The sequence below is a fragment of the Aliiroseovarius crassostreae genome (genome assembly GCF_049803815.1).
Taxonomy (GTDB): Bacteria; Pseudomonadota; Alphaproteobacteria; order Rhodobacterales; family Rhodobacteraceae; genus Aliiroseovarius; species Aliiroseovarius crassostreae_A.
Genome location: NZ_JBNAGI010000002.1, coordinates 1 through 224200 on the forward strand (window position 1 = coordinate 1; position 224200 = coordinate 224200).

Here is a 224200-nt window from a genome sequence, read left to right on the forward strand (position 1 = left end):
CAGAAGTGCGTGCGCTGGCGCAACGCTCCTCTGATGCGGCACGCGAGATCAACGAATTGATCTCGGCGTCGGGCACGCAGGTGAAACGCGGTGTGCAACTGGTGGACCAGGCTGGGGCGGCCCTGGCGGGCATTGTCGAAAGTGTCAGTGAAATCAGTCGCAATGTCGGTGAAATTGCGGTGTCATCCCGCGAACAGAGTGCCGGGCTTGCCGAGATCAACGAAGCGGTGAACCAGCTGGATCAGGTGACGCAGCAAAACGCCGCCATGTTCGAAGAAACCACTGCAGCAAGCCATGCGCTGACCCGCGAGGCCCAAACCTTGAACAAGACCATGGGGCGGTTCAATACCGGGCATACAGACGCTTTTCAGGCCGAGATCATCGAAAGCGACGCCTTTGCCACAAAAGAACCGGCCGCACCCGTCCAGGCGACGTCGCCTGGCCCGGTCCCCGCAACCAGGAGCGCTCTGGCTCATAACGCAGAACCGAGCATCGACGAGGACGATGGATGGGATGACTTCTAACGGGGCCGAGGCGCAAGGTGTCGTAGGCTGCCGGTTCGACGGTCAGCGACCTTTATATTGTTATCAAAACCAGTGAAGTTGGCGGTTTTACATGACATCAAGCAGCGCCTGAGGGAGGAGGATTGCAATGAAGGCGGAGGGACCCAGACCGGCGGTCAGCAATATCCTCTAACATTGTGCCAAGATGTCGCAAGCTCTCCGGCATGTTTTCCAGACCAAAACCAAGGGATGGGGAAACGGCAAAATACAACCAAATTGTGCCAGTTCCAATTGATCACACCCAACATGTTGATACTGCGGCCGCGACCATTCCGACCATCACGATCCCCCCGTTGATGGGTAGAGCGGCCAGCAGAGCGCCAACCCGGAGGACGAGGCCACACAGGACCCAGACCAAACTACGGATGTGACCACTTGGCGGCTCATGACACCCGTCATTCTGATCAGGCCGACATTCTGGTGAAAGAAGTGTTGGGAAGCCCAGCACACAATTCGGACACTAAGATCCCCAGCCTTTCGGCATTAGTTGCCCTTGCAATTTCCTGGCCAATTGCGTCGCGACCGGCCCCACCTTTGGTGATGCCGGACGTGTCGCCAATAGGTTCGAATGCCGAGATGACGCAGACGAAACACATACCGATGATGAGTGCGCCATTCACTTTCCAAACGAATTTGAAAATGTGGGATAAGAAAACCAGGCGGCTTTGCCAACAATTCCAAAGTTTACTTGCACCACGGCCAGCGCAAAAAACATGTCCAGCGTTCAACCGCAATAAGACAATCGCGGCGGACAGGCCCCCTCGGATGAAAAAAAATTAAACGCCAATGGTGCCAGGATCACAAAGATCGCGGATAGCCATTTCCCCAGGCTCCCGAATTCTGATTTTCCGATCCAGTCATGCCTTGCGTCGCAACCGCGGGTATCATCACCGGCAGAGAGGCAATATGGTTGCCTTGCACGGTACGGCGCCGGGCGCCGAAAGGGCCTATTCCACGGGTTTGGAACGAGAGCATGTCGCACAAAAGTGGGTGCCGGTGTTGCGCTCCTCGGACATGCGAAATCAAGACGTTAGAGTGGGGCGCGTGAACGCGAATGAACGCGAAACGCTCTGGGTTGTGATGCCTGCCGACAGCATGGACATCTGGATCATATTTAGACATTCGGGCGCGTCGGAGCCAAACTCGCACCCTGCAGACCCTGCACCGATGATCGGTGGGATTGCATTGGATGCAAGTATCGCAAGAATATGGTGATTTCCCAATGGGATGGTTTGCCCCAATGACGGGGTTTAAGTGGGATCGCGCAGGTATTTTTCTTCGGTTGATAAAGTCTTGTGATTTCCCGCTAGGCGTGGAGCGCCACCTTGTGTCAGGCCCAGATATTAATCCTTTTGTGGCTTTGTCACCATTTTGCGACAGTATATTGTTGACAATATGGGGGTTTGTCGAGTGTTCATTGTATCTGTGCGTGCCGGGCGTTTAAGTTGGAGGGCGCACCAGGAAAAAGACCTGCGGAGGGGACATGCTCGATAGCGTCATTGTCATGGAATGGGTGGAGTTTGCGGTCAGATGGCTTCATGTCATCACGGCAATTGCGTGGATTGGATCGTCTTTTTACTTCATTGCGCTGGATCTCGGGTTGCGCCAGGTGCCCGATCTTCCCCCCGGGGCACATGGTGAGGAATGGCAGGTGCATGGCGGTGGCTTCTATCACATCCAAAAATATCTGGTGGCCCCCGATCGCATGCCTCAGGATCTGGTTTGGTTCAAATGGGAAAGCTATGCGACGTGGCTCTCTGGCTTCGCGATGTTGGTCCTGGTCTACTATTTGGGGGGCGAACTGTACCTCGTGGACCCAAATGTGTTGGATATCCCGGTTTGGGGGGGCGTGTTGATTTCGCTTGGCTCTCTGGCGCTGGGGTGGTTGCTGTATGACCAACTGTGCAAAAGCGCGTTTGGCGACGACAACAATCGCTTGATGATCCTGCTTTTCGTGATCCTCGTGGCAATGGCCTGGGGCTATACGCAGGTTTTCACCGGGCGGGCTGCGCTTTTGCACCTGGGGGCGTTTACCGCAACGATCATGTCGGCAAATGTGTTCATGATCATCATCCCCAACCAAAAGATCGTCGTCGCGGACTTGATTGCCGGACGCGTGCCGGATGCCAAATACGGCAAAATTGCCAAGCAACGCTCAACCCACAATAACTATCTGACATTGCCGGTAATTTTCCTGATGCTGTCCAATCACTACCCGATGGCATTTGCAAGTTCGGCCAACTGGGTGATTGCTGCGCTGGTGTTTCTGATGGGGGTCACGATCCGCCATTACTTCAACACGGTCCATGCCCGCAAGGGGCGTCCGAACTGGACCTGGGTGGCCACCGCGATCCTGTTTGGCGCGATCGTGTTTTTGTCGGCATCCCCCATGTTTCGGGTCAGTTATACAGAGGAAGAGGCCAGACCGCTCAGCCCCTCACAGACGCGGTTTGTTGAGGCAGAAGGGTTTGAAAACGTGCATGAGATCCTGTTGGGGCGCTGCACCATGTGCCATGCCGAAGAGGTCTATTGGGAAGGTATCGCCTCCGCGCCAAAAGATGTACGTCTGGACACGCCAGAAGAAATTGCGCGCCAGGCCAAGGCGGTTTATCTACAGGCGGGTGTGACGAATGCCATGCCCCCCGCCAATATCTCCTTTATGGAGCCGGCGGAACGTGCGGCAATTGTCGCCTGGTATAAATCCGCCACCGGGGGGTGACACGGCCCGGGGCAGTCGCAAAAGGACCATCGGGATCAGATGAAAGCGATTGAACAGGCCAGACAGGTTGCCATGAAACGCCGGGCACGTGTGGTGTTTCCTGAAACGGATGATCCTCGTGTGGCGGCGGCGATGGCCAGGTTGAAATCCGAAGGGGTGGCTGAACCCATTGGGATTGTTGATAAATCACAGGCACAAAAGGATGTGTTGATCGCGCGGCGCGGGTTGAAACCTTCCATTGCGTCGCGCATGCTGGATCGTCCGCTGATCCGCGCCGCAGCCATGCTGGCGGTGGGGGAGGCGGATGTGATGGTTGCCGGGGCAGGGGTGCCCACCAAGAAGGTGATCGAAGCCGCCGGACTGGCGGTTGGGCTGCGGCCAGAGGTCGAGGCGCCATCGTCGTTTTTTCTATTGGAGTTTCCAAATGGCCGGGCGTTGATTCTGGCTGACTGCGCGGTGAATGTCGCACCAAATGTCACAGAATTGTCGGCCATTGCCCACGCCTCTGCGCAGTCCGCGCAGCGCTTGCTGGGCCGGGCGGATGTGGCGCTTTTGTCTTACGCAACGGGGCAATCCGGGACGGGGGCGTCGGTGGATCTTGTGCGTGATGTGGCCCGGTTGACCGGGTTTGCGGGGCCAATACAGGTGGATGCTGCGCTAAATCCCATCATCGCCGCGCGCAAAGGGGCGGGCGGGGCAGGGGCGGCAAACACGCTGATTTTTCCCAACCTGGATGCCGGGAACATTGCCTACAAGCTTCTGTGTGAATTGGCGGGGGCCAAGGCATATGGGCCGTTTCTTCAAGGGTATCGCAGGCCGATCTGTGACCTCAGCCGCAGCGCAAGCGAAGATGAGATATACATCTCAACTTTACTGGCTATTGCACAGGCCTAAGGCGTTTCGGATTTCCGCTGCGCCAGGCTAAAACCGACACGCTTCAGTCTGATATCGCAGATTGAGCCGTCGCCTGGGCGGCGGTTACAGCGATCATGTGCAGGATGTCTTCGGCGGAACAGCCGCGTGACAGGTCGTTGGCGGGCTTGGCCAAACCCTGCAGGATCGGACCGATGGCTTCGGCGCCACCAATTCGCTGGGCAATCTTGTAGGCGATATTGCCGCTTTCCAGGTTCGGGAAGATAAACACGTTCGCTTCGCCTTTCAGTGGGGAAAGCCCTGCCTTTTTTTCCGCCACGCCCGGGTCGAACGCCGCGTCAAACTGCAACTCCCCATCAATCAAAAGCTTGGGGTTGGCATTGCGGGCCAGCTCTGTTGCGGTCACCACCTTGCTGACCGCGTTGTGCTGGGCGCTGCCATGGGTCGAGAATGACAGCATGGCAACACGGGCCACATCCCCGGTCAGTGTTTCGAAGGACGCAGCGGATGCAGAGGCGATGGCGGCCATTTCTTCGGCATTCGGGTCCACAACCAACCCGCTGTCCGCAAAGATATGCGCCCCTTTTTTTGGGTGGTGATCCGCGCAAAACAACATCAGGAAAAAGGAAGATACCAGTTTGGATCCCCGCGCTGGTCCGATCACCTGAATGGCTGTGCGTACGATGTCAGCCGTGGTGGCCACGGCCCCACCCACCGTGCCATCTGCATGACCCGATTTGACCAGAAGGGCTGCGAAAACATGTGGGTTTTGTGCGGCGTCCATCGCGCCGACCTCATCTATCCCCTTATGGGCGCGGAGCTGATGATAGAGCGTTGCGAGCTCAGGCAAGAGGGGGGAATTGCGCGGATCATGCAGCGTGATCCCGTGATCTTGCGGGGCATTTTGGCGCGCAAGTTCGGCGTGGATCGCTGCGGTTTCACCCACAAGGATCATTTTTGCGATCCCGTCTTTTTGCGCGGTCAGCGCCGCTTCGACAACGCGCGGGTCTGCCCCCTCTGACAGGACAATCCGAAACCGGGATCGAGCCGCGTTTTTCAAAAGCGTTTCAAGTGGTTTCATGTTTGTCATCCTGTGGAAGCGGAACACAGGGCGATGTCACAACGACAGCGCCCTGCAATGATTCGGGTGCGCACCACACATGGCGGCGCGCACCCGAAAGGGGTTTCACACCTGTTGGGGCCTCATGTCCGCCTTGCTGATGCCCGCGACACGGACAGGTTTTTTCATGGCGTCGCGACGGAAGGGTTCGCCAAGCTCCTGGTTGATCATGGCTTCGATCAGGGTGGTGATGCCGTTTTTCTGGTCTTCGATGGCCTGGCTCAGCGCCGCGGTCAGCTCGTCCATCGTGCGGGCAACGACGCCTTTCAACCCACAGGCATTGGCGATGCCCGCATAGCTGACCTGCTGGTCCAGCTCGGTTCCGACGAAGTTGTCGTCAAACCACAGGGTCGAGTTGCGCTTTTCCGCGCCCCACTGATAGTTGCGGAACACGATCTGGGTTACGGCGGGCCATTCTTCGCGGCCAATGGCGGTCAGTTCCGTCACTGCGATGCCAAAGGCGCCGTCGCCGGAAAAGCCCACAACCGGCACATCCGGGCAGCCGATCTTGGCGCCGACCACCGCCGGAAGGCCATAGCCACAAGGGCCAAACAGGCCGGGGGCCAGGTATTTGCGGCCGTCCTCAAACGACGGGTAGGCGTTGCCGATGGCGCAGTTGTTGCCAATATCAGACGAGATGATCGCCTCTTTTGGCAGCGCCTGCTGAATGGCGCGCCAGGCCATGCGCGGGCTCATCCAATCCGGCTTGTCGGCGCGCGCGCGTTCGTTCCAGGTTGTGCCCGGATCGTCGTCCTCATGGGTCATTTCAGTGAGCTGCTGTGCCCAGGCCGATTTCTTCTGGGCGATGTTGGCGCGGCGCGCGTCCCGGCCTGCGTCGCCTGCGGTGTCACTGAGCTGCGCCAGGATCCCGTCGGCCACTTTCGCCGCATCCCCCACGATGCCCACGGTCACGGCTTTGGTCAGGCCAATCCGGTCGGGGTTGATGTCGACCTGGATGATTTTTGCATCCGACGGCCAGTATTCCATGCCGTAACCGGGCAGGGTCGAGAAGGGGTTCAGGCGGGTGCCAAGGCAGAGCACAACGTCGGCCTCCTTGATCAGCTCCATCGCCGCTTTTGACCCATTATAGCCCAGAGGACCGGCAAAGAGCGGGTGCGAGCCGGGGAAGGCGTCATTGTGCTGATAGCCTACGCAAACCGGGGCATCCAGACGTTCCGCCAGCGCTTTTGACGCCGCGATGCCGCCCTTCGACAGCACCACACCGGCGCCGTTCAAAATGACCGGGTTTTTGGCACCCGAGATCAGCTTGGCCGCTTCCGCCACCGCCTCCGTGCCGCCGGAGGGGCGTTCAAAGTCGACAATCGCCGGCAGCTCGATATCAATCACCTGGGTCCACATGTCGCGCGGGATGTTCAGCTGTGCGGGCGCCGAGGCGCGTTTGGCGTTCATGATCACGCGGTTCAGAACCTCGGCCACGCGCGACGGATCACGCACCTCTTCCTGGTAGGCCACGCAGTCGGCAAACATGCGCATCTGTTCCATTTCCTGGAACCCACCCTGGCCGATCGTCTTGTTGGCGGCCTGCGGGGTGACCAGCAAAAGCGGGGTGTGGTTCCAATAGGCGGTTTTGACGGCGGTCACGAAATTGGTGATGCCGGGGCCGTTTTGCGCAATCATCATCGACATCTTGCCGGTCGCGCGGGTGTAGCCATCCGCCATCATCCCGCCAGATCCCTCATGCGCACAGTCCCAAAACGTGATGCCCGCATCCGGGAAAATATCCGAAATCGGCATCATCGCCGACCCGATGATCCCAAACGCATGCTCAATCCCATGCATCTGCAATACCTTCACAAATGCTTCTTCCGTCGTCATCTTCATTCGGTGAGTCCTCTTTTCACACAGGTGGCGGCAAACCCGCATATCTTGTTGGCTTCAAATCATAGGTTTTCAAATGGTGGCGCTATAGGGCCAGATCGAAATGCGGAATAATTCCAGTTAGCGCATTAACTGAATTTCAGAGGCGATTTTGGAGATCCCGTCCGGGATGCGCTCTGCCGGAATGGAGCTATAGGCAAGGCGATAGAAGTTTTGCGGACGCTCCGTGCCCGCAAAAAACGGTTTTCCCGGTTCGATTAACACGCTTTTCGTTTTCAGGCGCGTAGCCAGCTCGGTAGTGTTGATCGCTGCAGGCGCTTGCATCCAATAGGCTGACCCGCCAAAAGCGCCGCTGCCAGAAGCGGTTAGCCCGTAATCCTCAATCGCCTGTTCCATCACGTTTCGCCGTTCCTGGTAGGCCGAACCAATGCGGCGGATCAGGGCGTCGTAATGGCCCAATGACAGGAAATAGGCGACGCTGCGTTGGATCAATCCGGGGGGGTGGCGCAACACGGTAGAGCGCAGGGCGCGTGCTTCGCGGATGAAGGGCTCAGACCCCACCAGATAACCCAATCGCAAGCCGGGAAACAGCGATTTGGAGAAGCTGCCCACATAGATCACACGTCCCTCTTTGTCGAGCGATTTCAAGGCTGGGGATGGGGGTTGCAGGAACGACATTTCGAAGTCGTAGTCATCCTCAACCACCAGCGCATCGAGCTCTCTCGCGCGCTCCAGCAGCCGTTTGCGCCGCTCCAGCGGCATGGTCGCCGTGGTGGGGGATTGGTGGCTGGGGGTGGTGAAAATCACATCTGTCCCATCTGGCAGCGCATCAGGTGGCATCCCGTCCGCATCTACCGGCACCGGGGCCAGATGGCAACGGCTCTGCATCAGGATATCGCGCAGCGAATAGTAGCAAGGATCTTCAATGGCCGCCGTGCGGCGTTGCGTCAGCAGGATCTGGGCCGAGAGCCACAGGGCATTTTGTGCGCCAAGCGTGATCAGAATTTCCTCGGGTCGCGCTAGAATACCACGACGCGGCAGGATGTGGCGTGCGATGAATTCGATCAATTCAGGGTCGTCTTGGTCATAATAATCACGGACCATCGCATCATGGTCTTTATGCCCCAAAGCCTTTAGGGCACATAGCCGCCAGGAATTGTGATCGAACAGGGTTTCATCCGATTGACCATAGGTGAACGGATAGCGGTGTTGGCGCCAATCCTGTGGTTTTTGCGGGGTGCCCAGCTCGCGGAAGGAATTGCCGATGGCGCGGTTCCAATCCACCTTGTCCTCGCTGCGGTTGCGAGGTTGGAAGGAAGGTGGTTCTGGAGCATTATCAGATACATAGAAGCCGCTCCTGCCTTTTGACATCAGGTAATCGCTGGCCTGCAGTTCGGTATAGGACAGGGTGACCGTGATCCGGCTGACGCCCAGATGTTTGGCGAGGGCACGTGTGGAAGGAAGCTTTTCGCCACGTGGCAGCCGACCCGACAGGATCGCCTCGGCAATCATCTGTTGGATTTGTGCCTGCAGCGTGCCCTGAGCATCCGGGTCCAGAAAGAAAGTTTCGACAGGTACGGTCATGTGACTAGCATAACCTGGACTTAGATGGGTTTCAATCTGGCCTGATGCTTGACTGGAAAATTAATCGCTGTTGGCACAGGATGAAAGGCCTTGGCCTTTTTATCAACGCGGCTTTTCAAGCGACCAATCCAGGTTGGCCTTCACGGTTGGCCATTCCGCTGCGGTGATGGAATACACGGCCGTATCGCGCAATTCTCCGCCTCGTCCGATCATGTGGCTGCGCAGAATGCCGTCAAGTTTTGCGCCCAGCCGTTCGATGGCGCTGCGGCTTTGGCGGTTCATGTAATGGGTCCGAAATTCCACCGCGATACACTCCAGATCTTCGAAGGCGTGACCCAGAAGAAGGCGTTTGGCCTGGGTGTTCAGCGGGCTGCGTTGCACCGATTTGCGATACCAGGTCGACCCGATTTCAACCCGTTTGTTTGCGGCGTCGATATTCATATAGGTGGTCATGCCCACGGGGGTGCCGCCGGGGGTCAGGACAGTGAAGGGCAGCATGGATCCCATGTCCTGCAACGCGAGGCGCCGGGTGATTTCGGCCTCCATGTCTTCCGGCGCGGGGATCGATGTGTACCAGAGCTTGTGCAGATCTCCGTCTGCCGAGGCCTCTTGCAGGGCCGTGGTGTGATCATGGGACAGCGGGGCAAGGGTGACATGGGTGTCAGAAAGCGTGATCGGGGCGGGCCACATGGTTGAACCTTTCGTGTGTTTTGGGCCTAGAAATGAAAAAGGCGGCCCTGTTGCAAGGTCCGCCTTTTGATGATTTCAGCAGTCCAATTTGGACCGGAGTGTTACCCGAACACTTTGCCCAGGGCGTTGTCCACCGCATCGGTGATCCGGTCGATGTCATCCGCCGTCGCAATCAGCGCCGGGCTGAAGCACAGCGTGTTGTTCAGGCCAGGGATCGAGCGGTTGGTTGCGCCGATGATCACGCCCTGTGCGCCACAATCGGCGACCACGGCGGCCACTTCTTTTTCCGACACGGGGTCCTTGGTGCCACGGTCCGTCACCAATTCTGCGCCCAAAAACAGACCTTTGCCGCGCACGTCACCGATCACCTTGTGCTTGTCCATCAGCGCCTGCAGGTTGCCCATCATGCGATCGCCCATTGCCACGCAGTTGTCCAGCAGGTTTTCGTCTTCAATGATCTGCATGTTTTTCAGCGCCGCAGCCGGGCCCGCGGTACAGCCACCAAAGGTGGAGATGTCGCGGAAATAGCTCAGCGGATCGGACATGTCGTCCTTGAACATGTCGAAGACCGCTTCGGTGGTCACACAGCAGGCAATCGCCGCGTAACCCGACGCCACACCTTTTGCCATGGTCACGATGTCGGGCTTGATACCGTATTGCTGATAGCCAAACCAGGTGCCGGTGCGACCCACGCCGCAGACGACTTCGTCAATATGCAGCAAGATGTTGTATTTCGTGCAGATCTCCTGAACGCGCTCCCAATATCCCGGGGGCGGGGTGATGACGCCACCCCCTGCGGTGACCGGTTCCAGGCACAGTGCGCCAACCGTGTCGGCACCTTCGGCCAGGATCACCTCTTCAATTGCGTCGGCGGCGCGCTGGCCGTATTCCTCGCTCGACAGGTCCCCCCAGCCCTGATCGTGGGCGCGGTATTCCATGCAATGCGGGACGCGGATGAAATCGGGGGCAAACGGGCCGTATTGCGCGTTGCGTTCGTCCTGACCACCGGCCGACATGGTCGCCAGCGTCGAGCCGTGATAGTCACGGTCGCGATAGAGGATCTTGGTCTTCTTGCCGCCATAGCGTTTATGGGCAATCTGGCGGACCAGTTTAAAGGCCTTCTCATTCGCCTCAGACCCCGAGTTGGTGTAGTACACACGGCTCATGCCCGGCATCTTGGAAATCAGGCGCTCGGAATACATCGCGCCGGGGATCGACCCGGCAGAGCCCGCGAAATAAGGCAGTTTCACCAGCTGGTCCCGGATCACATCCGCGATTTCGGTGCGGCCATAGCCCACGTTCACGGTCCAGACACCGCCCGACACGGCATCCAGGAACTCTTTCCCGTTCTGGTCCCAAACGCGCATGCCTTTGCCTTCGACAATGATACGCGGGTCCGTGGTTTCAAACGGCTTGTGCTGGGTCAGATGATGCCACACATGGGCCTTGTCGGCTTCGACCACTTTGCTGATGTCGTTGTCTTTCAATCCACCGTCCATTTCGGGACCTCCTGTGACTGTGCTGCCGGTTTTGAGGCCGGGGGTGTGCAAATTGATTCTTTGATCAAATAATGAGGCGAGAATCGGGGGGGAGGAATAGGGCCAGAAGTCTCTTTGTTTATATCCAGAAGGGGGTGGTGTTTTCTGGTGGTCCACCGATTGCGTCACTGAAAACGTATAAGGGCTGGATATTTCAGGGGGTTGTGGTTTATTTCCCCCATGGCTGGTCAAACTGAAACTCTTGTGAATTCCATTCTATCGGGGATCGACCGGGGCGAGCTGATGCCCGGCGACGTAATTGACGAGGCGGCGCTGATGGATCGCTATGGCGTGTCTCGGACCCCCCTGCGCGAGGCGCTTTTGCGGCTTGAGGCAATGGGGCTGGTGGTGCGTCCGCCGCGCAAGGGGGCGGTGTTGTTCAAACCATCGCTCGAGGAATTTCTGGCCATTCTCGAAGTGCATGCCCATCTGGAAGCCCAAGCGGCCGAGCTTGCCGCGCGGCGTTTGCAGCCAGAGGATAAGGCGCGATTGATCACGGCTATTGAAGCCTGTGAAGCCCATGCGACACAGCTGAGGGATCAGGATCCGGATGGGTATTACCAGCATAATCTGGAGTTCCATAAAACGGTGGGAGAGGCCTCGGGCAATCCGTTCCTGCTCGACATGATCAAGATGAATGCGCGCAAACTTTTGGCCTATTACCGGGCACGGTATCGCAACCCAGGGGCCATTGCGCAAAGCGCAAAAGAACATCGCGAGATTGGCGAATTGATTGTGGCGGGGCGCGGAAAAGAGGCCGGCGTTTTGATGGAGCGCCACGTGCTGTTCGATCGCGTCACGGTGATGGATCTGCTGGCCGCGCTTGGGTGATCGTTAACTATCGTTCGGATCGAAATCGCGTTCAAAAAACGCAATGATCCAATCTGCAAACACCCCATTGTCCGCCCCCAAAGGCAGGGATTTCCGCGCTGCGTCGATCACCTCTGCCGGCTTGCTGTCGGCCATTTCCTCAACCAGGGCGGCAAAAAACTTGTCGCTCATTTCCGGGTGGTTTTGCGTCGTAAAAATGTGGTTGCCGATCACATAACCGCCAACGGGGCACCCTTTATGAGACATGATCACCTCGGCCCCGTCCGGCAATTTGGTGACCTGTTCGATATGCGCACCATATTGCCAGATTCGCTTGGCTTTCATCCAGGGCGGCGGGGCGGTGACGATCATTTCAGTGGCGCCCAACACCCACCCGTTCGGGTTTTTGTCCACCGTGCCCCCAAGGGCTTTGGCGATGACCTGGTGGCCAAAACAGGCCCCGAACAAAGGCGTGCGGCGTGAGGCAATCCGCTGCAGAAGCTCTTCCAATTTTGCAATCCACTTTGCGCCGTCATGAACTGATGCGGGGCTGCCCGTGACAATCCAACCATCGAATTTTTCTTCACTTTTTGGAAAGTGCCCGTCCTTGACCGAAAATGTCGAAAAGACCCAGTCGGGGCGTTTCGGGGCGATCAAACGCAACCATTTGTCCCCGTCTTTCGGATGGGCATCCGCAAAATCGCTTTCGTCGGTGTTGGTCATCAGGATTGCGATATGCATCTTCGCCTCGACTTTCTTCTCTTTACATATTTAACGCGTTATATAATATATTTATGAGCGCGCAGGACACAAGCACAATTACAGGGAGCCAGTGCCATGACCGTTTGGACGCCAACCGACGACGGCTATGCCGACTTGTCAAGCCATGACACATTTTCAAACGGGGCGCCGCACAACACCTTCGCCCGCCTGCGCCGCGAAGATCCGTGCAGCTGGACCGATTGGGAGGGCGGCAAAGGGTTCTGGAGCATTGTGCGCCATGCGGACATCACCGAGCTAAATCGGAATTACGACCTGATGTCGTCCGCCCGTGGCATTCGTATGGAAGACCAGACCTACGAGGAATATCTGGCGCGCCGCACCTTTCAGGAAACCGACCCGCCAGAGCATATGAAGACCCGCATGAAGGTGGGCAAAGCCTTTTCGCGCCCTGTGGTGGCCGGGTTCGAAGATCAGATCCGCGCGTTGTGCCATCCGATCCTCGATCAGGCGCTGGAGGCGGGATCCTTTGATGCGACCAAGATGATCGCGCGCCAATTGCCGATGATGATGCTGGGCCGGATCATCGGGACGCCGGACGAGGACCTGCCGTGGCTGGTCGAGAAGGGGGACGCGCTGATTGCCAACACCGACCCCGATTTCACCGATCACGTTCTGGACAAGATGGACACCGATGAATACCGGATGATGCCGTTCAACTCGCCGGCAGGGGCAGAGCTTTTTGACTATGCCAAACGGCTGATTGAGGAAAAAAACCGCAAGGGGGACACGGACGGCGTGCTGCACCTGATCTTGCAGCCGGACAAAGATGGTCATGTGATGCCGGAACAGGAGTTTCGCAATTTCTTTTGCCTGCTGGTCGCCGCCGGGAATGACACCACGCGCTATTCGATTGCGGCGGGGTTGCAGGCCATGTGTCATCAGCCAGAGCTGCTGGGCCAAATGCAGGAGGGCGGCGAGATCTGGGCCACCGCGCCGGATGAAATCATCCGCTGGGCCACGCCCGCGCTTTATTTCCGCCGCACGGCGACGCGCGACCACCAATTGCATGGGAAAACCATTCGCGAAGGGGATAAGGTGCTTTTCTGGTGGGCCTCGGCCAACCGCGATGAAGAGGTGTTTGACAATCCCAACCGGGTGGATCTCATGCGCAGCCCCAACCGCCACATGTCCTTTGGGCAGGGCGGCCCGCATGTCTGCCTTGGGATGCATTTGGCGCGGCTCGAAGTGCGTGTTTTGTTTGAGGAATTGGCCAAACGTGTCAAACTGGTCGAAGCGGATGGCCCGCATCGGTTCCTGCGGTCGAACTTTGTCGGCGGCATCAAGGAACTGCCTGTGAGGATGCAGGCAAAGTAACCGGCAGTTGCGACACGGGAAGAGGAGCCCGCGCCGCGAGACAAGCTAGCGAACAGGGCCCGGGCAAACCGGGCAGGGAGGTTTTATGAAAGATCGGCTGCGCGCCCTTTGGTGCGATCATCTGAGCATTCTGCGCGGCAAGTATCTGCCACATCACAAGATCGGCACGGGGGATACGCGTTTTTGCCGCTCGACCTTCGGGGTGCATTACGACAAGGATCTGCTGGATGCGCCCGGGGCGATGATGAAGCAGGGTCTGCCGGACATGGAGCTGCGCTGGCGGGCCGAGGATATTCGCGATGGGTGGGAGCGGTCGACCAAGGTGGTGATCGGTGATCTTTATGACGCCGATGGGGCGCCGTTGGAGCTTTGCGGGCGTCAGGCGTTGAAACGCGCCATTGCCGCCTGGCAGGCGCGGGGGCTGACCCCGATGGTTGGGATCGAGCTGGAATGTTATGCGTTGATGGCCAATGAAATCGGCCGGTTGGTGCCCTATGATGCGCCGGGTGGCGTGGTCTATGGCACCGGGCCGTTCTCCGATCCGCTGCGCTTTACCGATGATATCTGGGAACGGGCCGAGATGCTTGGCTTCAACCTCGATATGATCACCGCCGAATATGACAGCCCGCAGTTTGAATTCACCCTGACCTTTGATGAGGTGCTGAAGCAGGTCGATGACATTGTGCTTTTCCGCCAGATGGCGCGGGAAGTGGCGCTGGAACACGGGCTGGTGCTGACCTTCATGCCCAAACCGGTGGCCGAGGCCGGCGGGTCGGGCATGCATGTGAACTTTTCGTTCCGGGATGATGCGGGCGGCAATGCGCTTGATAATGGCCCGGTGGGCGGACCGGAGCATATGAACGATCTGGCGCGCGGCTGCATTGCCGGGTTGATGCACCACCACAAGGGCCTGTCGGGTCTGGTGGCCCCCACCACCAATTCCTATCAGCGCCTGCAACCGGGCAGCCTGTCGGGCTATTGGCGCAACTGGGGCGGGGATCATCGCAATGTGACCACGCGGATCTCGGGCGAGGGCGGCGGCAAGACGCGACTTGAACACCGCATGGCTGATGCCACCGCCAACCCCTACACCGCCGTGGCCGCCGTGTTGCAGGCCGCGCTTCTGGGGGTCGAGAACGGGTATGAGCTTGGCCCGATGGAAACCGGCGACGGGTTTGACCGGACCGATGCCCGCGATGGCACCGCGGTCGATCTGAAACGCGCGATGAATGATCTTGAGGCGGACAGCGTGCTGGGCGACCGGGTCGGTCGGCTGCTCGTGGACAACCACATCTTCATGAAACGCAAAGAGGTGATCAAGACCCGTGACCTGGAAGGGGACGGGCTGCGCGATTTCTACGTGCATTTTGTATAACGCACTCTGAACAAAGGGAGAAACGAGATGAAAGTAACCTGGGTCCTGCCCGGGGGCGAGGAAGTCATGGCTGACGTTGCCCCGGGGCTTAATCTGATGGAAGCCGCGCAGGCCCATAATGTGGCAGGCATTCAGGGCGAATGCGGTGGCTCGCTGTCCTGCGCCACCTGTCATGTGCATGTGGACACGGATTGGCTCGCGAAAACCGGGGAAAAGGGTGATTTCGAAGAGGCGATGCTCGATATGGCCGATGGGGACGTCACCGACGCCTCGCGCCTGTCGTGCCAGATCACCATGAGGGATGAACTGGACGGGTTGCGGTTGCTGGTTCCTGCCGTCTGAGGCCCCGGTGCTGAGCATGTAACAGGGCGCCACGCGATCTGCGGGCGCCCTGTTTAGTTAACGTAGTCCGTAAGTGGGGTTTGGATCAGACCGCGTTGAACCCGGCCTTCAACGCGGACAGAAGCGTCTGCACATCCTCTGACGTCAGCACCAGGGGCGGCGACAGGATGATATTCGGGCCAGACACCCGCACCATTGCCCCGTTCTGATAGGTCACCTCCTGGATTTTGCCGATGGTCGCCTTGTCGATCGAGGCTTTGGTGCCCGCGTCCGACACCAGCTCCATCGCGCACATCAACCCATGCCCCCCGCGCACATCGCCGATAATGTCGTGCTCCGCCGAAAGGGCCAGCAATCCGTCATAAAGGTCTTTGCCCCGCGCCGCCGCATTGGACGCCACATCAAGCCGTTTGGTTTCGGCCAGACAGGCCAGCGCCGCCGCCGCCCCGACCGGGTGGCCGGAATAGGTATAGCCATGGCCAATGGCGGCGCGACCGGTTTCGTCTTTCTCAAAGGTCTCGGCCACATGATCCGCGATCATCACCGCGCCAAACGGGAAATAGCCGTTGGTGATCGCCTTGGCGGTACACATGAAATCGGGCTTCACCCCCCAATGACGCGACCCGGACCAGCTTCCGGTGCGGCCAAAGGCGGTGATCACCTCGTCGGCGATCAGCAGGATACCGTGCTTGTCACAAAGTGCCCGCACACCGGGCATAAAGCTTTCATGCGGCGGGATCACACCGCCTGCGCCCAGAATAGGTTCCATGATCATCGCGGCAATGGTGCCCGCGCCCTGAAACGCGATCTCGTCTTCCATCGCCTGCAGACAGAGCTGCGCCAGCCGCTCGGGATCGGTTTCATTGAACGGGTTGCGATAGGTGTAGGGGGCGGGGATGTGGTAACAGCCGGGCAAAAGCGGCTCATATTGGGTGCGGAAATTTGCGTTGCCGTTCACCGACGCGCCGCCCATATGGGTGCCGTGATAGCCTTTCTTGAGCGACAGGAATTTCACCCGCCCGGTATCGCCACGCACTTTGTGATATTGCCGCGCCAGCCGCAGCGCGGTTTCCACAGAATCCGACCCGCCGGAGGTATAAAAGGCACGGGTCAGCCCGTCAGGGGCAAAGAATTCGCGCAGCTCTTCCGACAGTTCAATGACCTTGTCATTGGTGGTGCCGCGAAAGGTGGAATAATAAGGCAGCACATCCAGCTGCGCCGTGATCGCGTCTTTCACCGGCTGGCAGGAAAACCCGAGGTTCACGTTCCACAAACCGCCCACGCCATCGACCACCTCGTGCCCGTCCACATCGGTGATGCACACGCCTTGTGCGCCGGTCACGATGGTCGGCGGGTTCTTCTGGCAGTCAGCGGGATGCGCCATTGGGTGCCAGAGCGACCGGGCGTTTTTTTCTTTCAGAAAGTTGGAATCTTTCATGTCATCCTCCTGTCTGCGCAGTTTCATCGCGCAGGAATGTTGGAAAAGTGTCAGGTGGGAAGCCGCCCAGCAGACGGGTAAGTTCCGTTGTGCGGATCGGAAGCTCGGTCCGGATCAGGGTTTGCAGATCGTCGGTCATGCGAGAGACCGGGGTGGCGACGGCCACCGCGCCAATGCACTGGCTGGCCGCATCGAACACTGGCACAGCAAAAGAATGCACATCTTCTTCATAGCCGCCAATGGAGACCGCAAATCCGTTTTTGCGGATTTCGGGCAGGGCGGCCCGAACCATCTGGGGATCGGTTTCCGTTTCTGAGGTGCGCTGTTTCAGCGGGCGCGACAGGACCTCATCGACGAAGTCAGCTGCGCTGTAGGCCAGAACCGCAAGGCCGGATCCGGTGGCGTGCAGGTCCAGAACCTCGGCGTCTTCCATCATCACCATTGTTCCGTGAGCGTTGGAATAGGTATAGGCGAAGGAGGATAGCACATTGCCATTCAGAAGCGACATATGTGCGGTTTCGCCGGTGGTTGTGCTTAGACCTTCTAACGTCTGCATCGCCATTTCGCGCATGGGGACGGTGGTTTCGCGCAGTGCAGCCAGGCGCAGAAAAGCCGGACCAAGACGGTATTCGCGGCCAGCGCCGACCTGCTCTACGAATCCATGCTGGGACATTTCGGTCAACAGGCGATGCACGGTCGCCTTGTTCATGCCCGACAGGCGCGCCATATCGCTCAGCCCGATGGTTGGCTGCGATCTGCTGAAATAATTAAGCAGTGACAGGGCTTTGGAAGCTGTTCCCATGGGGGGTGTCGTCGCCTTTCGGTTTTCTGTCATGTCCGGATCAAAGGAAACCCATTCACGTGTTAAATGAATTCTTGACAGGAAGCGGGGGGGTCTGTCAATCTATTTTAAAACCAATGGTTCGAATAATGAACCGAACGCAAAAATGCGCTAATATGACAAACAGGGAGGATGTCATGAAAAAAACGAGCCTGCTGGCCAGTGTGGTTGGTGTGACCTTGGCGGCGCTGGCCGCCCCCGCCTTTGCCGAATACCCGGAAAAGCCAGTGAGCTTTATCGTGCCGTGGCCCCCCGGTGATCTGGAAGATGTGCTGACCCGCATGATCGCCGAGGATTTCCAGACCGAATATGGTATCTCGGCTGCGGTGGTGAACAAACCCGGCGGTGGCGGTGGCCCGTTCCCCGGTGCAATTGACGTCGCCACGGCCCCGGCGGATGGCTATACCATCGGCAGCTTCGTGCCCGCCGTGCCCGTGATTGGCCATGAAATTGGCATTGACGAACTGACCCCGGAAAAGTTCGACCCGATCGGCATCTTCCTCACCTATCCCTTTGTGGTCGCCACCTCGGGTGACGCGCCCTATAGCTCGATGGAAGAGCTGGCGAATTATGCCAAGGAAAATGACGTGGCGCTGGGGCATTTCGGCGATGTGCTGACTCCCACGCAGGTGACCAAGGCCTATGCGGCAAACGCAGGGTTCGAATGGGGCTCGGACGCTGCGTTCGATGCGCTAGATTGCAACACGCTGGCCTCGGGCGATGCGGATGTGATCAACACCACGCTGCAATTGATCTTGCCCTGTCTCGATGACGTGAAAGTGCTGATGGCGATCACCGATGAACGCATCTCGCTGGTGCCGGACACCCCCACCATTGGCGAGCTGGATGAAAAGCTGAACATCGCCCTGTGGAACGGGTTGTTTGTCACCAAGGACACCCCGCAGGACGTGCGCGACAAGATCGCTGCGGTCGCGGAAAAGACGGTGATGAGCGAACGAGCGCAAGCGGTGGCCAAGGAAACAGGCGCGCTGGTCTATTGGATGGATGCCGAGGCGTCGGCCGCGCGTATCGCCACTGATCAGGAAACCGGAAAAGTGATCAGCGGGATCCTGGAATAATCCCACCTGACATATGTGCGGGGCTGGCTTTGGCAGGCCCCGCACATGACACACCCCCTCACTGATCGGCCCGATGGGCCCCGCGAAAGCCCGATATGAGCGACGAGATTTCCGAACATCCCGACCGGCCCCAGCGTGGTCAGGTTCTGTTTGCGGCCCTCTTCCTGATCTGCGCGCTGCTTCTGCTGGCGGGCATTGAGGAAGAGACCAAGTGGTTGCGCAAAAAGGCGTTTTTCGCACAACCCCGGTTCTGGCCGGGGATCGGTGTGCTGGGCATGGTGCTGTTCACAGCGCTGCATTTCTGGCACCTGCCGCGCAAACCCCGCCGCCTGCCACGCTGGATGAGCGAGGCGGATTGGTTTCAATGGGCGGAAAGCCTGTTCTGGGCGGTGGTGGCCATCGGCTTTGCCCTGTGGCTTGGCCCGTTGCGCGCCGTGCCTTACGTGGCGCTGATTGCTACGGTGCGGCTGACCTGGCTCTTTACCCATTGGGTGGACCGGCGCGAGGTCAAGGTCTGGTTGTCGGTTTTTGAATGGGCCGGGTGGTTTCTGGCCTATGTGCTTCTGGTGCCGCTGATTGGGTATTTGCCGATCACCCTGATGTTCGCCCCGCTTTTGACCTGGCGCATGGGGTATCGCACGCGGCTGATGATGTGGACATCCGTCATCTTTGCCATCGCGGTTGTGGTGATTTTCAAAAGCTTCCTACAGGTGAAAATCCCCGGCGCGGCGATCTATGAATACCTTCCGGGCGCGCTTCGCTCGTTCTTTATCCTGAATTTCTGAGGCCCGTGATGGATCTGATCTACGCCTTTCTCGACCAGATGCAGGCGAGCACCACTTACCTCGCGCGCTGGGATGTGGCCCTGGCCTTATTGGTCGGTTCGGTCGGCGGTGTGCTGATTGGCGCGATCCCCGGCGTGGGGCCCGCGGTGGCGATTGCCATCCTGCTGCCTGCCACCTTTTCCATGGACCCGATCGTGGGTCTGACCGTGCTGTTGGGCATTTACGGTTCGTCCATGTATGGGGGATCGATCCCCGCGATCCTGATCAACACACCGGGCACCGCGGTGAACGCGCTGACCACCTATGACGGCTATCCGATGACCACCCGGGGCGAGGCGCGGCGGGCCTTGTCGCTGGCCTATAGTTCGTCCTTTTTCGGCGGCATTTTCTCGGTCATCTGCCTGATTTTCTTTGCACCGGTTCTGGCGAAAGTGGCCCCGATGTTTGGCTCGCGCGAGATCTTTTTGGCCGCGCTTCTGGGCATCATCCTGGTGGTCACCGCGCATCGCAAACACACGTTGATCGCGGCTGCGATGGCGTGCTTTGGCATCTGGCTGTCGACCATCGGATTGCACACCGCAAGCTTTTCAAAACGCTACACATTTGACCAAAGCTGGCTGTCGGGCGGCGTGAACCTGATTGTTGTGGTGCTGGGTCTTTTTGCCCTGTCGCAGGCCTTTACGCTGTTGCATGGGGATGATGACAATGTGCGGCTGACCCGGCTGAAGGGCAGCTTTTTTCAGGGGTTCCGAGAGCTGGCCCGCCATCCGCGCATCGCCGGCATTTCGGCCACCTTCGGCGTGGTCATGGGCATGATCCCCGGCGTGGGCGAGTTCACGGCCCAATTCATGTCCTACACCTACGCACAGAAATCGTCTAAGCGGCCCGAGGATTTTGGTCATGGATCCAGCGAAGGCCTGATCGCCGCCGAGACCGCCAATAATGCCGTGCCGGGGGCCGCGATGGTGCCGCTTTTGGCGCTTGGCATCCCCGGCGAGGCGCTGACCGCGATGATGCTGTCGGTCTTTTACGTGCATAACGTGATCCCCGGCCCGCAGCTGTTCCAGAACGAGATGGATTTTGTCGTCGCGCTGTATATCGCGCTTTTGATCCTAAACGTGCTGGTGGTGGCCTTCCTGCTGGTTGCGACCAACCAGCTGATCAAAGTGGTCAAGATCCCCAACCGCTTCCTTGGCATGTGCATCCTGATCCTCAGCTTCGTGGGGGTCTATTCCCTGCGCAATTCCTTCACCGACTGCATCCTTGCGGCCGCCTTTGGCATCTTCGGGTTTGTGATGAAACGGCTGCAACTGCCTGTGGTGCCGATTGTGCTGGGCATGGTCTTGGGCGGCATCATGGAGGTGAAGCTGCGCAGCGCCATGGCCCGCGTGAAAACCCCGCTTGATTTTATCGACCGCCCCATCGCGGCGATCATCTTCACCATGATTGTCCTCGTGCTGATCCTGCATTTTCGCCGGGTCTGGCTGGACTATAAGGAACGAAAGACAGACGAATGGCAGACCAGTCACGCATCAACGAGCTTCGAAGCAATCCTGTCGCGCCGCAGAAACTTTATATTGACGGAACGTGGCAAGAGGCAGAGGGCCAAGCGCAAACAGTTCTCTCGCCGATCGACGGACAAGAGCTGACCACCATCGCGCGCGCGTCAGCCGCGGATGTGGACCGGGCGGTGGCGGCGGCGCGGCGCGCCTTTGACGATGGCCGCTGGTCGCGCGCAGCCCCCGCGCATCGCAAAAAAGTGCTGCATAAGCTGGCGGATCTCATTGAAAAACACGCGTTGGAGCTGGCGGTGCTGGGCGTGCGCGACAACGGGACCGAAATCGGTATGGCCCTGAAGGCCGAACCGGGGTCAGCCGCCGGCACCTTCCGCTACTACGCCGAGGCGCTGGATAAAGTGTATGGCGAGATCGCCCCCACGGCGGGCAACGTGCTGGGCCTTGTGCACAAGGAACCGGTCGGCGTGGTGGGCGCGATTGTGCCGTGGAACTTCCCGATGATGATCGGCGCGTGGAAGCTCGCGCCCGCGCTGGCTGCGGGCAATTCGGTGGTGCTGAAACCGGCGGAAACCGCGTCGCTGACCTTGTTGCGTCTGGCGGAACTCGCGACCGAGGCCGGGCTGCCCGACGGGGTTTTCAACGTGGTGACCGGGGCCGGATCGGTGACCGGAGAGGCATTGGCCATGTCGATGGATGTGGATGTCTTGGTCTTCACGGGGTCCGGCGGGGTGGGGCGGCGTTTGCTGGAATACTCCGCGCGCTCGAACATGAAGCGCTGTTATCTCGAACTAGGGGGCAAATCCCCCAATATCATCTTTGCCGATGCGCCGGATCTGGACGAAGCCGCCAAGGTGTCGGCAGCGGGCATCTTTCGCAATGCGGGGCAGGTCTGTGTGGCTGGCTCAAGGCTTTTGGTCGAAGAGAGCATCCATGACGATTTCGTCGCCGCCGTGTCGCGCCACGCGGCCGCAATGAAGGTGGGGGATCCGCTGGATGTCTCGACCCATATCGGCGCCGTGAACAACCTGACCCAGCTGGAAGGCAACCTCGGCTTTGTCACGAAAGCGACGGAAGAGGGGGCAGAAATTGCGCTTGGCGGTAAGCGCATCCTTGAAGAAACCGGCGGCTATTACATGGAACCCACCGTGTTGACCGGGGTCGCGCCTCAGCATCATGTGGCGCAGAACGAAGTGTTCGGCCCGGTGCTGGCGGTGACCAAATTCGCATCAGAGGATGAGGCGGTCCAGATTGCAAATTCCACCAATTTCGGTTTGGCCGCAGGGGTTTGGACGTCGAACCTCAGCCGCGCCCACAAAATGGTGCGCGCGGTGCAGGCCGGTGTCGTGCATGTCAACACCTATGGCGGGGCGGATGGCACCGTGCCCTTGGGCGGCGTCAAGCAATCGGGCAATGGCCATGACAAATCACTGCACGCGTTTGACAAATATTTCGATCTGAAAACCGCCTGGATGAATTTGGGCTGAGGGGGGAACCATGAGCGACAAGACCATTCTGGTGGTTGGCACCTATGACACCAAAGACGACGAGTTGACCTATCTGGCCGAGGTGATCCGGGGGCAGGGCGGGGCCGTGAAAACCATGGATGTGTCGGTTCTGGGCGACCCGTCTGCGCCCTGTGATTACTCGAAACATGACGTGGCCGCGGCGGGCGGATCCTCCATTCAGGCCGCCATCGACAGTGGCGATGAAAACACCGCGATGCAGATCATGGCGCGCGGATCGGCGGATCTGGCGTTGCGCCTCTTCCGCGAAGGCGTATTTGACGGGCTGATTGTGCTGGGCGGCACCATGGGCACCGATCTGGCGCTTGATCTCTGTCAGGCGCTGCCGATTGGTGTGCCGAAATATGTGGTGTCCACGGTCAGCTTCTCGCCGCTGATCCCGCCGGAACGCCTGCCGGCGGATGTGCAAATGATCCTTTGGGCGGGCGGGCTTTACGGGCTAAACTCGATCTGCAAAGCGTCCCTGTCGCAGGCCGCCGGTGCCGTGCTGGGCGCGGCGCGCGCGGTGGAAAAGCCGGACTTCTCCAAACCACTCATCGGCATGACCAGCTTTGGCAAAACCGTGCTGCGTTATATGGTTAGCCTGAAACCCGCCTTGGAAGCGCGCGGGTTCGAGGTGGCCGTGTTCCACGCCACCGGCATGGGCGGGCGCGCCTTTGAATGCCTCGCCGCCGAAGGGGCCTTTGCCGCCGTCTTGGATTTTGCCCCGCAGGAATTGGGCAATCACATCATGGGGTCGAGCATCTCGGCCGGTCCTGACCGCATGACCAATGCCGGCAAATCTGCGACACCGCAGATGGTGTCGATCGGCTGTTACGACCTGGTGGATTTTGTCGGCTGGCAGGACATGCCGGGCAAGCTCGCGGGCCAAGAGGTGCACGCCCATAATCGCCTTCTGTCCTCGGTTATGATGACGCCGGATCAACGCCGCGACATGGCCCGGGCGATCTGCACCCAACTGGCCCAGGCCCAGGGCCCAACCGTGCTGATCCTGCCCACCCAGGGCGGCAATGAATGGGACCGTCCGGACGGGCCGCTGCATGATGCTGACGGGCTGGCCGCCTTCATCGCCGAAATCCGCACCCAGTGCCCGGACAATGTCACCCTGACCGAGCTTGATTGCCACATCAACGACCCCGCATTTTCCGATGCCGTGCTGGCCCAATTTGATCTATGGCAAGGTGACGGAGTTCTTAACGCGTAAAATCAGCTCATTCCGCTTCGGCGGGGTGTTCTGTGTTGTCCGAAGCGGACTTGGGGGGAAATGCCCACCAATCCGGTTCATGTAGGAGGTCACATGCCGCATCTGTCGTTTGAATTCAGCCGCGGGCTGGGCAAGGTTGCCGATCTGGACGCCTTGGCAAATGACATGCGGGATGCCCTTGTCGCCACCGGGGAGTGTCCGCTTGGCGGCATCCGGGTGCGGGGTTTTGAAGCCCAGGTGCAGGCCATCGCCGACGATGCGGAACTTTACCACTTTCTGGACATGGTTCTGAGGCTGGGACAAGGCCGTGACGATGCGACGCGCGAACGCATTGCCGATCAGCTTTATCAGGCGGTGGAAACCGCCCTTCACCCACAACTGGGTGACATCCCTTTCATTCTCAGCCTCGACGTTCAGGAGATCGAAACCCGGACAAGCCGCAAAAGCTGGAGCACCATCCACGCGGCGATCCGAGAGAGGACTGCTGATGATGAAAAGTCTTGATCGCGCCCTGCCCATCGCGCTTCTGCATGCGCGCGAGGCCACGCTGAAACCCTTCCGCCATGAACTGGACCAGATTGGTCTGACGGTTCAGCAATGGCGGGTGATCCGCGTGTTGGCCGAAGGCAAACCCTGCTGTGCCACCGAACTGGCCGAACGCTGTGTGCTGATGCCACCCAGCCTGAGCCGGATCCTGAAAAACCTGACGGAACGCGAGTTCATTGAGCGGGTGGATGACACGGATGGGCGCCGTCGCCGGGTCAAGATTGCCCCCGCAGGCGAGCAGAAATATCAGGAAATGTCGGTCAAATCGGCAGAGCTTTACGAAAGCCTTGAAGGCAAGTTTGGCGAAGAGAAGATGGAAACCCTTCTGGATCTTCTGACCGAGTTGCGCGAGGTGGCTGAAGTCCACTGATCCCGCCAAAAGCGGTTTGACGTAGCGGCCCGCTTGCGGGCCGCGCCGTTTCGCTTACCCTTGGGGCAGAGAAAGGGGCAATGAGGAGCGGACCCATGAGCGACACCACCACTGACACTCCAGACGGCAACATCATTCTGCGCACCCTTGCGATGCCAAAAGACACCAATATTGCGGGCGATATTTTCGGCGGCTGGGTGTTGTCGCAGATGGACATCGCGGGCGGCGTTCTGGCCGCGGAACGGGCAGGGGGGCGCGTGGCCACCGTGGCGGTGGACGCGATGAAGTTCATCTCTCCGGTCAAAGTGGGCGACGTTTTGTGCATCTACGGCCGCGTCGGCCGCATCGGCACCACCTCGCTCGCCATCCACCTCGAAGCCTGGTCCGAACGCGACCGGGGGCGTTCCAAAACCCGCGTGACCGAAGGCGTCTTTGTCTTTGTGCATCTGGATGAGGACGGGAATAAGGTGGCGGTGCCGGGTTAATGTGCTCAATTATTGATTGAAAATGCACGTATATTTGACTACTGAACAGTATTATGTTTTCAACTGGAAGTTAATATGCGAAAAAGTGCTCACTACCGCAGAGCTGTTTGGATGGAAGGCAACGAAAGAAACCTCCACGAACTATTGGAAGAGGCGTGTGCAGAAAGCGGAAATGGTGCAAATTCGATATTCGAACTGCCTTCCGGTGATTGCTGCGTAGTCGCCAGAAGTCCTGCCCACGCCGGAAGGCAGTTTGTTCATTTTGTAACGTTCGAGCGTGGCGCCCAAGCTGCGATTATTCCAGCTTTGGCAGGTGCCAATCAATTCGACCCAGATCAAGTGGATGCTCCCGCTGGCGCTGAGTTCATCAACTCACAGCTGTTTATACTGGTTCAAAACAACGATGCGCTTTGGAGTACACAACAATACGCTTCGTGAAAGCACTATTGGCGGCGTGGTGCGAGCATTCTTTGATCGCTTTTTAGACGATGAAGGCGCCAATCGTTTCACGCTTTCTGCCCAGCTTGATGTTGTCCAACTCGAAAGGGCCTTCAGAGAAGGGATTGAAGAAATTGATTTAGGTTTGGGTGGGTTTCGCTCTGCGCTGGAAGAAGTGTTTGAACCGAATGCTGGTGTGCCGCAAACATCGTTGGGACGGCTAGCCAATTGGTTTCGAGAAGACCGTGATGCTGATTACGATGATGCTGCGGCTTCCGTTCAAACGAGAATTTCAATGAGGCCGGGCAGAGATTGGAAAAAAGAAAACGTCAAAGAACTGATGGCTGATTTGGCGCAAGACGTATATCGCGAAGAAGATGATGATGGCTTCGTAATTGTGACTAAATCTGGATTGCGCTTATCAAAAGGGAATCTAACAATTCATAAGCCATTTAGTGTGCAGGGAAATAAGCAAGTTGTTACACCTAAAGAGGTGTTGCTTCGAATGGATGCAATCATGGAGGGATTGCAAGAGAATAGAGTGATAGATGGCTAATCCACCTATTTCACGCAGAAAGATCATTATCGCACTCATTCTTTTCGCAGTGTGTTTTTTAGCGGGTTACTTCGGGGGAGAACCACTACGGGTTAGTGAGAAACCATCGGAATATATCGCGGTACTTTTCTCAATATTGTCTGCATCGGTATTTGCGGTGATTTCGATCATTGGAGATCCCAGTATGCTTCTCCCCGGCGGAAGAAGAGTTGCTTGGGAAAATGCAAAGTCAATTCAGGTCGAACTGCAAAAACTCAACCATGTTTTTTATATCCACATAGGTATAATTTTTCTGCTGATAATCTCAGAGTTAGTAGAAGAAATGTGCTGGGTTGAATATTATTTCGTCTTTAACTTTTTAGCATTCTTATCGACGCTTGGATTCATACTTACGCTGTCTCTTCCTCATAAACTGAGCAAGATTCAACGGGAAAGATTGACGAAGGAAATAGAGAGCCGCAAAAATTAGGGGGAGTTGCCTCCCCCATTACTCTTATCTCGTAAATTTCTTATGCTTCAACCGCTTGGGTTCCAGAGCATCCGGGCCGAGGCGCCGTTTCTTGTCCTCTTCGTAATCCTCGAAGTTGCCTTCGAACCACTCCACATGGGCGTCGCCCTCAAAAGCCAGGATGTGGGTGCAGATCCGGTCGAGGAAGAAGCGGTCGTGCGAGATGACTACGGCGCAGCCGGCGAAATCCACCAGGGCGTCTTCCAGCGCACGCAGCGTTTCCACGTCCAGATCGTTGGTCGGTTCATCGAGCAGCAGCACATTGCCGCCCTCTTTCAGAAGCCGCGCCATGTGAACCCGGTTGCGTTCCCCCCCGGACAGAAGCGACAGTTTCTTCTGCTGGTCGCCGCCCTTGAAGTTGAAGGACGAGCAATAGGCGCGGGAATTGACCTGCGCGTCGCCCAATTCGATGATCTCGGCGCCACCGGAAATCGCTTCCCACACCGTGTCGCCATCATTCAGATCATCACGCGACTGATCGACGTAGCTCAGTTTCACCGTATCACCCAGTTCAACCGTGCCCTCGTCGGGCTGTTCCTGCCCGGTCAGCATTTTGAAGAGCGTCGATTTACCGGCGCCGTTCGGGCCGATCACACCGACAATCCCACCCGGCGGCAGGGAAAAGTCAAGGTTTTCAATCAGCTGCTTGTCGCCCATGTGTTTCTTGAGCCCGGTGACTTCAATCACCTTGCCCCCCAAACGGGGGCCGTTGGGAATGACGATCTGGGCGCGGCCGACCTTGTCACGCTCGGACTGGTTGGCCATCTCATTATAGGCCGCAATCCGCGCTTTCGACTTGGCCTGGCGGGCTTTTTGCCCCTGACGCATCCATTCCAATTCGCGTTCCAGCGTCTTTTGCTTGGATTTGTCCTCGCGGGCTTCCTGCTCCAAACGTTTGGCTTTTTGCTCCAGCCACGACGAGTAATTGCCCTCGTAGGGAATGCCCGATCCGCGGTCGAGTTCAAGGATCCAGCCGGTGATGTCATCCAGGAAATAGCGGTCGTGGGTGACGATCAAGATCGTGCCTTTGTAGTCGATCAGGTGCTGTTGCAGCCAGGCGATGGTTTCGGCGTCAAGGTGGTTGGTCGGCTCATCGAGCAGCAGCATATCGGGTTGCTCAAGCAGCAGCTTGCACAGCGCGACGCGGCGTTTTTCACCGCCCGAGAGCGTCGAGACATCCGCATCATCCGGCGGGCAGCGCAGCGCTTCCATCGACACGTCTATCTGCGCGTCGAGATCCCAAAGGTTCTGCGCGTCAATCTCGTCCTGCAGCTTGGCCATCTCTTCGGCGGTCTCGTCCGAATAGTTCATGGCGAGTTCGTTGTAGCGATCGAGGATCTCTTTCTTCGCGGCCACGCCCAGCATCACATTGCCGCGCACATCAAGGCTTTCGTCCAGCGTGGGTTCTTGCGGCAGGTATCCAACCTTGGCGCCCTCAGCCGCCCAGGCTTCACCGGTGAAGTCCTTGTCCATTCCCGCCATGATGCGCATCAGGGTGGATTTACCGGTGCCGTTCACACCGACCACACCGATTTTTACGCCGGGCAGAAAGCTCAGTCGGATGTTTTCAAAGCATTTCTTGCCACCCGGATAGGTCTTGGAAACGCCGTCCATGTGGTAGACATATTGATAAGCGGCCATGGGTATGCTCCGTTAAAGTCGCGGTTTTGACAGGGAATAGCGATTTCGCTGGACGAGGGCAATCAGGTCGCGATAGGGCAGGGCAATTATGACAGGAATAATGCGACATAACTTGCCCCATGCGACGCCCGGTCAGGTGATCGGGCTGTTGGGTGGGTCCTTTGATCCGGCCCATGAAGGACACGCCCATATCACCCGCGAGGCGTTGAAACGCTTTGGGCTGGATCGGGTGTGGTGGCTGATCTCGCCGCGCAACCCGTTGAAAACACGCGGACCTGCGCCGATTGGCAGCCGCATGGCGCGTGCGCGCGAGGTGATGCAACACCCGAAGGTCGAGCTGACCCGGATCGAAGATTACACCGGCACGCGCTATACGGCAGAGACACTGCAAGCCATGATGCAGCTTTACCCCGGCGTGCGGTTCGTCTGGCTGATGGGGGCGGATAATTTGGCCGGGTTTCATCATTGGGACAATTGGCGCTGGATCATGGATCACGTGCCGGTGGGGGTTATTGCGCGCCCCGGTGATCGGGTGCAGGCGCGTATGTCACCCGCCGCGTTGATTTACCGCAACACACGTATTCGGGGGCGGGATGCCCAGTTGCTGTCGCGTGTCGAGGCCCCGGCCTGGACGCTGATCAATGCGCCAATGCGCGATATTTCCTCGACCCAGATCCGGGCCCAGGGGGCCTGGAACAATGGTGAATGACTGATGCCGCGCGGTGATCGGTGCTTGAAATCTCCGAACTTGCGCGGTTAACTCGATCCTGGATATTTTTTGACCATGAAGGCCTTATGACCAAGAGATTAACACGGCGCGGGGTGCTGACGGGAATGGGCGCAAGCGTGATGGCGAGCGCCCTGACCTCTGTTGCGCTGGCCAATGCCCCGACCCGCAGCATTGCCCCCAAACCCCGCCCGGCCGATGCGATCAAACGAACCGTGTCCGGGTTGGATGCGCTTTTGGCGAAGGCCAGGTTTTCCGGCAAGATCGGGTTTGTGGTGGCGGATGCGCGGACGGGCTTGGTGCTTGAGGCGCGCAATCCGGGTCTGGACCTGCCGCCGGCCTCCGTGGCCAAGGCGGTGACCTCGGCCTACGCGCTGTCGTCCTTGGGCAGTGCGCATCGGTTTTCCACGCGGCTGGTTGCGACGGGCCCGGTGTCCGGGGGCAAGATCAAAGGGGATCTGGTGTTGCTCGGCGGGGGGGATCCGGTGTTGGATACCAACGCGCTTGCGGGCATGGCGAAGGCGTTGAAGGACAAAGGAATTCGCGGGGTCACGGGCAAGTTTCGATACCACGCGGGCGCGCTTCCCTATGTGAAAGCCATTGATCCGGAACAACCCGATCATCTTGGATATAATCCTGCAATTTCAGGGCTTAACCTGAATTACAACCGGGTGCATTTTGAATGGAAACGGGCGGGTGACGGCTATTCGGTTGCGATGGATGCGCGCTCAGATCGCTATCGTCCGGCAGTGAATTCGGCGCGCATGAAAATCGTCAATCGCAAGATGCCGGTCTATACCTACAAGGCCGCGGCCGGTGTGGACAATTGGACCGTGGCGCGCGGCGCCCTTGGCAAAGGTGGGTCGCGCTGGTTGCCGGTGCGCAGGCCCGATCTTTATACGGCCGAAGTCTTTCAGGTGCTTGCCCGTGCGCAGGGGGTGTCTCTGCCTAAGCCTGTGGCCGCTAAATCTGCGCCGAAAGGTACGGTCATTGTTCAAAGAAACAGCGAGCCATTGGACAAAATTGCGCGCGCCATGTTGAAGTATTCCACCAACCTGACCGCAGAGATCGTGGGGTTGTCGGCCAGTAAGGCGCGGGGGGATACGCCTGGAAATCTGGCGTCGTCCGGCAAGATGATGACGGCTTGGGTGAAGCAGAATTTCGCCGCAAAATCAGTGCGTTTCGCCGATCATAGCGGGTTGTCGGATGCCTCTCGTCTGTCGGCGGACGACATGGTGAAAATGCTGGTGAAACTGGGACCGGACCATGCGCTGCATGGGTTGATGAAAGAGATCACGCCGCGCGGGGAAGATGGCAAGAAACTTGCCGGGGCGTCACATAAGATCCGCGCCAAAACCGGTACGCTGAACTTTGTCTCGGCCCTGTCGGGATATGTGACCGCGTCTGACGGTACGCCGTTGGCCTTTGCGATTTTCACCGCCGATATGAACAAGCGTAAAGCGATCAAACGGGCGGATCGGGAACGGCCTGCCGGGGCGAAAGCCTGGAGCCGACGCTCGCGTTGGCTGCAGTATCAGCTTCTCAATCGCTGGGCGGTGCTTTACGGAACCTGACCCAGAAGGCTCGGCTTGATCGTCAAACGAAACTTTAAACTTTTGCCTGCCGGTTTTGCCAAACTTTAAACTTTTCAAAGGGGTGGCAGCAAAACTTTAAACTTTTTAACGCCGCCGCATTTGATTTCGTCATGTCTCAATGGCTGCAAAGGAAAAGGGGCCGCGCGGCCCCTTTGCGATGTTTTCACAGATCTGTGTCGGGTCTGTGTCGTGCCTGTGTCGGGTCACAGCACCATATGCCGCGCCCGCGCGCCGCGTTCAATCGCGGCGGCGTGCAGGCGGTCGATGTGCAGCTCGTATCGGATCTCTTCGAGGATGCGCAGCTCCGGCCCGTGCAACACGCCGTCGGCGGCGGCCACATCGCAGGCCAGCGCATAGGCGGTTTCCCACAGATGTTCGGGCAGGTTGTTCTTGACCAGACCAAAGAGGGCGTCCAGCCCATCCTCAACCGCAAACAGGTCAAACACGGTTTGCGACACGGTTTTCATCCGGTCCGGATCGTAGTTGGCAAAGACCGGCAGGTGGTTGACCACCCGTTCAATGGCCAGAAGTTCGGCAGAGGTGATCTCTTCGTCTGACGCGGATACGGCCATCATGACGGCCACCAGGCTGTCCTGGGCGGTCAGGGAATGGGGGATGTCTTGCACTGTGGAATGCTCCTTTTGTTGCAATGCAGAATATTGACCCTGCGTGCCCTTCGCAATAGGGAGTGGGACTTAGAGACAATTGTCCGCAACACGGGTGCAGCCCAGTGGAGAATTGTCCACGACAGGTGCGATGATGCGCCAATGAAAAAGGAAACAGCAGATGACTGATCAGATCAGCCCTGAAATGCGTGAGGCCGCGATGGCCTCGAAAGCCTGGCCCTTTGAAGAAGCGCGCCGGGTGCTCAAACGCTATTCCAAGGGTGCACCTGAGAAGGGCTATGTGCTGTTTGAAACCGGCTATGGCCCCTCGGGCCTGCCGCATATCGGCACCTTTGGCGAGGTGGCGCGCACCACGATGATCCAGACCGCCTTTGAGGTGATTTCGGACATCCCGACCAAGCTGATCTGTTTCTCGGATGATCTGGACGGGATGCGCAAGGTGCCGGGCAATGTGCCCAATGCCGAAAGCCTGCAGGAACATCTGCAAAAACCGCTGACCTCGGTGCCGGATCCGTTTGGCGAGTATGAGAGCTTTGGCCACCATAACAACGCGATGTTGCGCCGGTTCCTCGATACGTTTGGGTTCAAATACGAGTTCTATTCGGCGCAGGAGTTTTACAATTCCGGCCAGTTTGACGAGGTGCTGAAGCGCGCGGTCGAAAAATATGACGAGGTGATGGAGGTGATGCTGAAGAGCCTCCGTGAAGAGCGTCGTCAGACCTATTCGATCTTCCTGCCGATCCATCCCGAAACCGGACGCGTCCTGTATGTGCCGATGAAAAAGGTCTGTGCCGAGACCCATACGATCACCTTCGACGATGAAGACGGGCGCGAATGGACGCTGCCCGTCACTGGCGGCAATGTGAAGCTGCAATGGAAGCCCGACTTTGGCGCCCGCTGGGCCGCGCTGAATGTGGATTTTGAAATGTATGGCAAGGACCACTCCACCAACACGCCGATCTATGACAAGATCTGCCGGATCCTGGGCTGGCGCGCGCCGGAGCATTTCACCTATGAGCTGTTTCTGGACGCCAATGGCCAGAAGATTTCCAAGACCTCGGGCAACGGGATTTCGATCGACGAATGGCTGACCTATGCCTCGACCGAAAGCCTGGCGTATTTCATGTATCTCAAGCCGAAAACGGCGAAACGGATGCATTTCGACGTGATCCCCAAGGCGATGGATGAGTATCACCAGCAGCTGAATGCCTATCACAAGCAGGATCTGAAAGCGCAGCTGAACAACCCCGTGTGGCATATTCACGGTGGGGATGTGCCGCGCTCGAATATGGTGGTGCCGTTCTCGATGCTGCTCAATCTGGCGTCGGTGGCCTCGGCCCATGACAAGGCGCAGCTTTGGGGGTTCATCCAACGCTATGCGCCCGATGCCAGCCCGGAGACCCACCCGGATCTGGATGCGGCGGCGGGGTATGCGGTGAAATACTACGAAGACTTTGTCGAGCCGGAGAAAGTGTTCCGCCTGCCCACCGATCAGGAGCGTGCGGCGATGGCCGATCTGGCGGCGGCGTTCCGCGATGGCGACACCGCGCTGGGGTTGATTGCCAGGAAGAACGAGATTGTCGGCAATGATGATCCGCTGCCTTCGGTGGATTTTGCGTCGGATGAGTTCCTGCAGTCGATTGTCTTCGCCGTGGGCAAGGTGCACGGTTTTGAAAACCTGCGCGACTGGTTCAAGGCGCTTTACGAGGTGCTCTTGGGCGCAAGCCAGGGCCCGCGCTTTGGCGGGTTTGCGGCGCTGTACGGCGTCGAAGACACCGCCGCGCTGATCGATCGCGCGCTGGCGGGCGAACTGGTTGGCTGATCGACAAGGTGCAACCGGACACTGAGGGAATGAAAAGGCGCCAAGTGGCGCCTTTTTATTTAAGTTGAATGTGATTTGGCGGGCGTGTTCCGTGTGTCACGAAAACTGACCAGATAGGCGGCGAACAACACAAGCACGGTGGCTGGCAAGAAGTTGAGCCCGGGGGTGATGTTGAAGATCAACAGGTCTGCCGCAACCGCAAAAATCAGTGAAATATACTCGATCCCGGCCAGTTTTGCCGTTTCTGCGTGCTTCAACCCCAGGGTCATGCAGATATGCGCAAGCCCCCCTGACACCCCAGCCCCGACAAGCAAAAGGTAACTCGTAAGACTGGGGGACGCCCAGCCAAAGGGCGCCGAGATCAGCCCGCCCATGGCGCAGACCAAAGCAAAGAAAAAGGCAATTGCACCGGGGTGTTCGGTTTTTGTCAGGTCTCTGATCTGGACCTTGGCCACCGCCGTGATCACCGCCGTGGCCAATCCAAGTGCCACGCCGATCAAGTATCCGTCAGGCCGGGTTTCCCATAGGGCAGGGAAGGTCATTACCAGAACCCCCAGAAAGCCACAGGTAACGGCAAGCACGCGCGCTCGGGTGATCGCCTCGCCCAGGAACACACCGCCGAGGATCAACATCAGGATCGGCGTGAGGTAGCCAATCACCGTGCTGTCGGCAACGGGCAGGAATTTCAATGACGCAAAGGATGTGGTCATGGCGGCCAGCCCAAACAGGCATCTGAGAAAATGGGCTCCGGGCCGTTTGGTAAGCAAGCCCGAGGGCAGATCCCCCGTCAGGTAGAGATAGGCCATCAAGGGGACAAGCGCGACTGCGCTGCGCCAGAAGATAATCTGACCAAGGGGAATGTTTTCGGTCGTCAGCTTTACGCAAACCACCATGACGGTGAAAAAGAAACTGGCGGCAACGCGTAACGCGAGGCCAAATTGATCATGTGCCATTTGGGGACCTGTTCCATGAGATGAAAAACTTGGCGGGCTGGTTTCCAGTGTTGCGGGTGCGGTCGGTCTGACCTGTTGCATCGCGTGTGGAGCGCGTGGCGGGCGTACGCACAGGTTAATCCCTCTTAAACCCCATTTGCTACCTCTTTCCCCGTTTCGGGCCGCGCGTCCGACCACCTGTGCCTGTGGCCTTGGGCGATTTGCCCCCGGCCCCGACCGGGTGAGGCTGTATTTTGACCTGAAAGGGAACTTTATGAACAAGGCACTTACCGACGGGGTGGTCTTCATGCCGCCCCCCTTCGCAGATGGTCTGAACAACTGGTCCAGCGGGGATGGCACGCCCGGCTCGCCCAATTATGCAGTGGCGACAAATGCGGCGCTGGTGCCGGCAGACCAGGATTTCGATGGTTGTCTGGAGGTTTTCAAAGACGCCAATTCGCTCAAGGTGACCTATACCGGCCAGACGCCATATGAGCAGGGCTGCTATTTGCGTCTGTCTGCGAAGGTCAAGGTTCTCAGCGGCCCGCTTCCGTCTGTCCGCGTGGTTGGCAAGCCGCTTAAATCAAACAACAGCCACGCCACCGGGTACGTGGAAGCAGGGCCCAGCGTGCCGCTGACGTCTTATGGTGAGGTGGTCGAGATCTCGGCGATTGTCGGGTCGGGGTCGCGCAATGGGGTCGATATGATCTGGGGCGCCGATGTGGCCTATGGTCATCTGGGGCTGGAGTTCACCGGGTCGAACGGGGCGATCATTCGCATTGATGATATGACCATCGAAGATGTGACCGGTGCCTATCTGCGCGACATGATGGATTGGGTGGATGTGCGCGATTTTGGCGCTGCGGGCGATGGCACCACCAATGACCATGCCGCCTTCCTGGCCGCCGATGCCGCCGCCAATGGCCGCACCGTGTTGGTGCCCGAAGGCACCTATCGCGTCACGTCGAACCTGACCATGCACGCGGATATGCGCTTTGAGGGCAACATCACCATGCCCGACAACGTCTACCTGTCGCTGACCCGCAGTTTCGACCTGCCCACCTATATCGACGCCTTCGGGGACGAGATCCTGGGCTTCAAAAAGGCGTTCCAGGCCCTTCTGCATTATTCCGACCACGAGATCCTGGACATGTGTGGCCGTCGCATCGATGTGACGGAACCGATTGACATGCAGGCGGCCTATAACGCGTCGGACAGTTTTCTCATTCGCCGGGTGATCAAGAATGGCCAGTTCTATGTCATTGATGGCCCGGCCTGGGATGTAAGCAGCGTAAACGCCAATGGCAGCTATAATCCCAACAACCCCTATCAGCTGACTTCGGTGTCCAATATCGGGTCGATCAAGCGCGGGGATCTGATCACCGGCAATGGGGTCGGGCGCGAGGTTTACGTGACCGATGTGAATATCGGGGGCAATTCACTGACCCTGTCACAGCCTTTGTATGGGCCGTCCGCAACCCAAAGCTATACGTTCAAAAGGTTCAAATACGTTCTCGACTTCTCGGGTTTTGCGCAGGTGAACCGGATGACCCTGTCCGAGGTGGAGTTTCAGTGCAACGGCCACGCGTCGGCGGTGCGTCTGGCCCGCAGCGGTGAAAACGCGATTTTCCAGGATTGCTTTTTCATCAAGCCCAAGAACCGGGGCATCACCTCGATCGGAACAGGCTGTCAGGACCTTCACATCGAACGCTGTCAGTTCATTTCCGCCGAACAGGGGCTGGCTGCCACCGCGCGTCAGTCAATCGGGTTCAATATGAACAAGAACGACGCGAAGATCCGTGACAACCGCGCGCAGCGGCTGGGCACGACCTGTGTGATGCACGGGGCGGGGCATATCATCCAGGGCAACCACTTTTTCCAGGGGGATGAGGTGGATAACGGGCCCAGGGTTGCCGGGCTGGTCTTTACCTATGAGAACACCAAGATGGTGATCACCGGCAATTATATCGACAATTGCTTTATCGAGTTGAACAACGAACATGACCCCAAGCCGGATTACGCGTCGGAGTATTCCTTTGGTGGCCTGACCATCACGGGCAATATCTTTACGGTTCAGGATGCGGCCTCGTCCTTCAACTTCATCATCGTGAAACCCTTTGGCAGCGGGCATTTCGTGTCGGGCATGCATATCACCGACAACACCTTCCGCGCGCGCAATGGCAATATCACCCGTGTGGATGGGGTGTCGACCACCCATGCCACGCTAAACGGATGGAGCTATCGCAATCTCACGTTCCAGAACAATGCGTTTTTCGGCATCACCCAGCGCACGGCCTCTCCGGTGATGCTGGAGTTCAACCAGGGCAGCAATGCGTCGACCTGGAACCTGAACGTGGCAGGCTATATGCCATTTGACGGCAAGGCCCGGCGTTGTCAGGCGCTGACCTTTGAAGATGATCTGAGGGACAGTGGCAACAATGCGGTCTATGATATGCCGTTGACCAAAACCGGGCAGGGCACCGGCAATACCACGGTGCAGTTGAAATGGCCCCGTGCGGTGCGCGGTACGGTTTTTGCGACGATCCGTGCTGACAAGGCGATCTGATCGCGGATCGCGTCGGACACACGGTTTGAAAACAGGAAGCGCCCCGGTGAAACGCCGGGGTGTTTTCATGTGAGAGCTCAGCCCCCCTTGCGTCGCATGACCATCCCACGCAGCTCTTGCAGCAGCGCCAGAAGGATGACGCTGGCGGCCAGTTGATCAAAGCTGACAAAGTCGAGGATGGTCATTCTTGTTATCTCCCGCTCACCTGTCTTACGTCCTTACCGTTTGAACAGAGCAGAGTTAACAAGAGATTTCCACCGGTGGAGAAAAACGTGAAACCGTCGCCGGTTTTGCCGGGGATTCATCACAAGTTCCTGGCGAAAACTTGCGTCAAAAAACGCCAAAATATTGACCCGGATCAAAGCGGCGGAATGTGCAACCGGATACACTGCAAATGCATTCAAAAAAGGGACAGATAGGAGAGAAGTGCATGGCGCAAACCACACGTAGAACCCCGGGTAAATCCACCGCTACAAATGGCACGGCTGCGGTAAAAGCTGCCAGCGACACAACCGACCCGACGGACGCTGCCCCCAAAGAGGCCGAGCAAAAGGTTGCGACAAGCGCTGTCAAAGGGTCGTTCCCCAAGGTGACCTCGGACCAGATCCGTCAGACCTTTGAAAATGGCAAATACCCCTATGAGGACAAGCTGGGGCGCAAAGACTATGAGCGCCAGAAAAGCAAGATTCAGGCAGAGCTTCTGAAGGTGCAGAAGTGGGTCGGTGAGACCGGTCAGAAATTTGTCCTGTTGTTTGAGGGCCGCGATGCGGCGGGCAAGGGCGGCACCATCAAACGGTTCATGGAACACCTGAACCCGCGCGAAGCCCGCGTGGTGGCGCTGAACAAGCCCACGGATGAAGAGCGCGGCCAGTGGTTCTACCAACGCTATATCTCGCAGCTGCCGACGGCTGGCGAAATGGTGTTTTATGACCGCTCCTGGTACAACCGCGCGGGTGTAGAGCGCGTGATGGGCTTTTGTACGCCGAACGAATACCTGGAATTTATGCGCCAGACCCCGGAATTTGAACGGATGCTGACCCGGTCGGGCATTCGCCTGTATAAATACTGGTTCTCGGTCACCCGCGAAGAGCAGAAGCGCCGGTTTGACAGCCGCAAGGATGACCCGCTGAAGCGTTGGAAATTGTCGCCGGTGGATGTGGCGTCCCTGTCCAAGTGGGATGATTACACCGAGGCGAAAGAGGCGATGTTCTTCTATACCGACACGGCCGATGCGCCCTGGACCATCATCAAGTCGAACGACAAGAAACGTGCGCGCCTTGAATGCATGCGCCACTTCCTGTCGACCATCGACTACCCGGACAAGGATCACGATCTGGTCGACCAGCCCGATCCGCTGATTGTGGGCCACGCGAGCCAGGTGATCCACAACGCCGATCACATTCTGGGGGCCAGCCTGCATCCCGATCAACGGCGTGGCGGCTGATCACAGCGCCAGATCGCAGGAGAGAGACAAAACACAAACCCAAAGGCGGCGGGGCAACCTGCCGCCTTTTTTCATGCGCGCGCCACAATTGCTTGTCACCCGTTCATGTCCCGTTAGACTGACCCCATAACAAACGGGCATTTCGACAGGTGAATATGATGGACAGGCGGCAGTTTACCGTATTGATGGGGGCAAGCGTTCTGGCAGGGTGCCAAAGCACAGCACAAGGCACAGCACAGGGTTCGGGCGCGATCCGGCCCGCCAACCGCGCAGCAGCTTCCCAACGGTTCCAACCGGTGAAAAACGCGGGCTTTGATGCCTGGGTCGAGGGCGCCTATGGCCGCGCCCGGGCCAAGGGGATTTCAAACCGCACGTTGAAACGCGCCCGCCCGACCATCGGCTTTCTGCCCGAAGTGGTGAAGGTCGACCGCAACCAGACCGAGTTTAAACGCTCGTTTGAGGATTACCTTGCCATTGCCACGTCGGAAAACCGGGTGGCCACCGGGCGGGCGATGTTGCGCCAATATGCGGGGCTTCTGGACCGGATCGAACGGCAATATGGCGTCGAGAAAGAGGTGGTCACCGCGGTCTGGGGGCTGGAAAGCCGCTATGGCACCCGCAAGGGCGACGTGCCCACCCTGTCTGCGCTGGGCACGCTGGCCTATGACGGACGGCGCGGGAACCTGTTTGAACGGCAGTTTCAGGCCGCGCTGAAGATCCTTGATAACGGCGACATCGCGCCTGCGCAGATGCTGGGCAGCTGGGCGGGTGCCATGGGCCACACACAGTTCATGCCGACCAGCTACCTGTCCTTTGCCGTGGATTTCGACGGCGACGGGGCGCGCAATATCTGGGGCGCGGATCCCACCGACGCGCTGGCTTCGGCCGCCGCCTATCTCAATCGCAACGGTTGGCGCAAGGGCGCGCGCTGGGGGCAGGAAAGCGCAAATGGCGCAGTGGTGCCCGGCGGCGCGAATGGCCCACGCTTTGACAAGGGGCCAAATTACCGCGTGCTGGGCCGTTATAACAACGCGCAGAAATATATTATTGGCGTGGGCATCCTGTCAGACCTGCTGGCCGGTCGCCCCGGGTTGCGCCACGAATTTGGCCCGGACGCCAATGGCATGCGCCTCAAAGACCGGATTGCGTTGCAAAAGGGTCTGGCGCGGGCAGGCTACGATGTGGGGGAACCGGACGGGGTGATTGGCCCCAAAACGCTCGCCGCCATCCGCGCCTTCGAACAGGCCCAGGGGCTGGCGGTGACCGGTCGCCCCACCATGGCGCTATTGTCCCGTCTGTAACCCGAACAGGCTGGGCCGCGGATTTCCCCTCTTGCGAGGCTGCAAAATTCCAACTAGCGGTGAAGGATGACCACGTTACCGCAAACGATCCCCCAACACATGCGCGCAGCCCTTCTGCTGGGGCTGCCGTTGATCGGCTCGCAATTGGCGGGTTTTGCCATCCAGATCATCGATACGATCATGCTGGGTTGGTACGGGGTCGAAGAACTGGCGGCGGTGGTGCTGGCGGGCACGTTGTTCTTTGTCTTGATGATCATGGGGTCGGGCTTTGCCTGGGCGGTGATGCCGATGGTGGCCTCGGCCTCTGAAGAAGGTGATGACACCCGCGTGCGCCGGGTCACCCGGATGGGGTTTTGGTCCTCCGCGATCATTGCCACCCTGGTGATGCCCGCGCTGTGGTGGTCCGAACCGCTGCTTCTGGCAATCGGGCAGAAACCGGATCTGTCGGCGACGGCACAAGATTACCTGCGCATCATGGGGTGGGGGCTCTACCCCGCGTTGGGCATCATGGTGCTGCGCTCTTACCTCTCGGCGCTCGAACGCACCAAGGTGGTGCTCTATGGCACGCTGATGGCCGTGGTGTTGAATGCCTTCCTGAACTACACGCTGATCTTCGGCAATTTCGGCTTTCCCGAACTGGGCGTGCGCGGTGCGGCCACGGCGTCGCTGATTGTGCAGATGGCCAATTTCGCGGTGCTGGTGGCCTATGCGATGCGTGTCCTGCCCGAACACAACCTTTTTCAGCGGATCTGGCGCCCTGATTGGGAGGCCCTGCGCGAAGTGGTGCGGATGGGCAGCCAGATCGGCCTGACCTCGCTGGCAGAAGCGGGGCTCTTCTCGGCGTCCACCGTGGTGATGGGATGGATCGGGACGCTGGAACTGGCGGCGCACGGGATCGCGCTGCAGATCGTGTCCGCCTTCTTCATGGTGCATATTGGGCTGTCCAATGCCGCCACCGTGCGCGCGGGCCGCGCGTTGGGCCGCAAGGATGAAGTGGGGCTGCGCAAAGGCGCACTGGCGATCACGCTCATCTCGCTCACCTTCGGATTGGTGTCGGTACTGGTCTTTATCGGGCTGCCACACCCGATGATCAGCGTATTCCTGGACCCAACCGAACCCCTGCGCGACGACATCCTGCGCATCGGCACCTCGCTTCTGGTGGTCGCTGCCATTTTCCAGTTCGCTGATTCCGCACAGGTCATGGCGCTGGGCCTTTTGCGCGGCGTACATGACACGAAAGTGCCGATGGTGATTGCCTCGATCAGCTATTGGGTGATCGGCGTCCCCATGTCTTATGTGATGGGCATCACCTGGGGCTGGGGCGGAGAGGGCGTCTGGGCGGGTCTGGTCATCGGCCTCTTGTTTGCCGGGGCCTTCATGTCCTGGCGCTTCTGGACCCGCTCGTCTCGGATTTCGACGCCGTAAACCCCCCGTCAGATCTCAGTCAGATCACAGACGGACCACAGGTTGTCCACGCGGGTATCCTCATTTTCTAATCAGAAATATCCCGGGGTGAGGCTGAAAGCCGAGGGGCAGCGCCCCTGTTTCCCCCCGATCCACCAACGCGACGCTGATATGGCCGCTTATCCGAGCACCAACGCAAAAGCGCCGGGAGATGCTCGTTCGGCAAATGCGCATTTTGTTGCGAAAACAAAGGCCCACGTTTCGGAGTGCGCGTCGCCCGGCGCCCCCGCCCGCCGCAGGCGGCGCGCATCAAGAATGCGAGCGACCCCTTTAGCCCTTCAACATCCGGTCCGCCTTTTTGCGCACCAGTACCGTGCGCAGGTCATGCATTGCCAGTAGCAGCGCATCGGTGATCTCTTCCAGATCCTCGTTCGACGCCTTGGTCTGCGCCCAATGGGCGGTGGTGTTCAGGTGATCCACCGTGCGCAGGATGTCGTCGATATTGCGTTGGTCCAGAAGGGCGCGCCGCTCCTCCATCCACTTGGCAATTGCACCGCGATCTTCCTCTGACAAGGCGCGGTCGCCATGGGGTTTCACGTCACCATTACGAATGTTCACAATGGCGATCTGGTCCATGTCGATGCGCCGATGTCGGTTTTCGGTATCGACGCGAAAGACGAAGGCGCCATTGTCGCGCACGCGGAAGTAATAGTCGGGCAGCTCGGTCGCCATCGGGTCCCCCTCAGCTTAGCGTGGCGCAGAAATCCTGAATGCGGCTGCAGGCCTCTCGCAGCGCGTCGTCCGACGTAGCATAGCTGACCCGGAAGTTCGGCGACAGACCAAAGGCCGCCCCGAACACCACCGCCACGCCTTTTTCTTCCAACAGCGCCTTGGCGAAGACCTCGTCATTGTCGATCTTCACACCGCCCGCGCTGGTTTTGCCCAGGCACCCGGCGATCGACGGGTAGACGTAAAACGCCCCGTCCGGCACCGGGCAGTCAAGCCCCTCGGCGGCATTCAGCATCTCGACCACCAGGTCACGGCGGCGCACAAAGGTTGCGTTGTTTTCGGCGATGTAATCCTGCGGGCCGTTCAGCGCTTCCACAGCGGCCCATTGGCTGACCGAACAGGGGTTTGAGGTCGATTGCGACTGGATCTTGCGCATCGCGGCAATCAGCTCCACCGGGCCTGCCGCATAGCCGATCCGCCAGCCGGTCATCGCATAGGCCTTGGAGACGCCGTTGCAGGTTAGGGTGCGGTCATAAAGCCCCGGCTCCACCTCGGCGGGGGTGCAAAACTCGAAATCGTCATAGGCCAGGTGCTCATACATATCATCGGTCATCACCCAGACATGGGGGTGGCGCATCAGCACGTCGGTCAGCGCCTTCAGCTCGTCGCGCGAATAGCCCGCACCGGTCGGGTTCGAGGGAGAGTTGAAGATCAGCCATTTGGTCTTTGGCGTGATCGCCGCCTCCAGCTGTTCGGCGGTCATGCGAAAGCCGGTTTCAATCGGACATTCCACCACCACCGGTTCGCCGCCCGCTAGCAGCACCATGTCGGGGTAGCTGACCCAATAGGGGGCCGGGATGATCACCTCGTCGCCGGGATTGAGCGTGGCCATCAGCGCATTATACAGGATCTGTTTGCCGCCGGTGGCGACAGACACCTGCTTGGGCTCATAGCGCAACCCATTGTCACGCTTGAACTTTGCGCAGATCGCCGCCTTCAGCTCCGTGATGCCGTCCACGGCAGTGTATTTGGTTTTGCCCGCATCAATCGCCGCCTTGGCCGCCGCCTTGATGTTCTCGGGCGTGTCGAAATCCGGCTCGCCCGCGCCCAGGCCAATCACATCCTTGCCCTGGGCCTTCAGCTCCGCCGCCAGGTTGGACACTGCAATGGTCGGGGAAGGTTTTACGCGGTTCAGTGTCGCAGACAGGAAAGTCATGGCGGGCCTCTGTTTGTATAATCTGTGTGAGTTGTTTAGGTTGCGCGGGAATTGCGTTCAAGCGTGTTGACAGGAAAAGGGGCAGATTGATGGATGATGCAGATCATAACGGCGGCTGGTATTCGGAAGAAGAGGCCACCTTTGGTGATCGTCTGGCCGGTGCACGTGAAGCGGTGGGCATGAACCAGTCGGAACTGGCCCGGCGCATGGGGGTCAAACTGAAGACCCTGCGCAACTGGGAAAATGACATGTCAGAGCCGCGTGCAAACAAATTGAACATGGTATCCGGCGTTCTGAATGTATCGCTGCGCTGGTTGTTGACCGGCGAAGGCGAGGGTGTGGACCAGCCCGAAGACGAGGTGGAACAGACACCGGAAATCCGGGACCTTCTTCTGGAGATCCGTGATATCCGTACCCAGATGACCCAATCTGCCGACCGTCTGGCGCGGTTGGAGAAGAAACTGCGCAAACGCATGGAGACCGCGTAAGGATGTCGAAACAAAGTGACGAGATGCTGGATGCGCTTCTGAGCGAGCTGCCCGGTGGTCCGGCGGATGAGACACGGGAAAACCGGGTGAAACGGCTGGCCATGCGCTCCATGCGCCGGGGCATCAAAGAGATGGACATCATCTTGAAGAAATATGCCGATGCCCATCTTTCCGGCATGTCGGACACGGCGCTGGATGCCTATGAGGCCCTGCTGTCAAACAATGACCAGGACCTTTATCAATGGGTGTCCGGCCAACAGCCCGCGCCGGAACCGCATGCGGATCTGATCGAAGAGATCGCTGAATTCACCGGTGCGCGGTAACGGTTTCTCAATAAAAAAGAACGGTTTGGGTGGGAATTGCGGAAAATTTTCGGCAACTCCCCCTCTCATTCGCTGCAGATTTAACTGAATGTAATGAATTTGCCCCGAAAACTCATCGACAAGAATTATGTCGGAGTAACGAATGAGCATGCATTCCCCAATCCCTCAAAGCGTCAATCAGACGTTTGTGAGCCAATATCTTGACAGTCTGGCATTGGTTGAACGACTTCATCGGCTGTTGCTGGATGTGATCAAGGACGAATTTGAACGCGTGGGCGTTTTGGAAGTGAACGCCGTGCAGGCGCTGCTTTTATTCAATATCGGTGACAATGAGGTCACGGCGGGCGAGCTGAAATCGCGCGGCTATTACCAGGGCTCCAATGTGTCCTATAACCTCAAGAAACTGGTGGAAATGGGCTTTATGCACCACCAACGCTGCGAGATTGACCGCAGGTCTGTGCGGGTGCGACTGACCGAACGGGGCCGTGCGATCCGGGATATTGTGGCCGGGTTGTTTGAACGGCACGCGGATGGGTTGCAGTCGCGGGGCGTGTTGGGGGCCGAAGGGATTGAAGAGATCAATTCCGCGCTGAAACGGGTTGAACGCTACTGGACCGATCAGATCCGCTATATCTACTGACGTGATATTTGCCTCCCCCGGATGCCCATCCGCGCGCCTGTCCGTGTGCCTGTTCCTGGGCCTGTCCGTGTGCCTGTGCCCCGAATTCCGGTTTGTCCTGGCTTCACGTGGCAGCAGTAGGGCCGCAGCAGGGCCGTGGGTGGCATTTGCGATCAGTCTGATCGGGATCGGTCGGATATGGTCAGACCGGACAGTTCGCGCAGCAATTTGCGGGCCATGGCCGCGGCATAGGCGTCATACCCATCAGCGCGTTCAACAAAGCTGAGCGGACCCTGGATGATCAATTCGGTGAAATAGGACACGAGCTGTTCTGGCCCCTGGCCGATATCGGCCATTTCCGCGTCATCCGAGGTGATGACCAGCCCGTTGATCGTCAGCCCGCCAAGGGCTGTTTTTGGTTTCACATCTCTTGGACGCAAGCCGGCATTGGACATCCCATCAGCCGATAGATCCAGCGTTTGTTGCCAGCAGTCTGATCTTTGGTGCAAAAGGTCTGCGCCATAAAGCATGGCTTGCCCAATGGCGGTGGCGGGGTGGGCCGGAAGGCGTTCGGTTCTGCGCAGCTTGTCCGCTATGTCCTGAATATCGTCCTGCGACGTGATGGCCTGCCATGGGATCAACAGGCGTTGATCCGTTGGACCGCTCCACTCATATACGCTCAGCTCAACGCGGGTTCGGGGGGAGGCGGTTAACGCCGCGCGCACATCCGGGTCTTCCAGGGCTTGGGCCAATCCGTTGAGTTGCAGGTTGTATTCCTGCCCGTCCACCGAACCAGACACATCCAGACCGATGGCGAGTGCCTGACGGCAAGGGGCCGCGTCGCCAGCCTCGCTGATCAAGGTGCTCAGGGCGAGGGTCAGCAGATGGCGGGGGTGCAGGCGGCGCAGAACGCCCCGGGCGCATCCAAAGCAGGTGATGCGCCCCTTTGAACCAGACCCCGTTACGGCTGACCCTTGCATGAGATTACCAATGCCCGGTATTGCCCATGCTCACCCAGGGTTCCTGTGGGGGCAGGGCCTCCCCCATCTGCAGCAGTTCGACCGAGATATTGTCGGGTGAGCGGACAAACGCCATATGCCCGTCACGCGGCGGACGGTTGATCACCACACCATTGTCCTGCAGCTTTTGACACATGGCGTAGATGTCTTCGACCGCATAGGCGACATGGCCAAAATGGCGGCTGTCAGAGGGCAGCCCCTCGTCGCCATCCCAGTTGTAGGTCAATTCGATCGGGCAATCGGGCTGATCAGGCGGGGCAATGAAGATGAGGGAAAACCGACCCTCTTCGAAATCCCGGCGGCTGGTTACCTCCAGCCCGAGCAACTCGTAAAATGCGATGGATTTGTCCAGATCCTTCACCCGGACCATCGTGTGCAGATATTTGACGCGCATGGCAGCCTCTCATGTCATTGGATGCGGGAAGCCTAGAGCCTTTCGCGGGGAAGAGGAAGGGCCGCCTGGGGGCACAAGGGGCGAATGATCGCGCAGCGGGGAGGGGGCAGGGAGGCGTCAGAATTGCGAGCTGAGTGTCAGGCCAAGGGCGGTTTCCGACTTGGTATATAGCGAGATGTTTGAGGATGTGTCGCGATGTTGCAGTGAGATTTCCGGGGCAAATCCCATATATCCCATCTCGGTCAAGGTGACCGCGGCGCGCGCTTCCACCGTGTTGTCATGGCGCCCGTCCAGCGCGTAGCGCGAGACGTCATAGGCCCGGTGGCTGGCACCCAGCCCCATGGTCAGGTCAACCCCGTTGACGATCTGGCCAAGATCCACTTCGACCTCTGCCCGAACCTCGCGATATTCCCGGGTCAGGTCATCCGAGAAACTTTGTTGCAGGGCGGTCGAAATCTGCCACTTCCGGCCCCATTTCTGAAACCCGTATTGTAGGCCAATATCCCCGACATGCACGTCGGGGAGGGCGGTATGGATGTGGTCTTGCAGATCGTATCGGGCATAAAGCGAAATCTGCCTGCCCTCGGGGCGGGCGAGGTGCAGCTGCGCGCCCAATCCTGTGAAATTGGCCAATGCCGCCCCGCCGTACCAGATGCGGCCTTGGCGGGCGTGCAGATCCAGGCGGGCATTCCATTTGGGGATCAGGTGCTGATGTTCGAATGTCAGCGCGGCCGAGCTGTAGCGAAAATCGGCATTTGACACCATGGGGGCCGCGTCTTGTGCGTTGCGATCCAGCCATGTTTCGCGGTGAAAGAGCTGGGCCCCTATAAAATTGCGCCATGTTTCACGTTCCGCAAACCGATAGGCAAGCTTGGCCGAAACATGCCCTTGCGTGCCCGAAAGCGCCTTGGCACTGGGAGACAGGGCAAAGGGCAGGCCAAACAGGGTGATTGTATCTTCGGAGGATCCATCGTTCACGTTTGAACTGGGGGTGATCCCGAAACTCAGATCCATGCGCCAGGGGTTGCGTTCGCGTACATAGCGGAAATCTTTGTGCAATTGGTTGCGTTGCGCATTGGTTTGGGCGTGGTTTGATGCGCGGCGCAGCCAAAACTGCCCGGCGGTCTTGTTGCCGGAGGACGATTGCGCCTGGGCGGCAACCATGGCGGCGGCAAATTTCTCTGATGGGGTTTGCGCCGCGCGCCAGGCCTGTTTTGCGCTGCTACGCGCAGATCTGTTCTGCCCCAGGTCGCGTGCGGCACGTGATGTCAGCACCAGCGCCTCGACCGTGTCGGGATGCGCCGCCAGATAGGCATCCATCAACGCCTGCGCCAAGACCGGCTGGTTTTGCGCCAGCGCCTGGCGGGCCGCGACAATCATCTGGTCGGCGGACAGAGTTACGATTTCCGCCACCGCCTTGCCGGGTTGACAAAGCGGTGACAGGGCCAAACCGGCTGCTACAATAAAGGCGCGGCGAAGCGACATCGGACAGCCCGGTTTCTTAACGATACAGGATAAAGCCGCCGGTTTCCCGGGCGGTGACGCCTTTGATCAAGGGGTCTTCGCTTTCAAGCACGACGATCCCGGCCACCTCCATATCAGCGCCCGAGCCGGCAATGACCGCAAAATACTTGCCCTTCTCGTAGGTCTCAATGGTGTCGGACGATGCATCGTAATAATGGCTTCCCATCTCGCCTTTGATTTCCCCGGCACTGCTGATGGTCCCAGGTCCGATGACGATTTTGACCACTGGCAGTTCACTAACCCCAAGCGCGGCTGTGTAAGTCGAGGTGATTTCCGTGCCATTCACATTAAATATTTTGCGATCCGTGATTCGGCCTTTCACCGCATCCCCGGCATTGAAGTCATTGAAATCAATGTCCAGAACCATGTCGCCGGTGACATATTCCATGCCGCCGCGACCGTTGAAATCGCGTAGCGCGGCATAATCGCCGCTGAAGGTGGCCTGGCCTGATGTCGGCAGAACCACCCCTTCATTCCGCTGATACATGAAACCGCCAAAGCCGTATGGTATGTAGGCCCCGGTGCGCACAACCGCGAACTGGGTGACGGGTTTCCCGTCCTCGGTGGTGTTTTTGCTGATCCCGAGAATGGCTTTGTGCGAAAGCTGATTGATCGGCTTCCCGGTCACGCTGTCGGCATAGACCGCCGCATTTTCATAGACCTTGAAGCTGCCGAGGGTCGAAACCACATCATCGCGCGTGTAAACATTGTTCGCGTCGAAGGCCAGGTTGTCGACGCGAAACGTGTCGGTCTTCTTGTCATAGGTGATCGACTGGGCATAGCCGTTTCCGTTGTCGTCCTTGGCCTCATACCGCTCGACCGGGTCACCGGCCGAGGGGTTGTTGGTGCCGGGGGGAAGATCTTTATCCGGCACTGCGGGATTGGTCAGGGGGTTGTTCCCACCATTGTCGCACGCGCCAAGCGCGGCCAGGACAATACCTGCCTTCAAAATCGTTTTCATGAACCTGCCTCGGGTCTCGTTTTTTTGCCATTCAGGCGTGTCAGCGTGGTTTTTGTCAAGTTTTCTGTGGGGGAGGGGGCAAAATCATCGCGCTGTGTGATGATTGCGCCGCTCTTCCTTTCGGGCCACGTCATCTTGCAGTTCAGATCGGCGCGCTGACTAGATATAGTGGCCCCAATCACATCCAGAGAGAGATTCGTCATGCCCCTGAGCCCTGAGCAGAAAGCCGAGATCGAAGAGCAACGCAGCCAGAAAAACACCACCATGCGCGTGGTCAGCGAGGGGATGGAGAAGCATCTTTACACCGCGCATGAGGTTCTGGATCACGGGTTTGTCCGTGTCATTGACTATATGGGCGACGATGCGGCGATCTGTCAGGCGGCGCGGGTGAGTTACGGCAAGGGCACCAAATCGGTGCAAAACGATGCGGGGCTGATCCGCTATCTGATGCGCCACTGGCACTCGACCCCGTTTGAAATGTGCGAGATCAAGCTGCATGTGAAACTGCCGGTGTTTGTGGCGCGCCAGTGGATCCGTCACCGCACCGCAAATGTGAATGAATATTCCGCGCGCTATTCTATTTTGGATCGCGAGTTTTACATCCCGGCGCCCGAACATGTGGCCGCGCAATCGGTGGTGAACAACCAGGGGCGCGGGGCGGCGTTGCAGGGCGACGAGGCCGCGCGGGTTTTGGAAATCCTCAAGGCCGACAGCAACCGGGCCTATGATCACTACGAAGAGATGATCTCGCAGGACGGTCAGGACGGGTTGGCGCGCGAGCTGGCGCGGATGAACCTGCCCGCCAATGTCTATACGCAATGGTATTGGAAAGTGGACCTGCACAACCTCTTCCACTTCCTGCGCCTGCGCGCCGACCACCACGCCCAATATGAAATCCGCGTCTATGCCGAAGCCATGTGCAAGATCGTCGCCGACTGGGTCCCCGCCGCCTACGGCGCGTTTGAAGATTACCGCCTGGGTGGCTCCAACCTGTCTGGCCGCGCCATGGACTGCATCCGCCGGATGCTGAAAGGCGAAGAGGTCACGCAGGAGAACTCGGGGATGTCGAAGGGCGAATGGCGTGAGTTTGAGGCGGAGTTGCGGGGGTAGAGCCGAATGAGCCAATTCCAACTTGAGGAAAAGCTCGTACGACGTACATGGAAAAAACTGAGAGACGGACCGATACCGGTTGTTGCGCCAGACGAAATGGCGGGATTGCCAAGTTTTGTTTCAAGGACAAATGAACGTGTAAGAAGCCACTCTTATATACCTGAAATTGTGCATGGTTTCTTAGGTCTGCAAAAAGGGCATGGAGTGACACGGTTTCTGCCTATCCTTACCAAGGAAGATCTTGCCGTCTACTATCAGATTTGCGGCGTCATTGGGGATAAGGTACTTATAAGGAGGGATAGAATATACGGGGGGTGGCATTCTGTTCCAACTTCCCAGCAAATTCCAAAGCTATCGGATGAGCGCAGAAACGAAGAAAATGCCTCGTCGTTTCAGCAGAACTACTTGGCAGATAGTTTTTCGGATTTCTTGTGGTTGAAAGAATTTAGGAGTTTTACTGATCTCCTTAGAGAAACAACCTCAAACGGTAAAATTGGAAACTATGTCGTTTCAACGGACATAGCGAATTTTTATGATTCAATAGAAGTTCCGCTTCTGATTAAGCGATTGCGGCGTGACGCACCTGAGTTGGATGACTACGTATCAATCCTAGAGATGTTTTTGACGAACTGGAATAGGCGCACTACTGGCTATCACCATTCCTCGAAAGGGATTCCTCAGGAGATTATTTCCGATGCGAGCCGAATTCTATCGCATTATTACCTACAAAGCTTTGATGATAAATTTGATCAGTACTGCTTGGATAATGGGCTGACATACCTACGCTGGGCAGACGACATAATTGTCTTTGGTAACTCACCTAAGAGGTTGGAAGAAGCGGTGCATAAAGCTTCTAAACTCCTACTTTCAGACGGATTGAATTTGAATGCACCCAAAACTCGGATATTCTCACGACTGAACTTTGCAAAGTATCGTGGACTGGATGTACTAGCCGCAATTGATGTCAATAAGCCGGAAGTATTTAGAAGAAAGCTAAAGTCTGCAATCAAGTGGGCAGAGAGTAATCCTTTTCGGTTGGATACTGTATTCCGAGCCGCAGTTGGCTTTGTTTTCAACTTGGGGGGGCTGGCAAGAACTTACGAAAAGAACTTTATATTAGAAGTGATTGATAGCGATCCAGATATCATTGGGACGTTAAACTCTACTCAGCTAGTTCGCCTGATTGCGATTTCTGATGATGCCAAAGAAATGTTCCTAAAAATCAGAACACTGGTGTCGAGCAAACCATTTGCAGGTCCGAGAGCAAACTTTTTGCGTCTGATTAGAACAAAGCATACTGCTCTAAGGAAACATGGAATCTCCCAGAAGTTGTTGGCTAGTAGCGTGGATGTGATTGAGGGAATAAGTGATGACAGTGAAATTATATTGAGGTTCTGCATACCTAGAACAAGAGAAGTGCTCTCAAAGATCAGCTGAGAAAGAAAACCCCCGCAGGCCCTAAGACCAACGGGGGTTCCAAAATTTCCCTAAGCGGGAAACCTCTTAGACCAGCTCGAGGTTGGCGGCAGAGGTTTTGCCATTACGGCCGGTTTCCAGCTCGTAGTTGACTTTTTGGTTGTCCTGCAGCTCACGCAGGCCGGCGCGTTCAACGGCCGAGATGTGCACAAAGATGTCTGCGCCGCCATCGTCGGGTTGAATGAAGCCGTAGCCTTTAGTGCTGTTGAACCATTTTACGGTGCCTGAAGCCATTTCCGTATTCTCCTAATTTATGCCACCCACAACATGCGGTGACCCTGGTAGCGCAGTCTTGAACTTGGCCGACTGCGTAGTGAGAAGGCGGAAGATAGTCTGTCGTACAACACTGACATGGCGTAGCGCGGGCGGAAAATCAAGGGGGTTCCTTGAATTGTTCCCATCAGTGCGGTCTTGTTCTTACAATCATCGGCGCCCATAACGGGGGCATGCTGGGCGAAAGACGTGACAGGCAGATGACAGAAAGGGGCAATATGCGGTTCTGGGGGTTGAAAAATTGTGACAGCTGCAAGAAGGCGCAAAAGGCCTTGATGGCGGCGGGGTATGAGGTGGACATGACCGATGTGCGCGCGGATGGGGTTGCGGCAGAGGATCTGGCCCGGTTCCACGCGGCCTTTGACGAGGCGCTGGTGAACAAACGCTCGACCACCTGGCGGGGCCTGTCTGACGCGGAACGGGCGGGGGATCCTCTGGCGCTTTTGGCCGAGTATCCGACCCTGATGAAACGCCCCGTGGTGGAAGACGGCGATCGCCTGACGCTGGGCTGGGATGCCAAAGCGCAGGCGGTCTGGCTGTAGAGGAAAAAGCGCCTTGCCCCGGGGGGGCAAGGCGCAACACGCGTGACAGTTTGGGTGAGGCGTCAGCGCAGGTTCAGCAGGCGATCGATGGATAGCGGGCCTGCGCCCTTGATCCCCAGCGTGATCAGCACGACCATCCAGAAAAGCCGTTGATCCAGGATCAGGCTGTCGGGGAGGCGGTCAAACCACGCGCCCAGCGTTTCCGGGTGGCTGATGCCACCATGGCCAAACAGATCGGTCAGCGTTTGCACGATCACAAAGCCGATCATGCCCACCGCCGCCAGTCGGGTGAAGAGGCCAATGACCAGCAACAGCGGCAGGACAAATTCGGCCAGCGTTCCGGCGCTGACAACCAGCGTGTGAAACGCGGTCAGTTTCGACACATCATAGCCCGCAGCCTCCATCGCTTTGGGAAAGATCTGCGCGTAGGCCCCCAGCGAGGGGTTGAAAATGCCAAAGATGCCGCTGCCCAGTTTGGTCAGACCAGAGGCCCAGAAATAGCCCAGCAGTGTGGCGGCAAAGGTGAAGCGGGCCAAAAGGGGCAAGACAGTTGGGCTGAGGCGCTCGACCTTGTCGGCCAGCGCATTGTGCAGGTGTCGCAGTGCAATCATGTTATCCCCTATCGATCTTGATGATGGCATGCCCGGCAAAGAGCGCGCCCAGCGTTGTGGTCAGGTCGAAATCGGCCATTTCGGATGTGGCCAGACCCAGGGCCGTGCCAAAGCTGCTCCCCTTCAAAAGCGTGTTGACAAAGGTGGCGCCGCCTTGTGGCAGGCGTTGCGCGATGGGATCGAACCCTTTGCGCGAAATCAGGATATCTTCGGGGGCCATCACCGGGGAGGGGCCGCCCTGCATATTGTAGTCCCAGATCGACAGCGCCGGGAAATCTGAACGCAGAACCTCGACCGCCGGTGCAAGGGTCAGGCGGGCATCCATCAGGTCAGCCTGGTCCAGCACCGTCAGATCGGCGGGATCAATCGCATCCCCGTCACCTGCGTGATAGGCGCGGCGCAGGGCAAGCTCCAGCTTGGCCACGTCGGGCAGGTATTTCAGATGCACCGTGCCGGGAAAGCCCACAAGGAACTGCGGCATGGCCGCGCCGTAATGCATCATCAGCTGCGAGGCGGGCGGATGGATGCGCAGATACACCAGCGCCATCTGGCGAAAGAACTCTTCGCCCAGCAGCTTGACCAGCACCGGGAAACCCTCGGCCAATGCGGTGGCCAGCGAATGGGCCACATTGTTGCGATAGACGTTGAAGCGTTTGTTGGCCTGCGTGCCATCCGGGTTCACCAGCCCTTCGGGGGCGGGGGTGTTCGGGTCCAGCATGGCGCGGCGGAAATCGGTCTGGCTGACGTCAGCTGGTTCGGCTGTTGTGCGGGGTTTCAGATCAATGCTCATGCGGGCACCTGTTGGGCAGTGGGGTGAGGCGCGCGGGTCATATGGGCATTGGCGCGGGCAGCTTCGGCCTCGAGCACCGGATAATCCGGCACGTCATTGTCCCATTCCACCAACGCGGGCCGCGGGCCTCCCCGGGCGATCACGTAATCAAACAGCGCCCAGACCGGTTCATCCACCGGCCTGCCGTGGCTGTCGATCAGAAGCTTTTTGCCCAGCTCGTCGGCGTCTTCATCGTGCCCAGCCAGGTGAAACTCCTCGACCAGCTCCAGCGGATAGGCGTCGATATAGGCGTGCGGGTCAAATTCCAGATTGGTGGCCGAGACAAAGACATTGTTCACGTCCAGAAGCAGGCCACAGCCGGTGCGCCGGGCCAGTTCGCGGATGAAATCAGGTTCGGACCATGTGCTTTCGGCGAAGGCCAGATAAGACGAGGGGTTTTCCAAGAGCATCTTGCGGCCAAGATGGTCCTGCACCTCGTTGATATGGCGGGTCACGCGGGCCAGCGTGTCCTTGGTATAGGGCAGGGGCAGCAGGTCATTCATGAACTGGCTGTCATGGGTCGACCACGCCAGATGTTCGGAAAACATTGCCGGGTTGATCCAGTCGACCAGCTTTTTCAGGCGCGACAGATGTTCGGGATCCAGCCGGGCTTCGCCGCCGATCGACAGGCCCACACCGTGGACCGATATCGGGAAGCGTTCTGCCAGATGTTTCAGTTGCGCAAGGGGGCGTCCGCCATCGCCCATATAGTTTTCGGCGTGGATCTCGAGCCAGGTCACAGCGCCCGGATCCTCCATAAGATTTTGGAAATGCTGCGGTTTGTAACCGATGCCAGCCGACTTGGGCAGGGTAGAATAAGGGCCAGAGGATTGCGGCGTGTCCAGCATGGAAAGCTCCCGGAGGGTCGACCCGTGGGATGGGGATCATCCGATATGGGCAACTGAAAATGGAAAATCTTGGGTGGGGATGGCCCTTGCGCGGGGCCGGGCCGATCCCCTGTTGCTTGGGTGGGAAGATCCCACCAGGTCGGCTTAGGAGGCCGGCAGGTTCATTTCGGTCGCGGTCAGCGACCCTTTGTGCATCTTGCCTGCTGCATCGGTGATTTCCATGGTCTCGCAGGTGCCTTTGGCCACCAGTTTCCAGGCATTGCCCTGGTAATCAACGGTCGAGGACCCGGCGCAGGTGGTGCCGGGGCCGGCGGCGCAATCGTTTTGACCGGCCAGTGCAACACCGAAGCACTTCTCTTGCTCACCCTCGGCCAGGGCGGCGGTGGCGTTGGCGGCAACGGCTGCGGTCACGGCGCCCAGAACGGCGATGGTTTTTGCTTTCGACATGTGTACTTCCTTTCAGGTTTTAAAAACTCGTTCCGCCCCCCTGTTGTCCGTCATTTGGCTTGATCGGGGCCGGTGAGGAAAATCTAGGCAAGGTGGGACACGCTCTCCACTCACGACGGCGTTAGTCACGTCGCCGTTACCCGATGGGCGGTGTCGGGTCACGCTGCCGTGAGGTCAGGAAATCTGTGCGGCGGGAAGAATTCAATCAAATCAATGGGGAAGGCAAAAATCAGCAGTGCTCAAAGCGCGGGGTGTATTTCGGCAGGGCCGTGATAAATGTGACAAGTCGAGATATGTTTCAGGCGCAAACCGGCCATGCGCTGAGGTGATCACGCGTTTCGTGAGGTTTGTGACGATCCTGTGGGACTGGCGGATCTTCTGCGGTAAGGCGCTGGAGGGCAAAGAAAAAGGCCGGGGCGTGGGCTCCGGCCTTTTTTGCTGCAGAAATAATGTCGGGGCTTATACGAGGTCCGGTGGCGTGGCCTCACTGGCCAGCGCATCCGCCACCTCGGCCAGCGGCAGCACTTTGGAATGCTTCTCGCCCAGACGGCGCATCGACACGGTGCCGTCCTCGACCTCTTTCATGCCGCAGGCCAAAATGACCGGCACTTTGCCCACCGAATGTTCGCGGACCTTGTAGTTGATCTTTTCGTTGCGGATATCGGCCTCGGCCCGAATGCCGCGCGCCTTCAGGTCCGCGACCACCTGATGCACATAGTCATCGGCGTCCGACACGATCGAGGCCACAACCACCTGGCGCGGGGCCAGCCAGAAGGGCAGCTTGCCGGCATGTTCCTCGATCAGGATGCCGATGAACCGTTCAAATGACCCCAGCGTGGCACGGTGCAGCATGACCGGGCGGTGCTTGGCCCCATCTTCGCCGATATAATTCGCCTCAAGCCGTTCGGGCAGGAACGGGTCCACCTGCAGCGTGCCACATTGCCAGTCACGGCCAATGGCGTCGGTCAGGGTAAATTCAAGCTTCGGACCATAAAACGCCCCTTCGCCTTCGAGGATCTCATACTCATACCCCGCTGCGTTACAGGCGTCGCCAAGGGCCTTTTCCACCCGATCCCAGCTTTCATCTTCGCCGATGCGTTTTTCCGGGCGCGTCGACAGTTTGATGGTCCAGTTGTGAAAGCCCAGATCGGCATAGACCTTGGACAGGAAGTCGATGAACCGCGCGGTTTCCTCGGTGATCTGATCTTCGGTGCAGAAGATATGCCCGTCATCTTGGGTAAAGCCGCGCACCCGCATGATCCCGTGCAGCGCGCCCGAGGGTTCATAGCGCGCACAGGACCCAAATTCAGCCATGCGCAGCGGCAGGTCGCGATAGGATTTCAGACCCTGATTGAACACCTGCACATGGCAGGGGCAGTTCATCGGTTTCAGGGCGTTCACGGCCTTTTCACGCGCGTGATCTTCGTCCACCTCAACGATGAACATGTTTTCCTGATACTTGTCCCAGTGGCCCGACGCGATCCACAATTTGCGGTCCACGACCTGCGGGGTGTTCACCTCGACATAACCGCCCTTGCGTTGCTGGCGGCGCATGTAATCCTGCAGCTCGGTGTAAATGGTCCAGCCGTTTGGATGCCAGAACACCTGACCGGGGGCCTCTTCCTGCATGTGAAAGAGGTTCATCTCGCGGCCCAGCTTGCGGTGGTCGCGTTTGGCGGCCTCTTCCAGCATGTGCAGGTGTTTTTTCAGGCCGTCCTTGTTCTGGAAGGCCACGCCGTAGATGCGTTGCAGCATCGCGCGGTCACTGTCGCCACGCCAATAGGCCCCGGCCACCGACATCAGTTTAAACGCGTCAGCGGGCAGTTGGCCGGTGTGCTGCAAATGCGGCCCGCGGCACAGATCCTGCCAATGGCCGTGCCAATACATGCGCAGCGGCTCATTGCCCGGAATGGCTTCGATCAGCTCGACCTTATAGGGTTCGTTGTTCGCCTCGTAGAATTTCACCGCGCGGTCGCGGTCCCAGATCTCGGTCGTGACCGGGTCGCGTTTGTTGATAATCTCTTTCATCTTCGCTTCAATCGCGCCGAGGTCTTCGGGCGTGAACGGCTCTTCGCGGTCGAAATCGTAATACCAGCCGTTTTCAATGACCGGCCCGATGGTGACCTTCACATCCGGCCAGATTTCCTGAACGGCGCGCGCCATCACGTGGGCGAAATCGTGGCGGATCAGCTCCAGCGCCGGACCATCGTCTTTCATCGTGTGAATGGCGATCTCGGCATTGTCATGGATCGGCCACTGCAGGTCCCAATGGGCGCCGTTCACGGTGGCGGAAATGGCCTTTTTGGCCAAGGAATTGGAAATGCCGGCGGCCACTTCGGCAGGGGTCACCCCTGCGTCGTAGTCACGTGCATTGCCATCGGGAAAGGTAAGGGAAATCTGGCTCATGGCCTGGCTCCTCGTCGTTTTGGCGCCCACGGAACGCCCGGTTGCGGGTTATGTCTGCGTGCGTTTTCCCCCGATGCTGGTTCGGTGTCAATGTGAAAACAGGATTGCCCTTCCGCGCGCGCCCATTATGGTTTCGCCAGACCACAGGATGAGGAGCGCGAAGATGGTGGATTTTCTCGACACGGTACAGGGCCGTCGCCTTGCCTATCACAAGACCGACGGGCAGGGGCCGACCATCGTGTTTCTGTCGGGGCTGAAATCCGACATGGAAGGCACCAAGGCGGTCGCGCTGGAGGCCTGGGCGCAGGAAAAGGGGTTTGCCTTTCTGCGGTTTGATTACTCCGGGCACGGGCAAAGCTCTGGCGCCTTTGTGGACGGCAGCATTGGCGATTGGCACGAGGACACGCTGGCGGTGGTCGACACCCTGATCGACGGGCCGGTGATCGCCGTTGGGTCGTCGATGGGCGGCTGGCAATCGCTGCTTCTGGCGCGTGAGCGGCCGGATCGGGTGGTCGGGCTGGTCACCATCGCGGCCGCCCCTGATTTCACCGAAGACGGTTATTGGGCTGGCTTTAACGACGATCAGAAGGCCGAATTGGAGCGGGAGGGTTTCCTCTCGATCCCGTCGGATTACGACGAGGATTACATCATCACCAAGCGGCTGATCGAAGACGGGCGGGACAATTTTGTGCTGCGCTCGCCGCTCACGCTCGATATGCCGGTGAGATTCCTTCAAGGCACCGAGGACGAGGCTGTGCCGACCGCGCAGGCGGTGAAGCTGTTGGAGCATGTCGAGGGCGGGGACATTCGTCTGACCTTGGTGAAGGGCGCGGATCACCGCTTTTCGTCGCCGGACTGTCTGGATCTGATCCAGAAAATGACCTTGGTGGTGCGCGGGCGCGTGGCCTGATCACATCAGCGCCGAAATGATCGGGTTGCCCATCTTGCCATAGCCCGTGCCGCGCGGCACACAGTCTGTGAGGTAATTAAGAGGTGTGGGTATGCTGGATCCATTGGTCCTGGTGCCGGGACTGGTTTGTGATGCGCGGGTGTTTGCCCCGCAAATCAACGCGTTGTCCCGGGATGTGGCGGTGCAGGTGGTCGCGCCTATTCATGGCGACACCATTCGCGATATGGCGGCGGCGATCCTGGACCAGGCGCCCGCGCGCTTTGCGCTGGCCGGGCATTCCATGGGCGGGATCATCGCGATGGAGATCATCCGTCGTGCCCCCGAACGGGTTAGCCGACTGGCGCTTTTGTCCACCACCCCCTTGCCCGACACCCCGGCCCAGGCCGCCTGGCGCGAGCCGGTGATTGTGCGCGCCCAGGCCGGGCGATTGGCCGAAGCGGTGGCCGAAGTGGTCACTCCGGAAACCCTGGCACCGGATGAGGGGCGGGGAGAGCGGCAAGGTCAGGTGCTGGCGCTGTTGCAGAAAATGGCGCAGGATTTCGGGCCCGAGATGTTTGTCCGTCACCAGCGCGCGCTGCAACGCCGCCCGGATGCTCAGCGCAGCCTGCAAAAGCTGAAAGTGCCAACCATGGTGCTGTGCGGCGCGCATGACCGGCTGACGCCGCCCAAGCGGCATGAAACCATGGCAGAGCTGATCCCCAGCGCCGAGTTGGTTGTCCTGCCCAATGCGGGCCACATGCCCACATTGGAAGCGCCGGATGAGGTGACAATCGGGTTGAAGGCGTGGATGCAGATGCCGCTGGAGTTGCGTTGACAACACGACCGCGGTGATCCGACGCAGGCGGAGCGCCCCCTGAAACAGAAAAAGGCGCCACCCCGGCGCCTTTTTTTTCGTTCCAGCGATCTTTGCGATCCAAGTCAGCCGAATCACACCGGGATACGGGTGGGCAGGCTGGGCTCTTTTCTGGATTTCTTTTTCTTTGATTTCGCCGGTTTGGTCAGCGGTTCCACCTTGGATTTTTCGGCTTTTTTCTTTGCCGCCAACTGGGCGTGGCGACCGGCGTTCTGGTCGATGAATTCCAGCACCATCGGACGGATATTGTTGCGCCAGCTTTTGCCCGCGAAGATGCCGTAATGGCCCGCACCCGGTTCCACATGGCTGGCCTTCTTGTCGTCTGACAGACCGGTCAACAGGTCAAGCGCGGCGATGCATTGGCCCGGCGCGGTGATGTCATCCTTGGCCCCTTCAACGGTTTTCACCGCAACATCCGTCACCGCGTTCAGATCCACCTTGTGCCCGTCGACCACAAAGGCATTGCGCGCGATCTCGCTGTCCTTGAACAAGCGTTCTACCGTAGACAGGTAAAACTCGGCCGTCATATCCATAACCGCCAGATATTCATCATAAAATTTGTTGTGCTTGTCGTGTTCCGACGCTTCGCCCTTGGTCACGCGCATGATCTGATCGGTGAAGGCTTTGGAGTGCATTTCGGCGTTCATCGACATGAACCCGGCCAGTTGCAAAAGCCCCGGATAGACCATGCGGCCCGCGCCATCATATTTGAAGCCGACGCGCTGAATGGCCAGTTCTTCCAGCTGGCCCATGGTCACGCGACGCCCGAAATCGGTCACGTCTGTGGCGGCGGCATCCGGGTCAATTGGCCCGCCAATCAGGGTCAGGGTCTGGGGCTGGGCCTCGGGGTCCAGCTCGGCCAGATAGGCGGTGGCGGCCAGGGTCAAAGGGGCGGGTTGGCAGACCGCAACCACGTTGATATCGGGGCCAAGATGGCGCATGAAATCAACAAGATAGAGGGTATAATCCTCGATATCGAACTTGCCTTCCGACACCGGAATGTCGCGCGCATTATGCCAGTCGGTGATATAGACTTCGGCGTCAGGCAGCAGGCTGCGGACGGTGGAGCGCAAAAGCGTTGAGTAGTGGCCCGACATGGGGGCGACCAACAGGATGCGGCGCTCTTTTTCCGGGCGGCCCTGAACCTTGAACTGGATCAGGTCACCAAAGGGGCGTTCGACAAGGGTTTCGACCTGCACGACATGGTCGCGCCCGTCTTCGGCCACCACGCTGTCGATATTCCAATCGGGCTTTACGGTCATCCGCTGAAAGCTGCGTTCGGTCACATCGCCCCAAGCCGCGAGCATTTGATAGAAGGGGTTCGGCACCAGTGCCGTCGCCGGGTAAGATCCCATGGCTGCTGCCGTCGCCCCCAACCACTGGTTGGTGTTCCGGATCGTCTCCATCAGATCATAGGTTGCCATATACCGCATTCAGAACCCCTTCATTTACCCTTTGCAATTCGCGCCGTTGTTACCGCATAGTCATAAACATATGCAGTATTTGCAATGCTGCACCACGCATTTGTCAATGCTGCAGTTGCAAAATTGTCGATGCTGCACCTGCGAAATAGCTTAGGAGGGAAATTGCCTTATGACAACCGACCAAAAAAATCCCAGTCAAGAGTTGAGTGAGCTTAATCAGAATCTTGCTAGGATTGAGGCGTTGTCGGCCCGATTGTCGGCCGCCGTGGCCGGGCGAAAAGGGGTAAGGCAAAGTTTGCAGGGGCCGGGACAGGAGTTTATGGCCAAAGCCGCCTCTGCCTATTTCAACGAGATGATGACCAACCCGGCCAAGCTGATTGAACAGCAGGTGGCGTTCTGGGGCAAAAGCCTGCAGCACGCAATGGAAGCGCAACAGGCGCTGGCTGACGGGTTGAAAGAGGGCGAGCTGAAGGCTCCTGAGGGGGATAAGACCCGGGACCGCCGGTTCGCGAACCCGCTTTGGGACACGCATCCCTATTACAATTACCTCAAGAAACAATATGAGATTTCCGCGGCGACCATCGAAGAAAACCTGTCGCAGGTCGAAGGTCTGGATGAGCGCGACAAGCGCAAGCTGGAGTTTTTCACCCAGCAGATCGTCGACCTGATGAGCCCCACCAATTATCTGGCCACAAATCCGGATGCGATGGAGCGGGCGATCGAGACGGAGGGCAAGTCTTTGGTCGACGGGCTGGAAAACCTGGTTCATGACCTGGAAGCCAATGACGGAGAGCTGCTGGTCAAGCTGGTGGATGAAGACGCGTTTGAAGTGGGCGGCAATATTGCGACCACCGAAGGCGGGGTGGTCTTTCGCAACCGGATGATCGAGTTGATCCAGTACAGCCCAACCACTGAAAATGTGCATGCCCGCCCGCTGATCATCTTCCCGCCCTGGATCAACAAGTTCTATATCCTTGATTTGAAAGAGCAAAACAGCTTGATCAAGTGGATTGTGGATCAGGGGTATACCCTGTTTGTGGTCAGCTGGGTCAATCCGGACGCGCGCTATCGTGACGTGGGCATGGGCGACTACATCGAAGAAGGGTATCTGGCCGCCATTGACGAGGTGAAGAAGATCACCAAGCAAAAAAAGGTCAATGTGGTGGGCTATTGCATCGCGGGCACCACCTTGTCCCTGACGCTGTCACTGATGAAAAAACGAGGCGATACCTCGATCAACTCCGCGACCTTCTTCACCACGCTGACCGATTTCGAAGATCAGGGCGAAGTGGGCGTGTTCCTGGATGATGATTTTGTTGACGGGATCGAGGAAGAGGTGAATGAACGGGGCTTTCTTGACAGTTTCTTCATGTCGCGCACGTTTTCGTACCTGCGATCCAATGACCTGATCTACGGCCCGGCGATCAACAGCTATATGCTGGGCAAGACGCCGCCAGCCTTTGATCTGTTGTACTGGAACGGGGATGGCACCAACCTTCCCGCCAAGATGACGGTCGAGTATTTGCGCGGTCTGTGTCAGCGCAATGAATTCGCCCGCGGTGATTTCGAATTGCTGGGCGAACACCTGTCAATCGCGGATGTCGACGTGCCGATCTGTGCAATTGCCTGTGAAACAGACCACATCGCGGCGTGGAAAAGCTCCTATAGCGGGATGCGCAAGATGGGATCTGATGATCGCACCTTCATCGTGTCGGAAAGCGGCCATATCGCCGGGATCGTGAACCCGCCATCGAAAAAGAAGTATGGCCACTACACCAATGAGGATTGGCCGGAACGCGCAGAGGACTGGATGGAAGGGGCCAGTTTCCATGAAGGGTCCTGGTGGGGCCGGTGGGACAAGTGGCTGGCGAAGAAGTCCGGCAAGAAAGTGCCCGCGCGCCCGGTGGGTGATTCGTCGCATAAGGTGCTCGCGCCCGCCCCTGGCACCTATGTTGTGGCCCCGAAAGCCTAGTGATGTCGGGCATATCTTGGGTTGAGTGACCACAACCTACTGATATTTCGTGTTTTAATACCGTTACATGCTGCAGTGCAGAAAAAGCTTGATTTGCTGCACTGCAGCATGCATATTGTTTGCAGATGCAGCAAAGCCGAGCGGACAGTAAGGACGCAACGCTGCGCCGCCGCAGAAACGAAATACTCAGGTCGCGCTTTTCCTCCTCAACTTTGTCGCGGCCGCAACATTCGGAGATGACCAATGACCAAGGCTCAAGACTTCACCAAGATGTTCCAAGACGTTCTGGGTGCTTTCCCGGTTGACATGAGCAAAGCCCAAGACGCTTTCAAAACCCAAGCTGAAATCAGCGAAAAGTTTTCGAAAGTGGCCCTGGAAGCCGCTGATAAATCGGCTGAGATCTCGACCAAATGGACCAAAGAAACCCTGGCCAAAATGGGCGACGTGACCAAAGCCAAAGAAGAAGCTGCTGACTACTCGAAAGCCGTGACCGACTTCGCTTCGGCCCAGGCTGAGCTGGCTGCTGAAAACATGGCTGCTTTTGCTGAAGTTGCCAAAAAAGTTCAGGCTGAAACCGTTGAACTGATGCTGGCCGCCGGTAAAGAAATGGGTGACGAAGCCCAGGCTGCCGTGAAAAAAGCCGGTGAAGAAGTGCAGAAGGCCACCAAAAAAGCCACTGCCGCTGCCAAATAAGCGGAAATTCAGGCCGGGTCCTCCCTCCCGGCGTTTTCCGAAAGGGCGTGCCATTGGCGCGCCCTTTTCTTTGATCTAATGGTCAATAGGCTTGCCAATGGCCGTGTGGCTGTCATAGGCTTTTTGCAATGCAGCAACAAAGCTGTCACGGGGAGGAATTATGGCGCAAAACGAAGATACGCTGCTGATCAAGCGATATGCCAGCCGTCGTCTGTATAACACCGAAACATCAGATTATGTGACGCTGGATGATATTGCCGGTTTCATTCGGGACGGGCGCGATGTGCAGATCATTGATCTGAAATCGGGTGACGATCTGACACGCCAGTATCTGCTTCAAATCATTGCAGAACATGAAAGCCGCGGGGAAAATGTTCTGCCGGTGGATGTGCTGACGGATCTGGTGCGCTCCTATTCCACCCAAGCGCAAAGTGTGGTGCCGCAATTCCTGGCCGCGAGTTTTGAAATGCTGCGCGATGGTCAGACCCAGATGATGGAAAACCTCGGCACGATGGGAAATCCGATTGCAAATATGCCGGGGCTGGAGGCGATGCAGGCGCAGCAAGAAGCGTTTCTGAAGGCGATGATGGGCGGATTTGCCGCCGGATCCGGCCCGACCCCCTCTGACACGGATGAAGATGGATCAAAAGGCGAAGAGCTGGACGAAATCAAGAAACAGCTGGCAGAGTTGCAAAAGAAACTGTCCGGGCTGAGCTGACTTTGCGGTCAGGCCCAGCCGAGCATTGAAAAGGGAGGCATCATGCCTCCCTTTTGTCGTTCGATCATGAAGTCAATCATGGGGATGTGGGTCAATAGGTTCGGATCAGCCCCACCAATTTGCCCTGCACCTTGACCGACCCTTCGGGCAGGATGCGGGTTTCGTAGGCCGGGTTCGCGGCCTCCAGGGCGATCATGCCATTGGTCTTGCGGAACCGTTTCAGCGTGGCTTCGTACCCATCGACCTGCGCCACGACGATATCACCATTTTCGGCGCTGCCGGTTTCACGGATCACCACCACATCGCCATTGTTGATGCCCGCGTCGATCATGGAATCCCCTTTGACCTCAAGCGCATAGTGACGTCCGCCCTGGCCAAGCATGGTCTGCGGCACCGATACCTGTTGCGCCCCATCTGTGATCGCCTCAATCGGCACACCGGCCGCGATCCGGCCCAGAAGCGGCAGGTCACTGATGCCAAGCCCTTCCAGTGGCAGGGCGGTGGGCGGCGTTTCAGGGCGCGATCCTTCGATCACCTTGGGTTCAAACCCGGCGCGGCCCCCGGTTTCCATGGTTTCAGGAAGTTTTACAATTTCGATGGCACGGGCGCGATGGGCGAGGCGACGGATAAAACCACGTTCCTCCAGCGCCGTGATCAGACGGTGAATGCCGGATTTCGACCGCAGATCCAGCGCCTCTTTCATTTCGTCAAAACTGGGTGGCACCCCGTCACGCTGGATGCGCTTGTGGATAAAATCCAGAAGTTCCAATTGTTTACGGGTCAGCATCTGCTCTTACCTCCGTCATTGACCGGGCCTTCGTCCTGGAACGGGCGTTCGCCTGCTATTTGCGCGCGAGTTTACCGCCGCTAACACCACCGGAAAACTTGTGGCGTTCAAGCTCTGTTCTATCCATGTTCTCTTTTTGTGTCAACTAAAGGTGAACAGTTGGTGAACTATGCGCGCGGAGGCCGTGCAGAACGGCATCAGATTGGCAGATATTCCATCACGGTGCCGGCCTCTTGTGCCGGATCGCTGACCGGACGGATAAGCAGCGCATTGGCCCCGGCCAGCACCGACAGAAGCGCGCTATCTTGTTGATTGCAGACGGTGATCTTTCCTTCTTCCACCACGGCACGCATGTAATGTTCGCGCGGGCCATTGGCGGCAATTGGTTCCGTCAAAGGGGCCGTGCGACGTGGCGCAGCCGCTTTGCCCCGCCCCAACATCGCCCGCAGCGCGGGCACCAAAAACACATGGCCGCAGACCATGGCAGACACCGGATTGCCGGGCAAGCCAATCACCGGGGTGTCGCCCAATTTGCCCGCCATCAGCGGTTTGCCGGGGCGCATCGCCACCTTATAAAAACTGCGCGCCATGCCCAGTTCTTCGGTCACATCCCCCACAAGATCATGGTCCCCCACGGAGGCACCGCCGATGGTGACAATCAGGTCGGCCCCGTCGCACAGATCAAAGGCCATGCGCAGGCTGTCGTGATTGTCCCGCGCGATCGGCAACATGCGGGCTTCGCCGCCGTTTTCCTCGATCAGCGCTTTCAGGCCGAAGGTGTTGGACGAGATAATTTGGTCGGGGCCGGGATCTTCGCCGGGCATGACCAGCTCGTCCCCCGTGGCCATCAGCGCCACCACAGGTTTTCGGCGCACCGTCACCTTCGGGGCGTTCATCGCGGCGATCAGCGCCAGATGGGCCGGAGTGAGCAAAAGCGGTGCATCCACTTGATCTCCCACGGCAAAATCGGCACCTGCCGGGCGCACATGTGGCCCCTTGTCGAGTGTGCGCCCCAGGGTGATCAGATCCCCTTTGCGGGTCACATCTTCCTGAATGATCACCCGGTTCGCGCCGTCCGGCATCGGGGCGCCGGTGAAGATGCGCACGCATTGCCCGGCGCCGATCTTGCCGTCAAACCCATGGCCTGCCGCGCTTTCACCAATCACTCGGAACATTGCCTCTGGATCGGCTTCAACACTGTTTACCGCATAGCCATCCATAGCCGAGGCGGCAAAAGGGGGCTGTTGGCGGGTGGCGGTGACCGGCGCAGCAAGCACGCGGCCCGCGGCCTCGGCCAGGGGCACCTCTTCGGTGTCCAGCGGATCGACAAGCGAAAACAGATTGTCCAGAGCTTCGGTGACGGGGATCATGTGGGGGCCTCGCAGTTTGATATGTGCCGCGCAGGCGGGCTGCGGGTCGCCTTGATCTGTCATATGTTGATGCGGTTTGCCTTGAACCACATCAAATTGAAGGGGTTAACGGGTATACACGCCCGATTTGCCGCCTTCCTTGCGCAAGAGGCGGATGTCCTTGATCTCCATGCCTTTTTCGGCGGCTTTCAGCATGTCATAAACGGTGAGGGCCGCGACGGACACGGCGGTGAGCGCCTCCATCTCAACGCCGGTTTGTCCACCGGTCTTGACCGTGGCGGTGATGCGCACGCCGGGCAGCTCGGGTGCGGGCTCCAATTCCAGCGCGACCTTGGTGATCGGCAGCGGGTGGCACAGCGGGATAAGCGCCGAGGTCTGTTTGCAGCCCATGATGCCCGCAAGCCGCGCAACCCCCAGCACGTCGCCTTTCTTGGCGGTGCCCTCGGTGATCAGCGCCAGCGTTTCGGGCGTCATCTTCACAAAGCCTTCGGCCAGCGCCATCCGGTCGGTCACTGCCTTGTCGGACACATCCACCATATGGGCCTGTCCGTCGGCGTCGAAATGGGTCAGGGGGCTGTCAGACATGGGATTACCTCAGGCTGGGACGGGGTTGGCAAGAAGGGTGCGGGTGGCGGCCTCGACATCATCCTTTCGCATCAGGCTTTCGCCGATCAGGAAGCTGCGCGCGCCATACTTGGCCATATCGGCCAGATCCTGCGGGGTGAAAAGCCCGCTTTCACAGACCAGATGACGGTCTTTTGGCGCCAGTTTTGACAGGCGGCGGGTGGTGTCGAGCGTGGTTTCAAAGGTTTTGAGGTTGCGGTTGTTCACCCCCAGAAGCGGTGATTTCAGCGCCACGGCGCGTTCCAGCTCCGCCTCGTCATGGACCTCGATCAGCACATCCATGCCCCAGGAAAAGGCAGCCTCTTCAAGCTCTTGTGCCTGAGTGTCCGACACAGAGGCCATGATGATCAGGATGCAATCGGCGCCAAGCGCGCGGGCTTCAGTGACCTGGTAGGTGTCATACATGAAATCCTTGCGCAGCGCGGGAAGGGAGGTGGCGGAGCGGGCGGCCACGAGGAATTCGTCCGCGCCTTGGAAAGATGGCCCATCGGTGAGCACGGACAGGCAGGTGGCCCCCCCGGCTTCATAGGCTTTTGCAAGCTCTGGCGGGTTGAAATCTTCGCGAATAAGACCTTTGGACGGGCTGGCTTTTTTCACTTCGGCAATCAGCCCGTATCCGGTTTTCGACGCCTCAAAAAGGGCCTTGGCAAAGCCACGGGTCGGCGCGGCGTCGCGCGCCGCGGCCTCGACGTCAGAAAGCGGGCGGCGGGCTTTGCAGGCGGCCACATGCTCCAGCTTGTAGGCCTTGATCTTGTCGAGAACGGTCTGGGTCATGGGATCACCAATTGATTGCGGTCTGGCCCTGATCTGTAAGCCAATTGTTGACGGATGAAAACGGGCGAGAGCCGAAAAAACCGCGCCGCGCCGACAGGGGCGAGGGGTGGGCGGTTTTCAGGATCAGATGGGTGCCCGGCCGGATGTGTTTTTCCAGCTTCTGCGCGTTGTTGCCCCAAAGGATGAACGCGGTGGGGCGGTGTGAGACGCGCTCCAGCACCTGATGCACCAGCCTGTCCCAGCCGAGTTTCTGATGGGCATTGGCCTCGCCTGCGGGCACGGAAAGCGCAGTGTTTAAAAGCAGGACACCCTGCCGGGCCCAATCCGACAGATCGCCATTGGGGCGCAGGATGCCAAGGTCAGCTTCCAACTCGGCATAGATGTTTTTCAGCGACCGGGGCAGGGGGTGCACATCCGGTGCAACCGAGAAGGCCAAGCCGTTGGCATGGCCCGGCGTGGGGTAGGGGTCCTGGCCCAGAAGGACCACGCGCACGTCATTGGGGGGCGCGGCCTCAAGCGCGGCAAAGCGGCGGTCATCTGGCGGCAGGATCTCGCGCGGGTCTGCTTTGATTGCGGCGTCGATCATGGGCCAGTTTTCGGTGAAAAAGGGCAGATCGGACCATTTTTCGGGGATTGGGGTCATGGCGGTTCACTCTTGACAGGCGGGCTGGGGCGGGCATTTCGAAGAAAACTAGAAAACTAGAAAACTAGAAAACTAGAAAACTAGAAAACTAGAAAACTAGAAAACTAGAAAACTAGAAAACTAGAAAACTAGAAAACTAGTTTTCTGGTTTTCTGGTTTTGTGACGGGGCAGGGGAATGGCCCCACCCCGATAGGGTCAACTGGCCCCAGATGTGATCCGCGCCAGGGTTTCGATCCGCTTCAAGGCCTCGCCGCTGTCGATGCTTTCTGCGGCCAGGGCTGCCCCCTCCTTCAGGTCGCCGGCCTTGCCCGCCACCACCAGCGCGGCAGCCGCATTCAACAAAACCGCATCGCGATAGGCGGATTTCTCGCCATTCAGAAGCGCGCGGAAGGCCTTGGCGTTCTCGGCGGGTTCTCCGCCCATGATCGCCTCGAATGGATGAACGGGCAGGCCTGCGTCCTCGGGGTGCAGTTCAAACTCGCGCACCGCGCCGCCGTCCAACGCAGCCACCCAGCTAACCCCAGAGATCGCCAGTTCGTCCGTGCCATCCGACCCATGCACCAACCACGCTTTGTCTGCCCCCAGCAGGCCCAGCGTTTCTGCCATTGGCCGGATGAGGTCGCGGGAAAACGCCCCGGTCAGTTGGCGTTTCACACCCGCCGGGTTGGTCAGCGGGCCGAGGATGTTGAAGATCGTCCGCGTGCCCAATTCAGCGCGCGTGGGCATCACATGGGCAATCGCCGGGTGGTGCATTGGGGCCATCATGAAGGCGATCCCGGCCTGGGCCAGCGCGGCCTCGACCACCTCTGGTCCGACCATCACATTCACGCCCATTTCCGTCAGCGCATCCGCCGCACCCGATTTGGACGACAGGTTCTTGTTGCCATGTTTCGCGACCGTTACGCCTGCGCCCGCGACCACAAAGGCCGTGGCGGTCGAGATATTCAGCGTGCCTTTGCCATCGCCCCCGGTGCCGACAATATCCATCGCCCCGTCTGGGGCGGTCACGGGTTTGCAGTTCGCGCGCATCACGGCGGCGGCGGCGGCGTATTCCTCGACCGTTTCGCCGCGTGTGCGCAGCGCCATCAAAAGCCCGCCGATCTGGCTGGGCGTGGCTTCGCCTTTAAAGAGGATGTCAAAGGCCTGTTCTGCCTCATCGCGTGTCAGTGGGCGGTCGGCGGCGGCGCCGATCAGCGGTTTGATAGCATCGCTCATGCGGCATCTCCTTTCGGCAGCGGCTTCGGGTTGATCCCGGCCAGCTTCAGGAAGTTCGCCAGCATCGCATGGCCATGTTCCGACCGGATGCTTTCCGGGTGAAACTGCACGCCTTCGATCGGCAGATCTTTATGGCGCAGCCCCATGATCATGCCACCCTCCAGCCACGCCGTGACCTCCAGACAGTCCGGCAGGCTGTCGCGATCCACGATCAGCGAGTGATAGCGGGTGGCCTCCAGCGGGCTGGGCAATCCTTCGAACACGCCTTTGCCCGCGTGAAGCATCGTCCCCATCTTGCCATGCACAATCTCGCCCGCGCGCACCACCTTGCCACCGAAGGCCTGACCGATGGTCTGATGTCCCAGACAAACGCCCAGCAAAGGCACGCCCGCATCGGCCGCCGCTTTGGTCAGGTCCAGACAGATCCCCGCCTGATCCGGGTCACAGGGGCCGGGCGACAGAAGGATCCCTTGCGGCTTTTTCGCCAGCGCCTCACCCACGCTCAAAGCATCATTGCGCCAGACCTCGACCTCACTCCCCAATTCGCCCAGATAATGGACAAGGTTGTAGGTAAAGCTGTCATAATTGTCGATCAGCAGGATCATTTGCTGGCCTTTCCGCATTTGGCGGCGCAACGGGGGTTACGCTCGCATCCCATCCGGCTATACATGTTCCCAACCTGCGTTGTTGGTCAAGGGCCGCAACGGGGGCAGGGCCTAGAATTTCGAGGAGAGCAGGCATGTCGCGTGGGTTTTTGTCGGGTGTTGCCGCCGGGGCCATTGTCTCGGTGGTTGGATTGGCTGGTCTCTCGATCGTGACCAGTTCAAACCAGGATACCGTTCAGATGCCGGATCCGGCGCCGGAGGTGACCGAAGCGCCGCTTGCGCCGATGGATGCGCCCATGCAGACTGAGCTGCAGGCTGAACTTCCGGATGCAAAGGCCATGCAAGACGCTCCCCCTGCCGATACCCAAGCTGACGCTGCCAGCGAGGCGGGCGTTACCAAACCTTCAAATGGTTCCCAAACAGATGCTACCGGCTTTGACCCCTCGTCTACGGAACCGTCTGCGGCAGAAGGGGCCAGTGAGGCATCGGCAGACGGGGAGCCGGTTGGCCTGGCAGAGGAAGGCCCGGAACCCAATTCCATCGAAAGTGGCGCGGCCCCGGATGCGCCAGAAATCCCGAAGGAGAATGGGATCAGCCCTGATCTTTCCACGGCCGACGCATCGTCGCCCGACGTGAACACGGCCCCACCCACGGCCCCAGACGCTGGCGCGCTTGATAGTACGCCTGTTGACGTGCCCACCGGGCCGGCTGCGAGTGTGGACGACACCGCGCCAGAAGGCATCAGCCCGCAGGAAGATGATCCAGCCCAGATGACCAAGGTCGAAACACGACCGAAACTGCCGCAGATCACGCCCCCGCCGGCCAATGGAACGGCCCTTCCGGGCACAACCGATCCGCAAACCGAACCGCCCGCCGCCAAAACGGAAACCGCAGGGACTGAAGAGACCCCAGATGCAGAGGCTGATGCGGAGCCGCGGATCAAAAGCGAACCTGTGGCGCCCATTGGCGATCTTGCGGAGAATGTCACGACAAACCGTCTGCCCTCGATCAATACAGCGCCAGAGGGCGAGGAGGTGGATGCAACACCCGCCGGTGCCGAAGGATCAGCGGATGGCGTGGCAGAGGCCTCGCCGCTGGCGATCAAACGCAATGCGGTTGCATTTACACCCGTCGCGGATCGCCCGCTGATGGCCGTGCTGTTGAAAGATGACGGCGGGGCGCGGGAAAGGCTGGGGGATATCTCATCCCTGCCATTTCCGGTGACATTTGTCGTGGATGCCATCGCCGAGGATGCCACGGATGCGATTGCCTTTTATCGAGCGGCTGGCGCTGAAGTGGTGGTCGAGGCAAATCTGCCCCCCAACTCCACGCCAACAGATGCTGAAGTGAATTTTCAGGTGCAATCCGAGGTGATGCGCGCCGCCACCGCCGTGATGATGAGCGGTGACAGCGGGTTTCAGGATGATGCGGGATTGGCAAATCAGGTGTCGGACATCCTCGCGGAAACCGGACATGGGGTGATTTCGCACCCCAAGGGGCTGTCGACCGGGCATCGTCTGGCGATCAAGGCGGGTGTGCCGGCAGGGCTTGTGTTTCGCGACGTGGACGGGGCTGGGCAGGATGGCCGTGCCATTCGCCGCTTCCTTGACAATGCGGCCTTTAAGGCGCGCCAGCAGGACGGTGTGATCGTCTATGGCCGCGCGCGCCCGGAAACGCTTCAGGCCCTGATTGAATGGAGCCTGGGCAACCGGGCGCAATCGGTGTCGGTGGCCCCGGTCAGCGCGGTTTTGTTGGGCAAATGAGAGAGAGGGGCGTTGCCCCTCGCGAGGCAAGCTCGCTCACCCCAGGATATTTGTGACCAGAAAATAAGGGTTTGGTGCGGAAAACGTCAGACGCGCGGGATGTCAAAACCCGGGGCGGCGAGGGTGAAGCCTTCGAACTGGAACCCCGGCGAGACCGTGCAGGAGACCAGCGTGTAATCGCCTGTGCTGCGGGCAGCCTGCCAGTGATCTTTTGGCACAATCAGTTGCGGATCCTCGCCGGCGGCCAGATCCGGGCCAAGCCGATGATCGGTGGCGGGGCCGTGATCCGTTTCGGACAGGGAGAGGATCAACGGTGCGCCGGAATGATAGAGCCAGATTTCGGTGGCATCGACCTTGTGCCAATGGCTGGCTTCATCCGCTTTCAGCAGGAAATAAATGCAGGTGCCAGAGGGGCGGTCAGGCAGGGTGGTGCTATCTGTATCCTTCCAAGTCTCGCGGTAGTAGCCGCCTTCGGGATGCGAGGTGAGGTCGAGATGGCGGATGATGTCGTCAGCGGTCATGAGGGGCCTTTGTGCGTTTTGGAACGGCAGCAGGTTTTCGGTTATGCGCTGAGGCTTGCGCGGAGTTCAACAAGGGATTTCCCCAACCGGAAGGGGGCTGCGAAACTGACCAGGCAAAGGGCCAGGATTTGCAGCACCAAAATATGGGCGTTGTCCTGCAGATATTTCCATTCGCGCTGCAATTGGCCCACTTGTTCGATCAGCGTGTCATAGCTTTGCGCGAGGATCTGGAAGTCGCCTGCAATCGCCGGGCGGCGTTTGCGCAGTTTTGTGACGGCGGTCTCGGTGTTCTCATCGCGTGAGGCGAAGACCAGGAAACGTTCAAGATCAAAGGCATCGGCCTTGGCGACCATCTCCTGCATGTCATCTACCGGGCTGCGGTGGCGGTCAAAGGCCAAAAAGCCAAGCCCGGTCAGGGGGGCGACCTCTTCGGTCACGGCAATAAAAAGCGGCAGGTCGGAATTTGCAGCGGTGGAGGCAGAGAGGAATTCGACCTTTTCGCACAGGGTGGCCACCTCGCCATCCAGCGCCGGGTCGCAAAACCGCAACCGAAACCGGGCGGCGTCGCGATCGAAATCGGCGCTGGCGGCGTAGGCCAGGTCGATCTGCCGGTCAAGCCGGGAGCTGTCGGACGTATAGAGCCCCGCGATGATTGCCACCAGCGCGCCGATGCCACCCAGCACCACCCAGACCAGATCGGCCAGCTTCCACGCCCGGTGCCCCGCCGGTTTGCGAAACAAAAACGCGGTACCCAGCGTGCCAAGCGCAAAGAGCGCCAGCAGAAGGTGCAGTTGATAGGTGGTCACGAAGCTCATGACCCGGAGTGTAGGGCGCGTGCGAGAGGACGCAACCGGGGTAAGGCGCGCGTGATCGAATGTGATCGCTGTGTCTGATCACCGGGGGAACAGATCAAGCGGTCAGGCTGACCCGGGCGCGTGCCCATGGTAGGGTGCCCCAGCAGCGGGGCATGATGGTGGGTGCGGGTGTGAACCTATCTCTTTGACACAAAAGGAGGTTCTCATGTCTTTTTATCTGTTTCGCGGGAAATATAGTGGTGTGTCTTTGCGATCCCTTGTCGACAACCCGGAAGATCGGGAACAAGCGGCGGGCGAGATGATTGCCGCGATCGGCGGCAAGCTGCACCACCTGTTTTTCTGCTTTGGCGAAGATGATGTGATTGCGTTGATCGAAGCGCCCAGTGACGAGGTGATGGCGACCTGTGCGCTGGTGGTTGGCGCGTCTGGCACGATGTCTGCGGGGTCCACCACCAAGCTGATGACCCAAGACGAGGCAATGGCGGCGATGAAAGCGGCGGGTGCGGCCCGGGCGGCGTATCGGCCTGTTGGATCGTGACACGCTGATTGGGGATGATCGGGGACGAAGGAGGGGAAGATGGCAAAGGGCTATCTGATTGCCAATATTCGTGTGCATGATGCGGACGCGTTTGAAGAGTTCAAACGCCTGTCGGCGGCGGCAATTGCGGATTATGGCGGCAAGATCCTGGCGCGCGACCCAAACGCGGAGTATCGCGAAGGGGGCGCGCGCGGCCTGGTCACACTGATCGAATTTGAAAGCACTGAGGTGGCGCAGGCCTTTTATGACAGCACCGCCTACACGGCGGCCCGGCGGGTGCGCGAACGGATTTCGCAGACCGATCTTGTGCTGGTGACGGGGGGGAGGGGCTCTGCCCCTCGGCCGAACGGCCTCACCCCGGGATATTTGGAACAAGGAAAAAAGAGCATTTGGCACGCGGATGACGACGCGCGTGATGCAGGAGGGTCTGTTTGATGTCCGATTTGTCGAACAATTGTTGATGGTTCTCCGCCAGATCCCGTCCTTTCCCCGGCGTGGCTGCTTGGGGACGCGGGCGCGCGGAAAGGTGAGTTAGCTTCAAAAAAAAACGCCGGACCGCGTGGGGCGATCCGGCGTGTTCGGCTGTGTGGTGCTCCGAGAGGGCGGCCTGTGTGACAGCCCCTTAGCCAGCTTACTTCAGAATGCTGCGGCCTGCATATTCCGCCGTCGCGCCCAGCTGTTCTTCGATGCGGATCAGCTGGTTGTATTTGGCGAGCCGGTCGGAACGCGCCAGCGAGCCGGTTTTGATCTGGCCGCAATTGGTGGCCACGGCCAGGTCGGCGATGGTGGCGTCTTCGGTTTCGCCAGAGCGGTGCGACATCACGTTGGTCATGCGCGCGCGGTGGGCCATATCGACGGCTTTCAGGGTTTCTGACAGCGACCCGATCTGGTTCACCTTCACCAGCATCGAGTTGGCCGCGCCCTTGGCGATGCCTTCGGCCAGACGCTCGGGGTTGGTCACAAAGAGGTCGTCGCCCACCAGCTGCACCTTGTCACCGATGGCCTTGGTCAGCGCGACCCAGCCGTCCCAGTCATCTTCCGACATGCCGTCTTCGATCGAGATGATCGGGTAGTCGTTGCAAAGGGCGGCCAGATAATCGGCGTTCTCTTCCGAGCTCAGCGATTTGCCTTCGCCCGACAGAACGTATTTGCCGTCTTTGTAATACTCGGTCGCCGCGCAATCGAGGGCGAGGTAGATATCTTCGCCCGGTTTGTAACCTGCTTTTTCGATCGACTTCATGATGAAATCCAGCGCGTCACGGGTCGAGGCGATGTTCGGGGCAAAACCACCCTCATCCCCAATGCCAGTCGACAGGCCCGCGGCGGAGAGTTCTTTTTTCAGCGTGTGGAACACTTCGGCTCCCATGCGCACCGCTTCGCGGATGTTTTCCGCAGCAACTGGCATGATCATGAATTCCTGGATGTCGATTGGGTTATCGGCGTGCTCGCCGCCATTGATGATGTTCATCATCGGCACCGGCAACACGCGGGCCGAGGCACCGCCCACATAGCGGTAAAGCGGCAGGGCCGAGGCGTCGGCGGCGGCTTTGGCCACGGCCAGAGACACGCCCAGAATGGCGTTGGCCCCAAGGCGGCCCTTGTTGGCGGTGCCATCCAGTTCGATCATCGCGGCGTCAATCGCTTCCTGCTCGGTGGCGTCAAAGCCGATCAGCGTTTCGGCAATCTCGCCGTTTACGGCTTCCACAGCCGCCAGAACGCCCTTGCCCAGGTAACGCGATGTGTCGCCATCACGCTTTTCCACCGCCTCATGTGCGCCGGTCGAGGCACCCGAGGGGACAGCGGCGCGGCCCAGCGTGCCGTCTTCCAGAATAACATCGACCTCTACGGTCGGATTGCCGCGGCTGTCCAGAATCTCGCGGGCGAAAATATCGACGATGGTGCTCATGTTAGCGCTCCCAATAAGAAGAAAACTTCAGTTGAGGCGTCTTTAACCCGTCACGCCGCGTCGGGCAACCGGGCGGCGCGCCTGTTAGCGCGAGCTTCGCGCAGAAACATGTAAATTCCGCTGCTGATCACGATGCCGGCCCCCAAATAGGTCAATGCATCGGGACGTTCGCCAAAGATGACCATGCCCAGGATGATCGAGAAAATCAGGCGCGCATAGCGAAACGGCATGATGATCGAGGTCTCGGCGATGCGCATCGCCATGACGATGGCATAGTAACCACTGACACCAAACACCATCGCGCCCGCCAGAAATCCCCATTCGATACCCTGTGGCACGACAAACGGGTCGGTGACCAGGATCATCAGAAGGCCAGCCGGGATCAGCGCGAAGAAGCCATAGAAACTGACCGATGTTGACGGGATCGACGGGTCGATCTGACGGGTGATCAGGTCGCGTACCGCGATGCCGAAGACGGCGGCAATGGGGAACAATGCCGCCATGTCAAAATCCTCGGCCCCGGGGCGGATGATCAAAAGCACACCAAGAAACCCCACGCCAATCGCCGTCCAACGCCGCCAGCCGACCGTTTCCCCAAGGAAAATCGCCGCCCCTGCGGTGATGGCCAACGGTGTCGCCTGAAACACGGCAGCCACGGTGGAAATTGGCACCAAAGACAGGGCGGTGATGAAGAACATCGCGGAAATCCCCTCGGAGATCGCGCGCCAAACCAACATGGGCGAGCGCATGTCGCGATGCACCAGCGGGGCCAATGTGCCCCGGGTCAGATAGGTGACCACAGCAAAGGCCACGGCGCCGCCCGCGCCCAGAAAAACCAGCACCTCGGATACCGGCAACCCGGAGGAACTGGACTTGATGAACGCGTCCTCAAGCGCGAAAGCGGCCATGGAAAGCGTAACAAGGATGATGCCGCGAATATTTTGCATGTTCAGGATCCGGAGTTTTGCCGGATGACAGAACCGAAATTTTGGATCCGAAACAAGCGGGGAAAACGTGATGGGTCACATTTGTTTTGGTGATGAGTGAGTGAATGGATGGGGAGGGAGGCTCCCGCGCCTTTGCGCCCTTCGGTTGCCAGGCTTGGGCGTGGCCTCGCTTCGCTCGGTCAGGGGCGCTGCCCCTCGCGCGGCAGGCGCGCTCACCCGGGGATATTTCTTGACCAAAGATGAAGGCGTATGGGCATCTTTGGTCCTTAAATATCCCGGGGGTCTGGGGGCTGGCCCCCAGCTTGCCTTGTGTCATGTCTTGTCGATTGGCACGCCGTACAGTTCCAACCGATGATCCTTAAGCTTGTATCCCAATTTTTCGGCGATCTTTTCCTGCAGCGCCTCGATCTCCGGGTCAACAAATTCAATCACTTTGCCGGTCGTCAGGTCAATCAGGTGATCGTGATGATCCCGATCGGCGCTTTCATAGCGGGCACGGCCATCACCGAATTCGTTCTTCACGAGGATCCCGGCCTCTTCGAACAGCTTGACGGTGCGATAGACGGTGGCGAGCGAGATGCCGGCATCCACATCCGAGGCGCGGGCGTAAAGCTCTTCGACATCCGGGTGGTCGTGATGGGCGCTTTGCAACACGCGGGCGATCATCCGGCGCTGTTCGGTCATGCGCAGGCCTTTTTCCTCGCAGCGGGCAAGAATGGTTTTATCTGGCATGATCAGTCAGCCTCACGAATCTTTTGCCATTTATGACGCGAAATTCCGAAGGGGGAAACCGGGGGATTTGCGACACCCGCGCGCGTGCCCGAAGGGGGGCGTCACACGAAAAGCTGCCCTTCCATGACCTTTACCGCCTGGCCGGCGACAGTGACCCGGCCATTTTCCGCAGTCAGCGCGATGCGCGAGGGGCGGCCCATGTCATCGCCCTGGTGCACGGTGATCTCGACCCGGCGATCCAAGGTTTCGCTGAGAAGCGCGGCCAGCGGTGCCGCAGCAGATCCCGTGGCCGGGTCTTCGGGGATGCCATCCAGCGGCGCGAACATGCGGGTGTGCACGATGCTGCCATCCATCACATAGGGGTAGACCGCGAAATCGTGGTTGCCCGGGTAAAGCGCGGCCCCTTCGCGCATCGCATCTGTGTTGGGGCAGAGTTTTGACAGGGTCTCGCGGCTGTCCAATTGCACAAAGACAAAATCCCCGCCCAGCGAGGCCAGCACCGGGATGCTGCGCAAATTCAGGATGTCACAGCCCAGGGCCCGCGCGACCAGGTCAGCGGCGGGGTGGGCTTTGATCTCCAGCGGGTGTTCGGTGAAAAAGGACGCAGAATTACCGGTGGCGCGGCAGGTCAGCGGCCCGACGCCAAGCTCCAGCACCATATCTTCGTGGCCGTGTTGCTGCGCCAGCATGATCGCGGTGCCAATGGTTGGGTGACCGGCGAAGGGCAGTTCCCGCGCCGGGGTGAAATAGCGCACCCGCGCGGTGTGGGCGGGGTCTTCCGGCGGCAGGATAAAGCTGGTTTCCGAAAAGTTGAATTCGCGCGCGATGGCCTTCATCTGCGCCTCGCTCAGATCCCCGGCATCCGGCACAATCGCCAATTGGTTGCCGCCAAACGGCGTGTCGGTGAACACATCATAAACAAAATAGCGCATTACATCAGCTCCGGTTCGCGTCCGAGTTTCGTGGCCAGGGGGGCCACGGTCAGCCCTTGGATGATAATCGAGAAGATCACAATGATATAGGTGGCCGTCAGGATCAGGGGTTTCCATTCGTTATCGGGCAAGCTGAGCGCCAGCGCCACCGAAATCCCGCCCTTCAGCCCGCCCCAGGTCATGATCGGGATCACGCCAGAGGTGAAATCGCGGAAGGGTTTGAGGATCAGGACCGGCACGGCGACCGCCGCCAGCCGCGCCACCAGTGCCAGCGCAATGGCAAAGATCCCCGCCATAACCGCGTCGCCGGTGAAGGCCACGGCGAAGACCTCGAACCCGATCATCAGAAAGAGGACGGCATTGAGGATCTCGTCAATCAGCTTCCAGAAAGCGTCGACATATTGGCGCGTCTCTTCGGACATGCCGTGTTTTGCGCCCACGTCGCCGATCAAAAGCCCGGCGCAGACCGCCATGATCGGGGCCGAGACGTGCAGCGCCACCGCCAATTCGTATCCGCCAAAAGCCAGGCCCAGCGTCAAGAGCACCTCCAGCGAATAATCGTCGATCCGGCGCATCACCCGGAAGGTGATCCAGCCAAGCACCACCCCCAAAACGGCACCGCCGACGGCCTCCTGCACAAACAACATCGCGGCCGATTGCAGGCCCGGTTCGTGATGGGTGTCGCCTGCGGGGAAGGCCAGTCCGACAAGGACCAGAAAAACCACGTAGCCCACCCCGTCATTGAACAGGCTTTCCCCCGCAATCTTGGTTTCCAGAGATTTCTGCAGGTTCGCTTCGCGCAGCACCCCCAGCACAGCAACCGGATCAGTGGGCGAGATCAGCGACCCGAAGACCAAGGCAATCAGCAACGGCATGCCGGTCAGCCAGCTAAACCCCACGCCGACGATCATTGTCGAGAGCGCCACACCCATGGTGGCCATCAGCAACACCACGCGCCACTGCTGGCGCAGGTCGGAAATCTTCACATGCAAAGCGCCTGCAAAGAGCAAAAGCCCAAGCATCCCCTCCAGCAAAGCATCAGAGAAATCAATGCCGGTCACCGTGCTGCGCACCTGATCCGCGACCCCAAGGCCGGGGGCCACAAGATCCAGCGCCATGATCGCAACCGAGGCCAGAAGTGACACCACCAGAATGCCGATGGCCGAGGGCAGTTTCAGGAACAGATAGTTGATTGCGCCAAACACACCGGCAAGGACAATCAGAAGGGACGCGATTTGCAAAAAGGTCATGAGTGGCTCCGAGGGCCTTCCGAGGGCCTAAAGGGTGGGTGATGTGCCCTCTCATAACATGATGGCATTGCAACACAAATGGCTTGACGCGCGGCGCGGCGCAAGGTCCTGTCCCGCCATGGAAGACAAACGACACATGGATCGGGTTGGGGCGGCGTCGCTGGTGGGGGTGTTTGTGCTTCTGGCGGTGAACCAGGTGGTGATCAAGCTGACCAATGAGGGGTTCCAACCGGTGTTCGGTGCCAGCTTGCGCAGCTTTGGGGCCATTGCGGTTCTGGGTCTCTGGATGCTGGCGCGCCGCGTGCCGTTTAAATTCACCCGCGCCACATTCTGGTCAGGCATCCTGGTGGGCCTGGTCTTCTCGTTCGAATTCATCTGCCTCTTTGTGGCACTTGACCTAACCACGGTCACGCGCGTGTCGATCATCTTCTATTCCATGCCGGTCTGGATGGCGCTGGTGGCCCATTTCACCTTGCCGGGGGAACAGCTGACCCCGGTGAAATCCGTGGGCCTGGCGTTGGCTTTTGCCGGTGTGGTCTGGGCCATACTTGATCGCAGTTCGGGTGCGGGAGAGGCCTCGCTTTGGGGGGATCTGGCCGCATTGGGCGCGGCACTGGGCTGGATGGGTGTGTCTCTTTGCGCGCGCTTGACCCCGCTCAAAACGCTCTCCGCCGACATGCAGATCTTTTGGCAAGTCCTTGTGTCAGCTCCGCTTTTGCTGCTTGTCGCTCCCCTTTTCGGCCCCCTCATTCGCGACCTGCAACCGGCGCATTATTGGGGCATCGCCTTTCAGGCTGTCTTCATCGCGTCCGGTGTGTTCCTCTTTTGGTTTTGGCTCCTCAAACGCTACAAGGCGTCTTCTGTCGCGTCCTTTGCCTTTCTGTCCCCGATCTTCGGCGTGGCGATGGGCTGGGCGTGGTTGGGGGAAACACTTGGCCCGGCAACCCTCGGCGCGCTTGCTCTCGTCGCGCTTGGCATCCTGTTGATCAACCGGCGTTGATCGCAACCCGTGCCCAGACCGGCAAGTGGTCTGATGCGACCCGGGTCAGTGAGGTCTGTATCACATGCCCGTCCAAAACCTTGACGCCCGGGCTGACCACCAGCCGGTCCAGCGCCGCCATCGGGCGCGACGCGTGAAAGCTTTTGCCAAATTCATGGATGTCAAACTTCCGGTCGAGCGGTTCAAACCCACGATGATGGGACCATTCATTGAAATCCCCCAGGATCACCGTGGGCGTTGTCTCGGCGCGCAGCACCTGCGCCAGCCTGCGCATCTGCTGGTGACGATAGCGCCGCATCAATCCCAGATGACAGCCCAGCACCCGCAGTCCTTCCACCTGCACCGAAACCGCGCCGCGTGGCTCCAGCCCCGGTAGGGGAATGCGCTCTGGCTGGGTTACCGTCAGCCCGCGGCGCACCAGGATGGCATTGCCGTGGCTGCCCAGTGATACGCCATTTGCCGCCAGCGGGACCACGATGTAATCGCTTTCCTCGTTGATGATACGGGCGGGCAGGGCTGCCTTGCGCTGCCCCAACCGCCGGTCGGCTTCCTGCAGCACCACCACATCCGCATCCGCATGACAGATCACCTCCATCACCCGATGCGGGTCGCGCCGCCGGTCCAGCCCCACTGCCTTGCGAATGTTATATGTCAGCAGTGACAGTTCCACACCGCGTCCTCTTTTTCTTGCCGGAAATACCTCGGGGTGAGCCGCGAAGCGGCGAGGGGCAGCGCCCCTGTACGCATGGGCCGCTTACGTCCCGCAAAAAGTGCGTATCACCCGCTCCGCCGGCTTCGGCCCCAAGGTCAGATCCATCTCGTCTTCCCTCGGATCGTAGGGCCGGTGGAGGGCCTCTGCAAGCCGGTGAAATGGCGCAAAGTCGCCGTCGACCCCCGCCTGAATGGCAGCCTCGATCTGATGATTGCGTGGGATCACCACGGGGTTGGCCTGGGCCATCACCGCGTTGGGATCCGCCTCGCGCGTCAGCCGCGCCTGCCACTCGGGCGCCCAGCTTTCCCACGCGCCCGGATCTGTGATCTCGTCGCTGGCATCCCCTGCGGTCAGCGCGGTGAAGGTCCGGGTGAAATCAGACTGGCTCGTGGCCATGCGGCCCAGCAGACCCGTGATCAGATCCATGTCGCCATCTTCTTCGCGCACAAGCCCGATCTTGGCCCGGAAGTGTCGGATCCAGGCGGCATGAAACCGATCGCCAAACGCGTTTAGAAGGTTCCCCATTTCTTCCACAGCCGCGTCTTCATCCTCTGTCAACGGCAGCAGCGCCGTGCCCAGCTGTGCCAGATTCCACAGCGCCATATCGGGCTGATTTGCAAAGGCATACCGCCCCTGTTGGTCAATCGAGGAAAACACCGTGCGCGGGTGGTAGGCATCCATGAAAGCGCAGGGGCCGTAGTCAATGGTTTCGCCCGACACCGCCATATTGTCCGTGTTCATCACGCCATGAATGAACCCCACCGACATCCACGCCGCGACCAGCTCGGCCTGCCGCTCCATCACGGCGGACAGGAAGGCCACGGGGCCGCTGATGCCTGGATAATGGCGCTGAATGGCATGATCCAGCAGCAGTCCAAGCCCATCTTTATCCTGGCGCGCCGCGAAATACTGAAACGTACCAACCCGGATATGGCTGGCCGCCACGCGCATCAGAACCGCCCCCGGATAGGCGCGCTCGCGTTGCACCCGTTCGCCGGTCAGCGCCGCCCCAAGGGCGCGGGTGGTGGGTATGCCCATCGCATACATGGCCTCGGACACGAGGTATTCCCGCATCACCGGCCCCAGCCAGGCGCGCCCGTCGCCGCGCCGGGAAAACGGCGTTTGCCCGGACCCCTTGAGCTGAATATCTACCCGGCCGAAATCGCCCGTGACTTCGCCCAGCAGGGACGCCCGCCCGTCGCCCAGTTGCGGCACCCAGCCGCCAAATTGATGGCCGGCATAAGCCTGTGACAGCGGGTCCATTCCGGGCAAAAGCTCGTTTCCGGTCAGTACCTCTGGGGTCAGCTCTTCGGGATCAAACCCCAGCTCCCGCGCCAACGCGTTATTCACGATCAGCAGGGCAGGGGCCGTTACCTTTTGCGGGTTCAGTTTGGCGTAGAACCGGTCCGGCAGGCGGGCATAGGAATTGTCAAAAGTCACACTCATGGACGCAGCCTACAACATCCGCGTCATCAGGTGGTAACGATCGCGCGACGCAAACCCGATGCGTTCATAAAGCGTGCGCGCGCGCATGTTATCCGTGTCCACTTCCAGATGCATCGCGGCGATGCCCTGGCCCGCCAGTGCGCGGGTCAGCGCCAGCATTGCCTCGGACCCCATGCCGCGGCCCCGCACCCGTTCGCGCACGTAAAATTCATCCAGAAACGCATCCAGCCCGCCAAATTCGATCGACCAGCCAAAGCTGACCGCAATGTAGCCCACCGGGGCCGAGCGCGGCCCGATCATCCAGATCGCCCCATGGGGCGAGCCTTCCAGCAGGGGCGCCAGCGCACCGCGCCTTGTGTCGTCATCTTGCACGATGCCTTCGCCCGCGTGAAAGCCGGCCACCAAGGTGGTCAGCCGATCAAGATCGTCCATTGTCGCCAATCGCAATGCGCTCATAGTCGGGCCAGCCTTTCTGTCAGCAGGTCAAAAAATCCATCCGCGTCCAGATCGCCGATGAAAAGCGCGTTGGGCGCGCGGTCTGTCACCCCCCACCAGTCGGCCACCGTCATTCCCATGGTCAGTTCCGAGGTGGTTTCGATTTCCACATTCACGTGCCGCCCTTTGAACAGGTCGGGGCGGATCAGATAGGCGATCACGGTGGGGTCATGCAGGGGCGCGCCGTCGGAGCCGTATTTCTCGCGGTCGAACCGTTCAAAGAAATCGGTCATCTCGGCGGTGAAGCTGCCGACCTTGGTGTCAAGCGCGCGGAACGCATCATTGCGCGGTTTGGTCACCAGCGCCTTATGGGTCACATCCAGCGGCATCACCACAATTGGAACGCCAGATTTAAACACAATATCAGCGGCTTGCGGATCGACATAGATGTTAAACTCGGCCGCGGGCGTGACATTGCCCACCTCGAAATAGGCCCCGCCCATCAGAACAATGTCCTGCACCCGGTCAATGATATCCGGCGCGCGGGCAAAGGCGGTGGCAATGTTGGTCAGCGGCCCCAGCGGGCAGAGTGTGACCGTACCGGGGGCCTCGTTGCGCAGCGTGTCGATGATGAAATCCACCGCGTGGGTGTCCTGCAGGGGCATCTGCGGCTCCCACAGGTCCGGCCCGTCCAAGCCGGTCTTGCCATGCACATATTCCGCTGTGACCAGATCGCGCACCATAGGCCGGTCACAGCCTGCAAACACCTTGGTGTCCGGCTTGCCCGCCAGTTCACAAATGATCCGCGCGTTTTTCTGGGTCAGCGCCAGCGGCACGTTCCCGGCGACCGCAGTCAGCCCCAGAACCTCGACGTCCTCGGGGCTGGCGAGGGCCAGCAGGATGGCGACCGCATCGTCTTGCCCAGGGTCAGTGTCGATAATGATTTTACGCTTCATATCAGTGATTTGCCTTACTCACTTAAGCGGCCAGTTCAATCCAGATCGGCACGTGGTCCGAGGGCTTTTCACGTCCGCGCACCTCTTTGTCGATCTGGCAATCTTTCAGCATGTCGGCGCATTCGGGCGACAGCAGGAAATGGTCGATGCGGATCCCGTCATTGCGCTGCCAGGCCCCGCGTTGGAAATCCCAAAACGTATATTGCTCGGGGGCCGGGTTGCGGGTGCGGAACGCCTCCGTCAGACCTAGGTTCAGGAGTTTTCGAAAGGCGTTGCGGCTGTCGGGCAACGCAAGCGCATCCTTGACCCACGCCTCGGGGCGGGCGGCGTCTTCGGCCTGTGGAATGATATTGTAATCACCCGCCATCAGAAAGGGCTCTTCGGCCTCCATCAGCTCTTCGGCGCGGGCCTGCAACCGCGCCATCCAACCGAGCTTATAGCCGTATTTGCCATCATGGATTGGCGCACCATTCGCGTCAAATTCCACCGGGTTGCCATTGGGCAGGTACAGGCCGCAGATCCGCACGGCGCGTTCATTCACCACGGTCGCCTCGATATAGCGTGCTTGCTCGTCGCTGTCGTCACCGGGCAGGCCACACATCACATCTTCCAGCGGATGTTTTGAGAGGATCGCCACGCCGTTAAAGCTTTTTTGCCCGTGGGCAGCGACGTTATATCCCATGTTTTCAAAATGTTCGGTGGGGAAGTTCTCATCCACGGATTTCACTTCCTGCAAGATCGCCACATCGGGCTTGGCCTCTTCCAACCAGGCGGTCAGCGCGGGCATCCGGGCCTTGATCCCGGCGATGTTGAAGCTTGCGATTTTCATTCTGTGATCCCCTGTTCGTGCGCGCCCAATGTGGGCGGAAATGCGCGGGGGTACAAGGGATTAAGCGGGGAATTGGACGGGTGGCCGAAACTGGCTGATCAGTGCCCGTGCGCGGCGGCAATTGCGCTGCCCGCTGCATGGGCCGAGGCCCAGGCCCATTGAAAATTGAACCCGCCCAACCAGCCAGTCACATCCACGCATTCGCCGATGAAGTATAGCCCCGGCTGGTGTTTCGACATCATGGTTTTGCTGTCGAGGCCCGAGGTGGCGACACCGCCCAGCGTGACCTCGGCGGTGCGATACCCTTCGCTGCCGGACGGGGTGACCGTCCACTGGGCGAGCGCGTCACAGATTTCGCGCAGGCGGGTGTCGGATTGATCGGCAAGATTGCCCGACAGGCCCAGTTCGGGCGCGAGGAAATCGACCAGTTTGCCGGGCAGTAGGCGGCCCAGTTCCGTGGTCAGGTTGCGCCGCCCTTCGATCTGGCGCTGATCGCGCAGGGCGGTGAACAGGTCGTGCCCGCCGGTCAGGTCGATCTGCACGCTTTCCCCTTCGCGCCAGTACGACGAGATTTGCAGGATCGCCGGGCCAGACAGGCCGCGATGGGTGAACAAAAGTGCTTCTTCGAAACTGGCGCGGTCGTTCCAGACCCGCACGGGCAGCGACAGGCCGGTCAGGGCGGCAAAGCGCCCGTCGGGGAAGGTGAAGGGCACAAGGCCCGGGCGCGTTTCCACGATCTCATGCCCGAACTGGCGGGCGATGTCATAGGCAAAGCCGGTCGCGCCCATTTTCGGGATCGACTTGCCGCCGGTGGCCATCACAAGGGACGTGCCCGTGACCGTGCCCTGATCGGTTTGCAGGGTGAACCCGTCTGGTCCGTGGGCCACCGCGTGCACGCCACACCCAAGCCGGATCTCGGCCCCGGCGGCCCTTGCGTCAGACACCAGAAGATCCACGATTTGCGTGGCCTTGTCGTCGCAAAAGAGCTGCCCCAGCGTTTTTTCATGCCAGGCTATGCCCGCGCGATCCATCTTGGCGATCCAATCCCATTGCGTGTACCGCGACAGGGCAGATTTGTGGAAATGCTTGTTTTCGCCAAGGAAATTTGCCGGTTCGCAATACATGTTGGTAAAGTTGCAGCGCCCGCCGCCCGAAATGCGGATCTTTTCGCCCGGGCGTTTCGCGTGATCCAGCAGCAGGGTGCGCCCGCCGGTGTGGGCGGCACAAAAGAGCCCCGCAGCGCCTGCGCCAATGATGATCGTGTCGTATCGCATGCTCGCCCCATACAGGGTTTGCGCGGGGGAGTTAAGTCAGGATTTAGGGCGAAAGAGGCTCATGGAACGCATCACCCCGTCGCGCAACAGGACGCGGTGCATCAGGGCCGCGCCGATGTGCAGCACCAAAAGCGCCATCATCAGCTTGGTCCCCAGCATGTGCCAAAACCGGATTGCCTCAAAGGTGGCGGGATCCGGGGTGGAAATGGAGAAAAGCCCAAAGGGCGTGACCGGAAGGTCATGCGCACGGGCGGTCAGGATGCCGGTGATCGGCAGAAGGATCAAAAGCGCATAAAGTCCCAGCTGCACCGCGCGAGAGGCCGTTTTCTGCCAAGGGGCTATGTCATGATCCGGACGCCCGGCGCGGCCCGTGGCCCGCAGACCCACCCGCAAGACCAGCAGCCCGACCAGCATCACCCCGAGCGAGGAATGCCCCATCAGGGAAAACACCCGCTCGTCCCTCGGCATCTCGCCCGCAAACTTCTGACCGAAGGCGAGCATGGTCAGCACGATCAGCGCCATCGCCCAATGGATCAGGCGAAAGGGCAGGGTATAGCGGTGTGTCATGGCGGATCTCCTTCTTGCCCATCAAGGCGGGCGTGAAGGGATCGGTCAAGGGGAAGCGTTCAGATCGAGAAGGACGTGCCGCAGCCACAGGACGCGGTGGCGTTTGGATTGTTGATCACAAACCGCGCGCCGATCAGTTCCTCGGTGAAATCAATCTCGGCATTGGCGAGGAAGGGCAGGGACATCTCATCCACCACCACTTTTTCGCCAGCGCCTTCCAGCACCAGATCGCCATCGGCCGGGTCATCCAAAGAAATATCGTACTGAAAGCCGGAACATCCGCCGCCTTCCACGGCCACACGCAGGGCCTTGCCCTGATCGGACGCACCGATTTCGGCAAGCCGGTCAAAGGCGCGTTGGGTCACTTTCGGGGGTAGGGTCAATTCCATCGGGACAACCATCATATCTGTTCAGCGCAGATCGAATATAAGGGGCGTGCCGCGGCGCGACAAGGCGTGGCGGTCTTGACCCGGGTAACTATTTGCAATTGAGTGGCTTTTGATATGGCATCCGGTGACTGGACGCCCGGCCCGTCAGCACAGGCAAAGGGGGCACAGATGCTCGCCACATATGCAACCCACCCGGAACGCACCCGCGGGCGGCTGTTTGAGGAAGGCGAAAGCGCGTTTCGCGAGCCCTTTCAGCGGGATCGGGACCGGATCATCCATTCCTCGGCCTTTCGGCGCCTGAAGCACAAGACGCAAGTGTTCGTGGAACATGAAGGCGATTATTTCCGCACCCGCCTGACCCATTCAATCGAAGTGGCGCAGGTGGCGCGGACCATTGCGGGCGCGCTGGGGCTCAATCAACACCTGACCGAGGCCGTGGCACTGGCGCATGATCTGGGCCATACGCCCTTCGGCCACACCGGCGAGGATCGGCTGGACGAGCTGATGGCCCCGCATGGCGGCTTTGATCACAACGCGCAGGCGTTGAAAATCGTGACCTCGCTGGAGCGCCATTACGCCAAATGGGACGGGCTGAACCTGACCTGGGAAACGCTGGAAGGCATTGCCAAACACAACGGCCCGGTGACTGGCGACCTGCCCTTCGCGCTGGCGGAGTACAATGCGCGCCATGATCTGGAGCTCAATACCCATGCCGGGGCCGAGGCGCAGGTGGCAGCACTTGCCGATGATATCGCCTATAACAATCACGACCTGCATGACGGGCTGCGCGCCGGGCTTTTTACCATGGACGAGATTGCCGAACTGCCGATTGTCGGCGAGATGATCGCCAAGGTGGATCAGACCTATCCCGGGCTGGATGCTGCGCGCCAGCGGCATGAGGCGCTGCGGCGGGTCTTCGGCGTGATGGTAGAGGATGTGCTGGTGACCTCGAAACGTTTGCTGCAAGAGGCCAACCCCGCTTGCGTCGAAGAGGTGCGGGCGCTGGATCACGCGGTCATCCGCTTTTCCGATCACCTCTGGGCCGACCTGAAACAGATCCGCAAGTTTCTCTTTACCCGCATGTACCGCGCGCCATCGGTGGTTGCGATGCGCAAGCGGGTGACCAAAGTGCTGGAGGAGCTCTTTGCCCATATGCTCGCCCACCCGTCCGACCTGCCGGAAGCGTGGCAAGAGGCGTTGACCAGCGCCGATCAGACCGCCATCGCGCGCCATGTGGCCGATTACATCGCGGGTATGACCGACCGGTTTGCGCTGCAGGAACACAAGCGGTTGGGGCTGGGCGGGTAGGGGCGCTGCCCCTCGCGAGACAAGCTCGCTCACCCCGGGATATTGGAAGACCAAAGATGATGTGGACCTGCCATCTTTGGTCAGGAAAAATCCTGGGGTGAAAGCCGAAGGCTTGAGGGGCAAAGCCCCTGACGTGTTGACCTGGCGTGTTCAGGTGTCGTCGGAGTTCAGCGGTTGCGTCACATCCGCGGCGGCGCTCTCTTGACCTTTGCCCCTAGGCTGATAGAGGTGCGCGGGAAGAAAAAGGATCCGTAACATGAACCTGTTTGCCGAAATTCGCGCGCTTGTGATCAAGAGCCTTGATGAGATGGTGGCCGAGGGCGCGCTGCCTGAGGGGCTGAGCTTTGACAATGTGGCGGTGGAACCCCCGCGCGACCCGGCCCATGGCGACATGGCGACCAATGCCGCGATGGTTCTGGCGAAACCGGCGAAGATGAAGCCGCGCGACATTGCTGAGGTCTTGGCGGGCAAGCTGGCGGCAGATGATCGGATTGACGTGGCCGAAGTGGCGGGCCCCGGGTTTTTGAACCTGCGCCTGTCCGGTGCGATCTGGGGCGGGCTTGTCTCGGGCATTCTGGCGGGCGAGGGCTATGGCCGGTCCAGCATGGGCGCGGATCAGAAGATCAACGTGGAATATGTGTCCGCGAACCCAACCGGTCCGCTTCATGTGGGTCACACCCGCGGGGCCGTGTTTGGCGACGCGCTGGCGAGCCTTTTGGAATATGCCGGTTATGACGTGACGCGCGAATATTACATCAACGATGGCGGTGCGCAGGTCGATGTGCTGGCGCGCTCGGTCTATCTGCGCTACCTCGAAGCGCACGGGCAGGACGTGGCGTTTGAGGATGGCACCTATCCGGGGGATTACCTTGTGCCGGTGGGCGAGGCGCTGAAGGCCAAGGTGGGTGACGCTTATGTGGGCCAGCCCGAAGAGGTCTGGCTGGTCGAGATCCGCGAATTTGCCACCGAAGCGATGATGGAGTTGATCCGCGAGGATCTGGCCCAGCTTGGTGTGAAGATGGACAAGTTCTTCTCGGAGAAATCCCTTTACGGCACCGGCCGCATTGAGGGCGCGCTGAACAGTCTGGAAAGCAAGGGCTTGATTTATCAAGGCGTGCTCGAGCCGCCCAAGGGCAAAAAGCCCGAGGATTGGGAGCCGCGCGAGCAGACCCTGTTCAAATCGACCGAGCATGGGGATGACGTGGACCGCCCGGTGAAGAAATCCGACGGGGCCTGGACCTATTTCGCGCCTGACATCGCCTATCACTATGACAAGGTGGAACGTGGCTTTGACCAGCTGATCGACGTCTTCGGCGCTGATCACGGCGGCTATGTGAAACGGATGAAGGCGGCGGTGTCGGCGCTCTCGGACGGGAAGGTGCCGCTGGATGTGAAGCTGACCCAGCTGGTGAAGCTTTATAAAAACGGCGAGCCGTTCAAAATGTCGAAACGGGCGGGCAATTTTGTCACCCTGCGCGATGTGGTGAACGAGGTGGGCGCGGATGTGACCCGTTTTGTGATGCTCACCCGCAAGAACGATGCGCCGCTGGATTTCGACTTTGACAAGGTCAAGGAAGCCAGCCGCGACAACCCGGTCTGGTATGTGCAATATGCCCACGCGCGGATCTGTTCGGTGTTGAAGAAAGCCGCCGAGGCGGGTGTGCCGCTGGACGGAAAGCCGCTCATTGAAGACGAGGCAGAGCTGTCGGTGGCCAAGAAACTGGCCGAATGGCCGCGCTTGGTCGAGATTGCGGCACGCACCCATGAACCGCATCGGATTGCCTTTTATCTCTATGAATTGGCAGCGGAATTCCAGTCGCTCTACAATCGGGGCAACGAAAAGCCCGAGTTGCGGTTTGTGCAGGATGGCAAGAATGACTCATCTGCACAGAAAATTGCCCTGCCGCGTGCCGTGAAGCTTGTCATTTCGTCCGGTCTCGGTATTTTGGGGGTCAATCCGGCCGAGGAAATGCGCTGATCACAAGCTCAGCTCGTGCCGGAACCGGGGCGAAAACGCCCCTTTCGAGGCAACGAGCAGAGACCGGGCGAGGGCATGATCAACATGCCCCACCGGATGTGAGGCAGGTATGGCAGATATGGATTGGGGCAACACACGTGCCCCCATGCACCCCGGGCAACAGCCGCATTTTGCGGGACAGATGGGGCAGGGTGCAGCACCGCAAGGCCAGTATGGTCAGGTTCCTCCACACGGATATGATCCTTCCCATGCGGCAATGCACGGTGGGCATCAGCCGCAGCCGATGATGGCGCCGCCTGCACAATATCCCGCCCCGGATCATGCCCAGATGCATGCTCAGGCTCAGTATCCTGCACAGCCACACACCGCTGCAACCTATGCCCCAACAGCAGGTGGGGGCGGTGGCGCCCTTCCGCCCGCCGCCTCTGATGGCGCGCGTTTTGCGCCCCTGGTGAACTACGCGGGCGCTGCGGTGTCGCTGGCGCTGGTTGTTGGGCTTGGCGTCTGGGGCTATCAGCTTGCCATGCGCGATGTGACCGGCATTCCTGTCGTACGGGCGTTGGAAGGCCCGATGCGGGTGCAGCCCGCAGAGCCGGGCGGACTGGCCGCGGCCCATCAGGGGCTGGCGGTGAACTCGGTTCAGGCGTCAGGTGAGGCAAGCGCGCCCTCTGATCGAGTGGCTCTGGCACCGGCCCCGGAAAACCTGGATGAGGAAGACCTTCCCGCCAATCCATCGGCGGTCGCTGACGTGGCCCCACAGGCTGACGCGCCGCAGTTGGAACCGATCGAAGTGGCTGCTCCGGCGCCGGCTGAAACGATCGATATGGAAAACCTGCCTGTTGATCCGGTGGCCGCAGCCCTGGCCATTGCCGAACACATCAGCCGCGATGTGCAGCCTTTGACAGATGGCAGCAGCAGCGAAGAGGTGACGCGCACCGCGGCGCAAAGCCCGGTCAGCCTGCCGAAACCCGCTGCAAGCTCTGGCCCCAAGGTGATCCCGGCGTCGGTTCCCGGGGTTAGCAAATCGCTGCGCCCCACCGCGCGCCCCGCTGACCTGAAGACCGTTGTGCCGACAAACGCCGTCGCTACCCCCGTCGTGCCCAGCACGCAGGAAAGCGCCCCTGACGCCATCCCCGCCGGCACCCGCCTGGTGCAGCTTGGCGCCTTTGACAGTGCCGAAGTGGCCCGCGCCGAATGGGACAAGCTTTCAACCCGGTTCGAAGATTACCTGCCGGGCAAGACCCGCGTCGTGCAAAAGGCGCAATCTGGCGGCAAGACCTTTTACCGCCTGCGCGCCATGGGCTTTAAAGACCTTGCCGATGCACGTCGTTTCTGTTCAGCTTTGATGGCCGGTAAAGCGGCTTGTATTCCGGTGGTGACCCGCTAGGGGACCGTCGGAACACCAAAGCGGAGGAGCGACCATGCAAGCGCAGGGCGCATATATATTTGGCTGTGCCGGGCTGACCCTGACCCAGACCGAACGCGATTTCTTTGAAAAGTCCCAACCCTGGGGCTTTATCCTTTTTGCCCGAAATGTGGACACGCCCGATCAATTGCGCGCGCTGACCGCCGATCTGCGCGGGGCGGTCGGCCGAAATGTGCCGATCTTTATCGATCAGGAAGGCGGGCGCGTCGCGCGGATGATCGCCCCGCACTGGCGCGAATGGTTGCCCGCGCTTGATCAGGCGCAGTTGAACAAACGCGATGCCACGCGGGCGATGTTTCTGCGCTATCGCCTGATCGCGGATGAGCTTCTGTCGGTGGGCATCGATGGCAATTGCGCGCCCGTTGTGGATCTGGCCTTTGCAGACACCCACCCGGTCCTGCGCAATCGCTGTCTGGGCGAGGATGTGGTGCATGTGGTCGAACGCGCCCTGGCCGTGGCGCAGGGGCTGATCGAAGGGGGCGTGCTGCCGGTGGTGAAACACCTGCCGGGCCATGGCCGCGCCACGATGGACAGCCATGTGGACCTGCCGCATGTGTCCACAAAGGCGCGCGAGCTGCACAATTCCGACTTCCTGGCCTTTGAGGGGGTGTCGACGCTGCCCTTGGGCATGACCGCCCATATCGTGTTTGACGACATCGACCCCGACCATCCGGCCACGCAGTCCGAAGCGATGATCAATCTGATCCGGGACGAGATCGGGTTTGGCGGGCTCTTGATGACCGACGATCTGTCGATGCAGGCGCTGGAAGGCCCGCTGACCCTGCGCGCGCGGCGGTCTTTGGCGGCTGGCTGTGACCTCATTTTGCATTGCAATGGCAATCTCGAAGATATGCGCGAGGTGGCTGATGCCTCCGGCCCCCTCTCGGAAATTGCCGCCATTCGCGCTGAAAACGCGCTGACATGGCGCAAACCCCCTGTTCCTGTTGACATCGACGCGCTTGAAGCCGAGTTTCAAAGCCTGATGACAGGTGAAGCGACAGAAAGCTGAACGCATATATGGCGGAGCAGGACGAGTTTGCAGAAGACGTGATGTCGGTGACCGACCGCCTGGCGGCGGAGGCGCTGATTGTGGATGTCGAGGGGTATGAAGGCCCGCTTGACCTGCTTCTGACGCTCTCGCGCACGCAAAAGGTGGATCTGCGGCAGATCTCGATCCTCGATCTGGCGGAACAATATCTGGGCTTTGTGGAAAAGGCGCGGCATCTGCGCATCGAACTGGCGGCCGATTATCTGGTGATGGCGGCCTGGCTGGCCTTCCTGAAATCGCGCCTGTTGTTGCCCCCGGACCCGACCGAAGAGGGCCCGTCTGGTGAAGAGCTGGCCGCCCATCTGGCGTTCCAGCTGGAACGTCTTCAGGCGATGCGTGACGCGGCGGCGAAGCTGATGGCGCGTGACCAGCTGGGCCGCGATTTCTTTGCCCGTGGCGTGCCCGAAGACGTGACCCGCATCCGCACCGTCACCTACACCGCCACGCTTCTGGATCTGATGCAGGGCTATGCGCGCATCCGCACCAAAGATGAATTTCGCCCCTTCGTGATGGACCGCGAAAGCCTGATGACGATGGAACAGGCGCTCGAGAGGATGCGCGATCTGGTGGGCTATGCGGGGGATTGGACCGATCTGAGTTCCTATTTGCCGGAAGGGTGGGTGCTGGATGGGAAACGCCGCAGGTCGGCCACCGCGGCCAATTTCGCCGCCTCTCTGGAACTGGCCAAACGGGGGATGATCGACATCCGCCAACCGGATACGTTTGCGCCGATTGAAATTCGCAGGAAATCGTGATGGATGATCAAGTGACTGAAGGGCCAGAAGAAAGCCTGTTCGAAGCGCCCCCCATGGGGGAACAGGAACGCATGGTCGAGGCGATCCTCTTTGCCTCAAGCGAACCGGTCAGCGTGGCGGAACTGGAAAGCCGGATGCCGCATGGCTGTGACGCGGGCGAGGCGCTGGTGCATCTGGTGAAGCGGTACGATGGGCGTGGCGTGCATCTGGTCAAAGTGGGCGATGCCTGGGCCATGCGCACGGCGCCGGATCTGGGCTATTTGATGCAGAAAGAAACGGTTGAGACGCGCAAACTCTCGCGCGCGGCGATCGAAACATTGGCGATCATTGCCTATCACCAGCCGGTCACCCGGGCCGAGATCGAAGAAATCCGCGGCGTGTCGGTGTCGCGCGGCACCATTGACCAGCTGATCGAAATGGAATGGATCCGCTTTGGCCGCCGCCGCATGACCCCGGGCCGCCCGGTGACCTTTGTGGTCACGCCGCATTTCCTCGATCACTTCGGGTTGGAAAGCGCGCGTGACCTGCCGGGGCTGAAAGAGCTGCGCGCCGCTGGCCTTCTGGAAAGCCGCCCGCCACCGGGCATGATGCCCGGCCCGGACAGTGACGAGGAAGAAGAGGCCACCACCGGGCAGTCCGAACTTTTTGAAGATTGACCACCTGACGGCGGGTTTCTGAGGTGATCTGCAAACCGGTCGTGAAATCGCCGCATTTTCAGGCTATACTGCCGTGCGAGCAGAAGTGAGAGATCCGCGATGAATATGAACAGCATTATCAATATGATCCTGCGCCGGGTGATTGGGCAACTGATCAATAAAGGTGTGGATGCGGGCATCGACATGGCCGCCAAGCGTGGTCGCAAAGGGGATGCGGATCAGGACCCGACTGCAGAAATGACACCGGAAGAGCGCAAACGCGCGCAAAAAGCCAAGCAAATGGCCCGCAAAGCGCGGCAAGGTGCACGGGCCACACGTCGGCTGTTTTGATCAGGCTCACCCCAGCCAAGCTGACCCCAGCCAAGCTTAAAATAACCCGGCTCAAACCCCGTGTCTTTTTCTTGCTGAAAACACCTCGGGGTGAGGCTGAAAGCCGAGGGGCAGCGCCCCTTGCCCGCTCCATTCCGGGCGTTACGCCTTGAAATGTTTGGACAGTTTCAACCCCTGGCCCTGATAATTCGACTTGATGTCGACCCCGTAAAGCGCCTCGGGTGTTTGCGACATCCGTTCATAAACCAACCGGCCAACCACTTGCCCGTGCTCCAAGACGAACGGCGCCTCGTGGCAGCGCACTTCCAAAACGCCGCGTGACCCGGATCCGCCCGCCGCATCAAAGCCGAAGCCAGGGTCGAAAAAGCCCGCGTAATGCACCCGGAACTCGCCGACCATGGCAAGATACGGTGCCATTTCGGCGGCGCAGTGCGGCGGGATGGCAATCGCTTCGCGGCTGACCAGGATGTAGAACGCGCCGGGATCCAGAATGATCTGCCCCTTGGTGGTGCGCACCTCTTCCCAGTATTCGGCCGGGTCATAATGGCCGAGCTTCGACAGATCGACGACACCGGAATGGCGTTTGGCGCGATAGCCGACAAGATCGCCATCACGCGGTTTCAGATCGACAGAAAACCCAAGCCCGTCCGAGATCACCGGGGTGCCCGACACAATCGGGGTCTCTTCGTGTACCGCGCGCAGCTCTTCATCCGACAGGAAGGTGCGGCCCTGACGGAAAATGATCTGGGTCAGCAGCTGGCCGGGTTGCGCGACAACCGAAAAGCTTTGCGGGCAGATCTCGGCGTAAAGCGGGCCTTCATATCCCTCAGGCACGCGATCAAACTCGATCCCCTGATCGGTGATCACCCGGGTCATCATATCCAGCCGCCCGATCGAGGATTTCGCACTGGCCGCCCCGGTCATACCTTGGGGCAGGCGCAGCTGTTCCATCAACGGCACCACATAAACGCAGCCTTTTTCCAGCACGGCCCCGCCGGTCAGCGGGATCTGATGCATGGTCAGATCATCAAGCCGTTCGGCCACCGTGCGGCCCTGGCCGGGCAGGAACGACGCCCGCACACGATAGGCGCGGTCGCCCAGGCGCAAATCAAGGCTGGCGGGCTGGATCTGGTCATTCAGGATCGGCGAGGCGGCGGCAATGGCGCCATCGGTGATCATCTGCCGGATCTGTGCATCGGCCAGAACCCCCGGTGTCATCTCTGCAGGCATCACATTCCTCCCATATCCACGTGACCCCCCGGATACAAAAACGCCCACCCCAGAAAGGGGCGGGCCGTTTTCGTGCCCCACACCCAAACCCGATCCGGGCGGCTGGGGCGGGGTGTTTTGGTCGGGCTAGCAGGACTCGAACCTGCGACCTTCCGTCCCCCAGACGGACGCGCTACCAGGCTGCGCCATAGCCCGACTGAGGCCCTTTCATAGTGATTTTCGCGGGCGGGGCAAGCCGGAAAACGCAGGAAAGTCATCCAATCGCCACTTCTTTTTGCTCAGCCGCGACCAGAGCGGTTCATTTGAACCGATAGCGCCTCCAGCCGATCTGCAAAGGCCTGCAAAACGGGCAGATGAGCGTCGGTTCCGGTTTTGCGCGCTGTGCGAAGAGCGGTGGTCAACGGGGGCGCAGACAATGGGGCGCCGTCCTCTGCCGGGTCCGCCGGAATATGGGAAATATCAGCAGGTTGCGGGGCAGGGGCGGTGGGTTCGCCATCTGGCACGCTGGCATCCTCTGCCGCCGCAGGTTCGATCTCCTCTGCCTGATCCTTTGCCAGCGCGGAGAGATTTTCTTCCTGCGGTGAGGTCGATGCAGGTTGCCCGATGGGCGGGACGTCCTGTGCTGGGGGGATATCCCCGGAAACAGCAAGGTTTTCTTCGGGGGGGGCAACCTCTTCAGTGGGGTGGGGCAGATCCGGCGCAAGAGGGGTATCTGCGGCGGAGAGAGGGGGCAGTCCATCCCCCATCTCATCGCCCATATCACCGTCTGTTCCGGCCCCTGTTTCGATATCCGACGCGGTGTCTGTGGAAGGCATCTCCGGGGAAGAAGGGATGGCCGGGGCCGCTGTCAGGTCATCTGCCTCAACGCCGCTTGCGTCCGCGCTGCCCGCCGTGCTGTCACTTTCCCCTTGGGCGGGTTCACCGGGCGTGTCGGGGGCGGCGGGGACCGTATCGGCAAAGGAAAACAGGTCCATCCCGGCCTCTGCCGGGGGAGCATCGGCCTCTGCGTCTGGCAGCGGCTCTGCCTGTGCGGGGTCTGCGTGCGAGGTGTCTGCCAGCGAAGTGTCTGCTTGCGAGGTATCTGCCTGCGGGGGGGCCGCGGCGAGGGGCGTGACCATTTCATCCTCTGCAGGTGAAAGATCTTCACCGCTCAGCACCACCTCATCCGGGGTCACATCCGGGAGATCAGGCGCTGCGGGTTCCTCAGCCTTATTTGCATCACTGACCGCAAGCGTTTCGGCGATGGTGGGGCCGTCATGGGGAATGGGCTCCAGCGGATCCGGGGCCGCAGTGGATGGCGAAACATCCCCCTCGGCGATCTCAGGAAGGGGGGCGGGCTGGGTGTCTTCAACGCCCTCAGCCGGGGCAGGGTCCATATCGATGATTTCAGCCGGGGGCGTGTCTTCGGCAATGTCATCGCCACTGGGAAAGGCCATCGGGGCCTCGGGAACAGCGGTCTGCGCGTCCTCGGCAGGGGGCGGGCTGTCCTGGGCTGTGTCTGCTGACTGGGCGGCGGTGGAGGGCAGCTCTGGTTCCGGCTCTGGTTCCGGCTCTGCAACCGGAGCAATGTCTTCCGGGGGGGCTGTGGTCAGGTCTGCTTGCGGTTCCTGCGTGCCGCCGAAGCTGACCACATTCGATGTGGCCTGATCTGCGGGGGCAGGTGTCGGGGATTGGTCCGAATCGATGGGGGGGGACAGGGCGGCAATATGTTTCACGCCGTGCTCGCGCAGCAGTTTCTGAACGCCACGAATGGTCATCCCATCTTCATGCAAGAGCTTGCGGATGCCGCCCAGAAGCGCCATGTCGGACGGGCGATAGTACCGCCGACCACCGGCGCGTTTGACCGGCTTGACCTGCGTGAACCGGCTTTCCCAAAAGCGCAGCACATGGGTGGGCACGCCAAGCCACTCGGCCACCTCGCTGATGGTGCGGAAGGCGTCAGGCGACTTTTTGTCCATGGTATTTTACCCGGATTTACAGTGACAGAAATTGGAACAGGGGCCGAAAGAACCTTTGGCAGCCCCTTGGAAACGCAGTGAAATCAGCCTTTGTTGCCGACGGTCACGCGGTCTTTCATCAGGTGCGATGGCCGGAAGGTCAGCACCCGGCGCGGGCTGATCGGCACTTCTTCCCCGGTCTTGGGGTTGCGACCGACGCGGGCGGCCTTGTCGCGCACGGAGAAGGTGCCAAACGACGAGATCTTGACGCTTTCGCCCGATACCAGCGCGTCGGACATGTGCCCCAGAACGCTTTCGACCAGTTGCGCGCTTTCGTTGCGCGACAGGCCCACCTCGCGGAACACCGCCTCGCTCAGATCCATACGCGTCAAAGTCTTTTCACTCATCGATTGTCCCCCTGAAATGTTGTTACCGGAGAGAATGAGTGCTTTGCCCGTGCCTGTCAATAAGCACGTCCAAAATCAAGGGCTTGTGGCGGGAAATGCACCTCACGGGATCGGGTCGTGCGGTTGTGCGCCAAAGGTTACCAGCGCAAAACCACGGCCCCCCAGGCCAATCCGCCGCCAATGGCTTCGGTCACCACAAGCTGCCCATCCTTGATCTTGCCCGATGTGCGCCCTTCATAAAGCGCCAGTGGGATCGAGGCGGCAGAGGTGTTGCCGTGGTCTTGCAGGGTGACAATCACGCGTTCCATCGGCACGCCCATTTTCTTGGCGGTGCCCTGGATGATGCGGATATTGGCCTGATGCGGCACAATCCAATCCACGTCATTGTCGGACAGGCCAACCTTTTCCAGCGCGGTTTCGGCGGTTTCGGTCAGCTTGCCAACGGCCTGACGGAACAGGGGATTGCCCTGCATCCGCAGGTGGCCCGATTTTTGTGTGGTGGATACGCCGCCATCGACATACAGCATCTCGCGCATCCGACCGTCGGAATTGAGGTCCGCCGACAGGATGCCGTGATCTTCAACCGTGCCGGTGCCTTCGGCGGCTTCCAGCACCAGCGCACCCGCACCGTCGCCAAACAGCACGCAGGTCGACCGGTCGGTCATATCAAGGATGCGCGAAAAAGTTTCCGCGCCAATCACCAGCACCCGTTTGGCCTGGCCCGACAGGATCAGCGCATTGGCATTGGTCAGCGCAAAGACAAAGCCCGCACAGACCGCCTGCACGTCAAAGCCAAAGCCGCGGGTCATGCCCAACTCGTTCTGGACCATGGTGGCGACAGACGGAAAGGTCAGGTCCGGGGTGGAGGTGGCCAGCACAATCGCGTCGATGTCATCTGCGACCAACCCGGCATCCGACAGGGCTTCGCGGGCGGCATGGGCGGCCATTTGCGAGGTGGTCTCGCCCTCTGCCGCAAACCGACGCCGTTCAATACCAGACCGCGCCCGGATCCATTCATCCGAGGTGTCGACAATGCTTTCGAAATACGAGTTTTCCACCACGCGTTCGGGCAGGTAATGCCCGACGCCTTTCACCACGGCGCGAATTGTCATTCTTGCTGCTCACTTTGCTTTGACGCCCCATCTTGACGTGGGGTCCCGGCGGATGCAACCCGCGCGGCCAGTTTCTGGTTGAAGCCCGACTGCGACAGGGTGAAGGCCAGTTTCACGGCAGAAGAAATGGCCAGCGGGTCAGCCCCACCGTGGCTTTTCACCACGGTGCCGTTCAGCCCCAGAAACACGCCGCCATTGGCGCGGCGCGGGTCCATACGCACTTTCAGCCGACCCAAAGACGCTTTGGCGATAAAGGCGGTCAGCTTGGCGATCAGCGTTTCGGTAAAGCTTTGGCGGATGAAACCGGCCATCAGATCGGCGGTGCCCTCGGCGGTTTTCAGCGCAACATTGCCGGTGAACCCGTCTGTCACAATCACGTCAACGCGGTCTGACGGGATATCCACCCCTTCGACGAAGCCAACAAATTCGATATTGGCGTTGTCGGCGGCGTCTGAAATCAGCTCATGCGCGGATTTCAGGACCGGGTGCCCCTTGTGTTCCTCGGTGCCCACATTCAAAAGGCCGATACGCGGGCGGGTGATGCCCAGGCCATTGCGCGCGTAAGACGCCCCCATCATTGCATATTGCAGAAGATCGGTGTCATCAGCGCGAATATCCGCGCCCACATCCAACATGATGTTGAACCCGCCCGGATTGCGCGACGGCCACAGGCAGGCAATGGCCGGGCGGTTCACGCCGGGCAGCTTGCGCAGGCGGACCATGGACAGAAGCATCAGCGCGCCGGTGTTGCCACAGCTGACGGCCACATCTGCTTCGCCCGCCTTGACCGCGTCAATGGTGGACCACATCGAGGTGTTCTGGCCATTGCGCATCACAAAAGAGGGTTTGGCATCCATCGTGACCACTTCGTCAGTGTGACGGATTTCCACCCGGCCGTCGAGAATCGGCTTGGCGGCGATCAGGTTTTTCAGCTTGGGTTCGTCGCCATGCAGAATGAAACCGATATCCGGGTTCTTGTCTGCAGACAGCGCAAGACCGGCAACCACGGCTGCCGGTCCACGGTCGCCGCCCATGGCGTCGACCGAAATAATGATGCGTTTCGGGGCTATCGTTGTCATTTTTTGTCCCTTGGGCCTGGGGGCCATGCTCGGTGGCCTCCCTGCTTTTGGTGACTTTCCTGACATGCTCGCCCCGTCAGGGCAAGAGCCTTACGCAGCGTCTTCGTCGTCGAAGTCGACTTCGTCAGCCATGGCCACCACTTCACGGTCGTCATAGTGACCGCAAGAGGGGCACACGTGGTGCGGGCGCTTCAGTTCACCGCAATTGGTGCATTCGTTCGGGTTTGCAGCAACCAGAGCGTCGTGGGCGCGGCGATTGTTGCGGCGCGATTTCGAAACTTTGTTCTGTTGGACAGCCATCGTCTCAACCTTCGTTCGGGGGCGATTTGCCCGGTGTATCTCGGGGCGAGATATCGCCCATGTTCATGTTCAGTTTCCTGAGTCTCGGCGCGTCATACGCGATCTCGCGGGCGCTGTCCAACTCCATTGCAGGAAGAAGCCGGGAAAATACGGATTTTCTGATCGCTTGCAAGAGGGGATTGCCGGAAATTCGGGCCTGTACGCCTGAAAACAGGGGAAAGCGGCAAAGATGGGCTATAGATGGCCTGGCTTTGCCTTTTTGGCGGAGACAGGGATCAGCTGTCCGACTCGTCCGACTCGCCCTCTTTTCCTTTCGCAAGCTTGCTGCGCAAATCCGCAAGGCCCGCGAAGGGGCGGGCGGCTTCGTCCGTCATCGGGGTGACCCCCGGTTCGGCGAAATTCTGTGCAGGCAACGCAGCATCTTCGGCGCGTGGATATAATGGCAGGGCAAGGGCAAGCGCTTCGACAAGCACGTCGCCAAGGTCGATCACGTCTCCTAGCTTTTCCTGCGTCACATCTTCGGGCATTTCGACCTCATCCCCTTCAGGGGCAACCACAAGGCCCGCGATCCACTGTCGGGTCACGTCTTCTTCGATGCGGGTGGTGACCGGGGCCAGGGTCACAACGCAATCCTGGGTGACGGTTGCGCCCAGATGGCCGGTCAGCTTCCAATCCCGCTTGCCCATCGGCGACAAACTGCCGGTAAAGCGGACCTTGCGCAGGGCGGGCAGGTCGATATCGGCGGCAATAGCGGCGCATTGATCCGGCGTCAGCACCAGTTCAAACGCGGTGGTTTCGTTCGCCGTCAGGTCGGCCACGCGCAGGATGTGGCTGAAGGGCTTTGCGTCTTCTGTCTGTGTCATGTGGTATGTTTCTTGAACGTTGAGCGATCCTGAGGTAAGCCGATACGCGAGACAGGTGGTAGAAAGCAAGATGCCATATTAGGGGGGCTTATGTCGAAACTGATGCGCTTGGGGCTGGCTTTTGTGCTGGCGGGCATGATTGCGGCCTGTTCTGCGACCTACCGAAATCACGGGTACATGCCCACGGATGCTGATATTGCATTGCTTGAGGTCGGTGCGGATACGCGCGCCAGCGTGGGCGAAAAGATTGGGCAACCGGGCACGGCCGGATTGTTGACCGACAGCGGTTGGTATTACGTGCAAAGCCGGTTCAAGCATCTGACTTATAACGCCCCGGAAGAAATTGATCGGCAGGTGCTGGCGATCAGCTTTGATTCGCAGGGGCGTGTGGCGAATATTGAACGCTTCGGCTTGGAAAATGGCCGTGTTGTGGCGCTGGAGCGTCGGGTCACCGAGAACAACATTCGCGGCGTGGGCTTCCTGCGTCAGCTGTTTGGCTCGCTGGGGCGGATCGATCTGTCCGACGCGCTTGGGGGGTAGGGGCCCTCTGATCTGCATGACTTGAAAGAAAACCCCCGGTGTCGCGGACATCGGGGGTTTTTCATTCTCACCAAGATACGGATTGCCTGATGCTGAGGCGTGCCTGTCAGCCCTCTTTGGGTTCAAACCTCAGGCAAACCCCGTTGATGCAGTAGCGCAGACCATTGGGGCCGGGGCCATCGGGGAAGACGTGACCCAGATGGGCGCCGCAATCGTCGCAATGCACCTCGGTGCGGGTCATGCCGAAACTGTGGTCGACCTCTTCGCCGACCGGGGCATCGGCGCGCGGGGCGGAAAAGGCAGGCCAGCCGCAATGGCTCTCGAATTTCTCTTCCTTGTCAAACAGCGCCGCCCCGCAGCAGACACAGCGAAAGGTGCCGTCGCCCTCGGGAAAGCCGGGATGGGAAAAGGCGCGTTCGGTGGCGGCCTTGCGGGTGACCTGAAAGGTCAGCTCGTCGCCCAGCTCTTGACGCCATTCATCGTCGGTCTTGGTCACTTTGGCCATATTGCCCCCTTTTGTGGTTCAATTGGTGCGCGCGCGGGCATTTCCCCCGTGCCTTTCCGTCAAACCCGTGTCACAGTTTTGATCCAAGAGTATGATGACGCGATCCATATTTAGGTGGCGCCGCCAATCGCGCCAAGGGGGAAGACCGCCAATGCCGAAATCGTGTGAAACCCGTTATCGGGCACGATTTGCCAAAAATGACGCGGATGTCCTGGCCGCGCAGCGGTTGCGGTATCGCTGTTTTCGCGGCGGCGAAGGGCGCGACATTGATGCGTTGGACGAGGCATGTCGCCACGTGTTGATCGAAGATCAGCGCAGCGGCGCGCTGGTGGCCTGTTTCCGTTTCCTGCCGCTGTCAGGCGGGGCCGAGATCGCCCGCAGCTACTCCGCGCAGTTTTACGAATTGGGGGCGCTCAGCCGATTTGACGCGCCGATGGTAGAACTGGGCCGGTTTTGCATTGCGCCCGAGGTGGAGGGTGGCGCGGATATCCTGCGCCTGGCCTGGGGCGCGTTGACGCGCTATGTGGATCAACACCAGGTGGGCATGGTGTTTGGCTGTTCGTCTTTTCAGGGCACCGATGCAAAGGCGTATCAGGATACGTTTGACATGCTGCGCGATCGCCACCTTGCCCCGAAGCGCTGGTGGCCCAGGGTGAAGGCCCCGCGGGTGTTTCGCTTTGGGGACAGGCGCGGGGAGGGGGCGGATCGCAAGCGGGGGCTGCGCATGATGCCGCCGCTGCTGCGGACCTATCTGACCATGGGCGGCTGGGTCAGCGATCATGCGGTGGTGGATCACGACCTTGGCACGCTACATGTATTCACCGGGCTGGAAATCGCCGCTGTCCCGCCCGCGCGCGCGCGCCTGTTGCGTGCGGTTGCGGGGTGATCTGGCGGGGCCGGGGGCCCTCGGCTTTGCCTCGGGCCGCGCAACGGCGATGGCTCATCTGCGATGAGCCTGGAGGGGCGCTGCCCCTCGCGCGCTGCGCTCACCCCGGGATATTTATGACCAGAAAATAAGCGCAGACACAGGGTGGGGTGTGCTTTGGCGTTGACCTGCCTTGGTGCGCGTCCTAACTCAGCCCCATGGCACGTATACCTCTTTTGCAAATGTCCGGAATTTCGCTGACCTTCGGGGGCGATCCTGTTTTTGATGATCTTGATCTAGTGGTGCAGCCCCAGGACCGGGTGGCGTTGGTGGGGCGCAACGGGTCGGGGAAGTCGACCTTGATGAAGGTGATGGCGGGTATGGTGGAGCCTGATCGGGGCGACCGTGTGCTGTCGCCCGGGGTGTCGGTTGGGTATATGGAACAGCACCCGGATCTGTCGGCGTTCACCACGTTGGGGGATTTTGCGGTCAGCGGGTTGGAGCCGGGGCAGGATTACCTGGTGGAGCGGGTGGCCGAAGGGTTGAAGATGAACCTTGAGGCGCCGGTTGGCACGGCGTCGGGCGGGGAGCGTCGGCGCGCGGCGCTGGCCAAACTGCTGGCCGAAGCGCCTGACCTGATGCTGTTGGACGAACCCACCAACCACCTTGATATTCAGGCCATTCAATGGCTGGAGGACGAGCTGAAATCGACCCGCGCGGGTTATGTTCTGATCAGCCACGACCGCGCCTTTCTGCGCAACCTCACCCGGGCCACGCTTTGGGTGGATCGCGGACAGGTGCGCCGCCAGGAAAAGGGGTTTGAGCATTTCGAAGCCTGGCGCGACAAGGTCTGGGAGGAAGAAGATCAAAGCCGCCACAAGCTCAATCGCAAGATCAAATCCGAAGCCCGCTGGGCGGTGGAAGGCATTTCGGCACGGCGCAAGCGCAACCAGGGGCGGCTGCGTGAGTTGGCGAAGCTGAAGGAAGAGCGCGCGAGCCAGATCAAGCGCAAGGGCACCGCAGAAATGGTGCTGGAGGCCGGGCCAAAAACCGGCCGCAAGGTGATCGAGGCCAAGGGGATTGCCAAATCTTATGGCGATAAACTGATCCTGCGCTCGTTTGATCTGCGCGTCATGCGCGGGGAATGTGTGGCCTTTGTCGGCCCCAATGGCGCGGGCAAGACCACGCTTTTGAAGATGCTGATCGGGCAGGAACAACCGGATGAGGGCAGCGTCAGCCACGGCACAGGCATCGAAATGGCGGTGTTCGACCAGAACCGCTCGTCATTGGTCGAGGATGACAGCCTGTGGGAAAACCTGACCGGTGACCCGGAAATGCGCGTATCCGGCAAGGCCGATCAGGTTATGGTGCGCGGCAATCCCAAACATGTGGTGGGATATCTCAAGGAATTCCTGTTTGACGAGGCCCAAGCCCGCGCGCCGGTGCGCTCCCTGTCGGGCGGCGAAAAGGCGCGGCTGATCCTGGCCAAGATCATGGCGCGGCAATCCAACCTCTTGGTGCTCGACGAACCGACCAACGATCTTGACGTGGAAACGCTTGACCTGTTGCAGGACATTTTGGGCTCATATGACGGGACGGTGCTGCTGGTCAGCCACGACCGCGATTTCCTGGACCGCGTGGCGCACCGCACCATTGCGATGGAAGGAAACGGGCGCGCGACGATCTATCCCGGTGGCTGGTCGGATTATCAGGCGCAAAAGGGCGAGGATGCGCCTGAAACCTCTGCAAAGAAAAAAACCAAACCGGCTGAAAAACCGAAGACCGAAAAAACCGCCGAGCAACCGGCGGGCCTGTCCTTCACCGAGCAACATCGGTTGGAGGTCTTGCCTGACGAGATTGACCGGCTGATGGCCGAGATCGCCAAGCTCGAAGAGTTCCTGATGGATCCAAACCTCTTCACCGACGCGCCGATCAAGTTCAAGAAAGCCTCGGAAGGGCTAGCAGAACGGCAACAAAAACTCGCATCCGCCGAAGAGGAATGGATGGCGCTTGAAGAAAAGGCCGAGGCCGCAAAAGACTAACCTGCGGGCCCCTTTTTTTCTTGCCCAAAATACCTTGGGGTGAGCCTCGCAGAGGTGAGGGGCAAAGCCCCTGACCCGAGCGAAGCGAGGCTTTGCCCAAGCCAGTCGACCGACAGGTCGTAAAGGCGCGGGAGCCTGCCCCGCGCCAGAATTTCACTCGTTCAGATGGATGTTGAACTTGGCCCGAATCTCGGCATCCAACGCCGGATCCAGCGCGGCGAGCGATGGCTGTGCCAGGATCTCCTGCTTGCGGGCCGTCGCCTTGGCGATCAGGTCGGGTCTGTCATTCTCGGCCCACTCTTTGGGCGAGGTGCGATCCCCCAGCGTCGGATAGACGTAATCCGCCTGCATCCGGCCAAGGGTCTGCGGTGTGCCAAGGTAATGCCCCGGGCCGTCCAGACAGACAGATGCGATTTGATCCAGCGCCAATGTGTCGTCATTGACCTCGATCCCGCGCACCACCCGCTGCGCCTGCCCGATCAGGTCGTCGCCCAAGATCAGGCTTTCAAAGCAGAACCCCAGGAGAGACGCGTGCATCCCGGCGGCTTCATAGACCATGTTCACCCCGGCCAGACCGGCGGTCACGTTGGAACACATCTGCTCCCATCCGGCCTGCATATCGGGCAGCTTCGCGTCTGATGCCCCCGCAGCGGCGCCGCCGGGCAAGCCATAGAAATGGTGCATCTGCGCGCAGCCCGAGGTCAGCAGCGCCTGTTCGCCGGACCCCACCGACATCGCCCCTGTGCGCAGATCAAGGCCGAAGGGCCAGGTGCCCATGATCGCGGGGTGGCCCGGCTTTACCGCATTCACGTAGACCAGACCGGCCAGCGTTTCCGCCGTGGCCTGAACGATGGCGCCCGCGATGGTCGACGGCGCCGTGGCCCCCGCCATGCCCGCCGACAGCAAAAGCACCGGCATCCCCGCCTTGATCACCTCTTCCATCACTTCGCAGCTTTCGGTGGCAAACTTCATCGGCGGCACGACAAAGCAGTTGGAGTTTGACACGAAGGGGCGGTCGCGCCAGGCGTCTTCGCCCCCCGCGATCATATGCAGCATTTCGATCGCCGGTTTCACAAAACCCGGTTCGGTGAAGGACACGCCGATATGTTTGGTGGTGCCGGACACGCAGGCATAGATCGAATTGTAATCCATCTCGCAATTGTCGGGAATGTCGCGACACACCATCGGGCGTTGCAGAAAGTGGATATTGTCGAGCTGCTGGGCAATGCGCGCGGCGTCATGCAGATCCTGCACCGTGCTGTCGCGATAATTGCGGCCCTGGGCGTCGACCATGCTGACCGCCGCGCCCGCGGTGCCGTAATGCACGCGGTTGCCGCGCAGATCGAGATCCTGTTTCGGGTCGCGCCCATGCAAGGTGATCTGCTTGGCGGCCATCGCCAAGGCGTCTTCCACAACAGACCGAGGGAAACGCAGCCGCCCGTCATCGCCCAGAATGGCGCCTGCTTTGGTCATGTATTCCACGCCGCTGGGTGGCGCATCCGCCAGGCCGATGGTTTCCAGCGCCTCAAGCGCGGCATTGTGGATGCGCAGAATGTCGGCGTCGGACAGGGGGCGATAGGTGCCGCCCTCCATGCCCGGGCGTACCGGGCGGATATCTTCAGTGAGGGGCGCTGCGCGGAGCGCTTTGCGGGCAGCGCGGCCGCCGGAACGGCGGGCAGAAGGTGAACTCATGTTTTGGTCCATCATGTCAGTGAGGTTTGGAAAGGGTCCTTTGGGCACGGGGCCTCAGGATGCCACCGGGCGCCCCCGCGCGGCCCGGCCCCGTTCGGCGCCGATTGTCCTCACAACAATGGAAATGAGCCAGTTCAAGCTGTCCATCTCGTCCTCCCTGTTCCTATAGGAAACAGGTGAAGGACCGGGGTCTCGCTTGTTTGCGGCAAAATGTCATGTCGTAATCCGACCATGATCTGCCGGGAACCGGGTCTGTCGTACTGGGTCTGTCGTACTGGGTCTGTCGTACCGGGTCTGGCAGACCGGGGCCTGATACGCGTTTCAGTTTTGCAAGATCATGAACATTGCCACGTAATGCATGGCCGCCCCAACAAGCACGTGACCATGCCAGATCGCCCGGTTGAAGGGCAGGTGGTCGCGCAGATGAAACAGCGTGCCAAGGGTAAACAGCACCCCGCCACCAACCAGTAAAATCAGGATGCCCAGGCTGAACGAGGCAATCAAAGGCCCGATCGCCAGAACCGCAAGCCAACCCTGCATCAGCATCAGTTGAAAGGTGAACCGCTCAAAACGGCCAAAGTAGAACAGTTTCAGCGTGATCCCCACACCTGCAATGGTCCAGACCGCCAGCACCAGGGCCACGCCGTTTGTGCCGCCTATGCCAATCAGCGCCAGCGGCGTGTAGGTGCTGGCGATCATGAAAAAAATCGCCGCGTGGTCAAACCGGCGCAATACGGCGCGCGCTTCGCGGTGCAGGGTCATGTTATAGGCGGCGGACAACAGAAACGTCGCCAAAAGCCCCGCCGCATATATCGCCACCAGGGGCAGATGCCCCATCGGGCCGGAATGCGCCGCCCAGACAATCAGCGCGGTTGCCCCGGCAAAGGCGGCCAAAACCCCCAACCCATGTATGACGCCATCGGCGACATATTCGTGAAATGTGAATTCTTCTCCAAACTCCATATCGTTACCCCTTGCTCACATGCTGCTCGGTTTGGGGTGTTCGTTGGATCGAGAAAATAACTCGGCGACACGCCCACAACCATGATCTCATGTGGCGAAGTCACCTTATGTGTCCGAGAGCCGCATCTGCTGCGGTTCAGTGCTGCGAGGTCGATATCCTTCTGGATGTAACGTTCTGTGCAATGTCGGACATGAAGGCGGATCGCCTTGAGACCGGTCCTTACATGTTAGCGCAAAATTGCGGCATTTGGGTGCCCTATCGCGATAAACTCATCGTCAGCGAATGGGAAACAATGCCCGGCGCAGGTGTTTGGTCCGGTCCGTGAGGTCAGGATTTCATGAACATGTAAAGATTTCCTTGCCTTACAGGTCGTGCGAGAGGTCGGACAACACCTGTGGCACCATCATCACATCTTCGCGCAAACAATCGAACTGCCCGACCTGAACACGAATGACAAACATTCCGTCATGGTGTGTTTGGGTCAGATAGATCCGCCCGTCGCGATTCACCCGCTCCAGCAAGGCGGCGGTTTTGGCGTCGTCGTGGTAGCGTAAGGTGAACAGGGACAGGATCGGCGGGGTGGTGATGGTAAACCCGTCCAGCGCCGCAATCGCCTCGGCCGCCTCATGCGCCCAGGCCACGTGATTGCGGATGCGGGCGCGCAGGCCCGACAGGCCTTCGGCGCGCAACAGGAACCAGAGCTTCAGCGCCCGGAACCGGCGGCCCAGCGGCAGGGTCCATTCGTTGTAGTTGATGATTTCCTCCGCGCCCTGCGTGGTGAGATAGGCGGGGCGCAGCCCCATCGCGCCAATTTGCGGTGCCGGGTCGCGCAGAAACTGGACCGCGCAATCAAACTGAGCGCCCAGCCATTTATGCGGGTTGAAGACAATGCTGTCGGCCATTTCGATGCCGGCCCAGAGCGGGCGGAACTCTTCGCAAATCATCGCAGACCCGGCCCAGGCCGCGTCCACATGCACGGTGAGGCCATGGGACTGCGCGACTTTGATACAATCCCCCACCAGATCGCAGGCCCCGATCGAGGTGCCGCCGACGCACAGCACGACGCCCGCTGGTTTTCGCCCGGCATCCAGATCTGCCCGGATCAGAGCATCCAGCGCCGCCGGGTCCATCGACCAGGTGGCGTGGCCGGGGATGGTCGGGACCTTCACCAGATTGTCCTGCCCGATCCCACACAGGCGCACCGCCTTGTCGACGCTGGAATGGGTCTGGGCGCTGGCATAGATGCGCAGGGTGGGGCCGCCCGTCAGGCCCTTGGTCACGCCCTCGTGCCCCAGCGCCACTTCACGCATGGTGGTCACGGCGGAAAAGGTGGCGGTGGTGGCGCTGTCGTGAATGGTGCCGGTGAAATCGCCGGGCAGGCCCATGCCGTCGCGCAACCAACGGATCACCAGCTCTTCCATTTCGTTCGCGGCGGGGGCGGTCTGCCACAGCATCGCCTGACAGGCCATCGCGTTGGCCAGCTGTTCCGCCAGCATCGAGGCGGGGGCGGCATTGGCCGGGAAATAGGCAAAGAAACGGGGGTGCTGCCAATGGGTCATGGCGTCGGGCACCAGCCGGGTGAAATCGTCAAAGATGTCTTCGATCGGGTCGGGGGCTTCGGGCACCGGGCCGTCGATCCGGGCCAGGAAATCACCGGGGGCAATGTCTGGCCGCACCGGACGGTCGCGCAGCCCTGCGTGATAGTCGCGCGCCCATTGCGCGGCCTTGGCGGACCAGGTGACCAGATCGTCATGGTTCATGTCGGGGCTCCTCGGATTTGCGCTTAACGTGTTAAATAAGTGATCGCGGCCCCACAAGGTCTTTTGTACCTCACGCATGAAAAAGGGGGCCGAAGCCCCCCGAATCCTTTGCCGTGTCGCGCGGGATCACGCGCCTTCCAGCGCGGTGATGATGGCCGAGAAATCATCGGCCTTCAGGCTTGCGCCGCCCACCAGCGCGCCGTCGACATTGGACACGGCAAAGATCTCGGCCGCGTTGCCGGGTTTGACCGAGCCACCGTAAAGGATGCGGGCCGAGCGGCCCACGCCTTCGCCAAAGCGGCGTTCCAGGCGAGCGCGGATGAAATCATGTACTTCGCCAATCTGATCCAGCGTCGGCACCTTGCCCGTTCCAATCGCCCAGATGGGTTCATAAGCAATCACAAGGTTTTCACCCGTCACCTGATCGGGCACGGACCCGGCCAGCTGCCCGCCGATGATATCCAGCGTGTTGTTCGCCTCGCGCTCTTCCAGGCTTTCGCCCAGACAGATCACTACGTTCAGCCCGGCGTTCAGCGCGGCAATCGCCTTTTGCCGCACGTCGCCATCGCTCTCCTCGTGATCCTCGCGCCGCTCCGAATGGCCCAGGATCACATGGGTGGCACCCGCGTCTTTCAGCATCTCGGCGGAAATGTCCCCCGTGTGTGCGCCCGAGGTGTTTTCGTGGCAATCCTGCCCGCCAATGGCAATCTGGTCCCCGGCCTGAACCCGCGCGGTGGTGATCAGCGTGGCGGGGGGGCAGATCAGGATGTCGCAGCCGGGGGTCTTGTGCAGGTCAGACAGTTTCTCAAGCTCGTCCAAGTTCGCACTCAGCCCGTTCATCTTCCAATTGCCTGCTGCCAATTTGCGCCGCATCGCGGATCCTCCGAATTTGTTTGTCCTGTTTTCGGGGCTGGGGCAGGGGGCGTCAAGGGGGCAGAGTTAAACAGGCTTCATGTCAAAAGAGATTTTTGGAAAACGGTCACCAAACCGGCGTCGTGCGACCTCAGAAAACCTATTAACCGTTTGCTCGGCGAAGTTTATTTCGTCGTCTATCTGACCAATCAGTTCACCTATCAGGACGTTCAGTTGAGCGACACGAATATCCCAGTTTCCCTTGTGTTCCGCAGGGAAGCGATCCTCTGTAAGCCGCCCATCGAGCTTTCTTTGGAAACCGGGCAAGCTTTCCAGCCAGATTTCAAACTCCATCCTCAGACGTGAGTAATCATTGAGAACATGGTTTGTGTTTTGGGCTCTCGCTTCCAGCAATTGTACGCTGCCCAAAAGGTCACTCTCCTTTTCCATTGCAAGGAATGCAAACTCTTCGGCCTTGAGTTTTTCCGGTTCAGTGAACTGCCCTGCCGAGGGTCCAACAATAAGGCAAGCCTCGGTCGTTTGAAGTCCATCTTGTTGGGCTTCATGATAGAAACGATCAATGTGTTGTTTAATGTTTGCGAGGAGATTGGTCCACTGAGTGAGTTTGATAAACCCTGAAATGGCATGGCTTGCTTCAATTGCAAGGCGCTCTTCTGCGCGTTTCTTGCGGTCGGCGCGCTGACCTAGGTTTAGAACAATAAACGCAGTAACGGTGGAAATTCCCGCGCCCAAGAGGGTAGCCATTAGTCTTGGGTCTAAGCTCTCGTGCATTTAACTCTTCGCAATATTTAATCAAAATGGGAAAGGTACTTGGTAGGGTCAACTCAGCTTCGGCACCCCGTCCGGGAACGCCTCTGACAGTTCGTCAATGCTTTTGAACGTCACCGATTCACCGCAGCCGCAGGCCTCGTCCACATTGGGGTTGTTGAATTTGAAACCGCTTTCCAGAAGGCCGATTTCATAGTCGATCTCGGTGCCGAACAGGAACATCTGCGCGGTGGGGGCAATGAGGATGCGTGCGCCGTTATGTTCGACCACCTCGTCATGCGGGTCAGCCTGATCCACATAATCCATCGTGTATTCCATCCCCGCACAGCCGCCTTTTTTTAGGCCGATGCGCAGGCCGGTATGGCCCTCTTTCTCCATCAGTTTGGAGATCTGCTTGGCGGCCCGATCCGTCATGGTCAGGGCCTGTTTGCCGGGGATGCCGAACATGGGTGTGCTCCTATAGCGCTCAAACGGGTGAGCCTGACAAATTTAGGGTGTTAAGCAGAATGTCTCAAGGGGTGAGAAGCGCCAATGCCTCTTTTGTGAGGAACGCGACCCCCATCGCCCAGCCGAAAGAGGCCAATGTGCCGATGATCACGTATTCAGACGCGCGTTGCCCCTTGCGGGTGGTGTCAAAGCGCAAGACGGATTTCGCCGTGAGCAGAAAGCCGATGCCAATGGGGCTGTCAAACAAGATCAGGAAGAAGACAAAGGCGCGTTCAAGGACACCGATCATGCGGCCTGCGTTTTTGAGGCCCTGAATGGCAAAGCTTTGTGGAAAGCGCCCCATCAGGCCGCCCACAATTGGCCCCCCCATGAAGGTGGCGATCAGAAACCCCGCGATCAGGATGGCCGGCCCCGCCATATGGGGGGTGGCAAAGCCCCAGATCCCATGCACGAAGGACAGGGGCCACAAAAGCGCCACCCAGAAGATCGTGGCGAAATGCGCGATCTGGTCGGTGAGAAAGGCCCAAAGCCGCGCGGCCTGCCGGGCGGGCAGGGCGTAGGTCTTAAGCGCGTCGATGATCGCATGGGCCACGGTGATCACCAGCGCAGGCTGCCAATCGCCGCCAAGGCCAAACAGGCTTGCCGCCCCGACCACCGCGACATGCGAGGCAAACACATCCAGCCGCCGCTTTTCGCGCACCATCGCATTGGTCTGAAACACGAAATCCGCCAGAAGGTGGGCGACGAGAAGCGCCAGGAAGGTTTCAAGCATCATCGTGCCTTTCGGATAGGTCTGCTTCGATCAGGTCAAGGGCCGCACTTATCGCGGTATAGCCTGCAGATTTCAAAGATTGTGCCACAGCCTGACGTGAAATGCCGAGGTGTTCTGCGATGTCTTGCTGGGTTTTGCGTGTTGGGGCCAGCGCAAGCGCCATCGTGGCGGCCTGTGCCTGCGTCCATTCCCGCGAGATATGATCCGCCAGAAGCACGGCGGCAGAGAGAAGCCCGCCATCATCATGTTGCATCAGGGCGTTGCGGGGAAGTTTTTCGAGCAAGCGCCCGGATTGTGTGAAGGCCGGGCCATGACCATAGTTTGGGTCTTTCATCGCTTTGTCGGTAAGCGCCCCTTCGCCTGTCGCAATGGCGATACGGGTTTGGAAAGGCCCTTTCCCCATAAGCGTGGCGCGCAGGAACAATGCGGCGCGCAGGGCAAGGTCCGGGGTGTCCAGAATGGTTTGCCACCCGTCACCGCCGCGTCGGGCGAAGGCCGTTATGATGGGGCGCGACCCTGCGTGCCAATCCGAAAAGCAATTGGTAGCGCGGTCCAAAGCCTCCATTGCCAAATCCAGGTCTTTGGCTGGCAGGTCAGAGGAGGTCACGATATCTCCGGTGAGGACGGCAATCTGCGGCATATGCAAGCTATATTGCTTGCTTTTGGTGAATGCAAGTTATTTTGCTTGCTTTGTGGATTTGCAATGAAAAGCACTTGCTATCGCGCGGGTATGCAACCGATGGGTAAGCAACAAAGATGGGTAAGCAACAAAAGGGTGCCCAACAAAAAAGGCAGGCGCTGGGCCTGCCTTTCAAATCTCGGGTGTGGGTAAGGGGGTCACATAAAGCCCAGCTCCAGACGGGCCTCGTCCGACATCATCTCCATGCCCCAGGGTGGTTCCCATGTCAGGTCGACATTCACCTGTTTCACACCGGCCACCGGTTCAATCGCTTCAATGATCCAGCCCGGCATGTCGCCCGCAACAGGGCAGCCCGGCGCGGTGAGGGTCATGATGATGTCCACCTCGTTCTGGTCATTGATTTCAATCGTATAAATCAGGCCAAGGTCATAGATGTTCACCGGAATTTCCGGGTCATACACCGTGCGGCAGGCTTCGACCACCGCGTCATACAGCGTGTGGTCGGTCGAGGAAGGCTTGATCAGCGGTTCGCCTTCGATCTGGTTATGCGTTTCCATCGTCATCTGGAAGATCCCGTCTTATTCCTGAGCGATCATATAAGGATTGCGCGCCCGAAGGTCCAGAGGAGCAATGCCAAAGGGAGGCGGAAATGCACATGATGCAGATCAATCTTGCCATATGTGGCGGCATTTCCCTCTTGGCATTTTGCGTCATTTGCGACATTCGGGGGCCATGACACAGGATACGACCAAATTCAGCTATACCCTTAATGCCACCGATGGGCGCGCCCGCACCGGGGTGATCCATACACCGCGTGGCGACATTCGCACGCCGGCCTTCATGCCGGTGGGGACAGCCGCGACCGTGAAGGCGATGATGCCCGAAAGCGTGGCGGCCACGGGCGCCGATATCCTGCTGGGCAACACCTATCACCTGATGCTGCGCCCCACGGCGGAACGCATTCACGCGCTGGGCGGGTTGCACACATTCATGAATTGGTCAAAACCGATCCTGACCGACAGTGGCGGGTTCCAGGTGATGAGCCTGTCGGACCTGCGCAAGCTGACTGAGAAGGGCGTGACCTTCCGGTCGCATATTGATGGGTCCAAACACGAGCTGACCCCGGAACGCTCGATGGAAATTCAGCGCCTGCTGGGGTCCGACATTGTCATGTGTTTCGACGAATGCCCCGCGCTGCCGGCTGACCGCAAAAGCATTGCCGACAGCATGCGCCTGTCGATGCGCTGGGCGGAGCGGTCGAAAGACGCCTTTGGCGACAGGCCGGGCTATGCGCTCTTTGGCATTATGCAGGGCGGGTTGGAGAAAGATTTCCGCGAGGAATCGGCTGAGGCGCTGAAGAAGATCGGGTTTGACGGCTATGCCATTGGCGGACTGGCGGTGGGCGAGGGGCAAGAGGCGATGTTTGATTGCCTCGACTTTGCCCCCGGGTTTTTGCCCGAGGACAAGCCGCGCTACCTGATGGGGGTGGGCAAGCCGGATGACATCGTGGGTGCCGTGAAACGCGGCGTGGACATGATGGATTGCGTGCTGCCCTCGCGATCGGGGCGCACCGGTCAGGTCTGGACCCGGCATGGGGTCTTGAACATCAAGAACGCCCGCCACGCCGATGACCCGCGCCCGGTGGATGAAAACTGCACCTGTCCGGCCTGCCGCAACTATTCGCGTGCTTACCTGCACCACGTGTTTAGGTCGAACGAAATGATCTCGGGGATGCTGCTGACCTGGCACAACCTGCATTACTTTCAGGAGATTATGCAGGGGATGCGCGATGCGATCTCTGAGGGGCGGTTTGATGCGTGGGAGGCCGATTTCCACGCAAACCGCGCGCAGGGCGACATTGATCCGCTGTGAATGCCGCCTCACGCGTCGTTACATCCCGCATGGAAACCTACAATTGAAGCGGCATTTCCTGCGCCTTGGCCCCGACAGGCGCGAATGCCCCTTGCACCTCGGCCAACGCAGGGGCATGCTTTGTCCTAAGGCGTATCAGAGGAGGCAGCATGTGATGACACATGCGGACTGGCGCTTGAAACCGGGACACAGAATGCCCAACTGATACACGCGAACAGGAGGGGATCGCGGCTGCCGCCATTTTGGGGCCTGATCTCCTTGCCAAAGACAAGGACAATCCATGACCGAGCAACTGAACCAATCCTACCCGGTGCTGCCGCTGCGCGACATTGTCGTGTTCCCGCATATGATCGTGCCGCTTTTTGTCGGGCGCGAAAAATCGGTGCGCGCGCTGGAAGAGGTGATGGCGGATGACAAGCAGATCCTGCTGTCGAGCCAGATCGACCCTGCCGTGGACGAACCGGATGTTGACGGGATCTATTCCGTGGGCGTGCTGGCCAATGTGCTGCAGCTTTTGAAACTGCCCGATGGCACCGTGAAGGTGCTGGTCGAAGGCCAGGCCCGGGTGAAGATCACCGAATTCCTGGAAAACGAAAACTTCTTCGAAGCGTCGGCCACCCTGATCGAAGAGCGTGCCGGGGATCCCGAAGAGCTTGAGGCGCTGCTGCGCTCGGTCGGCGAAGATTTCGAACGCTACGCCAAGATCAAGAAAAACATCCCCGAAGAGGCGCTGGCCGCCGTGGCGGAAACCCGTGCGCCTGACAAGCTGGCCGATCTTGTGGCCGGTCACCTTGGGGTCGAGGTGGAACAAAAGCAGGAGCTTTTGGAAACCTTCACCGTGGCCGAGCGGCTTGAGAAAGTCATGGGTCTGATGCAGGGCGAAATGTCGGTCCTGCAGGTCGAGAAAAAGATCAAGACCCGCGTGAAATCGCAGATGGAGCGCACCCAGCGCGAATATTACCTGAATGAGCAGATGAAGGCCATTCAGAAGGAGCTGGGTGACGGCGACGAAGGTCAGAACGAACTGACCGAACTGGAAGAGAAAATCGCCGAAACCAAGCTTTCGAAAGAGGCGAAGGAAAAGGCCGAAGCCGAGCTGAAAAAGCTCAAGAACATGTCGCCCATGTCGGCCGAGGCCACCGTGGTGCGCAACTATCTTGACTGGATGCTGGGCCTGCCGTGGGGCAAGAAATCCCGCGTGAAGAAAGACCTGCTGAACGCCCAGAAGGTTTTGGACAAAGACCATTACGGGCTTGAGAAGGTCAAGGAACGCATTGTCGAATATCTCGCGGTGCAGCAGCGCTCGAAAAAGCTGAAAGGCCCGATCATGTGCCTTGTCGGCCCGCCGGGTGTGGGGAAAACCTCGCTTGGCAAATCGGTCGCCAAGGCCACGGGGCGCGAGTTCATTCGCATCTCGCTGGGCGGCGTGCGCGATGAATCTGAGATCCGCGGGCACCGCCGGACCTATATTGGCTCGATGCCCGGCAAAATCATCCAGGCGCTGAAAAAGGCGAAAACCACCAACCCGCTGATCTTGCTCGATGAAATTGACAAGATGGGGCAGGATTTCCGCGGTGATCCCGCCTCGGCGATGCTGGAGGTGCTGGACCCGGAACAGAACTCGACCTTTGTCGATCACTATCTTGAGGTCGAATATGACCTGTCGGATGTGATGTTCCTGACCACGGCGAACTCCTACAACATGCCGGGGCCGCTTCTGGACCGGATGGAGATCATTCCGCTGGCCGGATACACCGAGGAAGAAAAGCTGGAAATCGCACGCCAACACCTGGTGCCGCAGCAGATCAAGGATCACGGGCTGAAAGCGAAAGAGTTTTCGCTGACCGACAATGCCCTGACCGATGTGATCCGCTATTACACCCGTGAGGCGGGGGTGCGGAACCTGAAGCGCGAAATTGGCAAACTGGCCCGTAAAGCCGTGACCAAGATCGTGAAGAAAGAGGTCGAGGCCGTGGATGTGACCCCGGATGCGCTCTCGGATCTTCTGGGCGCGCGGCGCCATCGCTATGGTCTGGCTGAAAAAGAAGATCAGGTCGGTGTTGTCACCGGGCTGGCCTATACCTCGGTCGGTGGTGATCTTTTGTCGATCGAGGCCCTGCGCTTGCCGGGCAAGGGCCGGATGAAGACCACCGGGAAACTGGGCGACGTGATGAAAGAGTCGATTGACGCGGCCTCCAGCTATGTACGCTCCATCGCGCCGGAAATCGGGGTGAAACCGCCAAAGTTCGAGAAATGGGATATCCACGTGCACGTGCCCGATGGGGCGACGCCCAAGGATGGTCCGTCTGCCGGCTTGGCCATGGTCACCTCGATCGTATCGGTGCTGACCGGCATTCCGGTGCGCAAAGACATCGCCATGACTGGCGAGGTCAGCCTGCGGGGCAATGCGCTCGCCATTGGTGGCCTGAAGGAAAAACTGCTGGCCGCGTTGCGCGGTGGGATCAAGACCGTTCTCATCCCGGAAGAGAATGAAAAGGATCTGCCCGAACTGCCCGATAGCGTGAAGGACGGGCTGGAAATCATCCCTGTCTCTCATGTTTCGGAAGTGCTGAAGCTGGCCCTTGTGGGAACGCCGGAACCGGTGGAATGGGACGAGGCAGCCGAAGAAGCGGCGGCGGCGGCGCTTGCCAAGAAATCCGGCGAGGCTGCGCGGACGGCGCATTAACGCGGATGCCGTTTCGCAAGGCAGATCATCTGTGAAACCCAAAGATGGCGCTCCTGATTTGAGGGGCGCCATTTGCATTTGGCAGAGATGGTTTTGGCAAGGCTCTGGATTTGTTAACGGATTTGCGCTAACTTATTCCCAATCAGAAACAATCATGAACCGAGCAGAGAAATGGCCACAAAATCGAAAACAACCACCCGCAGCAGCACGCGTGCGAAACCGGCCAGTTCGAAGTCCGCACCAAAATCTGCGCCAAAAACCGCATCCAAAACCGCATCCAAAACCACGAAGAAACCAGCCTTGCCTGCACTGGATGCAGCGGTCATGAAAGTGGCCACAGCTCCCAGCCGTTCGACCCTTGGCGCGGCGGTAAGCACGCCGGACAGCCAGGAACCGAAAAAGACGGGCGCCCCTGTCTCGGGTGTTACCCGGCCCGACCCGCAGCCGGTCAACAAGAAGGAATTTGTTGGCCGCGTCGCCAAGCGGGCTGATCTTCGCCCCAACCAGGTGCGCGCCGCCACAGAAGCCGCGTTGGAAGAGCTGGGGCGTGCCCTGTCCAATGGGGAAGAGTTGAAACTGCCCGGTTTGGGCAAGCTGCAGGTCAAACGCAAAAAGGATATCGGCAAGGCCGAGGTGATGGTTTGCAAGATCCGCCGTAAAAAGGATGAAGAATCTGAGACCGACCCCCTTGCACCCGCAGCCGAGTGACGCTAAATACGCCGGCGTTGGGTGATTAGCTCAGTGGTAGAGCGCTTCGTTCACATCGAAGATGTCAGGAGTTCAAATCTCTTATCACCCACCATTTATCCTTCTGCGAATTCAAGGGGTTGGCGGAAGGATGTGATCTGAAAGTTTCTTGGGTCACAATGAAAAAACCCCTTGCGCTGATGGGCACACGGCGTTAAATCACAGTCCACGGAACGGGTCGTTAGCTCAGTTGGTAGAGCGCTTCGTTTACACCGAAGATGTCGGGAGTTCGAGCCTCTCACGACCCACCATCCGTCTCCCCCGAAAAACTGTTTCGTGTCGCGCTGGTTTGACTATGTTTGCGACAGAACGGAGTTTTTGATGCGTGACTATCCGGAACTCTATGTCATCCGCCACGGGCAAACCGAATGGAATCGCATCGGGCGCCATCAGGGGCGGCTCGACAGCCCGCTGACCGAAAAGGGGCAGGGGCAGGCGCGCGACATGGGGCGGATCCTCGCGCGGGTCGTGGATGACCCGGCACGGTATCAATGTTTCACCAGCCCACAGGGCCGGGCGGTGCAAACCGCCGAGATCGCGCTGGCCGGACTTGGTCTGTCCGCGACGCCGGATGATCGGCTGTGCGAGGTGGCGTTTGGCGCGTGGGAAGGCAAGACGTTGGAGGAGATTCGGCTGGGCTGGCCCGAGCTTGCCGCCTTGGCCGAGGAAGATCCCGTATCGTGGCATTTCATGTCGCCCGGTGGGGAAACCCTGTATGATCTGGAAGGCCGCGCGGATGCGTTTCTGCAAGACCTGACCGGCCCGGCCATTTTGTTCACGCATGGGATCCTGTCGCGCGTTTTGCGGGCACGTTGGTTGGGGGTGGATTGTGACGGCATGTTGGAATTGCCTGGCGGGCAGGGCGTCATTTTCCATCTATCTCAACAGCTTGGTCATGTTGTTTTGGAAAAATGACAAAAATCTGGAAATTGCCGCTTGACCCCTTCGCCCCCCCGGCATAGAACGCCCGAACAGTCGCAAGACTGGCAGCGAGCGGTTGTAGCTCAGTTGGTTAGAGTACCGGCCTGTCACGCCGGGGGTCGCGGGTTCGAGCCCCGTCAACCGCGCCACTGCTGCCTGATTTGTGATCCAAAAGAACCTCGCCGCAAGGCGGGGTTTTTTGCTTTTGGGCCTGTGTTTATCCGGAATTTCCCAGTCGGAATACCCGCAAAGAGAGGCGTGGCATTTTCTTCTCTCCGCGCTGCATTTTCTCATTGACGCCCTTGGCGCTGCGCCCTAAATACCCCCTCACGCGCGGTTGTAGCTCAGTTGGTTAGAGTACCGGCCTGTCACGCCGGGGGTCGCGGGTTCGAGCCCCGTCAACCGCGCCATTTCCCCCCTCTTTGAAAATTTCTGTTGTGCGACGCAACAGGGCTTTGTGACTGCGCCGACCGCGTCTTCCCACCACATGGCGTGGGGACCTGTCCTTTGTTAGGATAGGGACACCCTTCAAGAAGACCTGTCGGATCTCGCTGCATGATGAAACTCATTGATGACCTTCCCATCGGGATCGTGCTGATCTTTTGCCTGACCCTGGGGCTTGCCCCGTTCACGCCGCCGCATCTGTGGGAAAAGCTGGTGATGCTGTTTGGCGGCACGCTTGTCCGTCCCATCGACATGTTTGACCTTCTGATGCATGGGGCGCCGTGGATCGTGTTGGGGATCAAGCTGGTCAGATTGCGATCCGGTGGGGCCTCCGAGACATGAACGGCACATGAGAAAGGGCCCCGAAGGGCCCTTTGCTTTGTGTGCTTCGTCAAGCGTGTCAGGCAAGCTCGTTCAGAATACGTGCCCAGGACCGAATACCCTTGTGAAAGCTCTTCATGTCGTATTTTTCGTTGGGCGAGTGGATCTTGTCGTCGTCATTGGCAAAGCCCACCAGCATGGATTCCATGCCGAGGATCGACTTGAAGAAGCCCGCAATCGGGATGGACCCCCCCATGCCGGTGAACACCGCTTCCCGCTCCCATTCATCCGACAGGCCTTTCTGCGCGGCGGAAAATTCCGGGCGGGTGATGTCCATCACCGGCGCGCGCGAGCCTTCCAGATCATTGTCCCAGATCACTTTCATGTCGGGTTTCAACTGGGCCTCGACATGGGCGCGGATCCGTTCGCGCAGCTTGTCCGGGTCCATGTCGCCCACCAGGCGACAGGTCAGTTTGCAATGCGCCTCGGACGGGATCACGGTTTTTGACCCGGCCCCATTATAGCCGCCCCAGATCCCGTTGATTTCCAGCGTCGGCCGCGCCCATTGCTGTTCCAGACAGGTGCGGTCTTTTTCGCCGTGACACATGGTATAGCCCGCGTTGTCGAGGTATTCCTTCTGGTCAAAACCGCAGTTTTCCCAGGCCTGCAATTGCTGGCTGGGCGTGTCACTCACGCCTTCGTAAAACCCGTCCACCGCCACCGCGCCGGTGTCTTCGTCATAAAAGCTGGCGATGATACGCGACAGTTCGCGCAGCGGGTTCAGGCCGGGGCCGCCATAATGGCCGGAATGCAGGTCGAGCTTTGGTCCGACAAGGGTAAATTCGTCCTTCAGCATCCCGCGCAGCTGGCTGGCAATTGACGGCACACCCGGGCTGACCATCGAGGTGTCACAGATCAGCGCCACATCGGCGGTCAGCTCATCGCGGTTTTCTTCCATGAAGGGCACAAGCGAGGGCGAGCCTGATTCTTCTTCGCCCTCAAAAAAGATCGTCAGCTTGGCGGGCAGGGTGCCATGCACCTCTTTCCACGCGCGACAGGCCTCGACAAAGGTCATCAGCTGGCCCTTGTCGTCCGATGCGCCACGGGCGCGGATGATCTTGCCACCCGGTGTGTCTTCCACAAAGGGCGCAAACGGGTCGTGGTCCCATTTCTCCAACGGGTCCACCGGTTGCACGTCGTAATGGCCGTAAAACAACAGGTGGCGGTCGCCTTCGCCGCCATGCCCCACAACCATCGGATGGCCCGGCGTCGGACGTTTGTCCGCGTCAAACCCGATGGATTTCAAGTCGTTGACCAGCCAGTCCGCGGCCGTGTCACAATGTTCCTTGAAGGCGGGGTCGGTGGAAATCGACTGGATCTTCAACAGCTCCATCAACCGGTCGACAGAGGCGGGCAGGTCCTGGTCAATACGATCAAGAACGCGGTCAAGCGTCATGGTGTGCTCCTTGATGTCTGGAAGCGGGGCGCGATCGGCCCCTTATGTTTCTGTGTGTCTTTGGGGCGGAGCCTATCAGCCCGCTGCCTGCTGTCCAGCAGAGAAAAGTTTCCGATCTGCGCCGGACCAAGGCCGCAAACCCGCCCGACTGCGGCGTTTGTGACCGTTCCATTTGCGCCAGATCAATGTAAATAGCGTGTGAAGGTTTTCTAAAGACCGAAAGCGCGACCATAGGATCAGGGCCTCCTGTCACCAAAATGTGAGGACACGGGCCGGATTGGAACTAACATAGATCAAGATCATGAATGTGTTATTCCGCTAAAACTGGTGCTATGAACGCGTAAGGCAAACCGGATCACGCCCTGTTACAGGGACACGGAGGGGAAAATGGACTATAACCGAAAGCTGGACGAAGCCATCGGTCGCCTTCATGAAGAAGGCCGTTATCGCACGTTTATCGAGATCGAACGGCACAAGGGCCATTTCCCGCACGCCACCTGGCAAAAACCGGACGGGACCGAACAACCGGTCACCGTCTGGTGCGGCAATGATTACCTGGGCATGGGGCAGCACCCGAAAGTGCTGGCGGCGATGCATGAAGCCATTGATGCCACCGGCGCTGGCTCGGGCGGCACGCGCAACATTTCGGGCACCACCGTCTATCACAAACGGCTTGAGGCCGAGCTGGCCGACCTGCACCGCAAAGAGGCCGCGCTGGTCTTTACCTCGGCCTATATCGCCAATGATGCGACGCTCTCGACCCTGCCGAAATTGTTCCCCGGCCTGATCATCTATTCGGATGCCCTGAACCACGCCTCGATGATCGAAGGGGTGCGTCGCAACGGGGGCGCCAAGCGCATTTTCCGCCACAATGATGTGGCGCATCTGCGCGAGCTGATGGAAGCCGACGATCCGGAGGCGCCCAAGCTGATTGCCTTCGAATCGATCTATTCGATGGATGGCGATTTTGGCCCGATTGAAGAGATTTGCGACCTGGCCGACGAATTTGGCGCGCTGACCTATATCGACGAGGTGCACGCCGTGGGCATGTATGGCCCGCGCGGGGCAGGGATTGCCGAACGCGACGGTCTGATGGGGCGTCTGGACATCATCAACGGCACCCTTGCCAAGGCCTATGGCGTGATGGGTGGCTATATCGCCGCATCGGCAAAAATGGTTGACGCCGTGCGCTCTTACGCACCGGGCTTTATCTTCTCGACCTCGATCCCGCCGGCGGTGGCCGCCGCGGCCGCAGCATCCGTTGCACATCTCAAGGAAGATCAATCCCTGCGCGAGCAGCATCAGACACAGGCCAAGATCCTGAAGACCCGTCTGAAAGGGCTGGGGATGCCGATCATCGACCACGGGTCGCATATCGTTCCGGTGATCGTGGGCGACCCGGTGCACACCAAACAGCTGTCTGACATGTTGTTGGAAGAGTTCGGCATTTACGTTCAGCCGATCAACTTCCCGACCGTGCCGCGCGGGACAGAACGTCTGCGCTTCACCCCGTCGCCGGTGCATGGATCGGGCGAGATGGACGGGCTGGTCAATGCGATGGACAGCCTCTGGTCGCGCTGTGAGCTGAATCGCGCCGAGCTGTCCGCCTAAGCCCAACCGGCGGGTGCATAAAGTTTACGTATGTGGTAACTTGGACCTGAGAGGGAGCGGTGTATCGAATCGCCCCCCCTCGCTCGGGACAGGCGAGGTAATCAGGAGCAGAGTATATGATCGGGCGTTGGGCATCTACGCGCGTTGAAGAAGAAGAACAAACCACAGGGTTTGATTCTTTCGATCTTCGATTGGGCGATGTCATGAGAGGGGAGCGGGCCACGCTGGGCAAGTCTCTTCTGGATGTGCAGCGCGAGCTCAAGATCAAAGCCACCTACATTGCCGCCATCGAAAATGCCGACGCGTCTGCGTTCGACACGCAAGGGTTTATCGCGGGCTATGTCCGCTCTTACGCCAGGTATCTTGGGCTCGACCCGGAATGGGCATTTGGGCGTTTTTGCGAGGAAAGTGGTTTTGCCACGGCGCACGGGCTGTCCGAAGCCGCCTCCAGCAAGCAAACCACCCGGGTTCAGAAACCCATCGGTGGACCGGATGACGCCTTTGGCAATCCGAACGCCACCTGGGTGCCGCAAACCGAAAGCATCTTTGCCCGGATCGAACCCGGTGCCGTTGGATCGGTCGCCGTTCTGGCCGCCCTTGTGGGGGTGCTTGGGTTTGCCGGATGGTCTGTCCTTCAGGAAATTCAACGTGTCGATTTTGCCCCGGTGGAACAATCCCCCGGTGTGCTGGCCGACCTGCCCGTATTTGAAACCGAAGCTGAGATGGCCGATGCCGGCACGGTGATGGCCCCTCCGTCCACTGAAGCGCTGGATCGGCTCTATCGCCCGCAGGCGCTTGATGTTCCGGTGATGACGCAGCGCGATGCGCCGATTTCCACGCTGGACCCGCGCAATGTGGGTGTTCTGGCGGGGATGGAGCGTGATTTGGAGCCGGTTGCACCAGATTTTTCGGCACCGCCGGGTATCGGTTTTGGGGCTGCGGCAGATCAACTGGCTGACACCGTGGTTGCCGCTGTCGGTGAAGATGGAAACATTCCGCGCATCAAGGTCTTTGGCGATGACGCAGCCGAGGTGGCACTGGTGGCTGTGCGTCCCAGCTGGGTCCGTGTGCAATCTGCCAGCGGATCTGTGATCTTTGAAAAGGTCATGGATGCCGGTGAACATTATGTCCTGCCGAAAACCGAAGCCGCGCCTTTGCTGCGCACCGGCAACGCAGGTGGCATTTATTTCGCTGTAAACGGTCAGGCCTTTGGTCCGGCCGGGGCCAGCGGGTCGGTGGTGAAAAACATCGCGCTGTCGCCAGATGCCCTGTCCGAAACCTATTCGGTTGCCGATCTCAGCCAGGATCAGGCGCTGGCCACCTATGTGGCCGAACTTCAGCTGGCCGAGTAATCAGCGCTGCCGTTCCACGACCTTCGATAAGTTCGACGTCGTATCTATCCGTACAGTCTTACGTGGCCGTAAAGTGGCGTGCGGAAAATTGCCGTGCGGCGCGCCCATCGCGCTTGTCTCTCCCCCCCGCATCACGCTATCCCTTGACCGCAAGAACCCCTTCGGAAAGGTCCGGTCATGAGCCACAATCCCATCCGCCCCTGGCGCGATATTGAACGCCGCAGATCCCGTCAGATCATGGTGGGCAATGTCCCTGTCGGCGGTGGCGCTCCGATTGCGGTGCAAACCATGACCAACACCGACAGTTCGGACGTGAAAGCCACGCTGGGGCAGGTGCTGGCCGCCGCCGAAGCCGGGGCCGATATCGTGCGTATTTCCTGCCCGGATGTGGGCTCCACCACCGCCCTGAAAGAAATCGTGCGTGAAAGCCCGGTGCCAATCGTGGCCGACATTCACTTCCACTATAAACGCGCCATTGAAGCGGCCGAAGCGGGCGCCGCCTGCCTGCGCATCAACCCGGGCAATATCGGCGATGCAGGGCGCGTGCGCGAGGTGATCAAGGCGGCCAAGGATCACGGCTGTTCGATCCGCATCGGCGTGAACGCAGGCTCGCTTGAACGCCACCTGCTTGAAAAATACGGCGAACCGTGCCCTGAGGCGATGGTGGAAAGTGGCCTCGAACATATCCGTATCCTCGAAGACAATGATTTTCGCGAATACAAGATCTCGGTCAAAGCGTCGGATGTGTTCCTGTCCGCCGCCGCCTATCACGGCATTGCCGAGGCCACGGATGCGCCGATCCATCTGGGCATCACAGAGGCAGGCGGGTTTGTCTCCGGCACCATCAAATCCGCGATCGGCCTGGGCAACCTGCTTTGGGCGGGTATTGGCGATACCATCCGCGTCAGCCTGTCTGCCGATCCGGTGGAAGAGGTGAAAGTGGGGTTTGAGATCCTGAAATCTCTTGGCCTGCGTCACCGGGGCGTCAACATCATCTCCTGCCCGTCCTGCGCGCGCCAGGGGTTCGATGTGATCAAAACCGTGGAAACACTGGAAGAACGTCTGGCCCATATCCACACCCCCATGAGCCTGTCGATCATCGGCTGTGTGGTAAACGGTCCGGGCGAGGCGCTGATGACCGATGTGGGGTTCACCGGCGGCGGGGCCGGGTCCGGCATGGTCTATGTGGCCGGCAAACAGGACCACAAGCTCGACAATGACAAGATGGTTGATCACATTGTTGAACTGGTCGAAAAACGCGCTGCCGAGATCGAAGCGGAGGCCGAGGCAGTCGGGGCTGCTCAATAGGGGGCGCTGCCCCCTCGACCTGCGGTCTCACCCCCGGGATACTTTTGACCAGAAAATAAAAGGGTCTCGGCCTGAAGCCTTTATGAATGGGGCGGGTTAGGCGGGGATGTCGACGGCCGCGCGAGGATATGCGGACATTCATTCAGGGGAGCGCAGGCTTCCCGTTCTTTCATTATTTTCTGGTCGTAAATATCCTGGGGTGAGCGGCGCAGCCGCGAGGGGCAAAGCCCCTGCAGGCTCGCATGGCGAGCCATCGCCCTCGCGGGGGCCGAGGATCTTTGATCCGAGGCGTTTGACCGATTACGGCTAGGGGGCGGCGATCTCTCTGATCGGAAAGCGCAACCCGTCTTCGGTGATCACGGTCAGCCGCCCCCCTGCCATCACGTAAAGATCGCAGCGGGTGGACCCGGTTACATAGGTGACGCAAATCGTGCTGTCCGTTCCAACCACATAGGTCCCTTTCCAGGTGCCCCCACCGCCATAGGTATAGAAATACTGCCCATCGCGGCGGAAGTCTGACGTGCCGCCGTCGTAATAGGTCAATACCTGGCCTTGAATCATGCCTGCCAGATCATCCTGGCTCATGGTTTGATCTGTTGAGCGCGTGGTCCAGGAGTGGGCCGCTACGCTGGTGGGAAGAGCCAGAAGAACTGCGAAAATGGCGAGTGTTTTCATGTCCTCACGCTATCGCAGAACTGCGGGGGGGCCAGTCACATTCCTGTCACCTTGTGGTGAAGATCATTCACCCCGATAGTGATCCGGCTATTCTTCTGGCTGATCCGCAGCGCGGCGCATCCTTGCCTTGCGGCCCCCGCGGCGTTTGGTCAGCTCTGACCGGCGGTTTGGCAGTTGATCCATGATCTCGCGACGGGTTTCGGCGGGCAGTTTGGACCAGCTGGCGATCTCTTCCATCGTGCGCAGGCATCCGGTGCAAAGCCCCGCCTCGCGGTGCACCACGCAGATTTTCACGCAGGGGCTGTCGACCTCGTCGCGCGCCCAGATTTGCCCGTCATCCATCATCAAAGATGCCTCATCCGATCCAGTACGCCTTGCAGGATATACCCGGCAGCCACGTGATCAATGACCTCAGAACGACGCTTTCGCGACGTATCCGCCTCCAAAAGCGCCCGTTCGGCGGCCACGGTGGACAGGCGTTCGTCCCAAAAGGTGATTGGCAGCTCGGTCAGCTTGGTCAGATTGCGGGCGAAGGCGCGGGTGGATTGGCAGCGCGGGCCTTCGGTGCCGTCCATATTGCGCGGTAGGCCGAGCACAATGCCGCCCAACTGGCGCTCTTTGGCAATCTCCAGGATCCGCGCCGCATCCAGCGTGAATTTCTTGCGTTTGATGGTCTCAAGCGGGGTGGCGACCTGGCGAAACCCATCCGACACCGCGACGCCGATGGTTTTGGTGCCCAGGTCCAGCCCGGCCAGCGCGGTCATCGGGGCGAGGGCGGCGGTAAACTCGGCAATGTCCTCAAAGATCACAGCCGCGCTCACTCTGCCACCCCGGCCTGAATGGCGGCCTGTTTGACCGTTTCATAAGCGTCGCCGGTGTCCGCGAACGTTTCCTTCGCCTCATTCCAGATCGCAGCGGCACGGTCGGTTTCGCCCAACACGCCCAGCACGGTGATCAGGCGGGCCCATTCGGCGGGGGTGCCGCCTTCGGTGGCAAGCCGCTCGGAGAGCTGTTCGACCATGCCCTTGATCATGTCCTGCCGGTCTTCGGCGCTCATGTCCTGCGCTGCGGCCATGTCTTCGGCGGTGGGGCCAGAAAGGCCGTCCGTCTGCCCATCCGGTGCAGTAGAGGGCAGGGGGGCGGTTGCCTTGGGGGCGCGCGGTGGCAAGGTGTAATTTTCCCCCGCCATCTGCGCCAGACCTTCGATCTGGCTGCGAATGGGGGTGATCCAGGGCGCGCCATCCGGCCCCTCTTCCAACAGCCCACGCCACAGGCGGAACGCCAGATCGGGGCGCGAGTTCTGGGCGAACATCAGCCCGGTATAGTAACGTGCCACCGGGTTGCGCGGATCCTTGATCAGGGACACGCGCAGCGCCTCTTCGGCTTCGGGCGAGACAAACCCGCCGGCGGTCATGATCATCACATCCGCCTGCCGGGCAAAGTCATCAGAAGTTGCTTCGTCTCCCTTGATCTCAATCAGGCGGTCCATCGCTTCGCGTGCGGCCACATGGTTGCCGACCGAGGTTTCGTGCTGCACCAGCAGGTCCAACCCGCGCGGATCATCCGGCGTTTCCTTCATCTTTTCGCGCAGGGTGTCGACCAGTTTCACGTAATCTTCCGGCGTGCCCTCGGGTGCCCCGGTCCAGTCCGGACGTTCGGCTTCGATCTCGGCCTGGCTGGGGCGCGCGGCGCGCAGCTCGTCCGCCTGGGCAATACGTTTTTTCAGGCCAAGGTCCTGTGCGCCCGGGCTGCCCAACACCCAGTAAAGCCCAAAGGCGCCAAGGATCAGCGCAAGGGCCGCGATCCCCATCGTCACCCGCGTCGCGCCTTCGGGGGCATCGGTGGTGCGGACCCGCGCCTTCGCCTTGCGATCGGCCTCAAGCAGGCGGCGCGAGATTTCCAGCCGGGTCCGCTCGGCCTCGTCCTTGCCGACGGTGCCCCGTTCCACATCGCGGTCCAGCTCTTTCAACTGGTCGCGATAGATCTGCATGTCCGAGGTGATATCCTCGCCGCCCGCCTCTGGCGTGCGTTTCAGCATCTGCCGCGTCAGGATCAGAACGACGGCCAGGGTGGTCGCACCGGTGATTGCCCAGAAAAACATGATGTCTCCGAAGTTAGGTCCCGTACATGTAATCGGGGATGCCCGGGTAAAAAACCCCCAAAGCGTAGATGTGACAATTCGGGGCGGTCTGACATGATTTGGGTCAAGAGATCTGCCCATTCACCAAGTTGTGAGCGCGAAGGAAATGCTTTCCCCGCCCCCAAAAGCGGCTGATGTCGCTTTTTGCCCATAAATGGCGTTGGATCACCAAGGAAGCGACACGCATGGGCGTAAAACAAAGGCGTACCGAACGCCTAATCAGAGGATTCGACGGGGTTAGCATGAGACGTTATTCGGCATTTGCCATCGCACGGGAGGGTGTGCGCTATCACCAGGGGTGGGAACGCGCCTGGACATCGCCCACGCCTAAAAAGAAATATGATGTGGTGATCGTGGGCGCGGGCGGCCACGGGCTGGCCACCGCCTTTTATCTGGGCAAGAATTTCGGGATCACCAATGTGGCGATCATCGAAAAGGGCTGGCTGGGCGGCGGCAACACCGGCCGCAACACCACCATCATCCGGTCGAACTATCTGCAGGATCCGTCCGCGGCGATCTATGAAAAGGCACGCAGCCTGTATGAAACCATGTCGCAGGATCTGAACTATAACGTCATGTTCAGTCCCCGTGGTGTGATGATGCTGGCCCAGACCCATCACGAGGTGCGTGGCTATCAGCGTACGGCCCATGCCAACGCGTTGCAAGGCGTGAAGACCGAGTTCATTTCGCCCCAGCGTGTAAAAGAACTGGTGCCGATCATGAACATCAACGGGCCTCGCTATCCCGTTCTGGGTGCGCTCTGGCAGGAACGTGCCGGGACCGCGCGTCACGATGCGGTGGCCTGGGGGTATGCCCGTGCGTGTTCCGACATGGGCATGGACATCATCCAGAAATGCGAAGTGACCGGTGTGGATCAGGCCGACGGCAAGGTGACCGGTGTGCGCACCACCCTGGGCGACATCGCCTGTGACAAGATGGCGATTGTCGTGGCTGGCAACTCGGGCCACCTGGCCGACATGGCCGGCTTCCGCCTGCCGATGGAATCGGTCGCCCTTCAGGCGCTCGTCAGTGAGCCGATCAAACCCTGCATGGATGTGGTTGTGATGGCCAACACCGTGCACGGCTATATGTCCCAGTCGGACAAAGGCGAGATGGTCATCGGCGGCGGCACCGACGCCTTCAACAACTACACCCAACGCGGCAGCTTCCACCATATCGAGGAAACCGTGCGCGCCCTGGTCGAGACCTTCCCGATGGTGTCGCGCCTCAAGATGCTGCGCCAATGGGGTGGGATTGTGGATGTGACCGGCGACCGCTCGCCGATCATCTCGAAAACGCCGCTGGGCAACACCTTTATCAACGCAGGCTGGGGCACCGGCGGGTTCAAATCCATTCCCGGTTCTGGCTGGGCAATGGCGGAACTGGTTGCCAAAGGTGAACCCGGACCACTGGCCGCAGAATTTGGCTTGAACCGCTTCACCGAAGGCCGCTTTATCGACGAAAGCGTCGCGGCCGGCGTGGCCCACTAGGAGGATAGAAGATGCTTATTCTGGAATGCCCCTATTGCGGCGTTATGGCTGATGAAACTGATCTGCATGGCGGTGGCGAAGCGCATCTGAAGCGTTTTGGTCCCGGCTCGTCGGATGACGACTTTGAAACCTATCTGTTCATGCGTAAGAACCCCAAGGGGGTTCACTTTGAGCGCTGGCGCCATGCATCGGGCTGCGGCAAGTGGTTTCACGCGGCCCGCAACACGATGACGCTGGAAGTCTACGGCACCTATTCCGCGCAAACCTATGAGCCGCCGCAGGACATCATTGATGCGGTCAAGGCGAAACACCCTGACTGGGAGGGGTATAAATGAGCACCCGTCTTTCAACTGGCGGTCGCCTGATCGACCGCTCGAAGGTGAAGAACTTCACCTTCAACGGCAAGAAAATGAAGGGGTTTGAAGGGGATACCCTTGCGTCGGCCCTGCTGGGCGAAGGCCAGACCCTTGTCGGCCGTTCGTTCAAATACCACCGTCCGCGCGGCATCATTGCGAGCGGAGCAGAAGAGCCGAACGCGCTGGTGAATATGGGCGAGGGCGCACGGTTTGAACCGAACCAACGTGTCACAACGACCGAACTTTTTGACGGTCTGACTGCGGGCTCGCAAAACCACTGGCCGAGCCTGGAATTCGACGTGGGGGTGGTGAACAACTACGTGTCGCGCTTCCTGCCGGCCGGGTTTTATTACAAGACCTTCATGTTCCCGCGCGTGGGCTGGAAACATGTGTTTGAACCGATTGTGCGTCAATCCGCTGGTCTGGGCAAAGCGCCCGACGCCGAAACTTTTGATGCAGACCGCTACGAGCATTACTACCACCACACCGACATTCTGGTTGTCGGGGGCGGGGTGGCCGGTCTGGCCGCCGCCCTGGCCGCTGCCAAGTCGGGCAAGAAGGTCATGCTGATCGAACAGACCGCCCATTGGGGCGGACGCGCCCCGGTCGATGGGGGCACCATTGACGGCAAAGCGCCCGCCGATTGGATCGATGCCACCGTGGCCGAACTGGCCGCGATGGAAAACGTAACGCTGCGCACCCGCACCATGGGCGCCGGTGTCTACGATCACGGCTATGCGCTGGGATATGAGCGCGTGGCGGACCATACGCCAGCGGATGGTCGCCCGCGACACCGCCTGTGGCGGATCCGGGCGGGGCAGATTGTCACCGCAACCGGGGCCATCGAACGTCCGCTGTCCTTTGCTGGCAACGACATCCCCGGCGTGATGCTGGCCGGGGCCGTGCGCGATTACATCGTGAACTGGGGGGTATCCGCTGGCGACCGTGTGGTGGTTGTGACCAACAATGACGACGCGTATCGCACCGCGCTGGCCGTGAAAGCTGCCGGTCTCGAAGTGCCTGTGATCATCGATGCGCGCCCCAACGGTGGCGGCGCGCTGGCTGATGCGGCCCGCGAGGCGGGCATCCGTGTCGAAAACGGCAAGGCCATTGGCATGGTCAAAGGTGGCAAATCCGTCACCGGCGTGACCCTTTGTGCCCAGCAGGGCGAAGGCGCGACGCTGGAAGAGATCGCCTGTGACGCGGTTGCGATGTCGGGCGGCTGGTCCCCGGTTGTGCACCTCTGGTCGCATTGCGGCGGCAAGCTGACGTGGGACGAGGTGAACGCCATGTTCCGCCCCGATGCCTCCCGCCCGCCGCTGGGCGCAAATGGCGAAGGTTTTGTGATCCCGGCGGGTTCGGCGGATGGCGAGTTTGCCCTGGGGGCCGTGTTGGAAAACGCCGTGAAGGCCGGTCTGGCGGCTGCGGGCGAAGGCGACATGGCCGCTCCGAAAGGCGAGGCCGAGGCCGAGGCCGCGCTGGAACCGGTTTGGATCATGCCGCAGGGCGCTGGCCCGAAAAAGCGCATGAAAATGTGGCTGGATTACCAAAACGATGTGAAGGTTTCCGACGTGCAGCTTGCCGCGCGTGAAGGCTATGAAAGCGTGGAGCACACCAAGCGTTACACCACGCTGGGCATGGCGACGGATCAGGGAAAAATCTCCAACATCAATGGTTTGGCGGTTCTTTCTGATGCTTTGGGTCAACCCATTCCATCGACCGGCACCACCACCTTCCGCCCGCCTTACACCCCGATTTCCATGGGGTCGATCGCCGGCGAAGCCCGGGCCGAGATCTTTCAGCCGATCCGTCGCACGCCGATGCACGAATGGCACGAAGAGCAAGGCGCCTATATGGAGCCGGTGGGTCATTGGCGCCGCCCCTATTGCTATCCGCAAGCGGGGGAAAGCCACGAGGATGCGGTCTATCGCGAGGTGCTGAACACCCGTGAAAACCTCGGCCTGCTGGATGCCTCCACCCTTGGCAAACTGATTGTCAACGGGCCGGATGCGGGCAAGTTCATGGACATGATGTACACCAACATGATGTCGAACCTGGCCGTGGGCAAATGCCGCTATGGCCTGATGTGTTCGGAAAACGGCTTCCTGTCGGATGACGGTGTGGTTGCCCGCATCGACGAGGATACGTGGCTGTGTCACACCACCTCGGGTGGGGCGGATCGCATCCATGGTTGGATGGAAGAATGGCTTCAGACCGAATGGTGGGACTGGAAGGTCTATGTTGCCAATGTGACCGAGCAACTGGCGCAGGTCGCCGTGGTTGGCCCGAATGCGCGCAAGGTGCTGGAGAAGTTGAACGCGCAAGCTGGCGGTGGCATGGATCTCTCTGCCGAGGCGCTGCCCTTCATGCAGTGGCGTGATGGTAAGATCGGCGACTTTGACGCCCGTGCTTACCGGATCTCCTTCTCGGGTGAACTCAGCTATGAAATCGCCGTACCGGCCTCGCAGGGGCGTGCCTTCTGGGATGCGCTGATTGCGGCGGGGGAAGAGTTTGGCGTGATGCCATACGGCACCGAATGTTTGCACATCATGCGGGCCGAAAAGGGCTTTATCATGATCGGGGATGAGACCGACGGAACGGTGATCCCGCAGGATCTGGGGCTGAACTGGGCGATTTCCAAGAAGAAGGAAGACTTCCTTGGCAAACGCGCCCAGCTGCGCAGCCATATGACCGATCCGGAGCGTTGGAAGCTGGTCGGGCTGGAAACCCTTGATGGCTCTGTCCTGCCGGATGGCGCCTATGCGCAGGGTGACGGCGTGAACGCGAACGGCCAAAAGGTTGTGATCGGCCGCGTGACCTCGACCTATTATTCGCCGACCCTGAAGAAAGGCATCGCCATGGGGCTTGTGAAACACGGCCCGGACCGGATGGGCGAGGTGATTTCCTTCCCGACCGTGGATGGCACCAACACTGTGATCAAGGCGCGGATCTGTGATCCGGTCTTTTATGACAAGGATGGGGAGAAGCAGAATGTCTAAGGCTCAATCCGCACTCAATGGCGCGTCGTTTGACGGCTATTGCCGCATCGAAGAACAGGGCCTTGTGGGCATGATCACCGTGCGCGGTGATCTGGTCTCGAAGACACTGGCGAAAGCGGTCAAGGAGGCCACCGGGACCAAGATGCCGGGGCAGGGGGAAATCCTGTCAGGTGAGGCAGGCCGCACCGCCTGGATGTCGCCCGATGAACTGCTGCTGATCGTGGATCACGCCAAGGCTCCGGGCATCATCGATGCAATGAACGCCACGCTGGCGGATGAACATGCGTTGGTGGTGAACGTGTCTGACGCACGTGCCGTATTCCGGGTCATTGGCAAGGCGGCCCGTGAAGTGGTGGCGAAGCTCAGCCCCGCGGATGTGTCAGCCATGGCCCCCGGCATGCTGCGCCGCACCCGCATCGCGCAGATCCCGGCGGCGTTTCATCTGATCGACGAAGAAACCGCCGAACTGGTCTGTTTCCGGTCGGTCGGGCAATATGCGTTCGACCTGTTGAAAGACGCAGCTTTGCCCGGTGGCGAAGTGTTCTGACGAGGCAACACTGTTGCAACCCAAACCCGGAAGTGCGTTTCGCGTTTCCGGGTTTTTTTATTCCGTGTATTTGCGTTGAGGTCGCCTTCGATGTGTTCTACTTGAAGGTGAGCTGAATTTGATTGAGATAGGATAGAGTCAGATGGGTGTTCTCGGAAAGACACTTTCATGTGCAGCGGTGTTGCTGACGATGTCATTGGGGCAGGCAAATGCCAAAAACTACTACTGTGTAATCAACAAATCCCGTGGCGGCGGGGATACCTCAAGCCTGCCGCCGGACCTTTATGTCTGGCATGATGAAACTACGGGATCCGTGAAGGTCCTGGATGGTATGATCCAAAAGGTCTTTGAAGAGCCAATTGGCGGTGCCGTTTCTGTGGACAACACCAAGCGTATGACGTTCAGCTATACGATCAAGAAAGTGCCCGGCAAAAATCAATATGGCGGGAAAGTGCTGGCATCTGGCCTTGGCTATCGACTGACCATTCAGAAGTCAGATTTGTCCGCGACTCTTTCGATGAAGCCTCTGGGCTTTGCCAATACGTTTCGCGGAGAGGGGAAATGTAGCTTGAAGTAAGCTTGGGTGAGGGAAGGAAAACTTGGCGGGAAAACGGTTGTTTTTTGTCTCGCCCCTTGACCCTTCCCCCCCAGGTACCCCATTTAGAACGAGAATAGAAACGCGACAGAAGAGGGGCCCAACAATGGCTTTTGAACTTCCCGACCTTCCCTATGCCCATGATGCACTTGCCGAATTTGGCATGTCAGCAGAAACGCTGGAATATCACCACGACCTGCACCACAAGGCCTATGTCGACAACGGCAACAAGCTGATTTCCGGCACCGAGTGGGAGGGCAAATCCCTCGAAGAGATCATCAAGGGCACCTATGATGACAAAGCCGTGGCACAAAGCGGCATCTTCAACAACATTTCGCAGCTGTGGAACCACAACCAGTTCTGGGAGATGATGGGCCCGGGCAAAACCGGACTGCCGGGTGAGCTGGAAAAAGCCATCACCGAAAGCTTTGGGTCGGTTGACAAGTTCAAGGAAGACTTTGCCGCAGCAGGCGCAGGCCAGTTCGGTTCGGGCTGGGCCTGGTTGGTCAAGGACAGCGACGGTGGCCTGAAGGTGACCAAAACCGAAAACGGTGTGAACCCGCTCTGCTTCGGTCAAACCGCGCTTCTGGGCTGCGATGTGTGGGAACATTCCTACTACATTGATTTCCGCAACAAACGTCCGGCCTATCTGGACAACTTCCTGGAAAACCTGGTGAACTGGGAAAACGTGGCCTCGCGCCTGTAATCACTTGGATCGTAAGGAAATTCCAAAGGGGCGCCGTGCGGGTGCCCCTTTTTATTTGGGATGTTGGAAAGAGGATTTGATATGGCCGATCACCACAAAGCCGCCTGCCATTGTGGCGCCGTGCAATTTGAGGTTGCCTTGTCCGATGGGCTGAACAGCGCGCGGCGTTGCGATTGCAGCTTTTGCAGGATGCGCGGAGCGGTGGCGGTGTCGGCCCCGCTTGATGGGGTCCGCATCACGAAGGGCGCAGAAAATCTGACCCTCTATCAATTCGGAACCGGTTCTGCGAAACACTATTTCTGCAAGACCTGTGGCATCTATACCCATCATCAACGCCGCTCCAACCCCAATGAATACGGGGTCAATGCCGCCTGTCTGGAGGGCGTCAGCCCGTTTGATTTCTCTGACGTGGTGGTCAATGACGGTGTCAATCACCCGTCAGATGGGCGCAGTGGCATCGCGGGCGTGTTGCGATTTACCAAGACGTAGCGTCCGGCTTGGAAGGGGATCAGAATACCTCTTGGGATTGGATCCAATCTGTGCCATCGTCGCGCAGATTATACCCACATCCCGATGAGACACCCCCATGCGCGACAGCACCAAAGCCATAGCCGCGATCCTTTTGGCCTGCACCATCTGGGGCCTGTCGCCACTGTATTACAAAGCTTTGGCCCATGTGCCGCCGTTGGAACTTCTTTCTCACCGCACGATTTGGTCGTTGGTCTTGTTTGGCTGTTTGCTTGTGATCCAGCGCCGTCTGCCGGACCTGTCCCGCCTGTTGAAAGATCCGCGTGGGTGCCTGTTGGTGCTTCTGTCCAGCCTGATGATTTCTGCCAATTGGGGCGGGTTCATCATTTCAATCCAGATCGGCAAGGTGGTCGAGGCCAGCCTGGGCTATTACATCTTCCCGCTGGTCACCGTGCTTTTGGCGCGTCTGGTGTATGGCGAGGTGCTGGGGCGGGGGAAATCCATTGCCGTGGCTTTGGCGGCCTTGGCGGTGGTGATCCTGACCTACGGCCTTGGTGTGCCACCGTGGATATCGCTTTTTCTGGCGTCCACCTTTGCGCTATACGGCGTGATCAAGAAAAGCCTTGTCGCCGGACCGGTTGTGTCGGTGACGGGCGAGGTGCTTTTGCTCGCGCCCTTGGCGGTGATCTGGCTGTGGGGGGTGCATATGCAGGGCTGGACCGGGTTGTTTGATCGCCACCTCGCCACTTTCGGACATAACCTGTTCGACAGCCTGATGCTGATCGGCTCTGGCGCATTGACCGCCGGGCCGCTTGTTCTGTTCAGCTACGCGTCAAAACAACTGCCGCTGTCGACCGTGGGGGTGGTGCAATACCTGAACCCAAGCCTGCAATTCCTGTGTGCGGCGGTGATTTTTGCCGAACCTGTTACCATCTGGCACGCCATTGCTCTGCCGCTGATCTGGGCGGCGCTGGTGATTTATTCGCTGGTGGCGTTCCGTCAGGACCGCGTGGCAAAACGCGCGCGCAGCAGGGTGGCCATCTGATCCACGCTCTCGGCGACCAGCGTGTTTTCGCGGATATCATCCCCGGCAAACCCTTGGGCAATCACATGGTCCAGCAGCCCGATCAGCGGATCCCAATAGCCGTTGATATTCAACAGGATGATCGGCTTGTCATGCAGGCCAAGCTGCCGCCAGGTCAGCACCTCAAAAAACTCGTCCAGCGATCCGGCCCCGCCGGGCAGCACGGCAATCGCGTCTGAGTTCATATACATGACCTTTTTGCGCTCATGCATGTTCTCGGTCACCACAAAGGACGTCAGGTCGCGTTTGCCCTGTTCGCGGTCCATCAGATGCACCGGAATGACGCCAAAGGTTTCGGCCCCCGCGGCCTGCGCCGCTTTGGCGACTGCCCCCATAATGCCGATATCCCCGGCACCATAGACAAGACGCCAGTTTTCCTTTGCCATGCGGGTGCCAAGGTCAATGGCCGCCTGTTCATACGCGGGATCATGGCCGCTGCGCGCCCCGCAGAACACACAGATCGATGCGTTGCGGGATTTGGGGGCAGGGGAGGATCCGGGCAGGGGATCAGACATGGCGCTTTCCTTCAACAGATCTTTTGACCGGTGATAGCCGGGTTGTTATGGTTGCTCAAGCCGTCGCAACCGGGAAACGCCTTTGTTTGCAAAAGCGGGATCCTCCGCCGGAAAACAACGGGTTGGAACGCGGCGCGGCATGGAACGGGACAGGCTGGAATTGGGGGATGGCGCCGGACATGGCGGATCGCCCGAAGGGGATGGAAATGACAGCAGAAAATACGCCCAAATCGGGCGCAGGGGCGTTGGCGGCAGGCGGCACGGCGCTGGCGCTGATTGTGGTGGCGATGGGATGGTGGTTGACCCGGGATGGGGGCGATACTGCCGAGCAAGCAAGCCGTTCGGCACCGGTCCCGCAAAGCGCGCAGGACGAAGGCGCATCAACATCAGTTGCTGATCAATCCGATGGTGCGACGGATACCGGCGATATCAGGTCTCCGTCCTTCGATGTGGTCCGGGTTGAACCGGATGGATCTGCGGTGATCGCGGGGCAGGCCGCACCCGGCAGCCAGGTGCAGCTGATGGTGGATGATGCCGTGGTCGGCACCGCTGAAAGTGACGGAAATGGCAACTTCGTCGCCCTGCTGGATCTGCCGCCCTCGGATGCGCCGCGCGTGATGAGCCTGACGGTTGATGGGGAAACCATGCAGGCCTCGGACCAAAGCGTGATCATTGGGCCGGTTGCCGGTGCCGCTGATACAACGGGCGCTGAGGCGACAGGCACGCAAGTTGCTGCTGGCGAGCAACCCGGTACAGAAACCGCAGCTGAACCTGAAGGACAAGGGGTAGAAGCGGCGGAGGGTGCCCCCGATACCCCGCCCCAGGACCCTGCACCGCAAGTGTTGCTTGCAGATCAGGACGGGATCCGGGTTTTGCAGGATTCCACCGGGGCGCAGGTCGTTTCGCAGGTGCGTCTCGACACCATTTCATATGACGCGCAGGGCGTGGTGACACTTGCAGGGCGCGGTGCTGCCCAATCATCGTTGCGGGCCCATCTGAACAACGATTTTCTGGCGGACGCGCAGGTCGGTCCAGATGGTCAATGGCGCATGACCCTTCCTGATTTTGAACCGGGGGTCTACATCCTGCGCATTGATGAAATCGATGCCACGGGCAAGCTGCTGTCGCAGGTGGAAACGCCCTTCAAACGGGAAGATCCGGTGCAGTTGGCGGCACAGTTGACCGAAGCATCGGGCAACACGGTTGAGGCCAAAACCAACACGTCGGATGATGCGGAACAGTCGGCAACCGAGGGAGCGACAGTGGGTGCATCCGGCACGGCAGATACAGCCACCACCGCCCCAGATGCGCCTGCGGCCTCCGCAGGCGGTGAAGAGGCTGCCCCCCCTGAAAATACGACGGTCTCTGAGGCGTCCACTCAAACCGCCCCAGCACCGTCCACAACCACCACGGCAGGTAGCGAAGCCGAGGGCACGGCCGCTATTGCGGACGGCGCAGCGAGCGCTGCGTCTTCACCAACACCCGTTGCAGATGGGACTGCGGAGACGGCTGGCAAAGACTTGGCAACGCCCACAGCCACGCCTGCCGACACTTCTGCGGGTGACGCCCAGCCGCAACGCCCTGCTTTGGTGACCGTGCAGCCCGGGGCCACGCTTTGGGCCATTGCGCGGGACCGGCTGGGCGACGGGGTGATGTATGTGCAGGTGTTTGACGCCAACCGCGACAAGATCCGCAACCCGGACCTGATCTATCCGGGGCAGGTCTTTACGGTTCCGTCTAGGAACTGAGGCGTAAAGCGGAAAAAGACAAGTGCAAGGCTCGACCTTTGGCAGGCGGACCCCTATCTGTAGGGTCCGCCTGTTTTGATTGTGGAATGGGCCGCCAGGAAAGACCCGAGCATGAGACATAACCACATCACCGCCACCAAAGCCCCGGATGACAGCATGCTGATCATCAAGCGTGTCATGCCGTATCTCTGGCCCGAGGGGCAGAGCTGGGTGAAACACCGGGTGGTCTGGGCGATGGTGATGTTGCTTCTGTCGAAAGTGGTCACTGTCGCGACGCCGTTTCTTTACAAACAGGCGGTGGATGCGCTGGCGGGTGACGCGACCAGTCCGGCGACCTTCCTGGCGCTTGGGGCGGTGGGGCTGACGCTGGCCTATGGGATGGCACGGTTGATGGCGAACGGGTTTCAACAGTTGCGTGACGCCATTTTTGCGCGCGTCGCACAGCGCGCGCTGCGGCAATTGGCGCTGGAGACCTTTACCCATATTCACCGCCTGTCGATGCGCTATCACATCACCCGCAAAACCGGCGGTCTGAGCCGGATTATTGAACGCGGGGTGAAGGGGGTGGAATTCCTTCTGCGCTTCCTTCTCTTTTCCATGGGCCCCCTGATCCTGGAGTTGGCCCTGATTTCGGCTATCCTGTTTTTTGTCTTTGATGTCTGGTATTTGGCCGTGGTTGTTGGCACGATCTGGGCCTATGTCATGTTCACGTTCAAAGTCACCGAATGGCGGGTGAAAATCCGCAAAGAGATGAACGAACAGGACACGGATGCCAACCAGAAGGCCATCGACAGTCTGCTGAACTTTGAGACGGTGAAATATTTCGGGGCCGAGACGCGAGAGGCAGCACGCTATGACGTGGCAATGGCGGGGTATGAAAAGGCCGCGTTGAAGACCTCTTATTCGCTGGCATTTCTGAATTTCGGCCAGGCCTTGTTGATCACTGGCGGGCTGGTGGCCGTGATGGTCATGGCGGCGATTGGGGTGCAAAACGGCGCGCTGACCGTGGGCGATTTTGTCATGGTCAACGCCTATATGATCCAGATCACCATGCCGCTGAACTTCCTTGGCACAGTCTATCGCGAAATCCGCCAGTCGCTGGTGGATATGGGCGAGATGTTCAACCTGCTCGAACAACCCGCCGAGGTGAAGGACAAGCCCGATGCGCCTGATATCGTGGTCAACGGTGGCGCGCTGGAGTTCGATCAGATCCGCTTTGGGTATGATGACGAGCGGCCCATTTTGAAAGGCGTGTCGTTGAAGGTCGAAGCCGGGCAAACCGTGGCGATTGTCGGCCCGTCCGGGTCCGGGAAATCCACCATCGGGCGGCTTCTCTTTCGGTTCTATGATGTGAATGACGGGGCGTTGAAGATTGACGGGCAGGATGTGCGTGATGTGACGCAGGACAGTCTGCATTCCGTGATTGGCGTGGTGCCGCAGGACACGGTTCTGTTCAATGACACGATCTATTACAACATCGCCTATGGCAATCCGGATGCCAGCCGGGACGAGGTCGAGGCCGCCGCCAAGGCCGCCAAGATCCATGATTTTGTCATGGCCCTGCCAGAAGGCTATGACACCCCTGTGGGCGAGCGTGGGTTGAAACTCTCAGGCGGTGAAAAGCAGCGGGTGGGCATTGCCCGCACGCTTTTGAAAAACCCGCCCATCCTGCTTCTGGACGAGGCAACCTCGGCGCTTGATACCCAGACCGAACGCGACATTCAGGACAGTCTGCGCGAAATGGGGCAGGGGCGCACGGTGATTACCATCGCCCACCGCCTGTCCACCATTGCCGATGCCGATCAGATCATCGTTCTGGAACAGGGCGAAATCACTGAACGCGGCACCCATGAAGAGCTGCTGGCTGCCGGGGGTCGCTACGGCGCGATGTGGGCGCGTCAGGCGGCCGAGGATGAGGATGGCGAGGTCATCGACGCGGCCTGAGCCGATACGGGCGTGTTGATCCACGTCATTGGGGGCATGGATCCGGTGGGGTAAGCTGGGGCAGGGCGCGCAGGCTCCTTGGCTGCGGGCCTTTACCCGAAGGAGCCACCCGATGGATATGACCCTGCACCGCGGACGTTTGATTGATCATCTACACCTTGTCGTTCAGGATATTCACGCCAGTCGGCGGTTCTACAAAGCCGCGCTGGGGGCGTTGAACGTGCCGGTTATGGAGGCCAGCGACACCTTCTTTTTCGCCGACGAGCTGGTTGTGTCTGCGGTTGATGGGCCCGAAGCGCAGGGCCTTGCAACCGGGCGCCAGCATATCGCCTTTCAGGCTGCTGATCGTGCCATGGTCGATGCTTTCCACGCGGCGGCCCTGGCGCATGGCGGTCAGGACAATGGCGCCCCGGGGGAACGTGCCTATCACCCTGGCTATTACGCGGCTTTTGTTCTGGACCCGGATGGCAACAACATAGAGGCCGTGCATCATGGCCCGGCCAAACGCAGCGCCGCGTCGGTAGAGCTGTCGTTTCAGATGTAATCGCAAACAGGAAGGGCCACGTCTTGCGCGGCCCTTCGGTTACTCAGCGGCGTCGCGAGAGCTGCCTGGTTTGACCGGGTTTTCACGCAGATCCTGTTCATCCGTCTCAGACGTTTCATCTGCTGCGGGCGAATGGATGGTGTCTGTCGGGGCCAAAACACGCTTGATGTCTTCAACGCTTGGCGCCACATCCCCGGTGTCCGGCATAAGATCGGCATCTTCGTCACCGTCCCAGATCAAGTCCTCCAGGCGGGTCTTGCGGGCCGCCTTGTTCAGAGCGGCGTCACGGGCTTCGATCCCGCCGCGATGGGCCAGCGAGCGCAGACCCGAAAGCGAGCGATACGCCCCGGCCGAAATCCAGATCCGCAGGGCGAGCATCGACGGGGTGAAGACCAGCGTCAGCACGGTGGCAATGCCCAGCCCGAACACCACGGCGGTGGCCAGCTGTTTCCACCACAGCGCTGTGGGGCTGTCGATCGAATAGCCGCCATCGATGAAATTCAGCGACAGGCCGAACATCATCGGCGCAAGGCCCGCCATTGTGGTGATGGTGGTCAACAGAACCGGACGGATCCGCGCCTCGGCGGTGCGGGTGATTGCCTCAACCGGTGGCATGTAGCGCGAATAATCCTGATAGGTATCAATGAGAACGATGTTGTTGTTCACCACGATCCCGGCCAGCGCCACAATGCCCGTGCCGGTCATGATGATCGAGAAGGGTTGCCCCATCACCATCATGCCGATCAGCACCCCTGTGGTGGACAGAACCACCGCCAAAAGCACCAGAACCGAATTGTAGAAGCTGTTGAACTGCGCGAGCAGGATGATGAACATCAGGAACAGAGCGCCGATGAAGGCCTGACCCAGAAAGGCCTGGCTTTCGGCCTCGTCTTCCTGATCTCCGGTCCATTCATAGGTGACGCCATCGGGCAGTCCGACCTCTTCGATCCAGGCGGTGATGGCGGCAATGCGTTCGGCAGGCGTGACGGCAATCCGGGTCAGATCCGGGATGTCCTTCTGGATCTGATCTGCCTCTGTAACAGAGACAAATTGCTCGGTCCCATCGGCGGCCACCAGTTTCACAAGGTCGCTTTCAACCCCGGCCTTCACGTCGTAGTAGCGGCTTTGATCCACCCGGTCGATCTGCGCCAGGCTGGGCACCGGGGTGCGGGTGACGAAGTTTGACAGCGGCACCAACCCGGTTTCCGTGCGCAGCTTCAGCGTATCCAGCGTGGAGAGAAGGCGTTGATCCTCGGGCAGGCGCACGCGGATTTCGATCTCTTCATCCGAACTGTCCACCCGCATCGTGTCCAGCAGGATCCCATTGGTGACCAACTGCACCATGCCACCGACCGTGGCCACATTGGTGCCATACCGCCCGGCGTTCTCCACATCCACATCCAATTGCCAGTCAATGCCGGGCAGGGGGAGCGTGTCCTCGATCTGTACCAGTCCCGGCGTGGTGTTGAATTTGGTCACCGCCGCGTCCATTGCGGCGCGCAACGTGGTCCAGTCGTCCCCTTTCAGGCGCAGATGCACCGGTTTGGCCGAGGCCGGACCACGGTTCAGGTTCAACACCTCAAAGCGGATCCCCGGCAGGTTCGACAGGCGCTCTTCCAGCTTGTTCATTACGAAATCGCCGTCATAGGCGGGGTCGATTTCGGTGGTGGTGAAGGGGATGAACCCCAAAAGCTTGATGTCTTTTTCAATCGACGGACGATCTGCCCAGGCCACCAATTCCAGCTGCAACTGACCGATTGTGTCGCGCGGGCCTGACGCTCCGCCGGTGTTCTGGTTCAATCCACCGTCGCCCGCAAAGGCAAAGACGCTTTCCACACCTTTGGTCGACAGGGCCACCCGTTCCACCCTGCGCACCATCTCGTCTTTCTCCTCGATCGACAGGTTGCCGCGCGCGCGCACAAAGATGATCGCCTGTTCCGGTTCGCTGTCGGTGAAGAACTCGACCCCCTTATTGTTGCCTGCGAAGGTGATGAAGGTGCCCACCACAAAACCAATCACCGCAAGGATCGACACAAACGGCATGATCGGGTTGCCGGAAATGAAATGGATCACCGCGCCAAACCAGCTGCGCTGATAGCCGGCGTCGATATGGTTGCTTTTGCGTTCAAACTCGATCGATCCGATGCTGATCGACACGAGCGACGCAGCAATCAGGAACAGGATCGCGCCGGGGGCATAACGTGACAGCCCAGCGTCATCGCCGATGCCCATGGGCAGGAATTGCGGGTTGATAAACTGCACCAGCGCCAGCAAGAGCAGGGCCAGCGAAGCCAGAACCATCAGGATCTTGGACCAAAGCGGCAGGGGCTTTAGGGCATCGGATATATGTTCGAACATGCGGCTCAGCCGCCCCGACACGCCCCCCACAACCGGCAGATAGACCAGCGCCACCAGCAGGGATGCGGACAGAACGAAGATCAGGGTTTTCGGCAACCAGCCCATGAATTGCCCCGGAATACCGGGCCAGAAGAGCATGGGCAGAAAGGCGCAAAGCGTCGTCGCGGTCGAGCTGACAATGGGCCAGAACATCCGTTTTGCCGCCATGGTATAGGCCTTCATCGGCCCTACACCGTCCTTGATCTTTTTGTCCGCATATTCAACGACCACAATCGCCCCATCGACCAGCATCCCAACGGCAAGGATCAGGCCGAACATCACGATGTTGGAAATGGTCACATCCAGCACGCCAAACAGCGCAAAGGTCAGCAGGAACGAGGTTGGAATGGCAAAGCCCACCAGCAGCGCCGAACGGATGCCAAGGGCGGCCAGCACCACGATCATCACCAGCGCAATCGCGGTGATCACCGAGCCCTCCAGCTGTTTGACCATGCTGTCCACCACCACGCTCTGGTCGTTTGAGGTGCCCACATGCACGGCCTGCTGCAACTCGCTGGGCCAGTCCTTGCTGGCCTCGGCCACCACGTCGCGCACCTTGGCGGCGGTGTCAATCAGGTTGAACCCCTTGCGTTTGACCACCTGAAGCGCAACCGAAGTCTGGCCATTAAACCGCGCGGTTCCGGCGCGGTCTTCAAATGTCAGACGAATTGTCGCCAGATCGCCCAGCGTGACCACGCTGTCGCCGTTCACCTTGACGGGCAGCGCGTAGATGTCCTGCAACTCGTCAAACGAGGACGGGATCTTGATGGCGGTCGATCCGGTGGCGGTTTGCACATTGCCCGCGGCAATCAACTGGTTGTTGGACTGCACCACATTGATCAATTCACCCGCCGTGACATTATAAGCTTCAAGGCGCAGCGGGTCGATTTCCACTTCGACCATCTCATCACGATAACCGGCAAGGGACGCCTCCAGAACCGCATCCAGCCCTTCCAGATCATCCTGCAAATCTTGTGCCACGCGGATCAGCGTGCGTTCCGGCACCGGGCCGGTCAGGTTCACGATGATGATCGGAAACTCCGAGAAATTGATCTCGTTGATCGAGTATTTCTCAAAGCCTGTCGGAAACTTGCCCTCGGCGGTGTTCATCGCGTCGCGCACATCCGCCATGACCTTGGTCTTGTCCCAGCCAAATTCGAATTCCAGCGCCACCCCGGCATAGTTTTCGGCCGCGGTGCCCGACAGGGTCTTGAGCCCGTCAATATCCGCAAGCTCGGTTTCCATTGTGCGCACCAACAGGCGTTCACTGTCGGCGGCGGAAATGCCGGGGAAGGGGACAGAAACAAAAAGCGCCGGAATTTCAATGTCCGGCTCTCCTTCTTTGGGCAGATTTGCATAGGCCAGCGCGCCTGCCGCGATCGACAGGATCACGAAGGCGATGACCATTCGGGCGCGTTCTGCGGCCCAGTCGACGATCCCGATCATGAGCCCGTTTCCCGTAATGTGACATCGAGTAGGACACCATCGGTGACATAATGGTGCCCAATCACGATGACGGTGGCCGTGTCATCAAGCCCGGTCACCCAGACCCCGTCGCGGCTGTCGCGCACCATTTCGACGGGCACAAAGCCCGCGCGCGTGTCCTCGGTGACAATCCGCACGCCCAAAGCCCCCTGGTCATCCAGGGTCAGCGCGCTTTGGGGCAGCAGATGCGCTTTGCGCCCGGCAGAGGCGATGGCAATTTCCGTGGTGCGCCCTTCGCGCAATTTCTGTTCGCTGTTGTCGGCCTCAATCTCGACCCTGAAGGTGCGGGTGTTGGGGTCAGAGCTGTCCGCGATGTAGCTGACCAGCCCTTCGATGGTCTCTCCGGTCGTCAGCCGGGCCTTGGCGGGGGTGCCCAGCGATACGAACTCCACCTCCAGTTCGGGCAGGAAACCAACAAGACGGATCGGGTTGAGCTGAATGATGGCCGCGCAGTCCGCACCGGGCTGCAACAGCGAGCCAAGTTCAGCTGTGTCGGTTTCCAAAATGCCTTCAAAAGGCGCGGTGATCACCGTCCGCTCCATTTCCCGTTCTGCCGCTGCGACAGCCGCTTCGGCTGATTGGATGCTGGCAGAGGAGCTGGAAGCGCCGGATTGGGCCGCCACCACGCTGGCGCGCGCACTTTCCACACTGGCGCGGGCATTTGCCACGCGGGTGTCGGAGGCAAATCCCCCTTGTGACAGTTTATCGGCCGCATTGAGGTTGATCATCGCCTCATCCAACCTCGCCTGCGCTTCGATCACACGGGCTTCGGCTTCTGGTTCTCGGGCGCGGGCCTCCTCCAGCCGGGCCTTTGCTTCGGCAAGGCTGGCGGCACGGGTGCCCGGATCCAGTCGGCACAGCACGTCGCCCGTGCTGACCAGGCTGCCTTTGTTCAGCCGGTCCGATACAACCTGCCCGGATGTTTCCGCCCGAACCACCACCCGGCGTGACGCTTCGGTGCGTCCGCGCACGACCACCGCACTTTCGATCTCGCGCGCGATGGATTTCAGCGCCACCACGGAAACACGATCATCGGACGGGGAGGAGGGGGCCGCGTCGGGATTTGGGTCTTGCGCGCGGGTCTCAGCCGCCTCTTTCGATGACGCGGATGGACCGGCACCAACTGCGCTCAGAAGTGCGTCACGCTGGAAAATTGCCATATAAAGGCCAAATACAACCGCAACTGCGGCTAGGATGGAAAAGAGACGCATGCGAGATCCTGTTGGTATGATCACAATGAACAAGTTTTGATCAGAAGATAGGTGGCAGCGAGGAAAGGAACAAGCACAGGCGTGCATTTTGTTGACATTCCTGACACCTCCCGCCGGAAAACCGCAATATTTATGAACCTTAGCGCAAATCGTCGCCTGCTCTTGGCATTCGTGGTGCTTTGGGGCAAAAGGGGGCAAGAGTGAAAAAAGGACGGGCATTGTGAGCAATCCGGAAAATTTCATTGATGAGGTGACCGAAGAGGTCCGCCGCGACAAATTGTTTGCGATGATGCGCAAATATGGCTGGATTGCCGTGGCCCTGGTGGTGCTTCTGGTGGGCGGGGCGGCTTACAACGAATGGTCCAAGGCGCGCGCTCAGGCGGCAGCTGAGGCATTTGGTGACGCCATTCTGGCGGCGGAAGAGCTCGAAGATACCGCTGCCCGCAATGCGGCGCTGGCAGAAATCTCAACCGATGGGGATGCTGCGGCGATCCTTGCGCTGTTGCAGGCAGATGGGGCGGCGGACACAGATGCGCTGACCGCCGTGGCCGACAATGCCGACCTGCCAAAGGTCTACCGTGATCTGGCGGCGCTGAAACTGGTGATGGCAACCGGTGCAGAGCTGTCCAAGGCCGAGGCCGAAGCGCGCCTTGGCCCGCTTTTGACGCCAGGCGCTGCCTTTCGCGTCCTGGCCGAAGAGCAAATGGCCCTGGTGGAGCTTGCTCAGGGCGATAAAACCGCAGCAATTTCCCGCCTTCAGTCTCTTTTGCAGGACGAAGAGGCAACGCGGGCCTTGCGTCGGCGTGCCTCACAGTTGATTGTGGCCCTGGGCGGGGCGCTGGACGCATCGTAAGACATTGCTGGGCACCGGAGATTTCGGTGCCTATTCGTTTGAGATAAGATGAAACATTTCGGGGGGCGAAAGGTGAAGTTGAAAGCAAGCACCAGTTTCTTGGCGGTTTTGGGCCTGTTGGCGGCCTGTTCAACACCCGAGTATATTCTGCCTGGCAAACGCGAGGCCCTGCGCAGTGTGAACCCGCAGACCGCAAGCGAGGCCGAGATTGCAGCCGCCGCCGAGGAGGCCGCCGCCCAGACCGGCAACCAATCCCTGCCGATTGCGCTTCCCAAACAGATCAACCACGCGTCATGGACGCATCTTGGTGGAAACACCACCCACCAGGTACAACACCCGTCTCTGTCTGCGGCCCCTCAGGTCATCTGGTCAGCAGACATCGGACAAGGCAACGGACGTAAACACCGGATCACGGCGGAGCCTGTTGTGGCCGATGGCCGCGTTTTCACGCTTGATAGTCGGGCACAGGTGGTCGCGACATCTTCTGCCGGGCAGACGCTCTGGGCCCGGGATTTGACCCCCCCGTCTGACAAAACCGATGATGCATCGGGCGGCGGGCTTGCCGTCGCAGGGGGCAGTTTGTTTGTCACCTCCGGGTTTGGCACGCTGACCGCCCTTGATGCCGCAAGCGGTAAAGTAAAGTGGCAACAAGAGCTGGAGGCCCCGGCCACCGGCGCCCCGACGGTCAGGAACGGCATCGTCTATGTGACCGACAAAGGCAATATCGCCTGGGGGGTGAATGCCGCTGACGGCAAGGTGAAATGGCGCCTGACCGGCACCCCCAGCCAGGATGGCGTCATCGGTGTGTCCAGCCCGGCCATCACGGATCGCCTTGCTATTTTGCCGTTTGCGTCCGGCGAGTTGGTTGCCGCCCTGCCCAAAGGGGGCGTGCGCACCTGGTCGGCCCTGGTGACAGGCGAACGCCTCGGCCGCGCCTATTCCATCGTCACGGACATCACCGGTGAACCCGTGGTGAAGGGGGATGTGATCTATTCCGGCAACCCGGTGGGGCGCACCGTTGCCCTCTCGATGTCCGGTGAACAGATCTGGAGCGCACCTGACGGGGCGGTTAGCCCGGTCTGGGTCAGCGGCGGATCGGTGTTCCTGATTAACGACGAAGCCCAGCTTGTGCGTCTGGATGCCGCGACCGGCGAACGGATCTGGGGCGTCCCCTTGCCCTATTTCACCAAAGCCAAAGCCAAACGCCGCAAGGCGATTTATGCCAATTTTGGTCCCGTTCTGGCCGGTGGACGGCTGTGGGTGGCCTCGTCCGACGGGGTGATGCGCGGCTTTGATCCGAAAGACGGCAGCCTTGTCGCCAATGCCGCCATCCCCGGCGGCGCGGCGACCCGTCCGGCCATCGTCAACGGCGTGGCCTATGTGGTCTCGCGTGACGGAAAACTTCTGGCTTTGCGCTGACGAAAAAACCGTGTATGCGGGGCGCTTGATGTGACCCGGAGTCCGATATGAGCTTTACCCTCGCCATTGTGGGCCGCCCGAATGTGGGCAAATCGACCCTGTTCAACCGCCTGGTTGGCAAGCGCCTTGCGCTGGTGGATGACCAGCCGGGGGTGACGCGTGACCTGCGTGAAGGCGAAGCGCGTCTGGGCGATCTGCGCTTTACCGTGATCGATACGGCCGGCCTGGAAGAGGCAACCGACGAAAGCCTGCAGGGCCGGATGCGCCGCCTGACCGAGCGCGCGGTGGAAATGGCCGATGCCTGCCTGTTCATTATCGATGCCCGGGCAGGTCTGCTGCCCGCCGATGAGGTGTTTGCCGATATTCTGCGCCGCAAGAACGCGCATGTGATCCTCGCGGCCAACAAAGCCGAGGGCAAAGCCGCGGATGCCGGATATTTCGAGGCCTTCTCGCTGGGGCTGGGTGAACCGATCCGGATGTCAGGCGAACATGGCGAAGGCATGGGCGATCTGATGGCCGCGCTTGACCCGATTGCTGAAGAGTTCGCCAAACGCGACGCCGACACATCTCCGGAAACCGATGTGGAGATTGTCGAGGGCGAAGAGGATGAGGGTCCGCGCGTTCCGACCGTGGACAAACCCTTGCAGGTGGCGGTTATCGGCCGACCAAACGCGGGCAAATCCACTCTGATCAACAAGCTGATCGGCGAAGATCGTCTGTTGACCGGGCCTGAGGCCGGGATCACACGCGATTCCATTTCGCTGCGCTTTGACTGGAGCGGGACGCCGACCCGCATCTTTGACACCGCCGGAATGCGCAAGCGCGCCAAGGTGCAGGAAAAGCTTGAAAAGCTTTCGGTTTCCGACGGTCTGCGGGCCGTGAAATTTGCCGAGGTCGTCGTGGTCATGCTGGATGCGGCGATCCCGTTTGAACAACAGGATCTGCGCATCGCGGATCTGGCGGAACGCGAAGGCCGCGCCGTTGTGGTTGCGGTGAACAAATGGGATGCCGAACCTGAAAAACAGGCGAAGCTCAAGGAACTGAAAGAAGCCTTTGCCCGGCTGCTGCCGCAGCTGCGTGGTGCTCCGCTTGTGACCATTTCGGCCAAGACCGGCAAGGGGATGGATCGTCTGCACGCCGCCGTCATCCGCGCGCACGAGATCTGGAACCGCCGGATCAAAACCGCGCATCTGAATGGATGGCTCAGCGAAATGATCGAAGCGCACCCACCCCCCGCGCCGGGTGGCCGCCGGATCAAGCTGCGCTATATGACCCAGGTGAAGGCGCGTCCGCCTGCCTTTGTGGTGATGTGCTCACATCCCGACAAGCTGCCGGAAAGCTATACGCGTTATCTGGTCAATGGGCTGCGCGAGGATTTTGATATGCCCGGCACGCCCATCCGGCTGACCATGCGCGGGCAGGGGGATAAGAACCCCTATAAGAACCGCAAGAAATCCACGCCTTCTCGCCTGCGCAAGCACCTGGGCAAAGGCCGCGCGGACGAATAAGCCCCCCTCGTTTGGGGTGTCCCACTGGAGCAAACGGAAAGAGGCGCGCCCATCGGCCCGCCTCTTTTTTCTTGTTCAAAATATCCCGGGGTGAGGCGGAAAGCCGAGGGGCAGCGCCCCTCTTATTTCGTCGCAATCTCACGACGATCAGTTCAGATAGGGCATCGGATCCACCGGATCTGTCCCATCAAAAACCAGGAATTGAATGGCGTTATATTGGTTCTTGGTGGCTTTGGCGATCTGCTGGCCACGCTTGACCTTCTGCCCCTTCGCAACATTGATCCCTTCCACAAAGCTATAGGCGGTCTGGGTGTTGTTGCCGTGATCGATCACAACGATCTCTTCACCTTCCACGTCTTTCGACACAAGGCGCACAGTGCCCGAGGCCGCTGCTTTGACCGCTTCGCCGGGTTTGGCGGAAATCAGGATATACCCGGCTTTGTCCGCGTCAAACAGGCTGGTGACCTTGCCCGCGACCGGCAGGGTCATTTTCGAGGCAGACGCGCTGGTGCGGCTGTCGCTGAGGTCGGGAGAAGGGGGCGTGGTGGTCTTCACCGTTGACGGTTTTTCGTCCGGCAAGGCGGTGGCCGCAGAGGGCGGGGTGGGGGTGCTGGTCCCTTGTCCCGGTTGGCTGACGGTGGTTGCGGGTTTGCTGCCTGATTGGATCTTGACCGGGATCAACAGGTGCTGACCTTCGCGCACGGTCAGGTCTGCCCCCAGCCCATTCCAATCGGCAAGCGAGCGGACAGACACGCCGTAAAGCCGTGCAATCGAATAGGCGGTTTCGCCCCGTTCGACCCGGTGGCGCAAGGGTTCGGCCCCGGCTTGCTGTTTGGCGCTGGCCGGCGTCGCCGTGGCACCTGGCGCGCGATCAATGGCATCGCCCGCAAGGGTTTGAATATCAATCGCGCCGCCCGGTTGGATCACATTGGTGCTGGGGACGGCAACCCGGCGCGGCAGGGCGAGAACCTCGTCCTTGCGCAGGGGGCTGTCGGGTTTGACACCGTTATATCGCGCCAGTTCCGCCGCTGATACACCGATCCGTCCCGCCACCGATGCCACGGTATCACCGCGTTTGGCCACGGCCACCTGATAGCCTGGATAGGAAATGATACCCCGTTCATCTGGTTGTGGGCGGGCAGCGGTTTTTACGTTTTGCGCGGCCTGTGCGGTCGACAAACCGTTCTGCGGCGGGCGCAGGTCGAAATCAAATCCCTCGGTACAGGCCGAGAGTGTCGCCAGGGTTGCGAGAAGGGGAAGGCCGCGCATGACCATCATGGGGCGTCGTTTCATTGCTCTGTCCTCAACTTTGACCTTTAAGGTCAATTTGTTCAGCCCGTTTCGGGCCATGTTGTTCAGCCCGTATCGGGCCCCGTGTCTTTGCCCGGTTATTGGGCCTGCGGCGGATCCTCTGCCGGGACCTTTGCCGTATCGTGATGCGATGGACGGCCCATCGCGTGGGGGTCATTCCTGCCCCAACCCTTCCAACAGGGGCACAAATCTCACCGGCAACAGTTCGTCATAGTCAAAGCCATCTTCGGTCCGTGTGACCTTGATCAGGCTTTGCACCGCGTCCGACTGGCCAACCGGTACAATCATGATACCGCCGATTGCCAGCTGCGCCAAGAGCGGGCTTGGCGGGTCTTCGGCGGCGGCGGTGACGATGATGCGGTCAAACGGCGCCTGATCGGGCAGGCCGCGTGATCCATCCCCCGTGATGGCGGTGATATTATGCAGGTCCTGCGCTTCAAACAACTGACGCGCCTCTTGCACGAGGCGTCGATGCCGGTCAATCGTATAGACCCGGCGGGCCAGCCGCGACAGGATGGCCGCCTGATAGCCGGATCCGGTGCCGATTTCGAGCACCTTGTCGCGCTGGCTGATCTTTGCGGCTTGCGTCATCAACCCCACCACGGAAGGTTGGGAAATGGTCTGTCCGCAGGCAATCGGCAGGGGCATGTCTTCATAGGCACGCTCTGCGAAAATGCCGCGCACAAAAGGACCGCGGTCAATCTCCTCCATCGCGGTCAAAACGCGCAGATCAGTTACACCTTTTGATCGCAGAGCGAAAAGAAACTGCATCTTGCGTTCTGCATCCATATTGCCTCCCGCCGATGTCATTCGAATAGGCCCTTTACCTGGGTCAAATGATCATGCGCCGTCAGGTCTGCGCGCATCGGGGTGACCGAAACATATCCGGCCAGATTTTCCGTCAGGTCCATGCCGGGGTCCGATGGGGTCGCTTGCGGCCCGCCCTTGATCCACAGGAACTGCCGCCCCGAGGGGCTTTGATGCGGCTCGGCCGAGAAGATGGCATCGTGGCGCCACCCTTGCGGCGCGGCCTTGACGCCCAGAACGTTATCCGCACCCACGGGGGGGAAGTTCACATTGTAGAAGATTTTATAATTCTCAGACGGATCCCACGGGCCATGGTCCAGAAGTTTGCGAATGATTCCGGTGCCATGGGCAGCGGCCGCTTCGAACACACTGTCCAGATCCTTGGTGCCCGCGCCCATATATTGGCTAAGGGCAATGGCAGGCAGACCTTGCAGGGCGGCTTCCATCGCCGCGCCCAACGTGCCGGAATAAAGCGCATTTTCGGCGGAGTTGTTGCCGCGGTTCACGCCTGAAATCACCAGGTCGGGCCGGACGGGCAGCACATGATGCAGGGCGGCCAGCACACAATCTGCGGGGCTGCCTTCGGCAGCGAAGCGCCGCTCGTCATGTTGGGCGACCATAAAGGGATGCGTGTAGGAAATGCAGTGCCCGACACCGGATTGTTCAAAGGCGGGGGCGACGGTCCAGACCTCGCCGTCGGGGCCGGCAATCTCTTGGGCGATGGCTTCGGCCACCTTCAGGCCGGGCGCGTTGATCCCGTCGTCATTGGTGATGAGAATGCGCATGACAGCCCCCGATGTGCCCGTAAAACAATGCCTGCCCCTTGAATAGGGCAGGCAGATAAAACCGGCAATGGGTTTCGGGGGGTGGTCCGGATTGCGACCAGAAAACTGTGTTCTCGCGGACTCAGGTTTTTGCGGCCAATTTGTCAGGCCAGCCCGTTCTCGATCAGAATGCGTTGCGCTTCCTCTTCGACCGACGCGAGCTCGGCACGGTCTTCGCCGGGGAAGAACCGGGTGCGCATGGAGGTCGCCAGGGGGTTGGGCTTGGCGATGACCACATTTGGACCAAGGCGGGTGGTTTCCGACGCCCAGCTTTTGGCCAGCGCCATCTGTGCCGCCTTGGTGGCGCCATATCCCGCAAAAAAGCTTTCGCCCGCGTGGTCGTCGTGGAAAAACATCGCGGTGCTGTCATCTGTCAGCAGCGGATTGACCATGTGGATGAGGATCCGTGTCGCTTCGACATTTGTGGTCCAGGCGCGGGTCCAGCCTTTGTCGTCCAGTTCAGGGGTCGGCATCAGGGCCGGGCCGTAAATGGCCGTATGCGCCCAGACATCCACGTGGCCCCAACGGTCATGGATCGAGCGACACAGATGCGCCATTGCGCCCTTGTCGGTGACATCCATCGGCGCAAGCGTGGCGGTGCCGCCCGCGGCCTGGATCTTGTCATCCAGCTCTTCCAGCGCGCCGGTGGTGCGGCCCACGGCCATCACGTGATGGGTTTTCGACAGTTCCAGCGCCATAGCAGCGCCCAACCCACGGGAGGCGCCGGTGACCAGCGCGATTTTCTTGGTCTCAGTCATGCCTGTCCTGTAGCGTTCCGCTTCCGGAATGTCGAGAGGCCCCGGCGCAGGGCCGGTGTCCTCGCCGGTGGCGATGCCCGGTGTGTCCCCGGTCTTGTCGCCTGTCTTCTCTAAGGTCTTGTCCAAAGTCATTTCACCCGCTCCTGCGTCGAGGGGGCCAGCGGGCGCACCCCGTCATCTTCCAGATCCAGCCGATCATGCAGATCGCGCAACGCCGTTTCACACAGCCCGTAGCTCAGCCACTGACAGCCGGAACAGATCGAGGTCAGATCGCGGGGGCGGACCTTGCGGCGAATGGTGGCCTCGGCCTCGCCCCAGGTCAGGATCTGGCCATAGCGCAGATCCAGCGCGGCCAGATGCTGACGATCCAGCGCCTCGATGCCCTCTTGGTTTTGGCATTTCGTGTCGATGCGTTTGGGGCAGGGGCCGCAAATGTCATCGGTGTGGCGGATCACCTCAATCTCGACCTGATCGCCACCTTCTGCGCGCAGCTGCCCATTGACGATCCCATCCATATTGGCGGTGAAACCGTCGGAATACCCTTTGCCCTGAAAGCCAAGGGAGCAGAGGAAATGATGCGGGCGAAAGCGCAGTTTGGTCATGGGGCAAGCCTGACCCATCTTGGGATTTGGTTCAACCGGGGCGGGTCACTCCGCCGCGGCCATCTTGAACCCTTGTTCGATCTTGTCCGAAGGCACCACCGGATATTCGCCCGAGAAGCAGGCGTCGCAATATTGCGGGCAGCTTTTCGTGCGGCCCTCGGCCTCGCCCACCGCGCGGTAAAGACCATCAAGGGTGATAAATTTCAGGCTGTTGACCTTGAGATGCGCCACCATTTCTTCTTCGCTCATCGTGGCGGCAAGCAGTTTTTCACGCTCTGGCGTGTCAACACCGTAGAAGCAGGGCCAGGCGGTGGGGGGGGATGCGATGCGGAAATGGACCTCTTTCGCGCCGGCATCCAGGAACATATCCTTGATCTTGCGCGTCGTTGTGCCGCGCACCACGCTGTCATCCACCAGGATCACCCGTTTGCCCTTGATCAGCGACTTGTTGACATTGAGCTTGAGGCGCACGCCCATATTGCGGATCGCATCGGTGGGCTCAATAAAGGTGCGGCCCATATATTGGTTGCGGATGATGCCCATCGCATAGGGAATGCCGCTTTCCTGGCTATAACCAATCGCAGAAGGCACGCCGCTGTCGGGCACCGGGCAGACCAGATCGGCCTCAACCGGCGCTTCGCGGGCCAGTTCCACACCGATCTGGCGGCGGGTTTCATAGACCGAGCGCCCGCCGATGATGCTATCAGGGCGCGAGAAATAGACATGTTCAAAGATGCAGAATTTCGACGGGCGCGGGCGGAAGGGGAAATGGCTTTCCACCTTGCCATCCGAAATCACCACCATTTCGCCGGGTTCAATTTCGCGCACCAGCTCCGCGCCGATGATATCGAGCGCACAGCTCTCGGATGACAGGACCCAGCCTTCGCCCAGACGACCCAGAACCAGCGGACGCACCCCGTGCGGGTCACGCACGCCCATCAGTTTGGTGCGGGTCATCGCAACCACCGAAAAGGCGCCCTCGACCCGGCGCAGCGCGTCTTCCATCCGCTCGGGGATGGTGCGCTGCAGCGACCGTGCCATCAGATGGATGATGCATTCACTGTCAGACGAGCTTTGAAAGATCGACCCGCGTTCGATCAGTTCTTTGCGCAGGGCGTTTGCGTTGGTGATGTTGCCATTGTGGGCAACGGCCGCGCCGCCCATGGAAAACTCGCCAAAAAACGGCTGCACATCGCGGATCACCGCCCCTTTTGACCCTGCCGTGGAATAGCGCACGTGACCGATGGCGATCGGCCCCGGCAGGGTTTTCATCACGCTTTCCTTGGTGAAATTGTCGCGCACATAGCCAAAACGGCGGGCGTTGTTGAACCCATGTTCCGGGTCATGGCAGACGATGCCGCCCGCTTCTTGTCCGCGGTGCTGCAGGGCGTGCAGGCCAAGGGCCACAAAGTTTGATGCGTCTTGCAGACCAATGACACCAAAGACGCCGCATTCCTCCTTCAATTTCTCATCGTCGAACGGATGCGCGTAAAAGGGTTTCATGCGATCCTTGGAAGGGCAGGCGGCGGGCGGTGTGGACATCTCAGTCTCCGATTCCGTGGCGTTGGCATCCTCATAGTGGGTGAAAATCCCCCTGTCACGAAACTATCACATTCAGGATGCGTTTTCTTACCGCAGGTTGCGATGAAAAAGAAAAACGCGCTCGAAAGCGCGTCTTTTGTTGACAATTCTTACTGTCCGGACGGTTGGTCCGCCGGGGGTTGCACCGGGGCGGTGCAGCTGCCCACTAGCGCTTCGTAGCGTTCGACAATCCAACCCGGCGCGTCTTCGGGGATCTGTTCGTTGATCTTGTCCTGGGTGCGGGCAAAGATCTTGGCGGTGCGACTGTCATCGACCATTGGGATCGTGTCGGTGGTGACCACCCGATCATACACCACCAGCGCAATCGCGACGAGCAGCAGGCCACGTGCCACACCGAAGATGAAGCCAAGCGCCTGATCCACCCCGCCCAGGGCCGAGCGTTGGATGGCGGATGAAAAGAGCGGTGTGAACACCGAGACCACCACAAGCGCCAGGGCAAACACACCTGCAAAGGCAGCGATCACCGACAACTCGCAGCTTTCGGCGATGAAATCGCGCAACACCGGGATCTCTTTGATCAGCGGCACCGCCTTGGGGGCGAACATATAGGCCAGAATGGCCGCGGCAATCCAGCCGATGATCGACATGCCTTCGCGGACAAACCCGCGCGAATAGGCCAGGATGGCCGAGATCAGGATGACCGCCGCAACGATCCCGTCAACAAGTGTAAAGGCTTCCATCTGTCTCTCCGATGTCTTTCGCCAACTCTGCCCGGAACGTGCCTCAGCCCGCCCCGAAAATCTCCCCGACAAACCCGGTCAGGTCTGCCATTTTCTGAATACGCATTCCGTCTGCCGACCCGGTCTTGCTGCGACTGGGGGCGATGGCTGCGTTGAAACCAAGTTTTGTGGCTTCTTTCAACCGGTTTTCTGTCTGTCCCACCGGGCGTAGGGCCCCTGATAGACTGATTTCCCCAAAAACCACAGTGTCTTTGGGAATGGCGGCGTCCTCTCGCGCAGACAGTAGCGCCGCCGCCACAGCCAGATCTGCGGCAGGTTCCGAGATTTTCATCCCGCCTGCGACGTTGAGATAGACGTCAAGCCCGGCAAACGGGATGCCGCAACGCGCTTCGAGAACAGCCAGGATCATGGCGAGCCGCCCGCCATCCCAGCCCAGCACCGACCGGCGCGGTTGGCTGTGTGGCGAGGGGGCGACGAGGGCCTGAAACTCGACCAGAACGGGCCGCGTGCCTTCGATCCCTGCAAAGACCACGCTGCCCGGGGCAGGCTCTTCGCGATCCGACAGAAAGAGGGCCGAGGGGTTGCCCACCTCGGACAGGCCACCGCCGGTCATTTCAAACACGCCGATTTCATCTGCCGGGCCAAACCGGTTTTTCACCGCGCGCAGGATGCGAAACTGGTGGCCGCGTTCGCCTTCGAAATAGAGCACGGTGTCGACCATATGTTCGACCACGCGGGGGCCGGCGATCTGACCTTCCTTGGTCACATGGCCCACAAGGATCACGGAAATGCCGCGGGTCTTGGCAAATGTCGTCAGCTCATGCGCGGCGGCGCGGACCTGGCTGACGGACCCCGGCGCGCTGTCCACATTGTCGGCCCACATGGTCTGGATCGAGTCGATGATCGCCAGTTGTGGGCGTTCCGCGTCCAATGTTGTCAGGATGTTGCGCAGGTTGGTTTCCGCGGCCAAACGCACGGGCGCCTTGGTCAGGCCCAACCGCTGCGCCCGCATCCGCACCTGGGCTGACGCCTCTTCGCCCGAGACATAAATCGTGTCCAACCCCGCTTGCGCAAATCGCGCGGCCGCCTGCAACAGAAGCGTGGATTTGCCGATACCGGGATCGCCGCCCACCAGAATGGCCGATCCGGGCACAAGGCCGCCGCCCAAGACGCGATCCAGCTCGCCCAACCCGCACAGGGTGCGCGGCGGGGGCGTTTCTTCGGTCGAGAGATCGGTGAGCGCAATGCCCCGCCCTCGCGCGGATCCCAGAGATTTCGACGATGGACCCGCCGACAGGGGGGCCTCTTCAACAATGGTGTTCCATTCCCCGCAGCCGTCACACCGCCCGGACCATTTGGTAAACACTGCCCCACAGGCGTTGCAGGTGTAGGAGTTATTGTTCTTTGCCATGACGGTGGTTTTGCCCGACCGGGGCAGGCCATGCAAGGGGGAGTGTCACGTGAAGTTAACCCCTGATATTCACCTGGGTCGGCTGGGGTCGGGGTTTGCGGCTGGTCAGCATCGAAATGGCAAGTGAACCGAGGATGCAGGCGCTGAACAGATATAACCCCCAGGCCACTTCGATCCGGGCCAAGGTCACCCCTTTGGCGACAACAATATACAGCGCCACGAGGAAAATATCGGCCATGGCCAGTTTGCCCATCACGTTGAAGATCGGCAACATACGCCGCTGCATCTTGCCAAAGTGCACCAGCGCCAGCCCAAGTGTTTTCAACACGGGCGCGATGATTGCAAAGAAGGTGACCAACAGCGCCAGAAACACGTCTTTTGCCCAGAGTGTCTGCAGACCAGAGATCACGCTGATTTCATCCGTGCCAAACAGGGGCAGGTTCAGGCCCGCGCGCAGCAGGGGCGCAAACCAGGAAATGGGGAAAAGCAACAGAAGAGATAGGTTGATGAGGCGCAGACAGGTCATGTCCCCTGATATAACGCCTCATCCCATGCTTACAATTCCAGATCTTCGCCAATCCCGTCATCCTGGCGGGCGGCGGTGTTGCCACGCGGCGCTTTGCGGGACGGACGGGCCTGGCTGGGCGTTTTGCCGTTGATCGAGGTCTCGCTTTGAAGCGCCCCGGTGCGGGGCTCGGTCGGCAGAGTGCTGCGCCGGTCGGAAGAGGTGCGATCGCGGCGCGGTTTCGATGACATGGGAACAACGGTGCGTTCGACATTGGGGGTGTTGCGCAGCTCAAACCCCAGCTTCGGCAACAACGCGTTCAGATCCGATTCCAGCGCATCAACCTGTTTCGACACGGTCAATTCATCGGCCTCGACCTGGGTCAGCCAGTGTTTCAATTCGTCCACGGCTTGGCGGGCGAGTTTGAGGTTGCTGCGATAGTCTTCCATTTCTTCGTGGCGTTGGCGCAGGAACGTCCGGGCGCGTTCGACGCGCTCATTGCTGTAAATTTCGGCAAGTTCGCGACTTTCAAAACTCATCTGCGCGGCAACTTCCAGGATATCCGGCTCCAGCCCTGCAAGGTCAGGGTGATTGCGCAAATGCGCGATACGTTCGCGCACTTCGTCGAATTCGGCGCCGGTTTTGAACAACCCCTCGCGGTCAGCCTCATGGGCCAGGCGATAGGCGCGGGCCACATCCTGCATCGAAAGATGGAATTTCCGATGGCTGTTTTCCAGCCGCATCATCCGCCTGTGGCTGGGCAGATAGAACAGCAATATCACCGAAAGCGCAGTGAAAAACAGCTGCAGATACATTCCGGCATTGGCAATTTCCTGCTCACCAAATTGGGCGGACAGCGACAGCCAGGGCAGATACCCCAAGGCCGAGGCACAGCTGGTGGCGACCAGAATAAGCGCCACTAACGCCATGAGAATGAGCGAAATTTGCTGGAAAATGCTGGCGACGGGCGAAAGAAACTTTGAGTAATTCGACATGAAACGACCTCCGTTCTTAAAACGACAACTCGGTAACAGGTGAAATAGTTTCACGATATTAGCAAAAAATTGCCGATTTTGTAAGGGGAGAGTTTAAGTATTTGGGGTAACCGTTTGGTATATATTGTAAAAATGATTAATCTAATGGGTAGATCCCGGGCGAGGTCGCCAAAAAGCGGCCGCTGGATCAGCGCACCGCTTCAATCGGTCCTTCGGCACTGCCCGAGATAAACTGCGTGACATAAGGATCACCCGAGGCATCCATGTCACTGACCGGGCCGGTCCATTGAATGCGCCCCGCGTGCAACATTGCGATCTTGTCGGCGATCACCCGAACCGACGACATGTCATGGGTGATGGTCATCGCCGTTGCCCCCATTTCCACGACAATTTCGCGGATCAGGTCATTGATAACGCCGGACATAATCGGATCAAGTCCGGTTGTGGGTTCGTCGAAAAAGATGATCTCGGGCTCGGCAGCGATGGCCCGGGCCAGCCCCACACGTTTCTGCATGCCGCCCGACAGTTCGGAGGGGAACAGATCGGCCACATCCGGGGTCAGCCCGACGCGGCGCAGCTTTTCGATGGCGATTTCGCGCGCCTCATCACGGGGGCGTTTCAGCGATCCGCGCAGCAGACGAAAGGCCACGTTTTGCCAGACGGGCAGGCTGTCAAACAGGGCAGCACCCTGAAACAGCATCCCGAACCGCGCCAGAAAGGCGTCACGTTCCACTTTGGATGTGTCCTCGCCATCGAGCGTGATCAGGCCCTGGTCCTGGGTCATCAGCCCCAGCACACATTTCAGCAGCACCGATTTTCCGGTGCCGGATCCGCCGATGATCACCATGCTTTCGCCCTTGTTGATCGTCAGGTCAACACCATCCAAAACGCGTTTGGAACCAAAGGCTTTGTGGACGTTTTTAAGTTCAATCATGTGGCAAAGAAGAAGCTGGTGAGAAGGAAGTTGGCGGCAAGGATCATCACGGCGGCGGCCTCGACCGAGGTTTTGGTGGCGCGGCCTACGCCTTGCGCGCCGCGGCCCGAATGCATGCCGTGATAGCAGCCCATGACCGAGGCGATAAACCCGAAGGCTGCTCCCTTGATCAGAGAGGACACGATGTCAGCGGTTTCAAGGAAGTTCCAGGTGTTCGAGATATAGGCGCCGGGGGCAAAGCCCAACTGTTTGGTGCCAACAATATACCCCCCCATGATGCCAATCACATCGCCGATGCCCACTAGGGCGGGCACCACCAGAACGGCGGCCAACACCCGGGGTGCGGTCAGATATTTCATCGGGTGGGTCGACAGCGTGACCAGCGCGTCGATCTGCTCGGTCACTTTCATGGTTGCCACTTCCGCAGCGATCGAGGACGTCACGCGCGCAGCAATCATCAGACCGACCAGCACCGGGCCAAGTTCGCGCACCATGCCGATGGCGACGATCTGCGGCACAACGGCCTCGGCCGAAAACCGCTGCCCGCCGGAATAAATCTGCAGTGCCAACGCGCCGCCGGTGAAGATCGCGGTCAGACCGACCACCGGCAGGCTGAAATAGCCAATATTCACAACGGCTGCAAAAAACTCGCGCGGGTAAAAGGGCGGGCGTACCATGTGGCCAAGGGCCTGGCCTGCAAAGATCGCCACACGCCCGATCATGGCGAGAAAGCCCAGAACGGTTTTGCCAAGGGCGGCGAGGGGGGACAAAAGCAGCTGCATCACATCCGGCCCCGCGCATAGTGCCGATCATAACGGGTCCCCAACTGGGTCAGGATCTCATAGCCGATGGTGCCGGCCACCGCCGCCAGATCGTCGACGCTTTGATGCGGACCAAGGATGGTCAGGGATTTCGGCGTTTCCGTCAGGTGGGTGATATCTGCACAAATCAGATCCATCGACACGCGCCCCAGGATCGGGCAGGGTGTGTCGCCGTGAAACAGCACCGCCTTGTTGGAGATATGCCGGTTGATCCCGTCAGCATACCCGCCGGATACCGTGGCAACACGAGACGGTGTTTCTGCAATCCAGGTGTTTGAATAGCCAACGCTTTCCCCGATTGCGACCTCGCGGGTCTGGATCACGGGCAGGGACAGTTCCACCGTTGGGGTGGCATCTTCGAACGGAAAGCCACCATACAGCCCGACACCCGGACGGGTCAGGTCAAAATGATATGCTTCGCCCAGCAGGATCCCGCCGGTTGCAGCGAGGCTGCGCGGCGCGTCAATGCCGTCGGTCATATCGTGAAAGGCCAGAAGCTGTTGCCGGTTCATCGCGTGATCCGGTTCATCGGCACAGGCGAGATGGCTCATCACCAGACGCGGGCCCTGGGCCAGGCAGATGTCTCGCAACGCGGCCCATTCGCCGGGCTCCATGCCCAGACGGTTCATGCCCGTGTCAAGCTGAATGCCAAAGGGATGGCCGGGCAGGGCTTCGAAATGGCGGGTGACTTGGTCGACGGAGTTGAGCATCGGCACCAGGCCAAGATCATGGATCATATCGGTGTCGCCAGACATATGTCCGGACAAGACGCTGATTTCCGGCCCCGGTCCAAGGGCATCGCGCAGGGCGGCCCCTTCTTCGGCGGCAGCCACAAAAAAACGTCGCGCACCAGCGGCGGCCAGCGCGCGACCGACCCGGGCAGCCCCCAATCCATAGCCATCTGCTTTTACAACCGCCGCAGTTTGCACGTCGCTTGCCGATTTCGCATCCAGCGCCCGCCAGTTGGCCGCCACGGCATCCAGATCAATTGTCAATCTTCCTGTACTCATGCAGAGCGTTTTCGACAGGCCCGCCGCCGAGGTCAAGGCAAAATGGCGCAGTTGACGGATCGTCGGTGCTTTTCCCCGCTTTTGTGACCTCTTGGCCCGCAGATGGGTGGGACAGCCCGGGCAAGATTATTCCTGCAACAAAACGGTCTCGACCTCGCTGCTGGCTTCCAGCGTGCGATGAACCGGGCAACGATCCGCGATTTCCAGAAGCCTTTGGCGTTGTTCGTCGCTTAACGCGCCAATCAGGCGGATCTTGCGGCGAAACTTGTCGATTTTGGCGCGGGTGCCGGTTTCGGCGTCCTGCGCGTGCACCTTGTCATGGCACACATCAACCCAGACATGATCCAGCGGCCAGCCTTTGCGGCGCGCATACATGCGGATGGTCATTGAGGTGCAGGCGCCAAGTCCCGCCGAGAGGAAACCATAGGGGCTCATTCCCTTGTTGGTGCCGCCATAGGCCAGCGGTTCATCGGCCTGCGTATGGTGGAACGGGCCGGCCTGCACGTCTTGCAAGAACCCGTTTGGGTCGGCTTCGGAAACCCGCACCACACCTTCCGGCGCCCCGATTGGCGGGGCAGGCGGGGTCAGGTCAAGATAGCGGGTGACCCAGGCGGAAATCACTTCGGCCACATATTCCGCATCTTCGCGCCGGGTGATCAGGTGATCGGCATTGTCCAGCGTGACAAAGCTTTTCGGGTGTTTGGCGGCCATGAAAATCTTGGCGGCGTGGTCGATGCTGACAGTTTCATCACGCGGAGCATGCAGCACCAGCAATGCCGCGGACAGATTGTGAATCGCCTGCTCAAGCACCTGATCTTGCACATCTTCGACAAAGCTTTGCCGCACGGTGAAAGGGCGACCAGCGAGTTTCACTTCGGCTTCGCCCCGCGCAGAAATGGTGGGCAGCGCATCCGAGAATTGCTTCACCACATTGGCAGGAGATGACGGCGCACCAATGGTGACTACGGCCTCGACGCCGGAGATTTGCGATGCGGCTTTCAGCACAGCCGCCCCCCCAAGAGAGTGGCCGATCAATAGTCCGGGGGTCATGCCACGCGCCTCTAGGGCCTGTGCGGCGAGCACCAGATCCTCGATATTGGAGCTGAAATGCGTGTTTTCAAACTCGCCTTCTGAATGGCCCAACCCGGTGAAATCAAACCGCAGCACGGCAATGCCCAGCCCTGCCAGCCGGTCGGCGATGCGGCGGGCGGCGGTGATGTCTTTGCCGCAGGTGAAACAATGGGCAAAGAGGGCGGTCGCAAGATGGGGCCCGTCGGGCATGTCCAGACGGGCTGCAAGGTCATGTCCGCCATGACCCTTGAAGGTAAAACGCTCGGTCGACATTCGCATGTCCTTATTTGGTGGTTGTCCTGAGATTGGGCATAGATCGCCCGGGTCACAAGGGGGATGAAAGGAAATGCACAAGAACGTGAGGCCATGTGACGATCAGGGTGCCGTGCGACTTTTGTGTGTGGGCTTTGATCTGTTTTTGCCCATACCATGAAGAAGGCTTGCCAGGACCAAACGGCGCTGCCAATCTTTGCCAAACCCTAAGAAGGAGCCGCCTGTTGCCCGAGATTTGCCAGCAATTTCTGCCCATTCGCCCCTGGGAAGAAGATCGCATGCGTCGCCTTCCGGGCCTTAACCCCATTGCGCCGGGTGAATGGTTGTTGGTCGATGATGCGTACAAGGCCCAGATGGCGCATCGCCGGGGGCTGATCGCCACCAAGGGGGATGTGGTGCATCGCCTGTCGGATCAGGCGCGCCCGGCGGCGGAAGAGCTTTTGGACCTTGTGATCGAGGAACTGCATGGCATCGATGGGTTCACGGTGCAGGAAGATCACGTGATCTGCCCGGATGGAATGCGGGTCGAGATCAACCGGGATGATCCGCTGCGCACGGCCGGGGCCCTGGTGCAAGAAGATCTGGTGATCATGGAAAAGATCGGGGAGGAACATGTGCTGACCGGGGCCGTGCTTTGCTTTCCAGCCAGTTGGTCGCTCTCGCAGAAATTTATGAAACCGATGACGCGGATCCATGTGCCGGTGGCAGAATATACCCAAGAGATTGCGCGCCGGGTGCAACGGCTGTTTGACGGGATCCAGGTAGAACGCCCGATCTGGCGCGCCAATGCCCTGATTTACAATGACCCGGAGTTGCACCAACCCCGGACCGAGGAAGATCGGCGCGCGCCTGTTGACCACGATCAGAAATGGGTGCGGGTTGAACGTCAGGGCATGCGTCGCCTGGCGACGTCCCGCGCGGTGATCTTTTCGATACACACATTTGTTGTACCCGAGGCGCGACTGATCGAACTTGGTCACACGCTTCCGCAACGGGAAGAAGCCTGACGGGCAGGCTTTCTTCACAAGTCTTGACGATAGCCGAGGCTCAGGCGCCCAGCGGCACGGCCACAAAGCCCGATTTGGGGGACCATTGGCGAATGGTCTGTGGCATGTTGCCAACGCGGCGCTTTTTCTGAAAGCGTCCAAAAAGGGCACTGGGGCGCAAAGACGAAGAGAAATGGTCTGTCATTTTCATGGTGTTACCTGTGTTTACTGCTCTGTTTTATCAATGAAACGGCCCGTTATGTCGCGGCGCCTGATGCCAAACTGTCAGGTGATTTTGCGCAAAGCGCGAAGGAAATGGGGCGAAAACGGACAGATTACGAGGCGCATTTTCTGCCCATTCCACAGGTCTTAACCGATTTTAACCGTCGATCTTTGCGCCCATGATCGCCAAAGATTGCTGATACACCGTCGCCGCGTTCCACTCTTTCAGCACACGATAATTGGCCTGACCCTGCTGATACCCCTTGCCCGGTTTCCAGCCATGTTTGCGCAGGTAGTTGGCGGTGGAGGCCATGGCATCTGACAGATCATAGAAATCGACACGCCCGTCCCCATTGCCATCCACACCATATTGCAGCGCGTTTCCGGGCAGAAATTGTGTATGGCCCAGCTCGCCATGTTTTGCGCCTTTGGTCCCCATGGTGATGGACCCGCGATCCACCAGTTTCAGCGCGCCAATGGCGTGGGGTTTGAAGAAATCAGACCGGCGGCAATCATAGGTCAGGGTGACAATCGCCGACACCACATTGCTGTTGCCCATGAAACCGCCAAAGCCGGTTTCCATGCCATGAATGGCCAAAAGCACCCCGGCGGGCACGCCAAACCGCTTTTCCAGCGCGGCGTAGAAGCCCGGATTGCGGGCCTTGCGTTTCTTGCCCTGGGCAATGATCGTCTGGGCCCCGCGGATTTTCATGAACTTGTCGAGCGAGTATTTGAAGCTTTTCTGGTTGCGATCCGCGTTGATTGTGGCTTGGGCATAGCGCGTGGCAGCCAGCGCCTTGAGCCCGGCAGATTTCACCCCGGCGCGTTTGGCCTCGGATGCGAACTGGGCTTTCCACGCCTCGAACCCGGCAGCGGAGTTGCCGCAGGAGGCCGCAAGGGCAGGGAGCGGGGCACAGAGGGAGAGAAGGGTCAGAAGGGTCGGGAAAAGGCGCATGGGAAAACTCGTGTTTGAATGGTTCTTCCTTCTTCTACCCCGGAATTGCCCGATAGCCAAAGCGCAAAGAAAAAGGGCGCCCGAAAGCGCCCTTTTGAGGATGAACCGCAAAAGCGATCAGCAGCTGTAGTAAAGCTGGAATTCGATCGGGTGCGGGGTGTGCTCGTAGGCGTAAACCTCTTCCCATTTCAGGTCGAGATAGCCCTCGATCTGGTCTTTGGTGAACACGTCGCCTGCCAGCAGGAAGTCGTGATCTTCGGCCAGGGCATCCAGTGCTTCGCGCAAGCTGGAGCAGACGGTTGGGATGCCTTCCAGCTCTTCCGGCGGCAGGTCATACAGGTTTTTGTCCTGCGCGGGGCCCGGATCGATCTTGTTCTTGATGCCGTCAAGGCCAGCCATCAGAAGGGCCGCAAAGCACAGATAGGGGTTGGCGGCCGGATCGGGGAAACGGGCCTCAACACGCTTGGCTTTCGGGCTTTCGGTCCACGGAATGCGGACGCAACCCGACCGGTTCGAGGCCGAATAGGCGCGCAGAACCGGGGCTTCAAAGCCGGGGATCAGGCGCTTGTAGCTGTTGGTCGACGGGTTGGTGAAAGCATTCAGGGTCTTGGCGTGTTTCAGAACACCACCGATGAACCACAGGGCCTCTTGGCTGAGGTCGGCGTATTTGTCGCCTGCAAACAGCGGCTTGCCGTCTTTCCAGATCGACATGTTCACATGCATGCCGGTGCCGTTGTCGCCCGCAATCGGCTTCGGCATGAAGGTGGCCGATTTGCCGTAAGCATGCGCCACGTTGTGGATGATGTATTTGTACTTCTGCAGCTCGTCGGCCTGTTTGGTCAGGCTGTCAAAGATCAGACCCAGCTCGTGCTGGCACGAGGCCACTTCGTGGTGGTGCTTGTCGGTTTTCATGCCGATCGACTTCATGGTCGACAGCATTTCGCCGCGAATGTCCTGCGCGTCGTCAATCGGGTTGACCGGGAAGTAACCGCCCTTGACGCCCGGACGGTGGCCCGAGTTGCCCATTTCATATTCGGTGTCGGTGTTCCACGAGGCGTCGACGGCATCCACTTCATAAGACACCTTGTTGATGCCAACCTGATAACGCACATCGTCAAACAGGAAGAACTCTGCTTCCGGACCCATATAGGCCACATCACCGATGCCCGAGGATTTCAGATAGGCTTCGGCCTTTTCGGCGGTGCCACGCGGGTCACGGCTGTATTTCTCGCCAGTGTCGGGTTCCACGATCGAGCAATGCACGCAGAGGGTTTTTTCCGCATAGAACGGATCCACATAGGTGCTCTCGGTGTCGGGCATCAGTTTCATGTCCGAGTTTTCGATCGACTTCCAGCCGGCAATCGACGACCCGTCAAACATGAAACCTTCTTCAAGAAAGTCTTCATCCACGAGATCACAATCAACGGTCACGTGCTGCAGCTTGCCGCGAACGTCGGTGAAGCGGATGTCGACATAGGCGATGTCGTCTTCCTTGATTTGCTTGAGTACGTCTTGTGCGCTCATTGCTTTTTCCTTTGTTTCAGAAACTTGATTGCCCTGGTGTGGGCGGATTACACAGCGTCCAGACCGGTTTCCCCGGTGCGGATGCGAATGGCTTGTTCAACGGGGGTGACAAAGATCTTGCCGTCGCCGATCTTGTCGGTTTTTGCGGCCTCAACGATGGCTTCGATGGCTTCATCCACCTGATCGGCGGGCAAGACCACTTCGATTTTCACCTTGGGCAGGAAATCGACCACGTATTCGGCACCGCGATACAGTTCGGTATGGCCTTTCTGGCGGCCAAACCCCTTCACCTCGATCACCGACAGACCCTGAACGCCGATGTCCTGAAGCGCCTCCTTCACCTCGTCCAGTTTGAACGGCTTGATGATGGCTTCGATCTTCTTCATGGCTTCCCCCAATGGTCGGTTGCGCGTTACAAGAAGACAGACCATTTTCCCTGTGGCGCGACAATTCTGGTGACGCTCGCAGAGGGGTGGGATTGCCAAATTTCAGGGCAGTTGCACAAAAAATAGGCAATGTGGTTCGAAATTGTGCATCTGCTGAAAGGATCAACATGACAGAACTGCTGACCGCCGCCCAAATGCGCGCCATTGAACAGGCCGCCATCGACTCAGGTGAGGTGACCGGGCTTGAACTGATGGAGCGCGCCGGGCGGGGTGTGGTCGAGGCGATTTTTGAGGAATGGCCGGAGCTGGCGTGTGAGGATGAGACCGGGCAGGGGGGCGCTGCCCCCCAGACCAAACCGGTAGCAGGGGGGCTAGCCCCCCAGACCCCCCAGGATATTTCAAGACCAAAGATGCACAGAGCCGTGGTACTTTGTGGGCCGGGCAACAACGGCGGTGACGGGTTCGTCGTGGCGCGTCTGTTGCATGAGCGCGGCTGGGAGGTGGAGGTGTTTCTGTATGGGGACGCCGAGAAGCTGCCGCCGGATGCGCGGGCGAACTTTGAGCGGTGGTGTGAGTTGGGGGCAGTTTCGCAGATGGGTGGGGATGAAATTGATCCCTCCCATCTGAATCATTTCGACATTTGTGTGGATGCGATATTTGGAACCGGGCTTACGCGCCCCATCCCGAGCGAGATCTATTATTTCTTGATTGTTGGGCTTGATGCAGAGGTTTGGGATCCATTTCGTGGTGAATTGTCCCCGAGAATCGTTGCTGTGGATATGCCTTCAGGTCTCAACAGCGATAATGGTCGCCTCCTAACGGATAAAACCGGTGTGCGGGAGATACGCGAGGAGTTCCCGCTGTCTGCGGTGTTGACAGTGACTTTCCATCAAGCCAAACGCGGGCAATTCATAGCTGATGGGGGAGAGGTTTGTGGCAAGGTTGTTGTTGCTGGTATTGGGCTTGATACGAGAGCTTATTGGGCGAGGAACGACTTTATCAAGAACAAAGGTGATTTCGTCCGCGTCGTTGGGTCACCAAATTTTGACGCCCGGGCGAGACACCGGGAGCCTGAAGGATTTCTTGCGGGATATCGTCTTCGAAAGCAAACCGAAATTCACAAATACGCCCACGGCCACGCCCTGATCCTCACAGGCGGGTCCGGGAAAACCGGCGCGGCGCGGCTGGCCGGGCGTGGGGCGTTGCGGATTGGGGCGGGGTTGGTGACGCTGGGCGTGCCGCCCTCTGCCCGCATGGAAGTGGCGGGCCAGATCACCGCGATCATGCAGACCCGTGTCTCTGAGGGGCAGGAGTTGGCGACATTGTTGCAGGACACCCGCCTGAACGCGCTCTGCCTGGGACCGGGGATGGGCCTTGAACGCGCGCGGGAGTTGGTGCCGGTGGCGCTGTTGGCGCAGCGGGCTACCGTTCTGGATGCCGATGCGTTGACCGCTTTTGCCGACCAACCGAAGGCGCTGTTTGATCAGCTCCATGAAACCTGTGTGCTTACCCCCCATGGTGGCGAGTTTGCGCGGCTGTTTCCGGATATCGCGGAAAAACTGAACGCTCCAGCCACCGAAGGTCCTGCTTACTCCAAAGTGGACGCCACCCGCGAGGCGGCAAAGCGGGCGGGCTGTGTGGTGCTGTTCAAGGGGCCGGATACGGTGATTGCGGCACCTGACGGGCGGTGTTCGATCAATTCAGCGCATTACGACCGCGCGGCGCCCTGGTTGGCCACGGCTGGTTCCGGGGATGTGCTGGCCGGCTTTATCACCGGGCTTTTTGCACGCGGCTTTGCGCCGATGCAGGCAGCAGAGACCGCGGCCTGGTTGCATGTGGAATGTGCGCTGGAGTTTGGTCCCGGGCTGATTGCGGAAGATTTGCCGGAAATGCTTCCGAAAGTGTTTCGCAAGCTGAAGATTTAGGCAATCGCCAGCTCTGCACCATCTGCATAGATCACATGGGCGCGGTCAAACACGAGGCGGTAGAGCTTGGTGTTTTCAACGGCTGCTTTTGCCATCTTGCTTGCGCGGATCAATGACGGAGCTTCGCCGCGGATCAGAAAAGCTTGCTCCGGTGCCACGCGCATGTCGCGGTCCGGGCTGTTCTTGCCCAGGCTGTCTTTGGCGACCACCGCGCTTTTGCCGTCATGGCATTTCACGGCGCGCAAGGGCTGCGCACCGATGTCGCGCGTGATGATCTTGTCGCCTGCTTGCAGGTCTTCAACAGCAACTTCACCACGAAGGGTCAGCACAATGGTTCCTTCGGCAAGACCAACCTTGTCAGAGGTCATTGCGGCGACTTCGGCAGTATTCATTTGAACAGTCATGGCAGAACTTTCTGTTTCAACATCCCTGCAGTAACCATTTGTTGGGAAATGGGGCACAAATGGGGCAGGGGTGAGGAAAGTTAATGCGACTGTTGCTGGTACTTGATCAATGGCCCGTCCGGTGGCGAACTGTTTCCCCGATGTGTGATTTCAGGGCTGAAAGTGGGGTGGATGTCATATCAACACCATTAACGCGTACCAAATGCCGTTGATCAAAATGCAGTTGATAAAGCGTCATTGTACCGGGGTCTTCTGAACGCCTGTACACCTGCCCATCCAGAAGGCGGCGGGCGGAGACCAGCAATTGCGATTTGCCGAACATGGCTTTGGCCATCCACCCACGAAGCACAACAGGCTGGTTCGGGGCAACGTGAAACCCGCCCGTATCCCCATCTTGCCATAGCGCATTAGGCACAATTTTAATCATGTCTTGCAGATGCATGGTTTTCTTGGAAATTGCCCGCAGCCGGATCACGCCAATATCGGCGGACACAAGGCGTTCACCCGCCTTTAGATCTTTGATCGGCTTCTCGCCAGCCAGGGTCAAGACCCGCGCATCCGCGCCCAGACCCGATGAATAGATATGACGAACCTGCTGGCCATTGGCCGAAGCAAGCCCCCGCGTTTGAAACGTCATGAGTGCACCACCTGCATCTTATGTATTTGGCCCTCTTACGGGGCACTGCTCTTTTTTATTCCTGATACGGCAACAAACCGTTAAGTGCGACGATTTTTGGGGGGAAGGAAGAAAAGCGCGGTCAGACGTGGCAAACCGGACTCACTTTGCGTTTTTCCTCTCGCATCCCCCGTTGTCCTTTGCTAGAAGGGCGCGAATTCGGCGGCCCCAGTTGGGCTGCCTTCTAGGTTATGCGGGTGTGGCGAAATTGGTAGACGCACCAGATTTAGGTTCTGGCGCCGCGAGGCGTGGGGGTTCAAGTCCCTCCACCCGCACCAAAGTTGAAAGAAGGACAACGACATGCAGGTCACCGAGACCCTGAATGAAGGCCTGAAACGCGGTTATAAAATCGTGGTTCCCGCGGCCGATCTGGACGCGAAGGTCAATGAAAAGCTGGCCGAGGCGCAGCCGGAAGTGGAAATGAAAGGTTTCCGCAAGGGCAAGGTGCCGATGGCGCTTCTGAAAAAGCAGTTTGGTCAGCGCCTGATGGGCGAAGCCATGCAGGAATCGATCGACGGTGCGATGAATTCGCATTTCGAAGCCTCGGGTGATCGTCCGGCCATGCAGCCCGACGTGAAAATGACCAATGAAGATTGGAAAGAAGGCGATGATGTCGAGGTTGAAATGACCTACGAAGCGCTGCCGGACATTCCCGAGGTCGACCTGAAGGGCATCAAGCTCGAGAAAATGGTTGTGAAGGCGGGCGACGCTGACGTGGAAGAGGCCCTGGGCAACCTGGCCGAAACCGCGCAGGATTTCAAAGACCGCAAGAAAGGCGCAAAAGCCAAAGACGGTGATCAGGTTGTGATCAACTTCCTGGGCAAGGTCGACGGCGAAGCTTTCGAAGGTGGCGCTGGCGAGGATTACCCGCTGACCCTGGGCTCGAACTCGTTCATCCCGGGCTTCGAAGATCAGCTGGTTGGCGCGAAAGCCGGTGACGAGGTGGAAGTCAAAGTGACCTTCCCCGCCGAATATGGCGCAGAGCATCTGGCCGGCAAGGACGCTGTGTTCGAATGCACCGTGAATGCGGTGAAAGAACCGGTCGCAGCCGAAATCAACGACGAACTGGCCCAGAAATTCGGAGCCGAAGACTTGGACGGTCTGAAGGGTCAGATTTCCGAGCGTCTGGAAGCTGAGTTCGGCGGAGCTGCGCGCGCTGTCATGAAGCGTAGCCTGCTGGATGAGCTGGACAAACTGGTTGATTTCGACCTGCCGCCGTCGCTGCTCGAAGCCGAAGCCAAGCAGATCGCACACCAGCTGTGGCACGAGGAAAATCCGGACGTGCAAGGGCACGATCACCCGGAAATCGAACCCACTGACGAGCACAACAAACTGGCCGGTCGCCGCGTGCGTCTGGGCCTGCTTCTGGCGGAACTGGGCCAGAAGGCCGAAGTGGAAGTCACCGACGCTGAGTTCACCCAAGCCATCATGAACCAAGCGCGTCAATATCCGGGCCAGGAACGCCAGTTCTTTGAATTCGTTCAGCAAAACCCGCAGATGCGCCAGCAGATTCAGGCGCCGCTGTTTGAAGACAAGGTCATCGACTACATCTTCGAACTGGCCGACGTGTCGGAAAAAGAAGTCTCAAAAGACGACCTGCAAAAGGCCGTTGAGGCGCTGGAAGACGAATAAGCCGGGACACCCCGCTTATGACAAGGCCGTCCCGCTTGGGGCGGCCTTTTTCGATCTCACACAGAAACTCCGATCCCGTCCGACGTCCCTTTATTTTCTGGTCAAAAATATCCTGGGGTGAATTGGCCCCCAAGGGGCCAAGAGGGGCAAGGCCCCTCCCGAGCGAAGCGAGGCCACGCCCAAGCCTGTCGGCCAAAGGTCGTAAAGGCGCGGGAGCCATTACCCCGGCCGCAATCCCGTTTCCACCAACAGCCCCAGCCGCTTGGCTTCGTAATAATACCCACGCGCATACCATTTCATCGCACCGTCAATGCTGCCGCCCGACACCAGATAGGCGCCTTTCAGGTATTTCCCCGCATATTTCAGGTTCACATCCGGGTTCAACAACGCCTTTGCCGGGCCTCGGTGGCCCATTGTCCGGGCGGTTTGCGGCAGGATCTGCAACAGCCCCCAATAAGGTCCGTTGCGTGCCCATGGGCGGTGCGTGCTTTCGCGGATCGCCTGACGATGCACCAGCTCGCGTGGGATCTCGTAATGATCTGCCCACTTGTTGATCAGCGCCCGTAATTCGGGCGTTTCATTGGGGTAAAGCGGCGGATTAAAGCCCGCTGCCTTCGTCACCTTATTCTGAGTGCTTGCGGCTTTGCGACCGGAACAGGCGGTGATCGCGACCGAAGAGAGGGCAAGCATGAAATAGCGTCGGGAGGAAGAGAGTTTTTCTGTCATAGGGCGATGTTAGGGGTTTCGCTCTTGGGCGAAAAGGGGAGAGGGGCATATCAGCAATGCCGCGCCGGTACCGTCCACTCTGCCCCGAGTTTTCTGCCCCGATTTTGCGGTTTCCCCATCTGCCTGTAGAATACCCCTTTCAACCGACAGGAGGTCGATATGACTTACGTAGATGGTTTCGTCATGGCGGTTCCGGAAGCAAACAAGGCTGCGTTTGTGGACCATGCCCATATGTTTGATCAGCTTTTTCTGGAGATGGGGGCACTGCGGGTGACAGAATGCTGGGAGGACGATGTTCCCGACGGAAAAGTAACCGATTTTCGCCGGGCCGTTCAGTCCAACGAAGATGAAAAGGTCGCCTTTTCCTGGGTGGAATGGCCCAACAAGGACATCCGCGACACCGCAATGGCCGAAATGGAAAAGCGCATGAAAGATGATCCGCGCTTTGATCCGGAGAAAAACCCGATGCCCTTTGAGGGGCGGCGGATGATTTTTGGCGGGTTTAGCAAAATTGTCGATCTAAGTCCTTAAATCCGAGTTGTCCAAAAGAAAAAGCCGCCCCGAAGGGCGGCCTTTAAGATGCTGTGAAAAAGAGATTTACTCTTCTTCCGATGCCTCGTCGGCGGCCGGGGCGTCATCGCCTGCCGGTACCAGGTCGTCATCATCCGAAGCGGCGGACCCGATATCGTCGAACAGTTCGGCGATTTCGAATTCGGCTTCAGCTTCAGCCTCAGCAGCCAGTTCCTGGATCGACTTGCCCGAAGCCTGCAGTTCGGCTTCTTCTTCCGAACGGGCCACGTTCAGGTCGATCGACGCTTCCACCTCGGGGTGCAGTTTCACGGTAACCGTGTGCAGACCCAGGTATTTGATGGGGGCGTTCAGGACAACTTGCTTCTTGTCCACGGTGAACCCACCTTCGGTGGCCACATCTGCGGCGTCACGCGGGGTGACCGAACCGTAGAGGGCGCCGGCATCGGAGGCCGAACGAATCACGATGAACTGCTGACCGTCCAGCTTTTCAGCCAGAGCCTCAGCTTCTTTTTTGGTTTCGAGGTTGTGGGCTTCCAGCTGAGCCTTGCGGGCCTCAAAGCTTGCGATGTTCGCTTGCGATGCGGTCAGGGCTTTGCCTTGCGGCAGCAGGAAGTTGCGGGCAAAGCCCGGCTTGACGTCAACCACGTCACCCATTTGGCCCAGTTTGGCCACGCGTTCCAGAAGGATAACTTGCATGATGTTCTCCTTACTTCACGGTGTAGGGCAAGAGGGCGAGGAAGCGGGCGCGTTTGATGGCACGGGCCAGTTCACGCTGCTTCTTGGCCGAAACGGCGGTGATGCGCGAAGGGACGATTTTGCCACGCTCAGAGATGTAGCGCTGCAGCAGACGGGTGTCTTTGTAATCGATCTTCGGGGCGTTTTCACCCGAGAACGGGCAGACCTTGCGGCGGCGGAAAAACGGTTTGCTAGCCATTGTTTAGATCCTTCCGAACTTAGCGGTCACGACCACGGCGGTCGCCGCGTTCGTCACGTTTCTGCATTTGAACCGACGGACCTTCTGCGTGATCGTCGACCTTGATGGTCAGGATCCGCATCACGTCGTCATGCAGGCGCATCAGGCGTTCCATTTCCTGAACCGCAGCGGCAGGCGCGTCGGTTTTCAGAAAGGCGTAATGCCCTTTGCGGTTCTTGTTGATCTTGTAGGCCATCGTTTTGACGCCCCAGTACTCGCTGTCAACGACTTTACCGCCGTTGTCGGCCAGAACGGTGCCAAAATGTTCGACGAGGTTTTCAGCTTGCGCGTTGGACAGGTCCTGGCGCGAGATGAAGACATGCTCATAAAGCGGCATGTGAGCTCCTGTTATATAGACGTGCTTCAAAGCATGGGGCCAACCTTTCCGCGACCCATGCACGAGAGGCAACGCAGTTCAAGACATGCGGAAAGGACAGCGCCTTATACATGCATGGCTGTATGATGCAAGGGGCAAAGCCGGAAAACGATCGGGGATCAAGAGGGGCGGGGCCAGTGGCGCAATACCTTAAAGTTGCACGCGCCCCTACAGTTTCACGCCGCTGCCCAATTCGTGCCATGTTTCTAAGGAAAGTGTTAACGGGACTGAGGGACCGAAACAAAGGGTGCGAAGATGAGCGTGCTGATCGAAACCTACCAAAACGTCAAACCGATTGGTCGGGACAATGATGGCCCGGAACTGACCCATACCCGCTGGGGATATATGATCACGTCTCAGGATGCAGGTGGTATCGCGACGCGCGCCGGCTATCTGGTTGTCCGCTATTTCGGGATCGTCATGGCGTTGGTTGCCATTGGATTGTGGATCGCCCCGGGCACGTCTGTCCACCCCGAGGTCTTGCCCCTTAAGCTGGGGGTCAGTGCCCTGTTCTTCATTGTCGGTGCCGTTGCGGTTTGGGGCAGCGGGAACGATCGCCGTGATGAGATGCAGGTGGATCTGGAACGACAGGAATTCCGCCGTGGCATTCGCCGCGCCAATGGACGTTTCGTATCATTGGTCGAACTTCCTTTGCGGGATGCAGGCGAGCTGTTCGTGACCCGGGGTCTTCAAAATGCCGGTGAAGCGGTGCTTTACATCCGCCGCAAAAGCGCGCCGCAGGCTTTGGAAATTGCCGCTGGCCCCGAAGACCTTTTGCTGCCACTGCAACAGCGCGTTGCAAAAGATCTGAGGCACTACACACATGAAGCGGCGGCCTGAAATCGCCGGAAAAGCCGAACAGAATGAAAGCGGAGGTGCCCCCTCCGCTTTTTCTTTGGGTCTGCTAAACCCGTTGCACCCATGCCCCCCCCGCGCTATGCCCTTTGGGAAAGCTGAATAATGGGAGAAGGAGAGGCCATGAGCCGCGCATTCGTGTTTCCCGGGCAAGGGGCCCAATCGATCGGCATGGGCAGGGCGCTTGCCGAGGCCTACCCAGCCGCAAAAGCCGTGTTTGACGAGGTGGATGACGCGCTGGGGGAAAAGCTGTCCTCACTGATCTGGGAAGGGGCGCAGGAAGACCTGACCCTGACCCAAAACGCCCAGCCCGCGCTGATGGCCACATCATTGGCGGCGGTCAGGGCGCTCGAGGCGGAAGGCGTTGGCGTGGATGCGGCCGCTTATGTGGCCGGGCATTCACTGGGCGAATATTCCGCTCTGGCCGCGGCGGGCACCTTTTCAATCGCGGACACTGCGCGGCTGTTGCGCATTCGGGGCAAGGCCATGCAAGAGGCGGTGCCGGTCGGCGTTGGGGCGATGGCCGCCCTGTTGGGGCTGGATTTCGACACTGCCACTGCGGTGGCCAATGAGGCTGCTCAGGGGCAGGTCTGTCAGGCCGCCAATGACAATGACCCGGCACAGGTTGTGGTGTCGGGCCACAAAGAGGCGGTGGAACGCGCGGTCGAGATCGCCAAGGGCAAAGGCGCGCGTCGCGCGGTTCTTCTGCCGGTCAGCGCCCCGTTTCATTGCGCCTTGATGCAACCCGCTGCCGAGGCGATGGCCGAGGCGCTGGATGATGTGGATATGAACCGCCCGGTCGTGCCGCTCGTCTCGAATGTCGGGGCCTCTGCCGTGTCCGCCACCAGCGTCATCCGCTCGCTTCTGGTTGAGCAGGTCACCGGGTCGGTGCGCTGGCGCGAAAGCGTGGCCTGGATGGCGCGCGAAGGTGTGACCGAGATCTGGGAGATCGGCGCAGGCAAGGCGCTGTCGGGCATGATCCGCCGGATCGCCAAGGACGTATCCACCCGTCAGGTCGGCACGCCCGACGAGGTGAAAGCAGCGGTCGAAGGATTGAAATGAAGCTGGGCGTGGCTCTTGCGGTTGCGGGTGTTGCCGTGCTCGGAGGAGCCTTTGCGACGGGCCTGTGGCAGATCCCGGTGATCCTGATCATGAACCAGATGGACACCACCGCGTTCCGGGTGGACGGATCCCGCCTTGTTATGAACGGTGAAATCAACAGCAAGACCCTGGATCAGTTCGAAGCGGTGATCGCGGACCATCCGCAGATCACCACTTTGTTTGAAGGCCATGTTCCCGGTTCATTGGATGATGACACAATGATCGCCCTGGCTTATCGGGTGCGGGATCTGGGGCTGAAGACCGAACTCGGCGCGGAGAGTGAAATCTATTCCGGTGGGGTGGATCTGTTTCTGGCTGGGGTGGAGCGCCGAGCCACCGAAGGGGCGGTGATCGGGGTGCATTCCTGGTCTGATGGGATGAAGGATGCCATTGAGTACCCACGCGACGCCCCGGAGCATGAGGCCAACCGCGCCTATGTCGAGGCAATGTTGGGAGATGACGCGTTTTACTGGTACACAATCGAGGCAGCTCCGGCGGCCGGGATTCATATCATGACGCGTGAAGAAATCGAGAAATACGGTCTGTTGACCGAACCAATGCGCAAGGCGCAAACGGGAGAGTAGGAGAATACATGTTTGATCTGACGGGAAAGAACGCACTGATCACCGGGGCGTCCGGTGGGATTGGCGGGGCCATTGCCAAGGCGCTGCATGGGGCAGGGGCCACGGTGGCCTTGTCCGGCACGCGGGTGGATCCGCTGGAGGCTTTGGCTGCGGAACTGGGCGAGCGCGCCCATGTGTTGCCGTGCAACCTGTCCGACGCCGAGGCCGTCGATGCGCTGCCGAAACAGGCGATCGAGGCGATGGGGTCGGTGGATATCCTGGTGAACAACGCGGGGATCACCCGCGACCAGATATTCATGCGCATGTCGGATGAGGAATGGGACAGCGTGATCAATGTGAACCTGACCTCAACCATGCGGCTCTGCCGCGGGGTGATGCGCCCGATGATGAAATCGCGCTGGGGTCGAATCATCAACATCAGCTCGATTGTTGGGGCCACCGGCAACCCGGGGCAGGTGAACTATGCCGCGTCAAAGGCCGGGATGGTCGGCATGACCAAATCCATCGCTTATGAGGTCGCCAGCCGTGGCATCACCGCCAACTGCGTCGCCCCCGGGTTCATCGCCACCGCGATGACCGACAAGCTGACCGATGATCAGAAAGACAAGATCAACGTGCAAATCCCCGCGGCCCGCATGGGCGATGCGCAGGAAATCGCCGCGGCGGTGCTGTATCTGGCGTCTCACGAAGCAGGTTACACCACCGGGGCCACCCTGCATGTGAACGGTGGCATGGCGATGCTGTAAGCATTTCTCAAGGGGGAGGTGGCTCCCCCTTGATCCGCGAAACCATTTGCCTATCTTACCCGATGTGTTATAGGCGGCGCAGGTTTTGCCCCGGCTGCTTTTGCACATCCGGGGTTCTCGGCACAACGCGCGGGAAACTGAGCGGCCCCCTGGGGCCAAATGAGAAAGGGCATCTGCCCAACCCAAAGGGCCTAAGCCCTGAACTATGTGAGGATTTATCATGAGCGACGTCGCAGATCGCGTGAAGAAAATCGTTGTTGAGCACCTGGGTGTGGAAGAGGACAAGGTCACGGAATCGGCCTCGTTCATCGACGACCTGGGCGCAGACAGCCTGGACACCGTTGAGCTGGTTATGGCCTTCGAAGAAGAGTTCGGCATCGAAATCCCGGACGACGCTGCCGAGACCATCCAGACCTTCGGCGACGCCGTGAAGTTCATCTCTGAAGCTCAATAAGCTCGGCTGACAGAATTATAGGAAACGGCGCCTTTCGGGGCGCCGTTTTCATTTGTGGGGATGCCCTACATCTCCAAACCAATCCAATTCAATGCGATGGGGGCGACGTGCGGGCAATTGCCCGGATCATGAAAACGCCTTGCCCCGCATGGCTTGCCCGCGTTATTTAACGCTGGAGTAAGAAATACCTTTGAAAGGGCTGCAAATATGCGTCGAGTGGTAGTGACAGGTCTGGGCATGGTGTCGCCGCTGGCCAGCGGGGTGGAAGAAACCTGGAAACGTATTCTGGACGGGCAGTCGGGCGCCGGTCCGATCACCAAGTTCGATGCGTCGAACGTGACCACCAAATACGCCTGCGAAGTGCCGTTTGGTGATGGGTCGGATGGCACGTTCAATCCCGACGACTGGATGGCCCCGAAAGAGCGCCGCAAGGTCGATGATTTCATCCTCTACGGCATCGCGGCCTCGGACATGGCGCTGGCCGATGCGGGGTGGACCCCGGAAGACGAAGAAGACCGTCTGCGCACCGGTGTGATGATCGGGTCGGGCATCGGGGGCCTGTCGTCAATCGCCGACACCGCCGTTCTGATCAAGGAACGTGGTCCGCGCCGCGTGTCGCCTTTCTTTATTCCCGGCTCGCTGATCAACCTGATCTCGGGGCAGGTGTCGATCAAATACGGCTTCAAAGGCCCGAACCACGCGGTTGTGACCGCCTGTTCGACCGGTGCCCACGCCATTGGGGACGCCACGCGCCTGATCCAAACCGGCGACGCGGATGTGATGGTGGCCGGTGGTGCCGAAGCCGCGATCTGCGAGATTGGCATAGCGGGCTTCAACGCCTGTAAGGCCCTGTCGACCAAGCGCGAAGACGACCCGAAGGCCGCGAGCCGCCCCTATGACAATGACCGTGACGGGTTTGTCATGGGCGAGGGCGCGGGTATTGTGGTGCTGGAAGAATATGAACACGCCAAGGCGCGCGGTGCCAAGATCTATGCCGAAGTGCTGGGCTATGGCCTGTCGGGCGACGCCTATCACATCACAGCCCCGTCGGAAGATGGTGACGGGGGCTTCCGTGCGATGACGGCTGCGCTTGCCAAAGCCGGGCTGGAGCCGTCGGCGGTGGATTACATCAACGCCCATGGCACATCGACCATGGCGGACACGGTCGAATTGGGCGCGGTAGAGCGCCTGTTGGGCGATGCGGCGGAGAAGGCCACCATGTCGTCGACCAAATCGTCGATCGGCCACCTTCTGGGCGCTGCTGGTGCGGTCGAAGCGATTTTCTGTGTGCTGGCGCTGCGCGACCAGATTGCGCCGCCGACGCTGAACCTCGACAACCCGGCGGTTGAGCCGCGCCTGTCGCTGGCGGCCAACAAGGCCGAACCGCGCGAGATCAACGTGACGCTGTCCAACAGTTTTGGCTTTGGCGGCACCAATGCGTGTCTGGTCATGGGGAAGGTCGCTGACTGATGTGGCGAAACATTGCGTCTAACGCACTGACCCTGTTCATCGTCATTCTGATTGTCGGGGTGGGGATGATCGCCTGGGGCAAACGCGAGTTTACCCAGCCGGGGCCCTTGGCCGAGGCGGTCTGCCTGAAGGTGGATCGCGGGTCGAATTTCAACCGCGTGTCAAGCAACCTGTCGGAGATGGGGGCAATCTCTTACCCTCAGATCTTCCGGATTGGAGTGAGCTATTCCGAAAAGTCGAACCAGTTGAAGGCCGGGTCGTTCCTGGTGCCCGAGGGCGCGTCGATGGAAGAGATCATCGACATTGTCACCCGGGGCGGGGCGTCGACCTGTGGCACCGAAATCCTGTATCGGATTGGTGTTCTGACCGCAGAAATGCGGGTGCGTGAACTGGATCCGACCACGCAGGAATATAAGGTCACGGCGGAGTTTGATCCCCGCGAAGCCGATGTGGTCGTGCCAGAGGTCTATCAGGCCATGCGCGACGAAGACGACACGCGCTATCGCATTGCGGTGGCCGAAGGGGTGACCAGCTGGCAGGTGGTGGACAGCCTGAAAGCAGCGGATTTCCTGACCGGTGACATCGCCGAGGTGCCACCCGAAGGCAGCCTTGCGCCTGATAGCTATGAGATGAAGCCGGGCGCGTCGCGGGCGGACCTGATCGCGGCCATGATGGCGTCGCAGGCGGATATTCTGGCGAAGGCGTGGGACGCGCGGGCCGAGGGTTTGCCCTATGCGTCGCCCGAGGAGGCACTGATCATGGCCTCAATTGTTGAAAAGGAAACCGGGGTGGCAGACGAGCGCCGCCAGGTCGCCAGCGTCTTTGTAAACCGCCTGAACCAACCGATGCGCCTGCAAACCGACCCGACCGTGATCTATGGGATCACCAAGGGGCAGGGGGCTTTGGGACGCGGTTTGCGCCAGTCTGAACTGCGCCGCGAAACGCCCTATAACACCTATGTGATTGACGGTCTGCCGCCCACACCCATTGCCAATCCTGGCAAAGCTGCGATTGAGGCGGCGTTAAACCCGGCAAACACCGAGTATCTGTTCTTTGTGGCAGACGGCACCGGCGGGCATGCTTTTGCCACCACCTTGCAGGAGCACAATGCCAACGTGGCGAAGTGGCGCGAAATCGAAGCGCAACGCGAGGCTGAGCAGGGGAACCAGTAAACAGATCCTTTCCGTGCCGCGCGCTGTTGCGGCCCGTCGATTTGACGGAACGCACGGTCCCGGATAGGGTCTGACATACGCTAGAAGACGTGGATCAACGGCCCAGGCATTTGCCTCGGGCCGTTTTTTCATGTCGCTCGTGCGGACAAGAGCATGAGAGGCAAACACAAAAAGATGAGCAATAATAAGCCTTTGGAAAGTGATGCAGACGCGGCCGAATACCTGAGGATCGCGGATGGATTGTTTCATCGTGTGGTGAAGGAGTTGGAGCGCCAATTACAGGCGTCGGAAACAGGCGATGGCAATGGGGAATGCGGTTTGGCAAAGACATCGGCCGAATTGCGAAAGGCCATGCAAACAGTATTTGATGAAAGGAAACGAATTGAACAATCCGGTAATACTGCCCTGCAAGGAGGTGGCGGTGCCAGCCTCAATCTTGCTCAGGCCCGAGAGGAGATCGGGCGCCGATTGGCTTGCCTGCGCGACGCCCGAGGAACAGGAGACGTTTCTGAGCAGCCTGAGTGACAGGGCACTGGCTGCCCTTCCTTACATCTTTGAATTCTGGGCGCTGCCGCATCAGGTGGCGCCGGAAGGGAACTGGCGCAGCTGGATCATTATGGGTGGGCGCGGTGCGGGGAAGACCCGCGCCGGGTCCGAATGGGTGCGATCCGAGGTCGAGGGGGATGGCCCCCTCGATCCTGGCCGGTCACGCCGGGTGGCGTTGATTGGGGAAACCTTTGATCAGACCCGCGACGTGATGGTGTTTGGTGAAAGCGGCATTATTGCCTGCTCACCACCGGATCGCCGCCCGGAATGGATTGCCACGCGGCGTCAGTTGGTGTGGCCCAATGGTGCGGTGGCGCAGGTCTTCTCCGCCAGCGACCCGGAAGGGCTGCGCGGGCCGCAGTTTGATGCGGCCTGGGTGGATGAATTGGCCAAGTGGAAAAAGGCCGAAGAGACCTGGGATATGCTGCAATTTGGCCTGCGGTTGGGGGAGCATCCGCGTCAGGTGATCACCACAACCCCGCGCAATGTGTCGGTGTTGAAAGAGATCCTCGCCAATCCGTCCACGGTCACCACCCATGCGCCGACCGAGGCAAATCGGGCCTATCTGGCGAAAAGCTTCCTCGAAGAGGTGCGCCATCGTTATGCAGGCACCCATCTGGGGCGGCAAGAGCTTGATGGCGTGTTGATGGAAGGCGTGGAAGGCGCGATGTGGGAGTTGAAAGACATCGACCAGAAGCGTCACGATCCTGCGCAGGATGGCCCCTTGCCCGATTTCTCGCGCATTGTGGTGGCGGTCGACCCGTCTGTGACCGCCAACAAAGGGTCTGATGAATGCGGCATCGTGGTGGTTGGCGCGGTCACCGAGGGGCATCCAAAGGATTGGCGGGCTTATGTGTTGGAAGACGCCACCGCCAGCGGGGCCAGCCCCACCGAATGGGCCGAAGCGGCACTGGACGCGATGAAGCGCCACGGGGCGGATCGTCTGGTGGCCGAGGTCAATCAGGGCGGTGCACTGGTGGAGCAGGTGGTGCGCCAGATCGACCCTGCGGTGCCCTATAAGGCGGTCCATGCAAGCCGGGGCAAATCGCAGCGGGCCGAACCCGTGGCGGCGCTTTATGAGCAGGGAAAGGTGTTTCATGCCGGGATGTTTCCCGCTCTTGAGGACCAGATGTGCCAGATGACGCCGCAGGGCTATGAGGGCAAAGGCAGCCCTGATCGCCTTGATGCACTGGTCTGGGCACTGCACGAGCTGATGGTGGCCCCTGTTGCGCACTGGTCCCAACCCAAGGTGCGCACGCTCGGTTAAACTCTTTTTTAACCAGGGGTGGCAAAGTGCAAAACATCGAAAGGCAGGGTGCTGCGGCAGATTGAACCGGCACCCTGACCGACCCGGAAGACGAGATACGAAAACGAGATTTGGACCGGCTGGCGCGCCTGACTGTGCGTGCCGGAACGGACCCGGCTTGCCTTTGGGCGGCTTGAAACGAGGAGAACCAGCATATGGTTTTTAACTTTCTGAAGCGTGGCGAGGAACAGGTGCCTGAGGTCAAGGCCTCGGCCACGGGGCCGGTCATTGCCTATCACGGGTCCGGTCGTGTGGCCTGGAGCCCGCGTGACGTGGTCAGCCTGACCAAAACCGGTTTTGCGGCCAACCCGGTTGGGTTTCGCTCGGTCAAACTGATTGCCGAGGCGGCGGCGGCACTGCCGCTAGTGCTTCAGGATGCCGAGCGCCGCTATGATGAACACCCGATTATGGATCTGTTGGCGCGCCCGAATGCGGCACAAAGTCGGGCAGAGCTGTTTGAAGCGCTGTTTGGGCAGCTGACCCTGACCGGCAACGGTTATCTGGAAGCCGTGGCGGGGGAAGAGGGTGCCCCGTTCGAGCTGCACGTGCTGCGCTCGGACCGGATGAACCTGGTGCCTGGCGCGGATGGCTGGCCGGTGGCGTATGACTATGTGGTTGGCGCGAAAAAGCACCGCTTTCATCTGGGGCAGGGGGTTAGCCCGATCTGCCACATCAAAAACTTCCACCCGCAAGATGACCATTATGGCCTGTCGCCGCTTCAGGCCGCAGCCACCGCGATTGACGTGCACAATGCGGCGTCAAGCTGGTCGAAGGCGCTGTTGGACAACGCGGCGCGCCCGTCCGGGGCCATTGTTTACAAGGGTTTGGATGGTCAGGCGCAGATGTCGGCGGATCAATATGACCGTCTGCTGAGCGAGATGGAGGCCCACCATGTGGGCGCGCGCAATGCGGGGCGTCCGATGCTCTTGGAAGGCGGGCTGGATTGGAAACCCATGGGCTTCTCTCCGTCCGACATGGAGTTCCAGAAAACCAAAGAGGCCGCCGCGCGTGAGATTGCCCAGGCCTTTGGGGTGCCACCGATGCTGATCGGCATTCCTGGCGACGCGACTTACGCCAATTACCAAGAGGCCAACCGGGCCTTCTATCGCCTCACCGTCGTGCCGATGGTGCAGCGGGTGGCGGCCAGCGTCGGCCATTGGCTGAGCGAGTACACGGGCGAGACCGTGACGCTGAAACCCGACCTGGATCAGGTCCCGGCGCTGGCCGTCGAGCGCGACCAGCAATGGAAACGCGTGGCCGAGGCGAGCTTTCTGACGGATGGCGAGAAACGCGCCCTGCTGGGCCTGCCGAAACTGTCGGATGACACGCAGTAACGCCGTATAAAACGAGGAACCAAGCATGAGTGATTACCACACTTATATGGGGCTTGAGCACAAGTTCGCCCGGCTGGAACAGACGGTCCAAACCGAAGAGGGTATCGCCATTGAAGGCTATGCAAGCTTCTTTGGTGAGGTCGACAACGGCAATGATGTTGTCATGCAGGGCGCCTATGCCAAAAGCCTGGCGGATCTGACCCGCAAGGGGCGCAGCGTGAAAATGCTGTGGCAGCACGACCCGAGCCAGCCGATTGGCGTCTGGGATGAGGTGCGCGAGGACAAGAAGGGCCTTTATGTCAAAGGCCGCATTCTGACCGATGTGGAGCGAGGCCGCGAGGCCGCCGCCCTGATCGACGCCGGGGCCATGGATGGTCTGTCGATCGGCTATCGCACCGTGAAAGCCACAAAGAACGACAAGGGCCAACGGCTCTTGAGCGAGCTGGAACTTTGGGAAGTGTCGCTTGTCACTTTCCCGATGTTGCCCAGCGCACGGGTGGGGTCCAAGGGAGAGATCCCGGGCGACGAAACCCTCCTGTGTGAACTGGCCGCCGCCCTTTCGGAGGCGCGCCAAATACTGGCAGGCGACGAGCCGCGCCAGTGATCTGAACCTTCCATCAAGGACCTATCCATGAGCGAAAAAGAGATCAAAGCTCAGGGCCGGACAACTGCGCCTTCGGGCCTCGGTTCGGCCACTGCGCCGGTCACCGAGGTGAAGACCGCACTGGCCGGTTTCGTGAGCGATATCAAAGAGTTTCAATCTGAAATTTCCACCAAACTTCAACAACAGGAAGAGCGACTGACCATGCTGGATCGCAAATCTCAACTGAACGCGGCCCGTCCGCACCTGGCCGCTGAAACCGATTTCGGCGCGCCGCACCAGAAAGCCTTTGAAGCCTATGTGCGTTCGGGCGACGATGACGGCCTGCGCGGTCTGGAGCTGGAAGGCAAGGCCATGTCGACCGCGGTTGCCGGCGACGGGGGGTATCTGGTCGATCCGGTGACCGCCGATACCATCAAAGGTGTGCTGAACGGTGCCGCGTCGCTGCGTTCCATTGCCAATGTGGTCAATGTCGAGGGCACCTCGTATGACGTGCTGATCGATCGCGGCGACCTGGGGTCGGGCTGGGCCACGGAAAATGATCCGTCGGCTGAAACCGGCACTCCGACCATCGAGCGTATTGCCATCCCGCTGCATGAACTGTCGGCCCTGCCGAAAGCGTCGCAGCGCCTGCTGGATGACAGCGCTTTCGACATCGAAGCCTGGCTGGCCGGTCGCATTGCCGACAAGTTCGCCCGGGCCGAAGCCGCCGCCTTTATCAATGGGGATGGTGTCGACAAACCCAAAGGCATTCTGACCCACACCACTGTTGAAAATGACAGCTGGGCCTGGGGCAATATCGGCTATGTGGCCACGGGGGCCGCAGGTGACTTCGGTGCCACCAACCCGGCGGATTCGATCATTGATCTGGTCTTTGCCCTGGGTGCCGAATACCGCGCCAACGCAGCCTTCGTGATGAACTCGAAAACCGTGGGTGCCGTGCGCAAACTGAAGGACGCCGATGGCCGTTTCCTGTGGACCGACTCGATGGTGGCGGGGGAACCTGCACGCCTGATGGGGTATCCGGTGGTGATCGCAGAAGACATGCCGGACATTGCGGCCGACAGCCTGTCGATTGCCTTTGGTGACTTTGCCAATGGCTACACCGTGGCAGAACGCCCTGACACCCGCATCCTGCGCGACCCGTTCTCGGCCAAGCCGCATGTGCTGTTCTATGCCACCAAGCGCGTGGGCGGTGATGTCAGCGATTTTGCTGCGATCAAACTGCTGAAATTCTCGGCGTCGTAAGCGCCCGGAACCAAGGTCTGAGCGGTGATCTTACCGCTTGGGCTGGGCACGTGCTGGCCAATTCCGTGTTGTCTAGCTGCTCCCCCTCCGTCCGAGCAATACGGACAGTGCGTGCCCACCTTACCCATTCCACACGACGTGAGGGGCCCGAATTTCGGAGATGATCCATGATGTTAGTCGAGCAGACCACTGTGCCCGTTGCGGCCATGCCGGTCGCCCAATTCAAGGACCACCTGCGGCTGGGCACCGGGTTTGCCGATGACGGGGTGCAGGATGCGGTGTTGGAGAGTTATTTGCGTGCGGCGATGGCTGCAGTGGAGGCTCGTACCGGCAAGGTCCTGATCACCCGGTCATTTACCTGGACGCTGACCGCCTGGCGTGATCTGGCTGCGCAGGCTTTGCCTGTCGGCCCGGTCAGCGCCATCACCAGCCTGACGATCACCGATCGCCTGGGCGCGGATGAGGTGATCAACCCGTCGCGCTATGTGCTGGAAAAAGACCTGCACCGGCCCAAGCTGGTGTCCACCGGCATCTGCCTGCCTGCCATTCCGGTGGCGGGTGAGGTCGAGATTGCGTTCGACGCGGGGTTTGGGGCCAATTGGTCGGACATTCCGGCGGACCTGGCCCAAGCGGTGCTGATGCTGGCGGCCTATTATTACGAAAACCGCAGCGAGGCTGGCCTGAACCAGGGCAACCTGCCTTACGGCGTGACCGCCCTGGTCGAGAAATACCGCGTTGTGCGCCTGTTTGGCGGTGGGGGTGCTGCGTGAAACCGCCCGTCCTCAATCGCAAACTGACCCTCGAGGAACCGCAACGCGCGCCCGATGGCGCGGGTGGTTTCAACGAAACCTGGATGGCTCTGGGAGAGCTGTGGGCCGAGATCAAAGCCGGCACCGGCAATGAGAAGGCGGCGGATCATGTCACCCTGTCCTCGATCAGCTTTCGCATCACGGTGCGCGCAGCGCCCCATGGCGCCCCCTCGCGTCCGAAACCGGAGCAACGCTTTCGCGCGGGCAACCGGATCTTTCGGATCCTGGCTGTGGCTGAGGCGGATCTTGGGACACAATACCTGACCTGTTTCGCCAAAGAGGAGGTGGTCGCATGAGTTATGGTGTTTCCGCCGCCCTTCAACAGGCGATTTACCAACGCCTCCAAGCAGATACCACTCTTGATGGTCTGGTCGGCGCCGCAATTTATGACGCGGTGCCGTCGGGGATCATCACCGGGACCTATGTCTCGATCGGCCCCGAAGATGTGGTTGAAAAGTCGGATATGACCGGCCACGGGGCGCTGCATGAATTTACCGTTTCGGTTGTGACCGATGCGGCAGGGTTTCAACAGGCGAAAGAGGTGGCGGCTGCCATTTCCGACAGCCTGGTGGATTCCACCCTGATCCTGGCCCGCGGCAAGCTGGTCTATCTCAATTTCAACCGGGCCAAGGCCCGCCGTGTCCAGGATGCGGATGTGCGCAGGATCGACCTGACCTTCCACGCCCGCGTTCAGGACGATTAACGCTTTTCATAACGGAGTGACCCAATGGTAGCCCAAAAAGGCAAGGACCTTCTGATCAAGCTCGACATGACCGGGTCGGGTGTATTTGAAACCATCGCGGGGCTGCGCGCCACGCGGATCAGCTTCAACGCAGAAAGCGTCGACGTGACCAGCCTGGAAAGCCAGGGTGGCTGGCGTGAACTGCTGGGTGGGGCCGGTGTGAAATCGGCCAGCATCTCGGGCTCGGGCGTGTTTCGCGACGCGTCCACCGACGAACGCGCGCGGCAGATCTTTTTCGACAATGAGGTGCCGAATTTCCAGGTGATCGTGCCGGATTTCGGCACTGTCGAAGGCGCGTTCATGATCACCGCCATCGAATATGCAGGATCGCATAATGGCGAGGCCACCTATGAGATGTCGATGGCCTCGGCCGGTGAGCTGATCTTCACGGCGCTTTGATCATGACCAATCCATGGACGGGTGAGGTGGCGTTGACCATCGACGGGCAGCCCCATGTGCTGAAACTGACCCTTGGCGCGTTGGCCGAGCTTGAGGCCGGTCTTGGCGAGGACACGATCGTGTCGCTTGTCGAGCGGTTCGAAGGCGGGGCGTTTTCGTCGCGCGATGTGCTGGCACTGATTGTGGCTGGTCTGCGGGGTGGTGGTTGGCAGGGGCAGGCGTCTGACCTGTTGTCGGCGGAAATTGCCGGTGGCCCGGTGGCGGCGGCGAAAGCCGCGGGGCAGTTGCTGGCCCGTGCTTTTGCCATGCCCGAGATCCCGGGTGGGTCAGCGTGAGCACGTCCCCGGCGTTCGATTGGCCCCAGCTCATGCGGCTGGGGTTCACCAAGCTTGGGTTGCGCCCGGACCAGTTCTGGGCGCTGACCCCCAACGAGTTGATGGTGATGCTGGGGCTGGATGGTCAGGGCGCGCCGTCGATGCGGGCCCGTCTGGAGGAATTGCTGCATCAATTCCCCGATGACGTCCCGGACGAAAAAGGAGAATGACGATGTCTGGACTGGAAATGCTGGACAGCTTCGAAGATCAGGTGGACGCGCTTGGCACGTCCTTGGGGCAGGCGGTATCGCTGACCTCGGTGTTTTCAGGCGAGCTGAAAGGGGTGCATTCGACCATCTCGGATCTGAATGTCAGCGTGAACAAGTTGTCGTCCGGGTTCAGTTCCGGGTTGAAGAAGGCCTTTGACGGGCTGGTGTTTGACGGCATGAAACTGTCGGATGCGCTGACCGGGCTGGCCGACAGCATGTCGAAGACCGCTTATAACACGGCGATGAAGCCGGTGACCGACCATTTCGGCGGCATCCTGGCGCAGGGCGTCGGCAATGTCATGAACGGGTTTCTGGCCTTTGAAAAGGGCGGCGCGTTTGCCCAGGGCAAGGTGATGCCCTTTGCCAAAGGCGGCGTCGTGTCCGGGGCCACCACCTTCCCGATGCGCGGTGGCACCGGGTTGATGGGCGAGGCAGGCCCCGAAGCGATCATGCCACTGACCCGCGGCGCTGATGGCAGCCTGGGTGTGCGCGCCCAAGGGGGCGGTCAGCCGATCAATATCACCATGAATATCTCCACGCCGGACGTGGAAGGGTTCCGCCGATCGCAAAGCCAGGTTGCGGCCCAGATGTCACGCGCGCTCTCGCGCGGGCAGCGGCATCGTTAAGGAGGGCAGAAGATGAGTTTTCACGAAGTACGTTTCCCCGCCAATCTGAGCTTCGGGTCTGTTGGCGGCCCCGAGCGGCGCACCGAAGTTGTGACGCTGGCCAACGGGTTTGAAGAACGCAATACGCCCTGGGAGCATTCGCGCCGCCGCTATGATGCGGGGATCGGAATGCGCAGCCTTGATGATGTCGAAACGCTGATTGCGTTTTTCGAAGCCCGTCGCGGTCAGTTGCACGGGTTTCGCTGGAAAGACTGGTCCGATTATAAAAGCTCGGCCCCGTCGGCGGATCCCACCTATAGCGACCAGATCCTTGGCTGGGGGGATGGATCGCAGACCGAGTTTCAGCTGATCAAGACCTATTGGAGTGGCGCGCAATCCTATGCCCGTCCGATCCAGAAACCCGTTGAAGGCACGGTGACCCTCGGCTTGCAGGGGGATCCGCAGATCGAGGGGGTGCATTTCAGCTATGATGCCAATACCGGGCTTGTCACCTTTGTCACCGCACCAGAAAGCGGGGCCGAGGTCACCGCCGGGTACGAATTTGATGTGCCGGTCCGGTTTGACACGGATCGCATTCATACATCCGTGTCGTCCTTCCAGGCGGGGGACGCACCGAATGTGCCGGTTGTGGAGGTGCGGGTCTGATGCCGATTTCCTCGCAATTCGAAGGTCATTTTGCCACCGGTGTGACCACGGTGGCGCGGTGCTGGGTGGTGACCCGCAAAGACGGTGAAACCTATGGGTTTACCGATCATGATCGTGATCTGACGGTGGGCAATGTGCTGTGCAAGGCGGATACCGGTTTGACGGCGCATGCGCTTGAGCAGACCACAGGGTTGGCGGTGGACAACACCGAAGCGCTTGGCATGCTCAGTGACGCGTCCATTTCTGAGAAGGACATTCGCGCCGGGCGGTTTGATGGGGCCAAGGTGGACGCCTGGTTGGTGAACTGGCAAACCCCGTCGCAGAAATACCTGCAGTTTCGCGGCTCCATCGGTGAGATTTCGCGCGAAGCGGGTGGGTTTCGCGCAGAGCTTGTTGGCCAGAGCGAAGCGCTCGGTCTGCCGCAGGGCCGTGCCTTTCAGAAACCCTGTGGGGCGATTTTGGGGGATAATGCCTGTGGGGTAAACCTGAACAGCGCAACCTATTCCATCCAGCGCCCTGTTTTGGTCAGCCATAACGAGATCGAGTTCTCTTTTGATGGCATGGGCAGTTTTGAGGCGGGCTGGTTCAATCGCGGACGTCTTGTGGTGAAAAGCGGTGATGGCGTGGATCTGGTCGGGGTCATCCGCAAGGATCACAAGCTGTCAGGTGGCAAGCGCAAAATCGACCTGTGGGAAGCGCTCAGGGCAGATATTCAGCCGGGCGATCAGATCCGGCTGGAGGCGGGATGTGACAAAGCCACGGGCACCTGTCGGAAAAAGTTCAACAACATGCTGAATTTTCGCGGTTTTCCGACCATTCCCGGCGAAGACTGGCTGATGTCCTATCCCACCAGCTCCGGCAAGAATGATGGCGGAGATCTGATAACCCGGCCCGACGACAGCTGATCATCCCAATTTCAACAGGTGACTTATGCCACAAACAGAGCAAGCCCGGCGGGTGCTGACAGAGGCACGCCGCTGGGTCGGAACCCCGTATCTACACCAATCCTCTTGCCTTGGGGTGGGAACCGATTGTTTGGGCCTCATCCGTGGGGTGTGGCGCGCGGTAATCGGACCGGAACCCATGAAAGTTCCGGCCTATACGCAGGATTGGTCCGAGCCCTCCGGCGATGAGAGCCTGTGGCGGGATGCCACGAAACATATGGTTGAAAAGGCCCCGGAAGAGGCCATGCCGGGGGATGTTCTTTTGTTTCGCATGCGCCACGGCGCGGTGGCCAAACATCTAGGTATTCTCGCGGCCTGCTCACCGCACCAAACCTTCATACACGCCTATAGCGGGCACGGGGTGGTGGAAAGCCCCCTGTCGACCCCATGGGCGCGCCGCGTGGTCGCGGCATTTGCATTTCCGGAAAGGATGAACTGATGGCGACGATCTTACTTGCCGGTGTCGGCAGCGCAATTGGGGCCTCTGTCGGCGGGGGCATTTTGGGGCTTTCGTCGGTGGCGATCGGCCAGGCCATTGGTGCCACAATCGGCCGGAGCATCGACAGCAAGCTTCTGGGCGGCGGATCGGATCCGGTCGAAACCGGGCGGGTGGATCGCTTCCGTCTGACCGGGGCGTCGGAAGGGGCGCCTATTCCGCAACTCTATGGTCGCGCGCGCCTGTCGGGGCAGGTGATCTGGGCCACGCGTTTCAAGGAACATTCCGAAACCACGGGTGGGGGCGGCAAGGGCGGGGCCCCGAGCCAGCCCGAGGTGACGTCTTACAGCTACACGGTCAGCCTTGCCGTTGCTTTGTGCGAAGGTGAGATCACCCGCGTCGGGCGGGTCTGGGCCGACGGCAATGAGATTGCCCTTAAGGATCTCAATATGCGGGTCTACCCGGGGGATGAAACTCAGCTGCCCGACCCCAAGATCGAGGCGTCGTTGGGCGCAGGCAAGGCACCGGCCTATCGTGGCACGGCCTATGTGGTGTTTGAGGATCTGGAACTGGGACAGTTCGGCAACCGCGTGCCGCAGTTCAGTTTCGAGGTGGTGCGCCCGGAACCCGCTGATCAAGTGCCTGAAATTGCACGTGGCACGAAGGCTGTTGCGGTCATTCCCGGTACCGGGGAATATGCCCTGGCCACCAGCCGCGTGTCGTTTGAGGCCGAGCCCGGTGTGGCCGGGCGCACCAATGCAAACAGCCCGTCCGGCCTGACCGATTTCAAGACGTCGCTTGATATGCTGGATCGCGAACTGCCCAATTGCGAGGCAAGTTCGTTGATTGTGTCGTGGTTCGGCAATGATCTGCGGTGTGGTCAATGTGACATCCAGCCGAAAGTGGAACAGACCGAGGATGAAGGGGTCGAAATGCCCTGGACCGTGTCTGGTATTTCCCGGTCCGAAGCAGGGGTGGTGCCGTTCCAGAACGGCCGTGCCGTGTATGGCGGCACGCCAACCGACCAATCGGTGAAAGAGGCAATCGCGGCGATGAAAGGGAAGGGGCAGAAGGTCACCTTCTATCCGTTTATCTTGATGGAACAGATGCCGGGCAACTCCCTGACCAACCCCTGGACGGGCAATGCTGGTCAACCGGTTCTGCCCTGGCGCGGTCGGATCACCACGTCGCTTGCTCCCGGACAACCGGGGTCGCCCGATGGCACCTCTGCCGTGAATGCGCAGGTGAACAGTTTCTTCGGAAACGCCCAGCCGGGCGACTTTACCGTCACGGATGAGGGGGTGGATTACACTGGCCCGGCAGAGTTTTCCTATCGCCGGTTCATTCTGCACTACGCCCATCTCTGTGCCTCGGTCGGGGGGGTTGAAACCTTCCTGATCGGGTCAGAACTGCGGGCTTTGACGCAAATCCGTGGGGCGGCGCACAGTTTCCCGGTGGTTGAGAAACTGATTGAGCTGGCGCAAGAAGTGCGCGTCATTCTGGGGGATGACGTCAAAATTTCTTATGCCGCGGACTGGTCCGAGTATTTCGGCTATCACCCGACCGATGGATCGGGGAACGTCTATTATCATCTGGATCCGCTCTGGAGCCACGACGAGATCGACTTTATTGGCATTGATAATTACATGCCTCTGTCAGACTGGCGCGATGGCACCGATCATCTGGATGCCGAACATCGTTCGATCTATGACCTTGATTACCTGAAGGGAAATATCGAAGGCGGCGAAGGGTATGATTGGTATTACGCCAGCGAGGCAGATCGGGATGCCCAGATCCGCACGCCGATCACGGATGGCGCGCATAACGAGCCCTGGGTCTATCGCTACAAGGATCTGCGCAACTGGTGGTATCGTTCGCATCACAATCGCATCAACGGGGTGCGCAACAACATCCCGACGGATTGGTTGCCCGGGTCAAAACCGTTCTGGTTCACCGAACTGGGCTGTGCGGCGATCGACAAGGCGACCAACCAGCCAAACAAGTTTATCGACCCCAAAAGCTCGGAATCCACCTATCCGCATTACTCGTCAGGGCGCCGGGATGATTTCATCCAGATGCAATACCTGCGGGCGATGAATGAATATTGGGCGCGTCCGACCAACAACCCGCTGCATTCCGCCACCGGCGTGCGCATGATCCAAATGTCGCGTGCCTTTGTCTGGGCGTGGGATGGGCGCCCCTATCCGGAGTTCCCCAAAAACATGGCGCTCTGGAGTGATGGTGAGAACTACCTGCGTGGGCATTGGTTGAATGGGCGCACGTCCTCGCGGTCTCTGGCCTCGGTGGTCAGCGAGATCTGTGAACGGTCCGGCGTGACACGTTATGACGTCACCAAACTCTATGGTCTGGTGCGTGGCTATGTTGTGAAAGACATCACCAGCGCTCGTTCGGCGTTGCAACCCTTGATGTTGGCCTATGGCATCGAGGCGAGTGAGCACGAAGGTGTGTTGCATTTCCGGTCCCGCACCGGGTTTGTTGACCACCGTCTGGACCCGGAAAAAATGGCCCTGAGCCCGGAACGCGATACCACTTTGGAACGCGTGCGATCTGGCGACGCCGAAGTGGTTGGGCGGGTGCGTCTGACCTATGTGGAAAGTGAGGGGGATTATGAAATCCGCTCGACCGAAAGCATCTTTCCGGATGAGGACAACCAAAGTGTGTCTCAGTCCGAGTTCCCGCTGATCCTGACCGATGCTGAAGCAAAGGATATTACAGAACGCTGGTTGTCCGAGGCGCGGATCGCGCGCGATCAGGCGAGTTTCTCGTTGCCGCCGTCGGAAATCGGCAAAACGGCAGGGGATGTCGTGGCCATTGATACCGATGCGGGGACCGAGCATTTCCGTCTGGATCATGTCGAGCAGGCAGGTGTGCAACTGGTGAAGGCGACCCGTGTTGAAAGCGGCGTGTTTGGGGCGACGTCCAACGAAGAAGCTCCGATTGTGCCGAAATCCTATGATGTGCCCCCGCCGGCCTTTCCGTTGTTTCTGGATTTGCCCCTGTTGACGGGGGATGAGGTGCCGCATGCGCCCTTCATTGCAGCGTCTTCGCGTCCTTGGTTGGGGAAGGTTGCGGTCTTCTCGTCCGCCTCCGACAGCGGCTATGTGGCCAATACTGTGCTTGATCGCCGTTCGGTCATCGGGGTGACGGAAAGCGTGTTGCAGAAGGCTGCAACCGGGGTGGTGGACCATGGGCCGGTGCTGCGGGTCAAGCTGATCGATGGGACCCTGTCGAGCGTTGAAATGGCCGATATGCTGAATGGGGCCAATGTGGCGGCGATCGGGGATGGGACGCCGGACAATTGGGAAGTGTTCCAGTTTACCTCAGCCGACCTGGTGGCCGAGCGCACCTATGAAATCTCGGGCCGGTTGCGTGGGCAGCTGGGGACGGATGCGCTGATGCCAGACCAGTGGCCTGTGGGCAGCTATTTTGTGCTGCTCGATGGGCGCCCCGAACAGATCAACCTGGCGTCCTCGGCGCGAGGAGTGGACCGGCATTACCGGATCGGGGCCGCGCGTCTGCCGGTCAGTGACCCAAGCTATCAGCATGTGGTGCGTGCCTTTCAGGGCAACGGATTGCGCCCCTATGCGCCGGTGTTCCTGACGGCAATTTCGGATGGTTCAGGCGGGCATAACATCAACTGGATACGTCGCAGCCGCATTGATGGTGACATCTGGGGTCTCGGCGATGTGCCCCTGGGGGAGGCCGTTGAGGCCTATCTGGTGCGGATCCGCCAAGGGGGGACGGTCATTCGCGAAACCCAGGTTGCCACGCCCGCCTGGACCTATGATGCAGCAGCGCAGGCGGCAGATGGTTTGGTCGGTCCATACCAGATCGAGGTCGCGCAGATTTCTGACCGATATGGTCCGGGGCTCTTTGCCACCTTGGACATGGGGAGCTGAGGATGCGGCCGGTTTTGCCAGGTGACGTTGCCGCAGCAGCCTGCGCCCTTTACGTGGTGCATGTCTCTGAACGGCCCGACGCGATTGTCAAAATGATCGCGCGGGCCAATGCGGCAGACCGGTATCGTTTTGTGACCGGGCGGGCGCATCCGAAATGGGGCAATGGCAGCCTTGCGGCGGTGGCGAAAACCATGCCTCGGGCGCGCGAGCCTTATCAGGATGAACCGGATTACTGCGATTGCATGATGACGGTTTACGCGGCCTTGAAAACGCAGCGGAACACCGGCCTTGCCAAGTGACATGTGATCAAACATTTCGAAGAAAACTAGAAAACTAGAAAACTAGAAAACTAGAAAACTAGAAAACTAGAAAACTAGAAAACTAGAAAACTAGAAAACTAGAAAACTAGAAAACTAGTTTTCTAGTTTTTTCCTGATTGAACACGCATTGCTTATCTGATGCGTAGCCCGTACATGCCGAGCCACAAGAGGCAAAGGCCAGCCCCGCGTTGCGGATATTCTCCCCACAGTCTTCACAATACCGAAATTCCCCTTCGCCGGTCCGTTTAAGGGCCGTACTGATGCGTCCCCGTTCCGCGTGCAGGGGGCGGCGGCCAGCGCGATCTCCTGTTTTTGCAACGCATTCCTTCGGGAAAAGCGTTCAACCGCCTGTTGGATCAGCTGAACCATGCGCTGCCCATCGCCCCTCCTGCGCATCACGCCGATCCAACTCCGACAGGGCATTTTTCAGCAACATCTTGAACTTTTCCAAATCGCTCCATTCATATCTGTCATCGCTCTGATCACGGCTTTCCGTTTGGCATTGTCAGGTCAGCTGGTGTAAAACGGATCGGCAATGTGAGGAAAACCCATGGCTGAGAAACGCGCAATCGTGACCAATTTGGATCCTGTCTGGGACCGGATCACCGGTGAGGCTAAGGCGGCAGTCGCCGAAGAACCGCTTTTGGGTGGTTTGGTTGGGGCCTGTGTCCTGCACCACAAAACTCTGGAAAAAGCGCTCTCTTATCGCTTTGCCGCCAAGCTCAGCTCGAATGAGATGAGCATGGTCCTCTTGCGGGAAATCGCAGATGAAGCCTATGAAGGCTGCCCCGAGCTGGCCGAAGCCGCGCGCGCCGACATCGCCGCCATCGTCGACCGCGACCCGGCCTGTCATCGCATGCTGCAACCTGTTTTATATTTCAAAGGGTTCCAGGCCATGCAGGCCTATCGGCTGGCCCATTACCTTTGGAATGAAGGCCGCAAGGATCTGTCTTATTTCATCCAGATGCGCTGTTCCGAAGTCTATGGCATCGACATCCACCCGGGTGCTCGCATTGGCAAAGGCATCATGATCGATCACGCCCATTCCATCGTGATTGGTGAAACCGCCGTGGTGGGCGACAATGTTTCCATGCTGCATTCCGTCACCCTGGGCGGCACGGGCAAGGAAGACGAAGATCGCCACCCGAAAATCGGGGACGGAGTTCTGATCGGCGCCGGGGCCAAGGTGCTGGGCAACATACGGGTCGGACGTTGCTCGCGCATCGCGGCAGGGTCCGTGGTGCTTGAAGAGATCCCTGAAAATGTGACCGTGGCCGGCGTGCCCGCGCGCATTGTCGGGGAAGCAGGCTGTTCACAACCATCGATGAGCATGGACCAAATCCTGGAACACTAACCTGTTTCGGTCCGGCTTTTGGTCTTAAAAGGTGGGCGCCATAAGTCAGCTGCGCGGCTCGGGATACGCTTGTCGTTCAGCTGCGCGGTGGCCTTGCGGAGCATGGGCCGTTTTCCGCGCATCTTAATCTAAGTCAATGACTTCGCATTTCGATGGGTGTATCCGCCATGCGTGGATAATCAAAGGACCTGACCATGAAAAAGCTCTGGCTGGCCGCCGTAATGGGATTTTCTGCAGCCTTCCTGGTTGTGGTTACGGCGTAATATGTGCCCCAACATCTGGGGTATTGACGAAAACGGGCGGCCACAGAGCCGCCCGTTTTGTGTCTGATAGATCGGAATGTGATACTGGGCTTGATGAGCCAGGATGGATGCAGATCAATCCGCAGATTGTTCCGACAATTGATCAAAGGCCTGAAGGGCGCGCGCGCCATACATATAGGCCGGCCCGCCACCCATCATGATCGACACGGCGATGGTTTCCGAGATCTCGTCCCGCGTCGCCCCCGCCTTGATTGCGGCGCGCACGTGAAAACCGATGCAATCATTGCACTGTTTGGCGATGCCAATCGCGATGCATTGCAGCTCTTTCGCTTTCACCGACAACACCCCTTCGCCCATCGCGGCGCGGTGCATGGCGGCGAACCCTTTGCCCCCATCCGGGTTCAGCTTGCGAAATTCGTCAGTGTTGGCGTTGGTGTCGGCCAGAAGGGCGGGGAAATCCATGTCTGTCTCCTGCGGAATGTCATTTCGCAAAAGAAATGGCCCAAGGGGCAGGGCGCCACCTTGAGCCAGATCAATGGATTTTATTTTTTGAATGTGATCGGCGGTTACGCCAGCATCGTCATCGGGTTTTCCAGGTTGTCCACAATGGCCTTCAACAGGTTCGCCCCGACCGCGCCGTCAATCACCCGGTGATCCACGGACATGGTCACGCTCATGATCGTGGCCACGGTCAGGTCCCCGTCATCACCCACCACCGGTTTCTTCACCCCGGTGCCGACCGCCAGAATGCCCGCATGGGGCGGGTTCACGATGGCGTCGAAATTGTCGATGCCAAACATGCCGAGGTTCGAGATGGCAAAGCTGCCACCCTGGTATTCCTGCGGGGCCAGCTTGCGATCACGCGCGCGTGTCGCCAGGTCTTTCATCTGGGTCGACAGGCTCGACAGCGATTTCTGATCGGCGTCCTGCAGAACCGGCGTAAACAACCCGCCCTCAATCGCCACAGCCACCGCCACGTCCGATGCTTTCATCTGCAGCACCCGGTCGCCGGCCCAAACGGCGTTGGCCTCGGGCACCTGTTGCAGGGCAATCGCCACGGCCTTGATGATGAAATCATTGACCGACAGTTTCACACCACGCCCTTCCAGCTGTTTGTTCAGCTGGCTGCGGAAGGCCAAAAGCGCGTCGATCTTGATGTCACGGCGCAGGTAGAAATGCGGGATGGTCTGTTTCGCCTCGGACAGACGGGCGGCAATGGTTTTGCGCATCCCATCCAGCTTGACCTCTTCAAACTCGCGGTCCTGATACATCGCCGCCACTGCATCGGCAGACACAGCCGGGGCAGGTGCAGCAGCGGGGGCTGCGGCAGGTGCGGCAGCCTTGGCCTCTGATGCCGGCGCGGTTGCTGTCGCCCCTTCCACATCCGCTTTCACAATGCGGCCTTTCGGACCGGAGCCAGAGATCTGCGTCAGGTCCAAGCCTTTGTCCGCCGCAATGCGACGCGCCAGAGGCGAGGCGAAAATGCGTGTGCCATCAGCGGCTTGCGGGGCAGGGGCCGCGGGTGTTGCAGCGGCAGGGGCCGACGCTTCAACCGCCGCAGGGGCGGCCTCAGTCTCGGCTGCGGCAGGTGCCGCAGGTGCGCTTGCCGCCACATCCCCAACCTCTTCACCCTCTTCCACCAGGATTGCGATGGGGGAATTGACCTTCACCCCTTCGGTCCCCTCGTCAATCAGGATCTTGCCGATGATACCTTCGTCCACCGCTTCAAATTCCATTGTCGCTTTGTCGGTCTCAATCTCGGCCAGCAGATCACCGGATTGCACCGTGTCCCCTTCCTTGACCAGCCATTTCGCCAATGTGCCTTCTTCCATCGTCGGTGACAGGGCGGGCATGAGAATTTCGATAGCCATGTGTCTGTCTCCTTAGCGGTACGTTACGGCTTTGACGGCCTGGATCACCTCGGCGGTGGTCACAAGCGCCAGCTTTTCAAGGTTGGCGGCGTAGGGCATGGGCACGTCCTTGCCGGTCAGGTTGATCACCGGGGCGTCCAGATAATCAAACGCCCGTTCCATGATCGTGGCCGAGATGTGGTTGCCGATGGAGGCCACCGGCCAGCCCTCTTCCACGGTCACGCAGCGGTTGGTTTTCATCACAGAATTCAGCACGGTGTCATAGTCAATCGGACGCAAGCTGCGCAGGTCGATGACCTCGGCCGAAATGCCTTCCTTGGCCAGCTCATCCGCCGCTTCCAGAGCGTATTTCATGCCGATGCCGAAGCTGACGATGGTCACGTCGTCACCTTCGCGCCAGACACGCGCCTTGCCAAACGGCACGGTGTAATCGTCCATCACCGGCACGTCGAAACTCGCGCCATACAGCAGCTCGTTTTCCAAGAAGACCACCGGGTTGTCGTCGCGAATGGCCGATTTCAACATGCCTTTCGCGTCCGCCGCCGAATAGGGCATCGCCACATGCAGGCCGGGGATCTGCGCATACCACGCCGCGTAATCCTGCGAGTGCTGGGCCCCAACACGTGCCGCAGCGCCATTTGCGCCCCGGAATACGATCGGGCAGGACATCTGACCGCCCGACATGTAGCGCGTCTTGGCGGCGGTGTTGATGATGTGGTCAATCGCCTGCATCGCGAAGTTGAAGGTCATGAATTCGACAATCGGGCGCAACCCGCCCATCGCCGCCCCGGTGGCAAGACCGGTAAAGCCATGTTCGGTGATCGGCGTGTCGATCACGCGCTTTGCGCCGAATTCGTCCAAAAGACCCTGCGAAACCTTGTAGGCGCCCTGATATTCGGCCACTTCCTCGCCCATCAGGAACACGGTCTCCTCGCGGCGCATTTCTTCCGCCATCGCGTCGCGCAACGCTTCGCGCACGGTGGTCGAGCGCATTTCGGTGCCTTCGGGGATGTCGGCCTGATCGGGGATCTTCGGCGTGATCGGCTGGGCCGGGGCCGCAACGGTGGCGGCGGGCACGTCGGTGTCGGTTGGTGCTGCGTCATCTGCCGCTGCCGTGTCGTTGGACCCGGCAGAGGCTTCGATGTCATCCGCGCTTTCGCCCTCTTCGATCAGCACCGCGATGGGCGAGTTGACCTTTACGCCCTCAGTGCCTTCTTCGATCAGGATCTTGCCGATGATGCCTTCATCAACCGCTTCGAACTCCATCGTCGCCTTGTCGGTTTCGATCTCGGCCAGAATGTCGCCGGACGACACGGTGTCGCCCTCTTTGACCAGCCATTTTGCCAGCGTGCCTTCCTCCATGGTCGGGGACAGGGCGGGCATCAGAATTTCAGTAGCCATGTTTCTCTCTCCTCGTCCGTATCAGGCGTAAATGTCGGTCCACAGCTCTTCGAGCGCGGGTTCCGGGCTGGTTTTCGAAAATTCGGCCGCGTCATTCACGACCGCTTTGATGTCCTTGTCGATGGCTTTCAGCTCATCCTCGGAGGCATGTTTGCCCTGCAAAAGCAGCTCGCGCACATGTTCGATCGCATCGCGTTCCTCGCGGATTTTCTGAACCTCTTCGCGGGTCCGGTACTTGGCCGGATCAGACATGGAATGCCCGCGGTAACGGTATGTTTTCATTTCCAAAATGTAAGGTCCATTGCCCGACCGGCAATGCTCGGTTGCGCGCAGTCCGGCCTCTTTCACGGCCAGTACATCCATCCCATCTACTGCTTCACCGGGAATGGCGAAGGCTTCGCCGCGGGTGTAGATATCCGGCGTCGAGCTGGAGCGTTGCAGCGAGGTGCCCATCGCATATTGGTTGTTCTCGATCACGTAGATCACCGGCAGCTTCCACAGCGAGGCCATGTTGAAGCTTTCATAAACCTGGCCCTGGTTGGCCGCGCCGTCTCCGAAATAGGTGAAGGTCACGCCGCCGTTTTCCTGGTATTTGTCTGCAAAGGCCAACCCGGTGCCAATCGGCACCTGCGCGCCGACGATGCCGTGTCCGCCATAGAAATGCTTTTCGGTCGAAAACATGTGCATCGACCCGCCCTTGCCGCGCGAGTACCCACCTTCGCGTCCGGTCAGTTCGGCCATCACACCTTTCGGGTCCATGCCGCAGGCCAGCATATGTCCGTGATCGCGGTACGAGGTGACGCGTTTGTCACCTTCCTGAGCGGCGGCCTCAAGGCCAACCACAACCGCTTCCTGACCGATATAAAGGTGACAGAACCCGCCAATCAGCCCCATTCCATACAGCTGACCGGATTTTTCCTCGAATCGACGGATCAGAAGCATTTCGCGATAAAACGCAAGCAACTCTTCTTTCGATGTATTTGATTTCGCGGGCTTTTTCTGGGCGCTTTTCCGGGCTGCCATGCGGCGTTCTCCTTTTGGCGTCAGCTTGAACTGCGGTGATAGTTTAGTGTTAAACTATCTATTACAGAGTTTTGCGCCTCAGGTCGACAAAAACTTGTCGCAACGGAAATCCTATGCCGAAACCAACGAATGCCGCGCTGGTAGATCTTGGGGCATTGCTTGGGGAACGCGCAAAGACATGGCGCCGGCTGGGGCAGGGCAAGAAGACTGAATTTGAATGGGGTGGGCAGAGGCGATGCTTTAACGCAGAACAACCTCATCCGCGCGGGCAAGCCCAAGAACGGAGCGCGCTTGCTCGTCCAGCAGATCAAGATCGAGATAGCTGTCGGAGAGGCGATGGGTCTTGTTGGTCAGTTCGGCAATTTGGGCCGAGAGCGCTGCGCGTTCTTTGATGAGCGCTTGCGTCTCGGCCTCAATTTGCACGCGTCGGAAAATTCCGAAGTCGCCCTGCACGCTGGCAAAGGTAAAGTAGGTGCCGAGACCGATGATCACGACAAAGTAGACTACGCCACCAATTCCAGATTGTGTGCGAGGTGCGCCCATAGGTTTCCCGCCTGTATGTACTGCCTTTGTGCCCACCTCTTTTCGGGTGGTGCAAGGATGTTATGCCATAGGTGATTCGGTATGTGAATCCCAAAAACGAATCGGCCGTAAAAAAATGCATGCGACGCCAAAGAGTGAGTCGTGATGGCAACAGTTGGGCAGGTTGGGGGATGAGGTGAATGAAAAACGCCCGCAGCGCAGAGCCACGGGCGTTTCAAAAACCGTGTGCGGGCAGGGGGTTAGCCTGCGATCGACGCCCGGTAAATGCTGTCGATGGTCTCGGCGATCGTGTCGTTGAAGGCCGCGTCCGATTGCTGGGCCGACAGCCCCTCGGTCAGGGCGCGTGAAAAGCTGGCGATCATGCCGGCGTTCTGTGACAGGCGGGTGTTGGCTTCTTCGCGGGCATAGCCGCCCGACAGGGCCACAACGCTGGCCACGCGCGGATGGTCTACCAGCGCTTTGTAATGGTTCGCGGTTTCCGGCAGGGTCAGTTTCAGCATCACGGTCTGATCGTCCGACAGGGCGTCCAGTTGCGATTTGATCTCGTCGAGCAGGATCGCTTCGGCCTCGGCCTTGTCCGAAATCGAGATGGTCACCTCGGGTTCGATGATCGGCACCAGGCCGTGGTCGATGATCTGTTTGCCCACCTCAAACTGTTGCGCCACAACCGCCTTGATCCCCGCAGGGTTGGCCGCGTTGATCACCGAGCGCATCTTGGTGCCGAACACACCCGCTTTGACCGCGCGGTCACAAAGCGCGTCCAACTCCGGCATCGGTTTCATCACCTGAACGCCGTTTTCTTCGTCGGCCAGGCCCTTGTCGACTTTCAGGAAGGGCACCACGCCGCGCTCGTCCCACATATAGGTGGCGGTCGGCTTGCCGTCGATCTCGCGGTCCATGGTCATCTCAAACAGGATCGCGCCGATCACCTTGTCGCCGGTAAAGGCCGGGGCCTGGGCGATGCGCGCGCGCATGGCGTGGATCATGTCATACATTTCAGCGTCGTTCGCATAGGCGCTTTCCTCGACGCCATAAAGACGCAGCGCCTTGGGGGTCGAGCCGCCCGATTGGTCAAGTGCCGCGATAAAGCCCTGTCCGGCTTTGATTTTATCCAATTGCTGTTGATTTGGCATATCTGTCCCATGTGATGTCAGGGTGAATATTTGCCACCCTTCTAGGCGAGCGCCCTCACAGTTGCAATTCTGCTGGCGCTAACAGTGCAACTTTCACTCAGGAGATTTGGGCATGACGCCAAAGGGCCGGGGGCGATGTCGGATGAAACGGTCTCGGGTGACCTCGCCCCCGGCATCCCGATCCTGTCGGGACGGTCGGGAAAGGGACCCGGGCCTTATCAGGCGCGGAGGGGTGTCATTTGGTCAGGATCAGCTTGCCTGCCCGGGTAACGGTCAGGGTGTAAACCATACCGTTCAACGCGATCTGCGCGGTCTTCCCGTTGCGGGTCAGCGCCAGCGCATCATATTGCGGCGGCAGGGGGTTTTGCACAGTGGTAAAATCGGCGGTATGCAGTTGGGCGGTCATGTGCGGTGTCCTTCAAAACGATCCAATATCCATTCAGCCAAAGGAACAAGCCCGGAAGGAACGGGCATTTGCCCGAGAAGTTCCAAGGGGTCCGTGACGGGGGTGTCAGCTCTTTTGGTCATGTTCGCGCTCCTGTTGGGTCAGGTTGTCGGCTGGCCGCAAGGGCGGGTGGCTGATGAGGTATTCTTACTAAAATAGTCGGAATAGAGTCAACAGGGTATTTTTAAAAGAAAACCCCGCCGGGCCGGGCGGGGTTCAGGTATTGTTATCAAGAGGTTGCTAGTCCTCCAGGGCGGCAACGCCTGGCAAAACCTTGCCTTCCATCCATTCAAGAAAGGCACCACCTGCGGTGGAGATATAGGTGAATCGCTCTGCTGCACCGGCTTTGTTCAAGGCCGCCACGGTATCGCCGCCCCCTGCAACGGACACAATTTTGCCCTCTGCCGACAGCTCCGCAGCCTTGCGGGCCGCTGCGTTGGTGGCCGCGTCAAAGGGTTCGATTTCAAAGGCCCCCAATGGACCGTTCCAGATCAGAGTTTTGGCGTTGTCCAACGTGGCAGAGATTTTTGCCACGCTGTCAGGACCTGCATCCAGGATCATGGCATCCGCGGGGCAGGCGTCTGCCACAACGGTTTCGTTGGCCGCATTCGCGGCAAATTCGCGCGCGATGACCACATCGGTCGGCAAGATCACTTCGCATCCGGCCTCTTCGGCCTTGCCAAGAATGTCGCGCGCGGTGTCGGCCATATCGTGCTCGGCCAATGATTTTCCCACGTCGATCCCTTGCGCCGCGAGGAAGGTGTTGGCCATGCCCCCCCCGATTACCAGGTGATCCACTTTGGTTACCAGATTGCCCAGCAGATCCAGTTTGGTCGATACTTTGGCCCCGCCAACCACCGCCACAACAGGGCGTTCCGGCTGGCCCAGGGCGCTTTCCAGCGCGCTCAGCTCTGCTTGCATCAGGCGCCCGGCGCAGGAGGGCAGGAGGCGCGCAACACCCTCGGTCGAGCCATGCGCCCGGTGTGCGGCGGAAAACGCATCATTGCAATAAATGTCCCCAAGCGCGGCCAGACCTGCGGCAAACGCCCCGTCATTTTTGGTTTCCGCCGCGTGATAGCGGGTGTTTTCCAACAGCAGCACATCCCCGTCTTCCAACGCGGCAACGGCTTGTTTGGCCGGACCGCCGATGCAATCCTCGGCAAATTTCACCGGGCGACCCAGGGCGGCCTCAAGGGCGGGGCGCACCACGGACAGGCTCATTTCCGGCACACGTTCGCCTTTGGGGCGGCCGAAATGCGCCAGCAGGACAGGTTTGCCGCCCGCCGCCAGAATGTCGTTGATCGTGGGCAGGATGCGTTGGATGCGGGTGTCGTCGGTCACCTCGCCGTCTTTTACCGGCACGTTGATATCCACACGTGTCAGAACCACCTTGCCGGCCAGTTCCATCTCGTCCAGCGTCTTCCAAGCCATAACATCCCTCCAGAATTGTTGTTCTCTATGCACACCATTTGTCCCGTATCGTCAACGTTGAATGCCGATTTTGCACCCGATTCAGGTGGGGGTCTTTTCAACCGTTGCCGCGCGGCATAGGTTGGCGGCAAATCTGAATGCAAAGGAGGCCCAGATGGCCGATTACAAAGATCCGGAAAACACCATCCTGATGGAACTCAAGGACGGCACCGTCGTCATCGAGCTTCTGCCCGATGTGGCACCGAAACATGCCGAGCGCATGAAGGAGCTGGCCCGCAGTGGTGAATATGATGGCGTGGTGTTTCACCGCGTGATCGACGGGTTCATGGCGCAGACCGGGGATGTGGCCAATGGCAAGGACCCAATGAGCCTGCGCCGGGCTGGCACCGGTGGGTCAAACCTGCCGAACCTGCCGGCCGAGTTCTCCAAACTGCCCCATGATCGTGGCACGCTGGGGGCCGCGCGCTCGCAGGACCCGAATTCGGCCAACTCGCAATTCTTCATCAACTTCAGCGACAACCACTTCCTGAATGGTCAATACACGGTCTATGGCCGTGTCACCTCGGGCATGGAACATGTGGATGCGATCACCCGTGGCGAGCCGCCCGCGGAGCCGGACGTGATGATTTCGGTCAAGGTGGCGGCCGATGTCTGAATATAGCGCGAAGGAAAAACGCGGCTTCTGGGCCGCCTTCCTGGCCGGGGTTCTGGTCATGCTTGGCTATGCGGTTTACACCCTGTGGCCGCAAAGCTTTGAACCAAATGCCGCCCTGGCCGAGGGGGATTTCCCCAAGATCGAGATCACCGTGGAAGGCGAGGCCAACGGGCAGATTGAACTGACCCTGCGCCCCGATCTTGCCCCCCGGCACGTGGAACGCATCCTGACACTGGCCCGCGAAGGGCAGTATGATGGTGTGGTGTTTCACCGCGTGATCGACGGGTTCATGGCTCAGACCGGCGACGTGCGTTTCGGTAAGATGGGTGGCGACAGCATGAACCGTGCGGGCATGGGCGGCTCTGATTATCCGGATCTGCCCGCCGAGTTCTCGGATGAAAGCTTTGACACCGGCGTGGTGGGTATGGCGCGTTCGCAAAACCCCAACTCGGCCAACAGCCAGTTCTTCATCATGTTCGCGCCGGGCACCTTCCTCGATGGGCAATACACCATCGTGGGCGAGGTCACCAAAGGGTTCGAGGTCGTTCAGGCGATCAAGAAAGGCGCAGGTCCAAACGGCCAGATCGTTGGCGCGCCGGACGTTATGAAAACCGTGAAAGTGGTCGAGTAAGTCCAGTTTCACCCCCGAAACCCGCCCTGACACGCATCCTCAAACCCGCGTGAGCAGGGCTAGGCGGGGCCTCCTCTCTCTGTCACCCTTCTGACAGGAAGAGGAGGCCCCCATGCGTTTGCCAATCCCGTTTCACGTGCAGCTTTCTGTGCGCCTGACCCTGACCGTAGTTGCACTGGGTCTGGGCCTATGGGCACAGGCCCTTCGCGCAGATCCAAGTTTCTGGCAGCATGAATTTCCGAAAACCGATTTCACCCGCACCACTGTGGACAACTGGACCGAGATCCTGTCTGGCGGTCCCGGGCGCGACGGGATCCCCGCCCTCAGCAATCCCGAGTTTATTCCAGCGGTGGATGAGACCCGCCTTGGTGCGCGCGAACCGGTGATCACCCTGGAAATCGCCGGTCAGGTGCCGCGCGCCTATCCGATCCGTTATCTGACCTGGCATGAGATTGTAAATGACCGGATCGGCAATACCCCTGTCGCCGTCACCTTCTGCCCGTTATGCAACTCCGGTATGGTGTTTGATCGGCGTGTGGATGGTCAGCTGCTGACTTTTGGCGTGTCCGGCAAGCTCAGAAACTCCGACATGGTGATGTATGACCGCGAAACCGAAAGCTGGTGGCAACAGGCGATTGGCACCGGCATTGTTGGCGCGCATACCGGCACCGAACTGAAACAGCTCCCGGCCTGGATGGAAAGCTGGGCCGAGTTCACCCGCCGCAATCCCAACGGGCTGGTGATGGACGAACCCAAGGCACGGCGCGCCTATGGGCGAAACCCCTATGTGGGCTATGACAGCCGAAAACGCCCCTACGGGTTCTTCAACGGCGAAACCCCGCCCCACGGCATCCCGGCGCTTGCGCGCGTGGTGCGGGTTGGGGATCGCGCCTGGCCGGTGGCGCGTCTTACAAAACAGGGCGAGATCACCGAGGCAGGCGTCACGATCAGTTGGGCCGCAGGGCAGGCCTCAGCGCTGGACAAAGGTCGTATCGCCAATGGGCGCGACGTGGGCACAATCCGTGTGCGCGATGCGCAAGGCCGCGATCTGCCCCATGACGTGTTGTTTGCCTTTGCCTTCCACGCGTTTTGGCCCAAGGGCACATGGATGCTTGGCTCTTGAGCGCCCAATAAAAACGAGAAGAGGGCCCGGAAATCTGCGCCCCCTTCCTCTTGCTCGAAATACCTCGGGGTGAGCCTCGAAGAGGCGAGGGGCAGCGCCCCTCTACCCAATCTCAGTTTCCACGACGACGGCTAAACATCCCCGCGTGCTCGGCGGCGGCCCGGATCGCTTTCGACTTGTTCACCGTTTCCTGATATTCCGCCTCGGGGTCGCTGTCATAAACAACACCGCCGCCCGCCTGGATATAAAGCTTCTCATCTTTCACAATTGCCGTGCGCAGCGCGATGCACATGTCCATGTCACCGCCTGCGCTGAAATAGCCAAGACCGCCGCCATAAATGCCGCGTTTTTCCGGCTCCAGCTCGTCGATGATCTCCATCGCGCGCACCTTCGGCGCACCGGACACCGTGCCTGCGGGCATCCCGGCGAAATAGGCGTCCAGCGCGTCTTTGTCGTCGTGCAGCTGACCCACGACGTTTGACACGATATGCATCACATGGCTGTAGCGCTCGATAATGAACTCTTCGGTCGGGCGCACCGTGCCGATTTGCGCCACACGGCCCACATCGTTGCGGCCCAGATCCAAAAGCATCAGATGCTCTGCCAGTTCTTTCTGATCGGCCAGCAGGTCAAGCTCCAGCGCCTTGTCTTCGTCCGGTGTCTTGCCGCGCGGGCGCGTGCCCGCGATCGGGCGGATCGTGACCTCGCCGTCAAACACCCGCACCAGGATTTCCGGGCTGGCCCCCACCACCTGAAAACCGCCGAAGTTGAAATAGAACATGAACGGCGAGGGGTTGGTGCGGCGCAAGGACCGGTAGAGCGCAAAGGGGGGCAGGGGGAAATCCTGCGTCCAGCGCTGGCTTGGCACCACCTGAAAGATGTCGCCCGCCTTGATATATTCCTTGGCGCGGTCCACGGCGGCAAGATAATCGTCCTTGGCGAAATTGGAGGTCAGTGGACCAAGTTCCGCCACATCCCCCAGATCGCGGCTTTCGCCCACTGCCGCGCGTTCCAGATCGCGCAGCGCATCCATGACTCGTTCGGCGGCCTGCGCATAGGCGGCTTTGGCCGACAGGCCAGATGACACAAAGGCGGGCGAGACAAGCGTCACTTCGCCCTTCACCCCGTCCAGCACCGCCACAACGGATGGGCGCATCATCACCGCATCCGGCAGCCCCAACGGATCTGGGTTTTGATCGGGCAGATGTTCCACCAGACGGATCATGTCATAGCCAAGATAGCCATAAAGACCCGCCGCTGCGGCGGGCAGATCAGCGGGCAGATCAATCCGGCTTTCCGCCAGAACCTTGCGGAAGGCGTCCAGCGGGTTGCCCTCCATTGGCTCAAACCCGTCCGGGTCAAACCGCGCCTGACGGTTTACTTCTGATTGTGCGCCACGGGCGCGCCAGATCAGGTCGGGTTTCATCCCCACCATGGAATAGCGCCCGCGCACCTCGCCGCCGGTCACCGATTCCAGCATGAACGTGTCGGCGCGCGCCTCGGTCAGCTTCATCATCAGGCTGACCGGCGTGTCCAGATCCGCCGCCAGACGGGTATAGACCACCTGGTTTTTCCCGGCAGCCCAACCGGCTTCGAATTCATCAAAAGTCGGGGTAAGTGCCATGGGAACTCCTTACGGGAACGGGGTTACGGGAATTGCGCGTGGATCGCGTTGATCACAGCGCGATCAAGCGTGACGCCAGCCTGGGTTTCCAAAACGCGGGCAAAAGCGGTCTCGATATCTAGGCCAAGCTCTTGTGCGATATTGTCGGAAAACTGTGATTTCAGCGCCTGGGCGTCCTCGCCTGACTGATCCGCGGCATTGACCGCATCCAGGCGCACCAGAACCACATCCTGATCCGACGGGATGACCTGCCACTCTCCTACCTCCATGTCAAACACACGGGTGATGAAATCGGCAGGGGCGCCATTGATAAAGGCATCACGTCCTTGATCGGTTTCCACGATTTCGGTCAGGCCCAGCGACGACAGGCTTTCCGTCCCGCCCAGTTGGGGGATCATCGCTTCTGCTTGCGCGGCCAGCAATTCGAGGCGCTTTCGCAGCCCCCAGCCAACCAGCACCTCATCGGCCACTTCTTCTTGTGTTTGCAGGCGCGGTGCTTCCACCTTGTTCACGCGCAGGGCAAAAGCGCCCCCGTCAGCCATCAGGGTGATTTCCGGGAAATCGCCTTCATTGGCCACGCTTACGGCCTCGCGGAAGGCATCATAGGCGGCGATGCCCTCGCTGCTGCCTTCAGACCATTGGATGGTTTCCAGACGCATATTGTGGCTTTCGGTAATCTCTTCCAGCGTGGCCCCCCCGGCCAGAAGATCATCCAGCTCGGCAATCATATCTGCCACCTGGCGGCGGGCCTTGTCGGCGGCCAATTCGCCCTGCAATTGTTCGCGCGCCGCATCAAAGGTGGTTTCCTGCGCGGCCAGGATCGCGTTCATGCGATAAAGCGCAGGGCCAAGGTCACTTTGCACCGGGCCTACAACACCGGGGGCGTCAAGCGCAAAGACCGCGTCCCCTGCAGCGCCAAGTTCCGCTTTGGACAGATCCCCCAGATCGATATCCGTCAAGGCCAGATCGCGTTCCGCCACCAGATCTTCAAAGCTTTTTTCACCGGCTGAAACAGCATCTGCTGCGGCCTGCGCATCAGCTTCGGACCCAAAGACCAGACGTTCCACCATGCGCCGCTCTGGCACCACAAATTCCGAAATGCGTTCGTCATAAAGCGCGCGCAGATCGTCTTCGCTGACCTCCACCTCGGGGATCAGGTCTTCGGGATTGAGCCACGCATAGGTCACATCCTTGATTTCAGGCAGGGTGAAGGCGGATTCATTGGCCTCGTAATAGGCGGTCAGCTCTTCGGGGCTTGGGGCAGGCAGCGTGGCGGTCAGCGCCGACATGGGCAGGCTGGCCCAGGTGAAATCGCGGGTTTCCCGGGCAAACCCATACAGCGTGTCCACATAGGTCGAAGAGGCCTTGGTGCCATTGGAAACAGCGGCTTGCAGGATCTGACGCGCCACTTCGGCCCGCAACGAGGCCTCGAACTGGTTGGCATTCAGGCCGGACTGATCCAGGGCAAAATTATAAGCCTCACGGTCAAACTTTCCATCAACGCCCTGAAACGCCGAGATTTCCAGGATCCGTTTGCGCAATTCTTCGTCACCCACGGAAATGCCCAGACGGGCCGTTTCGTTTTCCAATGCGGTTGAGGCCAACAGGCGGGCCAGGACTTGCCGATCCAACCCAAAGGCCTGCGCCTGTGACAGAGTCATCTGCTGGCCGGTCTGGGCCTGAAAGGCGCGCAGCTCGCTGTCCAGCTCGCGCGCATAGCGGCGCGCGTCAATATCGGTATCGCCCACGGTGCCGATGGATCCGCCGCCGCCGCCGAAATTGGTGGATCCAAAGCCTACAAGCCCCACCATTACAAGGGCCATCAGGCCCCAGCCAAAGGTGCGCGAGATCTTACCGGTTGCCATGCTTTGCATCCTTATTCGTTCAGCTCTTAGGGGTTTCTAGGTCACCGGGTCGGGATTGCCAAGCGGTGATGCGCTATGGCTGGAATTCCGCAAGCCGTTTGAGGAAGACACCAATCCCAGCGCGGTCAATATTTGCAAAGGCCACCCGCAATTGGCGCACGCCATCCGGGTCAGCGATCGGGGTGAACATTGTGCCGGGCAGGGCAAGAATAGACGATTGATCCACCAGCTTTCGGGCAAGCTGATCAGAGGGCAATTCAAACGGGTGTTGCAGATAGGCGAAATAAGCGCCACATCCCATCAGGGTCCACCCTCGGGCTTTGAGGAGCGCAAAGCCCTCTCGCACCGTTTGCGCGCGCGACAAGATCTCTTGCCGCTCCCCGGCCAACCAATCGCCCAGGTTGCGCATCCCCCAAAGCGCGGCATGCTGTCCAAGCTGCGAGGGGCAGATGGTGACGGTATCGAGAAACTTTTCGACCTGCTTCATGCGGTCCGGCCCCGCGATCAGCGCCCCCACGCGATGTCCGGTCAGGCGGTAGGCTTTGGAAAAGCTGTAAAGCTGGATCACCGTGTCGTGCCAGTCGGGGTCCTGAAACAGCGCGTGCGGCGCGCCGTCGACGCTGTGAAAATCGCGGTAGGTTTCGTCAATGATCAGCGCAATTCCCCGGGCGCGCGCCAGATCGCGGAAGGCGGCAATCAGCGCGGGGGGATACTCCACACCCGCCGGATTATTGGGCGTGACCAGCACAATCGCCCGGGTTTTATCGGTGATCAGCGCGGCGGCCTTGTCGGGGTCGGGCAACAGATCCGCCCCGGTGTTCAGGGGCACGGCTTTAAGGCCCGCCATGTCGAGCCACATTTTATGATTGAAATACCAAGGGGTTGGCAGGATCACGTCATCCCCCGGTGCGGCCAGCGTTGCGATGGCCGCGCAAAAGGCCTGGTTGCAGCCCGAGGTGATCGCCACGTTCTGCGCCGTAAACTTGCCCCCGTAGGCGCGCGAAAACTGCGCCGCGACTTCGGCCCGCAAATCGGGCAGGCCCAAAACCGGCCCGTACAGATGTGCCTCGGGCACGGACAAGGCCGCGTCTGCAATCGCCTGACGCAGACCTTCGGGCGGCGGATCGACCGGGGCGGCCTGAGAGACATTGATCAGCGGGGTGTCGGCGGAAAAGGTTTTCCCGTCCAGCCACCGGCGCGCGTCCATCACCGGGGGGGAGAGCGTGGCGGACAGATTGGGGTTGATCGGCGTCATCGTGGCCTCCTGCTTCGGTCGGGCGACGGTAGCAAGGCGGCCGGGCCGGGGCAATCGGCAGATTGCGCTGCCGGGTGCCGGGGGCTTTGCCCCCGGACCCCCAAGGTATTTTCAGCAAGAAAAAAGAGGAGTTAACCCGCGAGGGTGACAAGCGCGTGTCGTTTTTTGCCTGCGGACAATTTCATCGGCTGCGCCAGATCATCGGCGCTGACCATCAGCCCGGCATTGTCGAGCGGCGCGTCGTTGAGCTTGGCACCGTTTTCAGCAATCAGACGTTTGGCCTCCTTGCCCGATTTTACCAGGCCGGATTTGACGATCAGCTGCACGATCGAGATCCCGTCGCCGATATCGGCGGGGCTGAGCGCGACGGTGGGCAGATCCTCTCCGACGCCGCCTTTTTCAAACACCTCACGCGCGGTGGCTTCGGCGGCGCGCGCGGCCTCTGGCCCATGCAGCAGGCTGGTCACTTCATTGGCAAGGATGATCTTGCCTTCGTTGATCTCGGCCCCTTCCAGCGCGCCCAGACGGTCGCATTCCTCGACCGGCAATTCGGTGTAAAGCTTCAGGAACCGGCCCACATCCGCGTCGGTGGTGTTGCGCCAGAACTGCCAGAACTCATACGGGCTGAGCATGTCACCGCTGAGCCAGATTGCCCCGCCTTGCGATTTGCCCATCTTGCGCCCGTCCGACGTGGTCAAGAGGGGCGTGGTCAGGCCAAAAATCTCGTTATCCAGCACCCGGCGCGTCAGGTCGATCCCGTTGACGATATTGCCCCATTGGTCCGATCCGCCCATTTGCAGCAAACAGCCGTAACGGCGGTTCAGCTCAAGGAAATCATAGGCTTGCAGGATCATGTAGTTGAATTCGAGGAACGACAGCGATTGTTCGCGGTCCAGCCGCGATTTCACGCTTTCAAACGACAGCATCCGGTTGACCGAGAAATGCCGCCCGATGTCGCGCAGGAAATCGAGGTAATTCAGACCATCCAGCCATTCGGCATTGTTCAGCATCAGTGCGGCGTTATCGCCATCCTTGTAATCGAGATAGCGGTCGAAAACGCGCTGCATCCCGCTAATATTGGCATCGATCTGTTCGGGCCCCAGAAGCGGGCGTTCATCCGACCGGAACGACGGGTCGCCCACCTTGGTGGTGCCGCCGCCCATCAGGGTGATCGGTGTGTTGCCGGTTTTCTGGAACCAGCGCAGCAGCATGATATTGAGCAGATGCCCCACATGCAGCGACGCCGCGGTCGCGTCATAGCCGATATAGGCCGTCACCATTCCCTTGTTCAGATACTCGTCCAGCTCTTGCAGATTGGTGCAGTCGGCCAGGAAACCACGCTCGATAATAACGCGCAGGAATTCTGATTTGGGATGGTAGGTCATCGTTTTTCAGTCCATGTTTATCGTTGAACCCCCCGTATAGACGGGGGCGTGCAAAAGGGGAAGACCATGTTGAAAGCACTGGCAGATGGGCGGGCTGTCTGGGCCCTTGGCTGCATGTCCGGCACGTCGTTGGACGGGGTGGATGGGGCGTTGGTCAAGACGGATGGCGAACGGATTTATGAGTTTGGCCCGTCTGAGTTTCTGGCTTACTCCGATGCGGATCAACAGCTGCTTCGATCCGTTTTGGGGGCCTGGCCCGAGGACGAAGCTGTGGCAGAGGCAGCTGAGCTTGTGGAAACCCGGCACGCGGTTCTTTTGTCGTCTTTTCAGGATCATGAGGTGGATATGATTGGGTTTCACGGTCAGACCCTGGCCCATGACCCACGTGGACGCGGCACCCATCAGGCGGGGGATGGTGTTGTTCTGGCAGAGCTTTTACAAAAACCGGTGGTGTGGGACTTCCGGTCCGCCGATGTGGAGCTGGGCGGAGAGGGGGCCCCGCTTGCGCCATTTTTCCACCATGCCTGCGCGCGGTATATCGGCGCGAAGGATCCTTTGGTGTTTTTGAACCTTGGCGGGGTCGGCAATATCACTTGGGTCGATCCGACCATTGCCGATCCGGCCGCGCCGGGGGCGTGTCTGGCCTTTGATACCGGGCCTGCCAATGCCCCGATCAATGATGTGATGCAGCTGCGGTTGGGACAGGCCCGTGACGAAGGAGGATCCCTGGCGTTGTCAGGCAAGGTGGCCACGGATGTGGTTGAAACCTTCCTGTCCCAAGCCTTTTTCCTGCGCATCCCGCCGAAATCGCTGGACCGTGATGATTTCGCCGGACTTGCTGCCGCGGTGGAGCCCCTCTGTGATGCAGATGCAACCGCGACATTGGCGGCCTGTGTCGCCGCGTCTGTGGCGCGTGGACTGGAACATTGCCCCAAACCCCCGAAGCGCATTCTTGTCAGCGGAGGGGGGCGGCACAATGCGGCGATCATGGGCGAGCTGTTGCGGCGGTGTGATGCCGAGGTCATCGCCATTGATGAGGTGGGTCTGGATGGGGATATGTTGGAGGCGCAGGCCTTTGCCTATCTTGCGGTGCGCGTGGCGCGGGGCCTGCCGACCTCTTGTTCGTCCACAACCGGAGTGGCCGCAGCCGTGGGCGGCGGGGTGGTGTCACAGCCGGGCAGCGCCTTGGTCGCAGACGCAAAATAAAACGGGTACCGGTTGGCACCCGTTCCGGGTCTGATCTGGTCAGGTCTTCGGTTTTTTCGACGCGGATCAGGTGCGTGCGACGGTGGCCTTGTCACCATAGAAGGCAAGGTAACCTTTGATGTCAGACAAATCTTCAACCGGTGCTTCATAGCTCCAGGCCGCGTCTTCAATCAGTTTCGACCGAGTCTGGATCGAGAAATGGCGCGCCTCACCTTTGTAGGGGCAGGTGGTCACGGTGGCGCTGTCATCCAGAAAGGCCATGGCAATATCGGCGCGTGGGAAATAGATCACCGGCGCCCCTTGACCCTCAACCACTTCAAGCGCGTCCTCGCTCTCGCCCAAAACGGCACCACCGGCGCGCACGGTCCATTTGCCTGCGGCTTTACTGATCTTGATGTTCTCGGTCATGTTATCCCCACTTCTGGCCTTGAATGCGCCTCTACAGGCTCGACGTTCTGGCCCGGCTTTCGATTTGGCATCACAATACCAGTTTATATGTGACTGTCGCGTGTCAAATCGGCGCGCATGCGCCCTTCAGCCATTGATACGCGACGTCACCCACTTTGGACCCAAGTTTTTTAAGGCAGGTGGCGTGATAGGTGTTGAGCCAATTGCGTTCTTCGCCGGACAGCATGTCGACAATCACAAGCGAGGTGTCAATCGGCACATAGGTCAGCGTTTCCAGCCCCAGCATGGTCCGGTCAGTATCGCCACCGGACGGGCAGGTGGCCTCTTCCACCACCACCAGGTTTTCGATCCGAATGCCAAAAGCGCCATCGCGGTAATAGCCCGGTTCGTTGGACAGGATCATGCCCGGCTCCAGCGGAACCTCTGACACATAGGAAAATCGCTGTGGTCCTTCATGCACGGACAGGAAGGCGCCAACCCCATGCCCGGTGCCGTGGTTGAAATCCTGATGCGCGGCCCAAAGCGGGTAGCGGGCAATGGGGTCAAGGTCCCGCCCGCTGCGCCCTTTGGGGAAATGGGTCCGGCTCAGCGCAATCATCCCCTGCAACACACGGGTGAAACAGCGTTTCTCTTCCTCACCCACAGTCCCGACGGACAGGGTGCGGGTGATATCGGTTGTGCCATCGCGGTATTGTCCACCGCTGTCCAGCACCACCAGATGCCCGTCTTGCAGTTGGGCATTGCTGTCATTGGTCACGCGGTAATGCATGATGGCCCCATTGGGTCCGGTGCCGGAAATGGTTTCAAACGAGATATCCTCCAGCGCATTGGTGGCGCGCCGGCGTGCCTCCAACTCGGTCACCAGATCAATTTCGGTCAGGCTGGTCTTATCGGACCCGTCAAACCAGGCCAGAAACTCGACCATGGCGGCGGCGTCACGCAAATGGGCCTTGCGCGCGCCTGCCAGTTCGGTTGGGTTCTTGCGTGCTTTGGGCAGGATGGTCGGATCGTCATTCCAGCGATATTCCACCCCGCCTTTTTCAAGGTGGCGCGTGATCGCGTAAGGGGCGCTGGATTTATCAACCCCTACTGGACCGGAGAGGGCTTCAAGTGCAGCCCCAAAGGCGCGGGTAGGCTGTACATCGACACCGGTCAGTGCCGACAGCCCGTCGCGCCCTTCTTCCGTGAACAGACTTACCCTTGCGTCGTCGTGCAAAATGGCAAAGCCCTGCACCACGGGAATATGCTCGATATCGGTGCCGCGGATGTTCAAAAGCCAGGCGATACTGTCGGACAGAGTCAGTACCTGTGCCTTCAACCCGTCGGTCATCAAATCATCGGCCAGTTCGGCACATTTGTCGGCGCGCGAAAGACCGGCGAACTCCAACGGTTGTTCCGTGATCGGGGCGGCGGGCGGGGCGGGGCGGTCGGCCCAGATCTGATCCACCAGGTTGTCCGTGGCCACCAGGGTGATCCCGGCCGCTGCCGTGTCCTTGCGCAGCTTTTCAATCTCGCCCTGGCTGTGCAGCCACGGATCAAACCCGATACGCGCCTTTGGATTGGCCTGGTCCACCAACCAGGGGCCGGGCTGCACCTCGGGCCAGTGCACCGGGGTGAAATGCGCCAGATCCACCTGGCTGCGCACCTGATTGCGATAGCGCCCATCGATGAACACACCCGCCACGTCGGGCAGAACGATGCAGAAACCTGCGGATCCGGTGAACCCGGTCAACCACGCCAACCGCTTGTCGCAATCGGCCACGTATTCGCCCTGATGGGCATCCGATCGCGGCACGATGAACCCATCCAGCCCCTTCATATTGATCGCCCGGCGCAGTCGGGCCAGCCGATCAGGGCCACGAGACGGGTCGGCGGTGGTTTCGAAACTCTGGAACATCGGGGAATCTCCGGCTTGGCTTTGCGCGCATTCTGACCGCGTGGCCGAGCGAGGAAAAGCAGATTATTTGATTGACCGCACAGCGTTATGAACCCACACCTCGCTCCCCCTTTCCCAAAGATACGGGTGAGGGAGGTTGTTCTGCTAAAGGGCCGGTGTTTGGCGATCCGGATCCGCGTGGAAAGGGCATGGCAGTGGGCGCAGGTTAGCTCGCCTTCCTGATCCCCATCACCCGGGCGCGGGCCCGTGGGTCGCTGTCAAACAGCGCGGCCAGTTGCTCGGTCATCACCCCGGCCAGCTGTTCGGCATCGGTGATGGTCACCGCGCGATCATAATAACGCGTCACATCATGGCCGATCCCGATCGCCAGCAGCTCCACCCGGGCCTGTTTTTCCACCATGGCAATGACGTCGCGCAGGTGTTTTTCCAGATAATTCGCGGGGTTAACGGACAAAGTGGAATCATCCACCGGCGCGCCATCCGAAATCACCATCAGGATTTTGCGCGCCTCGGGCCGGGCGCAGATCCGGCGGTGGGCCCATTCCAGCGCCTCGCCATCAATGTTTTCTTTCAAAAGGCCTTCTTTCATCATCAGGCCCAGATTGGCGCGGGTCCGGCGCATCGGGGCATCGGCCTGTTTATAGATGATGTGGCGCAGGTCGTTCAGGCGACCCGGCTGCCCGGGGCGGCCATCCGCCAGCCACTTCTCACGGGCCTGCCCACCTTTCCAGGCGCGGGTTGTAAAGCCCAGCACCTCGACCTTCACGCCACAGCGTTCGAGCGTGCGCGACAAGACGTCGGCACAGATCGCGGCAATGGAAATCGGACGACCGCGCATCGACCCGGAATTGTCCAGAAGCAGTGTCACCACCGTGTCGCGGAATTCCGTATCCTTTTCCTGTTTGAAACTGAGCGGCGTGGTCGGGTTGGCCACAACCCGCGCCAGACGACCCGCATCCAGAATGCCTTCCTCAAGGTCAAACAACCACGACCGGTTCTGTTGCGCCTGCAAGCGGCGCTGCAGTTTGTTCGCCAGACGGCTGACCGCACCCTTCAGCGGTTCAAGCTGTTGATCCAGATAGGCCCGCAGCCGTTCCAGCTCGGCCGGTTCCGCCAACTCCTCGGCCAGGATCTCTTCGTCATGTTCGTTCAGATAGACCTCGTAATTCGGGTCGGCATCTGACGCGGGCGCGGGTTGGGGCGGCTCCAGCGGGGCGTCGCCTTCAGGCATTTCGGCCTCGTCGCCCATCTCATCCTCGGCCATGTCATCAATGGTGACCTGTGCCTCGGTCTGATCCATGGTTTCGTCTTGCGACTGCTCGGGCTGGGCGTCCTGTTCGTCGGCGCTGTCCTCGCCTTCGTTCTGGTCCTGGCTGTCTTCCTCTTCCTGATCCTGCTCGGCGTCCTCATCCGACTGGTCGTCTTGATCCGGATCTTCGCCCAGCTGGTCGCCATAGCCCAGATCCTCGATCACCTGACGGGCAAACCGGGCAAAGCTTTGCTGGTCCGACAGGGTCTCTTGCAGGTTGTCCAGATGATCCCCGGCCTGACCTTCGATAAAGTCGCGCCATAGCTCCATCACATTGGCGGCGGCAGGGGGCAGGTCGCGCCCGGTGGCCAGATGGCGCACCAGATATCCGGCGGCATCCGCCAACGGAGCATCCGCCGCAGCGGTGATCTGATCATAGCCGCGCCGCGCCGCATCCGTTTGAATTTTCACATCAATATTGCCCGCCGTACCGGGCATGTCACGTGCGCCCATCGCCTCGCAACGGGCGGTTTCCATCGCCTCATAAAGATCACGGGCCATTTGCCCGGCAGGGGCATACCGCAGGTGCATCGCGGGGTCGTGATAGCGGTGCTTCATCGCAAAGGCATCCGCCGTACCCCGTGCCAACAACACCTCTTCGCGGGTCATGCGGCGCGTCACTTGCGGCAGGCGCACCGCCTCATTGGTGGCACCCGGCGGGTCCACGGAATAGGTGACAGACAGCTCAGCATCATCAGCCAGCGTCTTGGTCGCCTCGGCGAGCGCTTTCTTGAACGGATCTGCGGGGTTGTCGGTCGGCTTGTTCATGGGGTCAAACTAGGGGTTTGCCTTTGGCTTGGAAAGCCAATTCCGACATTTCGCGGGTGAAATTTGACGCCAGTTTGGTTCGAAATATCAGCCCAGCGAAGCGGTGGTCGGCACCCCAAACCGGTCACACCAACTGATCCGCCGCTCGCCGTGGTATGGCACCGCCAACCCCGCTTGGATCATGATCTCGGCCACATCACGCCCGTCGATGTAAAGCCGCGTCAACAGGCGGCGATATTTGTCGGGACGACCGGTGACCGGGGTGACCTCATCCGCCTCACGCAGCAGTTTGCGAAGGTGGTTGGTGGCAATTTTGCCAAGCGCGTGTTCCTCGTCACAGCGCGAGCGGAAGGTCTCCGGCGTGTCAAATCCCAGCAGGCGCAGGTTTTCCTCGCGTCCATGACAGATCGCCTTGACCGTGTCGCCATCCACCACGCGAATAATATCGCAGGCAGTTGGCGGAGCCGACGCCCCCGTCACCTTTTTCGGTTCATCCTGACAGGCCACCAAAGACAGCACCGCCATCGCCATAAGAATGCGCATCACACCATCACCCAAATTTCACCCGGGGCCAGAATAGGCCGGGCGCGCTAGAAAAGTGTTAAGAAGAAAGGAAAAAGCCCTGCGAAAACAGGGCTTTCAGGGTTAACGAAGATTAACCAAGGCTCATGCTGGCCGCAGATTCCGGAAGTTCTTCGTCAAAGCAGCGCTGATAGAACTCGGCCACGGTCTGGCGTTCCAGTTCGTCACATTTGTTCAGGAACGACAGGCGGAACGCATAGCCCACATCGCGGAAGATGCGCGCGTTTTCGGCCCAGTTCAGCACGGTGCGCGGCGACATCACGGTGGACAGGTCGCCATTCATGAACGCGGTGCGGGTCAGGTCGGCCACGGTGACCATCTGGCCCACGGTCTTGCGCCCGCTTTCGGTGTTCATCATCGCGTTTTTCGCCAGCACAATGTTGGTTTCCGCGTCATGGCTGAGGTAGTTCAGCGTGGCAACCAGCGACCAACGGTCCATCTGTGCCTGGTTGATCTGCTGCACGCCGTGATACAGCCCGGTCGTGTCGCCCAGACCCACGGTGTTGGCGGTGGCAAACAGGCGGAAATACGGGTTTGGGGTGATCACCTCGTTCTGGTCCAGAAGCGTCAGCTTGCCGTCATGTTCCAGCACCCGCTGGATCACGAACATCACATCGGCGCGGCCTGCATCATATTCGTCAAACACAATCGCGGTCGGGTTGCGCAACGCCCAGGGCAGGATGCCTTCCTGAAACTCGGTCACCTGCATTCCGTCTTTCAGCTTGATCGCATCCTTGCCGATCAGGTCGATCCGGCTGATGTGGCTGTCGAGGTTGACGCGCACACAGGGCCAGTTCAGACGGGCTGCGACCTGTTCGATATGGGTCGATTTGCCGGTGCCGTGATAACCCTGCACCATCACACGACGGTTGAAGGCAAAACCGGCGAGGATCGCCAACGTCGTATCCGGGTCAAACTTGTAGGTGGTGTCCACTTCCGGCACGCGGTCGGTGCGGTCGGCAAAACCCTTTACCGTCATATCGGTGTCGATGCCAAAGACCTCGCGAACCGAGATATCTTCAGTGGGTTTTGCAGTCACATCCATTGCGCATTCCTTCCTGAACGGTTTCGGCCGCCGCCTCTGCGGGCCGGTGCCAACCCCGGTGTGGTGCCCGATATTAGGTGCATGTGCAAGGGGAGCGTGACGGAATTTTCGACCTTTGGTAACGCCAGACCCAGGGCAGTGGTATGTCCACCACGCGCGTGACGCTTTCATTGTTAAGAAATTCGGATAATTGCCCCGGGCCGATCCGCGCCTGGAAAAGAAAAAGCCCCCCGCGCTGTAGCGAAGAGCGTTTCCCAAACTGTTCTGCAACTTATTTAAAGCTGCGGCTGTCCTTGATCTGATCCCAGGCCCAGACCACCTCTTGCAGCTGGTCTTCCTGGCTGCGGTCGCCGCCATTCATGTCGGGGTGCAGCACCTTGATCAGTTTCTTATAGGCCTTGCGCACTTCGGCTTTGGTCCAGTGATCCTTGGCTTCCAGAATCTCGATCGCGCGCCGTTCTGTCGGGGGCAGGCGACGGGTGATGCCGGTGACTGATTTGCCGGGGTTCTGGGTGGCGTTTTCCCCCAGTACCTGATGGGCGTCATCAATGCCCAGCCGCGCCCAGGCGCGTTGTTCGTCAGTCTGCTTGCCAAAGGGTTTGGTTTCGCGTTCCCAGACACGATCCTTATCCGCCTGTTCGTTGATTTCGTCTTCGCTTGCCCCGTCGAAAAAGTTCCATCTCAGGTTATATTCGCGCACGTGCTCTTTGCAAAACCACTTGAACTCATCCAGATGATCGGGCGAGCGGGGCGCACGGTATTTGCCCGCTTCTTTACAGCCAGCATGTTCGCATTCACGGGTAGAGGTTTCGAACGCCCCGGACATGCCCCGCTTGCCGCGCGGGTTCTTCTTCTTGGCAGAAGAAACGGAAATATCGAAACCAAAAGGATCGTCGTTTGCCATCAGTTCACTCTTTTCGACTCGGACCCGAGAGTTTAGTGGTTTTTGCAGATGTTTGAAGAGGAAACCGCGTGAAAATGACCCGCAGAGACCAGATTTTTTCCCGGCTGGAAACGGCCCTGTCCCCGCAACATCTTGAGGTCATTGATGAAAGCGAAAAGCATCGCGGTCATGCCGGGTATCAAGACGGGGGCGAAAGCCATTTCCGAGTGGTCATCCATGCGCAAAAGCTTGCCGAAATGTCCCGGGTGGCGCGTCATCGCGCCGTGCATCAGGCCATCGGCGCAGATCTGATGAATGAGATCCACGCGCTTGCGCTTGAGATCGAGACCTGAGGTCAGGTCTTCTCGTCAGCCTCATCTTCCTCAACCGCCGGGGCCGCCTTGACCTCGTCTGGCACCTCGTTGGCCTGACTGGCCGAGGGCAGGGCAGGGGCGCTGCTGGGGGTCTCTTCCGCGACCGCGACGGCGGGGAGTGCCTCATCCGTGCTTGCCAGATCTTCCCCAAGTTCGTCCCAGCGGCGCGCGCGGCGGAACACCAGCATGTTGCGGAAGGTGGTGGTCTTGCCGGTCAGCCCTTTGCGCTCTTCCGAGGGAAGGGTTTCGGCGCGTTGGTATTCCCAACCCTCTGCCGCCATTTCATTCAGAAGCTCGGACATGGCAAAGGCAAACCGATCTTCGGCGGTTTTTACACCTTTGGCTTTCTGGCCCTTGGTCGGGGCGGGGATCACGCGGTATTGGTACATTTGGCCTGTCTCGCTGTATGTCGATTGAACGGAAGTATCATTTCGGCCCCGCCCTGACCAGTCGGTAAAACCGAACCGGGACAGAAGGCGGTCAAGGCGGGGCGGGCGGCGCATCACCGCAGGTTGGGAATGGCGTTGGCCTCTGTCGTGGGGGCCTCAGATGACACCTCAGACGGGACGATGAAAGGCGCGGCGGCCAGACGCAATTCATTGGCCTCGGCCTTGGTCAGCTGTTCGCCTTGCTTGCGCTTCAAAAGCACCTCGCGGGCGCGGGCATACTCGTCCCCTTGCCAGAAGATCAGACAGCCGTTACAGCCCTTGCCGCAGCACCCATCGGTGCCCACGCGGTTGGTTTTATAGCGCATTTCGCGCCCGTCTTCGGCAATCGCCTCCGACAGGGCATCACGCCGTTTCTCATAGGCTTTCTGGTTCTCTTTCCCTGTGATCTCAAGCCCTTGGGTGAGCTTGTCAAAGCGGATCCGTTTCCATTGCTCATCCGTCAGCGCCTTTTCCTTGCGCATCACGGTAAAGGCCGGGAAGCTGGCCTTGAGCTGGTCCAGATCCTCGTGATCAAACAGCGCAAAGGGCACGCGGATGGTGGTTCTGGTGCCGCCTTGCACCACCTCTTTCACCTCGCCGGTTACGGCATCTTCAAAGTCATACATCCGCAAAAGCACCGTGTCGCGGGCGATGGGCGAGATGAATTCGAGCACTTCGCCCGCTTCCAACTTGTTCTTCACCTCGATCAGGAAGGCATCTTCCGTCACCTCGCGCACCACACCCGCATATTCCCACTGCGCGAGCGACGCGGTATGTTCGTAATCATGAGCGTAATTGGTCAGGCGCCCATTGTGGAAGGCGAGCGTATAGCCACGGTTCCCCACCGCTTCCAGCTCGCGCATATAGGGCTTGGGGTCCCAGTTTTCGGGGTCGGCGTAATAGTCATCAATGGCCATGCGATAGGCACGGGCGACGATGGCGCAGTAATATTCGGATTTGCCGCGCCCTTCGACCTTCAGGCTGTCGACACCGATTTTCAGATACTCATCCAGTTTCGGCATAATGCACAGATCGCGGGAGTTGAGGATATAGGATCCACGGCCATCTTCCTCGATCGGCATGAATTCCCCGGGGCGCACCCCTTCTTCCAGAAGGAATTCAAACATGTCGGCGTTGTCTTCGTTGATGTCGAGCTCTTGCACGGTGCCGTCTTTCAGGCGCATCCGCACGCCGTAATTCCAGCGGCAGGAGTTGGCACAATTGCCTTGATTTGCCCCGCGTTCGGCCATGAAATTCGACAAAAGGCAACGGCCCGAATAGGTCATGCACATTGCGCCATGCACAAATGCCTCAAGCTTCACATCCGGGCATTTTTCCCGGATTTCAACCAGTTCCGGGTAGGACACCTCGCGTGCCAACACCACCAGCTCGGCCCCCTGGCTTTCCCAAAACTTCACCGACAGCCAGGAACAGACATTGGCCTGGGTCGAGATATGCAGGGGCAGCTCCGGCGCGCGGTCGCGCACATATTGAAAGACGCCCGGATCGGCGATGATCAACCCG

224 protein-coding genes, 6 tRNA genes and 1 pseudogene (1 of these 231 cut by a window edge) are annotated in these 224200 nt (G+C 59.7%); 112 read left to right on the forward strand and 119 right to left on the reverse strand.

Features of this window, described 5'->3' with window-relative positions; all coding sequences use genetic code 11:
• Positions 1-524 (forward strand): methyl-accepting chemotaxis protein (locus tag ACP15V_RS05750; protein WP_424942731.1); only part of this gene is annotated, 524 nt, incomplete at its 5' end.
• A gap of 443 nt (positions 525-967) precedes the next feature.
• Here the strand turns inward: ACP15V_RS05750 and ACP15V_RS05755 are convergent.
• Positions 968-1330: a solute carrier family 23 protein gene (locus ACP15V_RS05755; RefSeq protein ID WP_424943380.1), complete on the reverse strand. Its 363-nt coding sequence runs from the start codon at positions 1328-1330 to the stop codon at positions 968-970.
• Positions 1331-2046: 716 nt separating this feature from the next.
• On the opposite strand from ACP15V_RS05755, the gene ACP15V_RS05760 reads away from it, so the two are divergent.
• Positions 2047-3282 (forward strand): urate hydroxylase PuuD, encoded by a 1236-nt coding sequence (locus ACP15V_RS05760; protein WP_424942732.1) that lies wholly within the window; start codon positions 2047-2049, stop codon positions 3280-3282.
• 39 nt (positions 3283-3321) lie between these two features.
• Positions 3322-4176 carry a phosphate acyltransferase gene (locus tag ACP15V_RS05765; RefSeq protein WP_424942733.1) on the forward strand — a complete coding sequence of 285 codons (855 nt, stop codon included), beginning with the start codon at positions 3322-3324 and terminating at the stop codon, positions 4174-4176.
• Positions 4177-4219: 43 nt separating this feature from the next.
• Here ACP15V_RS05765 and pta read toward each other — a convergent pair whose 3' ends face one another.
• From pta to ACP15V_RS05790, 5 genes are all read right to left on the reverse strand, one after another.
• On the reverse strand, positions 4220-5236 hold the full coding sequence (gene pta, locus ACP15V_RS05770) for a phosphate acetyltransferase (protein ID WP_424942734.1): 1017 nt from the start codon (positions 5234-5236) through the stop codon (positions 4220-4222).
• Between the two features lie 105 nt (positions 5237-5341).
• On the reverse strand, positions 5342-7117 hold the full coding sequence (xsc, locus tag ACP15V_RS05775; RefSeq protein WP_424942735.1) for a sulfoacetaldehyde acetyltransferase: 1776 nt from the start codon (positions 7115-7117) through the stop codon (positions 5342-5344).
• Between the two features lie 117 nt (positions 7118-7234).
• Positions 7235-8698 carry a PLP-dependent aminotransferase family protein gene (locus ACP15V_RS05780; RefSeq protein ID WP_424942736.1) on the reverse strand — a complete coding sequence of 488 codons (1464 nt, stop codon included), beginning with the start codon at positions 8696-8698 and terminating at the stop codon, positions 7235-7237.
• 102 nt (positions 8699-8800) lie between these two features.
• Positions 8801-9388, reverse strand: a complete 588-nt coding sequence (locus tag ACP15V_RS05785; protein WP_424942737.1) for a GNAT family N-acetyltransferase — start codon at positions 9386-9388, stop codon at positions 8801-8803.
• A 101-nt stretch (positions 9389-9489) separates the two neighbouring features.
• On the reverse strand, positions 9490-10887 hold the full coding sequence (locus ACP15V_RS05790; RefSeq protein WP_424942738.1) for an aspartate aminotransferase family protein: 1398 nt from the start codon (positions 10885-10887) through the stop codon (positions 9490-9492).
• Positions 10888-11106: 219 nt separating this feature from the next.
• Between ACP15V_RS05790 and ACP15V_RS05795 the strand changes: the two genes are divergently transcribed.
• Complete coding sequence (locus tag ACP15V_RS05795) at positions 11107-11757, forward strand: GntR family transcriptional regulator (RefSeq protein WP_424942739.1); 651 nt, start codon at positions 11107-11109, stop codon at positions 11755-11757.
• A 3-nt stretch (positions 11758-11760) separates the two neighbouring features.
• Here ACP15V_RS05795 and ACP15V_RS05800 read toward each other — a convergent pair whose 3' ends face one another.
• On the reverse strand, positions 11761-12477 hold the full coding sequence (locus ACP15V_RS05800; protein WP_424942740.1) for a type 1 glutamine amidotransferase: 717 nt from the start codon (positions 12475-12477) through the stop codon (positions 11761-11763).
• A gap of 96 nt (positions 12478-12573) precedes the next feature.
• Here ACP15V_RS05800 and ACP15V_RS05805 point away from each other — a divergent pair, with 96 nt between their 5' ends.
• The 3 genes from ACP15V_RS05805 to ACP15V_RS05815 all read left to right on the forward strand — a co-directional run bounded on the left by ACP15V_RS05805 (position 12574) and on the right by ACP15V_RS05815 (position 15550).
• Positions 12574-13833, forward strand: coding sequence for a cytochrome P450 (locus ACP15V_RS05805; RefSeq protein WP_424942741.1), 1260 nt, complete (start codon positions 12574-12576; stop codon positions 13831-13833).
• Between the two features lie 85 nt (positions 13834-13918).
• Positions 13919-15208: a glutamine synthetase gene (locus ACP15V_RS05810; protein ID WP_424942742.1), complete on the forward strand. Its 1290-nt coding sequence runs from the start codon at positions 13919-13921 to the stop codon at positions 15206-15208.
• A gap of 27 nt (positions 15209-15235) precedes the next feature.
• Positions 15236-15550 carry a 2Fe-2S iron-sulfur cluster-binding protein gene (locus tag ACP15V_RS05815; RefSeq protein ID WP_424942743.1) on the forward strand — a complete coding sequence of 105 codons (315 nt, stop codon included), beginning with the start codon at positions 15236-15238 and terminating at the stop codon, positions 15548-15550.
• An 85-nt stretch (positions 15551-15635) separates the two neighbouring features.
• Here ACP15V_RS05815 and ACP15V_RS05820 read toward each other — a convergent pair whose 3' ends face one another.
• A complete protein-coding gene (locus tag ACP15V_RS05820) occupies positions 15636-16988 on the reverse strand; it encodes an aminotransferase class III-fold pyridoxal phosphate-dependent enzyme (protein ID WP_424942744.1) in 1353 nt (450 codons plus the stop codon).
• Between the two features lies 1 nt (position 16989).
• Positions 16990-17790: an IclR family transcriptional regulator gene (locus ACP15V_RS05825; RefSeq protein WP_424942745.1), complete on the reverse strand. Its 801-nt coding sequence runs from the start codon at positions 17788-17790 to the stop codon at positions 16990-16992.
• 176 nt (positions 17791-17966) lie between these two features.
• Between ACP15V_RS05825 and ACP15V_RS05830 the strand changes: the two genes are divergently transcribed.
• From ACP15V_RS05830 to ACP15V_RS05880, 11 genes are all read left to right on the forward strand, one after another.
• The gene (locus ACP15V_RS05830) at positions 17967-18908 is read left to right on the forward strand and encodes a tripartite tricarboxylate transporter substrate-binding protein (protein WP_424942746.1); all 942 of its coding nucleotides are present in this window, start codon (positions 17967-17969) and stop codon (positions 18906-18908) included.
• A gap of 95 nt (positions 18909-19003) precedes the next feature.
• The gene (locus tag ACP15V_RS05835) at positions 19004-19693 is read left to right on the forward strand and encodes a tripartite tricarboxylate transporter TctB family protein (protein ID WP_424942747.1); all 690 of its coding nucleotides are present in this window, start codon (positions 19004-19006) and stop codon (positions 19691-19693) included.
• Positions 19694-19701: 8 nt separating this feature from the next.
• The gene (locus ACP15V_RS05840) at positions 19702-21342 is read left to right on the forward strand and encodes a tripartite tricarboxylate transporter permease (protein ID WP_424942748.1); all 1641 of its coding nucleotides are present in this window, start codon (positions 19702-19704) and stop codon (positions 21340-21342) included.
• Complete coding sequence (locus ACP15V_RS05845; protein WP_424943381.1) at positions 21324-22694, forward strand: aldehyde dehydrogenase; 1371 nt, start codon at positions 21324-21326, stop codon at positions 22692-22694. Before ACP15V_RS05840 ends, ACP15V_RS05845 begins: the two co-directional genes overlap by 19 nt.
• A gap of 10 nt (positions 22695-22704) precedes the next feature.
• Complete coding sequence (locus tag ACP15V_RS05850) at positions 22705-23937, forward strand: Tm-1-like ATP-binding domain-containing protein (protein ID WP_424942749.1); 1233 nt, start codon at positions 22705-22707, stop codon at positions 23935-23937.
• Positions 23938-24030: 93 nt separating this feature from the next.
• Entirely contained in the window at positions 24031-24441 is a 411-nt protein-coding gene (locus ACP15V_RS05855) for a hypothetical protein (RefSeq protein ID WP_424942750.1), read from the forward strand.
• The gene (gene hpaR, locus ACP15V_RS05860; protein WP_424942751.1) at positions 24425-24853 is read left to right on the forward strand and encodes a homoprotocatechuate degradation operon regulator HpaR; all 429 of its coding nucleotides are present in this window, start codon (positions 24425-24427) and stop codon (positions 24851-24853) included. The genes ACP15V_RS05855 and hpaR overlap by 17 nt, the downstream gene beginning before the upstream one ends.
• 95 nt (positions 24854-24948) lie before the next feature.
• Complete coding sequence (locus ACP15V_RS05865) at positions 24949-25338, forward strand: acyl-CoA thioesterase (RefSeq protein WP_424942752.1); 390 nt, start codon at positions 24949-24951, stop codon at positions 25336-25338.
• Between the two features lie 111 nt (positions 25339-25449).
• On the forward strand, positions 25450-25776 hold the full coding sequence (locus ACP15V_RS05870) for a hypothetical protein (RefSeq protein WP_424942753.1): 327 nt from the start codon (positions 25450-25452) through the stop codon (positions 25774-25776).
• On the forward strand, positions 25742-26332 hold the full coding sequence (locus ACP15V_RS05875) for a hypothetical protein (protein ID WP_424942754.1): 591 nt from the start codon (positions 25742-25744) through the stop codon (positions 26330-26332). The genes ACP15V_RS05870 and ACP15V_RS05875 overlap by 35 nt, the downstream gene beginning before the upstream one ends.
• Entirely contained in the window at positions 26325-26801 is a 477-nt protein-coding gene (locus tag ACP15V_RS05880) for a hypothetical protein (RefSeq protein ID WP_424942755.1), read from the forward strand. Before ACP15V_RS05875 ends, ACP15V_RS05880 begins: the two co-directional genes overlap by 8 nt.
• Positions 26802-26825: 24 nt before the next feature.
• Here the strand turns inward: ACP15V_RS05880 and ettA are convergent, their stop codons facing one another.
• Complete coding sequence (gene ettA / locus ACP15V_RS05885) at positions 26826-28481, reverse strand: energy-dependent translational throttle protein EttA (protein ID WP_424942756.1); 1656 nt, start codon at positions 28479-28481, stop codon at positions 26826-26828.
• Positions 28482-28581: 100 nt separating this feature from the next.
• Here ettA and ACP15V_RS05890 point away from each other — a divergent pair, with 100 nt between their 5' ends.
• Both ACP15V_RS05890 and dacB read left to right on the forward strand, forming a co-directional pair.
• Positions 28582-29190: a nicotinate-nucleotide adenylyltransferase gene (locus tag ACP15V_RS05890; RefSeq protein ID WP_424942757.1), complete on the forward strand. Its 609-nt coding sequence runs from the start codon at positions 28582-28584 to the stop codon at positions 29188-29190.
• A gap of 86 nt (positions 29191-29276) precedes the next feature.
• Entirely contained in the window at positions 29277-30782 is a 1506-nt protein-coding gene (dacB, locus tag ACP15V_RS05895) for a D-alanyl-D-alanine carboxypeptidase/D-alanyl-D-alanine endopeptidase (RefSeq protein ID WP_424942758.1), read from the forward strand.
• 224 nt (positions 30783-31006) lie between these two features.
• Here the strand turns inward: dacB and ACP15V_RS05900 are convergent, their stop codons facing one another.
• A complete protein-coding gene (locus ACP15V_RS05900; RefSeq protein ID WP_424942759.1) occupies positions 31007-31429 on the reverse strand; it encodes a tellurite resistance TerB family protein in 423 nt (140 codons plus the stop codon).
• Between the two features lie 160 nt (positions 31430-31589).
• On the opposite strand from ACP15V_RS05900, the gene ACP15V_RS05905 reads away from it, so the two are divergent.
• Positions 31590-33251, forward strand: coding sequence for a lysine--tRNA ligase (locus ACP15V_RS05905; RefSeq protein WP_424942760.1), 1662 nt, complete (start codon positions 31590-31592; stop codon positions 33249-33251).
• A gap of 59 nt (positions 33252-33310) precedes the next feature.
• On the opposite strand, the gene ACP15V_RS05910 is transcribed toward ACP15V_RS05905, so the two are convergent.
• Positions 33311-34204: a DMT family transporter gene (locus ACP15V_RS05910; RefSeq protein ID WP_424942761.1), complete on the reverse strand. Its 894-nt coding sequence runs from the start codon at positions 34202-34204 to the stop codon at positions 33311-33313.
• Positions 34205-34457: 253 nt separating this feature from the next.
• Here ACP15V_RS05910 and ACP15V_RS05915 point away from each other — a divergent pair, with 253 nt between their 5' ends.
• From ACP15V_RS05915 to ACP15V_RS05930, 4 genes are all read left to right on the forward strand, one after another.
• A complete protein-coding gene (locus ACP15V_RS05915; RefSeq protein WP_424942762.1) occupies positions 34458-36749 on the forward strand; it encodes a glycosyl hydrolase family 28-related protein in 2292 nt (763 codons plus the stop codon).
• Positions 36750-37179: 430 nt separating this feature from the next.
• Positions 37180-38193, forward strand: coding sequence for a polyphosphate kinase 2 (ppk2, locus tag ACP15V_RS05920; RefSeq protein ID WP_424942763.1), 1014 nt, complete (start codon positions 37180-37182; stop codon positions 38191-38193).
• Positions 38194-38348: 155 nt separating this feature from the next.
• Complete coding sequence (locus ACP15V_RS05925; RefSeq protein WP_424942764.1) at positions 38349-39494, forward strand: lytic murein transglycosylase; 1146 nt, start codon at positions 38349-38351, stop codon at positions 39492-39494.
• 66 nt (positions 39495-39560) lie between these two features.
• Complete coding sequence (locus ACP15V_RS05930; RefSeq protein ID WP_424942765.1) at positions 39561-40919, forward strand: MATE family efflux transporter; 1359 nt, start codon at positions 39561-39563, stop codon at positions 40917-40919.
• 309 nt (positions 40920-41228) lie between these two features.
• Here ACP15V_RS05930 and ACP15V_RS05935 read toward each other — a convergent pair whose 3' ends face one another.
• Together ACP15V_RS05935 and ACP15V_RS05940 are read right to left on the reverse strand one after the other, a co-directional pair.
• Positions 41229-41630: a hypothetical protein gene (locus ACP15V_RS05935; RefSeq protein WP_424942766.1), complete on the reverse strand. Its 402-nt coding sequence runs from the start codon at positions 41628-41630 to the stop codon at positions 41229-41231.
• Positions 41631-41640: 10 nt separating this feature from the next.
• Positions 41641-42843 carry a pyridoxal phosphate-dependent aminotransferase gene (locus tag ACP15V_RS05940; protein WP_424942767.1) on the reverse strand — a complete coding sequence of 401 codons (1203 nt, stop codon included), beginning with the start codon at positions 42841-42843 and terminating at the stop codon, positions 41641-41643.
• An 89-nt stretch (positions 42844-42932) separates the two neighbouring features.
• On the opposite strand from ACP15V_RS05940, the gene ACP15V_RS05945 reads away from it, so the two are divergent.
• The 3 genes from ACP15V_RS05945 to ACP15V_RS05955 all read left to right on the forward strand — a co-directional run bounded on the left by ACP15V_RS05945 (position 42933) and on the right by ACP15V_RS05955 (position 44294).
• Complete coding sequence (locus ACP15V_RS05945; RefSeq protein ID WP_424942768.1) at positions 42933-43331, forward strand: helix-turn-helix domain-containing protein; 399 nt, start codon at positions 42933-42935, stop codon at positions 43329-43331.
• A gap of 23 nt (positions 43332-43354) precedes the next feature.
• Complete coding sequence (locus ACP15V_RS05950) at positions 43355-43654, forward strand: succinate dehydrogenase assembly factor 2 (RefSeq protein WP_424943382.1); 300 nt, start codon at positions 43355-43357, stop codon at positions 43652-43654.
• A 142-nt stretch (positions 43655-43796) separates the two neighbouring features.
• Positions 43797-44294: a MarR family winged helix-turn-helix transcriptional regulator gene (locus ACP15V_RS05955; protein ID WP_424942769.1), complete on the forward strand. Its 498-nt coding sequence runs from the start codon at positions 43797-43799 to the stop codon at positions 44292-44294.
• A 152-nt stretch (positions 44295-44446) separates the two neighbouring features.
• Here ACP15V_RS05955 and ACP15V_RS05960 read toward each other — a convergent pair whose 3' ends face one another.
• From ACP15V_RS05960 to ACP15V_RS05975, 4 genes are all read right to left on the reverse strand, one after another.
• A complete protein-coding gene (locus ACP15V_RS05960; RefSeq protein ID WP_424942770.1) occupies positions 44447-45253 on the reverse strand; it encodes a DUF1194 domain-containing protein in 807 nt (268 codons plus the stop codon).
• A 4-nt stretch (positions 45254-45257) separates the two neighbouring features.
• Positions 45258-45686, reverse strand: coding sequence for a VOC family protein (locus ACP15V_RS05965; protein ID WP_424942771.1), 429 nt, complete (start codon positions 45684-45686; stop codon positions 45258-45260).
• A gap of 117 nt (positions 45687-45803) precedes the next feature.
• Positions 45804-47171 (reverse strand): surface lipoprotein assembly modifier, encoded by a 1368-nt coding sequence (locus ACP15V_RS05970; protein ID WP_424942772.1) that lies wholly within the window; start codon positions 47169-47171, stop codon positions 45804-45806.
• A 16-nt stretch (positions 47172-47187) separates the two neighbouring features.
• Positions 47188-48171 (reverse strand): hypothetical protein, encoded by a 984-nt coding sequence (locus ACP15V_RS05975; protein WP_424942773.1) that lies wholly within the window; start codon positions 48169-48171, stop codon positions 47188-47190.
• 201 nt (positions 48172-48372) lie between these two features.
• Between ACP15V_RS05975 and thyX the strand changes: the two genes are divergently transcribed.
• On the forward strand, positions 48373-49281 hold the full coding sequence (gene thyX, locus ACP15V_RS05980; RefSeq protein WP_424942774.1) for an FAD-dependent thymidylate synthase: 909 nt from the start codon (positions 48373-48375) through the stop codon (positions 49279-49281).
• A 6-nt stretch (positions 49282-49287) separates the two neighbouring features.
• Positions 49288-50718 carry an RNA-directed DNA polymerase gene (locus ACP15V_RS05985; RefSeq protein WP_424942775.1) on the forward strand — a complete coding sequence of 477 codons (1431 nt, stop codon included), beginning with the start codon at positions 49288-49290 and terminating at the stop codon, positions 50716-50718.
• 66 nt (positions 50719-50784) lie between these two features.
• Here the strand turns inward: ACP15V_RS05985 and ACP15V_RS05990 are convergent, their stop codons facing one another.
• Complete coding sequence (locus ACP15V_RS05990) at positions 50785-50991, reverse strand: cold-shock protein (protein WP_259772613.1); 207 nt, start codon at positions 50989-50991, stop codon at positions 50785-50787.
• 257 nt (positions 50992-51248) lie between these two features.
• Here ACP15V_RS05990 and ACP15V_RS05995 point away from each other — a divergent pair, with 257 nt between their 5' ends.
• On the forward strand, positions 51249-51572 hold the full coding sequence (locus ACP15V_RS05995) for an arsenate reductase family protein (protein ID WP_424942776.1): 324 nt from the start codon (positions 51249-51251) through the stop codon (positions 51570-51572).
• A gap of 62 nt (positions 51573-51634) precedes the next feature.
• On the opposite strand, the gene ACP15V_RS06000 is transcribed toward ACP15V_RS05995, so the two are convergent.
• From ACP15V_RS06000 to thrS, 5 genes are all read right to left on the reverse strand, one after another.
• Positions 51635-52183, reverse strand: coding sequence for a DoxX family protein (locus tag ACP15V_RS06000; RefSeq protein ID WP_424942777.1), 549 nt, complete (start codon positions 52181-52183; stop codon positions 51635-51637).
• Position 52184: 1 nt separating this feature from the next.
• Positions 52185-52973, reverse strand: coding sequence for a putative DNA-binding domain-containing protein (locus tag ACP15V_RS06005; protein WP_424942778.1), 789 nt, complete (start codon positions 52971-52973; stop codon positions 52185-52187).
• Positions 52970-53860 (reverse strand): DUF692 domain-containing protein, encoded by an 891-nt coding sequence (locus tag ACP15V_RS06010; protein WP_424942779.1) that lies wholly within the window; start codon positions 53858-53860, stop codon positions 52970-52972. The genes ACP15V_RS06005 and ACP15V_RS06010 overlap by 4 nt, the downstream gene beginning before the upstream one ends.
• Before the next feature lie 144 nt (positions 53861-54004).
• Complete coding sequence (locus ACP15V_RS06015; RefSeq protein WP_424942780.1) at positions 54005-54307, reverse strand: DUF2282 domain-containing protein; 303 nt, start codon at positions 54305-54307, stop codon at positions 54005-54007.
• A gap of 459 nt (positions 54308-54766) precedes the next feature.
• On the reverse strand, positions 54767-56713 hold the full coding sequence (gene thrS / locus ACP15V_RS06020) for a threonine--tRNA ligase (protein WP_424942781.1): 1947 nt from the start codon (positions 56711-56713) through the stop codon (positions 54767-54769).
• A 163-nt stretch (positions 56714-56876) separates the two neighbouring features.
• On the opposite strand from thrS, the gene ACP15V_RS06025 reads away from it, so the two are divergent.
• Both ACP15V_RS06025 and ACP15V_RS06030 read left to right on the forward strand, forming a co-directional pair.
• Positions 56877-57623, forward strand: coding sequence for an alpha/beta fold hydrolase (locus ACP15V_RS06025; RefSeq protein WP_424942782.1), 747 nt, complete (start codon positions 56877-56879; stop codon positions 57621-57623).
• 91 nt (positions 57624-57714) lie between these two features.
• Positions 57715-58437, forward strand: a complete 723-nt coding sequence (locus ACP15V_RS06030) for an alpha/beta hydrolase (protein WP_424942783.1) — start codon at positions 57715-57717, stop codon at positions 58435-58437.
• A gap of 113 nt (positions 58438-58550) precedes the next feature.
• Here ACP15V_RS06030 and phaZ read toward each other — a convergent pair whose 3' ends face one another.
• Positions 58551-59909, reverse strand: a complete 1359-nt coding sequence (phaZ, locus tag ACP15V_RS06035) for a polyhydroxyalkanoate depolymerase (protein ID WP_424942784.1) — start codon at positions 59907-59909, stop codon at positions 58551-58553.
• A 160-nt stretch (positions 59910-60069) separates the two neighbouring features.
• On the opposite strand from phaZ, the gene ACP15V_RS06040 reads away from it, so the two are divergent.
• From ACP15V_RS06040 to phaR, 3 genes are all read left to right on the forward strand, one after another.
• Complete coding sequence (locus ACP15V_RS06040; RefSeq protein WP_424942785.1) at positions 60070-61872, forward strand: PHA/PHB synthase family protein; 1803 nt, start codon at positions 60070-60072, stop codon at positions 61870-61872.
• Between the two features lie 243 nt (positions 61873-62115).
• The gene (locus ACP15V_RS06045) at positions 62116-62565 is read left to right on the forward strand and encodes a phasin, PhaP (RefSeq protein WP_424942786.1); all 450 of its coding nucleotides are present in this window, start codon (positions 62116-62118) and stop codon (positions 62563-62565) included.
• 160 nt (positions 62566-62725) lie between these two features.
• On the forward strand, positions 62726-63283 hold the full coding sequence (gene phaR, locus ACP15V_RS06050) for a polyhydroxyalkanoate synthesis repressor PhaR (RefSeq protein WP_424942787.1): 558 nt from the start codon (positions 62726-62728) through the stop codon (positions 63281-63283).
• Between the two features lie 91 nt (positions 63284-63374).
• On the opposite strand, the gene lexA is transcribed toward phaR, so the two are convergent.
• The 7 genes from lexA to ACP15V_RS06085 form a co-directional block, all read right to left on the reverse strand.
• On the reverse strand, positions 63375-64070 hold the full coding sequence (gene lexA / locus ACP15V_RS06055; protein WP_424942788.1) for a transcriptional repressor LexA: 696 nt from the start codon (positions 64068-64070) through the stop codon (positions 63375-63377).
• Positions 64071-64267: 197 nt separating this feature from the next.
• Entirely contained in the window at positions 64268-65440 is a 1173-nt protein-coding gene (gene glp / locus ACP15V_RS06060; RefSeq protein WP_424943383.1) for a gephyrin-like molybdotransferase Glp, read from the reverse strand.
• Between the two features lie 105 nt (positions 65441-65545).
• Positions 65546-66025 carry a cyclic pyranopterin monophosphate synthase MoaC gene (moaC, locus tag ACP15V_RS06065; protein ID WP_424942789.1) on the reverse strand — a complete coding sequence of 160 codons (480 nt, stop codon included), beginning with the start codon at positions 66023-66025 and terminating at the stop codon, positions 65546-65548.
• 9 nt (positions 66026-66034) lie between these two features.
• On the reverse strand, positions 66035-66838 hold the full coding sequence (gene trpC / locus ACP15V_RS06070) for an indole-3-glycerol phosphate synthase TrpC (RefSeq protein WP_424942790.1): 804 nt from the start codon (positions 66836-66838) through the stop codon (positions 66035-66037).
• Positions 66839-66842: 4 nt separating this feature from the next.
• Positions 66843-67481: a uracil-DNA glycosylase gene (locus ACP15V_RS06075; protein ID WP_424942791.1), complete on the reverse strand. Its 639-nt coding sequence runs from the start codon at positions 67479-67481 to the stop codon at positions 66843-66845.
• A gap of 196 nt (positions 67482-67677) precedes the next feature.
• Positions 67678-68697 (reverse strand): anthranilate phosphoribosyltransferase, encoded by a 1020-nt coding sequence (gene trpD / locus ACP15V_RS06080; protein WP_424942792.1) that lies wholly within the window; start codon positions 68695-68697, stop codon positions 67678-67680.
• Positions 68694-69302 (reverse strand): anthranilate synthase component II, encoded by a 609-nt coding sequence (locus tag ACP15V_RS06085; RefSeq protein WP_424942793.1) that lies wholly within the window; start codon positions 69300-69302, stop codon positions 68694-68696. Before ACP15V_RS06085 ends, trpD begins: the two co-directional genes overlap by 4 nt.
• 134 nt (positions 69303-69436) lie before the next feature.
• On the opposite strand from ACP15V_RS06085, the gene ACP15V_RS06090 reads away from it, so the two are divergent.
• The gene (locus tag ACP15V_RS06090) at positions 69437-71065 is read left to right on the forward strand and encodes a divergent polysaccharide deacetylase family protein (protein WP_424942794.1); all 1629 of its coding nucleotides are present in this window, start codon (positions 69437-69439) and stop codon (positions 71063-71065) included.
• An 86-nt stretch (positions 71066-71151) separates the two neighbouring features.
• Here the strand turns inward: ACP15V_RS06090 and ACP15V_RS06095 are convergent, their stop codons facing one another.
• Entirely contained in the window at positions 71152-71586 is a 435-nt protein-coding gene (locus ACP15V_RS06095) for a cupin domain-containing protein (RefSeq protein ID WP_424942795.1), read from the reverse strand.
• Positions 71587-71627: 41 nt separating this feature from the next.
• On the reverse strand, positions 71628-72401 hold the full coding sequence (locus ACP15V_RS06100; RefSeq protein ID WP_424942796.1) for a hypothetical protein: 774 nt from the start codon (positions 72399-72401) through the stop codon (positions 71628-71630).
• A gap of 205 nt (positions 72402-72606) precedes the next feature.
• Between ACP15V_RS06100 and ACP15V_RS06105 the strand changes: the two genes are divergently transcribed.
• Positions 72607-72939, forward strand: a complete 333-nt coding sequence (locus ACP15V_RS06105) for a GYD domain-containing protein (protein WP_424942797.1) — start codon at positions 72607-72609, stop codon at positions 72937-72939.
• A gap of 39 nt (positions 72940-72978) precedes the next feature.
• Positions 72979-73374 carry a DUF1330 domain-containing protein gene (locus tag ACP15V_RS06110; protein ID WP_424942798.1) on the forward strand — a complete coding sequence of 132 codons (396 nt, stop codon included), beginning with the start codon at positions 72979-72981 and terminating at the stop codon, positions 73372-73374.
• Between the two features lie 196 nt (positions 73375-73570).
• On the opposite strand, the gene eno is transcribed toward ACP15V_RS06110, so the two are convergent.
• The 5 genes from eno to ACP15V_RS06135 form a co-directional block, all read right to left on the reverse strand.
• Positions 73571-74845 carry a phosphopyruvate hydratase gene (gene eno / locus ACP15V_RS06115; protein ID WP_424942799.1) on the reverse strand — a complete coding sequence of 425 codons (1275 nt, stop codon included), beginning with the start codon at positions 74843-74845 and terminating at the stop codon, positions 73571-73573.
• Between the two features lie 50 nt (positions 74846-74895).
• Positions 74896-75792 (reverse strand): DMT family transporter, encoded by an 897-nt coding sequence (locus ACP15V_RS06120; protein ID WP_424942800.1) that lies wholly within the window; start codon positions 75790-75792, stop codon positions 74896-74898.
• Positions 75793-76104: 312 nt separating this feature from the next.
• A complete protein-coding gene (locus ACP15V_RS06125; RefSeq protein ID WP_424942801.1) occupies positions 76105-76524 on the reverse strand; it encodes a Fur family transcriptional regulator in 420 nt (139 codons plus the stop codon).
• 101 nt (positions 76525-76625) lie between these two features.
• The gene (locus ACP15V_RS06130) at positions 76626-77456 is read right to left on the reverse strand and encodes a PhzF family phenazine biosynthesis protein (protein ID WP_424942802.1); all 831 of its coding nucleotides are present in this window, start codon (positions 77454-77456) and stop codon (positions 76626-76628) included.
• Complete coding sequence (locus ACP15V_RS06135; protein ID WP_424942803.1) at positions 77456-78706, reverse strand: cation:proton antiporter; 1251 nt, start codon at positions 78704-78706, stop codon at positions 77456-77458. Before ACP15V_RS06135 ends, ACP15V_RS06130 begins: the two co-directional genes overlap by 1 nt.
• Positions 78707-78824: 118 nt before the next feature.
• Here ACP15V_RS06135 and ACP15V_RS06140 point away from each other — a divergent pair, with 118 nt between their 5' ends.
• A complete protein-coding gene (locus tag ACP15V_RS06140) occupies positions 78825-79706 on the forward strand; it encodes a DMT family transporter (RefSeq protein WP_424942804.1) in 882 nt (293 codons plus the stop codon).
• Here the strand turns inward: ACP15V_RS06140 and ACP15V_RS06145 are convergent.
• The 8 genes from ACP15V_RS06145 to ACP15V_RS06180 all read right to left on the reverse strand — a co-directional run bounded on the left by ACP15V_RS06145 (position 79693) and on the right by ACP15V_RS06180 (position 86308).
• Positions 79693-80376 (reverse strand): endonuclease/exonuclease/phosphatase family protein, encoded by a 684-nt coding sequence (locus tag ACP15V_RS06145; RefSeq protein ID WP_424942805.1) that lies wholly within the window; start codon positions 80374-80376, stop codon positions 79693-79695. The genes ACP15V_RS06140 and ACP15V_RS06145 overlap by 14 nt on opposite strands.
• Before the next feature lie 84 nt (positions 80377-80460).
• Positions 80461-81864, reverse strand: coding sequence for a protein adenylyltransferase SelO (locus ACP15V_RS06150; RefSeq protein ID WP_424942806.1), 1404 nt, complete (start codon positions 81862-81864; stop codon positions 80461-80463).
• 9 nt (positions 81865-81873) lie between these two features.
• Positions 81874-82320: an N-acetyltransferase family protein gene (locus tag ACP15V_RS06155; protein WP_424942807.1), complete on the reverse strand. Its 447-nt coding sequence runs from the start codon at positions 82318-82320 to the stop codon at positions 81874-81876.
• Positions 82317-83255: a nucleoside hydrolase gene (locus ACP15V_RS06160; RefSeq protein WP_424942808.1), complete on the reverse strand. Its 939-nt coding sequence runs from the start codon at positions 83253-83255 to the stop codon at positions 82317-82319. The genes ACP15V_RS06155 and ACP15V_RS06160 overlap by 4 nt, the downstream gene beginning before the upstream one ends.
• Positions 83256-83277: 22 nt before the next feature.
• The gene (xth, locus tag ACP15V_RS06165) at positions 83278-84084 is read right to left on the reverse strand and encodes an exodeoxyribonuclease III (RefSeq protein WP_424942809.1); all 807 of its coding nucleotides are present in this window, start codon (positions 84082-84084) and stop codon (positions 83278-83280) included.
• Between the two features lie 98 nt (positions 84085-84182).
• The gene (locus tag ACP15V_RS06170) at positions 84183-85358 is read right to left on the reverse strand and encodes an NAD(P)/FAD-dependent oxidoreductase (RefSeq protein WP_424942810.1); all 1176 of its coding nucleotides are present in this window, start codon (positions 85356-85358) and stop codon (positions 84183-84185) included.
• 36 nt (positions 85359-85394) lie between these two features.
• On the reverse strand, positions 85395-85925 hold the full coding sequence (locus ACP15V_RS06175; RefSeq protein WP_424942811.1) for a cytochrome b: 531 nt from the start codon (positions 85923-85925) through the stop codon (positions 85395-85397).
• A 59-nt stretch (positions 85926-85984) separates the two neighbouring features.
• Positions 85985-86308: a HesB/IscA family protein gene (locus ACP15V_RS06180; protein ID WP_424943384.1), complete on the reverse strand. Its 324-nt coding sequence runs from the start codon at positions 86306-86308 to the stop codon at positions 85985-85987.
• Between the two features lie 174 nt (positions 86309-86482).
• On the opposite strand from ACP15V_RS06180, the gene ACP15V_RS06185 reads away from it, so the two are divergent.
• The 7 genes from ACP15V_RS06185 (at position 86483) to ACP15V_RS06215 (ending at position 93815) form a co-directional block, all read left to right on the forward strand.
• Entirely contained in the window at positions 86483-87622 is a 1140-nt protein-coding gene (locus tag ACP15V_RS06185; RefSeq protein ID WP_424942812.1) for a deoxyguanosinetriphosphate triphosphohydrolase, read from the forward strand.
• Positions 87623-87878: 256 nt separating this feature from the next.
• Positions 87879-89600, forward strand: a complete 1722-nt coding sequence (gene argS / locus ACP15V_RS06190) for an arginine--tRNA ligase (protein ID WP_424942813.1) — start codon at positions 87879-87881, stop codon at positions 89598-89600.
• A 109-nt stretch (positions 89601-89709) separates the two neighbouring features.
• Positions 89710-90987 carry an SPOR domain-containing protein gene (locus ACP15V_RS06195; RefSeq protein ID WP_424942814.1) on the forward strand — a complete coding sequence of 426 codons (1278 nt, stop codon included), beginning with the start codon at positions 89710-89712 and terminating at the stop codon, positions 90985-90987.
• Between the two features lie 34 nt (positions 90988-91021).
• Positions 91022-92035, forward strand: coding sequence for a glycoside hydrolase family 3 N-terminal domain-containing protein (locus tag ACP15V_RS06200; RefSeq protein WP_424942815.1), 1014 nt, complete (start codon positions 91022-91024; stop codon positions 92033-92035).
• Positions 92036-92043: 8 nt separating this feature from the next.
• Positions 92044-92829: a segregation and condensation protein A gene (locus ACP15V_RS06205; protein ID WP_424942816.1), complete on the forward strand. Its 786-nt coding sequence runs from the start codon at positions 92044-92046 to the stop codon at positions 92827-92829.
• The gene (scpB, locus tag ACP15V_RS06210) at positions 92829-93485 is read left to right on the forward strand and encodes an SMC-Scp complex subunit ScpB (RefSeq protein WP_424942817.1); all 657 of its coding nucleotides are present in this window, start codon (positions 92829-92831) and stop codon (positions 93483-93485) included. The genes ACP15V_RS06205 and scpB overlap by 1 nt, the downstream gene beginning before the upstream one ends.
• A 105-nt stretch (positions 93486-93590) precedes the next feature.
• Entirely contained in the window at positions 93591-93815 is a 225-nt protein-coding gene (locus tag ACP15V_RS06215; RefSeq protein WP_424942818.1) for a hypothetical protein, read from the forward strand.
• Positions 93816-93956: 141 nt separating this feature from the next.
• Here the strand turns inward: ACP15V_RS06215 and ACP15V_RS06220 are convergent, their stop codons facing one another.
• From ACP15V_RS06220 to ACP15V_RS06260, 9 genes are all read right to left on the reverse strand, one after another.
• A complete protein-coding gene (locus ACP15V_RS06220; protein ID WP_424942819.1) occupies positions 93957-95045 on the reverse strand; it encodes a 2'-deoxycytidine 5'-triphosphate deaminase in 1089 nt (362 codons plus the stop codon).
• Positions 95046-95163: 118 nt separating this feature from the next.
• A tRNA-Pro gene (locus ACP15V_RS06225) sits at positions 95164-95240 on the reverse strand.
• An 83-nt stretch (positions 95241-95323) separates the two neighbouring features.
• Positions 95324-97003, reverse strand: a complete 1680-nt coding sequence (locus ACP15V_RS06230) for a MerR family transcriptional regulator (RefSeq protein WP_424942820.1) — start codon at positions 97001-97003, stop codon at positions 95324-95326.
• 83 nt (positions 97004-97086) lie between these two features.
• Positions 97087-97389, reverse strand: a complete 303-nt coding sequence (gene ihfA, locus ACP15V_RS06235) for an integration host factor subunit alpha (RefSeq protein ID WP_424942821.1) — start codon at positions 97387-97389, stop codon at positions 97087-97089.
• 137 nt (positions 97390-97526) lie between these two features.
• Positions 97527-98501: a beta-ketoacyl-ACP synthase III gene (locus ACP15V_RS06240; protein ID WP_424942822.1), complete on the reverse strand. Its 975-nt coding sequence runs from the start codon at positions 98499-98501 to the stop codon at positions 97527-97529.
• Positions 98498-99580 (reverse strand): phosphate acyltransferase PlsX, encoded by a 1083-nt coding sequence (gene plsX / locus ACP15V_RS06245; RefSeq protein ID WP_424942823.1) that lies wholly within the window; start codon positions 99578-99580, stop codon positions 98498-98500. Before plsX ends, ACP15V_RS06240 begins: the two co-directional genes overlap by 4 nt.
• 90 nt (positions 99581-99670) lie before the next feature.
• Complete coding sequence (gene rpmF, locus ACP15V_RS06250; protein ID WP_424942824.1) at positions 99671-99880, reverse strand: 50S ribosomal protein L32; 210 nt, start codon at positions 99878-99880, stop codon at positions 99671-99673.
• A gap of 4 nt (positions 99881-99884) precedes the next feature.
• The gene (locus ACP15V_RS06255) at positions 99885-100007 is read right to left on the reverse strand and encodes a hypothetical protein (RefSeq protein WP_424942825.1); all 123 of its coding nucleotides are present in this window, start codon (positions 100005-100007) and stop codon (positions 99885-99887) included.
• Between the two features lie 148 nt (positions 100008-100155).
• A complete protein-coding gene (locus tag ACP15V_RS06260) occupies positions 100156-100743 on the reverse strand; it encodes a YceD family protein (RefSeq protein WP_424942826.1) in 588 nt (195 codons plus the stop codon).
• A 90-nt stretch (positions 100744-100833) separates the two neighbouring features.
• Between ACP15V_RS06260 and ACP15V_RS06265 the strand changes: the two genes are divergently transcribed.
• Entirely contained in the window at positions 100834-101283 is a 450-nt protein-coding gene (locus ACP15V_RS06265) for an outer membrane protein assembly factor BamE (protein ID WP_424942827.1), read from the forward strand.
• 106 nt (positions 101284-101389) lie between these two features.
• Here the strand turns inward: ACP15V_RS06265 and msrB are convergent, their stop codons facing one another.
• Positions 101390-101788, reverse strand: a complete 399-nt coding sequence (gene msrB, locus ACP15V_RS06270; RefSeq protein ID WP_424942828.1) for a peptide-methionine (R)-S-oxide reductase MsrB — start codon at positions 101786-101788, stop codon at positions 101390-101392.
• A 151-nt stretch (positions 101789-101939) separates the two neighbouring features.
• On the opposite strand from msrB, the gene ACP15V_RS06275 reads away from it, so the two are divergent.
• Both ACP15V_RS06275 and ACP15V_RS06280 read left to right on the forward strand, forming a co-directional pair.
• Complete coding sequence (locus tag ACP15V_RS06275) at positions 101940-102674, forward strand: GNAT family N-acetyltransferase (protein WP_424942829.1); 735 nt, start codon at positions 101940-101942, stop codon at positions 102672-102674.
• Between the two features lie 197 nt (positions 102675-102871).
• The gene (locus tag ACP15V_RS06280) at positions 102872-104695 is read left to right on the forward strand and encodes an ABC-F family ATP-binding cassette domain-containing protein (protein ID WP_424942830.1); all 1824 of its coding nucleotides are present in this window, start codon (positions 102872-102874) and stop codon (positions 104693-104695) included.
• 153 nt (positions 104696-104848) lie between these two features.
• Here ACP15V_RS06280 and ACP15V_RS06285 read toward each other — a convergent pair whose 3' ends face one another.
• The 9 genes from ACP15V_RS06285 to ACP15V_RS06325 form a co-directional block, all read right to left on the reverse strand.
• Entirely contained in the window at positions 104849-106387 is a 1539-nt protein-coding gene (locus tag ACP15V_RS06285) for a trimethylamine methyltransferase family protein (RefSeq protein WP_424942831.1), read from the reverse strand.
• Between the two features lie 321 nt (positions 106388-106708).
• Entirely contained in the window at positions 106709-107350 is a 642-nt protein-coding gene (gene trhA / locus ACP15V_RS06290) for a PAQR family membrane homeostasis protein TrhA (RefSeq protein WP_424942832.1), read from the reverse strand.
• A gap of 363 nt (positions 107351-107713) precedes the next feature.
• Complete coding sequence (locus tag ACP15V_RS06295; RefSeq protein WP_424942833.1) at positions 107714-109111, reverse strand: pyridoxal phosphate-dependent decarboxylase family protein; 1398 nt, start codon at positions 109109-109111, stop codon at positions 107714-107716.
• Positions 109112-109237: 126 nt separating this feature from the next.
• The gene (gene tpiA, locus ACP15V_RS06300) at positions 109238-109984 is read right to left on the reverse strand and encodes a triose-phosphate isomerase (RefSeq protein ID WP_424942834.1); all 747 of its coding nucleotides are present in this window, start codon (positions 109982-109984) and stop codon (positions 109238-109240) included.
• 66 nt (positions 109985-110050) lie between these two features.
• On the reverse strand, positions 110051-110728 hold the full coding sequence (locus ACP15V_RS06305; protein ID WP_424942835.1) for a hypothetical protein: 678 nt from the start codon (positions 110726-110728) through the stop codon (positions 110051-110053).
• Positions 110729-110803: 75 nt separating this feature from the next.
• Positions 110804-111199 (reverse strand): HesB/IscA family protein, encoded by a 396-nt coding sequence (locus ACP15V_RS06310; protein WP_424942836.1) that lies wholly within the window; start codon positions 111197-111199, stop codon positions 110804-110806.
• A 64-nt stretch (positions 111200-111263) separates the two neighbouring features.
• On the reverse strand, positions 111264-111974 hold the full coding sequence (locus ACP15V_RS06315; RefSeq protein ID WP_424942837.1) for a DUF3307 domain-containing protein: 711 nt from the start codon (positions 111972-111974) through the stop codon (positions 111264-111266).
• Complete coding sequence (locus tag ACP15V_RS06320) at positions 111964-112611, reverse strand: MarR family transcriptional regulator (protein WP_424942838.1); 648 nt, start codon at positions 112609-112611, stop codon at positions 111964-111966. Before ACP15V_RS06320 ends, ACP15V_RS06315 begins: the two co-directional genes overlap by 11 nt.
• A gap of 197 nt (positions 112612-112808) precedes the next feature.
• Entirely contained in the window at positions 112809-113168 is a 360-nt protein-coding gene (locus tag ACP15V_RS06325; RefSeq protein WP_424943385.1) for an SUF system Fe-S cluster assembly protein, read from the reverse strand.
• A 175-nt stretch (positions 113169-113343) separates the two neighbouring features.
• Between ACP15V_RS06325 and tgt the strand changes: the two genes are divergently transcribed.
• Positions 113344-114483 carry a tRNA guanosine(34) transglycosylase Tgt gene (gene tgt / locus ACP15V_RS06330; RefSeq protein ID WP_424942839.1) on the forward strand — a complete coding sequence of 380 codons (1140 nt, stop codon included), beginning with the start codon at positions 113344-113346 and terminating at the stop codon, positions 114481-114483.
• 280 nt (positions 114484-114763) lie between these two features.
• Entirely contained in the window at positions 114764-117169 is a 2406-nt protein-coding gene (lon, locus tag ACP15V_RS06335; RefSeq protein ID WP_424942840.1) for an endopeptidase La, read from the forward strand.
• A gap of 152 nt (positions 117170-117321) precedes the next feature.
• Here lon and ACP15V_RS06340 read toward each other — a convergent pair whose 3' ends face one another.
• Positions 117322-117495 (reverse strand): hypothetical protein, encoded by a 174-nt coding sequence (locus tag ACP15V_RS06340; protein ID WP_424942841.1) that lies wholly within the window; start codon positions 117493-117495, stop codon positions 117322-117324.
• Here ACP15V_RS06340 and ACP15V_RS06345 point away from each other — a divergent pair.
• The 7 genes from ACP15V_RS06345 to ACP15V_RS06375 all read left to right on the forward strand — a co-directional run bounded on the left by ACP15V_RS06345 (position 117494) and on the right by ACP15V_RS06375 (position 119623).
• Positions 117494-117877, forward strand: a complete 384-nt coding sequence (locus ACP15V_RS06345; RefSeq protein ID WP_424942842.1) for an HU family DNA-binding protein — start codon at positions 117494-117496, stop codon at positions 117875-117877. The genes ACP15V_RS06340 and ACP15V_RS06345 overlap by 2 nt on opposite strands.
• 19 nt (positions 117878-117896) lie before the next feature.
• A tRNA-Val gene (locus tag ACP15V_RS06350) sits at positions 117897-117971 on the forward strand.
• Positions 117972-118091: 120 nt separating this feature from the next.
• Positions 118092-118167, forward strand: a tRNA-Val gene (locus ACP15V_RS06355).
• 70 nt (positions 118168-118237) lie between these two features.
• Positions 118238-118831, forward strand: coding sequence for a histidine phosphatase family protein (locus tag ACP15V_RS06360; protein WP_424942843.1), 594 nt, complete (start codon positions 118238-118240; stop codon positions 118829-118831).
• Between the two features lie 78 nt (positions 118832-118909).
• Positions 118910-118986 (forward strand) — tRNA-Asp (locus ACP15V_RS06365).
• Positions 118987-119170: 184 nt separating this feature from the next.
• Positions 119171-119247 (forward strand) — tRNA-Asp (locus ACP15V_RS06370).
• Positions 119248-119392: 145 nt separating this feature from the next.
• The gene (locus ACP15V_RS06375; RefSeq protein ID WP_424942844.1) at positions 119393-119623 is read left to right on the forward strand and encodes an RND transporter; all 231 of its coding nucleotides are present in this window, start codon (positions 119393-119395) and stop codon (positions 119621-119623) included.
• 58 nt (positions 119624-119681) lie between these two features.
• Here ACP15V_RS06375 and ACP15V_RS06380 read toward each other — a convergent pair whose 3' ends face one another.
• The gene (locus ACP15V_RS06380; RefSeq protein WP_424942845.1) at positions 119682-121058 is read right to left on the reverse strand and encodes a M20/M25/M40 family metallo-hydrolase; all 1377 of its coding nucleotides are present in this window, start codon (positions 121056-121058) and stop codon (positions 119682-119684) included.
• Positions 121059-121445: 387 nt separating this feature from the next.
• Between ACP15V_RS06380 and hemA the strand changes: the two genes are divergently transcribed.
• The 4 genes and pseudogenes from hemA (at position 121446) to ispG (ending at position 125329) form a co-directional block, all read left to right on the forward strand.
• A complete protein-coding gene (gene hemA / locus ACP15V_RS06385; RefSeq protein ID WP_424942846.1) occupies positions 121446-122669 on the forward strand; it encodes a 5-aminolevulinate synthase in 1224 nt (407 codons plus the stop codon).
• A gap of 203 nt (positions 122670-122872) precedes the next feature.
• Positions 122873-123037 (forward strand): annotated as a pseudogene (locus ACP15V_RS06390) (helix-turn-helix domain-containing protein); the annotation flags it as partial.
• A 156-nt stretch (positions 123038-123193) separates the two neighbouring features.
• A complete protein-coding gene (locus tag ACP15V_RS06395) occupies positions 123194-124021 on the forward strand; it encodes a DUF4115 domain-containing protein (protein WP_424943386.1) in 828 nt (275 codons plus the stop codon).
• 177 nt (positions 124022-124198) lie between these two features.
• The gene (gene ispG, locus ACP15V_RS06400) at positions 124199-125329 is read left to right on the forward strand and encodes a flavodoxin-dependent (E)-4-hydroxy-3-methylbut-2-enyl-diphosphate synthase (protein ID WP_424942847.1); all 1131 of its coding nucleotides are present in this window, start codon (positions 124199-124201) and stop codon (positions 125327-125329) included.
• A gap of 306 nt (positions 125330-125635) precedes the next feature.
• Here the strand turns inward: ispG and ACP15V_RS06405 are convergent, their stop codons facing one another.
• The 4 genes from ACP15V_RS06405 to ccmI all read right to left on the reverse strand — a co-directional run bounded on the left by ACP15V_RS06405 (position 125636) and on the right by ccmI (position 128105).
• Positions 125636-125914, reverse strand: coding sequence for a hypothetical protein (locus ACP15V_RS06405; RefSeq protein WP_424942848.1), 279 nt, complete (start codon positions 125912-125914; stop codon positions 125636-125638).
• Positions 125915-126091: 177 nt separating this feature from the next.
• Positions 126092-126346, reverse strand: a complete 255-nt coding sequence (locus ACP15V_RS06410) for a DUF1289 domain-containing protein (protein ID WP_424943387.1) — start codon at positions 126344-126346, stop codon at positions 126092-126094.
• A 2-nt stretch (positions 126347-126348) separates the two neighbouring features.
• Complete coding sequence (gene ruvX / locus ACP15V_RS06415) at positions 126349-126768, reverse strand: Holliday junction resolvase RuvX (RefSeq protein WP_424943388.1); 420 nt, start codon at positions 126766-126768, stop codon at positions 126349-126351.
• Positions 126769-126821: 53 nt separating this feature from the next.
• On the reverse strand, positions 126822-128105 hold the full coding sequence (gene ccmI, locus ACP15V_RS06420) for a c-type cytochrome biogenesis protein CcmI (RefSeq protein WP_424942849.1): 1284 nt from the start codon (positions 128103-128105) through the stop codon (positions 126822-126824).
• 281 nt (positions 128106-128386) lie between these two features.
• On the opposite strand from ccmI, the gene ACP15V_RS06425 reads away from it, so the two are divergent.
• The 8 genes from ACP15V_RS06425 (at position 128387) to rarD (ending at position 136350) form a co-directional block, all read left to right on the forward strand.
• Positions 128387-129634: a sarcosine oxidase subunit beta family protein gene (locus tag ACP15V_RS06425; RefSeq protein WP_424942850.1), complete on the forward strand. Its 1248-nt coding sequence runs from the start codon at positions 128387-128389 to the stop codon at positions 129632-129634.
• Between the two features lie 11 nt (positions 129635-129645).
• Complete coding sequence (locus ACP15V_RS06430) at positions 129646-129969, forward strand: sarcosine oxidase subunit delta (RefSeq protein WP_424942851.1); 324 nt, start codon at positions 129646-129648, stop codon at positions 129967-129969.
• Positions 129966-132989 (forward strand): sarcosine oxidase subunit alpha family protein, encoded by a 3024-nt coding sequence (locus tag ACP15V_RS06435; protein WP_424942852.1) that lies wholly within the window; start codon positions 129966-129968, stop codon positions 132987-132989. Before ACP15V_RS06430 ends, ACP15V_RS06435 begins: the two co-directional genes overlap by 4 nt.
• On the forward strand, positions 132982-133536 hold the full coding sequence (locus tag ACP15V_RS06440; protein WP_424942853.1) for a sarcosine oxidase subunit gamma: 555 nt from the start codon (positions 132982-132984) through the stop codon (positions 133534-133536). Before ACP15V_RS06435 ends, ACP15V_RS06440 begins: the two co-directional genes overlap by 8 nt.
• Before the next feature lie 142 nt (positions 133537-133678).
• Complete coding sequence (locus ACP15V_RS06445; protein WP_424942854.1) at positions 133679-134113, forward strand: hypothetical protein; 435 nt, start codon at positions 133679-133681, stop codon at positions 134111-134113.
• Positions 134114-134237: 124 nt separating this feature from the next.
• Positions 134238-134837, forward strand: coding sequence for a superoxide dismutase (locus ACP15V_RS06450; RefSeq protein ID WP_424942855.1), 600 nt, complete (start codon positions 134238-134240; stop codon positions 134835-134837).
• Between the two features lie 81 nt (positions 134838-134918).
• Entirely contained in the window at positions 134919-135326 is a 408-nt protein-coding gene (locus tag ACP15V_RS06455; protein ID WP_424942856.1) for a GFA family protein, read from the forward strand.
• Positions 135327-135423: 97 nt separating this feature from the next.
• On the forward strand, positions 135424-136350 hold the full coding sequence (rarD, locus tag ACP15V_RS06460; protein ID WP_424942857.1) for an EamA family transporter RarD: 927 nt from the start codon (positions 135424-135426) through the stop codon (positions 136348-136350).
• On the opposite strand, the gene ACP15V_RS06465 is transcribed toward rarD, so the two are convergent.
• Entirely contained in the window at positions 136305-136904 is a 600-nt protein-coding gene (locus tag ACP15V_RS06465) for a TIGR00730 family Rossman fold protein (protein ID WP_424942858.1), read from the reverse strand. The genes rarD and ACP15V_RS06465 overlap by 46 nt on opposite strands.
• A gap of 206 nt (positions 136905-137110) precedes the next feature.
• Here ACP15V_RS06465 and ACP15V_RS06470 point away from each other — a divergent pair, with 206 nt between their 5' ends.
• The 3 genes from ACP15V_RS06470 to ACP15V_RS06480 all read left to right on the forward strand — a co-directional run bounded on the left by ACP15V_RS06470 (position 137111) and on the right by ACP15V_RS06480 (position 141140).
• On the forward strand, positions 137111-138652 hold the full coding sequence (locus ACP15V_RS06470) for a LysM peptidoglycan-binding domain-containing protein (protein WP_424942859.1): 1542 nt from the start codon (positions 137111-137113) through the stop codon (positions 138650-138652).
• Between the two features lie 111 nt (positions 138653-138763).
• Positions 138764-140596 carry an ABCB family ABC transporter ATP-binding protein/permease gene (locus ACP15V_RS06475; protein WP_424942860.1) on the forward strand — a complete coding sequence of 611 codons (1833 nt, stop codon included), beginning with the start codon at positions 138764-138766 and terminating at the stop codon, positions 140594-140596.
• A gap of 118 nt (positions 140597-140714) precedes the next feature.
• On the forward strand, positions 140715-141140 hold the full coding sequence (locus tag ACP15V_RS06480) for a VOC family protein (protein ID WP_424943389.1): 426 nt from the start codon (positions 140715-140717) through the stop codon (positions 141138-141140).
• Between the two features lie 39 nt (positions 141141-141179).
• Here ACP15V_RS06480 and ACP15V_RS06485 read toward each other — a convergent pair whose 3' ends face one another.
• Positions 141180-144983, reverse strand: coding sequence for an efflux RND transporter permease subunit (locus tag ACP15V_RS06485; protein WP_424942861.1), 3804 nt, complete (start codon positions 144981-144983; stop codon positions 141180-141182).
• On the reverse strand, positions 144980-146233 hold the full coding sequence (locus ACP15V_RS06490; protein ID WP_424942862.1) for an efflux RND transporter periplasmic adaptor subunit: 1254 nt from the start codon (positions 146231-146233) through the stop codon (positions 144980-144982). The genes ACP15V_RS06485 and ACP15V_RS06490 overlap by 4 nt, the downstream gene beginning before the upstream one ends.
• A 220-nt stretch (positions 146234-146453) precedes the next feature.
• On the opposite strand from ACP15V_RS06490, the gene ACP15V_RS06495 reads away from it, so the two are divergent.
• The 3 genes from ACP15V_RS06495 to der all read left to right on the forward strand — a co-directional run bounded on the left by ACP15V_RS06495 (position 146454) and on the right by der (position 150013).
• Positions 146454-147086 carry a hypothetical protein gene (locus ACP15V_RS06495; protein WP_424942863.1) on the forward strand — a complete coding sequence of 211 codons (633 nt, stop codon included), beginning with the start codon at positions 146454-146456 and terminating at the stop codon, positions 147084-147086.
• Positions 147087-147158: 72 nt separating this feature from the next.
• The gene (locus ACP15V_RS06500; RefSeq protein WP_424942864.1) at positions 147159-148505 is read left to right on the forward strand and encodes a PQQ-binding-like beta-propeller repeat protein; all 1347 of its coding nucleotides are present in this window, start codon (positions 147159-147161) and stop codon (positions 148503-148505) included.
• A gap of 47 nt (positions 148506-148552) precedes the next feature.
• Positions 148553-150013: a ribosome biogenesis GTPase Der gene (der, locus tag ACP15V_RS06505; RefSeq protein ID WP_424942865.1), complete on the forward strand. Its 1461-nt coding sequence runs from the start codon at positions 148553-148555 to the stop codon at positions 150011-150013.
• Positions 150014-150160: 147 nt separating this feature from the next.
• Here the strand turns inward: der and ACP15V_RS06510 are convergent, their stop codons facing one another.
• The 14 genes from ACP15V_RS06510 to ACP15V_RS06575 all read right to left on the reverse strand — a co-directional run bounded on the left by ACP15V_RS06510 (position 150161) and on the right by ACP15V_RS06575 (position 163617).
• Positions 150161-151306, reverse strand: a complete 1146-nt coding sequence (locus tag ACP15V_RS06510; RefSeq protein WP_424942866.1) for a LysM peptidoglycan-binding domain-containing protein — start codon at positions 151304-151306, stop codon at positions 150161-150163.
• Between the two features lie 171 nt (positions 151307-151477).
• Entirely contained in the window at positions 151478-152134 is a 657-nt protein-coding gene (locus tag ACP15V_RS06515) for a protein-L-isoaspartate(D-aspartate) O-methyltransferase (RefSeq protein WP_424942867.1), read from the reverse strand.
• On the reverse strand, positions 152131-152916 hold the full coding sequence (gene surE, locus ACP15V_RS06520) for a 5'/3'-nucleotidase SurE (protein ID WP_424942868.1): 786 nt from the start codon (positions 152914-152916) through the stop codon (positions 152131-152133). The genes ACP15V_RS06515 and surE overlap by 4 nt, the downstream gene beginning before the upstream one ends.
• A 143-nt stretch (positions 152917-153059) precedes the next feature.
• Positions 153060-153713, reverse strand: a complete 654-nt coding sequence (locus ACP15V_RS06525) for an SDR family NAD(P)-dependent oxidoreductase (protein ID WP_424943390.1) — start codon at positions 153711-153713, stop codon at positions 153060-153062.
• A gap of 128 nt (positions 153714-153841) precedes the next feature.
• Positions 153842-154315: a DUF1284 domain-containing protein gene (locus ACP15V_RS06530; RefSeq protein WP_424942869.1), complete on the reverse strand. Its 474-nt coding sequence runs from the start codon at positions 154313-154315 to the stop codon at positions 153842-153844.
• A 45-nt stretch (positions 154316-154360) separates the two neighbouring features.
• Positions 154361-155857: an amidophosphoribosyltransferase gene (purF, locus tag ACP15V_RS06535; protein WP_424942870.1), complete on the reverse strand. Its 1497-nt coding sequence runs from the start codon at positions 155855-155857 to the stop codon at positions 154361-154363.
• A gap of 149 nt (positions 155858-156006) precedes the next feature.
• Complete coding sequence (locus ACP15V_RS06540) at positions 156007-156597, reverse strand: CvpA family protein (RefSeq protein WP_424942871.1); 591 nt, start codon at positions 156595-156597, stop codon at positions 156007-156009.
• A 43-nt stretch (positions 156598-156640) separates the two neighbouring features.
• Positions 156641-158008 carry a DNA repair protein RadA gene (radA, locus tag ACP15V_RS06545; protein ID WP_424942872.1) on the reverse strand — a complete coding sequence of 456 codons (1368 nt, stop codon included), beginning with the start codon at positions 158006-158008 and terminating at the stop codon, positions 156641-156643.
• Positions 158009-158063: 55 nt separating this feature from the next.
• Entirely contained in the window at positions 158064-158534 is a 471-nt protein-coding gene (locus ACP15V_RS06550; protein WP_424942873.1) for a paraquat-inducible protein A, read from the reverse strand.
• 29 nt (positions 158535-158563) lie between these two features.
• A complete protein-coding gene (locus ACP15V_RS06555) occupies positions 158564-159508 on the reverse strand; it encodes a DNA repair protein (protein WP_424942874.1) in 945 nt (314 codons plus the stop codon).
• 187 nt (positions 159509-159695) lie between these two features.
• Entirely contained in the window at positions 159696-160442 is a 747-nt protein-coding gene (locus ACP15V_RS06560) for an ABC transporter ATP-binding protein (RefSeq protein ID WP_424942875.1), read from the reverse strand.
• Entirely contained in the window at positions 160439-161224 is a 786-nt protein-coding gene (locus tag ACP15V_RS06565; RefSeq protein WP_424942876.1) for an MlaE family ABC transporter permease, read from the reverse strand. Before ACP15V_RS06565 ends, ACP15V_RS06560 begins: the two co-directional genes overlap by 4 nt.
• Positions 161224-162273, reverse strand: coding sequence for an alanine racemase (gene alr, locus ACP15V_RS06570; protein WP_424942877.1), 1050 nt, complete (start codon positions 162271-162273; stop codon positions 161224-161226). Before alr ends, ACP15V_RS06565 begins: the two co-directional genes overlap by 1 nt.
• Positions 162274-162399: 126 nt before the next feature.
• Positions 162400-163617: an alpha/beta fold hydrolase gene (locus ACP15V_RS06575; protein WP_424942878.1), complete on the reverse strand. Its 1218-nt coding sequence runs from the start codon at positions 163615-163617 to the stop codon at positions 162400-162402.
• Positions 163618-163841: 224 nt separating this feature from the next.
• Here ACP15V_RS06575 and ACP15V_RS06580 point away from each other — a divergent pair, with 224 nt between their 5' ends.
• A complete protein-coding gene (locus ACP15V_RS06580; protein ID WP_424942879.1) occupies positions 163842-164624 on the forward strand; it encodes a heme-dependent oxidative N-demethylase family protein in 783 nt (260 codons plus the stop codon).
• 40 nt (positions 164625-164664) lie between these two features.
• Here the strand turns inward: ACP15V_RS06580 and ACP15V_RS06585 are convergent, their stop codons facing one another.
• From ACP15V_RS06585 to ACP15V_RS06600, 4 genes are all read right to left on the reverse strand, one after another.
• Positions 164665-164814 (reverse strand): hypothetical protein, encoded by a 150-nt coding sequence (locus ACP15V_RS06585; RefSeq protein WP_424942880.1) that lies wholly within the window; start codon positions 164812-164814, stop codon positions 164665-164667.
• A 168-nt stretch (positions 164815-164982) separates the two neighbouring features.
• The gene (locus ACP15V_RS06590; RefSeq protein WP_424942881.1) at positions 164983-165780 is read right to left on the reverse strand and encodes a lytic murein transglycosylase; all 798 of its coding nucleotides are present in this window, start codon (positions 165778-165780) and stop codon (positions 164983-164985) included.
• Between the two features lie 117 nt (positions 165781-165897).
• Positions 165898-167304, reverse strand: coding sequence for a type I glutamate--ammonia ligase (gene glnA / locus ACP15V_RS06595; protein WP_424942882.1), 1407 nt, complete (start codon positions 167302-167304; stop codon positions 165898-165900).
• Positions 167305-167351: 47 nt separating this feature from the next.
• Complete coding sequence (locus ACP15V_RS06600; RefSeq protein ID WP_248363468.1) at positions 167352-167690, reverse strand: P-II family nitrogen regulator; 339 nt, start codon at positions 167688-167690, stop codon at positions 167352-167354.
• Positions 167691-167857: 167 nt separating this feature from the next.
• Between ACP15V_RS06600 and ACP15V_RS06605 the strand changes: the two genes are divergently transcribed.
• The gene (locus ACP15V_RS06605) at positions 167858-169615 is read left to right on the forward strand and encodes an NAD(P)H-hydrate dehydratase (protein WP_424942883.1); all 1758 of its coding nucleotides are present in this window, start codon (positions 167858-167860) and stop codon (positions 169613-169615) included.
• On the opposite strand, the gene ACP15V_RS06610 is transcribed toward ACP15V_RS06605, so the two are convergent.
• Complete coding sequence (locus ACP15V_RS06610) at positions 169612-170019, reverse strand: Hint domain-containing protein (protein ID WP_424942884.1); 408 nt, start codon at positions 170017-170019, stop codon at positions 169612-169614. The genes ACP15V_RS06605 and ACP15V_RS06610 overlap by 4 nt on opposite strands.
• Before the next feature lie 106 nt (positions 170020-170125).
• Positions 170126-170656, reverse strand: coding sequence for a Hint domain-containing protein (locus tag ACP15V_RS06615; RefSeq protein WP_424942885.1), 531 nt, complete (start codon positions 170654-170656; stop codon positions 170126-170128).
• A 232-nt stretch (positions 170657-170888) separates the two neighbouring features.
• On the opposite strand from ACP15V_RS06615, the gene ACP15V_RS06620 reads away from it, so the two are divergent.
• Together ACP15V_RS06620 and tig are read left to right on the forward strand one after the other, a co-directional pair.
• Positions 170889-170973, forward strand: a tRNA-Leu gene (locus tag ACP15V_RS06620).
• Positions 170974-170995: 22 nt separating this feature from the next.
• The gene (gene tig / locus ACP15V_RS06625) at positions 170996-172327 is read left to right on the forward strand and encodes a trigger factor (RefSeq protein ID WP_424942886.1); all 1332 of its coding nucleotides are present in this window, start codon (positions 170996-170998) and stop codon (positions 172325-172327) included.
• A 219-nt stretch (positions 172328-172546) separates the two neighbouring features.
• On the opposite strand, the gene ACP15V_RS06630 is transcribed toward tig, so the two are convergent.
• Entirely contained in the window at positions 172547-173017 is a 471-nt protein-coding gene (locus ACP15V_RS06630) for a transglycosylase SLT domain-containing protein (RefSeq protein ID WP_424942887.1), read from the reverse strand.
• A 195-nt stretch (positions 173018-173212) separates the two neighbouring features.
• On the opposite strand from ACP15V_RS06630, the gene ACP15V_RS06635 reads away from it, so the two are divergent.
• Positions 173213-173584 (forward strand): DUF1428 domain-containing protein, encoded by a 372-nt coding sequence (locus ACP15V_RS06635; protein WP_424942888.1) that lies wholly within the window; start codon positions 173213-173215, stop codon positions 173582-173584.
• Positions 173585-173650: 66 nt separating this feature from the next.
• Here ACP15V_RS06635 and rplI read toward each other — a convergent pair whose 3' ends face one another.
• The 3 genes from rplI to rpsF are packed head-to-tail and all read right to left on the reverse strand — an operon-like array spanning position 173651 to position 174894.
• Positions 173651-174280 (reverse strand): 50S ribosomal protein L9, encoded by a 630-nt coding sequence (gene rplI, locus ACP15V_RS06640; protein ID WP_424942889.1) that lies wholly within the window; start codon positions 174278-174280, stop codon positions 173651-173653.
• Positions 174281-174290: 10 nt separating this feature from the next.
• Positions 174291-174518, reverse strand: coding sequence for a 30S ribosomal protein S18 (rpsR, locus tag ACP15V_RS06645; protein ID WP_173487268.1), 228 nt, complete (start codon positions 174516-174518; stop codon positions 174291-174293).
• 19 nt (positions 174519-174537) lie between these two features.
• The gene (gene rpsF / locus ACP15V_RS06650; RefSeq protein WP_055192645.1) at positions 174538-174894 is read right to left on the reverse strand and encodes a 30S ribosomal protein S6; all 357 of its coding nucleotides are present in this window, start codon (positions 174892-174894) and stop codon (positions 174538-174540) included.
• Positions 174895-175188: 294 nt separating this feature from the next.
• Between rpsF and ACP15V_RS06655 the strand changes: the two genes are divergently transcribed.
• From ACP15V_RS06655 to cysE, 25 genes are all read left to right on the forward strand, one after another.
• Positions 175189-175773: a hypothetical protein gene (locus ACP15V_RS06655; RefSeq protein ID WP_424942890.1), complete on the forward strand. Its 585-nt coding sequence runs from the start codon at positions 175189-175191 to the stop codon at positions 175771-175773.
• Between the two features lie 138 nt (positions 175774-175911).
• Positions 175912-176850: an ACP S-malonyltransferase gene (gene fabD, locus ACP15V_RS06660; RefSeq protein WP_424942891.1), complete on the forward strand. Its 939-nt coding sequence runs from the start codon at positions 175912-175914 to the stop codon at positions 176848-176850.
• A complete protein-coding gene (locus ACP15V_RS06665) occupies positions 176847-177473 on the forward strand; it encodes an alpha/beta hydrolase (RefSeq protein WP_424942892.1) in 627 nt (208 codons plus the stop codon). The genes fabD and ACP15V_RS06665 overlap by 4 nt, the downstream gene beginning before the upstream one ends.
• Before the next feature lie 8 nt (positions 177474-177481).
• A complete protein-coding gene (gene fabG, locus ACP15V_RS06670; RefSeq protein WP_424942893.1) occupies positions 177482-178219 on the forward strand; it encodes a 3-oxoacyl-[acyl-carrier-protein] reductase in 738 nt (245 codons plus the stop codon).
• 220 nt (positions 178220-178439) lie between these two features.
• Entirely contained in the window at positions 178440-178673 is a 234-nt protein-coding gene (locus tag ACP15V_RS06675) for an acyl carrier protein (RefSeq protein ID WP_424942894.1), read from the forward strand.
• Between the two features lie 207 nt (positions 178674-178880).
• Positions 178881-180143, forward strand: a complete 1263-nt coding sequence (gene fabF / locus ACP15V_RS06680) for a beta-ketoacyl-ACP synthase II (RefSeq protein ID WP_424942895.1) — start codon at positions 178881-178883, stop codon at positions 180141-180143.
• On the forward strand, positions 180143-181315 hold the full coding sequence (mltG, locus tag ACP15V_RS06685) for an endolytic transglycosylase MltG (RefSeq protein WP_424942896.1): 1173 nt from the start codon (positions 180143-180145) through the stop codon (positions 181313-181315). Before fabF ends, mltG begins: the two co-directional genes overlap by 1 nt.
• A 174-nt stretch (positions 181316-181489) precedes the next feature.
• On the forward strand, positions 181490-181840 hold the full coding sequence (locus ACP15V_RS06690) for a hypothetical protein (RefSeq protein ID WP_424942897.1): 351 nt from the start codon (positions 181490-181492) through the stop codon (positions 181838-181840).
• Positions 181737-183128, forward strand: coding sequence for a DNA-packaging protein (locus ACP15V_RS06695; RefSeq protein ID WP_424942898.1), 1392 nt, complete (start codon positions 181737-181739; stop codon positions 183126-183128). The genes ACP15V_RS06690 and ACP15V_RS06695 overlap by 104 nt, the downstream gene beginning before the upstream one ends.
• Before the next feature lie 194 nt (positions 183129-183322).
• Positions 183323-184501 (forward strand): phage portal protein, encoded by a 1179-nt coding sequence (locus ACP15V_RS06700; protein ID WP_424942899.1) that lies wholly within the window; start codon positions 183323-183325, stop codon positions 184499-184501.
• A gap of 25 nt (positions 184502-184526) precedes the next feature.
• Positions 184527-185105 (forward strand): HK97 family phage prohead protease, encoded by a 579-nt coding sequence (locus tag ACP15V_RS06705; protein ID WP_424942900.1) that lies wholly within the window; start codon positions 184527-184529, stop codon positions 185103-185105.
• Between the two features lie 27 nt (positions 185106-185132).
• Positions 185133-186350 carry a phage major capsid protein gene (locus ACP15V_RS06710; protein WP_424942901.1) on the forward strand — a complete coding sequence of 406 codons (1218 nt, stop codon included), beginning with the start codon at positions 185133-185135 and terminating at the stop codon, positions 186348-186350.
• Between the two features lie 167 nt (positions 186351-186517).
• On the forward strand, positions 186518-187120 hold the full coding sequence (locus tag ACP15V_RS06715) for a head-tail connector protein (protein ID WP_424942902.1): 603 nt from the start codon (positions 186518-186520) through the stop codon (positions 187118-187120).
• On the forward strand, positions 187117-187455 hold the full coding sequence (locus ACP15V_RS06720; protein ID WP_424942903.1) for a head-tail adaptor protein: 339 nt from the start codon (positions 187117-187119) through the stop codon (positions 187453-187455). The genes ACP15V_RS06715 and ACP15V_RS06720 overlap by 4 nt, the downstream gene beginning before the upstream one ends.
• Positions 187452-187862 (forward strand): DUF3168 domain-containing protein, encoded by a 411-nt coding sequence (locus tag ACP15V_RS06725; RefSeq protein ID WP_424942904.1) that lies wholly within the window; start codon positions 187452-187454, stop codon positions 187860-187862. Before ACP15V_RS06720 ends, ACP15V_RS06725 begins: the two co-directional genes overlap by 4 nt.
• A 24-nt stretch (positions 187863-187886) precedes the next feature.
• A complete protein-coding gene (locus tag ACP15V_RS06730) occupies positions 187887-188300 on the forward strand; it encodes a phage major tail protein, TP901-1 family (protein WP_424942905.1) in 414 nt (137 codons plus the stop codon).
• Positions 188301-188302: 2 nt separating this feature from the next.
• On the forward strand, positions 188303-188635 hold the full coding sequence (locus ACP15V_RS06735) for a gene transfer agent family protein (protein WP_424942906.1): 333 nt from the start codon (positions 188303-188305) through the stop codon (positions 188633-188635).
• Positions 188632-188844 (forward strand): rcc01693 family protein, encoded by a 213-nt coding sequence (locus ACP15V_RS06740; protein ID WP_424942907.1) that lies wholly within the window; start codon positions 188632-188634, stop codon positions 188842-188844. Before ACP15V_RS06735 ends, ACP15V_RS06740 begins: the two co-directional genes overlap by 4 nt.
• A 2-nt stretch (positions 188845-188846) precedes the next feature.
• Positions 188847-189509: a phage tail tape measure protein gene (locus tag ACP15V_RS06745; protein WP_424942908.1), complete on the forward strand. Its 663-nt coding sequence runs from the start codon at positions 188847-188849 to the stop codon at positions 189507-189509.
• Between the two features lie 12 nt (positions 189510-189521).
• A complete protein-coding gene (locus tag ACP15V_RS06750) occupies positions 189522-190154 on the forward strand; it encodes a phage distal tail protein, Rcc01695 family (protein ID WP_424942909.1) in 633 nt (210 codons plus the stop codon).
• Positions 190154-191059: a DUF2163 domain-containing protein gene (locus tag ACP15V_RS06755; protein WP_424942910.1), complete on the forward strand. Its 906-nt coding sequence runs from the start codon at positions 190154-190156 to the stop codon at positions 191057-191059. The genes ACP15V_RS06750 and ACP15V_RS06755 overlap by 1 nt, the downstream gene beginning before the upstream one ends.
• Positions 191060-191084: 25 nt before the next feature.
• Entirely contained in the window at positions 191085-191537 is a 453-nt protein-coding gene (locus ACP15V_RS06760; protein ID WP_424942911.1) for an NlpC/P60 family protein, read from the forward strand.
• Positions 191537-195454: a baseplate multidomain protein megatron gene (locus tag ACP15V_RS06765; RefSeq protein WP_424942912.1), complete on the forward strand. Its 3918-nt coding sequence runs from the start codon at positions 191537-191539 to the stop codon at positions 195452-195454. Before ACP15V_RS06760 ends, ACP15V_RS06765 begins: the two co-directional genes overlap by 1 nt.
• A gap of 2 nt (positions 195455-195456) precedes the next feature.
• Complete coding sequence (locus tag ACP15V_RS06770; protein ID WP_424942913.1) at positions 195457-195753, forward strand: hypothetical protein; 297 nt, start codon at positions 195457-195459, stop codon at positions 195751-195753.
• Between the two features lie 571 nt (positions 195754-196324).
• Positions 196325-197128 carry a serine O-acetyltransferase gene (gene cysE, locus ACP15V_RS06775; protein WP_424942914.1) on the forward strand — a complete coding sequence of 268 codons (804 nt, stop codon included), beginning with the start codon at positions 196325-196327 and terminating at the stop codon, positions 197126-197128.
• A 377-nt stretch (positions 197129-197505) separates the two neighbouring features.
• Here the strand turns inward: cysE and ACP15V_RS06780 are convergent, their stop codons facing one another.
• The 8 genes from ACP15V_RS06780 to ACP15V_RS06815 form a co-directional block, all read right to left on the reverse strand.
• Positions 197506-197853, reverse strand: coding sequence for a carboxymuconolactone decarboxylase family protein (locus ACP15V_RS06780; protein WP_424942915.1), 348 nt, complete (start codon positions 197851-197853; stop codon positions 197506-197508).
• Positions 197854-197957: 104 nt separating this feature from the next.
• Positions 197958-199262 carry a pyruvate dehydrogenase complex dihydrolipoamide acetyltransferase gene (locus ACP15V_RS06785; RefSeq protein ID WP_424942916.1) on the reverse strand — a complete coding sequence of 435 codons (1305 nt, stop codon included), beginning with the start codon at positions 199260-199262 and terminating at the stop codon, positions 197958-197960.
• A 12-nt stretch (positions 199263-199274) separates the two neighbouring features.
• Positions 199275-200663, reverse strand: coding sequence for a pyruvate dehydrogenase complex E1 component subunit beta (locus tag ACP15V_RS06790; RefSeq protein WP_424942917.1), 1389 nt, complete (start codon positions 200661-200663; stop codon positions 199275-199277).
• Between the two features lie 21 nt (positions 200664-200684).
• Positions 200685-201686, reverse strand: a complete 1002-nt coding sequence (pdhA, locus tag ACP15V_RS06795) for a pyruvate dehydrogenase (acetyl-transferring) E1 component subunit alpha (protein ID WP_424942918.1) — start codon at positions 201684-201686, stop codon at positions 200685-200687.
• 240 nt (positions 201687-201926) lie between these two features.
• Positions 201927-202229, reverse strand: a complete 303-nt coding sequence (locus tag ACP15V_RS06800) for an FtsB family cell division protein (protein WP_424942919.1) — start codon at positions 202227-202229, stop codon at positions 201927-201929.
• A 239-nt stretch (positions 202230-202468) separates the two neighbouring features.
• Positions 202469-203362 (reverse strand): fructose bisphosphate aldolase, encoded by an 894-nt coding sequence (locus ACP15V_RS06805; RefSeq protein WP_424942920.1) that lies wholly within the window; start codon positions 203360-203362, stop codon positions 202469-202471.
• 235 nt (positions 203363-203597) lie between these two features.
• Positions 203598-203768 (reverse strand): hemin uptake protein HemP, encoded by a 171-nt coding sequence (gene hemP / locus ACP15V_RS06810; RefSeq protein ID WP_424942921.1) that lies wholly within the window; start codon positions 203766-203768, stop codon positions 203598-203600.
• 279 nt (positions 203769-204047) lie between these two features.
• Positions 204048-205238: a phosphoglycerate kinase gene (locus ACP15V_RS06815; RefSeq protein WP_424942922.1), complete on the reverse strand. Its 1191-nt coding sequence runs from the start codon at positions 205236-205238 to the stop codon at positions 204048-204050.
• A gap of 154 nt (positions 205239-205392) precedes the next feature.
• Here ACP15V_RS06815 and ACP15V_RS06820 point away from each other — a divergent pair, with 154 nt between their 5' ends.
• From ACP15V_RS06820 to ACP15V_RS06830, 3 genes are all read left to right on the forward strand, one after another.
• Positions 205393-205893: a peptidylprolyl isomerase gene (locus ACP15V_RS06820; RefSeq protein WP_424942923.1), complete on the forward strand. Its 501-nt coding sequence runs from the start codon at positions 205393-205395 to the stop codon at positions 205891-205893.
• A gap of 58 nt (positions 205894-205951) precedes the next feature.
• Positions 205952-206524, forward strand: coding sequence for a peptidylprolyl isomerase (locus tag ACP15V_RS06825; RefSeq protein ID WP_424943391.1), 573 nt, complete (start codon positions 205952-205954; stop codon positions 206522-206524).
• Between the two features lie 112 nt (positions 206525-206636).
• Entirely contained in the window at positions 206637-207647 is a 1011-nt protein-coding gene (locus ACP15V_RS06830) for a DUF3179 domain-containing protein (RefSeq protein ID WP_424942924.1), read from the forward strand.
• 112 nt (positions 207648-207759) lie between these two features.
• Here ACP15V_RS06830 and trpE read toward each other — a convergent pair whose 3' ends face one another.
• The 4 genes from trpE to tyrS all read right to left on the reverse strand — a co-directional run bounded on the left by trpE (position 207760) and on the right by tyrS (position 213776).
• On the reverse strand, positions 207760-209271 hold the full coding sequence (gene trpE, locus ACP15V_RS06835) for an anthranilate synthase component I (RefSeq protein WP_424942925.1): 1512 nt from the start codon (positions 209269-209271) through the stop codon (positions 207760-207762).
• 23 nt (positions 209272-209294) lie between these two features.
• Positions 209295-211136: a peptidyl-prolyl cis-trans isomerase gene (locus ACP15V_RS06840; protein WP_424942926.1), complete on the reverse strand. Its 1842-nt coding sequence runs from the start codon at positions 211134-211136 to the stop codon at positions 209295-209297.
• A gap of 73 nt (positions 211137-211209) precedes the next feature.
• Positions 211210-212391 (reverse strand): aminotransferase, encoded by a 1182-nt coding sequence (locus ACP15V_RS06845; protein ID WP_424942927.1) that lies wholly within the window; start codon positions 212389-212391, stop codon positions 211210-211212.
• A gap of 131 nt (positions 212392-212522) precedes the next feature.
• Positions 212523-213776, reverse strand: a complete 1254-nt coding sequence (gene tyrS / locus ACP15V_RS06850; protein ID WP_424942928.1) for a tyrosine--tRNA ligase — start codon at positions 213774-213776, stop codon at positions 212523-212525.
• Positions 213777-213842: 66 nt separating this feature from the next.
• Between tyrS and ACP15V_RS06855 the strand changes: the two genes are divergently transcribed.
• Positions 213843-214982, forward strand: a complete 1140-nt coding sequence (locus ACP15V_RS06855) for an anhydro-N-acetylmuramic acid kinase (RefSeq protein WP_424942929.1) — start codon at positions 213843-213845, stop codon at positions 214980-214982.
• Between the two features lie 66 nt (positions 214983-215048).
• Here ACP15V_RS06855 and ACP15V_RS06860 read toward each other — a convergent pair whose 3' ends face one another.
• From ACP15V_RS06860 to ACP15V_RS06885, 6 genes are all read right to left on the reverse strand, one after another.
• On the reverse strand, positions 215049-215390 hold the full coding sequence (locus tag ACP15V_RS06860) for a DUF427 domain-containing protein (protein WP_424942930.1): 342 nt from the start codon (positions 215388-215390) through the stop codon (positions 215049-215051).
• Between the two features lie 103 nt (positions 215391-215493).
• Positions 215494-217287, reverse strand: a complete 1794-nt coding sequence (locus ACP15V_RS06865; RefSeq protein ID WP_424942931.1) for an aminopeptidase P family protein — start codon at positions 217285-217287, stop codon at positions 215494-215496.
• Between the two features lie 205 nt (positions 217288-217492).
• Positions 217493-219364, reverse strand: a complete 1872-nt coding sequence (gene cobT, locus ACP15V_RS06870) for a cobaltochelatase subunit CobT (protein WP_424942932.1) — start codon at positions 219362-219364, stop codon at positions 217493-217495.
• An 87-nt stretch (positions 219365-219451) separates the two neighbouring features.
• On the reverse strand, positions 219452-219907 hold the full coding sequence (locus ACP15V_RS06875; protein WP_424942933.1) for a thermonuclease family protein: 456 nt from the start codon (positions 219905-219907) through the stop codon (positions 219452-219454).
• A 112-nt stretch (positions 219908-220019) separates the two neighbouring features.
• Positions 220020-220991 carry a cobaltochelatase subunit CobS gene (gene cobS, locus ACP15V_RS06880; protein WP_424942934.1) on the reverse strand — a complete coding sequence of 324 codons (972 nt, stop codon included), beginning with the start codon at positions 220989-220991 and terminating at the stop codon, positions 220020-220022.
• A gap of 271 nt (positions 220992-221262) precedes the next feature.
• The gene (locus ACP15V_RS06885) at positions 221263-221895 is read right to left on the reverse strand and encodes a J domain-containing protein (RefSeq protein ID WP_424942935.1); all 633 of its coding nucleotides are present in this window, start codon (positions 221893-221895) and stop codon (positions 221263-221265) included.
• Positions 221896-221969: 74 nt separating this feature from the next.
• Between ACP15V_RS06885 and ACP15V_RS06890 the strand changes: the two genes are divergently transcribed.
• Positions 221970-222227 (forward strand): BolA family protein, encoded by a 258-nt coding sequence (locus ACP15V_RS06890; protein WP_424942936.1) that lies wholly within the window; start codon positions 221970-221972, stop codon positions 222225-222227.
• A gap of 2 nt (positions 222228-222229) precedes the next feature.
• Here the strand turns inward: ACP15V_RS06890 and ACP15V_RS06895 are convergent, their stop codons facing one another.
• On the reverse strand, positions 222230-222637 hold the full coding sequence (locus ACP15V_RS06895) for a DUF4177 domain-containing protein (RefSeq protein ID WP_424942937.1): 408 nt from the start codon (positions 222635-222637) through the stop codon (positions 222230-222232).
• 113 nt (positions 222638-222750) lie between these two features.
• Positions 222751-224200: the 3' portion of a U32 family peptidase gene (locus ACP15V_RS06900; protein WP_424942938.1), read on the reverse strand. It continues 335 nt past the right edge of the window; 1450 of the gene's 1785 nt are visible here — the last part of the coding sequence; its start codon lies beyond the right edge, outside the window — the gene reads right to left on this strand; the stop codon is at positions 222751-222753.

What these genes read in the sequence shown, in the direction of transcription:
- ACP15V_RS05760 (WP_424942732.1), top strand. Translation starts at nt 2,047, where the DNA reads ATGCTCGATAGCGTCATTGTCATGGAATGGGTGGAGTTTGCGGTCAGA.
- ACP15V_RS05765 (WP_424942733.1), top strand. Translation starts at nt 3,322, where the DNA reads ATGAAAGCGATTGAACAGGCCAGACAGGTTGCCATGAAACGCCGGGCA.
- pta (WP_424942734.1), bottom strand. Translation starts at nt 5,236, where the DNA reads ATGAAACCACTTGAAACGCTTTTGAAAAACGCGGCTCGATCCCGGTTT.
- xsc (WP_424942735.1), bottom strand. Translation starts at nt 7,117, where the DNA reads ATGAAGATGACGACGGAAGAAGCATTTGTGAAGGTATTGCAGATGCAT.
- ACP15V_RS05780 (WP_424942736.1), bottom strand. Translation starts at nt 8,698, where the DNA reads ATGACCGTACCTGTCGAAACTTTCTTTCTGGACCCGGATGCTCAGGGC.
- ACP15V_RS05785 (WP_424942737.1), bottom strand. Translation starts at nt 9,388, where the DNA reads ATGTGGCCCGCCCCGATCACGCTTTCTGACACCCATGTCACCCTTGCC.
- ACP15V_RS05790 (WP_424942738.1), bottom strand. Translation starts at nt 10,887, where the DNA reads ATGGACGGTGGATTGAAAGACAACGACATCAGCAAAGTGGTCGAAGCC.
- ACP15V_RS05795 (WP_424942739.1), top strand. Translation starts at nt 11,107, where the DNA reads ATGGCTGGTCAAACTGAAACTCTTGTGAATTCCATTCTATCGGGGATC.
- ACP15V_RS05800 (WP_424942740.1), bottom strand. Translation starts at nt 12,477, where the DNA reads ATGCATATCGCAATCCTGATGACCAACACCGACGAAAGCGATTTTGCG.
- ACP15V_RS05805 (WP_424942741.1), top strand. Translation starts at nt 12,574, where the DNA reads ATGACCGTTTGGACGCCAACCGACGACGGCTATGCCGACTTGTCAAGC.
- ACP15V_RS05810 (WP_424942742.1), top strand. Translation starts at nt 13,919, where the DNA reads ATGAAAGATCGGCTGCGCGCCCTTTGGTGCGATCATCTGAGCATTCTG.
- ACP15V_RS05815 (WP_424942743.1), top strand. Translation starts at nt 15,236, where the DNA reads ATGAAAGTAACCTGGGTCCTGCCCGGGGGCGAGGAAGTCATGGCTGAC.
- ACP15V_RS05820 (WP_424942744.1), bottom strand. Translation starts at nt 16,988, where the DNA reads ATGAAAGATTCCAACTTTCTGAAAGAAAAAAACGCCCGGTCGCTCTGG.
- ACP15V_RS05825 (WP_424942745.1), bottom strand. Translation starts at nt 17,790, where the DNA reads ATGGGAACAGCTTCCAAAGCCCTGTCACTGCTTAATTATTTCAGCAGA.
- ACP15V_RS05830 (WP_424942746.1), top strand. Translation starts at nt 17,967, where the DNA reads ATGAAAAAAACGAGCCTGCTGGCCAGTGTGGTTGGTGTGACCTTGGCG.
- ACP15V_RS05835 (WP_424942747.1), top strand. Translation starts at nt 19,004, where the DNA reads ATGAGCGACGAGATTTCCGAACATCCCGACCGGCCCCAGCGTGGTCAG.
- ACP15V_RS05840 (WP_424942748.1), top strand. Translation starts at nt 19,702, where the DNA reads ATGGATCTGATCTACGCCTTTCTCGACCAGATGCAGGCGAGCACCACT.
- ACP15V_RS05850 (WP_424942749.1), top strand. Translation starts at nt 22,705, where the DNA reads ATGAGCGACAAGACCATTCTGGTGGTTGGCACCTATGACACCAAAGAC.
- ACP15V_RS05855 (WP_424942750.1), top strand. Translation starts at nt 24,031, where the DNA reads ATGCCGCATCTGTCGTTTGAATTCAGCCGCGGGCTGGGCAAGGTTGCC.
- hpaR (WP_424942751.1), top strand. Translation starts at nt 24,425, where the DNA reads ATGATGAAAAGTCTTGATCGCGCCCTGCCCATCGCGCTTCTGCATGCG.
- ACP15V_RS05865 (WP_424942752.1), top strand. Translation starts at nt 24,949, where the DNA reads ATGAGCGACACCACCACTGACACTCCAGACGGCAACATCATTCTGCGC.
- ACP15V_RS05870 (WP_424942753.1), top strand. Translation starts at nt 25,450, where the DNA reads ATGGAAGGCAACGAAAGAAACCTCCACGAACTATTGGAAGAGGCGTGT.
- ACP15V_RS05875 (WP_424942754.1), top strand. Translation starts at nt 25,742, where the DNA reads ATGCGCTTTGGAGTACACAACAATACGCTTCGTGAAAGCACTATTGGC.
- ACP15V_RS05880 (WP_424942755.1), top strand. Translation starts at nt 26,325, where the DNA reads ATGGCTAATCCACCTATTTCACGCAGAAAGATCATTATCGCACTCATT.
- ettA (WP_424942756.1), bottom strand. Translation starts at nt 28,481, where the DNA reads ATGGCCGCTTATCAATATGTCTACCACATGGACGGCGTTTCCAAGACC.
- ACP15V_RS05890 (WP_424942757.1), top strand. Translation starts at nt 28,582, where the DNA reads ATGCGACATAACTTGCCCCATGCGACGCCCGGTCAGGTGATCGGGCTG.
- dacB (WP_424942758.1), top strand. Translation starts at nt 29,277, where the DNA reads ATGACCAAGAGATTAACACGGCGCGGGGTGCTGACGGGAATGGGCGCA.
- ACP15V_RS05905 (WP_424942760.1), top strand. Translation starts at nt 31,590, where the DNA reads ATGACTGATCAGATCAGCCCTGAAATGCGTGAGGCCGCGATGGCCTCG.
- ACP15V_RS05910 (WP_424942761.1), bottom strand. Translation starts at nt 34,204, where the DNA reads ATGGCACATGATCAATTTGGCCTCGCGTTACGCGTTGCCGCCAGTTTC.
- ACP15V_RS05915 (WP_424942762.1), top strand. Translation starts at nt 34,458, where the DNA reads ATGAACAAGGCACTTACCGACGGGGTGGTCTTCATGCCGCCCCCCTTC.
- ppk2 (WP_424942763.1), top strand. Translation starts at nt 37,180, where the DNA reads ATGGCGCAAACCACACGTAGAACCCCGGGTAAATCCACCGCTACAAAT.
- ACP15V_RS05925 (WP_424942764.1), top strand. Translation starts at nt 38,349, where the DNA reads ATGATGGACAGGCGGCAGTTTACCGTATTGATGGGGGCAAGCGTTCTG.
- ACP15V_RS05930 (WP_424942765.1), top strand. Translation starts at nt 39,561, where the DNA reads ATGACCACGTTACCGCAAACGATCCCCCAACACATGCGCGCAGCCCTT.
- ACP15V_RS05935 (WP_424942766.1), bottom strand. Translation starts at nt 41,630, where the DNA reads ATGGCGACCGAGCTGCCCGACTATTACTTCCGCGTGCGCGACAATGGC.
- ACP15V_RS05940 (WP_424942767.1), bottom strand. Translation starts at nt 42,843, where the DNA reads ATGACTTTCCTGTCTGCGACACTGAACCGCGTAAAACCTTCCCCGACC.
- ACP15V_RS05945 (WP_424942768.1), top strand. Translation starts at nt 42,933, where the DNA reads ATGGATGATGCAGATCATAACGGCGGCTGGTATTCGGAAGAAGAGGCC.
- ACP15V_RS05950 (WP_424943382.1), top strand. Translation starts at nt 43,355, where the DNA reads ATGCTGGATGCGCTTCTGAGCGAGCTGCCCGGTGGTCCGGCGGATGAG.
- ACP15V_RS05955 (WP_424942769.1), top strand. Translation starts at nt 43,797, where the DNA reads ATGAGCATGCATTCCCCAATCCCTCAAAGCGTCAATCAGACGTTTGTG.
- ACP15V_RS05960 (WP_424942770.1), bottom strand. Translation starts at nt 45,253, where the DNA reads ATGCAAGGGTCAGCCGTAACGGGGTCTGGTTCAAAGGGGCGCATCACC.
- ACP15V_RS05965 (WP_424942771.1), bottom strand. Translation starts at nt 45,686, where the DNA reads ATGCGCGTCAAATATCTGCACACGATGGTCCGGGTGAAGGATCTGGAC.
- ACP15V_RS05970 (WP_424942772.1), bottom strand. Translation starts at nt 47,171, where the DNA reads ATGTCGCTTCGCCGCGCCTTTATTGTAGCAGCCGGTTTGGCCCTGTCA.
- ACP15V_RS05975 (WP_424942773.1), bottom strand. Translation starts at nt 48,171, where the DNA reads ATGAAAACGATTTTGAAGGCAGGTATTGTCCTGGCCGCGCTTGGCGCG.
- thyX (WP_424942774.1), top strand. Translation starts at nt 48,373, where the DNA reads ATGCCCCTGAGCCCTGAGCAGAAAGCCGAGATCGAAGAGCAACGCAGC.
- ACP15V_RS05985 (WP_424942775.1), top strand. Translation starts at nt 49,288, where the DNA reads ATGAGCCAATTCCAACTTGAGGAAAAGCTCGTACGACGTACATGGAAA.
- ACP15V_RS05990 (WP_259772613.1), bottom strand. Translation starts at nt 50,991, where the DNA reads ATGGCTTCAGGCACCGTAAAATGGTTCAACAGCACTAAAGGCTACGGC.
- ACP15V_RS05995 (WP_424942776.1), top strand. Translation starts at nt 51,249, where the DNA reads ATGCGGTTCTGGGGGTTGAAAAATTGTGACAGCTGCAAGAAGGCGCAA.
- ACP15V_RS06000 (WP_424942777.1), bottom strand. Translation starts at nt 52,183, where the DNA reads ATGATTGCACTGCGACACCTGCACAATGCGCTGGCCGACAAGGTCGAG.
- ACP15V_RS06005 (WP_424942778.1), bottom strand. Translation starts at nt 52,973, where the DNA reads ATGAGCATTGATCTGAAACCCCGCACAACAGCCGAACCAGCTGACGTC.
- ACP15V_RS06010 (WP_424942779.1), bottom strand. Translation starts at nt 53,860, where the DNA reads ATGCTGGACACGCCGCAATCCTCTGGCCCTTATTCTACCCTGCCCAAG.
- ACP15V_RS06015 (WP_424942780.1), bottom strand. Translation starts at nt 54,307, where the DNA reads ATGTCGAAAGCAAAAACCATCGCCGTTCTGGGCGCCGTGACCGCAGCC.
- thrS (WP_424942781.1), bottom strand. Translation starts at nt 56,713, where the DNA reads ATGAGCCAGATTTCCCTTACCTTTCCCGATGGCAATGCACGTGACTAC.
- ACP15V_RS06025 (WP_424942782.1), top strand. Translation starts at nt 56,877, where the DNA reads ATGGTGGATTTTCTCGACACGGTACAGGGCCGTCGCCTTGCCTATCAC.
- ACP15V_RS06030 (WP_424942783.1), top strand. Translation starts at nt 57,715, where the DNA reads ATGCTGGATCCATTGGTCCTGGTGCCGGGACTGGTTTGTGATGCGCGG.
- phaZ (WP_424942784.1), bottom strand. Translation starts at nt 59,909, where the DNA reads ATGCGGTATATGGCAACCTATGATCTGATGGAGACGATCCGGAACACC.
- ACP15V_RS06040 (WP_424942785.1), top strand. Translation starts at nt 60,070, where the DNA reads ATGACAACCGACCAAAAAAATCCCAGTCAAGAGTTGAGTGAGCTTAAT.
- ACP15V_RS06045 (WP_424942786.1), top strand. Translation starts at nt 62,116, where the DNA reads ATGACCAAGGCTCAAGACTTCACCAAGATGTTCCAAGACGTTCTGGGT.
- phaR (WP_424942787.1), top strand. Translation starts at nt 62,726, where the DNA reads ATGGCGCAAAACGAAGATACGCTGCTGATCAAGCGATATGCCAGCCGT.
- lexA (WP_424942788.1), bottom strand. Translation starts at nt 64,070, where the DNA reads ATGCTGACCCGTAAACAATTGGAACTTCTGGATTTTATCCACAAGCGC.
- glp (WP_424943383.1), bottom strand. Translation starts at nt 65,440, where the DNA reads ATGATCCCCGTCACCGAAGCTCTGGACAATCTGTTTTCGCTTGTCGAT.
- moaC (WP_424942789.1), bottom strand. Translation starts at nt 66,025, where the DNA reads ATGTCTGACAGCCCCCTGACCCATTTCGACGCCGACGGACAGGCCCAT.
- trpC (WP_424942790.1), bottom strand. Translation starts at nt 66,838, where the DNA reads ATGACCCAGACCGTTCTCGACAAGATCAAGGCCTACAAGCTGGAGCAT.
- ACP15V_RS06075 (WP_424942791.1), bottom strand. Translation starts at nt 67,481, where the DNA reads ATGACCCCAATCCCCGAAAAATGGTCCGATCTGCCCTTTTTCACCGAA.
- trpD (WP_424942792.1), bottom strand. Translation starts at nt 68,697, where the DNA reads ATGAGCGATGCTATCAAACCGCTGATCGGCGCCGCCGCCGACCGCCCA.
- ACP15V_RS06085 (WP_424942793.1), bottom strand. Translation starts at nt 69,302, where the DNA reads ATGATCCTGCTGATCGACAATTATGACAGCTTTACCTACAACCTTGTC.
- ACP15V_RS06090 (WP_424942794.1), top strand. Translation starts at nt 69,437, where the DNA reads ATGTCGCGTGGGTTTTTGTCGGGTGTTGCCGCCGGGGCCATTGTCTCG.
- ACP15V_RS06095 (WP_424942795.1), bottom strand. Translation starts at nt 71,586, where the DNA reads ATGACCGCTGACGACATCATCCGCCATCTCGACCTCACCTCGCATCCC.
- ACP15V_RS06100 (WP_424942796.1), bottom strand. Translation starts at nt 72,401, where the DNA reads ATGAGCTTCGTGACCACCTATCAACTGCACCTTCTGCTGGCGCTCTTT.
- ACP15V_RS06105 (WP_424942797.1), top strand. Translation starts at nt 72,607, where the DNA reads ATGTCTTTTTATCTGTTTCGCGGGAAATATAGTGGTGTGTCTTTGCGA.
- ACP15V_RS06110 (WP_424942798.1), top strand. Translation starts at nt 72,979, where the DNA reads ATGGCAAAGGGCTATCTGATTGCCAATATTCGTGTGCATGATGCGGAC.
- eno (WP_424942799.1), bottom strand. Translation starts at nt 74,845, where the DNA reads ATGAGCACCATCGTCGATATTTTCGCCCGCGAGATTCTGGACAGCCGC.
- ACP15V_RS06120 (WP_424942800.1), bottom strand. Translation starts at nt 75,792, where the DNA reads ATGCAAAATATTCGCGGCATCATCCTTGTTACGCTTTCCATGGCCGCT.
- ACP15V_RS06125 (WP_424942801.1), bottom strand. Translation starts at nt 76,524, where the DNA reads ATGCCAGATAAAACCATTCTTGCCCGCTGCGAGGAAAAAGGCCTGCGC.
- ACP15V_RS06130 (WP_424942802.1), bottom strand. Translation starts at nt 77,456, where the DNA reads ATGCGCTATTTTGTTTATGATGTGTTCACCGACACGCCGTTTGGCGGC.
- ACP15V_RS06135 (WP_424942803.1), bottom strand. Translation starts at nt 78,706, where the DNA reads ATGACCTTTTTGCAAATCGCGTCCCTTCTGATTGTCCTTGCCGGTGTG.
- ACP15V_RS06140 (WP_424942804.1), top strand. Translation starts at nt 78,825, where the DNA reads ATGGAAGACAAACGACACATGGATCGGGTTGGGGCGGCGTCGCTGGTG.
- ACP15V_RS06150 (WP_424942806.1), bottom strand. Translation starts at nt 81,864, where the DNA reads ATGAGTGTGACTTTTGACAATTCCTATGCCCGCCTGCCGGACCGGTTC.
- ACP15V_RS06155 (WP_424942807.1), bottom strand. Translation starts at nt 82,320, where the DNA reads ATGAGCGCATTGCGATTGGCGACAATGGACGATCTTGATCGGCTGACC.
- ACP15V_RS06160 (WP_424942808.1), bottom strand. Translation starts at nt 83,255, where the DNA reads ATGAAGCGTAAAATCATTATCGACACTGACCCTGGGCAAGACGATGCG.
- xth (WP_424942809.1), bottom strand. Translation starts at nt 84,084, where the DNA reads ATGAAAATCGCAAGCTTCAACATCGCCGGGATCAAGGCCCGGATGCCC.
- ACP15V_RS06170 (WP_424942810.1), bottom strand. Translation starts at nt 85,358, where the DNA reads ATGCGATACGACACGATCATCATTGGCGCAGGCGCTGCGGGGCTCTTT.
- ACP15V_RS06175 (WP_424942811.1), bottom strand. Translation starts at nt 85,925, where the DNA reads ATGACACACCGCTATACCCTGCCCTTTCGCCTGATCCATTGGGCGATG.
- ACP15V_RS06185 (WP_424942812.1), top strand. Translation starts at nt 86,483, where the DNA reads ATGCTCGCCACATATGCAACCCACCCGGAACGCACCCGCGGGCGGCTG.
- argS (WP_424942813.1), top strand. Translation starts at nt 87,879, where the DNA reads ATGAACCTGTTTGCCGAAATTCGCGCGCTTGTGATCAAGAGCCTTGAT.
- ACP15V_RS06195 (WP_424942814.1), top strand. Translation starts at nt 89,710, where the DNA reads ATGGCAGATATGGATTGGGGCAACACACGTGCCCCCATGCACCCCGGG.
- ACP15V_RS06200 (WP_424942815.1), top strand. Translation starts at nt 91,022, where the DNA reads ATGCAAGCGCAGGGCGCATATATATTTGGCTGTGCCGGGCTGACCCTG.
- ACP15V_RS06205 (WP_424942816.1), top strand. Translation starts at nt 92,044, where the DNA reads ATGGCGGAGCAGGACGAGTTTGCAGAAGACGTGATGTCGGTGACCGAC.
- scpB (WP_424942817.1), top strand. Translation starts at nt 92,829, where the DNA reads ATGGATGATCAAGTGACTGAAGGGCCAGAAGAAAGCCTGTTCGAAGCG.
- ACP15V_RS06215 (WP_424942818.1), top strand. Translation starts at nt 93,591, where the DNA reads ATGAACAGCATTATCAATATGATCCTGCGCCGGGTGATTGGGCAACTG.
- ACP15V_RS06220 (WP_424942819.1), bottom strand. Translation starts at nt 95,045, where the DNA reads ATGCCTGCAGAGATGACACCGGGGGTTCTGGCCGATGCACAGATCCGG.
- ACP15V_RS06230 (WP_424942820.1), bottom strand. Translation starts at nt 97,003, where the DNA reads ATGGACAAAAAGTCGCCTGACGCCTTCCGCACCATCAGCGAGGTGGCC.
- ihfA (WP_424942821.1), bottom strand. Translation starts at nt 97,389, where the DNA reads ATGAGTGAAAAGACTTTGACGCGTATGGATCTGAGCGAGGCGGTGTTC.
- ACP15V_RS06240 (WP_424942822.1), bottom strand. Translation starts at nt 98,501, where the DNA reads ATGACAATTCGCGCCGTGGTGAAAGGCGTCGGGCATTACCTGCCCGAA.
- plsX (WP_424942823.1), bottom strand. Translation starts at nt 99,580, where the DNA reads ATGACAACGATAGCCCCGAAACGCATCATTATTTCGGTCGACGCCATG.
- rpmF (WP_424942824.1), bottom strand. Translation starts at nt 99,880, where the DNA reads ATGGCTGTCCAACAGAACAAAGTTTCGAAATCGCGCCGCAACAATCGC.
- ACP15V_RS06255 (WP_424942825.1), bottom strand. Translation starts at nt 100,007, where the DNA reads ATGGAGTTGGACAGCGCCCGCGAGATCGCGTATGACGCGCCGAGACTC.
- ACP15V_RS06260 (WP_424942826.1), bottom strand. Translation starts at nt 100,743, where the DNA reads ATGACACAGACAGAAGACGCAAAGCCCTTCAGCCACATCCTGCGCGTG.
- ACP15V_RS06265 (WP_424942827.1), top strand. Translation starts at nt 100,834, where the DNA reads ATGTCGAAACTGATGCGCTTGGGGCTGGCTTTTGTGCTGGCGGGCATG.
- msrB (WP_424942828.1), bottom strand. Translation starts at nt 101,788, where the DNA reads ATGGCCAAAGTGACCAAGACCGACGATGAATGGCGTCAAGAGCTGGGC.
- ACP15V_RS06275 (WP_424942829.1), top strand. Translation starts at nt 101,940, where the DNA reads ATGCCGAAATCGTGTGAAACCCGTTATCGGGCACGATTTGCCAAAAAT.
- ACP15V_RS06280 (WP_424942830.1), top strand. Translation starts at nt 102,872, where the DNA reads ATGGCACGTATACCTCTTTTGCAAATGTCCGGAATTTCGCTGACCTTC.
- ACP15V_RS06285 (WP_424942831.1), bottom strand. Translation starts at nt 106,387, where the DNA reads ATGAGTTCACCTTCTGCCCGCCGTTCCGGCGGCCGCGCTGCCCGCAAA.
- trhA (WP_424942832.1), bottom strand. Translation starts at nt 107,350, where the DNA reads ATGGAGTTTGGAGAAGAATTCACATTTCACGAATATGTCGCCGATGGC.
- ACP15V_RS06295 (WP_424942833.1), bottom strand. Translation starts at nt 109,111, where the DNA reads ATGAACCATGACGATCTGGTCACCTGGTCCGCCAAGGCCGCGCAATGG.
- tpiA (WP_424942834.1), bottom strand. Translation starts at nt 109,984, where the DNA reads ATGCGGCGCAAATTGGCAGCAGGCAATTGGAAGATGAACGGGCTGAGT.
- ACP15V_RS06305 (WP_424942835.1), bottom strand. Translation starts at nt 110,728, where the DNA reads ATGGCTACCCTCTTGGGCGCGGGAATTTCCACCGTTACTGCGTTTATT.
- ACP15V_RS06310 (WP_424942836.1), bottom strand. Translation starts at nt 111,199, where the DNA reads ATGTTCGGCATCCCCGGCAAACAGGCCCTGACCATGACGGATCGGGCC.
- ACP15V_RS06315 (WP_424942837.1), bottom strand. Translation starts at nt 111,974, where the DNA reads ATGATGCTTGAAACCTTCCTGGCGCTTCTCGTCGCCCACCTTCTGGCG.
- ACP15V_RS06320 (WP_424942838.1), bottom strand. Translation starts at nt 112,611, where the DNA reads ATGCCGCAGATTGCCGTCCTCACCGGAGATATCGTGACCTCCTCTGAC.
- ACP15V_RS06325 (WP_424943385.1), bottom strand. Translation starts at nt 113,168, where the DNA reads ATGGAAACGCATAACCAGATCGAAGGCGAACCGCTGATCAAGCCTTCC.
- tgt (WP_424942839.1), top strand. Translation starts at nt 113,344, where the DNA reads ATGACACAGGATACGACCAAATTCAGCTATACCCTTAATGCCACCGAT.
- lon (WP_424942840.1), top strand. Translation starts at nt 114,764, where the DNA reads ATGACCGAGCAACTGAACCAATCCTACCCGGTGCTGCCGCTGCGCGAC.
- ACP15V_RS06345 (WP_424942842.1), top strand. Translation starts at nt 117,494, where the DNA reads ATGAAAGTGGCCACAGCTCCCAGCCGTTCGACCCTTGGCGCGGCGGTA.
- ACP15V_RS06340 (WP_424942841.1), bottom strand. Translation starts at nt 117,495, where the DNA reads ATGACCGCTGCATCCAGTGCAGGCAAGGCTGGTTTCTTCGTGGTTTTG.
- ACP15V_RS06360 (WP_424942843.1), top strand. Translation starts at nt 118,238, where the DNA reads ATGCGTGACTATCCGGAACTCTATGTCATCCGCCACGGGCAAACCGAA.
- ACP15V_RS06375 (WP_424942844.1), top strand. Translation starts at nt 119,393, where the DNA reads ATGATGAAACTCATTGATGACCTTCCCATCGGGATCGTGCTGATCTTT.
- ACP15V_RS06380 (WP_424942845.1), bottom strand. Translation starts at nt 121,058, where the DNA reads ATGACGCTTGACCGCGTTCTTGATCGTATTGACCAGGACCTGCCCGCC.
- hemA (WP_424942846.1), top strand. Translation starts at nt 121,446, where the DNA reads ATGGACTATAACCGAAAGCTGGACGAAGCCATCGGTCGCCTTCATGAA.
- ispG (WP_424942847.1), top strand. Translation starts at nt 124,199, where the DNA reads ATGAGCCACAATCCCATCCGCCCCTGGCGCGATATTGAACGCCGCAGA.
- ACP15V_RS06405 (WP_424942848.1), bottom strand. Translation starts at nt 125,914, where the DNA reads ATGAGCCAGGATGATCTGGCAGGCATGATTCAAGGCCAGGTATTGACC.
- ACP15V_RS06410 (WP_424943387.1), bottom strand. Translation starts at nt 126,346, where the DNA reads ATGGATGACGGGCAAATCTGGGCGCGCGACGAGGTCGACAGCCCCTGC.
- ruvX (WP_424943388.1), bottom strand. Translation starts at nt 126,768, where the DNA reads ATGACCGCGCTGGCCGGGCTGGACCTGGGCACCAAAACCATCGGCGTC.
- ccmI (WP_424942849.1), bottom strand. Translation starts at nt 128,105, where the DNA reads ATGTTTTTCTGGGCAATCACCGGTGCGACCACCCTGGCCGTCGTTCTG.
- ACP15V_RS06425 (WP_424942850.1), top strand. Translation starts at nt 128,387, where the DNA reads ATGAGACGTTATTCGGCATTTGCCATCGCACGGGAGGGTGTGCGCTAT.
- ACP15V_RS06430 (WP_424942851.1), top strand. Translation starts at nt 129,646, where the DNA reads ATGCTTATTCTGGAATGCCCCTATTGCGGCGTTATGGCTGATGAAACT.
- ACP15V_RS06435 (WP_424942852.1), top strand. Translation starts at nt 129,966, where the DNA reads ATGAGCACCCGTCTTTCAACTGGCGGTCGCCTGATCGACCGCTCGAAG.
- ACP15V_RS06440 (WP_424942853.1), top strand. Translation starts at nt 132,982, where the DNA reads ATGTCTAAGGCTCAATCCGCACTCAATGGCGCGTCGTTTGACGGCTAT.
- ACP15V_RS06445 (WP_424942854.1), top strand. Translation starts at nt 133,679, where the DNA reads ATGGGTGTTCTCGGAAAGACACTTTCATGTGCAGCGGTGTTGCTGACG.
- ACP15V_RS06450 (WP_424942855.1), top strand. Translation starts at nt 134,238, where the DNA reads ATGGCTTTTGAACTTCCCGACCTTCCCTATGCCCATGATGCACTTGCC.
- ACP15V_RS06455 (WP_424942856.1), top strand. Translation starts at nt 134,919, where the DNA reads ATGGCCGATCACCACAAAGCCGCCTGCCATTGTGGCGCCGTGCAATTT.
- rarD (WP_424942857.1), top strand. Translation starts at nt 135,424, where the DNA reads ATGCGCGACAGCACCAAAGCCATAGCCGCGATCCTTTTGGCCTGCACC.
- ACP15V_RS06465 (WP_424942858.1), bottom strand. Translation starts at nt 136,904, where the DNA reads ATGTCTGATCCCCTGCCCGGATCCTCCCCTGCCCCCAAATCCCGCAAC.
- ACP15V_RS06470 (WP_424942859.1), top strand. Translation starts at nt 137,111, where the DNA reads ATGACAGCAGAAAATACGCCCAAATCGGGCGCAGGGGCGTTGGCGGCA.
- ACP15V_RS06475 (WP_424942860.1), top strand. Translation starts at nt 138,764, where the DNA reads ATGAGACATAACCACATCACCGCCACCAAAGCCCCGGATGACAGCATG.
- ACP15V_RS06480 (WP_424943389.1), top strand. Translation starts at nt 140,715, where the DNA reads ATGACCCTGCACCGCGGACGTTTGATTGATCATCTACACCTTGTCGTT.
- ACP15V_RS06485 (WP_424942861.1), bottom strand. Translation starts at nt 144,983, where the DNA reads ATGATCGGGATCGTCGACTGGGCCGCAGAACGCGCCCGAATGGTCATC.
- ACP15V_RS06490 (WP_424942862.1), bottom strand. Translation starts at nt 146,233, where the DNA reads ATGCGTCTCTTTTCCATCCTAGCCGCAGTTGCGGTTGTATTTGGCCTT.
- der (WP_424942865.1), top strand. Translation starts at nt 148,553, where the DNA reads ATGAGCTTTACCCTCGCCATTGTGGGCCGCCCGAATGTGGGCAAATCG.
- ACP15V_RS06510 (WP_424942866.1), bottom strand. Translation starts at nt 151,306, where the DNA reads ATGAAACGACGCCCCATGATGGTCATGCGCGGCCTTCCCCTTCTCGCA.
- ACP15V_RS06515 (WP_424942867.1), bottom strand. Translation starts at nt 152,134, where the DNA reads ATGACATCGGCGGGAGGCAATATGGATGCAGAACGCAAGATGCAGTTT.
- surE (WP_424942868.1), bottom strand. Translation starts at nt 152,916, where the DNA reads ATGCGCATTCTCATCACCAATGACGACGGGATCAACGCGCCCGGCCTG.
- ACP15V_RS06525 (WP_424943390.1), bottom strand. Translation starts at nt 153,713, where the DNA reads ATGACTGAGACCAAGAAAATCGCGCTGGTCACCGGCGCCTCCCGTGGG.
- ACP15V_RS06530 (WP_424942869.1), bottom strand. Translation starts at nt 154,315, where the DNA reads ATGACCAAACTGCGCTTTCGCCCGCATCATTTCCTCTGCTCCCTTGGC.
- purF (WP_424942870.1), bottom strand. Translation starts at nt 155,857, where the DNA reads ATGTCCACACCGCCCGCCGCCTGCCCTTCCAAGGATCGCATGAAACCC.
- ACP15V_RS06540 (WP_424942871.1), bottom strand. Translation starts at nt 156,597, where the DNA reads ATGGAAGCCTTTACACTTGTTGACGGGATCGTTGCGGCGGTCATCCTG.
- radA (WP_424942872.1), bottom strand. Translation starts at nt 158,008, where the DNA reads ATGGCAAAGAACAATAACTCCTACACCTGCAACGCCTGTGGGGCAGTG.
- ACP15V_RS06550 (WP_424942873.1), bottom strand. Translation starts at nt 158,534, where the DNA reads ATGACCTGTCTGCGCCTCATCAACCTATCTCTTCTGTTGCTTTTCCCC.
- ACP15V_RS06555 (WP_424942874.1), bottom strand. Translation starts at nt 159,508, where the DNA reads ATGTCGAATTACTCAAAGTTTCTTTCGCCCGTCGCCAGCATTTTCCAG.
- ACP15V_RS06560 (WP_424942875.1), bottom strand. Translation starts at nt 160,442, where the DNA reads ATGATTGAACTTAAAAACGTCCACAAAGCCTTTGGTTCCAAACGCGTT.
- ACP15V_RS06565 (WP_424942876.1), bottom strand. Translation starts at nt 161,224, where the DNA reads ATGCAGCTGCTTTTGTCCCCCCTCGCCGCCCTTGGCAAAACCGTTCTG.
- alr (WP_424942877.1), bottom strand. Translation starts at nt 162,273, where the DNA reads ATGAGTACAGGAAGATTGACAATTGATCTGGATGCCGTGGCGGCCAAC.
- ACP15V_RS06575 (WP_424942878.1), bottom strand. Translation starts at nt 163,617, where the DNA reads ATGTCGACCGAGCGTTTTACCTTCAAGGGTCATGGCGGACATGACCTT.
- ACP15V_RS06585 (WP_424942880.1), bottom strand. Translation starts at nt 164,814, where the DNA reads ATGAAAATGACAGACCATTTCTCTTCGTCTTTGCGCCCCAGTGCCCTT.
- ACP15V_RS06590 (WP_424942881.1), bottom strand. Translation starts at nt 165,780, where the DNA reads ATGCGCCTTTTCCCGACCCTTCTGACCCTTCTCTCCCTCTGTGCCCCG.
- glnA (WP_424942882.1), bottom strand. Translation starts at nt 167,304, where the DNA reads ATGAGCGCACAAGACGTACTCAAGCAAATCAAGGAAGACGACATCGCC.
- ACP15V_RS06600 (WP_248363468.1), bottom strand. Translation starts at nt 167,690, where the DNA reads ATGAAGAAGATCGAAGCCATCATCAAGCCGTTCAAACTGGACGAGGTG.
- ACP15V_RS06605 (WP_424942883.1), top strand. Translation starts at nt 167,858, where the DNA reads ATGACAGAACTGCTGACCGCCGCCCAAATGCGCGCCATTGAACAGGCC.
- ACP15V_RS06610 (WP_424942884.1), bottom strand. Translation starts at nt 170,019, where the DNA reads ATGACTGTTCAAATGAATACTGCCGAAGTCGCCGCAATGACCTCTGAC.
- ACP15V_RS06615 (WP_424942885.1), bottom strand. Translation starts at nt 170,656, where the DNA reads ATGACGTTTCAAACGCGGGGGCTTGCTTCGGCCAATGGCCAGCAGGTT.
- tig (WP_424942886.1), top strand. Translation starts at nt 170,996, where the DNA reads ATGCAGGTCACCGAGACCCTGAATGAAGGCCTGAAACGCGGTTATAAA.
- ACP15V_RS06630 (WP_424942887.1), bottom strand. Translation starts at nt 173,017, where the DNA reads ATGCTTGCCCTCTCTTCGGTCGCGATCACCGCCTGTTCCGGTCGCAAA.
- ACP15V_RS06635 (WP_424942888.1), top strand. Translation starts at nt 173,213, where the DNA reads ATGACTTACGTAGATGGTTTCGTCATGGCGGTTCCGGAAGCAAACAAG.
- rplI (WP_424942889.1), bottom strand. Translation starts at nt 174,280, where the DNA reads ATGCAAGTTATCCTTCTGGAACGCGTGGCCAAACTGGGCCAAATGGGT.
- rpsR (WP_173487268.1), bottom strand. Translation starts at nt 174,518, where the DNA reads ATGGCTAGCAAACCGTTTTTCCGCCGCCGCAAGGTCTGCCCGTTCTCG.
- rpsF (WP_055192645.1), bottom strand. Translation starts at nt 174,894, where the DNA reads ATGCCGCTTTATGAGCATGTCTTCATCTCGCGCCAGGACCTGTCCAAC.
- ACP15V_RS06655 (WP_424942890.1), top strand. Translation starts at nt 175,189, where the DNA reads ATGAGCGTGCTGATCGAAACCTACCAAAACGTCAAACCGATTGGTCGG.
- fabD (WP_424942891.1), top strand. Translation starts at nt 175,912, where the DNA reads ATGAGCCGCGCATTCGTGTTTCCCGGGCAAGGGGCCCAATCGATCGGC.
- ACP15V_RS06665 (WP_424942892.1), top strand. Translation starts at nt 176,847, where the DNA reads ATGAAGCTGGGCGTGGCTCTTGCGGTTGCGGGTGTTGCCGTGCTCGGA.
- fabG (WP_424942893.1), top strand. Translation starts at nt 177,482, where the DNA reads ATGTTTGATCTGACGGGAAAGAACGCACTGATCACCGGGGCGTCCGGT.
- ACP15V_RS06675 (WP_424942894.1), top strand. Translation starts at nt 178,440, where the DNA reads ATGAGCGACGTCGCAGATCGCGTGAAGAAAATCGTTGTTGAGCACCTG.
- fabF (WP_424942895.1), top strand. Translation starts at nt 178,881, where the DNA reads ATGCGTCGAGTGGTAGTGACAGGTCTGGGCATGGTGTCGCCGCTGGCC.
- mltG (WP_424942896.1), top strand. Translation starts at nt 180,143, where the DNA reads ATGTGGCGAAACATTGCGTCTAACGCACTGACCCTGTTCATCGTCATT.
- ACP15V_RS06690 (WP_424942897.1), top strand. Translation starts at nt 181,490, where the DNA reads ATGAGCAATAATAAGCCTTTGGAAAGTGATGCAGACGCGGCCGAATAC.
- ACP15V_RS06700 (WP_424942899.1), top strand. Translation starts at nt 183,323, where the DNA reads ATGGTTTTTAACTTTCTGAAGCGTGGCGAGGAACAGGTGCCTGAGGTC.
- ACP15V_RS06705 (WP_424942900.1), top strand. Translation starts at nt 184,527, where the DNA reads ATGAGTGATTACCACACTTATATGGGGCTTGAGCACAAGTTCGCCCGG.
- ACP15V_RS06710 (WP_424942901.1), top strand. Translation starts at nt 185,133, where the DNA reads ATGAGCGAAAAAGAGATCAAAGCTCAGGGCCGGACAACTGCGCCTTCG.
- ACP15V_RS06715 (WP_424942902.1), top strand. Translation starts at nt 186,518, where the DNA reads ATGATGTTAGTCGAGCAGACCACTGTGCCCGTTGCGGCCATGCCGGTC.
- ACP15V_RS06725 (WP_424942904.1), top strand. Translation starts at nt 187,452, where the DNA reads ATGAGTTATGGTGTTTCCGCCGCCCTTCAACAGGCGATTTACCAACGC.
- ACP15V_RS06730 (WP_424942905.1), top strand. Translation starts at nt 187,887, where the DNA reads ATGGTAGCCCAAAAAGGCAAGGACCTTCTGATCAAGCTCGACATGACC.
- ACP15V_RS06735 (WP_424942906.1), top strand. Translation starts at nt 188,303, where the DNA reads ATGACCAATCCATGGACGGGTGAGGTGGCGTTGACCATCGACGGGCAG.
- ACP15V_RS06745 (WP_424942908.1), top strand. Translation starts at nt 188,847, where the DNA reads ATGTCTGGACTGGAAATGCTGGACAGCTTCGAAGATCAGGTGGACGCG.
- ACP15V_RS06750 (WP_424942909.1), top strand. Translation starts at nt 189,522, where the DNA reads ATGAGTTTTCACGAAGTACGTTTCCCCGCCAATCTGAGCTTCGGGTCT.
- ACP15V_RS06755 (WP_424942910.1), top strand. Translation starts at nt 190,154, where the DNA reads ATGCCGATTTCCTCGCAATTCGAAGGTCATTTTGCCACCGGTGTGACC.
- ACP15V_RS06760 (WP_424942911.1), top strand. Translation starts at nt 191,085, where the DNA reads ATGCCACAAACAGAGCAAGCCCGGCGGGTGCTGACAGAGGCACGCCGC.
- ACP15V_RS06765 (WP_424942912.1), top strand. Translation starts at nt 191,537, where the DNA reads ATGGCGACGATCTTACTTGCCGGTGTCGGCAGCGCAATTGGGGCCTCT.
- ACP15V_RS06770 (WP_424942913.1), top strand. Translation starts at nt 195,457, where the DNA reads ATGCGGCCGGTTTTGCCAGGTGACGTTGCCGCAGCAGCCTGCGCCCTT.
- cysE (WP_424942914.1), top strand. Translation starts at nt 196,325, where the DNA reads ATGGCTGAGAAACGCGCAATCGTGACCAATTTGGATCCTGTCTGGGAC.
- ACP15V_RS06780 (WP_424942915.1), bottom strand. Translation starts at nt 197,853, where the DNA reads ATGGATTTCCCCGCCCTTCTGGCCGACACCAACGCCAACACTGACGAA.
- ACP15V_RS06785 (WP_424942916.1), bottom strand. Translation starts at nt 199,262, where the DNA reads ATGGCTATCGAAATTCTCATGCCCGCCCTGTCACCGACGATGGAAGAA.
- ACP15V_RS06790 (WP_424942917.1), bottom strand. Translation starts at nt 200,663, where the DNA reads ATGGCTACTGAAATTCTGATGCCCGCCCTGTCCCCGACCATGGAGGAA.
- pdhA (WP_424942918.1), bottom strand. Translation starts at nt 201,686, where the DNA reads ATGGCAGCCCGGAAAAGCGCCCAGAAAAAGCCCGCGAAATCAAATACA.
- ACP15V_RS06800 (WP_424942919.1), bottom strand. Translation starts at nt 202,229, where the DNA reads ATGGGCGCACCTCGCACACAATCTGGAATTGGTGGCGTAGTCTACTTT.
- ACP15V_RS06805 (WP_424942920.1), bottom strand. Translation starts at nt 203,362, where the DNA reads ATGCCAAATCAACAGCAATTGGATAAAATCAAAGCCGGACAGGGCTTT.
- hemP (WP_424942921.1), bottom strand. Translation starts at nt 203,768, where the DNA reads ATGACCGCCCAACTGCATACCGCCGATTTTACCACTGTGCAAAACCCC.
- ACP15V_RS06815 (WP_424942922.1), bottom strand. Translation starts at nt 205,238, where the DNA reads ATGGCTTGGAAGACGCTGGACGAGATGGAACTGGCCGGCAAGGTGGTT.
- ACP15V_RS06820 (WP_424942923.1), top strand. Translation starts at nt 205,393, where the DNA reads ATGGCCGATTACAAAGATCCGGAAAACACCATCCTGATGGAACTCAAG.
- ACP15V_RS06825 (WP_424943391.1), top strand. Translation starts at nt 205,952, where the DNA reads ATGCTTGGCTATGCGGTTTACACCCTGTGGCCGCAAAGCTTTGAACCA.
- ACP15V_RS06830 (WP_424942924.1), top strand. Translation starts at nt 206,637, where the DNA reads ATGCGTTTGCCAATCCCGTTTCACGTGCAGCTTTCTGTGCGCCTGACC.
- trpE (WP_424942925.1), bottom strand. Translation starts at nt 209,271, where the DNA reads ATGGCACTTACCCCGACTTTTGATGAATTCGAAGCCGGTTGGGCTGCC.
- ACP15V_RS06840 (WP_424942926.1), bottom strand. Translation starts at nt 211,136, where the DNA reads ATGGCAACCGGTAAGATCTCGCGCACCTTTGGCTGGGGCCTGATGGCC.
- ACP15V_RS06845 (WP_424942927.1), bottom strand. Translation starts at nt 212,391, where the DNA reads ATGACGCCGATCAACCCCAATCTGTCCGCCACGCTCTCCCCCCCGGTG.
- tyrS (WP_424942928.1), bottom strand. Translation starts at nt 213,776, where the DNA reads ATGACCTACCATCCCAAATCAGAATTCCTGCGCGTTATTATCGAGCGT.
- ACP15V_RS06855 (WP_424942929.1), top strand. Translation starts at nt 213,843, where the DNA reads ATGTTGAAAGCACTGGCAGATGGGCGGGCTGTCTGGGCCCTTGGCTGC.
- ACP15V_RS06860 (WP_424942930.1), bottom strand. Translation starts at nt 215,390, where the DNA reads ATGACCGAGAACATCAAGATCAGTAAAGCCGCAGGCAAATGGACCGTG.
- ACP15V_RS06865 (WP_424942931.1), bottom strand. Translation starts at nt 217,287, where the DNA reads ATGTTCCAGAGTTTCGAAACCACCGCCGACCCGTCTCGTGGCCCTGAT.
- cobT (WP_424942932.1), bottom strand. Translation starts at nt 219,364, where the DNA reads ATGAACAAGCCGACCGACAACCCCGCAGATCCGTTCAAGAAAGCGCTC.
- ACP15V_RS06875 (WP_424942933.1), bottom strand. Translation starts at nt 219,907, where the DNA reads ATGCGCATTCTTATGGCGATGGCGGTGCTGTCTTTGGTGGCCTGTCAG.
- cobS (WP_424942934.1), bottom strand. Translation starts at nt 220,991, where the DNA reads ATGGATGTGACTGCAAAACCCACTGAAGATATCTCGGTTCGCGAGGTC.
- ACP15V_RS06885 (WP_424942935.1), bottom strand. Translation starts at nt 221,895, where the DNA reads ATGGCAAACGACGATCCTTTTGGTTTCGATATTTCCGTTTCTTCTGCC.
- ACP15V_RS06890 (WP_424942936.1), top strand. Translation starts at nt 221,970, where the DNA reads ATGACCCGCAGAGACCAGATTTTTTCCCGGCTGGAAACGGCCCTGTCC.
- ACP15V_RS06895 (WP_424942937.1), bottom strand. Translation starts at nt 222,637, where the DNA reads ATGTACCAATACCGCGTGATCCCCGCCCCGACCAAGGGCCAGAAAGCC.